Source organism: Veillonella parvula (genome assembly GCF_047241225.1).
GTDB lineage: Bacteria > Bacillota > Negativicutes > Veillonellales > Veillonellaceae > Veillonella > Veillonella parvula_O.
On record NZ_JBKTIE010000002.1, the window covers coordinates 57672 to 288357 of the forward strand.

214 protein-coding genes, 17 tRNA genes, 1 other RNA gene and 1 riboswitch (2 of these 233 only partly in view) are annotated in these 230686 nt (G+C 40.3%); of the genes, 38 read left to right on the forward strand and 194 right to left on the reverse strand.

Annotated features, from left to right (window positions below):
* The 28 genes from cobA to ACLRYO_RS03785 all read right to left on the reverse strand — a co-directional run.
* Window positions 1-1106, reverse strand: partial view of a uroporphyrinogen-III C-methyltransferase gene (cobA, locus tag ACLRYO_RS03650; protein ID WP_413084681.1) — the 5' portion only. 403 nt of this gene lie to the left of the window's left edge; the window shows 1106 of its 1509 coding nt (coding positions 1-1106); the start codon lies at window positions 1104-1106; its stop codon lies beyond the left edge, outside the window.
* The gene (hemC, locus tag ACLRYO_RS03655; protein ID WP_004695234.1) at window positions 1103-2041 is read right to left on the reverse strand and encodes a hydroxymethylbilane synthase; all 939 of its coding nucleotides are present in this window, start codon (window positions 2039-2041) and stop codon (window positions 1103-1105) included. Before hemC ends, cobA begins: the two co-directional genes overlap by 4 nt.
* A 4-nt stretch (window positions 2042-2045) precedes the next feature.
* Window positions 2046-3317 carry a glutamyl-tRNA reductase gene (gene hemA / locus ACLRYO_RS03660; protein WP_278618689.1) on the reverse strand — a complete coding sequence of 424 codons (1272 nt, stop codon included), beginning with the start codon at window positions 3315-3317 and terminating at the stop codon, window positions 2046-2048.
* Window positions 3286-3933 carry a bifunctional precorrin-2 dehydrogenase/sirohydrochlorin ferrochelatase gene (locus ACLRYO_RS03665; protein WP_077707613.1) on the reverse strand — a complete coding sequence of 216 codons (648 nt, stop codon included), beginning with the start codon at window positions 3931-3933 and terminating at the stop codon, window positions 3286-3288. Before ACLRYO_RS03665 ends, hemA begins: the two co-directional genes overlap by 32 nt.
* 57 nt (window positions 3934-3990) lie before the next feature.
* Window positions 3991-4776: an RNA-binding protein gene (locus tag ACLRYO_RS03670; RefSeq protein ID WP_413084682.1), complete on the reverse strand. Its 786-nt coding sequence runs from the start codon at window positions 4774-4776 to the stop codon at window positions 3991-3993.
* 2 nt (window positions 4777-4778) lie between these two features.
* Complete coding sequence (gene proC / locus ACLRYO_RS03675) at window positions 4779-5573, reverse strand: pyrroline-5-carboxylate reductase (RefSeq protein ID WP_278618692.1); 795 nt, start codon at window positions 5571-5573, stop codon at window positions 4779-4781.
* A 26-nt stretch (window positions 5574-5599) separates the two neighbouring features.
* On the reverse strand, window positions 5600-6097 hold the full coding sequence (locus ACLRYO_RS03680) for a cell division protein SepF (RefSeq protein WP_278618694.1): 498 nt from the start codon (window positions 6095-6097) through the stop codon (window positions 5600-5602).
* 53 nt (window positions 6098-6150) lie between these two features.
* Complete coding sequence (locus ACLRYO_RS03685; RefSeq protein ID WP_004695221.1) at window positions 6151-6837, reverse strand: YggS family pyridoxal phosphate-dependent enzyme; 687 nt, start codon at window positions 6835-6837, stop codon at window positions 6151-6153.
* Window positions 6838-7013: 176 nt separating this feature from the next.
* Window positions 7014-7868, reverse strand: a complete 855-nt coding sequence (locus tag ACLRYO_RS03690) for a polyphenol oxidase family protein (protein WP_278618696.1) — start codon at window positions 7866-7868, stop codon at window positions 7014-7016.
* 9 nt (window positions 7869-7877) lie between these two features.
* Entirely contained in the window at window positions 7878-9605 is a 1728-nt protein-coding gene (locus ACLRYO_RS03695) for a radical SAM protein (protein WP_278618697.1), read from the reverse strand.
* A gap of 115 nt (window positions 9606-9720) precedes the next feature.
* Window positions 9721-10425 carry a DUF421 domain-containing protein gene (locus ACLRYO_RS03700; protein WP_278618698.1) on the reverse strand — a complete coding sequence of 235 codons (705 nt, stop codon included), beginning with the start codon at window positions 10423-10425 and terminating at the stop codon, window positions 9721-9723.
* A 12-nt stretch (window positions 10426-10437) separates the two neighbouring features.
* Window positions 10438-10899, reverse strand: a complete 462-nt coding sequence (locus tag ACLRYO_RS03705) for a DUF3290 family protein (protein WP_278618699.1) — start codon at window positions 10897-10899, stop codon at window positions 10438-10440.
* A gap of 173 nt (window positions 10900-11072) precedes the next feature.
* On the reverse strand, window positions 11073-12080 hold the full coding sequence (ilvC, locus tag ACLRYO_RS03710) for a ketol-acid reductoisomerase (protein ID WP_004695212.1): 1008 nt from the start codon (window positions 12078-12080) through the stop codon (window positions 11073-11075).
* Between the two features lie 141 nt (window positions 12081-12221).
* Entirely contained in the window at window positions 12222-13007 is a 786-nt protein-coding gene (locus ACLRYO_RS03715) for an ABC transporter ATP-binding protein (RefSeq protein WP_270279409.1), read from the reverse strand.
* Window positions 13008-13018: 11 nt separating this feature from the next.
* On the reverse strand, window positions 13019-13507 hold the full coding sequence (gene ilvN, locus ACLRYO_RS03720; RefSeq protein ID WP_004696811.1) for an acetolactate synthase small subunit: 489 nt from the start codon (window positions 13505-13507) through the stop codon (window positions 13019-13021).
* Complete coding sequence (ilvB, locus tag ACLRYO_RS03725; RefSeq protein ID WP_155086563.1) at window positions 13507-15216, reverse strand: biosynthetic-type acetolactate synthase large subunit; 1710 nt, start codon at window positions 15214-15216, stop codon at window positions 13507-13509. The genes ilvN and ilvB overlap by 1 nt, the downstream gene beginning before the upstream one ends.
* Window positions 15217-15234: 18 nt before the next feature.
* Entirely contained in the window at window positions 15235-16458 is a 1224-nt protein-coding gene (ilvA, locus tag ACLRYO_RS03730) for a threonine ammonia-lyase (RefSeq protein ID WP_278618701.1), read from the reverse strand.
* A 42-nt stretch (window positions 16459-16500) separates the two neighbouring features.
* On the reverse strand, window positions 16501-18171 hold the full coding sequence (gene ilvD / locus ACLRYO_RS03735) for a dihydroxy-acid dehydratase (RefSeq protein ID WP_119563366.1): 1671 nt from the start codon (window positions 18169-18171) through the stop codon (window positions 16501-16503).
* A gap of 535 nt (window positions 18172-18706) precedes the next feature.
* Entirely contained in the window at window positions 18707-20110 is a 1404-nt protein-coding gene (locus tag ACLRYO_RS03740; protein WP_278607174.1) for a DASS family sodium-coupled anion symporter, read from the reverse strand.
* 16 nt (window positions 20111-20126) lie between these two features.
* On the reverse strand, window positions 20127-20570 hold the full coding sequence (locus ACLRYO_RS03745; protein WP_008602552.1) for a cupin domain-containing protein: 444 nt from the start codon (window positions 20568-20570) through the stop codon (window positions 20127-20129).
* 68 nt (window positions 20571-20638) lie between these two features.
* Window positions 20639-20947, reverse strand: coding sequence for a heavy-metal-associated domain-containing protein (locus tag ACLRYO_RS03750; protein ID WP_008602550.1), 309 nt, complete (start codon window positions 20945-20947; stop codon window positions 20639-20641).
* A gap of 14 nt (window positions 20948-20961) precedes the next feature.
* Window positions 20962-21204, reverse strand: a complete 243-nt coding sequence (locus ACLRYO_RS03755) for a twin-arginine translocase TatA/TatE family subunit (protein ID WP_008602548.1) — start codon at window positions 21202-21204, stop codon at window positions 20962-20964.
* A gap of 36 nt (window positions 21205-21240) precedes the next feature.
* Window positions 21241-21996, reverse strand: coding sequence for a 6-phosphogluconolactonase (gene pgl, locus ACLRYO_RS03760; RefSeq protein WP_077707619.1), 756 nt, complete (start codon window positions 21994-21996; stop codon window positions 21241-21243).
* Window positions 21997-22166: 170 nt separating this feature from the next.
* Window positions 22167-22958: an enoyl-CoA hydratase gene (locus ACLRYO_RS03765; RefSeq protein WP_004696802.1), complete on the reverse strand. Its 792-nt coding sequence runs from the start codon at window positions 22956-22958 to the stop codon at window positions 22167-22169.
* A gap of 90 nt (window positions 22959-23048) precedes the next feature.
* Window positions 23049-23993: a hypothetical protein gene (locus ACLRYO_RS03770; RefSeq protein WP_004696922.1), complete on the reverse strand. Its 945-nt coding sequence runs from the start codon at window positions 23991-23993 to the stop codon at window positions 23049-23051.
* 107 nt (window positions 23994-24100) lie between these two features.
* Window positions 24101-24493 carry a 30S ribosomal protein S9 gene (gene rpsI / locus ACLRYO_RS03775; protein ID WP_004695188.1) on the reverse strand — a complete coding sequence of 131 codons (393 nt, stop codon included), beginning with the start codon at window positions 24491-24493 and terminating at the stop codon, window positions 24101-24103.
* A gap of 20 nt (window positions 24494-24513) precedes the next feature.
* Window positions 24514-24954, reverse strand: a complete 441-nt coding sequence (gene rplM / locus ACLRYO_RS03780) for a 50S ribosomal protein L13 (protein WP_004695186.1) — start codon at window positions 24952-24954, stop codon at window positions 24514-24516.
* Window positions 24955-25111: 157 nt separating this feature from the next.
* A complete protein-coding gene (locus tag ACLRYO_RS03785) occupies window positions 25112-25489 on the reverse strand; it encodes a hypothetical protein (protein WP_004696830.1) in 378 nt (125 codons plus the stop codon).
* Window positions 25490-25706: 217 nt separating this feature from the next.
* On the opposite strand from ACLRYO_RS03785, the gene ACLRYO_RS03790 reads away from it, so the two are divergent.
* Entirely contained in the window at window positions 25707-26912 is a 1206-nt protein-coding gene (locus tag ACLRYO_RS03790; protein ID WP_004696857.1) for an MFS transporter, read from the forward strand.
* Window positions 26913-26998: 86 nt separating this feature from the next.
* On the opposite strand, the gene rpsD is transcribed toward ACLRYO_RS03790, so the two are convergent.
* Window positions 26999-27586, reverse strand: a complete 588-nt coding sequence (gene rpsD / locus ACLRYO_RS03795; RefSeq protein ID WP_004696900.1) for a 30S ribosomal protein S4 — start codon at window positions 27584-27586, stop codon at window positions 26999-27001.
* Between the two features lie 297 nt (window positions 27587-27883).
* Between rpsD and ACLRYO_RS03800 the strand changes: the two genes are divergently transcribed.
* Entirely contained in the window at window positions 27884-28783 is a 900-nt protein-coding gene (locus tag ACLRYO_RS03800; protein WP_004696868.1) for a LysR family transcriptional regulator, read from the forward strand.
* Window positions 28784-28935: 152 nt separating this feature from the next.
* On the forward strand, window positions 28936-29259 hold the full coding sequence (locus ACLRYO_RS03805) for a YnfA family protein (RefSeq protein WP_004695177.1): 324 nt from the start codon (window positions 28936-28938) through the stop codon (window positions 29257-29259).
* 254 nt (window positions 29260-29513) lie between these two features.
* Here the strand turns inward: ACLRYO_RS03805 and ACLRYO_RS03810 are convergent.
* The 54 genes from ACLRYO_RS03810 to ACLRYO_RS04075 form a co-directional block, all read right to left on the reverse strand.
* Window positions 29514-29589 (reverse strand) — tRNA-Val (locus tag ACLRYO_RS03810).
* Between the two features lie 3 nt (window positions 29590-29592).
* A tRNA-Glu gene (locus ACLRYO_RS03815) sits at window positions 29593-29667 on the reverse strand.
* An 8-nt stretch (window positions 29668-29675) separates the two neighbouring features.
* Window positions 29676-29751: transfer RNA gene (locus ACLRYO_RS03820), tRNA-Asn, on the reverse strand.
* 5 nt (window positions 29752-29756) lie between these two features.
* Window positions 29757-29831, reverse strand: a tRNA-Gly gene (locus ACLRYO_RS03825).
* Window positions 29832-29834: 3 nt separating this feature from the next.
* Window positions 29835-29910, reverse strand: a tRNA-Val gene (locus ACLRYO_RS03830).
* Window positions 29911-29913: 3 nt separating this feature from the next.
* A tRNA-Glu gene (locus ACLRYO_RS03835) sits at window positions 29914-29988 on the reverse strand.
* A gap of 5 nt (window positions 29989-29993) precedes the next feature.
* Window positions 29994-30069, reverse strand: a tRNA-Lys gene (locus ACLRYO_RS03840).
* A 3-nt stretch (window positions 30070-30072) separates the two neighbouring features.
* A tRNA-Asn gene (locus tag ACLRYO_RS03845) sits at window positions 30073-30148 on the reverse strand.
* 5 nt (window positions 30149-30153) lie between these two features.
* Window positions 30154-30228 (reverse strand) — tRNA-Gly (locus ACLRYO_RS03850).
* 200 nt (window positions 30229-30428) lie between these two features.
* Window positions 30429-31547 (reverse strand): nicotinate-nucleotide--dimethylbenzimidazole phosphoribosyltransferase, encoded by a 1119-nt coding sequence (locus tag ACLRYO_RS03855; RefSeq protein WP_278618705.1) that lies wholly within the window; start codon window positions 31545-31547, stop codon window positions 30429-30431.
* Window positions 31544-32581 (reverse strand): nicotinate-nucleotide--dimethylbenzimidazole phosphoribosyltransferase, encoded by a 1038-nt coding sequence (locus ACLRYO_RS03860; protein ID WP_413084684.1) that lies wholly within the window; start codon window positions 32579-32581, stop codon window positions 31544-31546. Before ACLRYO_RS03860 ends, ACLRYO_RS03855 begins: the two co-directional genes overlap by 4 nt.
* Before the next feature lie 122 nt (window positions 32582-32703).
* Complete coding sequence (locus ACLRYO_RS03865) at window positions 32704-33591, reverse strand: prephenate dehydrogenase (RefSeq protein ID WP_278618708.1); 888 nt, start codon at window positions 33589-33591, stop codon at window positions 32704-32706.
* Window positions 33592-33698: 107 nt separating this feature from the next.
* A complete protein-coding gene (locus ACLRYO_RS03870) occupies window positions 33699-35045 on the reverse strand; it encodes an MATE family efflux transporter (RefSeq protein WP_278618709.1) in 1347 nt (448 codons plus the stop codon).
* Window positions 35046-35252: 207 nt separating this feature from the next.
* Window positions 35253-36125, reverse strand: coding sequence for a 2-oxoacid:ferredoxin oxidoreductase subunit beta (locus ACLRYO_RS03875; protein ID WP_004695167.1), 873 nt, complete (start codon window positions 36123-36125; stop codon window positions 35253-35255).
* 1 nt (window position 36126) lies between these two features.
* Entirely contained in the window at window positions 36127-37878 is a 1752-nt protein-coding gene (locus tag ACLRYO_RS03880; RefSeq protein ID WP_004698101.1) for a 2-oxoacid:acceptor oxidoreductase subunit alpha, read from the reverse strand.
* Between the two features lie 296 nt (window positions 37879-38174).
* Window positions 38175-38960 (reverse strand): tRNA pseudouridine(38-40) synthase TruA, encoded by a 786-nt coding sequence (gene truA / locus ACLRYO_RS03885; protein WP_278618710.1) that lies wholly within the window; start codon window positions 38958-38960, stop codon window positions 38175-38177.
* Entirely contained in the window at window positions 38957-39760 is an 804-nt protein-coding gene (locus tag ACLRYO_RS03890) for an energy-coupling factor transporter transmembrane component T family protein (RefSeq protein ID WP_278618711.1), read from the reverse strand. The genes truA and ACLRYO_RS03890 overlap by 4 nt, the downstream gene beginning before the upstream one ends.
* The gene (locus ACLRYO_RS03895) at window positions 39750-40610 is read right to left on the reverse strand and encodes an energy-coupling factor transporter ATPase (protein WP_316584472.1); all 861 of its coding nucleotides are present in this window, start codon (window positions 40608-40610) and stop codon (window positions 39750-39752) included. The genes ACLRYO_RS03890 and ACLRYO_RS03895 overlap by 11 nt, the downstream gene beginning before the upstream one ends.
* Entirely contained in the window at window positions 40610-41518 is a 909-nt protein-coding gene (locus tag ACLRYO_RS03900) for an energy-coupling factor transporter ATPase (RefSeq protein WP_316584471.1), read from the reverse strand. Before ACLRYO_RS03900 ends, ACLRYO_RS03895 begins: the two co-directional genes overlap by 1 nt.
* 284 nt (window positions 41519-41802) lie before the next feature.
* The gene (gene rplQ, locus ACLRYO_RS03905) at window positions 41803-42138 is read right to left on the reverse strand and encodes a 50S ribosomal protein L17 (protein ID WP_004695155.1); all 336 of its coding nucleotides are present in this window, start codon (window positions 42136-42138) and stop codon (window positions 41803-41805) included.
* A 12-nt stretch (window positions 42139-42150) separates the two neighbouring features.
* Entirely contained in the window at window positions 42151-43155 is a 1005-nt protein-coding gene (locus tag ACLRYO_RS03910) for a DNA-directed RNA polymerase subunit alpha (RefSeq protein WP_008602523.1), read from the reverse strand.
* A gap of 70 nt (window positions 43156-43225) precedes the next feature.
* Window positions 43226-43615: a 30S ribosomal protein S11 gene (gene rpsK / locus ACLRYO_RS03915; RefSeq protein WP_004695151.1), complete on the reverse strand. Its 390-nt coding sequence runs from the start codon at window positions 43613-43615 to the stop codon at window positions 43226-43228.
* Window positions 43616-43634: 19 nt separating this feature from the next.
* The gene (gene rpsM / locus ACLRYO_RS03920) at window positions 43635-44003 is read right to left on the reverse strand and encodes a 30S ribosomal protein S13 (protein WP_105087010.1); all 369 of its coding nucleotides are present in this window, start codon (window positions 44001-44003) and stop codon (window positions 43635-43637) included.
* Between the two features lie 23 nt (window positions 44004-44026).
* On the reverse strand, window positions 44027-44140 hold the full coding sequence (gene rpmJ, locus ACLRYO_RS03925) for a 50S ribosomal protein L36 (protein ID WP_004695148.1): 114 nt from the start codon (window positions 44138-44140) through the stop codon (window positions 44027-44029).
* 26 nt (window positions 44141-44166) lie between these two features.
* Complete coding sequence (infA, locus tag ACLRYO_RS03930) at window positions 44167-44385, reverse strand: translation initiation factor IF-1 (protein WP_004695147.1); 219 nt, start codon at window positions 44383-44385, stop codon at window positions 44167-44169.
* A 22-nt stretch (window positions 44386-44407) separates the two neighbouring features.
* Window positions 44408-45178, reverse strand: a complete 771-nt coding sequence (map, locus tag ACLRYO_RS03935) for a type I methionyl aminopeptidase (RefSeq protein ID WP_008602519.1) — start codon at window positions 45176-45178, stop codon at window positions 44408-44410.
* A 3-nt stretch (window positions 45179-45181) separates the two neighbouring features.
* The gene (locus ACLRYO_RS03940; RefSeq protein WP_004695145.1) at window positions 45182-45745 is read right to left on the reverse strand and encodes an adenylate kinase; all 564 of its coding nucleotides are present in this window, start codon (window positions 45743-45745) and stop codon (window positions 45182-45184) included.
* A gap of 12 nt (window positions 45746-45757) precedes the next feature.
* Window positions 45758-47020, reverse strand: a complete 1263-nt coding sequence (gene secY, locus ACLRYO_RS03945; RefSeq protein ID WP_012864761.1) for a preprotein translocase subunit SecY — start codon at window positions 47018-47020, stop codon at window positions 45758-45760.
* 1 nt (window position 47021) lies between these two features.
* A complete protein-coding gene (gene rplO, locus ACLRYO_RS03950; protein ID WP_004695141.1) occupies window positions 47022-47468 on the reverse strand; it encodes a 50S ribosomal protein L15 in 447 nt (148 codons plus the stop codon).
* Window positions 47469-47490: 22 nt separating this feature from the next.
* Window positions 47491-47670 carry a 50S ribosomal protein L30 gene (gene rpmD / locus ACLRYO_RS03955; RefSeq protein WP_004695138.1) on the reverse strand — a complete coding sequence of 60 codons (180 nt, stop codon included), beginning with the start codon at window positions 47668-47670 and terminating at the stop codon, window positions 47491-47493.
* 14 nt (window positions 47671-47684) lie between these two features.
* Entirely contained in the window at window positions 47685-48188 is a 504-nt protein-coding gene (rpsE, locus tag ACLRYO_RS03960; RefSeq protein WP_004695136.1) for a 30S ribosomal protein S5, read from the reverse strand.
* Window positions 48189-48206: 18 nt separating this feature from the next.
* Complete coding sequence (gene rplR, locus ACLRYO_RS03965; RefSeq protein WP_005385510.1) at window positions 48207-48587, reverse strand: 50S ribosomal protein L18; 381 nt, start codon at window positions 48585-48587, stop codon at window positions 48207-48209.
* Between the two features lie 17 nt (window positions 48588-48604).
* On the reverse strand, window positions 48605-49150 hold the full coding sequence (gene rplF / locus ACLRYO_RS03970; RefSeq protein WP_004695131.1) for a 50S ribosomal protein L6: 546 nt from the start codon (window positions 49148-49150) through the stop codon (window positions 48605-48607).
* Window positions 49151-49174: 24 nt separating this feature from the next.
* Entirely contained in the window at window positions 49175-49561 is a 387-nt protein-coding gene (gene rpsH / locus ACLRYO_RS03975) for a 30S ribosomal protein S8 (protein WP_004695128.1), read from the reverse strand.
* A gap of 27 nt (window positions 49562-49588) precedes the next feature.
* Complete coding sequence (gene rpsN, locus ACLRYO_RS03980; protein ID WP_004695122.1) at window positions 49589-49858, reverse strand: 30S ribosomal protein S14; 270 nt, start codon at window positions 49856-49858, stop codon at window positions 49589-49591.
* Between the two features lie 16 nt (window positions 49859-49874).
* A complete protein-coding gene (gene rplE, locus ACLRYO_RS03985) occupies window positions 49875-50414 on the reverse strand; it encodes a 50S ribosomal protein L5 (RefSeq protein WP_004695119.1) in 540 nt (179 codons plus the stop codon).
* 23 nt (window positions 50415-50437) lie between these two features.
* A complete protein-coding gene (rplX, locus tag ACLRYO_RS03990) occupies window positions 50438-50758 on the reverse strand; it encodes a 50S ribosomal protein L24 (protein WP_004695118.1) in 321 nt (106 codons plus the stop codon).
* 18 nt (window positions 50759-50776) lie between these two features.
* Window positions 50777-51145, reverse strand: a complete 369-nt coding sequence (gene rplN / locus ACLRYO_RS03995; protein WP_004695117.1) for a 50S ribosomal protein L14 — start codon at window positions 51143-51145, stop codon at window positions 50777-50779.
* A gap of 24 nt (window positions 51146-51169) precedes the next feature.
* Window positions 51170-51430 (reverse strand): 30S ribosomal protein S17, encoded by a 261-nt coding sequence (rpsQ, locus tag ACLRYO_RS04000; RefSeq protein WP_004695116.1) that lies wholly within the window; start codon window positions 51428-51430, stop codon window positions 51170-51172.
* Between the two features lie 39 nt (window positions 51431-51469).
* The gene (gene rpmC, locus ACLRYO_RS04005) at window positions 51470-51673 is read right to left on the reverse strand and encodes a 50S ribosomal protein L29 (protein ID WP_004695115.1); all 204 of its coding nucleotides are present in this window, start codon (window positions 51671-51673) and stop codon (window positions 51470-51472) included.
* Window positions 51663-52100, reverse strand: coding sequence for a 50S ribosomal protein L16 (gene rplP / locus ACLRYO_RS04010; RefSeq protein WP_004695114.1), 438 nt, complete (start codon window positions 52098-52100; stop codon window positions 51663-51665). The genes rpmC and rplP overlap by 11 nt, the downstream gene beginning before the upstream one ends.
* A complete protein-coding gene (gene rpsC / locus ACLRYO_RS04015; RefSeq protein ID WP_004695113.1) occupies window positions 52100-52768 on the reverse strand; it encodes a 30S ribosomal protein S3 in 669 nt (222 codons plus the stop codon). Before rpsC ends, rplP begins: the two co-directional genes overlap by 1 nt.
* Window positions 52769-52784: 16 nt before the next feature.
* Window positions 52785-53120, reverse strand: a complete 336-nt coding sequence (rplV, locus tag ACLRYO_RS04020; protein WP_004695112.1) for a 50S ribosomal protein L22 — start codon at window positions 53118-53120, stop codon at window positions 52785-52787.
* A 13-nt stretch (window positions 53121-53133) separates the two neighbouring features.
* Entirely contained in the window at window positions 53134-53415 is a 282-nt protein-coding gene (gene rpsS / locus ACLRYO_RS04025) for a 30S ribosomal protein S19 (protein ID WP_004695110.1), read from the reverse strand.
* A 23-nt stretch (window positions 53416-53438) separates the two neighbouring features.
* Complete coding sequence (gene rplB, locus ACLRYO_RS04030; protein WP_004695109.1) at window positions 53439-54269, reverse strand: 50S ribosomal protein L2; 831 nt, start codon at window positions 54267-54269, stop codon at window positions 53439-53441.
* Between the two features lie 26 nt (window positions 54270-54295).
* Window positions 54296-54580, reverse strand: coding sequence for a 50S ribosomal protein L23 (rplW, locus tag ACLRYO_RS04035; protein ID WP_004695108.1), 285 nt, complete (start codon window positions 54578-54580; stop codon window positions 54296-54298).
* Window positions 54580-55203 (reverse strand): 50S ribosomal protein L4, encoded by a 624-nt coding sequence (gene rplD / locus ACLRYO_RS04040; RefSeq protein ID WP_004695105.1) that lies wholly within the window; start codon window positions 55201-55203, stop codon window positions 54580-54582. The genes rplW and rplD overlap by 1 nt, the downstream gene beginning before the upstream one ends.
* A gap of 26 nt (window positions 55204-55229) precedes the next feature.
* On the reverse strand, window positions 55230-55871 hold the full coding sequence (gene rplC / locus ACLRYO_RS04045) for a 50S ribosomal protein L3 (protein WP_004695102.1): 642 nt from the start codon (window positions 55869-55871) through the stop codon (window positions 55230-55232).
* A gap of 12 nt (window positions 55872-55883) precedes the next feature.
* The gene (rpsJ, locus tag ACLRYO_RS04050) at window positions 55884-56195 is read right to left on the reverse strand and encodes a 30S ribosomal protein S10 (RefSeq protein ID WP_004695100.1); all 312 of its coding nucleotides are present in this window, start codon (window positions 56193-56195) and stop codon (window positions 55884-55886) included.
* A gap of 180 nt (window positions 56196-56375) precedes the next feature.
* Window positions 56376-57563, reverse strand: a complete 1188-nt coding sequence (gene tuf / locus ACLRYO_RS04055) for an elongation factor Tu (RefSeq protein ID WP_278458059.1) — start codon at window positions 57561-57563, stop codon at window positions 56376-56378.
* Window positions 57564-57613: 50 nt separating this feature from the next.
* On the reverse strand, window positions 57614-59689 hold the full coding sequence (fusA, locus tag ACLRYO_RS04060) for an elongation factor G (protein ID WP_004693557.1): 2076 nt from the start codon (window positions 59687-59689) through the stop codon (window positions 57614-57616).
* A gap of 15 nt (window positions 59690-59704) precedes the next feature.
* Complete coding sequence (gene rpsG, locus ACLRYO_RS04065) at window positions 59705-60175, reverse strand: 30S ribosomal protein S7 (RefSeq protein WP_004693556.1); 471 nt, start codon at window positions 60173-60175, stop codon at window positions 59705-59707.
* Window positions 60176-60227: 52 nt separating this feature from the next.
* Window positions 60228-60602 (reverse strand): 30S ribosomal protein S12, encoded by a 375-nt coding sequence (rpsL, locus tag ACLRYO_RS04070; protein WP_004693554.1) that lies wholly within the window; start codon window positions 60600-60602, stop codon window positions 60228-60230.
* 76 nt (window positions 60603-60678) lie between these two features.
* Entirely contained in the window at window positions 60679-60924 is a 246-nt protein-coding gene (locus tag ACLRYO_RS04075) for a L7Ae/L30e/S12e/Gadd45 family ribosomal protein (RefSeq protein ID WP_004693552.1), read from the reverse strand.
* A 355-nt stretch (window positions 60925-61279) separates the two neighbouring features.
* Here ACLRYO_RS04075 and ACLRYO_RS04080 point away from each other — a divergent pair, with 355 nt between their 5' ends.
* The gene (locus tag ACLRYO_RS04080; protein ID WP_278458061.1) at window positions 61280-63301 is read left to right on the forward strand and encodes a BCCT family transporter; all 2022 of its coding nucleotides are present in this window, start codon (window positions 61280-61282) and stop codon (window positions 63299-63301) included.
* A 140-nt stretch (window positions 63302-63441) separates the two neighbouring features.
* On the opposite strand, the gene rpoC is transcribed toward ACLRYO_RS04080, so the two are convergent.
* From rpoC to ACLRYO_RS04095, 3 genes are all read right to left on the reverse strand, one after another.
* Entirely contained in the window at window positions 63442-67644 is a 4203-nt protein-coding gene (gene rpoC, locus ACLRYO_RS04085; protein ID WP_278458063.1) for a DNA-directed RNA polymerase subunit beta', read from the reverse strand.
* A gap of 29 nt (window positions 67645-67673) precedes the next feature.
* Entirely contained in the window at window positions 67674-71840 is a 4167-nt protein-coding gene (gene rpoB, locus ACLRYO_RS04090) for a DNA-directed RNA polymerase subunit beta (protein WP_278458065.1), read from the reverse strand.
* 330 nt (window positions 71841-72170) lie between these two features.
* Complete coding sequence (locus ACLRYO_RS04095) at window positions 72171-73586, reverse strand: aspartate ammonia-lyase (RefSeq protein WP_004696758.1); 1416 nt, start codon at window positions 73584-73586, stop codon at window positions 72171-72173.
* Between the two features lie 316 nt (window positions 73587-73902).
* Between ACLRYO_RS04095 and ACLRYO_RS04100 the strand changes: the two genes are divergently transcribed.
* Window positions 73903-75543, forward strand: a complete 1641-nt coding sequence (locus ACLRYO_RS04100) for an ArnT family glycosyltransferase (RefSeq protein WP_278458066.1) — start codon at window positions 73903-73905, stop codon at window positions 75541-75543.
* 42 nt (window positions 75544-75585) lie between these two features.
* Here the strand turns inward: ACLRYO_RS04100 and rplL are convergent, their stop codons facing one another.
* From rplL to hcp, 24 genes are all read right to left on the reverse strand, one after another.
* Complete coding sequence (gene rplL, locus ACLRYO_RS04105) at window positions 75586-75954, reverse strand: 50S ribosomal protein L7/L12 (protein WP_004693540.1); 369 nt, start codon at window positions 75952-75954, stop codon at window positions 75586-75588.
* A gap of 70 nt (window positions 75955-76024) precedes the next feature.
* The gene (gene rplJ, locus ACLRYO_RS04110) at window positions 76025-76522 is read right to left on the reverse strand and encodes a 50S ribosomal protein L10 (protein WP_004693539.1); all 498 of its coding nucleotides are present in this window, start codon (window positions 76520-76522) and stop codon (window positions 76025-76027) included.
* A gap of 175 nt (window positions 76523-76697) precedes the next feature.
* Window positions 76698-77408 carry a 50S ribosomal protein L1 gene (gene rplA / locus ACLRYO_RS04115; protein WP_004693536.1) on the reverse strand — a complete coding sequence of 237 codons (711 nt, stop codon included), beginning with the start codon at window positions 77406-77408 and terminating at the stop codon, window positions 76698-76700.
* A gap of 76 nt (window positions 77409-77484) precedes the next feature.
* Window positions 77485-77910: a 50S ribosomal protein L11 gene (gene rplK, locus ACLRYO_RS04120; RefSeq protein WP_004693535.1), complete on the reverse strand. Its 426-nt coding sequence runs from the start codon at window positions 77908-77910 to the stop codon at window positions 77485-77487.
* A 101-nt stretch (window positions 77911-78011) separates the two neighbouring features.
* Window positions 78012-78548: a transcription termination/antitermination protein NusG gene (gene nusG, locus ACLRYO_RS04125; protein WP_004696753.1), complete on the reverse strand. Its 537-nt coding sequence runs from the start codon at window positions 78546-78548 to the stop codon at window positions 78012-78014.
* 12 nt (window positions 78549-78560) lie between these two features.
* On the reverse strand, window positions 78561-78782 hold the full coding sequence (gene secE / locus ACLRYO_RS04130; protein ID WP_004693531.1) for a preprotein translocase subunit SecE: 222 nt from the start codon (window positions 78780-78782) through the stop codon (window positions 78561-78563).
* 43 nt (window positions 78783-78825) lie between these two features.
* A complete protein-coding gene (gene rpmG, locus ACLRYO_RS04135) occupies window positions 78826-78975 on the reverse strand; it encodes a 50S ribosomal protein L33 (protein WP_004693530.1) in 150 nt (49 codons plus the stop codon).
* Between the two features lie 275 nt (window positions 78976-79250).
* On the reverse strand, window positions 79251-81488 hold the full coding sequence (locus tag ACLRYO_RS04140; RefSeq protein ID WP_221741250.1) for a nitric-oxide reductase large subunit: 2238 nt from the start codon (window positions 81486-81488) through the stop codon (window positions 79251-79253).
* 335 nt (window positions 81489-81823) lie between these two features.
* Window positions 81824-83011, reverse strand: a complete 1188-nt coding sequence (gene tuf, locus ACLRYO_RS04145; protein ID WP_012864763.1) for an elongation factor Tu — start codon at window positions 83009-83011, stop codon at window positions 81824-81826.
* A gap of 180 nt (window positions 83012-83191) precedes the next feature.
* Window positions 83192-83268, reverse strand: a tRNA-Met gene (locus tag ACLRYO_RS04150).
* A gap of 5 nt (window positions 83269-83273) precedes the next feature.
* Window positions 83274-83349, reverse strand: a tRNA-Thr gene (locus ACLRYO_RS04155).
* Between the two features lie 31 nt (window positions 83350-83380).
* Window positions 83381-83456, reverse strand: a tRNA-Met gene (locus ACLRYO_RS04160).
* A 5-nt stretch (window positions 83457-83461) separates the two neighbouring features.
* Window positions 83462-83546, reverse strand: a tRNA-Tyr gene (locus ACLRYO_RS04165).
* Between the two features lie 10 nt (window positions 83547-83556).
* Window positions 83557-83632, reverse strand: a tRNA-Thr gene (locus tag ACLRYO_RS04170).
* Window positions 83633-84078: 446 nt separating this feature from the next.
* Window positions 84079-84543: a BREX-3 system P-loop-containing protein BrxF gene (gene brxF, locus ACLRYO_RS04175; protein ID WP_413084685.1), complete on the reverse strand. Its 465-nt coding sequence runs from the start codon at window positions 84541-84543 to the stop codon at window positions 84079-84081.
* A 28-nt stretch (window positions 84544-84571) separates the two neighbouring features.
* Window positions 84572-85993, reverse strand: a complete 1422-nt coding sequence (locus ACLRYO_RS04180) for a hypothetical protein (RefSeq protein WP_316055619.1) — start codon at window positions 85991-85993, stop codon at window positions 84572-84574.
* Window positions 85990-86643: a hydrogenase nickel incorporation protein HypB gene (gene hypB / locus ACLRYO_RS04185; protein WP_004697543.1), complete on the reverse strand. Its 654-nt coding sequence runs from the start codon at window positions 86641-86643 to the stop codon at window positions 85990-85992. The genes ACLRYO_RS04180 and hypB overlap by 4 nt, the downstream gene beginning before the upstream one ends.
* A gap of 15 nt (window positions 86644-86658) precedes the next feature.
* The gene (locus ACLRYO_RS04190; RefSeq protein ID WP_221741248.1) at window positions 86659-87000 is read right to left on the reverse strand and encodes a hydrogenase maturation nickel metallochaperone HypA; all 342 of its coding nucleotides are present in this window, start codon (window positions 86998-87000) and stop codon (window positions 86659-86661) included.
* Complete coding sequence (locus tag ACLRYO_RS04195) at window positions 86993-87820, reverse strand: bifunctional 5,10-methylenetetrahydrofolate dehydrogenase/5,10-methenyltetrahydrofolate cyclohydrolase (protein WP_038125694.1); 828 nt, start codon at window positions 87818-87820, stop codon at window positions 86993-86995. Before ACLRYO_RS04195 ends, ACLRYO_RS04190 begins: the two co-directional genes overlap by 8 nt.
* A 118-nt stretch (window positions 87821-87938) precedes the next feature.
* A complete protein-coding gene (locus ACLRYO_RS04200) occupies window positions 87939-89906 on the reverse strand; it encodes a penicillin-binding transpeptidase domain-containing protein (RefSeq protein WP_221741247.1) in 1968 nt (655 codons plus the stop codon).
* A complete protein-coding gene (locus ACLRYO_RS04205; RefSeq protein ID WP_221741246.1) occupies window positions 89906-91324 on the reverse strand; it encodes a CCA tRNA nucleotidyltransferase in 1419 nt (472 codons plus the stop codon). Before ACLRYO_RS04205 ends, ACLRYO_RS04200 begins: the two co-directional genes overlap by 1 nt.
* 69 nt (window positions 91325-91393) lie before the next feature.
* Window positions 91394-92266: an L-serine ammonia-lyase, iron-sulfur-dependent, subunit alpha gene (gene sdaAA, locus ACLRYO_RS04210; RefSeq protein WP_021148532.1), complete on the reverse strand. Its 873-nt coding sequence runs from the start codon at window positions 92264-92266 to the stop codon at window positions 91394-91396.
* Between the two features lie 11 nt (window positions 92267-92277).
* Window positions 92278-92940: an L-serine ammonia-lyase, iron-sulfur-dependent subunit beta gene (sdaAB, locus tag ACLRYO_RS04215; RefSeq protein WP_021148533.1), complete on the reverse strand. Its 663-nt coding sequence runs from the start codon at window positions 92938-92940 to the stop codon at window positions 92278-92280.
* A 552-nt stretch (window positions 92941-93492) separates the two neighbouring features.
* Window positions 93493-95058, reverse strand: coding sequence for a hydroxylamine reductase (gene hcp / locus ACLRYO_RS04220; protein ID WP_012864778.1), 1566 nt, complete (start codon window positions 95056-95058; stop codon window positions 93493-93495).
* 272 nt (window positions 95059-95330) lie between these two features.
* Between hcp and ACLRYO_RS04225 the strand changes: the two genes are divergently transcribed.
* On the forward strand, window positions 95331-96056 hold the full coding sequence (locus tag ACLRYO_RS04225; protein ID WP_012864779.1) for a Crp/Fnr family transcriptional regulator: 726 nt from the start codon (window positions 95331-95333) through the stop codon (window positions 96054-96056).
* A gap of 156 nt (window positions 96057-96212) precedes the next feature.
* Here ACLRYO_RS04225 and ACLRYO_RS04230 read toward each other — a convergent pair whose 3' ends face one another.
* From ACLRYO_RS04230 to ACLRYO_RS04245, 4 genes are all read right to left on the reverse strand, one after another.
* Window positions 96213-97976, reverse strand: a complete 1764-nt coding sequence (locus ACLRYO_RS04230; RefSeq protein ID WP_187002367.1) for an LPO_1073/Vpar_1526 family protein — start codon at window positions 97974-97976, stop codon at window positions 96213-96215.
* Window positions 97977-97985: 9 nt separating this feature from the next.
* Window positions 97986-98537: a TIGR01440 family protein gene (locus ACLRYO_RS04235; protein ID WP_008602458.1), complete on the reverse strand. Its 552-nt coding sequence runs from the start codon at window positions 98535-98537 to the stop codon at window positions 97986-97988.
* Window positions 98538-98708: 171 nt separating this feature from the next.
* Entirely contained in the window at window positions 98709-99269 is a 561-nt protein-coding gene (locus tag ACLRYO_RS04240) for a Fe-S-containing hydro-lyase (RefSeq protein ID WP_004695073.1), read from the reverse strand.
* Window positions 99270-99288: 19 nt separating this feature from the next.
* Window positions 99289-100131: a fumarate hydratase gene (locus ACLRYO_RS04245; protein ID WP_004695072.1), complete on the reverse strand. Its 843-nt coding sequence runs from the start codon at window positions 100129-100131 to the stop codon at window positions 99289-99291.
* Window positions 100132-100871: 740 nt separating this feature from the next.
* Between ACLRYO_RS04245 and ACLRYO_RS04250 the strand changes: the two genes are divergently transcribed.
* The 4 genes from ACLRYO_RS04250 (at window position 100872) to ACLRYO_RS04265 (ending at window position 102123) form a co-directional block, all read left to right on the forward strand.
* Window positions 100872-100947 (forward strand) — tRNA-Asn (locus ACLRYO_RS04250).
* Window positions 100948-100951: 4 nt separating this feature from the next.
* Window positions 100952-101026: transfer RNA gene (locus ACLRYO_RS04255), tRNA-Glu, on the forward strand.
* Window positions 101027-101029: 3 nt separating this feature from the next.
* Window positions 101030-101105: transfer RNA gene (locus tag ACLRYO_RS04260), tRNA-Val, on the forward strand.
* 109 nt (window positions 101106-101214) lie between these two features.
* Window positions 101215-102123 (forward strand): hypothetical protein, encoded by a 909-nt coding sequence (locus ACLRYO_RS04265; protein ID WP_187002369.1) that lies wholly within the window; start codon window positions 101215-101217, stop codon window positions 102121-102123.
* Window positions 102124-102167: 44 nt separating this feature from the next.
* Here ACLRYO_RS04265 and atpC read toward each other — a convergent pair whose 3' ends face one another.
* From atpC to ACLRYO_RS04345, 16 genes are all read right to left on the reverse strand, one after another.
* Complete coding sequence (gene atpC / locus ACLRYO_RS04270) at window positions 102168-102575, reverse strand: ATP synthase F1 subunit epsilon (protein ID WP_187002371.1); 408 nt, start codon at window positions 102573-102575, stop codon at window positions 102168-102170.
* 3 nt (window positions 102576-102578) lie between these two features.
* Window positions 102579-104003 (reverse strand): F0F1 ATP synthase subunit beta, encoded by a 1425-nt coding sequence (atpD, locus tag ACLRYO_RS04275; RefSeq protein ID WP_105087018.1) that lies wholly within the window; start codon window positions 104001-104003, stop codon window positions 102579-102581.
* Window positions 104004-104021: 18 nt separating this feature from the next.
* A complete protein-coding gene (gene atpG / locus ACLRYO_RS04280; protein WP_004697537.1) occupies window positions 104022-104876 on the reverse strand; it encodes an ATP synthase F1 subunit gamma in 855 nt (284 codons plus the stop codon).
* A gap of 3 nt (window positions 104877-104879) precedes the next feature.
* Window positions 104880-106418, reverse strand: a complete 1539-nt coding sequence (gene atpA, locus ACLRYO_RS04285) for a F0F1 ATP synthase subunit alpha (RefSeq protein ID WP_004697546.1) — start codon at window positions 106416-106418, stop codon at window positions 104880-104882.
* 16 nt (window positions 106419-106434) lie between these two features.
* Entirely contained in the window at window positions 106435-106986 is a 552-nt protein-coding gene (gene atpH / locus ACLRYO_RS04290) for an ATP synthase F1 subunit delta (RefSeq protein ID WP_021148537.1), read from the reverse strand.
* Window positions 106987-106990: 4 nt separating this feature from the next.
* Entirely contained in the window at window positions 106991-107488 is a 498-nt protein-coding gene (atpF, locus tag ACLRYO_RS04295; RefSeq protein ID WP_012864787.1) for a F0F1 ATP synthase subunit B, read from the reverse strand.
* Window positions 107489-107506: 18 nt separating this feature from the next.
* Window positions 107507-107734 (reverse strand): F0F1 ATP synthase subunit C, encoded by a 228-nt coding sequence (atpE, locus tag ACLRYO_RS04300; RefSeq protein ID WP_004695064.1) that lies wholly within the window; start codon window positions 107732-107734, stop codon window positions 107507-107509.
* Between the two features lie 23 nt (window positions 107735-107757).
* Entirely contained in the window at window positions 107758-108432 is a 675-nt protein-coding gene (atpB, locus tag ACLRYO_RS04305; RefSeq protein WP_004695063.1) for a F0F1 ATP synthase subunit A, read from the reverse strand.
* Window positions 108433-108632: 200 nt separating this feature from the next.
* Window positions 108633-108941, reverse strand: a complete 309-nt coding sequence (locus tag ACLRYO_RS04310; RefSeq protein ID WP_278467686.1) for a Tat pathway signal protein — start codon at window positions 108939-108941, stop codon at window positions 108633-108635.
* Between the two features lie 70 nt (window positions 108942-109011).
* Window positions 109012-109206, reverse strand: a complete 195-nt coding sequence (locus ACLRYO_RS04315) for an AtpZ/AtpI family protein (protein WP_012864790.1) — start codon at window positions 109204-109206, stop codon at window positions 109012-109014.
* 1 nt (window position 109207) lies between these two features.
* Window positions 109208-110350, reverse strand: coding sequence for a non-hydrolyzing UDP-N-acetylglucosamine 2-epimerase (gene wecB, locus ACLRYO_RS04320; protein ID WP_021148539.1), 1143 nt, complete (start codon window positions 110348-110350; stop codon window positions 109208-109210).
* Between the two features lie 57 nt (window positions 110351-110407).
* Window positions 110408-111559 carry a glycosyltransferase family 4 protein gene (locus tag ACLRYO_RS04325; RefSeq protein ID WP_156697260.1) on the reverse strand — a complete coding sequence of 384 codons (1152 nt, stop codon included), beginning with the start codon at window positions 111557-111559 and terminating at the stop codon, window positions 110408-110410.
* 34 nt (window positions 111560-111593) lie between these two features.
* Window positions 111594-112952: a PFL family protein gene (locus ACLRYO_RS04330; protein ID WP_278457196.1), complete on the reverse strand. Its 1359-nt coding sequence runs from the start codon at window positions 112950-112952 to the stop codon at window positions 111594-111596.
* Between the two features lie 9 nt (window positions 112953-112961).
* Window positions 112962-113237 carry an ACT domain-containing protein gene (locus ACLRYO_RS04335; RefSeq protein ID WP_156697261.1) on the reverse strand — a complete coding sequence of 92 codons (276 nt, stop codon included), beginning with the start codon at window positions 113235-113237 and terminating at the stop codon, window positions 112962-112964.
* A 134-nt stretch (window positions 113238-113371) separates the two neighbouring features.
* Window positions 113372-115009, reverse strand: a complete 1638-nt coding sequence (locus tag ACLRYO_RS04340) for a phosphoglucomutase (protein ID WP_278467681.1) — start codon at window positions 115007-115009, stop codon at window positions 113372-113374.
* Window positions 115010-115173: 164 nt separating this feature from the next.
* Window positions 115174-116124: a YitT family protein gene (locus ACLRYO_RS04345; protein WP_156697263.1), complete on the reverse strand. Its 951-nt coding sequence runs from the start codon at window positions 116122-116124 to the stop codon at window positions 115174-115176.
* Between the two features lie 205 nt (window positions 116125-116329).
* Here ACLRYO_RS04345 and ispE point away from each other — a divergent pair, with 205 nt between their 5' ends.
* The 4 genes from ispE (at window position 116330) to ACLRYO_RS04365 (ending at window position 121148) form a co-directional block, all read left to right on the forward strand.
* Window positions 116330-117226: a 4-(cytidine 5'-diphospho)-2-C-methyl-D-erythritol kinase gene (ispE, locus tag ACLRYO_RS04350; RefSeq protein ID WP_021148541.1), complete on the forward strand. Its 897-nt coding sequence runs from the start codon at window positions 116330-116332 to the stop codon at window positions 117224-117226.
* Window positions 117223-117915, forward strand: coding sequence for a GntR family transcriptional regulator (locus tag ACLRYO_RS04355; RefSeq protein WP_004697535.1), 693 nt, complete (start codon window positions 117223-117225; stop codon window positions 117913-117915). The genes ispE and ACLRYO_RS04355 overlap by 4 nt, the downstream gene beginning before the upstream one ends.
* 139 nt (window positions 117916-118054) lie before the next feature.
* Window positions 118055-119515, forward strand: coding sequence for an alanine/glycine:cation symporter family protein (locus ACLRYO_RS04360; RefSeq protein ID WP_316584165.1), 1461 nt, complete (start codon window positions 118055-118057; stop codon window positions 119513-119515).
* A 376-nt stretch (window positions 119516-119891) separates the two neighbouring features.
* Entirely contained in the window at window positions 119892-121148 is a 1257-nt protein-coding gene (locus ACLRYO_RS04365) for a Glu/Leu/Phe/Val family dehydrogenase (RefSeq protein ID WP_008602423.1), read from the forward strand.
* Window positions 121149-121289: 141 nt separating this feature from the next.
* On the opposite strand, the gene ACLRYO_RS04370 is transcribed toward ACLRYO_RS04365, so the two are convergent.
* The 6 genes from ACLRYO_RS04370 to ACLRYO_RS04395 all read right to left on the reverse strand — a co-directional run bounded on the left by ACLRYO_RS04370 (window position 121290) and on the right by ACLRYO_RS04395 (window position 125172).
* Complete coding sequence (locus ACLRYO_RS04370) at window positions 121290-121781, reverse strand: QueT transporter family protein (RefSeq protein ID WP_316581636.1); 492 nt, start codon at window positions 121779-121781, stop codon at window positions 121290-121292.
* 464 nt (window positions 121782-122245) lie between these two features.
* Window positions 122246-122935 carry a 7-cyano-7-deazaguanine synthase QueC gene (gene queC, locus ACLRYO_RS04375; RefSeq protein ID WP_316584166.1) on the reverse strand — a complete coding sequence of 230 codons (690 nt, stop codon included), beginning with the start codon at window positions 122933-122935 and terminating at the stop codon, window positions 122246-122248.
* A 68-nt stretch (window positions 122936-123003) separates the two neighbouring features.
* Entirely contained in the window at window positions 123004-123759 is a 756-nt protein-coding gene (locus tag ACLRYO_RS04380) for an exodeoxyribonuclease III (RefSeq protein WP_128114504.1), read from the reverse strand.
* A 137-nt stretch (window positions 123760-123896) separates the two neighbouring features.
* Window positions 123897-124124 carry a hypothetical protein gene (locus tag ACLRYO_RS04385; protein WP_316584167.1) on the reverse strand — a complete coding sequence of 76 codons (228 nt, stop codon included), beginning with the start codon at window positions 124122-124124 and terminating at the stop codon, window positions 123897-123899.
* Window positions 124125-124137: 13 nt separating this feature from the next.
* Complete coding sequence (locus tag ACLRYO_RS04390; RefSeq protein ID WP_316584169.1) at window positions 124138-124956, reverse strand: sulfurtransferase; 819 nt, start codon at window positions 124954-124956, stop codon at window positions 124138-124140.
* A gap of 51 nt (window positions 124957-125007) precedes the next feature.
* Window positions 125008-125172, reverse strand: a complete 165-nt coding sequence (locus tag ACLRYO_RS04395) for a hypothetical protein (protein WP_278457207.1) — start codon at window positions 125170-125172, stop codon at window positions 125008-125010.
* A 314-nt stretch (window positions 125173-125486) separates the two neighbouring features.
* Here ACLRYO_RS04395 and ACLRYO_RS04400 point away from each other — a divergent pair, with 314 nt between their 5' ends.
* On the forward strand, window positions 125487-126416 hold the full coding sequence (locus ACLRYO_RS04400) for a DUF3829 domain-containing protein (protein ID WP_008602411.1): 930 nt from the start codon (window positions 125487-125489) through the stop codon (window positions 126414-126416).
* Window positions 126417-126483: 67 nt separating this feature from the next.
* On the opposite strand, the gene ACLRYO_RS04405 is transcribed toward ACLRYO_RS04400, so the two are convergent.
* The 10 genes from ACLRYO_RS04405 to ACLRYO_RS04450 form a co-directional block, all read right to left on the reverse strand.
* Window positions 126484-128037 carry an ABC transporter substrate-binding protein gene (locus tag ACLRYO_RS04405; protein WP_278457209.1) on the reverse strand — a complete coding sequence of 518 codons (1554 nt, stop codon included), beginning with the start codon at window positions 128035-128037 and terminating at the stop codon, window positions 126484-126486.
* A gap of 383 nt (window positions 128038-128420) precedes the next feature.
* Window positions 128421-129236 (reverse strand): ABC transporter ATP-binding protein, encoded by an 816-nt coding sequence (locus ACLRYO_RS04410; protein WP_024061594.1) that lies wholly within the window; start codon window positions 129234-129236, stop codon window positions 128421-128423.
* Window positions 129229-130026 carry an ABC transporter ATP-binding protein gene (locus tag ACLRYO_RS04415; protein ID WP_024061595.1) on the reverse strand — a complete coding sequence of 266 codons (798 nt, stop codon included), beginning with the start codon at window positions 130024-130026 and terminating at the stop codon, window positions 129229-129231. The genes ACLRYO_RS04410 and ACLRYO_RS04415 overlap by 8 nt, the downstream gene beginning before the upstream one ends.
* Window positions 130027-130038: 12 nt before the next feature.
* On the reverse strand, window positions 130039-131607 hold the full coding sequence (locus tag ACLRYO_RS04420; RefSeq protein ID WP_316584171.1) for an ABC transporter substrate-binding protein: 1569 nt from the start codon (window positions 131605-131607) through the stop codon (window positions 130039-130041).
* A 153-nt stretch (window positions 131608-131760) separates the two neighbouring features.
* Window positions 131761-132582, reverse strand: a complete 822-nt coding sequence (gene nikC, locus ACLRYO_RS04425) for a nickel transporter permease (RefSeq protein WP_278457210.1) — start codon at window positions 132580-132582, stop codon at window positions 131761-131763.
* Window positions 132582-133520 (reverse strand): nickel ABC transporter permease, encoded by a 939-nt coding sequence (nikB, locus tag ACLRYO_RS04430; RefSeq protein WP_004697516.1) that lies wholly within the window; start codon window positions 133518-133520, stop codon window positions 132582-132584. The genes nikC and nikB overlap by 1 nt, the downstream gene beginning before the upstream one ends.
* 143 nt (window positions 133521-133663) lie before the next feature.
* Window positions 133664-133851: riboswitch (cobalamin riboswitch) on the reverse strand.
* Window positions 133852-134254: 403 nt separating this feature from the next.
* Complete coding sequence (gene potE / locus ACLRYO_RS04435; RefSeq protein WP_004697529.1) at window positions 134255-135586, reverse strand: putrescine-ornithine antiporter; 1332 nt, start codon at window positions 135584-135586, stop codon at window positions 134255-134257.
* 590 nt (window positions 135587-136176) lie between these two features.
* A complete protein-coding gene (argH, locus tag ACLRYO_RS04440; protein WP_278457212.1) occupies window positions 136177-137604 on the reverse strand; it encodes an argininosuccinate lyase in 1428 nt (475 codons plus the stop codon).
* Window positions 137604-138815: an argininosuccinate synthase gene (locus ACLRYO_RS04445; RefSeq protein WP_004697508.1), complete on the reverse strand. Its 1212-nt coding sequence runs from the start codon at window positions 138813-138815 to the stop codon at window positions 137604-137606. The genes argH and ACLRYO_RS04445 overlap by 1 nt, the downstream gene beginning before the upstream one ends.
* A 252-nt stretch (window positions 138816-139067) precedes the next feature.
* Window positions 139068-139874, reverse strand: coding sequence for a transglycosylase domain-containing protein (locus ACLRYO_RS04450; RefSeq protein WP_038125688.1), 807 nt, complete (start codon window positions 139872-139874; stop codon window positions 139068-139070).
* A 331-nt stretch (window positions 139875-140205) separates the two neighbouring features.
* Between ACLRYO_RS04450 and ACLRYO_RS04455 the strand changes: the two genes are divergently transcribed.
* Window positions 140206-140484, forward strand: a complete 279-nt coding sequence (locus ACLRYO_RS04455) for a metal-sensing transcriptional repressor (RefSeq protein ID WP_004697521.1) — start codon at window positions 140206-140208, stop codon at window positions 140482-140484.
* 93 nt (window positions 140485-140577) lie between these two features.
* Here the strand turns inward: ACLRYO_RS04455 and ACLRYO_RS04460 are convergent, their stop codons facing one another.
* Both ACLRYO_RS04460 and ptsP read right to left on the reverse strand, forming a co-directional pair.
* Window positions 140578-140838, reverse strand: coding sequence for an HPr family phosphocarrier protein (locus tag ACLRYO_RS04460; RefSeq protein WP_004695032.1), 261 nt, complete (start codon window positions 140836-140838; stop codon window positions 140578-140580).
* A 136-nt stretch (window positions 140839-140974) separates the two neighbouring features.
* Entirely contained in the window at window positions 140975-142702 is a 1728-nt protein-coding gene (ptsP, locus tag ACLRYO_RS04465; RefSeq protein ID WP_008602401.1) for a phosphoenolpyruvate--protein phosphotransferase, read from the reverse strand.
* 318 nt (window positions 142703-143020) lie between these two features.
* Between ptsP and dapF the strand changes: the two genes are divergently transcribed.
* From dapF to ACLRYO_RS04490, 5 genes are all read left to right on the forward strand, one after another.
* Window positions 143021-143854, forward strand: a complete 834-nt coding sequence (dapF, locus tag ACLRYO_RS04470) for a diaminopimelate epimerase (RefSeq protein ID WP_004695030.1) — start codon at window positions 143021-143023, stop codon at window positions 143852-143854.
* A 1-nt stretch (window position 143855) separates the two neighbouring features.
* The gene (locus ACLRYO_RS04475; protein WP_050774475.1) at window positions 143856-145253 is read left to right on the forward strand and encodes a Na+/H+ antiporter NhaC family protein; all 1398 of its coding nucleotides are present in this window, start codon (window positions 143856-143858) and stop codon (window positions 145251-145253) included.
* A gap of 28 nt (window positions 145254-145281) precedes the next feature.
* Entirely contained in the window at window positions 145282-146196 is a 915-nt protein-coding gene (gene pfkB / locus ACLRYO_RS04480) for a 1-phosphofructokinase (protein WP_004695028.1), read from the forward strand.
* Window positions 146197-146229: 33 nt separating this feature from the next.
* Window positions 146230-148224, forward strand: a complete 1995-nt coding sequence (locus ACLRYO_RS04485; RefSeq protein ID WP_278457215.1) for a fructose-specific PTS transporter subunit EIIC — start codon at window positions 146230-146232, stop codon at window positions 148222-148224.
* Between the two features lie 492 nt (window positions 148225-148716).
* Window positions 148717-152031 carry a subtype B tannase gene (locus tag ACLRYO_RS04490; protein WP_278457216.1) on the forward strand — a complete coding sequence of 1105 codons (3315 nt, stop codon included), beginning with the start codon at window positions 148717-148719 and terminating at the stop codon, window positions 152029-152031.
* Window positions 152032-152224: 193 nt separating this feature from the next.
* Here ACLRYO_RS04490 and cysK read toward each other — a convergent pair whose 3' ends face one another.
* The 14 genes from cysK to ACLRYO_RS04560 form a co-directional block, all read right to left on the reverse strand.
* Window positions 152225-153160 carry a cysteine synthase A gene (cysK, locus tag ACLRYO_RS04495; protein WP_278457218.1) on the reverse strand — a complete coding sequence of 312 codons (936 nt, stop codon included), beginning with the start codon at window positions 153158-153160 and terminating at the stop codon, window positions 152225-152227.
* A 16-nt stretch (window positions 153161-153176) separates the two neighbouring features.
* On the reverse strand, window positions 153177-153626 hold the full coding sequence (locus ACLRYO_RS04500; RefSeq protein WP_278457220.1) for an RrF2 family transcriptional regulator: 450 nt from the start codon (window positions 153624-153626) through the stop codon (window positions 153177-153179).
* A gap of 377 nt (window positions 153627-154003) precedes the next feature.
* Window positions 154004-154567: an alkyl hydroperoxide reductase subunit C gene (gene ahpC / locus ACLRYO_RS04505; protein ID WP_004695016.1), complete on the reverse strand. Its 564-nt coding sequence runs from the start codon at window positions 154565-154567 to the stop codon at window positions 154004-154006.
* Between the two features lie 220 nt (window positions 154568-154787).
* Window positions 154788-156398 (reverse strand): CTP synthase, encoded by a 1611-nt coding sequence (locus ACLRYO_RS04510; RefSeq protein WP_278457222.1) that lies wholly within the window; start codon window positions 156396-156398, stop codon window positions 154788-154790.
* Window positions 156399-156413: 15 nt separating this feature from the next.
* Entirely contained in the window at window positions 156414-158147 is a 1734-nt protein-coding gene (gene argS, locus ACLRYO_RS04515; protein WP_278457224.1) for an arginine--tRNA ligase, read from the reverse strand.
* Window positions 158113-158571 carry a DUF1934 domain-containing protein gene (locus ACLRYO_RS04520; RefSeq protein WP_278457226.1) on the reverse strand — a complete coding sequence of 153 codons (459 nt, stop codon included), beginning with the start codon at window positions 158569-158571 and terminating at the stop codon, window positions 158113-158115. Before ACLRYO_RS04520 ends, argS begins: the two co-directional genes overlap by 35 nt.
* 51 nt (window positions 158572-158622) lie before the next feature.
* On the reverse strand, window positions 158623-158904 hold the full coding sequence (locus ACLRYO_RS04525; RefSeq protein ID WP_278457227.1) for a GIY-YIG nuclease family protein: 282 nt from the start codon (window positions 158902-158904) through the stop codon (window positions 158623-158625).
* On the reverse strand, window positions 158894-159535 hold the full coding sequence (locus ACLRYO_RS04530) for a peptidylprolyl isomerase (RefSeq protein WP_295814937.1): 642 nt from the start codon (window positions 159533-159535) through the stop codon (window positions 158894-158896). Before ACLRYO_RS04530 ends, ACLRYO_RS04525 begins: the two co-directional genes overlap by 11 nt.
* A 212-nt stretch (window positions 159536-159747) precedes the next feature.
* The gene (locus tag ACLRYO_RS04535; RefSeq protein WP_278457230.1) at window positions 159748-160656 is read right to left on the reverse strand and encodes a DUF3829 domain-containing protein; all 909 of its coding nucleotides are present in this window, start codon (window positions 160654-160656) and stop codon (window positions 159748-159750) included.
* Window positions 160657-160792: 136 nt separating this feature from the next.
* The gene (locus tag ACLRYO_RS04540) at window positions 160793-161569 is read right to left on the reverse strand and encodes an HAD family hydrolase (RefSeq protein WP_004695003.1); all 777 of its coding nucleotides are present in this window, start codon (window positions 161567-161569) and stop codon (window positions 160793-160795) included.
* A gap of 8 nt (window positions 161570-161577) precedes the next feature.
* Window positions 161578-161814, reverse strand: a complete 237-nt coding sequence (locus ACLRYO_RS04545) for a DUF1653 domain-containing protein (RefSeq protein WP_021148568.1) — start codon at window positions 161812-161814, stop codon at window positions 161578-161580.
* 44 nt (window positions 161815-161858) lie between these two features.
* Entirely contained in the window at window positions 161859-162932 is a 1074-nt protein-coding gene (locus tag ACLRYO_RS04550; RefSeq protein WP_413084688.1) for an iron-containing alcohol dehydrogenase family protein, read from the reverse strand.
* Between the two features lie 149 nt (window positions 162933-163081).
* Entirely contained in the window at window positions 163082-164419 is a 1338-nt protein-coding gene (gene brnQ, locus ACLRYO_RS04555) for a branched-chain amino acid transport system II carrier protein (protein WP_004694992.1), read from the reverse strand.
* 204 nt (window positions 164420-164623) lie between these two features.
* Window positions 164624-166627 (reverse strand): molybdopterin-dependent oxidoreductase, encoded by a 2004-nt coding sequence (locus tag ACLRYO_RS04560; protein WP_413084689.1) that lies wholly within the window; start codon window positions 166625-166627, stop codon window positions 164624-164626.
* A gap of 580 nt (window positions 166628-167207) precedes the next feature.
* On the opposite strand from ACLRYO_RS04560, the gene ACLRYO_RS04565 reads away from it, so the two are divergent.
* Window positions 167208-168347, forward strand: a complete 1140-nt coding sequence (locus ACLRYO_RS04565; protein WP_004698291.1) for an Ldh family oxidoreductase — start codon at window positions 167208-167210, stop codon at window positions 168345-168347.
* Window positions 168348-168642: 295 nt separating this feature from the next.
* On the forward strand, window positions 168643-170280 hold the full coding sequence (locus tag ACLRYO_RS04570) for an L-lactate permease (protein ID WP_004694986.1): 1638 nt from the start codon (window positions 168643-168645) through the stop codon (window positions 170278-170280).
* A gap of 144 nt (window positions 170281-170424) precedes the next feature.
* Here the strand turns inward: ACLRYO_RS04570 and ACLRYO_RS04575 are convergent, their stop codons facing one another.
* Window positions 170425-170709, reverse strand: a complete 285-nt coding sequence (locus ACLRYO_RS04575) for a PepSY domain-containing protein (RefSeq protein WP_155085932.1) — start codon at window positions 170707-170709, stop codon at window positions 170425-170427.
* A 219-nt stretch (window positions 170710-170928) separates the two neighbouring features.
* Between ACLRYO_RS04575 and ACLRYO_RS04580 the strand changes: the two genes are divergently transcribed.
* Entirely contained in the window at window positions 170929-172116 is a 1188-nt protein-coding gene (locus ACLRYO_RS04580; RefSeq protein WP_004698123.1) for a multidrug effflux MFS transporter, read from the forward strand.
* A gap of 711 nt (window positions 172117-172827) precedes the next feature.
* Here ACLRYO_RS04580 and ACLRYO_RS04585 read toward each other — a convergent pair.
* The 8 genes from ACLRYO_RS04585 to ACLRYO_RS04620 form a co-directional block, all read right to left on the reverse strand.
* The gene (locus ACLRYO_RS04585; protein ID WP_413084690.1) at window positions 172828-177084 is read right to left on the reverse strand and encodes an acyl-CoA dehydratase activase-related protein; all 4257 of its coding nucleotides are present in this window, start codon (window positions 177082-177084) and stop codon (window positions 172828-172830) included.
* A 513-nt stretch (window positions 177085-177597) separates the two neighbouring features.
* Window positions 177598-178431, reverse strand: a complete 834-nt coding sequence (locus ACLRYO_RS04590; RefSeq protein WP_413084691.1) for a MetQ/NlpA family ABC transporter substrate-binding protein — start codon at window positions 178429-178431, stop codon at window positions 177598-177600.
* A 373-nt stretch (window positions 178432-178804) separates the two neighbouring features.
* Window positions 178805-180118, reverse strand: a complete 1314-nt coding sequence (locus ACLRYO_RS04595; RefSeq protein WP_105087153.1) for a DUF389 domain-containing protein — start codon at window positions 180116-180118, stop codon at window positions 178805-178807.
* A 9-nt stretch (window positions 180119-180127) separates the two neighbouring features.
* Window positions 180128-181165, reverse strand: a complete 1038-nt coding sequence (locus ACLRYO_RS04600) for a nicotinate-nucleotide--dimethylbenzimidazole phosphoribosyltransferase (protein WP_105087154.1) — start codon at window positions 181163-181165, stop codon at window positions 180128-180130.
* Window positions 181166-181454: 289 nt separating this feature from the next.
* Window positions 181455-182774 (reverse strand): dicarboxylate/amino acid:cation symporter, encoded by a 1320-nt coding sequence (locus tag ACLRYO_RS04605; protein WP_105087155.1) that lies wholly within the window; start codon window positions 182772-182774, stop codon window positions 181455-181457.
* A gap of 197 nt (window positions 182775-182971) precedes the next feature.
* Window positions 182972-183838, reverse strand: coding sequence for a hypothetical protein (locus tag ACLRYO_RS04610; protein ID WP_105087156.1), 867 nt, complete (start codon window positions 183836-183838; stop codon window positions 182972-182974).
* Window positions 183839-183879: 41 nt separating this feature from the next.
* Window positions 183880-184710, reverse strand: coding sequence for a hypothetical protein (locus ACLRYO_RS04615; protein WP_004698137.1), 831 nt, complete (start codon window positions 184708-184710; stop codon window positions 183880-183882).
* Window positions 184711-184734: 24 nt separating this feature from the next.
* Window positions 184735-185907, reverse strand: a complete 1173-nt coding sequence (locus tag ACLRYO_RS04620; protein WP_270278965.1) for an iron-containing alcohol dehydrogenase — start codon at window positions 185905-185907, stop codon at window positions 184735-184737.
* Window positions 185908-186054: 147 nt separating this feature from the next.
* Here ACLRYO_RS04620 and ACLRYO_RS04625 point away from each other — a divergent pair, with 147 nt between their 5' ends.
* The 4 genes from ACLRYO_RS04625 (at window position 186055) to ACLRYO_RS04640 (ending at window position 192319) form a co-directional block, all read left to right on the forward strand.
* Window positions 186055-187614, forward strand: a complete 1560-nt coding sequence (locus tag ACLRYO_RS04625; RefSeq protein WP_316058483.1) for a hypothetical protein — start codon at window positions 186055-186057, stop codon at window positions 187612-187614.
* A 282-nt stretch (window positions 187615-187896) separates the two neighbouring features.
* On the forward strand, window positions 187897-190179 hold the full coding sequence (locus ACLRYO_RS04630; protein WP_303928397.1) for a ribonucleoside-diphosphate reductase subunit alpha: 2283 nt from the start codon (window positions 187897-187899) through the stop codon (window positions 190177-190179).
* A gap of 199 nt (window positions 190180-190378) precedes the next feature.
* The gene (locus ACLRYO_RS04635; RefSeq protein ID WP_287510969.1) at window positions 190379-191407 is read left to right on the forward strand and encodes a ribonucleotide-diphosphate reductase subunit beta; all 1029 of its coding nucleotides are present in this window, start codon (window positions 190379-190381) and stop codon (window positions 191405-191407) included.
* A 105-nt stretch (window positions 191408-191512) separates the two neighbouring features.
* Window positions 191513-192319 (forward strand): alpha/beta fold hydrolase, encoded by an 807-nt coding sequence (locus ACLRYO_RS04640; protein WP_024062652.1) that lies wholly within the window; start codon window positions 191513-191515, stop codon window positions 192317-192319.
* Window positions 192320-192325: 6 nt separating this feature from the next.
* Here ACLRYO_RS04640 and ACLRYO_RS04645 read toward each other — a convergent pair whose 3' ends face one another.
* A complete protein-coding gene (locus tag ACLRYO_RS04645; protein ID WP_024062653.1) occupies window positions 192326-192742 on the reverse strand; it encodes a GNAT family N-acetyltransferase in 417 nt (138 codons plus the stop codon).
* 473 nt (window positions 192743-193215) lie between these two features.
* Between ACLRYO_RS04645 and aroF the strand changes: the two genes are divergently transcribed.
* The 8 genes from aroF (at window position 193216) to ACLRYO_RS04685 (ending at window position 201476) form a co-directional block, all read left to right on the forward strand.
* Window positions 193216-194229, forward strand: coding sequence for a 3-deoxy-7-phosphoheptulonate synthase (aroF, locus tag ACLRYO_RS04650; RefSeq protein ID WP_008602305.1), 1014 nt, complete (start codon window positions 193216-193218; stop codon window positions 194227-194229).
* A 74-nt stretch (window positions 194230-194303) separates the two neighbouring features.
* Complete coding sequence (gene aroB, locus ACLRYO_RS04655) at window positions 194304-195356, forward strand: 3-dehydroquinate synthase (RefSeq protein ID WP_413084693.1); 1053 nt, start codon at window positions 194304-194306, stop codon at window positions 195354-195356.
* A gap of 18 nt (window positions 195357-195374) precedes the next feature.
* The gene (aroA, locus tag ACLRYO_RS04660) at window positions 195375-196643 is read left to right on the forward strand and encodes a 3-phosphoshikimate 1-carboxyvinyltransferase (protein ID WP_008714855.1); all 1269 of its coding nucleotides are present in this window, start codon (window positions 195375-195377) and stop codon (window positions 196641-196643) included.
* A complete protein-coding gene (aroC, locus tag ACLRYO_RS04665) occupies window positions 196633-197727 on the forward strand; it encodes a chorismate synthase (protein ID WP_038125681.1) in 1095 nt (364 codons plus the stop codon). Before aroA ends, aroC begins: the two co-directional genes overlap by 11 nt.
* Window positions 197714-198853: a bifunctional chorismate mutase/prephenate dehydratase gene (locus ACLRYO_RS04670; RefSeq protein WP_004698197.1), complete on the forward strand. Its 1140-nt coding sequence runs from the start codon at window positions 197714-197716 to the stop codon at window positions 198851-198853. Before aroC ends, ACLRYO_RS04670 begins: the two co-directional genes overlap by 14 nt.
* Window positions 198854-198977: 124 nt before the next feature.
* Window positions 198978-200213: a shikimate kinase gene (locus ACLRYO_RS04675; RefSeq protein WP_008714852.1), complete on the forward strand. Its 1236-nt coding sequence runs from the start codon at window positions 198978-198980 to the stop codon at window positions 200211-200213.
* Window positions 200214-200552: 339 nt separating this feature from the next.
* The gene (locus ACLRYO_RS04680) at window positions 200553-201158 is read left to right on the forward strand and encodes a type II toxin-antitoxin system RelB/DinJ family antitoxin (protein WP_038125679.1); all 606 of its coding nucleotides are present in this window, start codon (window positions 200553-200555) and stop codon (window positions 201156-201158) included.
* A gap of 15 nt (window positions 201159-201173) precedes the next feature.
* Window positions 201174-201476, forward strand: coding sequence for a type II toxin-antitoxin system RelE/ParE family toxin (locus ACLRYO_RS04685; protein WP_008714847.1), 303 nt, complete (start codon window positions 201174-201176; stop codon window positions 201474-201476).
* A gap of 24 nt (window positions 201477-201500) precedes the next feature.
* Here ACLRYO_RS04685 and aroD read toward each other — a convergent pair whose 3' ends face one another.
* From aroD to ACLRYO_RS04700, 3 genes are all read right to left on the reverse strand, one after another.
* On the reverse strand, window positions 201501-202295 hold the full coding sequence (gene aroD, locus ACLRYO_RS04690) for a type I 3-dehydroquinate dehydratase (RefSeq protein WP_008714845.1): 795 nt from the start codon (window positions 202293-202295) through the stop codon (window positions 201501-201503).
* Window positions 202296-202606: 311 nt separating this feature from the next.
* Window positions 202607-203851 carry an MFS transporter gene (locus ACLRYO_RS04695; protein WP_038125678.1) on the reverse strand — a complete coding sequence of 415 codons (1245 nt, stop codon included), beginning with the start codon at window positions 203849-203851 and terminating at the stop codon, window positions 202607-202609.
* Window positions 203852-204112: 261 nt separating this feature from the next.
* Complete coding sequence (locus tag ACLRYO_RS04700; RefSeq protein ID WP_008602288.1) at window positions 204113-204532, reverse strand: RrF2 family transcriptional regulator; 420 nt, start codon at window positions 204530-204532, stop codon at window positions 204113-204115.
* 146 nt (window positions 204533-204678) lie between these two features.
* On the opposite strand from ACLRYO_RS04700, the gene ACLRYO_RS04705 reads away from it, so the two are divergent.
* A complete protein-coding gene (locus ACLRYO_RS04705; protein ID WP_004694940.1) occupies window positions 204679-206046 on the forward strand; it encodes an NCS2 family permease in 1368 nt (455 codons plus the stop codon).
* Window positions 206047-206283: 237 nt separating this feature from the next.
* Here ACLRYO_RS04705 and ACLRYO_RS04710 read toward each other — a convergent pair whose 3' ends face one another.
* From ACLRYO_RS04710 to ACLRYO_RS04730, 5 genes are all read right to left on the reverse strand, one after another.
* Complete coding sequence (locus ACLRYO_RS04710) at window positions 206284-207591, reverse strand: hypothetical protein (RefSeq protein ID WP_195394750.1); 1308 nt, start codon at window positions 207589-207591, stop codon at window positions 206284-206286.
* Between the two features lie 14 nt (window positions 207592-207605).
* Window positions 207606-208391, reverse strand: coding sequence for a hypothetical protein (locus ACLRYO_RS04715; RefSeq protein ID WP_413084694.1), 786 nt, complete (start codon window positions 208389-208391; stop codon window positions 207606-207608).
* 238 nt (window positions 208392-208629) lie between these two features.
* Window positions 208630-209142 (reverse strand): pyridoxamine 5'-phosphate oxidase family protein, encoded by a 513-nt coding sequence (locus ACLRYO_RS04720; RefSeq protein WP_287509150.1) that lies wholly within the window; start codon window positions 209140-209142, stop codon window positions 208630-208632.
* Window positions 209143-209177: 35 nt separating this feature from the next.
* The gene (locus tag ACLRYO_RS04725) at window positions 209178-209621 is read right to left on the reverse strand and encodes a MarR family winged helix-turn-helix transcriptional regulator (protein ID WP_278604704.1); all 444 of its coding nucleotides are present in this window, start codon (window positions 209619-209621) and stop codon (window positions 209178-209180) included.
* Window positions 209622-209633: 12 nt separating this feature from the next.
* Entirely contained in the window at window positions 209634-210041 is a 408-nt protein-coding gene (locus tag ACLRYO_RS04730; protein ID WP_278604703.1) for a polyketide cyclase, read from the reverse strand.
* A gap of 282 nt (window positions 210042-210323) precedes the next feature.
* On the opposite strand from ACLRYO_RS04730, the gene ACLRYO_RS04735 reads away from it, so the two are divergent.
* Window positions 210324-211766 carry an amino acid permease gene (locus ACLRYO_RS04735; RefSeq protein ID WP_008602276.1) on the forward strand — a complete coding sequence of 481 codons (1443 nt, stop codon included), beginning with the start codon at window positions 210324-210326 and terminating at the stop codon, window positions 211764-211766.
* A gap of 33 nt (window positions 211767-211799) precedes the next feature.
* On the opposite strand, the gene ACLRYO_RS04740 is transcribed toward ACLRYO_RS04735, so the two are convergent.
* The 14 genes from ACLRYO_RS04740 to ACLRYO_RS04805 all read right to left on the reverse strand — a co-directional run.
* Entirely contained in the window at window positions 211800-212372 is a 573-nt protein-coding gene (locus tag ACLRYO_RS04740) for an immunity protein YezG family protein (RefSeq protein WP_278457294.1), read from the reverse strand.
* Between the two features lie 48 nt (window positions 212373-212420).
* Window positions 212421-213545 (reverse strand): cation diffusion facilitator family transporter, encoded by a 1125-nt coding sequence (locus ACLRYO_RS04745; protein ID WP_227037312.1) that lies wholly within the window; start codon window positions 213543-213545, stop codon window positions 212421-212423.
* A 260-nt stretch (window positions 213546-213805) separates the two neighbouring features.
* Complete coding sequence (locus tag ACLRYO_RS04750; protein WP_156697294.1) at window positions 213806-214924, reverse strand: RluA family pseudouridine synthase; 1119 nt, start codon at window positions 214922-214924, stop codon at window positions 213806-213808.
* Entirely contained in the window at window positions 214924-217512 is a 2589-nt protein-coding gene (locus ACLRYO_RS04755) for a 3'-5' exonuclease (protein ID WP_413084695.1), read from the reverse strand. The genes ACLRYO_RS04750 and ACLRYO_RS04755 overlap by 1 nt, the downstream gene beginning before the upstream one ends.
* Window positions 217513-217524: 12 nt before the next feature.
* On the reverse strand, window positions 217525-217776 hold the full coding sequence (locus tag ACLRYO_RS04760; RefSeq protein WP_156697296.1) for a hypothetical protein: 252 nt from the start codon (window positions 217774-217776) through the stop codon (window positions 217525-217527).
* Window positions 217777-217780: 4 nt separating this feature from the next.
* Complete coding sequence (gene recR / locus ACLRYO_RS04765) at window positions 217781-218377, reverse strand: recombination mediator RecR (RefSeq protein WP_004694915.1); 597 nt, start codon at window positions 218375-218377, stop codon at window positions 217781-217783.
* Window positions 218378-218707, reverse strand: a complete 330-nt coding sequence (locus ACLRYO_RS04770; protein WP_008714816.1) for a YbaB/EbfC family nucleoid-associated protein — start codon at window positions 218705-218707, stop codon at window positions 218378-218380.
* A 140-nt stretch (window positions 218708-218847) separates the two neighbouring features.
* A complete protein-coding gene (gene dnaX / locus ACLRYO_RS04775; protein ID WP_156697297.1) occupies window positions 218848-221526 on the reverse strand; it encodes a DNA polymerase III subunit gamma/tau in 2679 nt (892 codons plus the stop codon).
* A gap of 139 nt (window positions 221527-221665) precedes the next feature.
* An RNA gene (ffs, locus tag ACLRYO_RS04780) (signal recognition particle sRNA large type) lies at window positions 221666-221880 on the reverse strand.
* Window positions 221881-221907: 27 nt separating this feature from the next.
* The gene (gltB, locus tag ACLRYO_RS04785; RefSeq protein ID WP_021148599.1) at window positions 221908-226491 is read right to left on the reverse strand and encodes a glutamate synthase large subunit; all 4584 of its coding nucleotides are present in this window, start codon (window positions 226489-226491) and stop codon (window positions 221908-221910) included.
* A 315-nt stretch (window positions 226492-226806) separates the two neighbouring features.
* A complete protein-coding gene (locus ACLRYO_RS04790) occupies window positions 226807-227676 on the reverse strand; it encodes an RluA family pseudouridine synthase (protein WP_024061287.1) in 870 nt (289 codons plus the stop codon).
* Between the two features lies 1 nt (window position 227677).
* Window positions 227678-228871 (reverse strand): enhanced intracellular survival protein Eis, encoded by a 1194-nt coding sequence (gene eis / locus ACLRYO_RS04795; RefSeq protein WP_118091255.1) that lies wholly within the window; start codon window positions 228869-228871, stop codon window positions 227678-227680.
* A gap of 229 nt (window positions 228872-229100) precedes the next feature.
* A complete protein-coding gene (locus tag ACLRYO_RS04800; RefSeq protein WP_058948150.1) occupies window positions 229101-230036 on the reverse strand; it encodes a DUF2156 domain-containing protein in 936 nt (311 codons plus the stop codon).
* 101 nt (window positions 230037-230137) lie between these two features.
* Window positions 230138-230686, reverse strand: partial view of an efflux RND transporter periplasmic adaptor subunit gene (locus ACLRYO_RS04805; protein ID WP_156697300.1) — the end only. Its footprint extends 567 nt past the window's final position; 549 of the gene's 1116 nt are visible here — the last part of the coding sequence; the start codon falls outside the window, past its right edge; its stop codon occupies window positions 230138-230140.

Below are 230686 nucleotides of genomic sequence, written 5' to 3' on the forward strand. Positions count from 1 at the left end.
GCAGATTCAGCCTTATAGTCTACAGGAATGATATCCGGTACGATGCCATACTTATGAAGTTCACGAGCCGTAGCACAGCCGATAGCCGCCACTTTAGAATTACCTAAAGCACGTGTATCTTTGCCTTCTTTATATAGAGCATCGAAGAAGTAGCGAACCCCTTCACCAGATGTGAATACGATGCATTGGTATTGTTTTGTATTATTAATGATACGTTTATCTTCCTCAAACAATTCCAATGGAGATGTTTTGATTGCCGCTGCTTCCACTACATTTGCGCCTTGAGCCGCTAATTTTTCGCGGAATGCACTTGCTTGGGAGCGAGCGCGTGTGACCACAACAGTTTTTCCGAATAAAGGTTTATTATCGAACCATTGTAATTTTTCACGAAGGTTGACAACATCACCTACTACGATGATAGCTGGCGCTTTCAATTGAGCCTTTGCTACATCTTCAACGACATGTTCAAGGGTAGAAACTAATACCTCTTGTACTGTTTTTGTTCCCCACCGAACAAGCGCTACTGGTGTAGAGGCTGCTCGCCCATGAGCCATCAATTTTTCCGCAATGACAGGCAAGTTACCAACACCCATTACAAAGCAAAGTGTATCTACCGCCGTAGCAAGGCCTTCCCAATGGATGCCAGATACTGCTTTTGTAGGATCCTCATGACCTGTTACCACCGCAAAGGATGTGGCCATAGCGCGTTGTGTTACAGGAATCCCTGCATAGGCAGGCGCTGCGATAGGAGATGTTACACCTGGCACGAACTCAAATGGCACACCGGCTTCGCCAAGAGCCATCGCTTCTTCACCACCACGACCAAATACGAGCGGATCACCGCCTTTTAATCGTGCTACGATTTTGCCTTCTTTACCTTTTTGGACTAATAGCTCAATGATTTCCCATTGATGCATTGTGTGCTCTTTACACTGCTTACCAGCGTAAATTAATTCTGCATCTGGGCGCGCCCACTCTAACAGATGAGCATCCGCTAAATAATCATATACAATTACATCTGCTTTTTCGATGCATTCACGGCCTTTTACAGTGATGAGTTTAACATCGCCAGGGCCTGCACCGATTAGATATACCATACCTGTCATTTTATGATTCCTTCCTCTATGAGAGCATCCACAATACGTTTGCCCCCTTCTTCATATAAGGCTTTTGCAAGATTTTTACCAAGGATCTCGCCTTTTTTAGCGGGACCAGAGATTTCCCCTTCGTACACAGTTTTTCCATCGAGGGATGCAATCATAGCCTTTAAAGTCAATTGACCTTTATTGATGGTGCCATGTACGCCCATTGGCACTTGACAACCACCATTTAATTGACGCAAGAAACTACGCTCCCCTTCAACGGCATAACGCGTTGCTTCATCGTTGATAGGATCCAACATGTCAAGCATCTCCGTATCGTCGGCACGACACTCGATAGCGAGTGCCCCTTGTCCAACGGCAGGAATCATTTCGTCGGCCTTGAAGACTTGTGTAATTTGGTCTTCTAACCCCAATCGCTTAAGGCCTGCTTGAGCCAAGATAACACCGTCTAGCTTTTCCGTTTCAATTTTGCTCAAACGAGTCTGCACATTACCGCGAATAACCTCTACCTTTAGGTCAGGTCGGACATGTAATAGCTGTGCTTGCCGGCGTAAACTACTAGTGCCAACGCGAGCGCCTTGTGGCAATTTGTCCAGTGTTTTATACACGGGACTCACTAGTGCATCATAAGGCACTTCACGAGCGGAGATGGCACCAAGAGTAAGGCCTTCTGGCAACTCTGTAGGCATATCCTTTAAGCTATGTACGGCGATGTCGATGTCGCCTGCATGCATAGCCTCTTCTAATTCAGCAGTAAATAAACCTTTACCACCAACTTGAGCCAGTGGTTTCTCTAAAATACGGTCACCCTTTGTATTAAAGTGAACTAGCTCTACCGTAATATTGGGGTACAGACGTTGTAATTCTGCACTAATATGTTCAGCCTGCCATAGGGCAAGGGCACTTTTTCGCGTGCCGATTCGAATATGATCTCTCATGGCATTAGCCTTCTTTCTCAAGATTAAACATATCTTTGAATAAGTCCCAGTACAAGCCTTCTTCCTCTGTACCAGCAATTTCGTTGAAGTGAATCATCGGTTCACGCAACATTTTGCGAATGATCATGCGACTCATCGAGTCCATAATGCGGCGTTCCTTATCGGAAATATCTGGTAATTTAGCTAATGCGCGATGTAATTCACGACGGCGAATACGCTCCGCTTTTTCTGTAAGCAATGCCATCATCGGACGCACTGTTAAATAGCTCAACTTATCCAATAACTCTTCAATAGCATCATGAATAATAGGCTCCGCACGACGAGCTTCTTCTTCGCGCTGCGCCTTATTTTCTTCTACTACACTTTCAAGAGAGTCAATATTAAATAGGTAAATACCGTCCAAATCTGCCACCGCAGGATCGATATCACGAGGTACCGCTATATCGATCATAACGATTGGTTCACCCTTGCGAAGAGTCGTAATTTTCTTCGCTTCTTTTTCAGTAATAATATAATGCGGTGCCCCTGTAGATGTGATAAGAATATCCGCATCTTTAGCATAGTCTACAAAGTTATCGAGCTTAACAGCTTTACCATTAAAGCGTTCCGCTAACATTTCAGCCTTAGCAAAGGTTCTATTAGATACGAAAATCGTTTTTACACCCTTCGCTTGTAAATGAGTAGCTGTCAATTCACTCATCGTACCAGCACCCAAAATAAGTACTGTAGCTTCGGATAATGGCTTATCTAAACTGTCCTCCGCAAGATTGACCGCCGTGTAACTAACAGATACAGGCGTATTAGCAATGCCCGTATTAGTACGTACCTTTTTACCAACGCTAATAGCCCGTTGGAATAAAATATTAAAAATTGTTCCCGTACAGCCTGCGCTATAAGCCTGAATATAAGCCCCTTTTAATTGGCTCAAGATTTGGCCTTCCCCTAACACAAGGGAATCAAGACTAGCAGAAACACGGAATAGATGCTCAATACAATCTCGTTCTTCGTAGAAGAAGAATGCATCTGCATCGATATGATCTGCTCTTTTTAAATCTTTTAACACTGCCAACATGTAATCCTTCGGGAATTCTACACCTTCTAAAGCAGCATAAATTTCCGTTCTATTACAGGTGGATAATATAACGCATTCTGAGATACAGTCAAATTCATAGAGGCGGTTTAGTGCGGCAACTACCTCGTCTTTATCAAACGAGAAACGTTCACGCACCTCTACAGCGGCACTTCTATGATTTAGACCTAATACCACTAATTGCATGGTTAAGTTTCTCCTCTATAATCATCCAATCTCCCTTGAGAATGGCTTCAAATGTTTCTACCGTCAGATTGTCTCGCCAAAATTTCTGTCGAGCCTCTGGAGTAGGAAGCAGTAACTTTACTTCTTCTCTAAATATTTTAAGTCTAGGCATAGCCTTTTGCAACTGACCATAACGATTCATCATATCTTGTCGTACGAGACGATTGATACGAGGTCCTACATTATTGGCACTAATAGCAATATGAAGATCGCCGAGTTCAAGGGATGACGGCACAGTAAAGCTACACGCGCTCGGATCATCACTGCGGTTGGTCCACACGCGATGTTTTTTTCCTAGCTCATACAAGGTATCGTTTAATTCATGATTATCTGTGCAGATAAACAGCAAACTACTCGAAATAATATGCTCTTCGTCATCCATTGTGAAAGCCCGATCACACCAAGTGATACGATTTTCCTTTGCCCATTGGCTAATCGTATCCGTCACAGTTGGAGCAATAACGACAATTTGGCAAGGCTCCTCAATAAAAAGCTGCATCCGTCGTTCCGCTACTTCTCCGCCGCCTACGAATAGGATTATATTTTCAGTTGTAGGTTGAAATGTTATGGATACCATGGCTGTCCTACTATATACAAAAAAATCGGCTTGATGGTCAAGCCGATTTTCAACTGCCTACATAAATCGTTTCAGATATACGCCGATACGCCCTTTACGAGAGGTACCTGTAATAGCTTCTACCTTCATTCGGCCACGACCACGCATGGAAATGACATCCCCTTCTTTAACCTCTTGGGATGCCCCCTTAGCTGGTTGCCAGTTTACTTGTAATAAGCCCGCATTGATAGCACTCACCAATTTAGTGCGAGATACACTAAATCCAGAGCTTGCTACCGCATCTAAGCGCAAGGAAGCGACTGTAGTGCGGACTTCTTTAATTTTTTCTTCTTTTGGTGCAATATCTGATAACTCAATAGCCTCTACAGATACAGAAACCATAGCAATTTTCGTAAAGTTTTGAATTACGAAATCAGCCACGCTTTCATCCATCATAATCTGAGCGCCCCCTTGCTGGACGATAACGTCCCCAAATTTGGAGCGATCAATGCCAAGGCCCATCAAGGAGCCCAGCACATCGCGATGGGTAAGCAATCGGAACCGTGGGTCCCAATTCACCTTAAGGGCGCGAATGCCCATGTCCACGGTACCGTTAAAGTCGCTATCTACAAAGGCGATACGGATACGTTCCGCCCCTTCATAGCCACCGTCAGTTTTAACAGTTAACTGTGGGTAATTAGCCTTGATAGCATCTGCAATAACAAGGCCTGCAGGACTCGTAAAATCCGCCACACGATAGGGGCGACCTTTAACAACCTGCTCAGCCAAGTCAAGCATGCGACGAGCTTCCTCACCGCTGCCACTGGCCTCGAAATATCGTATTAATTTACTAGTATCTGCCAAAATTATTTCCCCAATTCATTCGACCGAGAAAGACATGCTACTACGCCATCTTGGAGAGCACTGCGAAGTCCACCTTTTTCCATGGCACCAATACCAGCAATGGTGGTGCCACCGGGGCTGGTCACTTGATCTCGTAGTACTGCTGGATGATTGCCACTTTCAAGAGCCATCTTACCAGCACCGTACATCGTTTGAGCAGCTGCCCTTATGGCTAGCTGACGTGGTAAACCAATACGAACGCCTGCATCAGCTAAAGCATCAAGGATAACGAACATATAGCCAGGGCCCGCGCCAGATAGTGCGCCTAAGCGATCTAAATCGGCTTCGCTCACCACTGCTACCTCACCTACAGCCTCAAATAAGGCTTGTACAGTAAGACCTAGGTCAGTATTCACATCATCTCCAGCAAGTGCCGTCATGCCAGCACCGATAGAAGCCGGTGTATTTGGCATAGCTCTAAACCAGTTAGCTTGTGGAATAGCCGCATCAAGAGTATCTAAGGTGACACCTGCGGCAACAGAAATCATAACAGTCCCATAAGGTACTTCTTTTAAAGTCTCTAATACAGATGGTAACACTTGTGGTTTTACAGCCAATAGAATAGTGTTGTACTCGTTTACATTAGGCAATGTAGTAAAACCTACTACACCAAGCTCCTCTGCAAGAGCCTTACATTGTTCTTCGCGACGCACTAGAATGTGTGTATCACAGGCTTTCAACACACCATACTGTAATGCACCGCGCAATAGAGCGCCCCCCATTGAGCCAACGCCTATACATAGGGTTTTACCTAACATAGTTATCACCACCATTTATAGAGAGATTATTTGTTTTCCCAAGAATATTCGTTTTGCTCAGTTGTGCTGCTTTCATTGTCATTATAATCAATGGAAATATTTACAGGTACACACATGAAAATGTCTTTACCTACTTTTTCCAATTTGCCATCCAATGCATAGGTCGCACCAGATACGAAATCTACAATACGAGCTGCTTCATGAGGGTCTGTATTTTCAAAATTAATCAATACAGGACGCATGTCGCGCAATTGATGTGTAATATTTTCAGAATCTTCAAATACTTTTGGTTCAATTACAACTACTTTCATAGCTGTTGGACGTTGTGTCATCGTAGATTGGCCTCCTACCTTGCGTGGATGAAATTCAGATGCGCCGGACACGGGAGCCGCTGTTGCTACTGGGGTAGGTTCAGCTTCGTATTCCTCTTCATCTTCGTATTCGTAATCATCATATTCATAGTCATCATCAGTTCTGCCTAAGAATAAGTTTTTTGCTTTGTCTAAATAATCTCCCAATGCCATTTGGATTTCCTCCTAATACAATTAACGCTTCCGATTATCAGGTAACCCGAACCTTAATAATATACACGTTCCCCAAAAATTGCTGTGCCTACACGAACGATGTTAGCCCCTTCTTCCAAAGCAACCTCAAAGTCATGAGTCATCCCCATAGATAAATATTGAATCTGCCCTTCTTCAAAGTAGCGTTTCATATCCTCAAACAAGGCATTCGCTACGCGAAAGATTGGACGAGCTTCCTGTGGATCATCGAAAAATGGCGCCATACACATCAAGCCCCTTACGCGTACATGAGGCAATGTTTTTGCATAATCTCGTATTTCTGGAAACTCTTCGACGGTCATTCCCGTTTTAGAGGCTTCGCGGGCCACATTGACTTGCAGTAATACATCTTGTATTTTATCGTGCTTTGCAGCAACCTTTTCGATTTCATCTAATAATTTACGGCTATCCACAGAATGAATTAAATCAAACATAGGAACCGCTTGGCGCACCTTATTGACCTGTAAATGACCAATCAAATGCCATGTTAATTGTGGCCCCTTATAGGTTAGCTGCTTTTCTTTGGCCTCTTGTACTCGATTTTCTCCTACATGAGTGACACCGAGCCGTGCGACCTCTTCCACAGCCGACACAGGGTGGTTCTTTGTAACCGCCACTAATAATGCTGTATCTACGCGACCAACACGCGCCATAGCATCGGCCATGCGCTGCTGTATAGCGTGTAGGGATTCTTCAATCACGTGAATGCCCCCTTCAATCTATATATCATAATCATCAAATATATTTGTATAGACTATTTTATTATATAGTATTTAAGGTCAAATGTACATGATTTAAGGCTTATCCCTTCCACAAATTCAAGCATGTATATATATAAAATATCATACTTTATTATGATTCCTGTGAAAGTCGAATTTTATCGGTCTTGTAACATCGCAAATAAGGCCATGCGACCTGTTAGGCCTGCCTCTCGACGATAGGAATAACAGTCTACTTCACTTACACTATCGGTACCACCAATTGTGATATTCTCAGGAGGAATTCCATTTACAACGAGATCCTCACCAATAAAATTCCATAAATTGATATAAGCCTTATCTAATTTATCACCAGGATAATTGACAACATCAGATGCATCTCGGTCTGTCATATCTCTCCATGCTAATTCAAAGCGTTTACCTAGTTCTACATCTACTTCAAAGGACTCTGGTCCAATACTAGGCCCAAGATATATATAGCAATCTTTGAACTCGGTCCCATAAGCCTCTTTCATGGCCTCAATAGTAAGTACTGGTAAGCGGCCAATGGCACCACGCCAACCTGAATGTGCCGTTGCAATCGCATGATGTTTGGCATCGTAAATGCCTACGCCAACGCAATCTGCAGTGAACAGAAATAATGGCACATGAGGTAGATTTGTAAATACCGCATCACAATCATCGATGGCCGTATCTTCCCCAAAAGCACCGGCCCCAATAAGGTCTTCTGTGATTTCTACAGCCTTTAAACCATGGACTTGATTGCCACAAGAAATACGGTTTGGTTCAACACCTAAATATTTCGCAACAATAGCTCGATTTTCTCGTACACTCTGAGCTTCATCGCCTACATGAAAAGCTAGATTTAATGATTCATAAGGGGCTTTAGATACGCCACCATGACGATAGGTATCGCCCATAACAATAGGAAATCGCTCACTCCAGCTTGGCGTCTCATAAGACCATATACCATGAGGACCTTTCACATCTTTACGTTTTACAGATTGATTCATCTATTACTCCTATTTACATACACCACAGCGTTTACAACCTACTGCACATGAAGGTGTATATGCTTCATCAAGGGATCTTTGCCATTCCATTTCAAGATAGCCCTCCTGCATCCCCATGTCTAAATGGCTCCACGGCAAGAATTCATCAAAACTGCGTTCGCGATAGTTCATATCGTCCATATCTAGACCAGCCGCCTTCATTTCAGACTTAAAAGATTTACTACCTCGATCGGCTGCACACGCTGCAATAACAGCACCTAAACGACGATCTCCACGAGCAAGAACCCCTTGAATATATGCCTCTTTAGGGGACTCTACGAGAACCTCAATGCGGCGATTCTTTTGCAATGCTTTTTTTATATATTGTAATTTTTTCTCCACCGCTTTTTGATTATCCATGGCCATCCATTGAAATGGTGTAAAAGGCTTAGGAATAAACGGATTAATACTGAGCGTCAAACGACCTTTACAGCCTACCTCAGCCATATGAGCCTGCGTTCTTTCCGCAAGGCCTACAATAGCCTCAATGTCTTCATCGGTTTCCGTTGGCAGCCCAATCATAATATATAAGCGCATATGCTGAATACCTGACTTTGCAGATAAGGTAGCTGCATTTTGTAAATGCTCTTCACTGATACCCTTGTTAATGACGCGACGCAAACGTTCACTGCCCGTTTCTGGTGCAATGGTAATAGTCTTTTGTCCACTGTCTGCTAGTCCATCCACTACGGCTTGTGTTAACGAGTCAGCACGCAAGGATGCACAAGAGTAACGCATATCTTTAGAGCGAATATAATTAACGAGTTCATCTACCTCAGGATAGTCTGAGATAGCAGCACCCATTAGGCCTACCTTTTTACCTAGTTTTTCTGCGCGCTCTACGCCTTCTTTCAAAATGTCCAAAGGACGTACACGAGGTACGCGGAAGCAATACCCAGCCATACAAAAGCGACAGTGACGACCACAACCACGAGCTACTTCTATGATATACATAGCGCCAAATTCAGTATAGTTCGTAGCCACTACCGTTTCACCACCGCTGGTGAGCATTTCAAAGTGACGTTTAATCGTCTTAGGTACGCCCTCGACAATATCATAGCCTTTAAATTCACCATCTTCATTGTAAATCGGCACATACAGGGATGGTACGTAAACACCCGATACATCCGCTAATTGACGTAAAATAGCGTGACGATCCAAGCCTTCCAGTTTCCCATCTCGAATGATATCGAGGACATGGCTCACAAGGCCTTCCCCTTCACCGATAATGAAAGCATCAATAAAATCAGCAAAAGGCTCTGGGTTGAACGTCGCACAAGGACCGCCTGCAATAACGATAGGGTCAAACTCGGTGCGGTCTTTTCCCATAATAGGTACACGACCATGGCGCAACATCAAAGGAATATGGAAATAATCCATTTCAAAGGTGACATCAAAAGCAACTACATCAAATTGATGCATAGGCCTTTGTGTTTCAACACTCATAAGGGGAGTCTTAGTCTTATCGTAAGCTTCTAATTCCTTTTTCTCAGGCAAGAAAATCCGTTCGCAAACGCTATCATTTCGCAAATTGATTTCCTCATAAATGATATGAAGTCCAAGATTACTCATGCCCACGAAGTATGTATTTGGATAGACGATGGCCACCTTTTGCCCTGCATGAGGATTTACTGTTACCCGACTGTCTTCATCTTTATATAATTCTTGTAATCGATCAATTAAATCTTTACGATTCACTAATTTCCTTTCTATATAAGCCCACTACGAATAGTGGGCTTAATAAAAACTAAATACTATGTATCTATTATTAAAATGTTAATAGATTTATACGTTTCATATTCCAAGCTATATATTAAGGCTTTAATTTGCTCTTAGTCTTATTTTTTATAGAGCTTACTAAATTAGGTCTCTCTCTTTTATCATAAGGATATACAACAACTTTACCATCTTTATATTCTGCAATATATATATCCTTAACAGAGTATCCTTGAGCTTGGATTTCTTGTTCAAGCCACTCTCTATCTTTTTCAATTACATCGAGGGTAAACTGATTAATTTGACCATCATCGATAAGATCAAATCGGATATTATCTTCACCGAATTGAACCACGTTGAGCTGACCGTTTTGCTCCAATACGGCACGCTTAACATCCGTAACATATTGAACACCGGCAGCACGAAGTTTTAATTTAAGTTCAGCCGCTTGTATACCATAACGCATACATTCTTCTGTTAGAATATGACCTTTTTCGATTACTATAACTGGATGACCATCAAGAATTGCTTTAAAAATACGAAGATTCCCTTTTAAAAACTTAAGAGTCATTACGAGGATAGTCCATAAAATAAGGACTAACATAAATTGTAAAATACCAATTTGATCATTGTAAATAATGGCACCGATAATACCACCAAGTACGTAGTTTTGCAGTTGATCTAAGGCAGAGGTTGGGGCTAAATTGCCCTTACCCATTAAATTGATTTGTAAAATAATCGCCAAGAGACCGATGGCGAGTTTTGCAAAGACCATCCCATAGACGGCCATAGCTTCTGTCATATGTGGTCCTCCTTATTGTAATGCATCCTCTTTATCGTGAATTCGATCTATAGGGCTTACCTTATAAACACGTGTAATAGTATAGGTTGAAAATTCTGGATTAAATTGAACCTCATAGTAAGCATCACTTACTTTTAAAATCATACCATTACGAATCTTTGAGGAGTTAACCGCCAATTGGTCGCTCGGTACGGAACGATCTGAACTAAAAGAATGTAAAAATTGAGCCATACGAGAGGAGTCCTCAGAATAGGTTTTCATCCGATTATACTCTTGGTATTCAAGCCCTAAGAAGAACACTACGATTAAAGACAATATAATCATCAAGTCACGATAGCGACTAGTAAAACCATTTCGCAATACTTGTACTCCCAAAATGAGCAATGCTAATAGAACAGCTACAATTATAACAAAGCCCCAAGTTTGACCTATTACAGCCTGACTTTCAACATAGGCTAATGTGTAAAAATCCATGCCACACTCCTTTCAAATATTACTTTTTATTATACCATATTTGATTCCAATATTTTCGATGTAATCGTCAAGATGGCCCAAAATAATGTAAGAAAAGATAAAAAATAGCGACCCCTTACGGGGTCGCTTTTAATAAGCATATAATCTCACAAAAGATTACCTAAGTAATACTCTTATTTTAACCAGCTCATCAAGTTGCGAAGTTCTGCGCCAACTGGTTCAATTGGATGATTAGCAGCTGCTTCGCGATGTTCTTTAAGGAATTTTTGACCATTTTTGGAATCTGCTAAGAATTCATCAGCAAATTTACCAGATTGAATATCCGCCAAGATTTGTTCCATAGCTTTTTTAGTATCTGCAGTGATTACGCGAGGACCTGCATGGTAATCGCCGTATTCAGCAGTGTTGGAGATGGAGTGGCGCATTTTTTGGAAACCGCCTTCGTAGATAAGATCTACGATCAATTTCATTTCATGCAAGCATTCGAAGTAAGCGTTAACAGGTTCATAACCAGCTTCAGTTAATACTTCAAAGCCAGTTTTAATCAACTCAGTAACACCACCGCACAATACAGCTTGTTCACCAAAGAGGTCAGTTTCAGTTTCGGATTTGAAGTTAGTTTCCAAAATACCAGAACGGCCACCACCGATACCAGAAGCCCATGCTAATGCTACTTCTTCAGTATCGCCAGATGGGTCTTTTTCTACAGCGTACAAACAAGGAACGCCGGAACCTTCTTGGTATGTACGACGAACTAAATGACCAGGACCTTTAGGAGCTACCATGAATACATTGATGTCTTCACGAGGTACGATTTTACCAAAGTGAATGTTAAAGCCATGAGCGAATGCCAAGTACGCACCTTGTTTCAAGTTTGGAGCAATATCTTGTGCATATACGTCTGCTTGCAATTCGTCTGGAATCAATACCATAACGATATCAGCGCCTTTAACGGCTTCTGCAGTTTCTTTTACTGTAAGACCTGCTTCTTCAGCAGCTTTCCAGCTAGAAGAACCACCGCGAAGCCCAATTGTTACGTCCATACCATTTTCTTTCAAGTTCAATGCATGAGCATGACCTTGGGAACCGTAACCTAACACTGTAATTTTTTTGCCTTCCAATTTGCTTAAATTACAATCTGCATCATAATAAACTGTAGTACCTAAAATTTTACCTGCCATATTAGACAACCTCCAAACATATTCAATAGAATATAGATTATATATACTGTACACAATCTAACAAATTTTTGCAAGATGTGGCGTACATTAATTTAGTATCAGTAAGCCAAGTTTTAAGCCTCTGATAAAGAAATTTGATAACTACCGAACCATCACCCATGGACGATCATCCTTCCATACAACTTGTACGGAAAGACCAAAGACATCAGATAAAATATCATCGGTTAGTATCTCGTGTTTAGGTCCTGCATGAACCATCTTGCCCTCTCGCAGGATAGCTACATGAGTAATAAACGGTAATATCTCTTCAATTTGATGTGACACATAGATAATCGGCGTCTGCTGCTCCGCTGCCAAGGTAGAAACGGTGCGTAAAAACTGTTCCCTCGCTGGTAAGTCCAAGCCAGAGCAAGGCTCATCCAAAATCAATAATTCCGGATTTGCCATAATAGACCGCGCTAACAATACACGACGCTGCTCACCAGCAGATAAGGTATGAAAACGATGCCCTTCCAAATAGCCTAGTCCAAATTCAGATAGTAGTTCTATCCCTCGCTGATGGACCTCAGGTGCTACCTCTTGGTATATACCAATGCTACTAAACGCACCAGAAATAACAATATCTTCAACGACTTGTTTATCCAAGGTTGACTGAAATTGTCCAAGAGCAGAACTGACAAATCCTAGTCTAGATTTGATTTTAGGCCAAGCATATTTGCCAAACTCCTTACCAAACACACGCAAAGTGCCCGTTGTAGGAATTTGATAAGCCGGTAGCATGCTAAGTAGCGTTGATTTGCCAGCTCCATTGAGCCCTAATAAGGCCCAATGTTCACCTTCCTCTATATGCCAATTTACATTATCTAAAATAGGTCTACCATCACGGCGAAAGCAGACATTTTCATAATGGAGTAATTCACGCCCCACGTTATCAGCTCCTACATTTTTTCTCCACGGCTCATAGCGGTAATACCTGTTTTAGCAATTTCAAGAATACCATAGGTTTCCATAATTTGAATGAAGCCACGTAATTTTTCTACACTACCAATGACTTCAATGATCATAGATGTAGGAGAAATATCTAACACATTACCACGATATACATCGGCAATCTGTACAATTTGTGATCTTGTGGAAGCAGATGCTTTTACCTTGATAAGCATTAGCTCACGGCATACCACATCATGATCATCAAACACTTTAACCTTAACAACATCGATGAGCTTGTAGATTTGTTTTTGCACTTGATCAAGAATTCGGTCATCGGCCTCTACAGTAATAGTAATACGTGCATAACCTGGCTGATTTGTAATGCCAGATGTCATTTTTGTAACGTTAAAGCCACGACGGTTAAAGAGTGCCAAGATACGTGTACCAATACCTGGTGCATTTTTTGCAATGATTAAGACTTGATGTTCTTTTGCCATTATAGCACCCCTTTCTTACCCATCATACCGCTTATCGTGCCGCCTGCTGGAATCATTGGCAATACATTATCCTCTCGTTCAACGCGACAATCCAAGACAATGCTTTCATCCGATGTAATGTATGATTTAAATTCTTTGTTGAAAGTTTCAACATTATCTAGACGAGCTGCTTTTAAGTCAAATGCATCTGCAAGTTTCACGAAGTTCGGACTCACTTCTAAATCTACATAAGAGTAGCGTCTATCATTGAAGATTTCTTGCCATTGACGAACCATGCCAAGATAGCCATTGTTAATAATAACAATCTTGATTGGCAAATTATATTGGCGTACCATCATGAGCTCTTCACAAGTCATTTGGAACCCGCCATCACCGACAACGAGGATAACTTGTTTCTTAGGCGCCCCTACTTGAGCTCCGATAGCCGCCGGCAAGCCATACCCCATGGTACCCGCACCGCCAGAGGTAACGATAGTATGAGGTTTTTTATGAGTTAAGAATTGAGCCGCCCACATTTGATGTTGACCGACGTCACTTACGATTATGGCATCTTCCTTGGCAATCTTATTAAGCTCAGACAACACATATTGTGCATGTAATACACCATTTTTCGATTCAGGTATCACCATAGGGTATTCCGCTTGCCATTCTCGGATTTGCTCAAGCCACGCTTCATGCGTTGTAGGTTCTACAAGAGCATTAAGCTCCGTTAATACCTGTTTTAAATCCCCTACGATAGGCACGTTGATTGTAACATTCTTATCAATTTCAGCTGGGTCGATATCGATATGGATGATTTTAGCTTTTTTACAGAAGAAATCTGGATGGCCTGTGATGCGGTCATGGAAACGAATCCCTGCAGCAATCACAAGATCAGCCTCATCTGTACTATTATTAGCTGCAACAGAACCGTGCATACCAACCATACCAAGGGCCAATTCGTGATCTCCTGGGAAGCCACCAAGGCCAACTAATGTATTCGTCACTGGGATTTGAGCCTTTTCAGCTAATTCTTTAAGCTCATCCATAGCACCAGACTTCAATACGCCTGCCCCAGCAATGATAAGTGGTCGCTTTGCATTTTTGATGAGAGTAGCTGCTTTTTTGATTTGACCTTGATGACCTTTATAGGTTGGATCATAGCCTTCAAGATGAATAGGTACTTCGTACAATTTGTTGTATTCCGCCATGGATATTTTTTCGGTTTGAATATCCTTCGGAATATCGATGAGTACAGGGCCTGGACGACCTGTGCCAGCAATAAAGTACGCCTCTTTAATGATGCGAGGCAAATCATGAATATCTTGAACAAGATAGTTATGCTTAGTTATAGGCATCGTAATACCTTGGATATCCGCCTCTTGAAAGGAGTCCTTACCGATAAAGGGCCGGCCAACCTGACCAGTAATGGCCACCATAGGTACGGAATCCATGTACGCAGTCATAATACCTGTTACAAGATTCGTTGCGCCAGGACCAGAGGTAGCAAGACATACACCTACGCGACCAGATACGCGAGCATAGCCATCTGCCGCATGTGCTGCACCTTGTTCATGACGGACGAAGTAATGTTTAATTTCAGGGAAGCTATAAATTTCATCATAAATTGGGATTACTGCGCCACCTGGATAACCGAACATATCGGTTACGCCTAAGCGATGCAATGTTTCAAGGACAATGCGTGCCCCATTGATTGTTTCTGCGCTCATAGGAACCCTTTCAACCAGCTATTCAGATAAAATCTCGCTGGAATTTAAACGTTTAATAATGTATCCATTATGTTTGAAAGTATCAATAATGTGTTGGATGTGCTCTTCACCATTTGTTTCTACCGTTACTTGCAATTCCACTTCATGGAAACGGTCAAGGTTTTTGAACTGATTATGGTCGAGTTTAATAACATTTGCATCTGCATCTGCCAGCATTTGAGATACCGCAACCAGTTGACCTGGTTTATCAGGAAGGTTAACGGAGAAGGTAAAGATACGACCGCGCAATACGAGACCTTTATTAATCATTGACGAAATAGTTAGTACGTCGATATTACCACCACTGACGATAGCTACCACCTTTTTACCGTGGCACTCTAATTTCTTGAGACCAGCGAGTGGCAAAATACCAGAGTTTTCTGCTACTAACTTATGTTTTTCAACAAGCAATAAAAACGCTTCCATCAATTCATAATCAGAAACGGTAATAATTTCATCTACATATTGTTTGATATATTCTAATGTAGTTTCCCCAATTTGACGTACTGCCGTACCATCTGCAATCGTCGCCACTTCATCGAGAGGTACAGGATGATCAGCCTTTAAGGCAGCTAGGGCACTCGCTGCACCTTCTGGTTCTACACCGATAATCTTAACGCGTGGATTTTTTAATTTCGCCGCAGCCGCAATACCAGATACGATACCACCGCCCCCAACAGGAACGAGCAAGATATCCGCATCAGGCAATTCATCAAGCACCTCAAGGGCAATCGTACCTTGCCCTTCTATTACATCTTCATCATTAAACGGATGAACGAACACATAGCCGTGCTCTTTCTGCAACTCCATCGCCTTTTGATAGGCTTCGTCATAAATCTCGCCAAATAGTACAACATCTGCACCGTATTGTTTTGTAGCATTCACCTTGATAAGAGGCGTGTGTTTCGGCATGACAATAGTCGCTTTAATGCCAAGGCGTTTCGCAGCAAGGGCCACGCCTTGTGCATGATTACCGGCAGACGCAGCGATAACACCGCGCGCCTTTTCCTCTTCTGTTAGTTTTGCAATTTTATTATAAGCTCCACGAACCTTGAAAGAGCCTGTTATTTGCAAATTTTCTGGCTTGATATATACATCATTGCCACACTCGTCAGAAAACACATCACTATGAAGTAACTTCGTTTTCACAGTGATTGTGCTCAAGCGCTCACGAGCCTCCATAAAATCATATAACTTATACATATACACGGTCTCCTCTAGTTAGTATTAAATGAAAGTCGAGTATTAGTCTTCAAATACTTCGATAGCACCTTGTGCAGCAGAGGATACGTGAAGAGCGTATTTTTTAAGATATCCAGTTACATTGGATTTGAATGGTTTCAATGCAGCTTTACGACGAGCGATTTCATCATCAGATACAGCTAGTTCCAATTTACCGTTTGGAATATCGATGTTGATAATATCACCATCTTCAACGATAGCAATGGTACCGCCTGCAGCTGCTTCTGGAGATACATGTCCGATGGATGCACCACGAGTCGCACCAGAGAAGCGTCCATCTGTCAACAATGCTACATCTTTATCTAGACCCATACCAGCAATCATAGATGTTGGGGTCAACATTTCACGCATACCAGGACCGCCTTTAGGGCCTTCGTAGCGGATAACTACAACATCACCTTTTACAATTTTACCGCCCGTGATAGCTTCAACCGCTTCTTCTTCGCTGTTGAAAACCTTTGCTGGACCAGAGTGAACAAGCATATCTGCATCTACGGCACCAGCTTTTACAACGGAACCATCTACAGCAAGGTTACCTTTGAGAACCGCGATACCACCAGTTTCATGTACTGGATTATCCCATGGATGGATAACATCTTCATCCACAACATGAGCGGCCGCTGCAATTTCACCTTGTGTTTTAAGAGCAACAGTTTTGCAATCTGTATGAAGGCGACCATTTTCTGCTAAACGTTTCAACACGGCAGATACACCACCTGCAGCATACAAGTCTTCAATGAAATATACGCCAGATGGAGATAATTTAGATAATTGAGGTGTATTTTGAGCGATGCAATCGAAATCGTCTAAGGATAATGGTACACCTGCTTCATGAGCAATAGCCGGTAAATGAAGCGCCGTATTAGAGGAGCCACCCAAAGCCATATCAAGAGCTACCGCATTTTCAAAGGCTTCACGAGTCATAATATCTTTAGGGCGAAGGTTTGCTTTTAATACCTCTACCGCTTGCATACCCGCTAATTTTGCTAAACGCAAACGTTCAGAATATACCGCTGGGATTGTACCATTGCCAGGAAGGCCCATACCGAGAGCTTCTGTTAAACAGTTCATTGTATTTGCCGTATACATACCAGAGCAAGAGCCACATGTAGGACATGCCGTATTTTCGATATCAGCTAACTCAGCATCATCCATTTCACCAGTCTGATGTTTGCCTACGGCCTCGAATACGTCGGACAAACCAATCTTTTTACCTTTATGTACACCAGCGAGCATAGCCCCACCAGACACGAATACAGATGGGATATTAAGGCGCGCAGCTGCAATCAACATGCCTGGCACTACCTTATCACAGTTTGGAATGAATACCATCGCATCGAATGGTGTAGCCATAGCAGTAGCTTCGATGGAATCTGCAATGATATTACGTGTAACTAAGGAGTATTTCATGCCGATATGGTTCATTGCCAAACCATCGCAAATACCGATAGTATTGAACTCGATTGGCACACCACCTGCGTTGCGGATACCGTCTTTTACGGCTTGTACAATATTTTTCAGGCCTACGTGACCAGGGATAATTTCATTGAAAGAATTGGCAATACCGATGACGGGTCTACCCATTTCTTCATCAACAAAACCTAGAGCTTTTAGTAAAGATCTGTGTGGTGCACGTGCTACGCCTGTTTTCAAATTGTCACTTCTACAACTCATGTTAATCTCCTCACTTTTGAAAGCATCCACTTGGACAGCTTTCACGACGCATAAAAAAAGACGATTCCAATGAATCGTCTTAAAAGTTTACAAATGATATTCCTTTTGTTTACAGAATTCCTATATACATAAATAATCCTATGTACCCCTTGGAAAATATACACATAAGAAACAAACCATAGAGTCAAATCTTATTGATTGTATATTAAACCATTCGCGGAACTTCTAAGACAAAAACGTGTTAAGTTGTTGTTCATAATTCGAATGTCATTAATAATCACGACTAGCGCAATAATCAATAAGCTAATGACTAAACCTAACATGTTTCCTCCTAAAATATTCTGTAATATTAATCACGGAATAATAATAACACGTTATATTATCCCGCGCAAGATAATTCACAATAAATTCTATAGATTTATCATAGTTTTTTTATGAAGTTCACCATACCAAAAAACTATAGCAAACCTAGTAAGGTATAAAAAATATAGATATAACAAGAAAAATCCCTCACCGTAGTGAGGGATTAAATATATTATAGGATACCAAAGAGCCACATGCCAAAGGTGCCGCCCCAGAAATGAATGAGGAAGCTCACCACGGAAATAGCAAGACCTACACGCCACCATGTCCCTTGTGGCACATAGCCAGCACCAAAGAAGATCGGTGTTACACCCGAACTATAGTGAGTCAATGTACAGCCAGGACTGTTCATCAAACCAAAGAGCAATATCGTAAACGGAATAGGAGCCCCCATCGCCACTAAAATGGCCGCAAAGGCGGAGAATAAAGCCGTAATACGCGCCGTACCACTGGCAAAGAAATACTGAGAGTACACAAAGGTAGCGGAAATGATAAAAGACGCCCAGAACCAGTCAAAGCCAGCTAAATGTTGACTTACAAAATCTGCAAAGACAGCTACTACACCGAGTTTACCAAGCAGCCCAGCCATGCCCACGAGCGTACCCATCCAGATGAGGATATCCCAACCGGTGCGTTCACCCAAAATATCCTCCCAAGTAAGAGAGCCAGTTACTACACAAGCAAGAACGCCCATCATCGCAACAACTGTAGGATGAAGCTTAGTCCAAATCGCTGTAGCCCAAAGCAAGATGCAAAGAACAAAAATAATGGCAACAGAAATTTCAGCCTTCGTAATAGGACCAAGAGCATCTAGTTCTTTTTGAGCCATTGCTGCAGCCTCTGGTGTTTCCTTGATTTCTGGTGGATAGATTTTATAGATAAACCAAGGCATCAAAATCATACAAATCACACCAGGAATCACACCGGCTTGGAACCATTCCCACCAAGATATATCATAGCCGAATAACTTCGCCCCTAAGGACGTAATAAGTAAATTACCACTACATGCAGTCAAGAAGATCGTTACTGTAATGGTGTTAATAGTATGTGCCGTCGTCATCAAGTATGCCCCAATGCGGCGGGCCGTATTACCATAAGGTTCAGAACCAAAAGCTAAGGAAATATTTTGTACAATGGGGAATACAATACCACCTCCACGCGCCGTATTAGATGGTGTAGCTGGAGAAATAATCAAGTCCGTACAAGCCAACGCATAGGCAAGCTTTAATGAGCTTGTGCCAAAAGAGCAAATCAAGGTGTACGCAATACGCTTACCAAGGCCAGAATTAATAATACCTCGTGAAAAGAATACGGCCGCTACGATAAGCCACACATTCGCCTCTGCATAGCCACCTAGAGCCTGTACCATAGTGATGGAATTAGTGGCTACGGCTACAACAATACCAAAAAGCGCCATAATACCCGTTGGCCAGGGACGTAAGATAAAACCCACAATAGTAGCCGTAAAGATAGCTAATAAATGCCAACCTTCAGGCTTGATTGCCTCTGTATGAGGTAAAAACCAAATAACGAGGCCCACTAAAACGGTAAGGGCCGCTCGTGTAAAAGTATTCATAGAACCTCCATCAGGCTTAACAACTTTCCAAGAATTCTTTGATTTTAGGATTTGCTCGTAACATTTCCATCTCTTCAGGGGATAATAATTTTACCTTATCTCGATCTTGATTTACCAAGCAAAGAAAACCAATATAATCGCCCTTATTAGCACGGAACTGATGAATTGTTTTGCCTGGAATTTCGATAAAATCACCAGTTTCTACATCGTGGATTTCATCGCCCAATAAGACTTGCCCCTTGCCGCGAAATATCATAACCATATGCGTATGATCGTGATACTCCAAGGTAGAATATCCCCCTGGCAAACATTCAAAATAGCGGAATTGACACGGAATATCATAAGCACCATCGTATAATACTTGACGTGTTACATCTTTAAAAGGACTACCATCTTGTTTATATACCAAGGTTTCAATACCATCCCACTTAAAATTTTTAGCATCAAACTTACGTATCATCATATTACCTCTTTAAACAAAAAAGGGCTGCATCGAAACAAGGTTTCAATACAGCTCCATCGGTTCGATTATTTGAAGAGACGTTTCAAAGTGCCTAGTAATCCATGACTATGTTTTTGTACACCGTCTGCAACGCCTGTCACTTCAAAGCCAGTTCGTTCAATGGCTTTTGTAATAACTTCTACAGATACTTTTGTTGGATCAAAAGAAACGGTAGCTGTCTTTTCTGGCAAATCTACTTCTGCACTTAATACGCCAGGCAAACCTAGAGATGCACCTTCAACTGTTTCTTTACAGTTGTTGCACATCATCCCCGGTACAGTAAATACCTTTGTTACAACGCCATTATCTTCGCCACAACCACAATCTTTGCACATAGTGTTACCTCCTATTAATCCTTAGCTTCTTTATGTTTATCGTCGTTCTTAGCCCCTGCTGTCACATCGATAGTAGTCGCTTTCTTAACGGCTTCTTTCGTTTCATCAACAGCCTTTTTAGGCCCCGAAATAGCATCTTTAAACTCATTGATGCCTTTACCAATAGCTTTACCGACTTCAGGCAATTTACCAGGTCCGAAGATAACTAGAGCAATCACTAATATAACTATTAATTCAGGTGTTCCTATAGACCCCATATGTATCTCCTTTATTTTTACTACTACTTATACTCTTTAGTGTACATCATCATAGGCTGCCTTGTCCACATACCAGGTCATAGCTTCTTGTGAAAGCACTGCTCCAGGCAATACACGACCAATGCGTTTTTCCCAAGGTAAATCCTCGTAATCTTCGCGTTGATACAATACCTTTGTCAAAGCAGTTCGCTTACTTTCACCAGTTACGGTAAACCAAACCGCATCAGATTTTGCTAGGAACGAAAAGGTCATAGAAATACGTTCCCATACCTTTCCATCCTCAACGGCTACCACGTCTTGATCTGTGACACGCAATGCATGAGAACCTGCAAATAGGCCGGCTGTATGACCATCTTCACCAAGATCGAGCAATGCCAAATCTAGTCCACTTTTTTTACAAGCCTTGAGAACATTCTTAACCTCTTTCTCGTATTCCGCTGCCGCTTCTATTACAGTTTTAGAATCTGTATTGATTGGCAAAAAATGAGCCGCCCCTTTCGCCTTACACAACAAGTAAGGTTTCACGCGATTGAAGTAATTATCCTCATGAGATTGCGGCAAGAATCGCTCATCAGTCCACACAAAGAATATGCGTTCCCAATTGAGGCGTTCAATATATTCTGGGGAATTAAGCAATTCTAATAAACCATTAATAACAGTCCCGCCCGTAATACCAACAACACACGTTTCAGTGCGATTGATTTCCTCGTTGGTGAAAGCAATAAAATCCTCTGCCAATGCTTGAACTACATCGCTAGGGCTGTCATAACATTTAATTGTATCTTGAGCCATGTAATAATGACCTCCTAAAACTATTTCAATAGTTCTATTATATACACTTTTTCTGTGTAATGAAAGCAAAACCGATGTAACTCGATAGTTGGAGCCACATCGGTTCTAATTATATTTGTATTTACCTATGAATTACAGGAAATTCCATTCCGTATATTCATAAATCAATATTATTGTTGACCAAATTTAGGACGGCGACGCTCTGTGAAAGCACGTACACCTTCTTTAAAGTCCTCTGAAAGACCTAATGCACATTGGTTTTCTACTTCAAACTTCTTGTACTCTTCCCAACCTGCTAAGAAGCTATTCCACATCATTTCCTTCATAACGCGGTAAGATTGTGCGGGCCCTTTTGCCAACTTCTCAACAAGACGTCTTGTAGCAGTCTCTAGATCCTCTAATTCACAAACCTTATACACAAAACCCAGTTCCTTACCTTTTTCAGCAGATACGGCTTCACCGGTCATGACAATATGCATAGCACGGTTCATACCAATGGAGCGAGTTAACAAGAATAAACCGCCCGCATCAGGAGCAAGACCTACATTTACGAAAGCTTGAATAAAGCGTACGTTATTAGCAGCTACAACAAAGTCCGCCGCTAAAGCCATATTAAAGGCAGCACCTGCTGCAGCCCCTTGAAGGCTCATAATAACAGGTTTTGGTAACTTCTTCATAGCCATAGAAATCTCAGCTACTAGCTCAACGATCTCAAATAAAGACTCAGTATCCCCTTCGTTTACAGCGCGCTCCATCTCTGTTAAATCGCCACCAGCAGAGAATACTTTACCTTCTGCATTAATGAGCAATGCACGCACGCTTTCATCGTTGTGAGCTTTATCTAAAACCTCAAGAATCTCCTTGCACATTTCGATGTTAAAACCATTCGCCACAGCTGGACGATTAAAGGTCAACGTACCAATGCCGTTGTCTACTACGTACTGAATTGTATTATAAATCATATGAGTTCTCCTATATGAAAATCTATTTTCGAAAAAATTCGATTATATATTTCTATTATAGGAAAATAAAATGGGGATGTAAATGTGAAATTACTTTTTTTCACTAAAGCCAATATTAAATAGATTCTCGAATTGAGTAATAGATTCTGGCAAAATAGCCTTATACTCGGTATAGAATGTTTGTAGCTCTTGATCTGAAATACAAATTACATTCTTCATTTCTTCTAACTTATCAACCTTAGGTGCATATAAATAGATATAATATCCTTTATCTTCGTAATCCTTGAAAGAAAGAGCATTTAACGCTGGCGCTTTAGGACCTTTAACTTGTACAACAGCCTTCTTAACATCATTTACATCGCGTGAAATTAACTGACACTCAATTTTTACAGTCGTTGATTTATTAGCAATAGAGTTCGAAAGAAGATAATAGCCTTTAACAATTTGAAGGTAAGAAATTACCAACTCTTCCAACTCAAAATCTGGTAAGTTTGCTATTACATCATTCACTATACTTAAATTAATATCATAGTAGTTTTTACCAGATAATTTATTAAACACAAATTTAGAATATTCAATAATATTGATGATTTTTATCTTTTCAGTAATACCACCATTAGGTCTATTAAAAGATGCTTTTATCTGCCCAGGTACTTCAAGCCCAAATGCATAGGCTTCAACAGGTAAAATCGCTCCTATATCTAACGTTTTATTTAAACAAACTTTTGCGGTGCCTTTCACTCTACAAATCCAGTAAATCCCCTTCATATCCCGGGTCCAAAATAAGTCATTAACTTCTGCATAGCTAAAGACATTAAGTGCTGGGTTTATTTTCTTATGTTGACTATGTACATAGCCTTTTACTGCATTATAAAAATCAGTATATTGTCCAGATTCAATATTAACACAACTCCAACCTATAGCTAAAAATTGATTTTTACATTGATTTTTACCATGTAAGCAGAAATCAATTAATTTCTCCCGTTGATCTGTAGCTGTTTTTAAATTAATCCTCGTAACGTAATCCTTTTCCATACTGTTTCCCCTTAACAAATGAAATATATTTACACTATACCATAAATTAAACACAAAAAAACACCTGCAGACATTGTCTGCAGGTGTAATATCCTGTATTCCAAATATTAACGTTTGGAGAATTGGCTTGCTTTGCGGGCTTTTTTAAGACCGTATTTTTTACGTTCTTTCATACGTGGGTCACGAGTCAAGAAGCCAGCTTTTTTCAAAGATTGACGAAGTTCGCCATCTACGTCCAATAACGCACGGGAAATACCGTGACGAATTGCACCAGCTTGACCGGAAGGACCACCACCAGCTACAGTTGCGATAACATCGTATTGTTCAACTGTGTTAGTCAAATTCAAAGGTTGTTTTACGATCAATTCCAAAGTTTGGCGACCGAAATAATCATTAAGTTCACGTTTGTTAACAGTGATTTTACCTGTTCCCGGTACCAGACGAACTCTAGCAACGGAAGATTTTCTACGACCAGTGCCGTAATATTGTGCTACTGCCATTATATATTCCTCCCTCTAGATTATCGTACGGAAATTTCTAACACTTCTGGTTTTTGAGCTGCATGTGGATGCTCAGGACCAGCGTATACGTTTAATTTACGGTATTGTTGTGCACCCAATTTGTTTTTTGGAAGCATGCCACGAACTGCCATTTCAACAACACGTTCAGGTTGTTTTTCAAGCATCATGGACAATTTAGTGAAACGGGAACCACCTGGGTAACCAGAGTGACGGAAGTATTCCTTTTGTTCCAATTTTTTACCAGTTACGCGAATTTTTTCTGCGTTTACAACGATCACATGGTCACCAGTGTCTACGTGTGGTGTGAAAGTTGGTTTATTTTTGCCCCGAAGAACTTTTGCAACTTCGGCAGCAAGGCGTCCTAAAGTTTTACCTTCAGCGTCAACAACATACCATTTCCGTTCGATTGTGTTCGGATTGGCCATATATGTAGTTTTCATGCTGCATATCCTCCTAATAACGTCATAATTCTACCAAAATCAGCTTGTCCTTTGCTTCCGGGGCTAATGGAAACACGACTAAAGCTTACTCAAAATAGTATACAGATTTTATGGGTTTGTGTCAATTAAAATTTAGTAGTTATACGCTATCATCAAATTAATTTTTTAATATAGAATTACATTGCTGTATTACCTCATTCAATACGGTCTGATCAGTATTAAGAACAAGTTTAACCCAATTATCACGCCAACTACCTCCCAATTGAGCGTCTACTTTTATATGTCCATATGATTTGCATATAATATGGACATAATCATCCGAATCATCATAAGCAATACGAACCTCTCCATCTAATGTAATATATATTAATTTGAGTTGACTGATTAATTGTCTAAATTGATTTACAGTATAAACAAATGTGCCTCGTCCGGAAAAATCACCACTTTTAATATACACACTAAAGGCAATACACTCCTCTCGAGACTCAACATCAGCAATATATTTTTCTTCTAACTCAACACGTATAAAATCCATTAATCTCCTCTAAATAATAAAGAATGAATAGTCCCCTTTATTATCTTGCCTTAGCAAAAACCTACTTATATTACATATAACTTTATATTGTACAGGAAATTTATATATTTATATAGAATTATGAATATATAATATCAAAAATTGATAAAAGTTTAATTTAGATTTTGTAAAACAACACATATTATATCTGTACTTCTATAATCTAGGAGATGATAATATGAATCTAGAAAATAAAAACTCATTTCTCTTAAATAGTGCTCTATTTTTTTCAACAATGGGAAGCACAGCAACAACACTAGGCTTTATAACATATATATTTAATACCACCCACAGTCCTTTTAATACAGGGGCAGTTACGATAGCAACATTATTAGTTGGAATGTTATTAGGCCCATTTTTAGGGATACTTGTAAAAGAAAAAGGCTTAATGTGGTCTATGGTAGTTCCTGAAATAGTTTCGGGTTTTATATTATTAATTTTTATTTTCATAGATAACCTTTATCTAGTATATATCATAGCTTTTCTTATAGGTTTTAATAATAAAATTTTAGGAATCGCTAGACTTTCTTTTATACCTAATATTACAAATGATCTAGTCAAATTTAATGCACTGCTCCGGTCTATTAATCGTTTTGCATTGATAGGTGGTTCCTTATTATTTAGCGTTATAATTAATTACTCTTTAACGATGGTATTCGTTATTGATGCAATTACTTATATTATTTCAGCCTACCTACTTTATCAATTAAATAGAAATGTGAAAATACAATCATACTCAACTATCTCCCAAAAAACTATTAGACAAAATATATATGATCGAATTCAACTTTTAATAAAGGGATATAAATTATTATTCCTAAATAAAAAAATTAATTTTATAGTTTATTTGGGTATATTAGCTAGAATATTTTATATGTGTATTCCGATTCTACTATTAATATTTATTAAAGATATCTTACATTTAACTGATAGTCAGTATGGATATACACAAACAATCTCTAGGCTGGCATCATTCATTGTTTTTGGAATTCTTGCTAAATATTTCACCATTAACTTAGTAACGAGTTTTAAAAAGATTTTGTTTCCTCTTTTTTTACTATATGGGGGAAGTATTTTTTGCATAGGTTATATAAAAACAATAGAAGAACTTTATATTCTATATAGCATATCTGAAATATTATTATTTACAGCCGTTGTTTTAGTCCATGCATATATACAATCTATTTTTTCACAGGAAGAGTTAACATTAGCTAGCGGTTCTGTAAGTACAGGTTTTTCTATTGGATCAATATTATCAATAACTATATTTACAAGCTTAGCAAATGTATTACCTTTACATGATATATTTTTTATATGTGGATTTGGAATAATCATAAGCACTGCTATTATAATAGGTTATACTCGATTAAACTCTAAAATTTAATTTTTTATGATAGCTCTACTTTTATAAACAATACCCACAACATACAAAAACCCGCAGTGCAAAGCACTGCGGGAAATGACGCCAAATTATTTGGAGTACAATTCGACGATAAGTGTTTCGTTAACTTCGATAGGAAGTTCTTCACGTTGAGGAAGACGAGTGAATGTAGCTTTGAAGCCTTCCAAGTCTTTTTCAATGTAAGGAAGTTCGAAAGAACGAAGTTCTTGGAAGTTAGTTTTGAACAATTCGTTATCACGAGATGCTTCGCGCAATTCGATTACATCGCCTGGTTTGCAGGAGAAGGAAGGAATGTCTACGCGACGACCGTTTACCAAGATGTGGCCATGGTTTACCATTTGACGAGCTTGACGAATGGAGTTACCGAAGCCGATGCGATATACAAGGTTATCAAGACGTTGTTCCAAAAGGATCAACATGTTTTGACCTGTAACACCTTGCATTTTTTTCGCTTTATCATAATAGCGTACGAACTGGCGTTCTAGCAAGTTGTAGTAAGCTTTAACTTTTTGTTTTTCTAATAATTGTGTGCCATACTCAGACATTTTCTTCTGACGTTGGTCTTTTTTGACGCGATTCAAGGCTTTTGCGTGACCGAATACGTTCACACCAAAGCGACGACAAAGTTTGAATCGAGCCTCTCTTCTCGTTGCCATGTGATTATCACCTCATAAGATTAAAATAAACCTGTACCTATACATAATGGTACCCAAGTATAATATCATTTTCATCTAGTTATGTCAATTATCGATACTTGTGAAAGTCATTGAAATAAGTGCATAATCACAATTTTTAATTACACTTTTTTACGATAATACAACGTACTATATCGGTTGTGCATGTTTCATCATATTTTATAGATTTAGATGAAAAATCAATTATAGTATGCTACAATATGAATAAGTAAGGTAATAGGTATCATTGGAGTCTTATGTCTAAGTTGGGGGAATAACATGAAAGAGTTACCTACAATGCAAGAGCTACAAAGTTTTATTACCTATAATAAAACAGGAAGCTTTACATTAGCTGCACAATCTATGAATATTACACAATCAGCTTTCAGCGCTCAAATGAAAAAATTAGAGCGTTTAGTTGGTGTGAAATTAATCTCCCGTTCTACAAGAGGTAGCCGTTTAACACCAGAAGGTGAGTTATTCCTACCAGAAGCAGAACAAGTTCTCGACACATTGGAACGCGCTATCCAATCTATTCGTTTGGCTAGCAAGGTTGAACGCCCAATTCTAAACATTGGTGTATTACGTAGTCTTGGGGATATCCGTCTAAACGGTTACGTTTCCCACTTCTTCCAAAACCATCCTGAATTCTCTGTTAGTATTTACGATATGGAAGAAGAAGAATTGATGCTCGACTTACGAGAAAACCGCATCGATATTGCATTACTCTATTTACCTAATAATAAGGATATGTCCGCATACGAATCCACCGCGCTTAGAGAAGACGAATTTGTATACTATGCACCAAACTTAGTGAACGGTATGGAAACAGCCAGTTTAAAAGCTATCCAGCAACAACCACTGCTCATGTATCCACCTAAATACTTTATGTATCGCACATTAAAAAACTATGTTGGGAACGGTCAACAAAACCTACACATCCGCGGTAGCCGTCTATCCAATCCATATACAATGATCGACTACTGTCAAAAGAATAAATCTGGTTGCATCGTAGCACGCCAAATTTTAACGTCTTTAAACATCAATGATGGCTTTGTACCTTTAGAAAAACCATTCAAACTACAAGTGTGCTTCGCATTTAAGAAGAATAATTCTAAAACAGAAACCATGCATACCTTCATGGATTATGTGCACAGCGAATCACCACCACGTTTATAATAACGAATAGACCCCGTATACCTTTTGGTATACGGGGTTTTACTATAAACAACAAATGACCTATCTATACAAAACAATTGCCCTCTCTTGTCCTAAGTTGTACAATAGAGAATAGATTTCAATTAATACAGCAAGAATACAGTGAGGTTATTATGCTCTTATCTATTCTATTCTTTATACTAGCAGGACTTGCGGAAATCGGTGGCGGATATCTCGTATGGCTCTATATGCGTGACGACAAAGGACCTATTTACCTAATCGCAGGTGCTTTTATTTTATTCTTATACGGCATCATCCCCACCTTCCAGCCAGAAGCAAGCTTTGGCAAAGTATACGCAGCATACGGCGGCGTATTCATTGCCCTCTCTATTCTATGGGGCTGGCTTGTGGACGGCTTACGACCAGATATGTACGATATCATCGGCGGCCTTGTATGCCTCGTAGGTGTATATATCATCATGTATGCGCCACGTTAAATATGTAGTTTCCAGATGTGACTATAATAAAATTTATATTTTTTAGATATAACAATAACTAACTATATATTTTAAAAGTACAACCATAGCAACTATATATTTTTTACATAAAACTATATACGCATTACAACAAAAGGAGTACAACTATAACAGTTGTACTCCTTTATTTATCTACATAGCCATATGTATTTTTTATACCCATATGTACTTTTTACATACTAAAAAAACGGCTATCCGAAGATAACCGTTTGCTTTGGTGGACGATGACAGGATCGAACTGCCGACATCCTGCTTGTAAGGCAGGCGCTCTCCCAGCTGAGCTAATCGTCCATGTGGTGACCCGTCCGGGAATCGAACCCGGGATACCGCCGTGAAAGGGCGGTGTCTTAACCGCTTGACCAACGGGCCAATAAAAATGGCTCCTCGAGTAGGACTCGAACCTACGACCGATCGGTTAACAGCCGATTGCTCTACCGACTGAGCTATCGAGGAATGTATGGAGCGGGAAACGAGATTCGAACTCGCGACCCCCGCCTTGGCAAGGCGGTGCTCTACCGCTGAGCTATTCCCGCATATGGTGGACGATGACAGGATCGAACTGCCGACATCCTGCTTGTAAGGCAGGCGCTCTCCCAGCTGAGCTAATCGTCCATGTGGTGACCCGTCCGGGAATCGAACCCGGGATACCGCCGTGAAAGGGCGGTGTCTTAACCGCTTGACCAACGGGCCAGAAATGGTGACTCACCCGCGACTCGAACGCGGGACACCCTGATTAAAAGTCAGGTGCTCTGCCAACTGAGCTAGTGAGTCAAATGGCTCCTCGAGTAGGACTCGAACCTACGACCGATCGGTTAACAGCCGATTGCTCTACCGACTGAGCTATCGAGGAATGTATGGAGCGGGAAACGAGATTCGAACTCGCGACCCCCGCCTTGGCAAGGCGGTGCTCTACCGCTGAGCTATTCCCGCATACAGAACCGATAATTACTATAACATAATTATCAATCTGTCGTCAAGGATGAATTAAGTCCGTCCTGACTGCCATATAATAATATCAATTTACACATATAGTGTCAATGGTTTTTCCATAAAATGCAAGTAAATATTGGTTTAAAGACCATCGCCCACATAAGAAAAAGGGCGATGGTACAATCCCCCTTTAAAACGGGTTATTCTTTATTCTTTTGTCTACCTTTACCAGCCCCATCTTCGGCTACACTCACCTCCGCTTCAACGAAGGTTTTCATGTCATTTAGCATATGCATAGATGCATTGATAACAGATAGGCCCATGGTAGAACCTAAGGCTTCATCAATTAGCAGTTTATAGTCTAAATAAGGCTTTACCCCTAAGAAGCGACATTGTTCCTTATGTATGGGCTCATCATGTATAGGCTCATCATAGGCAGCCGACGGGAACACATAGTCCTTAACTAGCGGTTCAATGGTAACCGCCGCTAAAACAGCTGCACCAGTTACTATATTATCAAAGACTACAGCCATGCGATGGCTAGCAGCCCCTAAGGTAAAGGCCGTTAAAAATGCAATATCTAAACCACCCGCTACGTGAAGCAAGTTCAATACCGCATCACGGCGCTCGCTTTCACTCAAAGCAGACCAATCATCCACAGAAATATTAAATCGATCTACAAAAGAATGAATATGAGCAGCGCGTTGCTCTATCGTAGGGCCATATTCATTATGAACGAGAATATTCTCATAGGCACAACCTGTGATTGTCGCCGTCGTTACAAGAGAGTCCAGAAAGGCCCTCTCCCCTATATTGCCAATAGCCACCACTTGTAATCCATCTCTATGTAACTTATCTGCATAAGTAAACCCAAGCTCAATAGCACGGTCTAATTCATCGCGAGAAATAGCAGGTTCTACGCCAAAGAAATGGGACCCATTCCGAATCACCTGTTGCTCAATATTTGTTAAATCAGAAGTGTCTTGTTCTAGACCTACATTCACCACATGTACAACAGCATTTAATTTAGCTGCAGCCCCTTGTGTAGCTGTTCTTCCCTCATTAAAGCGTTTTATAGCAGCATAACTTTCACTACCATGTTGATCATTTTGCGGTCCATCTACCAAGTGATCAGCTGCCACAACGAGCACACCTTGACGCAAATGATTTGGTTTAGGGTCTCCTAAAATTCCTGCAAAACGCTCCGCTATAGTTTCTAACGTAGCCAGACTATAGATAGGCTTTGTCAAATTATCAATACGGAATCGACATGTTTCCATTGCTTGTGTATCTAACGGCTCAACTTTGAAAGTTCTCATTTATTACCTCCTGTAATGGCCATATACATATGCACCGCAAGATCTAGCATCCCCATTTGTATGGATCCACCAGAAGCCTCACCTAAACAAAGGCCTAAATCTACATAGGCTTCAAGGCCTAAATTTTCTAAGGAAGATTTGGCCGCTTTTTCAGCAGATAAATGTGAAGCCATCACATAATCCATCGCTTTTGGAGCCAATGTTTTAGCCACCAATGCACAAGCCGATGTATTAAATCCATCGATAATAACTAACCCATGATTTGCTGCAGCGCCTAAGATAACACCCACAATACAAGCAAATTCAAAACCGCCTACAGACGATAAAATACCAAGAGCATCATCCTTACTAATATCCTTATATTTTTCTAGCACATCATGAACGATCCGCTGTTTTAGTTTGAGTCGTTCATCGGAAATATTCGTTCCTCGTCCCGTCGCCTCTTCCGCTGTAAGTCCTGCAAACTTAGCGGTCATAAGGGCACTAGCTGTCGTATTCGATATGCCCATTTCGCCTACTAAAAATACATTGAAGCCTTCATCAATTTTTTCTTTTACGAGGCGAATACCCGTTTTAATGCCTTCAATCGCTTGTTCACGCGTCATAGCTGGCTCTTCTACAAAGTTTTTCGTACCCATCCCAAGTTTATGAATACGAAGGCCTGGAACCCAACTCATATCCGCATCAATGCCCATGTCGATAACTTCCATTTGAGCTCCACAGTAATTCGCTAGAGAATTAGCGCCAGCCCCCTTAGGAATCAGGTAATTTTGTGTCATCCCAACGGTCGTTTCTTTTGGATACGCACTGACGCCCATATCAGCTACGCCATGATCTGCAGAAGCAATAATCATACATGGTTTTGGCACGGTTACCTGCTCTTGATTTGTAGCCGCCCCATATTGAGCCACAACATCTACAAGACGACCATATAGTTCCACCGGCGATTCTGCATTCCAACTATTAAATATATGTTGTTCAATCTCTAGGCTGCGACCTGTAATAGCGCCACAAGTTTCTTGTAACAAACTCATAAAAGCTCCCTTAACATAATATATTTACATACTCATATCGATATATAGTATACACGATTCTTGATATATGTCATGTTTTTTCAGTTACATTTACTCTCTATAGGATACAAAACTACGCCATTTTAATTATCCTTGATTTGACCAGTTAAATACGGTAACTTTTCTCGAATCTCGCGACTTCGTTCAAGATAGCTTTCTAATGCTTGTCCTTCGTCATCTTGTGAAAGTATCGCTTTAACATGTTCAATTTCTGATTCAATTTGTGTAAGGCCTTCAATAACATTATGACGATTGCCATAGATAATTTCGCGCCACATAGATGGTAATCCACCAGCCACACGTGTACAGTCTCTAAAGCCCCCTGCGGACAATTTCATACGCAATTCGCCCAATTCATCGCCTCCCGAAACTTGTGTTAAAATAGAGGCCAATAAGTGAGGCATATGACTAACCATAGCCAGATATGCATCGTGAGCATAAATATCGACAAACTCGATACGAGACCCTAAGGCACGACCCATGTCAGCTAATTCTTGAGCTACTTCTTCACTATATACATCAGATGCCTTATCTTCTAACACAATCCAGCCCATACCTTTGAATAGGTTTTTATGAGATACTTCATACCCACCCTTTTCGGATCCTGCCATAGGATGGACAGATACGAAAACGGTCCCCTTAGGAATCGATTCATAAACGGCTCGTACAAAATTTTCCTTCGCACTAGATACATCGGTTACAACTTGTCCCGATCTAAATAGATGAGCCGTTTCAGTAAAAAGTCGTGCATTTGTATCAGGTGGCAAGGAGAACACAACGATATCTGAGTTCTTAATCAATGGCTCAACTTCAGTCCACGCAGCTTTTACCACACCATCTTGAATGGCCGCATCACAGACCTCTTGACGACGTGCATAGCCTACTACCTCATAATCTGTATATTCCTTTAAGGCCTTTGCCAAGGATCCACCTAATAGGCCTAAGCCAATAATGCCTACTGTCTTACTCATATAAACCTACTTTCAAGTAAAACTAGCAATGTCTATTCTCCAATATAATGCTAGTTATATTACATTATTATTTAGCTAATTGTAAATCAAAATTAGGGAGAATGAAATTAAGCTTCGATAAGATGCTTGTTTCTCCATTTACCGCTATACCAACGATATATAAACAATAAACCTCGCAAGATTTCATCAGCGGCCATGGCAATCCATATACCAACAAGGCCCCAACCCCAGTAAATACCAAATAGATACGATAATGGCACGGCGCATAACCACATGCCAAAGATTCCCACTAGCATAGGCGTACGAATATCACCGGCAGCCTGCAAACAACCAACCATAACGATATTTACTGCACGTCCTAACTCAAGAAAGATCTCAACCAGTAATACATTATGTGCTAACTCTAGGATTTCCGGATCCGAAGTAAACACAGATACAACAAAATCACTAGTCACATAGAAGAATGTAGCAAGACCTACGTTAATAGCAATCGCTAAATACATGGACTTCCATACACGACTAGTAACCTCCTCTTGGCGTTTAGCGCCCATTAGGAAACCTACGATAACTTGTGAAGCATTGGATAGCGCTATGGTGTATACATAACAAAGCATGGCGATAACAGATACATAAACTTTAGTATTAATAACTGCTAAGCCTAACATGTTGACCATTTTCATGATCGTAGCTTGAGATAATTGATAGCTCAATGTTTCTCCACCAGAAGGAACACTAATATGCAATAAAGATTTAACCGTATGCCACGGAAATGGTTTTAAGAATTTAAAGTTTACCTCTAAGGTTAATAATTTCTTAAAAGTATATCCAATAATCACGAGCCCTACGACTTTAGATAGCCATGTTGAAATAGAAACACCTAATACACCAAGGCTTGGTATTGGACCATGTCCAAAGATTAATACATAGTTTGTTAGAATATGAATGATATTCATCACAAGGGCAATGTACATGGTAACACGTGTTAATGAGTGACCTCTAAATACGGCCACTAACGCATAATACATCGCTTGTATCGGTAGCCCTGCAGCAACGATAGTAGTATATATCGACGTATCACTCATCGTTTCTGGTGGTATACCTAGCCATGTAAAGATCCATTCATGGCAAGTAATAAAGAATACTGCCGCTATAGATGAAAAGAGAAAATTCATCATTAAGCTGACCGTACATACCTCTGATAGCTTGGACTGGTTTCTCGCTCCTAAATATTGGGCAATCAAAATCGTCGTAGCTGTACTCATGACGATGATGAGCATAATAAAGATATTTAAAATTTGATTGGCATTAGCTACCGCTGCTACCGCTTGAGACGAGTAGTGACTCATCATCAATTGGTCTATATTACCTACTAGCATCTGTAGGAACACTTCAATAAATATAGGCCAACTCAGAGTCCAGATAGATAGACTAATCCCCTTTTCGTATGCTTTCATAAAAACCTCTGCAATGAATACGATACAATTGCAATGAGTATCATACAATGTCCTTATTATATCACGTTATATAACCACATGGGACAAATCGCAGAAAGCAATATACTAAATAGTTTTTCATAAAATAGTACATACAAAAAACGTGCCACCCGAAGGTGACACGTTTATTATGTAGACAAGCAAGTATCTATAGTGTTCTGCTAATGCTTATTTGAAGCCATTACAAAGGCTATCAAATAATGCTTGGTCAGGTTTTACAACATCTTCAGTCAATGGACGAGGATGTGGTCCGCCATTTGCTGCAGCCATTGCTTTTTCAAAGGAAGGTTTAGATGTATTTTGATAGATAAGGCCTGTAACCAAACCATCAGTATCACCCAAAGTTTTAAGCGCTGTTGCACGATCTGTTGGGTCATAACCTTCAGGCAATGCTACTAAATGTTCTTTGAACCAATCATAGCTATTGCGTTTGTTGTATGTAACACATGGGCTAAATACATTGATGAAAGAGAAGCCCTCATGATCCATAGCTTGTTGAATCAAATCAACGAGCTCTTTACGATTCACCATATAGCTTTGCGCTACAAATGTAGCACCTGCTGCAATCGCAGTTTCACAAACGGACAATGGAGACTCAAACGCACCATGAGGAGTTGTTTTTGTAACAAAACCGATGTCAGAACGAGGGGATGCTTGACCTTTAGTCAAACCATATACATGGTTATCCATTACTACGTATGTCATGTTTACATTACGTTTAAAAGCATGAATGGTGTGACCCATACCGATAGCAAACGCATCGCCATCACCAGAGAATGCAATAACTTCTAGGTCTTGGTTAGCAAGCTTAACGCCTTGCGCATAAGGAAGCGCACGGCCATGAGTTGTATGCGCACCATAAGCATAGAAATAGCCACCGATACGGCTAGAACAACCAATACCGGAAATTACGGCTAATTTTTCTGGTGGAATATTTTTCGCTACTACAGCGTCAGTAATCGCCGCTTGAACCCCATAATGGCCACAGCCTGGACACCAGTTAGGACGAATATCATTTCTGTAATCTTTAGCTGTTGTCATATTATAGGACCTCCTTAATCGCATTTTTCACATAACTTTTTGTGAATGGATTACCATCGTATTTCAAGCAGCTAGAAATCTTATGTTTCTTATGCATGTTGATTTTAAATAAGTTAGCCAATTGACCAGTTTTATTGTGTTCTACAATAACTACTTTTTTCGCCGCATCAAAGAACGGTTGTAATTGCTTTGCTGGGAATGGTTTAATTAAGCGCAATTGTAAATGGTTAACTTTAACACCTTCTTGATCGAATTCAGCAACAGCTTCTTCGATAGCACCACGACTAGAAGCCATACCTACAACGAGTACATCCGCTTCATCGTATTTAGCATTGTTCAAGAATGGTTCATAATTGTCAGCTACAGTTTCCAATTTACGGAAACGTTTATCAGTTTGCGCTACGTGCATTGTAGGCGCTTCTGCTGGTTTACCTTCTTCATTATGCTCTAAACCTGTGGAAAGGAATAGACCATTTTTCATACCTGGAATTGTACGAGGAGAAATGCCATCTTCAGTCAATTCAAAGCGTTTGAAATAGTTAGGTTGTACCAATTCAGGAAGCTCAGCCTCTTTCATCATTTTACCTCGATTAATAGGTACGCGGTTCAAATCGAAAGAAGGAACGGATTGTTTATTCAAACCTTGTTGTAAGTCAGGCATAAAGATAACTGGACATTGGTACATTTCTGCCAAGTTGAAAGCTTTTTGAATTTCATAAAAGCATTCTTCGATAGATGTTGGAGAAATTACGATACCAGAGTAGTCGCCATGTGCATTGTAGCAAGCCGCATCAATATCGGATTGTTCAACTTTTGTAGCCATACCAGTGGATGGACCAGAACGTTGAACGTCGATAACAACCATTGGCAATTCAGCCATAGAAGCCATGGACAAGGATTCTGCCATCAAGGAAAGGCCTGGACCAGAAGTACATGTAAAGCCGCGAACACCTGCGTATACGCCACCCATAGCTGTCATACACGCTGCGATTTCGTCTTCTGTTTGAACAACAGTTGAGCCCAACTTATCCATAGTTTTAATCATGTATTCCATAACTTCAGATGCTGGCGTAATAGGATAAGACGCCATAAAGCGGGAGCCTGCTGCAATAGCACCAAGAGCACATGCTTCGTTACCTAATAAGAACATTTGATCTTTCTTACCAGGCGCTGGCAATGTATCGATTTCAACATCGCCTAATTTTTCCATTACAAGGCTATGACCATCATCGAAAGCAGCCAAGTTTTTATCAATAATCTCTTGGGATTTCTTTGCAAATTTCTCAGTAATAGCATCTTTAAACATCTTAGTATCAAAGCCAAGAAGCGCTACGGACATCCCAAGTGCTACGATATTACGCATCAACAAAGAGCCTTGTTTCATTGCTGTTTCAGAGATAGGCAAAGATAAGCAATTAATCTTTGTACCTTCAAATTTAGAAAAGTCTGGATTAACTTTGCTATCACAGATGATATATCCACCATCACGTACTTCGGAACCGTGCATATCAACGGTTTCTTGATCAAGGGAAAGCAAGAAGTCTACCCCTTCACCAATGGACATAATTTGTTCCAATGCTACGCGCAATGCGAATGTAGTATGACCACCTTTGATGCGAGATGCAAATAAACGTTGGCTATACAAAGAGTAGCCTTCTTTAGCAAGGATTGTGGCCATGATTTCACCGCAACTCTCGATACCTTCACCTTGTTGGCCGCCCATTTTCCAGATAAAATCTTTACGTTTTTGCAAGAGATTCACCCTCCTTAGGATAAAAATTACACTGCTGACAAGAGTCTACCTTACTATGTTAATGTTTTATAGTACGAACCTGTCTTATATCGTCATTGTATCATGTATATTTTAGGTTTACAATGTATCATTTCACATAATAATAGGTATAAATTAAGGTATTATAACTAAAAATTATAAGAGAAAAAGGATACCACTTTTTAAGTAGTATCCTTTTAGTATTTATGCTTATCGTTTTATATTCAGACGGCAAAAAAAGAGTCTATATAAAATTATATAGAATATTTATTCTCGAATCATCTAAAATATTTATTTCGTAACACCTCTTGTTGACGCTCCTCAGTGAAGAATATTTCTTCTAAACATAAGCCTTGAGCGGGTGCAGTTTTCCCTATAGCACGCCGGTTTTTAGCAGCTAAATATCCTTTAATATCCTCAACCTTGCGACGACCAAGACCTATATCTACAAGTAAGCCTGCAATATTACGGACCATATGATATAAAAAGCCATCACCGATCACAGAAATCGTCACCTGTGAACCTCGGGACTCAACACGAATCCCCATGATTGTCTTTACAGGATCCGCAGGAGTTGAGTTCGTTCCCTTTAGGGTTGTAAAGTCATGCGTACCTACTAGTTCATTACCTGCAGCCTGCATACGAAGAATGTTTAAAGGCTTTTTCACATGCCAATGATATCGCTGCGTCAAAGGATCTGCAATGAGCTGATTATGAATCGTATATACATACTCTTTACCGTATATATTCCACCGTGGCTTCCAATCTAGCGAAATTTCTACCGCTTCTAGAACGACTATATCCTTAGGAATATGAGCTATCATAGCACGAGGAATATTTTCTACTGGTATAGTGCCCGACGTTTGAAATGTACAAACTTGAAATTTAGCATGCACCCCCGCATCCGTACGAGAGGCACCATAAATTTGAATAGGTTCATTACAAATACGTGATAAACCATATTCCAAACAACCTTGTACCGTTAACCCCTTATCATTAGGTTGCTTTTGATAACCTGCTAAATCTGTACCATCATAAGCCACTATGATCCGTATATTTCTCATAGGCCAAGCCACCATAATGCAATGAGTATAATCGTAATCAAGACAACAGCACCGACGCCGATATAATCGACATAGGTAACTTGTAATTCTTTCATACGTGTACGATTGACGCCACCTCTATAACAACGCGCTTCCATAGCGATAGCTAATTCATCAGCCCGTCGAAACGCACTAATAAATAATGGCACTAAAAGTGGCACCATATTTTTAGCCCGTTGAATGATAGAGCCTGTCACAAAGTCTGCACCACGAGCAGATTGTGCTTTCATAATACGATCTGTCTCATCCAATAAGGTAGGGATGAAACGCAGCGCAATAGTCATCATCATGGCGATCTCATGAGCAGGAACACCTATGCGACGGAACGGATTGAGCAAGTGCTCGATGCCATCAGTTAAGCGAATTGGTGATGTGGTATAGGTCAACAAAGAGGAAAACAAGATTAAGAAGATTAAGCGTGCCGCCATTTGAAGGCCCATTGCCACGCCATGGTCGGTAATATTAATAATCCCCCATTGAAAAATTGGATTCCCTGGTGTCGTAAAAATGTGAATCCCCATAGTAAATACGATGATAATCCAAAGCGGTTTAATAGCAGACCACATAAGGCGCAATGGCAAACGCGATAACAGCATTGCAAATATGGTAAAACCACCAACAATACCATATGCTAACGGAGAATTCGCCAAAAATATGGCTACAACGAATATGGTAGTAGCAATAATCTTTGCGCGTGGATCCATGCGATGCAAGAAAGAGTTTCCTGGGAAGTATTGACCAATAGTAATATTATTTAGCATGGTTACCTCCTTCGAGAATTGCTTGTACCGCATCATCTACAGATAGTACGCGATTAGACACATCAAAACCTTGTTCGCGCAAATATTCCATGGTAACAGACACTGGCGGTACATCTACACCGACAGCCTGTAATTCATCACGATGATTATTAAAGATGTCCATCGGTTCACCATCGAGAACGATACGCCCTTTATCGAATACTACAAGACGGGAAGCCATACGAGAAATATCTTCCATATTGTGAGATACAAGAATTACAGTGATTCCCTTTTCTTTATGAAGTCGAATGATTTCTTCAAAGATTTCTTCCCGACCAAATGGATCAAGACCAGCAGACGGTTCATCGAGCACAAGAAAATCTGGATCCATAGCTACTACGCCAGCAATAGCCACGCGGCGCATTTGACCACCAGATAAATGGAATGGAGAACGTTCTGCATATGTATCGTAATCGAGCCCTACGAACTTCATCGCATCTCGCACACGCTCATCTACATCATCAGCACTAAGACCTAAATTTTTAGGACCAAAGGCGATATCTTGCGCGATGGTTTCTTCAAACAATTGATGCTCTGGATACTGGAATACCATCCCCACTTTATGACGCATTTTTTTTGCTTCCTCTGTGGAGGCGCTAATATCTACACCATTGACAGTAACTGTACCAGTTGTAGGATGTAATAACCCATTTAGATGTTGTACAAAGGTAGATTTACCGGAACCAGTATGACCGATAACACCTAGAAACTCGCCATTTTCAATGGTAAGAGATACACCACGAAGTGCAGTCTTTTCAAAAGGGGTGCCCACGCCGTAGGTATATGTAATATTATCTAATACGATTGCCATTAGTGGGTTGCCTCCCCTCTTGGAGCATCTGTTGAGTGTATAGCGGATAATTGCTTGCCTAACTTTGAGCCTTTAAGGCCCTTTGCTAACTCTTCATTATTAATGATACTCTTACCCACTTCATAACCTTTAGCATTCAATTTGAAAGCAATCTCAGAGGCTACCGGTACATCGAGGCCCAGCCCTTTTAAAGTATCTACATGGCTAAAAATTTCACGAGGCGTACCATCATGTAATTTCACACCATTTTTCATAACCACAACTCGGTCTGCCGTAACAGCTTCCTCCATGAAGTGCGTAATATATACAATCGTAATGCCCTCTTCCTTATTGAGCTTGTGAACCGTTTCAAGCACTTCGCGACGACCTTTTGGATCGAGCATCGCTGTTGGTTCATCAAGAACGATACAATCAGGCTTCATCGCTAATACACCTGCGATAGCAATACGTTGTTTTTGTCCGCCCGATAATAAATGGGGACCATGTTCTCTATATTCAGTCATATTAACAGCAGCTAATGCTGCATCAACACGTTCTCTAATTTCTGCACTAGGAATACCTAAGTTTTCTGGACCAAAGGCAACGTCCTCCTCTACGACGGCCGCTACGATTTGGTTATCAGGATTTTGGAATACCATTCCTACATGTTGGCGAATATTCCAAATATGCGCTTCATCCCGCGTATCAAAGCCACATACATTGATATGACCTTCACTAGGTTGTAATAACACATTAAAATGCTTGGCAAGCGTACTTTTACCACTGCCATTAGTTCCAATGATACAAACAAATTCACCACGCTTAATGGATAGATTCACATCATCCAAGGCACGTACATCATTGCCGTTTTCATCAGTATAAATATGACTCATATGATTGACCTCAATCATAATGTCTTGTTCATTCATGGATAACCTCATATCTTTCTAGTCAATTTCGTTTCTATGAAAGTAGAACCATTTGCATCATCTATCATACTCATGTGGTGCATAATCCCCATATTTCAATTTATCCTATTTAATAGAACTTGAATTTAATAATCTCTTAGATATTATGCAAAAGGTTGACAATACATATTCATCCTTTACGATAACTGCTAACATATTACGATATTATACTAGTCGATTGTACCATAAAATTGACAATAAAAAAACGGTGCTGCAACATAAGTTACAACACCGTATGAGTTTGATTAAACTAACTCGATAATAGCCAAAGGTGCAGCGTCACCTTTGCGAAGACCAGTTTTGATTACACGAGTGTAACCACCTTGGCGGTCTGCATATTTTGGAGCAATTGTATCAAACAATTTTTTTACTACACTTTCATCCATGAGGTATGCAAGAACTTGGCGACGTGCATGAAGATCACCACGTTTAGCCAAAGTTACCATTTGATCAGCTAAAGAACGAAGTTCTTTCGCTTTAGCTTCAGTCGTTTCAATACGCTCATATTGGAAGAAAGATGTTAACATGCTACGGAACAACGCTTTACGAGCGGAGCTGTCGCGGCCTAATTTTCTGTACATTCGTCTTCCTCCTTATTCGCCTTTTTGTTTAAGTTGAAAACCACCTGGGTGATTATTGAGTTTTTCCTCAATTTCATCGATAGATTTTTTACCTAAGTTGCGAACTTTTCCTAAGTCATCAATGGTTTTGTCTAGCAAGTCTGCAATTGTATTAATGCCAGCACGTTTCAAGCAGTTATACGCACGAACAGAGAGTTCCAACTCGTCGATGGAAATCTTTGCTGGGCCGTCATCTACAGCTGGTTCTTCATTATCGGAACCTACTGGATCTATAACGATACCGCCTTCACCAGTGTTTACATCTACAACATCTGCAGAATGCGCTAATTTAGTGAAGTTCCCTAAATAACCAATCATAATGGCAGCAGATTTTGCCACTGCATCAGCAGCAGTAATGGAGCCATCAGTCCAAACTTCTAATGTAAGCTTGTCGAAGTCCATTTCATTGCCTACACGAACATCACTCACTTCGTATTTAGCACGAAGAATTGGAGAGAAGATGGAATCGATTGGAATACAACCAATAACATCAGTATCTTTTTTATTCTTCGTTGAAGGAACATAGCCTTTACCTCGTTCGATTACTACGTCCATTACGAGATGAGCTGTCTCATCCATTGTCGCAATCACGAGTTCAGGATTCAATACTTCTACCTCTGGCGGGAATTGTTCAGCTAAATCAGTAGCTGTCAATATTCCATCCTTTTGGAAGTCGAAATGAACTTCCAAAGGTAATTGTGCTTCTTCTTCAACTTTGATGCACAATTGCTTTAAGTTAAGGATGATATCCGTAACGTCTTCGCGAATACCAGGAATAGTAGAGAATTCATGAAGAACTCCATCAATTTTGATAGAGGTGATAGCTGCCCCATCCAAGGATGAAAGCAAAATTCTGCGTAAGCTATTACCGAGAGTGATCCCATAACCACGATCTAATGGTTCACATACGAACTTACCATAACGACCGCCATCGGCGATGTCCACTTTCTCGATTTTAAGTTTCTTTTCTTCGCTCATCAGGAACATCCTCCTATATAACACACGTTCATAGTTAATTATAGCACCGTATCATATCGGTCGCTATAAATTATACACGACGGCGTTTTGGAGGGCGACAACCATTGTGAGGAATTGGAGTTACGTCTTTAATGGAAGTAACTTCAAGACCTGCAGCTTGTAAAGCACGGATTGCAGCTTCACGGCCGGATCCAGGACCTTTTACGAATACTTCAACAGTGCGAAGACCATGTTCCATTGCAGCTTTAGCAGCTTGTTCAGCAGCCATTTGAGCAGCAAATGGAGTGGATTTACGAGAACCACGGAAGCCCAAGCCACCAGCGGAAGCCCAAGACAACGCATTACCGTTTGTATCTGTCAAAGTTACGATAGTGTTATTGAATGTAGAACGAATATGAGCCGCACCGGATTCAATATGTTTCTTTTCTTTTCTTTTAGTTCTAACAACTTTTTTAGCCACGCTTTATCCCTCCTTTATCTTATTTCTTTTTACCAGCAATTGCTTTTCTAGGACCTTTGCGAGTACGTGCATTCGTTTTAGTACGTTGACCACGAAGTGGTAAACCCATACGATGACGTTTGCCTCGATAGGAGTTGATTTCAATTAAGCGTTTAATGTTAAGAGCTTCTTCACGACGAAGGTCACCTTCTACTTTGTAATCAGCATCTAACACTTCACGGATTTTCGCTACTTCATCTTCAGAAAGATCGCGAACGCGTGTGTCAGGATTGATGCCAGTTTTAGCAATAATTTCAGATGCTAAAGTTGGACCAATACCATAAATATAAGTTAAACCAATTTCCACTCGTTTATCACGAGGTAAATCTACACCGGCGATACGTGCCATCTAATCATCCACCTCCTATCAGATTATCCTTGTTTTTGTTTATGTTTTGGATTTTCGCAAATAACCATTACACGGCCTTTGCGTTTAATGATTTTACATTTTTCGCATATCTTTTTAACTGATGGTTGAACCTTCATTAGTACCTCCTTTGTGGACCCTATGCTTATTTAAAGCGATAGGTGATGCGACCACGATTTAAGTCATACGGTGTCAGTTCCATAGTAACTTTATCACCAGGAAGAATACGGATAAAATTCATACGCATTTTACCTGACACATGAGCCAATACGATATGACCATTTTCCAATTCAACTTGGAACATGGCATTCGGTAATGCCTCAACGACCGTACCTTCCACCTCAATAACGTCTTCTTTTGACATATCTTTTCCTCCGGTTACCTGTTTATTTAATTAACCGCGGTTCTTCCCGCATAGTTAATATTTCAGGGCCGTTTTCTGTAACAACCACTGTATGTTCGAAATGAGCAGCAGGTTTACCATCTACTGTAACTGCTGTCCAGTCATCCCCTAATACACGAACACGGTGAGTACCTAATGTAATCATCGGTTCAATACACAATACCATACCTGGTTTCATAAGAGGTCCTTGATCAGGACTACCATAGTTTGGTATTTGCGGATCTTCATGCATTTCGCGGCCTAAACCATGACCTACGAAGTCGCGTACGACACCGTAACCATGTTTCTCACAATACGTTTGAACAGCGTGACCGATAGCACCAATACGGTTACCGACTTTCACTTGTTCAATTCCCTTGAACAGACTTTCCTCTGTAACTTTTAACAATTTCATCACATCGGGTTTGACGTGACCGATAGGAATCGTCACAGCCGAATCGCCGTGATATCCATCAATAGATGATACGAGATCAATACTGAGGACATCGCCGTTTTTAAGCTTACGCTTAGCGCTCGGAATACCATGAACGACTTCTTCGTTAATAGAAGCACAGATTGTAGCGGGGAATCCATAGTACCCTTTACAACTTGGTATACCACCGTGGCTGCGAATATATTCTTCGGCAATTGTATCTAACTCAAGCGTCGTGATGCCAGGTTTAGCCTTTTCTACTAACAAGGACAACGTGTCTGCTGTAAGCTTACTTGCCTTGCGGATACATTCAATCTCATGGGGCGATTTCAAAATAATCATAGATTATTTCTCCAACGCCTTAATGATGTCAGCAAATACTGCGTCTACATCTTGTAAACCATTGATTTCTTGATACAATCCGCTATTGCGATAGTAATCAATTAATGGTTTAGTAGATTCTTCGTACACAGCTAGACGTTTCTGTACTGTTTCAGGGTTATCATCAGCACGATTTTCTAGAACAGCTCGTTCGCTAATACGTTTAACCAATTCCTCGGAAGGAACGTTTAAGTTAAGTACAGCGTCCAAAGAAATTCCTAATTCTTTAAGGATTGCATCCAAGGATACAGCTTGCGCTGTAGTTCTTGGGAATCCATCAAGAATAAATCCAGATTTGCAGTCATCTTTCACCAAGCGATCACGTACGATACCAACAGTTACACTGTCTGGTACCAATTGACCAGCATCGATGTATTTCTTAGCCTCAACTCCAAGAGGTGTTTCGTTCTTAATCGCAGCGCGGAACATATCACCTGTTGAAATTTGGGGAATACCGTATTTTTCAATAAGTCGAGCTGCCTGAGTGCCTTTACCAGCACCAGGAGGTCCCATTAATAGAATATACATATTGTTTCCCTCCTATTTCACAAAGCCTTTATAGTGGCGTGTTACCATGAGCGACTCAATTTGTTGCATTGTATCAAGTGCTACCCCTACAACGATGAGAAGAGCCGTACCACCAAAGTATACGCCTTGGACGCCGGTTATACTACCGAGGAAATTCGGTATAATAGCAACGACAGCTAAGAATACAGCGCCAGCCAAAGTGATCTTGGTCATCACGTTATCCACATAATCAGCAGTTGGTTTACCCGCACGAATACCTGGGATAAAACCACCGTATTTTTTCATATTATCTGCCATATCTGTAATGTTGATAGAGATTGCAGTATAGAAATACGTAAAGATAAAGATCAATATCGCATACAATGCCGTTTGTAACGGCGTCCCCCATGTAAATAAATCAGCAACTTTATGAACAAATTCATTGTCAATAAATTGTGCAATTGTTACAGGGAACATCAACACAGATGACGCAAAGATAATTGGGATTACACCTGCCTGATTGACTTTCAACGGCAAGAATGTAGAGTGACCACCGTACATTTTACGCCCTACTACGCGTTTTGCGTATTGGATAGGAATGCGACGTTGGCCTTGTGTAACTGCCACTACGACAGCGATCATCGCAAGTGCAATTACAGCAAATAAGAATGCTTGGAACATGTTAATGGTTCCGTTTTGGATATATTGATAAATAGTTTCGAGACCATCTGGCAATCGAGCTACGATACCAGCAAAGATGATCAAGGAAATACCATTACCTATACCATATGCTGTGATTTGCTCACCAATCCACATCAACAAACATGTGCCTGCTGTGAGGATGATGGCCACAACGAATACGCTAAGGAAATCATTATTTACCAAAGCGTTGTTTGCTCTAAGAGCAAATGCCATACCAGCGGCTTGTACAAAGCCAAGGACTACGGTGCCATAACGAGTTACCTTCGCTATTTTCTTACGCCCGTCTTCACCATCTTTACTCCATGCTTCAAACTGAGGAACTACAGACTGAAGCAGTTGCATGATGATGGAAGCATTAATGTAAGGGGTAATACTCATCGCAAAGATAGAGAACTTACTTAGCGCACCACCAGCAAACAAGTCTAATAGACCAAATAGGTTACCGGATGTAAACAAGGATTCGATAACAGATGCATCTACACCTGGTACTGGGATGTGAATGCCGGCTCTAAACACAGCAAACATCATCAATGTGTACAAGATCTTGTTACGTAACTCAGTAATCTTAAAGATGTTCGAGAGGCTATCTAGCACCCTAGATCACCTCAACTTTTCCGCCTGCTGCTGTGATTTTTTCTTCAGCAGCTTTAGTGAAGCCATTAGCGATAACAGTCAAGTTTTTAGTTTCCAATGTACCGTTACCTAAAATACGAATACCATCGCGTACATTTTTCAAAATGCCAGCTTCAATAAGAGCTACTGGATCAACTGTTGCACCATCTTCAAAGCGATTTAATTGTGCTACGTTAACTTCAGCATATTGTTTAGCAAAAACGCTGTTGTTGAAACCACGTTTTGGTAAACGACGATAAAGAGGCATTTGGCCGCCTTCAAAACCGGAGCGAACGCCACCGCCAGAACGGGAGTTTTGACCTTTTTGACCACGACCAGATGTTTTACCCAAGCCAGAACCTAAACCACGGCCTACACGAGTACGAGTTTTTTTAGAACCAGCTGCTGGTTGTAATTCATGAAGTTTCATTCAGTGCACCTCCTTATCAGTATTAAACTTCTTCAACTTTTACTAAATGTCTAACTTTATGAAGCATACCTTCGATTTGAGGTGTTACTTCTTTTACGACTTGAGAATTAGTTTTTTTCAAGCCCAAAGCTTTAACTGTCGCGCGTTGATCTTCAGGACGACCGATTAAGCTTCTTGTTAATGTTACTTTAACTTGTGCCATTTCTTGTCTCCTTATTACGCGTTATAGATTTCTTCAACGGTTTTACCACGAAGCTCAGCAACTTCGCTAGCGCGTTTCAAATCTTTCAAACCTTCGATTGTAGCGCGAACCATATTGTTAGGGTTAGAAGAGCCCAAAGATTTAGTCAAGATGTTACGAACACCTACTAATTCCAATACGGCACGAACAGGGCCACCAGCGATAACGCCAGTACCTTCAGCAGCTGGTTTCAAGAATACGCGGCCTGCACCGAATACGCCTGTTACGCTGTGAGGGATTGTACCATTTTTAATAGCTACGTTTACAATATTTTTCTTAGCATCATCGATACCTTTGCGAATTGCTTCTGGTACTTCCGCTGCTTTACCTAAGCCAACGCCTACATAACCGTTGCCATCACCAACAACTACAAGAGCGCTGAAGGAAAAACGACGACCGCCTTTAACTACTTTGGCTACGCGGTTGATGAATACTACTCTTTCTTTAAGATCAAGACTGGTGTAGTCAATTCTCGCCATGTCTATAGTTCCTCCTTCTTAGAATTTTAAGCCTGCTTCACGAGCACCTTCTGCAAGGGCTGCTACGCGGCCGTGGTAAATGTAACCACCACGGTCAAACACTACAGTGTCAATGCCTTTAGCGATAGCTTTTTTAGCAACTGCTTCACCAACAGCTTTAGCAGCAGCTACGTTACCACCATAGGATAAGTTCAAATCTTTATCTAAAGAGCTAGCAGCAACCAAAGTTGTACCTGCTACGTCATCGATTACTTGTGCGTAAATGTTGCTCAAAGAACGGTAAACGTTCAAACGTGGGCAAGTTGCCGTACCAGAGATGTGACGGCGAATACGAAGATGACGTTTTGCTCGAGCGATATTTCTACTAGATTTACGAGGCAAGATATTCACTCCTTTCATTCATATAGATGATATTACTATTTACCTTTTGCACCAGCTTTACCAGCTTTGCGACGAACAACTTCGCCTTCATAGCGGATACCTTTACCTTTGTAAGGTTCAGGTTTTCTCCATTTACGGATATCAGCTGCTACTGCACCTACAACTTCTTTGTCTGCACCAGACACAACGATTTTGTTAGGAGCTGGAACATCGATTGTAATACCAGCTGGAGCTTCCATTTCTACTGGATGAGAGAAGCCAAGTGTAAGAGCTAATTTATTGCCTTGTTTAGCCGCTCTGTAACCAACACCGTTGATTTCAAGAGTTTTTGTAAATCCTTCAGATACGCCTGTTACCATATTAGCAACAAGAGCGCGAGTCAAACCGTGAAGGGAACGATGGTTTTTATCATCGGAAGGACGAGTTACTGTGATTGTGTTACCTTCTACAGTGATATTCATATCTGGATGCAAATCGCGAGATAATTCACCTTTAGGGCCTTTTACGTTCATATGATGGTTATCATATGTAACAGTAACGCCTGCAGGGATCTCGATAGGCATTCTACCGATACGTGACATTATTTCTACCTCCTATTGCTACTATTACCAAACGTATGCGATTACTTCGCCACCAAGACCTTCTTTACGAGCTTGTTTGTCGCTCATAACGCCTTTGGACGTAGAAATAACTGCGATACCCAAACCACCAAGTACACGAGGAAGTTCTTCCTTTTTCGCGTAAACACGTAAACCTGGTTTGGAAATACGTTTAATTCCTGTAATAACTTTCTCGTTATTGGAACCATATTTCAAAGTTACTTTTAAAGTGTTTTCTTCTTTTTCAACGTTCTTTACAAAGCCTTCTTGTAAAAGGATGTCAAGAACGGCTGCTTTCATTCTAGATGCAGGAATGTTTACCGTTTCATGAAGTGCAGCGTTTGCATTACGGATGCGCGTAAGCATATCCGCGATAGGATCGGTCATTACCATAATCTAAAAACCTCCTCTCGTCTAATATTACCAGCTGGCTTTTTTAACACCAGGAATTTGTCCTTTGTACGCCAATTCACGGAACGCAATACGGCTGATACCGAATTTACGCATATAACCGTGAGGACGACCAGTTAAGTTGCAACGGTTGTGCAAGCGTGTTGGGGATGCATTTGCTGGTAATTTGGATAAGCCTTCATAATCACCTGCCGCTTTTAACGCTTCACGTTTAGCTGCATATTTTTCAACGATTTTAGCGCGTTTCTTTTCGCGTTCAATCATAGATTTTTTAGCCATCTATATGTTCCTCCTATTATTTTTCAAAAGGCATACCGAATTGAGTCAACAATTCACGAGCTTCTTCATCTGTCTTAGCACTTGTTACGATAATGATGTCCATACCAGTAACACGTTCTACCTGATCATATTCGATTTCAGGGAAGATGAGCTGTTCTTTAAGACCCAAAGCGTAGTTACCACGGCCATCGAATGCAGTAGCGCTGATACCGCGGAAGTCACGTACACGAGGTAATGCCGCATTGATCAATCTATCAAGGAATTCATACATGCGTTCGCCACGAAGAGTAACTTTTGTACCCAACGCCATGCCTTCACGAACTTTGAAGTTCGCAATGGATTTTTTAGCTTTTGTGATGACAGGTTTTTGACCAGCAATGATAGTCAAATCATTAACTGCTGCTTCCAATGCTTTTGCATTGCCTACTGCATCACCTACGCCGATGTTGATAACGATTTTTTCCAATTTAGGAATTTCCATTACATTGCCGTATTGGAATTTTTCTTGCATACTCTTTTTAATTTCAGAGTTGTATTGTTCAAACAAACGAGACATTTATGTAGCTCCTCCTTTCCTGATTATTTAAGTACTGTACCGGATTTAACAGTAGCGCGAACGAATTTACCGTCCTTGCCTTCTACCTTTTTGATACGAGTAGCTGTTTTAGTTTCTGGGTCGACAACCATTACGTTAGAAACATGAATGCCAGCTTCTTTAGTAACGATGCCGCCTTGTGGGTTAGCTTGGGAAGGTTTTGTGTGACGTTTTACAGTGTTAACGCCTTCAACAAATACGCGTTCTTTTTTAGGTTCAGTTGCAATAACTGTACCTTGCTTACCTTTATCTTTACCGGAGATAACAACAACTGTATCGCCTTTTTTGATTTGTAGCTTAGCCATATGCTGCGTTCCTCCTTCTTATAATACTTCTGGAGCCAAAGAAACGATTTTCATGAAGTCTTTTTCACGAAGTTCTCTAGCTACAGGTCCAAAGATACGAGTACCACGAGGGGTCTTGTCATCTTTAATAACTACTGCTGCGTTTTCATCGAAACGAATATAGGAACCGTCTTGACGGCGGATACCTTTTTTAGAACGAACAATAACAGCTTTAACTACATCGCCTTTCTTGACAACGCCACCGGGTGATGCATCTTTTACAGAAGCAACGATTACGTCACCGATATTGCCGAATTTGCGATAAGAACCGCCCATGACTTGGATGCACATAATACGTTTAGCACCAGTGTTGTCGGCAACATTCAAAATTGTTTGTTGCTGGATCATCGTCTATTCCTCCTTACATCACTCTTATTTTTGTCTTTCAAGAATTTCAACAACTCTCCAACATTTATCTTTAGAAAGTGGACGAGTTTCTACAATTTTAACTGTATCGCCAATTTGACACTCATTATTTTCATCATGAGCTTTGAAGCGTTTTGTGCTAACCATTGGCTTGTTATATAATGCGTGAGGTACTTTACGTTCAACAGCAACAACAACAGTTTTGTCCATTTTGTCGCTAACAACTTTACCTACGCGGACTTTACGTACATTTCTTTCTTCTGCCACGATTTTAAGCCTCCTTTTCAAACTTTAACAAATCTGTTATTATGCGTTTTCAGATTTAAGTTCAACTTCACGTTGTACAGTTTTAATACGAGCGATTGTCTTCTTAACTTCACGAATGCGCATAGGATTCTCTAATTGACCTGTTGCAAGCTGAAAACGGAGGTTAAATAACTCTTCCTTAAGACCGGAAACTTTTTGTTCCATTTCGGCAGCGCTCATATTGCGAATGTCATTAACCTTCATTTACGTCACCACCCAATTCTTTACCCTTAACAACAAATTTGCATTTGATTGGAAGTTTATGGCTTGCAAGACGCATAGCTTCACGAGCTGTAGCTTCTGGCACACCGTCCATTTCAAACATTACACGACCTGGTTTAACCACTGCTACCCAGTATTCAGGAGAACCTTTACCGGAACCCATACGAGTACCAGCTGGTTTAGCTGTGATTGGTTTGTCAGGGAAAATTTTAATCCATACTTTACCACCACGTTTAATATAACGAGTCATAGCAATACGGGCAGCTTCGATTTGACGGTTAGTGATCCAAGATGGTTCGCATGCTACCAAGCCGAACTCACCATGAGACACTGTATTACCGCGCATAGCACGACCTTTCATACGGCCGCGGAATTGCTTACGATGTTTTACGCGCTTTGGAATAAGCATTACTTGCCACCTTCTTCCTTCTTAGCAGGTGCTTGTTTTGCTTCTGGCAAAACTTCACCTTTGTAAATCCATACTTTAATGCCGATACAACCATATGTTGTATGAGCTTCAGCAGTACCGTAGTCGATGTCTGCACGAAGTGTATGCAAAGGAATAGAACCTTCACGATAGGATTCGCTACGAGCGATTTCAGCACCGCCAAGACGACCGCTTACCATGATTTTAATACCTTTTGCACCTAAGCGCATTGTACGACCTACAGCTTGTTTCATTGCACGGCGGAAGCCGATACGACGTTCCAATTGGCCCGCAATGTTTTCAGCAACTAATGTTGCATCCATGTCTGCTTGTTTAATTTCTGCAATGTTAACATCCACTTGTTTATCAGTGAAACGAGTCATTGCTTTTTTGATATCTTCGATACCAGCACCACCACGACCGATAACCATACCTGGTTTCGCAGTGTGGATAGTCAATTTAATACGTTTATTTGTACGCTCGATTTCAATGCGGGAAATACCAGCAATGAAAAGGGTTTCTTTCAAGAAGTTACGAATTTTTACGTCTTCATGAAGATTAGCAGCGAAATCTTTATCTGCATACCATTTTGCGTCCCAATCTTTTACGATACCGACACGCAAACCGTGTGGATTAACTTTTTGACCCACTCTGTTTCCCTCCTTCTTAAGCTCTTTCTTTAACTACTACTGTTACGTGGCTAGTACGTTTCAAAATTTTGAAAGCTTGACCACGGGAACGAGGATGAATGCGTTTTAATGTAGGGCCTTGATCAACGAAGATCTCGGATACGTAAAGATTGTCAACATTCATATCGAAATTATGTTCAGCGTTTGCGATTGCAGAACGCATAACTTTTTCTACTACATCAGCGCCAACTTTCGGAGTGAACTTCAAGATGGCAAATGCTTCGCCGATGTTTTTACCGCGCACTAAATCTGCAACGATACGGATTTTACGAGGCGCGATTCGGATATGTCTAGCGATTGCTTTTGCTTCCATGTATTATTTCCTCCTATTTTTTGCCTGTAGATTTTTCGTCCTTACCATGACCTCTATAAGTACGTGTAGGAGCGAACTCACCTAATTTATGACCTACCATATCTTCTGTAATGAATACAGGTACATGTTTGCGACCATCATGCACAGCAATTGTGTGGCCTACAAAACTTGGGATAATAGTAGAGGCACGGGACCAGGTTTTTACAACTTTCTTTTCGTTAGTTTCGTTTAAAGCTTCAACTTTCTTAAGCAAATGATCTGCTACGAAAGGGCCTTTTTTAATAGATCTGGACACTATTTTATCTCCTTTCCTTTATCCTATTTTGTACGACGTTTAATGATTAAGCTGTTAGAAGCTTTTTTCTTGTCGCGAGTTTTAACACCATGTGCTGGTTTGCCCCAAGGTGTAACAGGATGTTTACGACCAACAGGAGATTTACCTTCACCACCACCATGTGGATGGTCACAAGGGTTCATTACAACACCACGGTTGCCAGGGCGAACACCCATCCAACGATGACGACCAGCTTTACCGATTACAAGGTTACTGTGGTCAGCGTTACCAACAACACCAATTGTTGCACGGCACTCTTGACGAACACGACGCATTTCACCAGATGGTAAACGAAGAATAGCGTAGCCATTATCTTTACCCATCAATTGAGCAGATGTACCAGCGGAACGAACGATTTGACCACCTTTACCGATTTTCAATTCGATATTGTGGATTTGTGTACCGTCTGGAATATTAGCCAATGGTAAGCAGTTACCAGGTTTAATATCGGACTCAGGACCGGAGAATACAACGTCACCAACTTTTAGACCGTTAGGAGCTAAAATGTAGCGTTTTTCACCATCAGCGTAGTTAAGCAAAGCGATGCGAGAAGAACGGTTAGGATCATACTCGATTGTTGCTACTTTAGCTGGAATATTATCTTTAGTACGTTTGAAGTCAATAATACGGTATTGACGTTTGTGACCGCCACCTTGGTGACGAACTGTCATTTTACCAGTATTGTTACGACCACCTTTTTGAGAAATCTTAGCGAGCAAGGATTTTTCTGGTTTGCTTGCTGTGATTTCGTCGAAGGCGGATACTGTCATAAACCGGCGACCAGCGGAGTACGGTTTAAATGATTTAATTGCCATTAGTGGGCCTCCTTACAACTAGACTCTTAGACACCTTCAAAGAATTCAATGGATTCGCCAGCTTTTAAGGTTACAATAGCTTTTTTGTAATCGCTACGTTTACCTTGTGTACGACCCATGCGTTTAGTCTTACCTAAAACACGAATAGTAGCTACTTTTTCTACTTTTACATTGAAGATTTTTTCAACTGCTTGACGGATTTGCACTTTATTTGCAGTCAAAGGCACACGGAAAGTGTATTTGCCTTCTTCCATAAGCATAGTGGATTTTTCGGTAATAACCGGGCGGATTAGTACATCATGTAATTGCATTATCCGAGCACCTCCTCGATTTTTGCGACAGCGCCTTTAGTAATGAAGAGCTTATCGTAATGAAGAAGATCGAAAATGTTCATACCTTCGCAAGCCAAAGCTTTAACACCTTGGATGTTACGAGCGGAACGTTCAACATTTACATCACCTTCAGTGATGAACAATACTTTTGCATCACCAACGTTGAAGCTGTTAATAATGTTCAACACTTCTTTTGTTTTAGGAGCTGCTAATGTGATTTCTTCCAAAACGTATAATTCGCTATTATTCACTTTATCGCTAAGAGCAGATTTAACTGCTAAACGTCTAGCCTTACGAGGCATAGCTTTGTAATAGCTGCGAGGTTGTGGGCCAAATGTAGTACCGCCACCGATCCAGATTGGGGAGCGGCTAGAGCCTGCACGAGCACGGCCAGTACCTTTTTGTTTCCAAGGTTTGCGGCCACCGCCACGAACCATACCTCTAGTTTTTGTTGCATGTGTGCCGAGACGTTCGTTAGACAATTGACGAACTACGGCTTGATGCATTACGGCTTCGTTAACTTCAACGCCGAATACTGCATCGTTTAACTGTATTTCACCGACTTTAACGCCGGATTGATTATATGTTGCTACTGTAGGCATTACATAATCCTCCTTTCGACAAATGATTATTTAACAGGTTTAACCGTGTTGCGAACCATAACCAAGCTACCTTTAGCGCCTGGGATACCACCTTTAACCAATAAAAGGTTACGTTCAGCATCAACTTTCACAACGGATAAGCGTTGTACGGTAACTCTGTAACCACCCATTTGTCCAGGGAGTTTTTTACCTTTGTATACCTTACCGCCGCCACCGGAGATCATAGGACCGATGGAACCAGGTTCACGGTGAGATTTGGAGCCATGAGTTTCAGGACCACGGGAGAAGTTATGGCGTTTAATTGTGCCAGCAAAACCCTTACCTTTACCTGTACCCACTACGTCCACCAATTCACCTTCTGCGAAGATATCAGCTGCCAGAGTTTGGCCTACTGTGTAGTCAGCTGCATTAGCTACGCGAACTTCGCGAAGATATTTCACTGGAGCTACGCCAGCTTTGTCGAACTGACCTTTTACAGGTTTTGTTAAATGTTTTTCTTTAATGGAACCGTAACCAATTTGTACTGCTTCGTAGCCGTCTGTTTCTACAGTCTTTACGCGCACTACAACGCTTGGGGTAGTTTCCACTACTGTTACAGGAACTAATTGGCCTTCAGCTGTGAAGACTTGTGTCATTCCTAATTTTTTACCCAAAATAGCTTTAGACATTATCGCACCTCCTTATAGTTTTATTTCAATAGATACACCAGCTGGTAAATCTAAACGAGTGATAGCATCTACTGTTTTCGAATTTGGTTCAAGAATATCGATTAAGCGTTTGTGTGTACGCATTTCGAATTGTTCACGAGAATCTTTGTTTACGTGTACAGAACGAAGAATTGTGAAGATATTCTTTTCTGTTGGCAATGGAATCGGACCAGATACCATAGCGCCATTTCTTTTTGCAGTGTCTACGATCTTAGCAGCGCTTTGATCGAGAGCTTTGTGGTCGTATGCCTTAAGGCGAATACGGATTTTTTGCTGTTTAGCCATTATTAATAATTCCTCCTGTCGTCCATTTCGTGAATGGGCTGCTCCATAGAAATTCTCCTCCGCAGAGGCAACCTTCTACTTCATAGTTTAAAAACACAACACGAGAGCGGCATTATCTGCCGCTCTGAGTGCTGCATGTATTGTGCTCAACGCATTCTACGATGAGCATAAAAGGTTAAATTAACCTTCGATTGCTGTTACTACGCCAGCGCCTACTGTATGGCCACCTTCGCGGATCGCGAAACGAAGACCTTCTTCGATAGCGATTGGAGTAATCAATTCGATTTCCATTGTTACGTTATCGCCAGGCATACACATTTCTACACCTTCAGGAAGGTTTACAACACCTGTTACGTCTGTTGTACGGAAGTAGAATTGTGGACGGTAGTTGGAGAAGAATGGAGTATGACGACCACCTTCTTCTTTAGTCAATACGTATACTTCTGCTTTGAATTTTGTGTGTGGGTTGATGGAACCTGGTTTAGCCAATACTTGACCACGTTCGATGTCTTTACGATCAACACCACGAAGCAATGCACCTACGTTGTCACCTGCTACTGCAGAATCCAACACTTTACGGAACATTTCAAGACCTGTTACTACGTATTGTTCAGCTTTTTCTTTCAAGCCTACTACTTCAACAGTATCACCAACGTTTACTTGACCACGTTCAACACGGCCAGTTGCTACTGTACCACGACCAGTGATTGTGAAAACGTCTTCCACAGGCATCAAGAATGGTTTATCAGTGTCACGAACTGGTGTTGGGATGTAGGAGTCTACAGCGTCCATCAATTCGTCAATTTTAGCTACATATTGAGCATCGCCTTCCAAAGCTTTCAACGCGGAACCTACAACGATAGGTACTTCGTCACCAGGGAATTCGTAGGAAGAAAGAAGTTCACGAACTTCCATTTCTACCAATTCGATCAATTCTTCATCGTCAACCATGTCAGCTTTGTTCAAGAATACTACGATTGCAGGAACACCAACTTGGCGAGCCAACAAGATGTGTTCGCGAGTTTGAGGCATAGGGCCGTCAGCTGCGGATACAACCAAGATAGCGCCGTCCATTTGAGCCGCACCAGTAATCATGTTTTTAACATAGTCAGCATGGCCTGGGCAGTCAACGTGTGCATAGTGACGGTTAGCAGTTTCATACTCAACGTGTGCAGTGTTGATTGTGATACCGCGTTCACGTTCTTCTGGAGCTTTATCGATCATGCTGTAATCTTGGAAGTCAGCTTGACCTTTTTCAGCCAATACTTTAGTGATTGCAGCAGTCAAAGTAGTTTTACCATGGTCAACGTGACCGATTGTACCGATGTTAACATGCGGTTTCGTACGTTCAAATTTTTCTTTTGCCATTTTAAATTATCCTCCGAGGAAAATAGTAATTCTATTAATCTAATATGAGATTAACCGTTTTTCTTTGCTTGAATTTCTTCAGCAATTTTCTTAGGAACTTCTTCGTAATGATCGAATGTCATAGAGTAGTTACCACGGCCTTGCGTTTTGGAACGAAGGTCAGTTGCGTAACCGAACATTTCACTCAATGGAACATATGCTTTGATATGTTGGGAACCATTACGAGCTTCCATGCCGTCCATGCGACCACGACGAGAGTTCAAGTCACCGATAACGTCGCCCATGTATTCTTCAGGAACGTCTACTTCTACAGCCATGTATGGTTCAAGCAATGCAGGGTCTGCTTTGCGAGCACCTTCTTTGAAGCCCATAGAACCAGCAATTTTGAAGGCCATTTCGTTGGAGTCAACGTCATGGTAGGAACCATCAAATACGATAACTTTAACATCAACCATAGGGTACCCAGCGATAACACCGGATTCCATAGCTTCTTTAACACCGCTTTCAACAGGTCCGATGTATTCACGAGGAATCGCACCACCTACAACCTTGTTTTCAAACTCGAAGCCAGCACCTGGTTCTTGAGGAATCAATTCCAACCAGCAGTGACCATATTGACCACGACCACCAGATTGACGTACGAATTTACCTTCAGCCTTAACAGCTTTACGGATAGTTTCGCGGTATGCTACTTGAGGTTTACCTACGTTACAATCTACTTTGAATTCACGGTTCATACGGTCAACGATGATATCCAAGTGAAGTTCGCCCATACCGGAGATAATAGTTTGACCTGTTTCTTCATCAGTACGAACTTTGAAAGTAGGATCTTCTTCTGCCAAACGAGCAAGAGCTGTACCCATTTTTTCTTGGTCAGCTTTTGTTTTAGGTTCAACAGCAACGGAGATAACTGGTTCAGGGAATTCCATGGACTCAAGAATTACAGGAGATTTTTCATCACACAATGTGTCGCCTGTAGTAGTATCCTTTAAGCCAACCGCCGCAGCGATGTCACCAGAATATACGCGTTCGATTTCTTTACGGGAGTTAGCGTGCATTTGAAGAATACGACCGATACGTTCTTTTTTACCTTTAGTGGAGTTGAAAACGTAGGAGCCGGATTCCAATGTACCGGAGTACACACGGAAGAACGCTAATTTACCAACATAAGGGTCAGCCATGATTTTGAATGCCAACGCAGAGAATGGTTCTTCATCGGAAGAAGGACGAGTTGTTTCTTCTTCAGTACCAGGAACAACACCCTTAATAGGTGGGATATCGATTGGAGCTGGCATGTAATCGATAACAGCATCCAATAACATTTGAACACCTTTATTTTTATAGGAAGAACCGCAAAGAACTGGGAATAATTGGTTAGCAATAACAGCTTTACGCAATGCCGCTTTCAATTCTTCCACAGAAATTTCTTCGCCTTCCAAATATTTCATCATGATATCATCATCTGTTTCAGCGATAGCATCGATCATCATTTCGCGACGAGCTTCTGCTACTTCTTGATATTCAGCAGGGATATCAGTGATTTCATATTCTTTACCGTCATCGGATTTATAAATTTCCGCTTTCATAGTCATCAAGTCAATGATGCCTTCAAAAGTATCTTCAGCACCGATTGGTACTTGAATAGCTACGGAATTTGCACCCAAACGAGCTTTCATCATGTCAACTACGTTGAAGAAGTCAGCACCTACAGTATCCATCTTATTTACATAAGCGATACGAGGTACGCCGTAGTTAGAAGCCTGACGCCATACTGTTTCGGATTGAGGTTCAACGCCACCTTTAGCACTGAACACCGCAACAGAACCGTCAAGTACACGTAGAGAACGTTCTACTTCTACAGTAAAGTCAACGTGACCAGGAGTATCGATGATATTGATACGATGTTCTTTCCATTGACAAGTTGTTGCAGCAGAAGTGATTGTGATACCACGTTCTTGCTCTTGCTCCATCCAGTCCATCGTAGCAGCGCCTTCATGTACTTCGCCGATCTTGTGAACGATACCTGTATAGTAGAGGATACGTTCTGTAGTTGTTGTTTTACCAGCATCGATGTGAGCCATGATACCGATATTACGAGTTTTTGCTAAGGAAAACTCTCTTGCCACAGTTGTCACCTCTTATTACCAACGATAATGAGCAAATGCTTTATTAGCTTCTGCCATTTTATGAGTATCTTCTTTTTTCTTGATTGCAGCGCCTGCATTGTTGAAAGCGTCCATCAATTCGCCTGCCAAACGTTCTTTCATAGTGCGTTCACCACGAAGACGAGCATAATTTACAACCCAACGAATACCGAGGGTTTGACGGCGATCAGCACGAACTTCAACTGGCACTTGATAGTTCGCACCACCGATACGGCGAGCACGCACTTCAAGTACAGGCATAACATTTTTCAATGCTTGATCAAAAACTTCCATTGGGTCTTGACCCATTTTGGAACGAATAATTTCGAATGCATCATATACGATAGTTTCAGCAATGCCTTTTTTACCATCGTACATAACTTTGTTAATGAAACGTGTTACTAATTTGCTGTTGTACACCGGATCTGGAAGTACATCACGTTTCGGAACAGGGCCTTTTCTTGGCATGTTCAATTCCTCCTTTATAATGATGTGTGTTAATTTCGTTTAATGGCTAAAATTATTTTTTAGCTTTTTTCGCGCCGTATTTGGAACGACTTTGCATACGATTTTGTACGCCAGCTGTATCCAATGCACCACGAACGATGTGATAACGCACACCTGGAAGGTCTTTTACACGACCGCCTCTGATAAGTACAACACTGTGTTCTTGTAAATTGTGACCAATGCCTGGGATGTAAGCAGTTACTTCAATAGCGTTTGTCAAACGTACACGGGCAACTTTACGAAGCGCGGAGTTTGGTTTCTTTGGAGTAGCTGTGTACACACGAGTACATACACCACGTTTTTGTGGAGATTCTTGAAGGGCAGGAGCTGTAGATTTTTTAGTCAAGCTCATGCGGCCTTTGCGTACTAGCTGATTAATTGTTGGCATTTGGGCACCTCCTTTCCAAATTTGAGATTTATAATTGATCCGTCATAACAAAGTGTTACATCGGATATTACCAAGATTAACGTAGGACGCCTACAGCTGTGGCCCGCACCTTAATGCGACACGCACGACCGAGATCATCCATGGTGTGTTTGTCATTCACAGGTATTCCCTGTTCTTCACAAGCAATCCGTAAAGGCTGTACCACACGTTCATCACTATCACAACCCAGGAACACGTACTTCACAGCACCTTTAGCAATTTGTTTCAACGTTTGCTTGGCACCGATTGTTTTGTTCACCGACTTCAGATGGGCAATGTCCATTGTACTAATTCTCCTTACGAAATTATGCCCATTAGGCATACCTCGCCTAAAGCACTATGTAAGTATATCAATTACAGCAGTCCATGTCAAACAATTTCCAATGTCACACACCGCTCTACAGCTGCATTTTATGTGTACACTCATCCGTGTGTTTCATTCAATCTTAAATTATAAATGAAGAGTGATTTTTTATTCATATATCATTATTTTCATGTATAAATAATCATTCTATGCATTTGCTATTATTTTTTCTTTTACCAATTATGCAAAATTAATATAAACACCATTTTATTATGATATAAATTAATACAGAACAAATATTTGTATTTATAAGTTACTAAAGAAAGGAGATTATATGATTAAACTCATTAAACGTTATTCAAACTTTAATCCCCCTGTAATTATAGGTAGCTTGTCTATCGTCTTAGGGCTGAGCTTATGTGCCCTTCTGATTCCGCAAATATCTCAAACGATCCTCCAAGGGATTCGTGATATTATATTTGAAGATTTCAGCTGGTTTTATGTTTTATCCATAAGTCTCTTCTTTATCTTCAATATCTTTCTTGCACTTAGTTCGCTAGGTGACATCAAACTTGGTAGCGACGATGAAGAAGCGGAATTCTCTTATACAGCTTGGCTCGCCATGTTATTTGCGGCAGGTACTGGTGTAGGTCTCATGTTCTTCGGTACTGCTGAACCGCTCTCACATTATCACTCCGCTGTAGGCTTAGTCGATGGTGCTCCTAGCGCCAAGGAAGCGTTATTCCGCTCCATCTTCCACTGGGGCATCAATGCATGGACGGTATACGGAATTATGGCTTTAGCATTAGCGTATTTTGGTTTTCGCTATAAGTTGCCTTTATCACTACGTTCATGTTTCTATCCGCTGTGGAAGGATAAGATCAATGGCCCACGAGGGCACATTATCGATATCATCGCACTTTGTGTAACTTTATTAGGTATCGTAACCACCTTAGGATTTGGTGCGGCCCAACTAGGTGCAGGGTTCCTATATATTGATATCATCTCCACTAATGACTTTTCCGCCCAAACGGTCATCATTATCATCATTATGTCCATTGCCGTTCTATCTGCTGTTACAGGTATTGATAAAGGCGTTAAGCTGCTCAGCGAAATTAATATATCTGTTGCATTAGTCTTAATGCTTTTTGTACTCTGTGCAGGTCCTACATTACTCCTATTAAATACAATGGTAGAAAACTTTGGATACTATCTATCACATATTTTAGGGCAAAGCTTCTATACATCTATCTATACACCAGAAACCCGTCCATGGTTCTTCAGCTGGACCATACTATTCTGGGCTTGGTGGTTATCTTGGGCACCATTTGTGGGCATGTTCATTGCGCGTATTTCAAAAGGTAGGACTATTCGAGAGTTCATCTTTGGGGTACTCATTATTCCAACTGTTTTTACTATCGTTTGGTTTACTATCTTTGGTAATACTGCAATTTATATCGATGAAACAGTAGCAAACGGTGCACTCGGTGCATTAACCGATAAACCAGAACAACTACTCTTTGCATTCCTTGAATATTTACCATTATCCAGTTTAACTAGTCTTCTATCAATTATCGTATTAGCATTATTTTTTATCACATCTGCCGATTCAGGCATTTATGTGTTAAATAATATTGCGGCCTATGATAAATCCACTTCATCTCCAAAGTGGCAATGCTTAATGTGGGGCTCTGTAATGTCCTTTCTTGCCATCAGTTTGCTCAGCATTGGTGGGCTTAATGTACTACAATCGGTAACGCTCATTCTCGCCTTACCATTTGCAGCCTTGATGGTTATCATGTGCTACAGCTTATGGCAAGGATTATTAACAGATACGCAATACTTTAACACAAAACTTTCAACCACATCCATCTACTGGGACAGCAAGAACTGGAAACAAGGTCTTGCCAAAATACTCAACCAAACGCAATCGGAAGATGTTATTTCCTTTATGAAAACAACAGCATTGCCTGCTATGTATCAGCTCAATAAAGAATTAACCGAAGAGTACGGATTAACTACGAGAATTGACAAACATTTCAATGGTAACGACGCCTCCGTAGAGTTAATCATCGAAAAAGAATCAATGCGCAACTTTACCTACGGCATCAAACTCGTTACGCAAGAGGTATCAGATCATCTCATTGAAGATCCTAACATTCCTCACATTACTGAAAGCACCAACGCAATTCCTATGACATATTTCAGTGACGGGCGTGCCGGATACGATGCGCAGTATATGACACGGGAGGATATCATTACCGATATCATTCGACAGTACGAACGATATCTTACTTTATCGGATGACGTCGGTTATGACATCATGGCTCATGACGCAGAAGAAGCAGCTGAATAGTTTTTATAGCTCAAAAATCAATATATGCCTATAACAAAAAGGTGCACCCCTCAGGTGCACCCTTTTTTATTATGTCGCACAATATCAACTATGCAACAAGCCTATACAATTAATATAGCTTAGACGCTGGTCCGAAGTAATTAATCTTCAGACATAACCTCTTCCGTAATATCAATGATTTCAGGTGTATTTTTTACAACTTCAATCTTACGGTAACGACTCATGCCTGTACCAGCAGGAATCAACTTACCAATAATTACGTTTTCTTTCAAACCCAATAATGGATCGATTTTACCCTTGATAGCAGCGTCGGTAAGAACACGTGTTGTTTCTTGGAAGGACGCAGCGGACAAGAAGGAGTCCGTTGCCAAAGCAGCTTTCGTAATACCCAATAGCGTGCGTTTGCCTGTAGCATTTTCACGACCATTGAGAGTAAGACGACGGTTTTCTTCGTCAAAGGTATTAACGTCCACCATATCCCCTGGAAGCATATCCGCATCGCCAGCTGTTTCAATTTTAACTTTATGAAGCATTTGACGAACGATAACTTCGATATGTTTATCGTTAATTTCTACACCTTGGGATTTGTATACTTTTTGTACTTCGTATACGAGGTAACGTTGAGTTGCTTCAGTACCCATAACACGCATGATGTCATGAGGATTGATGGATCCTTCAGTCAAACGAGCTCCCAAGGATACCACATCCCCGTCTTTAACGATAATGCGGGAGCCGTAAGGAATGAGGTAATCAAGTTCAATACCATCTTCACCAGTGATAAAGATAGTGTTCGTACCTTTCTTACCTTCATTAGGTACAACACGAACTGTACCTTCATTTTCAGCGATGATAGCATTACGTTTTGGTTTACGAGCTTCGAACAATTCTTCGACACGTGGCAAACCTTGTGTAATATCATCACCTGCGACACCACCAGTATGGAATGTACGCATTGTCAACTGAGTACCAGGTTCACCGATGGATTGTGCCGCAATAATACCAACAGCTTCACCAACTTGAACTTGGTTGCCAGTTCCTAGATCACGACCATAGCACTTGCGACATACGCCATATGGGCTACGACAAGTCAATACGGAACGGATTTTTACTGTTTCATAGTGTTTTACAACTTCATCAGCTAACGCCTCTGTGATTTCACCATTAAGAGGAACGATGACTTCGCCAGTTTTCTTGTTAACTAATTCTTCAGCTGCAATACGACCTACGATACGGTCTTTTAATGGCTCGATAACACCAGTACCTTCAACGATAGCTTCCACTTCAATACCATGGATTTCATTGTTGCGTACTTGTACTTCTTTTACATCGGAGTTAAGGATAGCTTCGATACCTTCTTCAGTGAGACGTGTATCAGCTGGGAAGATTTCTACCCCTTCGCTGTCAACGATTGCTTGTACAGTATCCTTGTTCAACATATTTTGAACCATAGTTTCTTTCAATGTTGCACGGATGCTATCGTCGCTTTCACCAAGAATAATTTTTTGAACCAAGTTAGTATGGTTAATATCGCTATCAGAGCCCAAATGTGCACCGCGCAATGCGATAGATGTAACACCAGCTTCAGCAATATCTGCCAAGCATTGTTCATCCAAGATAGTTTCAGCTGGTACAACAAGTTCCCCTGTTTCAGCATTCACAACATCTTTATCTAAAACGCGACCAATGAGTTTATCCTTAAGCAATTCTAATGCTTGACGTGGAGATGTAGCCAAACGAGCACGTTCACGAACGAGATCGATACCTACAACGTCACAATCGTCCTCACGAACGATTACATCTTGAGATACGTCAACAAGACGACGTGTCAAGTAACCAGAGTCAGCTGTACGAAGTGCTGTATCGGCCAAACCTTTACGCGCACCATGAGAGGATGTAAAGTAATCCAATACAGTCAAACCTTCTTTAAAGTTTGCTTTAATTGGCAAGTCGATGATTCGACCAGATGGATCGGCCATCAAACCACGCATACCAGCAAGCTGACGAATTTGTTGTTTATTACCGCGGGCACCAGAGATAGCCATCATGTAAACAGGGTTAAAGCCGTCTTTATCGCACGCCATATTATCCATCATCGCATCGGTAACATCTTCTGTTGCTTTTGTCCATAATTGGATAGTTTTACGATAACGTTCTTCTTCTGTAATAAGACCACGACGGTACATACGAGATACTTTTTCTACCTCTTGTTCCGCTGTATCTAACAAGCTAGTTTTAACTTCTGGTACTTTAATATCAGCAATAGCTACAGTCATACCTGCGCGACGAGCGAAGGAGTAACCCAAGGACTTGATGCGGTCCAATAGTTCTGCTGTTTTTTCATTACCAAACAATTGGAAACATTGATCAACCAATTTACCAACTGTTTTCTTATCCATAACCTTACCTAAAGAGTAAGTGCCATCTTCACGTTTCTCGTATTGCCACAATTCTGGGAATAAAGCATTGTTGAAGATCAAGCGACCTGCTGTTGTTTCTACACGGCCATGATCAGGTAAACGGATATAAAGAATATCTTGCAAACCAATGATATGAGACTCATAGGCAAGCATAACTTCATCATAGGTAGCAAATGTTTTTGCTTTATCACGAGTATCTTCGCGTACAACTGTTAGATAGTATGTACCTAAGATCATATCTTGAGAAGGTACTGCTACTGGCTTACCATCCTTAGTGGACAAAATATTATGGCTAGAAAGCATCAATGTACGAGCTTCCGCTTGTGCTTCTACGGACAATGGTAAGTGACACGCCATTTGGTCACCGTCAAAGTCGGCATTGAAGGCTGTACATACTAATGGATGCAATTTGATAGCACGACCTTCCCAAAGGATTGGTTCGAAGGCTTGGATACCAAGTCTATGCAATGTAGGGGCACGGTTCAAGAGAACTGGATGTTCTTTAATTACCTCTTCCAAGGATTCCCACACGCCAGGGCCAATTCTTTCAACTTGGCGTTTAGCAGCCTTGATGTTGGATGCTTGACCGCGTTCTACCAAACGTTTCATAACGAATGGTTTGAACAATTCTAATGCCATCTCTTTTGGCAAACCACATTGGTGCATTTTAAGTTCAGGACCTACTACGATTACGGAACGACCGGAGTAGTCAACACGTTTACCGAGCAAGTTTTGACGGAAACGACCTTGTTTACCTTTAAGCATGTCGGACAAGGATTTCAATGGGCGGTTACCAGGACCTGTAACAGGGCGACCGCGACGACCATTATCAATCAATGCATCAACCGCTTCTTGAAGCATGCGTTTTTCGTTGCGCACGATGATATCAGGAGCACCCAAGTCGAGTAAACGTTTCAAACGGTTATTACGGTTGATAACACGACGGTATAAATCGTTGAGGTCAGATGTAGCAAAACGGCCACCATCTAATTGGACCATAGGACGCAATTCAGGTGGGATTACAGGAACGATGTCCATAATCATCCATTCTGGACGGTTCCCAGATTGACGGAATGCTTCTACTACTTCCAAACGACGAACTGCACGGATTTTACGTTGACCACTAGCAGTGTTCAACTCTTCGCGCAATTCGGCATTCAATGCTTCAAGATCAAGTTCTGATAAGAGAGCTTTTACCGCTTCAGCACCCATGTCGATACATGCGAAGAGAACCTCTTCAGCAGCGCCTAACTCATAGCGTTCTTCGCGAGTTAATTCTTCGTATTCCTTATCAGCTTCTGGTATTGTTGCATCATCACGAAGAGCCGCATTATAGCGCTCTTTGCGTTGTGCTTCACGAACAATAGCTAAACGTTCATTACGTTGAGCCACTGTTTCGATTACGACGGATTTACCACCGATAGTATAACCGTCTTCATTAAATTGAGCTTCGTATTCGCGGTATTCTTGCTCGGACAACAATTGACGTTTTGTCAATGGTGTACCAGCTGGATCTACTACGATGTAGGAAGCAAAGTATAATACGCGTTCCAAAGAACGTGGTGATATGTCAAGGATAAGACCCATACGGGATGGGATTCCTTTGAAGTACCAAATGTGAGATACAGGAGTAGCCAATTGAATATGGCCCATACGTTCACGACGTACTTTCGCACGGGTAACCTCTACACCACATTTGTCGCAGACTACGCCTTTATGGCGGATGCGTTTATATTTGCCGCAGTGACATTCCCAGTCCTTTGTTGGTCCAAAAATGCGTTCACAGAATAGACCATCACGTTCTGGCTTCAACGTACGGTAGTTAATTGTTTCAGGTTTCTTAACTTCCCCATGAGACCAGGATAAAATCTGCTCTGGAGAGGCTAAACCGATTCGCATGGAATCGAATTCATTTACGTCTAGCACTACTATCGCTCCCTTCCTTATAGATAGTTTTAGTCTTCATCGTTAGAGGAGTCGCCCATTGGGTACGCCAATTGGCTAAGGATATCATCTTCACCGCCATTATCAGCTGGTAAGTCTTCCTCTTCCTCTTCCTCTACTTCTGGTTCTACTACAGTTACTTCATCAGTTTCTACAGCACTGCCTTCCATAACTTCTTCAATACCAGTTTCTACCACCTCATCTTCGTCCTCAAGTTCTTTCATAATAACTTCTTCTTGATCTTCGTTCAAGATTTTTACATCGAGACCGATACTTTGAAGTTCTTTAAGCAATACCTTGAAGGACTCAGGTACACCTGGTTCAGGGATGTTTTCGCCTTTAACGATTTTTTCGTATGCTTTCACACGACCAACAACGTCGTCAGACTTAACAGTTAATAGCTCTTGAAGGGTATAGGCTGCGCCATATGCTTCTAGAGCCCAAACTTCCATTTCCCCGAAACGTTGGCCACCGAACTGAGCTTTACCGCCCAAAGGTTGTTGTGTAACAAGGGAGTACGGACCTGTAGAACGAGCATGGATTTTGTCATCAACCAAATGATGGAGTTTAAGCATGTAAACGTAACCAACAGTGACGCGGTTATCCATCGGTTCACCAGTACGACCATCATATAGAACAGTTTTACCATCATCAGGACGACCTGCAATCGCCAATGTTTCGAATACGTCCTTTTCGTGAGCACCATCAAATACAGGTGTAGCAATATGAATACCTGCTACATCTGGTTTTGGCATGCCATATTTGTCAAAATCATAGCCAAGGCTTTCCAACTCTTTGCGAATTTCAACGCGTTTTTCTTCAGCAGAGTGAATGTTGTTAAGAGTATTCTTGACTTTGCTAATTGCCTCTAATTCTTCTACAAGCGCAGGATCCATTTCAGGAGCCTCTTCTTCAGAATCAAAGAATTCTACATGAAGTGCATTGTATTTAGCTTCAATAGCTTTAAGCTCTTGGTAACGAGCTTCGCCACCCATAGCATCCAATTTCTTTTGCGCTGCTGCTTCTACATGTTTTAAAATTTTAGTTTTCAAAGCAATGATTTGCTCATTTTCTTCGAAATGATTTACCGTAACATCTTCCGCAACTTTCGCTTCCAATACCTCAATTTGAGCATAAAGGTCGCGGATTGTATCGATTTGTTCCCAGTAAGATGCATCAGTACGGGCTTCTTTCAACACGTTTTGAATGTGAAGGTCTGTAGCTTTGATTTTCATACCTAAGCCTTGAACAGCCCACCCCAAGTGAGTTTCAAGGACCTGACCGATGTTCATACGAGAAGGTACGCCCAATGGGTTCAATACGATTTGTACTGGAGTACCATCTGGAAGGAATGGCATATCTTCTTTTCTCATAACGCGAGAAACAACACCTTTGTTACCATGACGGCCCGCCATTTTATCGCCTTCATGAATCTTACGTTTTTGAGCGATATATACGCGAACAAGTTTATTTACGCCTGGTTGTAATTCATCGCCATTTTCACGGGTAAAGACTTTTACATCTACGACTTTACCAGATTCACCATGAGGCACGCGCAAGGAAGTGTCGCGAACTTCACGTTCTTTGTCACCAAAAATAGCACGCAACAAACGTTCTTCTGGAGTAAGCTCAGTTTCACCTTTTGGTGTAGCTTTACCTACAAGGATATCGCCAGGATGTACTTCTGCACCAATGCAGATAATACCATCTTCGTCTAAGTTTTTAAGTGTGTCGTCACCTGTATTAGGCAACTCACGAGTAATTTCTTCAGCACCTAATTTGGTATCACGAGCATCACATTCGTATTCTTCAATATGAATGGATGTATAGATATCTTCTTTGCAGAGTTCTTCACTAAGCAAGATAGCATCTTCGTAGTTATAACCTTCCCAAGGCATGAACGCTACAAGAACGTTATAACCTAATGCCAATTCGCCGCCATCTGTAGCAGGACCATCAGCCAATACTTGGCCTTTTACAACATGGTCCCCACGATTGACGATTGGTTTTTGGTTAAAGCATGTGGATTGGTTAGAACGAAGGAATTTATTCAAATGGTATGTATCAACACGACCATCGCTATCGCGAAGAACGTGGATTTCATTACCCCAACAACGTACAACTTTACCCGCTTCACGCGCCAATACGCAAACACCAGAGTCAGTAGCTGCTGTATATTCCATACCTGTACCAACAAGTGGTGCTTGAGCGCGCAAAAGTGGTACCGCTTGACGTTGCATGTTCGCGCCCATCAAGGCACGGTTAGCATCGTCATTTTCAAGGAATGGAATCATAGCTGTACCAATAGATACAACTTCTTTTGGACTAACGTCCATATAGTCAACCTTATCTGGTGTAACTTCCAATACATCATGACCACGACGACAAGCAACATGTTCAGTTGTGAAGTACCCCTCTGCATCAAGCGGAGAGTTCGCTTGGGCAATTGTCATGCCTTCTTCTTCATCAGCGGTCATGTATACTACGCTATCAGATACGCGCACTTTAACAACTTTATCAGCATCCTTGCCTTTACCATACACTTTTTCTACTTTACGGTATGGTGCTTCGATGAAGCCAAATTCGTTTACCTTTGCATAGTTGGACAAGGAGTTAATCAAGCCAATATTTGGACCTTCTGGAGTTTCAATAGGACACATACGGCCATAGTGAGAGTGATGCACGTCACGAACTTCGAAACCTGCACGCTCACGAGACAAACCGCCAGGGCCAAGGGCAGAAAGACGACGTTTGTGAGTCAATTCCGCCAATGGGTTTGTTTGGTCCATGAACTGAGACAATTGAGAAGAACCAAAGAATTCTTTGATAGCTGCCACTACAGGGCGAATATTGATCAACGCTTGAGGTGTAATGGATTCAGTTTCTTGAATGGTCATGCGCTCACGAACAACACGTTCCATACGAGTTAAACCGATACGGAATTGGTTTTGCAACAATTCGCCTACGCAACGAAGGCGACGGTTACCCAAGTGGTCGATATCATCTGTATGACCTGCACCATCCATAAGGTTGAGCAAGTAAGAAATGTTAGCGATCATGTCTTCACGTGTTACTGTACGGTGATCATATGGTAAATTGCAGTTATTACAGATAACTTTAGACTCTACACCATCATTATTTACGATGTAGAATTCAGCAAAACCTTCACCATCGAAAACATGGCTATTAGCAACGATATCAAGTTGTTCTTCCCCAGCTTGTACGCCTGCATCAAGGATAATTTCGCCAGTTTCTGGATCTACAATTGGTTGAGCCAATGTTTGACCCAACATACGTTGGCGCCAGCCAAGTTTTTTGTTCAATTTATAACGACCAACGCGCGCTAAGTCATAACGGCGTGCATCGAAGAACAAGTTATCGAACAAGTTGCGAGCAGACTCTACAGTCGGAGGCTCGCCTGGACGTAATTTTTTATAGATTTCAACCAATGCTTCATCAGCAGATTGAGTTGTATCTTTTTCTAATGTACGAACGATGCGTTCATCATATACTGGTAAACCATCCTCATCAGTTTTACCATTCCAGAAGAGGTCGAGGATACTTTCATTCGTATCCCAACCTAATGCACGTACCAATACAGTAGCTGGTAATTTACGGTTACGGTCAATACGAACAGCCACCACTTCACTAGCATCTGTTTCAAGTTCAATCCATGCACCACGGTTAGGAATAACTGTGGAATCATACAAACGGTTACCCATTGTATCGATTTCTTTATTGTAGTAAACGCCTGGAGAACGTACTAATTGGGATACGATAACACGTTCTGCACCATTGATGATGAAAGTACCTGTATCCGTCATCAATGGGAAATCGCCCATGAAGACTTCTTGTTCTTTAATGTCCATATTTTCTGGATCATTATTTACCAAGCGAATATTTACACGAAGTGGTGCTGCGTAAGTAGCATCACGGTTTTTACATTCATTAATATCATACTTAGGTTCACCTAAGCTGAAACCTTCAAAAGAAAGTACTAGATTACCTGAATTGTCTTTAATCGGAGAAATATCGTTGAAAATATTTTGTAAACCACTCTCCAAGAACCACTCATACGATTTACGTTGAATGTCCAATAAATGCGGCATCTTGATAACTTCGTTAATTTTAGCGTACGTATAACGAGTTCGTTTGCCTACCTGTTCAGGTTTGAACATATTTGCTTTCACCCCTATCAAAACACACTGGTCTACCATTTTCTATAACGGCATGAAAAAGACATCTTACAGGTCTCAGTTTTCCTGCTCGGGCAACGTCAAATAAAGCAAGGTCCATTTCATTTTTAAAATAACCTTGCTTCCCATTAACCAAGCACAACCTTGGAAGAAAACCTCATCACTATTTGTGTTATAGTTTTTACATCCAAAAGCAGAAAACGCTACTTTTGCAATATATAATTCTATCAGTATTAAAAAAGACTGTCAACCAAAAGGGTTGACAGTCTTTCATTTTCATGCTTTATTCATGTATCAAAAGAGAACCATAAATTAGTTGCCTTTTTGTTTTAAAAGATTCGCACCAGCGATACCAGGGCGAGTCATTTCTTTAGGAGAAAGAATATGATTAATTTCATCCTCAGTCAATAAACCTTGATCCAAGATGATATCGCGAATAGCTCGACCTGTTTCATACGCTTCTTTCGCCAATGCAGAAGCTGTTTCATAGCCAAGATGTGGCAACAATGCTGTTACGATACCAACGGAACGATTCAACCAGTACTCGCATTGTTCACGGTCTACTTCAAGATCAACAAGCAATTTATCAACGAATGTATTTACACCGTTTTTGAGATAGCAAAGATTATTGAACAAGTTGTATGCCAATACAGGTTCCATAACATTTAACTCGAATTGACCATTTTCTACAGCTAATGTAATAGTAAGGTCATTACCGATAACTTGGTAACACACTTGATTCAATACTTCAGCAATAACAGGATTTACTTTTCCTGGCATGATAGAGGAGCCTGGTTGACGGGCAGGCAATTTTAATTCACCAATGCCACAGCGAGGTCCAGATGCCATTAAGCGAAAATCATTTGCCATCTTAATCAACACAAGTGCAGTTACCTTCAAACCGCTAGAGATATCAGCAAATACGTCTGTATTGTTTGTGGCATCGATTAAGTTCTCCGCGGTGTAGAACGGTTCGCCTACTACTTCACTAAGTTCATAAGCTACATCATGAATATAATTAGGCTCAGCATTAAGGCCTGTACCAACTGCAGTGGCACCCATGTTGATTACATGTGCACCTTCAACGGCAGATTTAATGCGTTTAATACCACGACGAATACCAGATGCATAAGCGCCCATCTCTTGGCCCAATGTAATAGGCACCGCATCTTGTAAATGAGTACGTCCCATTTTTAAAATTTCACTATATTCTTCAGCTTTTTTCTCAAGCTCATCAACAAGACGTTGCAAAGCTTCAAGTAACGGTTTAGATTTCAAAATTGCACAAACTTTAATCGCTGTTGGGAAAGCGTCATTTGTAGATTGTGCCATGTTACAGTGATTGTTAGGGCTTACAATATCATAGCTACCTTTTGGATGACCTAAAATTTCACAAGCACGATTTGCCAACACTTCGTTCATATTCATATTCACAGAAGTGCCAGCACCACCTTGAATTGGATCAACTGGAAATTGGTCAGCAAATTCACCTGCAATAACTTCATCAGCTGCTTGAACAATCGCTTTACCGATAGATACATTGAGACGACCTGTTTTCATATTAGCTAAAGCAGATGCTTTTTTTACCATCGCTAGAGCTTTAATAAAATCTTGGTCTAAATGTTTCCCTGTAATATGGAAGTTTTCTAAGGCACGAATCGTTTGCACACCATAATATAACTCATCCGCTACTTCTAATTCACCTAGGAAATCATGTTCTTTTCTCATAATAGATCCTCTTTCCACTATTTCATATATTAGATGATAGTTTAATGAAACGGTTTTATCTTATGCGCTCATTATAGCATGTATTTTGTATACATAAAAGTTATTTCATGTATTCCGAATAAACAATATTCTATACAATATATTATTTCATAAATAATTATTTTTTTGTAACTATCTCCATATTATCTCCATATTATCTCCATATTATCTCCATATTATCTCCATATTTATAAAGGCTCTGTTTTTATCTTTGATTAGTTTAAATATTACACGCTCTATAGTACAATAATATAAACTATGTAAGTAAGGAGTAACTATGATTAACAATCACATGCTGCGCATAGGTGCGCTCTTTTTATTAACCGTTTTATGCTACGGCTTTTATAATGCCTATTTGCCAATCACTGATCCGGTGGAGTCCAACTATGTTCTCTCCGCCATCACCATGCTAAAACACAACTCATGGATATCCCCCATGATATACGATCACGTATGGTACGATAAACCACCGCTCACCTATTGGGCGCTTATGATTACATACAAACTATTTGGCATATCAGACTTTACATCCCGCATACCGAATACTCTCGTTGCCGGAGCTAGCGTAGCGCTCATGTATCATATAACTTACCGCATGTCTAAAAGCACCTTTGCCGGTGTACTCTGTGCCATTCTATTAATGAGCACACTACAGTTTTGGTATATATCTCATGCAATTATAACCGACGGATTTCTATTTCTCTTCACCTTAGCTATATTTGGATATAGCTATTTAGCTTTTACCAATAATGACAAGTCAGCTATGGTGAAAGCTTACATTGCTGCTGCCTTAGCCGTGATTACCAAAGGACCTATAGGCATCATCTTGCCCGGCCTGATATTACTCATTTATGTATGCGCTCGCTATATAGTCCATAGAAAAGATGAAAGTTATCAACTTTCAAAGGATATTAAATTACTATTTAATCCCTTAGGACTATTAGCCTTTATAGCGATAGCTAGCCCTTGGTATATCGCTATGTATTCCATTCACGGTGAGCAGTTTATTTCCGGATTCTTAGGTCTACACAATGTAGATCGAGCTCTTATATCTGAGCATCCTAAATTTAATGTATGGTATTACTATCTATTAATTGTGCCCCTTTCACTATTACCATGGACACCTGTAATAGTCTGTCATTTAAAAGATCTTAACTGGAAAGATGATTTTGATCTATTAGGTATTATATGGTTTATAGTTATAGTTCTATTCTACTCTCTAGTAGCTACAAAGTATCTAACCTACACATTACCTGCCATTATCCCTTGTATAATATGGGCGGCTGTAAAAATTTGTGAATTAGTTACTGACAAAGAAACCGGTGAATTTACTCAATCATTCAAAAAGTTTAATTATTTAATTACCCTACCACTAGGTATTTACTACATGATTTTTACATTTGCTACAGCTTTTGATAAAAGTCTTGATAGTAAACCGTTAATCGTAGGTTCCTTTATTATAGTATGTATGATTTTAATCGGTCGATACTACATAACATCATTTTTTAAACTAGCAATATATGGTTTAGTTCCACTAATTACTTTGTACTCGGCTATTACGATTACAGTACCACCAATATTATTTAATCAATCTGGTTTACAATTTAAAACGTTCATCGAAGATACATCAAAACCAATATATGTATATGGCAGTTACTATACTTCCATTATATATTACATGGACACTACACCTACCCAAGTTTTCGTAGATACAACTGATGATTCTATATGGACCGAAGGCAAAACATTAATGCCTACCATAACTAAAGAAACATTTTTAAGTAATACATCAAATAATCGCGGTGCCTATGTCATCGTTCCTAAAAAATATGATAAGGATTTCTCTAATACATTACCGTATCCAAAAGCCAAATTAGTTAACAAAACAAAACTCGCATCAATTTATAAACTCCAATAGAAAAAGGCGTACCCTATGGGTACGCCTTTAATATAGCTAGAATTATTTCAATTCTACGGATGCGCCAGCTTCTTCTAATTGAGCTTTCAAAGCTTCAGCAGCTTCAGCAGCTACGCCTTCTTTAACAGGTGCAGGAGCGCCGTCAACGATAGCTTTAGCTTCTTTCAAGCCAAGACCAGTTGCTTCACGAACAACTTTGATTACGTTGATTTTAGATGCGCCAGCATCTTTCAAGATTACGTCGAAGGAATCTTTAGCAGCGCCGCCTTCAGCACCACCAGCAGCTGCTACAGCTACAGGAGCTGCTGCAGTTACGCCAAATTCTTCTTCGATTGCTTTTACAAGATCATTAAGTTCAAGGATTGTTGCTTCTTTCAATTCAGCAACGATGTTTTCAATGTTCAATGCCATTTTAGATTTCCTCCATAAATTAGTTTATAGTGCCAGCCTCAAGCGGCCAACGAATACTTTGCAAAAAATATTATTCTGCAGGTTTTGCTTCTGCAACAGCTTTGACAGCGTATGCAACATTGCGAACAGGAGCTTGCAATACGGAAAGCAACATGGAAAGCATACCTTCGCGATTTGGAAGAGATGCAATTGCTTTAATGCCTGCAGCGTCCATAACTTCGCCTTCAACGATACCAGCTTTAACTGTTACAACTTCTTTTTCAGTTGCTTTGATGAATTGTTCGATTACACGAGCAGGTGCAACAGCATCATCTTTAGAAGTAGCCAACGCAGTTGGGCCTTCTAAATGCTCAGCGAAACCTTCAAGATTCAATTCGTTTGCAGCGATACGAGTCAAAGTATTTTTGATTACTTTGTATTCAACACCTTCAGCCAACATTTTGCGACGAAGATCAGTTGCTTGCGCAACAGTTAAACCAGAGTAACCAATCAATACAGCACCTTTTGCTTCAGAAAGAGTTTCTTTCATTTGAGCAACGATTGCTTTTTTTGATTCAGTGACAGCCATTAGATTACCTCCTTGTAGATTTTTTTGGTGCTCTATGTACTATCTTAGCGTAAAAACGACCCCATCGCACGCGATGAGGTCGTAACTAGTCCTAGGTTGTTCTAGTGTCAGCCTCAGCGGGCGGATTTTCATCCATTATACATACCAGCCGTCTACAGCTAAGAGACATATTTAATTATTGCTCTTTAGAAACAGTGCTCAATTTGAACACGTTCAAAGGTACACCAGGGCCCATTGTAGCGGACAAGGTTACAGATTTAATGTATTGACCTTTAGCTGCTACAGGTTTAGCCTTGATAATAGTATCAACGATTGTACGGTAGTTGTCAAGTAATTTTTCTTCATCGAAAGATGCTTTACCGATAGAACAAGAGATAATACCTGCTTTATCAGTACGGTATTCGATTTTACCAGCTTTGATTTCGTTTACTGCACGAGCAACGTCTGGAGTTACTGTACCAACTTTAGGGTTTGGCATCAAGCCTTTAGGACCCAAGATTTTACCAAGACGGCCAACTTGACCCATCATGTCTGGTGTAGCAACTACTACGTCGAAGTCGCTCCAACCACCTTGGATTTTAGCTACTAACTCTTCAGAACCTACGAAATCTGCACCAGCTTCTTCAGCTGCCTTAATATTGTCGCCTTTTGCGAATACAAGAACGCGTTTAGTTTTGCCAGTACCATGAGGCAATACTACTGCACCACGAACTTGTTGATCAGCGTATTTAGGGTCGACATTCAAGTTGAAAGCAATTTCAACTGTTTCATCGAAATTTGCAGTTGCAGTTTTCTTAACCAACTCAATCGCTTCTACTGGTTCGTAGAATTTACCAGCTTCAATAAGTTTTACTGCTTCAGCGTATTTCTTACCTACTTTTGCCATTATAATATCCTCCTTATGTGGTCAAACGGGAATTCCCTCCCACCGATTTGCGCCTTATGCGCAAGTCGTACGCTTATTAGTCAACGATTTCAATGCCCATGCTGCGAGCAGTACCTTCCACCATGCGCATACCTTGTTCTACGGTATTAGCATTCAAGTCAGGCATTTTCAATTCAGCAATTTCACGAACTTTATCGCGACCTACTTTTGCTACTTTATCACGGTTAGGTACACCAGAACCTTTTGGAATACCTGCAGCTTTTTTCAACAATACTGCAGCTGGTGGAGTCTTAGTGATGAAGTCGAAGCTACGATCTTCATATACATTAATAACTACTGGAATAATCAAGCCAGCTTGTTTAGCAGTACGTTCGTTGAATTCTTTTGTGAAAGCAACGATATTAACACCTGCTTGACCTAGTGCAGGACCAACTGGTGGTGCTGGAGTAGCTTTAGCGGCTTCAATTTGTAGTTTTACTTGTTTAACTAATTTCTTAGCCATGGGTAATTAAACCTCCTATGCTTATACTGTGGTGGTAACGGATATACATCCTCCCACTGGCAACCAAAATCGATTGCTCTTTTTAGAGTTATATTTATATATTAAAGAGCTTTCTCAACTTGAGAGAACTCTACCTCTACCTCGGTATCTCGATTGAACATTTCCACACTAAGTTTCAATGTTCCTTTTTCAGGGTTAAGTTCGGTAATAACACCTAGTTTATCTTCAAAGGCACCGGACGTAATGCGAACCGTTTCACCAACTTCTACATCAACGTTAATGGTTGGTTTCTTATCCAAGCCCTGAGACTTAAGTATATGTTCTACTTCGGAATCAGAAAGTGGAACTGGTTTTGTAGCAGAGCCAACGAAACCTGTTACACCTGGCGTGTTGCGTACAACATACCAAGAACGGTCATTAACTTCCATTTCCACCAATACATACCCAGGAAATATCTTGCGTTTTACTACTTTTTTAACCCCATCTTTTTCATCTATTTCGTCTTCAAGAGGCACCAAAATTCGGCTGATCACATCTTGTAGCCCCATAGATTGAACTTTAAGTTCAAGAGTGGTTTTTACTTTATTTTCGTAGCCTGAATAGGTATGAATTACATACCACTTCTTATCTGCTTCCATGTAATGGCCCCCTTATCCAACAAAGTGCAACAACGTATTAAAAAGTTGGGCAAAGAGTCCATCAAGCACAGAAATAATCAAAGCGATGAATATGGTCACTAAGAATACTACAATTGTGTAATTGATAAGCTCTTTTTTTGTTGGCCAGACTACTTTTTTTAGTTCAGCTTTCACACCGCGGAAGAATTTTCCAAATCCACCACGCTGCTGCACTGCTGAGTTAGACTTTGCCATTGTGTTTCACATCCTCAAATCAACAGGTAATGAATGATAAGAATTATTTTGTTTCACGGTGTAATGTATGTTTACCGCAGAATTTGCAATATTTCATCATTTCAATACGATCAGGATTGTTCTTTTTATTCTTGTTCGTTTGATAGTTGCGTTGTTTGCAATCTGTGCAAGCTAAAGTAATGGCATTACGCATCCGGATACACCTCGCTTTATATTTACTAATCTGTCTCTTGTACTCGAAAACGCTCGACTACATACTAAAAAACTATATCATACGTAGCAAGCGATGTCAAGAAATTAAGCAACTCAAAAAAGCCAGGCACGTATGCCTGACATGGATAGTATAACAGACAATGGCGCCCTTTGTCTACCCAAAGAACGCCATGTCATATTAGCTTATAGTTAGCTTATATGTCTATATATTATATTTAATATTATATTTACATATTTACTATATTGCTTCGTTTATTACTGTTTCTTTGTGAAAGTTACTTTCACGATTTGCCAGAAGAAGGCCAATGCCCCCAATATCATGATGGTATCGCCAACCATGCGAAGCCAACGCAAATTTTGTAACAATGGTTGTTGCATAAAGTCTTCGCTGCGAGCAAGCCATAAGCCTTGTGTAACACTTGCCCAACTTTGAATCAAGCCGATTGGCAATAGGCTGATAAGAACCATTAACGCAAGGCCCCAATTCAATGCCCAGAAACCGAATTTCATCAACTTGTCGTTAAATTCCACTTCAGGTCGAATATAACGAGCGATGAGGAATACAAAGCCTAAACTCAAGAACCCATATACGCCGAACAATGCCGTATGAGCATGAACAGCTGTCGTATTTAGACCTTGAATATAGAACAAGGAAACCGGCATATTAATTAAGAAGCCGAAGATACCTGCACCCACCAAGTTCCAGAAGGATACGGCAATGAAGCAGTATACAGGCCATTTTAGTCGATGCATCCAAGGAGCACTATGAAGGCGTGTATAATTTTCAAACGCTTCATATCCCAAGAGAACAAGAGGGACTACTTCCAATGCGGAGAACGATGCCCCTGTGGCCACGATAGTCGATGTAACACCGGTGAAATAAAGATGATGGAATGTACCAGGAATACCGCCGATAAGGTAAATAGCACCGGACGAAATCGCTGCTATGGTACCTGCACGATATGATACAAGACCAAGAGTTACGAAAATAAAGGCCATCAACGTAGTAGAGAATACTTCAAAGAAGCCTTCTACCCAAAGGTGAATAACCCACCAACGCCAGTATTCCATGATTGCCAAATGGCTGTGTTCTCCGTAGAAAAGACCTGGGCCATAGAAAATACCGACCATCACAACGGAGAAAATAAAGGCGGCAATAAGGTTTTTATCCCCTTTATTTTTGAAAGCACCAATGATGCTGCGCACCATGAGTACAAGCCAAAATAGAATGCCGATATATTCAATCCATTGCCATATGCGCCCCAACTCGATAAACTCATATCCTTGGTGACCCAAGTAGAAGTTTAGAGACGCCGGAATCTCATGAGCAACACCTAAATATGTACCTGTAAAGGACCCCACTACCAACACAACGAGTGCCCAGAATAAAATATCCACGCCCAATTTTTGGAACTTAGGATCTTTACCGCCATTAATAATCGGCGCCAAGAATAAACCGGCACTCAAGAATGCCATCGCAATCCAGAACAAGGATGCTTGAATATGCCAAGTACGAGCAATAGAATATGGGAAATACTGCGCCAATGGAATGCCATAGAAAGCCTGTCCTTCTACGGTGTAGTGCGCAATGATACCACCCATACCAAGTTGGAGTAAAAATAATGCCAAAATCGTAAATAAATATTTTCCTAAAGACCGTTGAGATGGTGTGAGATGCAATTTGGAAATTGGATCTTCCGCAGGCGGTGTTAATTCATGTTCATCTTGTTTGCGACCGAATGCCCACATCCATACGACAATACCAATACCACAAAGTAAAATAATAACACTCACAACAGACCAAGCTACGCTTTCCGGTGTTGGATTATGATCTAACAATGGCTCGTGAGGCCAATTGTTGGTGTATGTTGCATCTGTACCAGGACGTTGAGTCGATGCCATCCACGTAGTCCAGAAGAAGAATCGTGCCATATCAATACGATCTTTTAATTCTGGCAACGTATTGTCTTTCATCGCAAAATGATCGCGTGTTTCGGACAATTTAGGGTTATCACCATAAAGTTCAATAAAATATTGTCCGGTTAAATTCATCGCTGTAATACGTTCCGGTGAAAGCACAACAGTTCCATCTTCACGAACAGCACTGTTAAAGTACTCTGCTTTAACTGCTTCTTTAACAGCCGCTTTCTGCACATCACCTAACTGTTCATAAAGAACACCAAAAGCTTCTTGAGACTTGATATCAAGCATTACGGACACTTCTTTGTGCAACCAATCAGCTGTCCAGTCCGGGGCTTGATATGCGCCATGACCTAGTACGGTCCCTACAGATTGACCACCTGTAGATTGCCAAGCCGATTGACCATGTAAGATATCATCCTTAGTGAACAAAACCTGTCCATCTTGAGATACATACGCGGTTGGTACCGGTGGCGCTTGATGATATACATCCGTACCCAAATAGCCAAGAATAGAGAATCCAATAATAAGAACTGCTACTACGGCTATCCAATACTTTTTGTATTCGCCCATCACATTACCTCCTTTTCTATAAAAGCACAAAAAGAGAGCCTATGCTCTCCTCATATATAATATACACTAATTTTATAAATAAAGTTGTATCTAAGGTTACAATATATTAAAATTTCTTCTCAATTTGTATCAATAGTATGATTATCCTTTGAAGCCTGAATACAACGTATATGTCACATTACAAAATCATCATTGTTTCAATATATTAGCGATTCAATTCTATACTCTTAATCATCAATATATACAAAATAAAAGGGACCCATTGGGTCCCTTTTATTGAATCTAAAATTCAATTATATAGCTAATGTATCGATACATTGAGCTATAAACTTGTATTAACCTTCGATTTCTGTTACTACGCCAGCGCCTACTGTATGGCCACCTTCGCGGATCGCGAAACGAAGACCTTCTTCGATAGCGATTGGAGTAATCAATTCGATTTCCATTGTTACGTTATCGCCAGGCATACACATTTCTACACCTTCAGGAAGGTTTACAACACCTGTTACGTCTGTTGTACGGAAGTAGAATTGTGGACGGTAGTTGGAGAAGAATGGAGTATGACGACCACCTTCTTCTTTAGTCAATACGTATACTTCTGCTTTGAATTTTGTGTGTGGGTTGATGGAACCTGGTTTAGCCAATACTTGACCACGTTCGATGTCTTTACGATCAACACCACGAAGCAATGCACCTACGTTGTCACCTGCTACTGCAGAATCCAACACTTTACGGAACATTTCAAGACCTGTTACTACGTATTGTTCAGCTTTTTCTTTCAAGCCTACTACTTCAACAGTATCACCAACGTTTACTTGACCACGTTCAACACGGCCAGTTGCTACTGTACCACGACCAGTGATTGTGAAAACGTCTTCCACAGGCATCAAGAATGGTTTATCAGTGTCACGAACTGGTGTTGGGATGTAGGAGTCTACAGCGTCCATCAATTCGTCAATTTTAGCTACATATTGAGCATCGCCTTCCAAAGCTTTCAACGCGGAACCTACAACGATAGGTACTTCGTCACCAGGGAATTCGTAGGAAGAAAGAAGTTCACGAACTTCCATTTCTACCAATTCGATCAATTCTTCATCGTCAACCATGTCAGCTTTGTTCAAGAATACTACGATTGCAGGAACACCAACTTGGCGAGCCAACAAGATGTGTTCGCGAGTTTGAGGCATAGGGCCGTCAGCTGCGGATACAACCAAGATAGCGCCGTCCATTTGAGCCGCACCAGTAATCATGTTTTTAACATAGTCAGCATGGCCTGGGCAGTCAACGTGTGCATAGTGACGGTTAGCAGTTTCATACTCAACGTGTGCAGTGTTGATTGTGATACCGCGTTCACGTTCTTCTGGAGCTTTATCGATCATGCTGTAATCTTGGAAGTCAGCTTGACCTTTTTCAGCCAATACTTTAGTGATTGCAGCAGTCAAAGTAGTTTTACCATGGTCAACGTGACCGATTGTACCGATGTTAACATGCGGTTTCGTACGTTCAAATTTTTCTTTTGCCATTAGGATTATATCCTCCTTCACAAAAACAAATTACATTCTAGTATTAATATAATATATTAACCCTAATTTATCAATGGAATATAAGATTTCCTTACCTATTATTATACCATATATACAAAGTCTTAGAATAGCATGTCATATGTAAAGAAATAAAAAAATCCCCACCAAGGTGAGGTTTAATGGTGGCGGCACACGGATTTGAACCGCGGACACACCGGGTATGAACCGATTGCTCTAGCCAACTGAGCTATGCCGCCATGTATGGAGCTAGTGACCGGGATTGAACCGGTGACCTTATCCTTACCAAGGATACGCTCTGCCGACTGAGCTACACCAGCACAATGAACGATCATTTCACTGTGGTTTTTATGGTTGCGGGGACAGGACTTGAACCTGCGACCTTCGGGTTATGAGCCCGACGAGCTACCAACTGCTCCACCCCGCTATGAATGGTGGAGGGAGAAGGATTCGAACCTTCGAAGTCGAAGACGGCAGATTTACAGTCTGCTCCCTTTGGCCGCTCGGGAATCCCTCCATAAATAAAATGGAGCTGGCGATAGGAATTGAACCCACAACCTGCTGATTACAAGTCAGCTGCTCTACCTATTGAGCTACGCCAGCATCATTACGACAAGATGAATTGTATCACCTAGCACACTAAGTGTCAAGAACATTTAAAAACTTTTTTGAAGTTTTTCGTTCACTGTGGTCACTCTTAGTGCTTAATCATAATAACATGAAACGATACCCTATGCAAGTATTTTGTCAAAAAAAATTTATATTTTATCAATCCTCTATAAAATGCCTCGTTTTCAGTATATATCCAGTAATCAACTTTTATTTACTAGTATATTCTTTATATACCTTTACATAGTTTCATTCCTTACCAGTCCATGTCTGCTAACATCCATATTTCAGGTTTACTAAAATCAAATAATAGGAAATTACAAAACTATATTTTTTACCTAATAACTGTAATTATATAACTAAAAAAGGAGATAGCCCGCTATCTCCTTCTATACATCTATAGTTTTCCCTATATTCAACCAATATGTTCAAACATACATTTAGTCGATTGCAATAACATGATCTGGATGTGCAATACTAACTACAGCATGTTTAGGATTATTGTTATGTTCTAAGTACAACTGATCCCCTGCAATATGTCCACGCCAGCCAACGACAATAGGATACTTCTTACTAATAGTTTTTAACAACTCAAATGGTTTTAGATTTAAGATAGGTGCAAAGAATACATTAATGCCATCTAGCAAGACTACTTCCGTATCGCTACGGCTAAGAGCACGGCAAATAACTTCTTCCGCTAATTGAGGCCGTTCATCACGAGGCACGAGCAAAAACTCTTCCTCGATGAGTTGCTTAGCTTCCAAGTATTTCCAGCCCTTCTGCTCAGACAATTCACGAATTAGCAAACTTTTACCAGAACCTGGACCACCAACGATAAACAATATACGTTCATCATCACCTTGAATCTTTTCCCAACGTTCTTTTACATCTTGTACAGTAACCATACCCTTTGCCTCCTCGCTGTGACCTATCCTATTTTACAGGACGGTCAGATAACATAACGGATTTGATATATTGGTTTTTATCATCTAGGGCAAACTGTAAATAAGAGTTGCTTGCCGCTGGATTTTTATATTCATATACGGTAGACGTCCCCGCCTTTGTTGTAGATTCAACAATACGAGTTGGCATACCATACACAAAGAGCAATAAATATTTGGTATCACCCATCGCGATTCCACGACGTGTAGGCGTATAAACATTTAATAATACGCGATTGATAAGATCTTTTTTATCTACACTCACACCGTATTCATTATAGCCAATAAATGTGGAGCCAAACAATATGCCTTGATGTTTCCAATCATTATTAGGATCATTAACAAAATGGTCATTCAACTTGAAACCACGCAATACAAAATCATCAGCCGTAAGTGTACCAGCTTCAAAATCATACACTTCAGCTTTCGGCAATCCAAACCTAGGCCATACTTGTCCACTAATAATGTCTACAGCCTCTATATTGCTTTGTTTAATGGTGAAAGCAATATATTCTTTTTGCTGACCAAGCATAGATTGTTGTTGGCTATTACTATTTGTATTCTCTACAGGACTCTTAAACTCCTTTTTTTGAGGCAATGAATTTTCGGAATGCCCCTCATAAAGGAAAATATACGTCTCATTTTTCTTATCACGCCACATCGCATTAGGACTGCCATAGGCAAATATCAATTCCATCCGTGTGCTACCAGGGCCAATGTCACGTACTGTATTAGCGCCTTTTTTCGTACTATGAATATTTGTAATAGTATTTGGTTCAAAGAAGTAAGTCGCCCCTTGACCGCGCAATTGATTGTTAACCAACAATTCTTGAGCAGGTCCAGTATATACAGTTACTGCTACATCTTTCATGTAATAGGTAGTAAAGTTATCACGTACCTCAGTTTTTTCTACATCTTTTGGGACTTCAAACTGATTCCCCAATCGGTATGTGCCAATAGCATAGTCATCTTGAGAACCTAAAGGCGGTAAACTGTTTGCCGTATAAGACTTACCAATATCAGCTAAATTATTCTGAGTGATACTCGGCAAAGGACCTTCGTTCTCACTAGCCGCTTGCCAGAATTGTATAGAATCACCAAATTCAGTTACAGCCATTTGCTCTGCGAGCCATCCAGTTTTAGAACCTTCCTGTTTCGTTTTTGGGTCTAGCTTAACAACTCTAACTGGTGCATTATCAAGGTAAGACATGCTATCAACCTCACCAGTTCCATCTACACTACCATCATTGCTCGCATTAGCGGAATCTTGAGCTACAACGTTAGTGTCATCAGTAGTTTCTACTGCAACTGGGTTAACAGTGGAAATGGCAGGCTCTGCTGCATAACTGATTGTAGTAGCACACAAGCCCACAAGGAGGGCTGCTACAATACGGCTCTTCATAGAATAGTTCATCGATTATTCTCCAACTGTGCACGCAACCAATTCAACCATGTTTCAAGACCGTTGTGGGCCGTGCAACTTACTTCAAAAATTTCTCCATTTGGATTTAAATTACGGATATCTTGTATTGCCTGCTCCTTTTTGAAAGGCACATAAGGCAATAAATCAATCTTGTTAATAAGGATGGCCTTAGACTCTTTAAAGATTAACGGATACTTAAGGGGCTTATCTTCACCTTCGGTAACAGATAAAATCGTTACTTTCATGCTTTCACCAATCTCAAATTCCGCAGGGCAGACTAAATTGCCTACATTTTCGATAATAATCATATCGAGATCATCAAGATTAAGATCACCTAAGGCATCTTGAATCATCTGTGCATCGAGATGGCACCCACCAACTGTATTAATCTGGATAACAGGCACACCCAACTCATGAATGCGCTTGGCATCCTTTGCCGTAAATAAATCGCCTTCAATAACGGCTAAGCGATAATCCTTTTTTAAATCTTGTAAGGTTGCCTCCAAAAGGGAGGTCTTACCTGCCCCAGGTGAACCTAACAGGTTAAATACAAATATATTCTTTTCCTTAAACAACTGTTGTAAGGACTCTGCAATAGCATCGTTTTTTGCCAGTACATTAGTTTTAACTTGAACTTGCATGCCCTAACCTTTCTATCAATCGATATCTATAGAGGTCACTTGTAGCTCGCGACCGCCTATAGTTTGTACGAAATGGCTGTCACAATAAGGACAAATAAACGTATAATTTTTTACAAAAAATATTTTATCACAATCTAAACACTTTCCTTCAATAGGAATAGTATTGATTTCTATGCGTGAGCCTTCCGCAGGTGTTCCCTTCGTAATAGCTTCCCAACAAAATAGCAATGAATCCGGTTCTACCCCACTCATTAAACCTAAGTCTAGTTGAATAGAATGAATGACTGTCGCATCATGTTGACGTAAGGTATCGAGCGCTACATCAAGAATACCTTCTGCTATAGACATCTCATGCATGATATGCCTCGTATACCGCTTCTAGCATCATTGTCGTTGTTACGGATCCAACACCTCCTGGTACAGGAGTAATGGCAGATGCAATATCTTTTACCGCATCATAATCAACATCACCTACAGTTTTGCCGTCCAGTTCATTAATACCTACATCAATAACAACAGCACCAGGCTTAATCATATTAGCAGTAATCATATGAGCACGACCAGCCGCAGCAATAATAATATCACCACGCTTTACTTGCTCTACTAGATCAGAAGTTCTAGAATGGCACATTGTAACAGTACCATGTGCAGCGAGTGCCATAAGCGCTACAGGTTTACCGATAACTTGGCTACGACCGACTACAACCACATGTTTTCCTTCTAAAGGAATATTATAGTGATTTAAAATAGCCATACAAGCCTTAGCCGTACAAGGAGCAAAGCCACCCTTACCAGCTGTTACTAAACCGATGTTATATGTTGTAAGACCATCAATATCTTTTTTAGGATCTAACATATCGATAAGAGCTTCTGTATCAATGTGTTTAGGCATTGGCATTAGCGGTAAAATTCCATGAATAGATGGATCAGTATTTAATTCATGCAACGCCGCTACTACTTCATCTTGCGTTGTCGTTTCAGGCAATTGCTTTAGCACAAAACCATAGCCAAAATTTTTAGCTGTTTTTTCCATAAATGTAGCATACATATGAGCGCCGTGGTCTTCACCAACGAGTAATACTGCCATAGTAATTACAGAGTCGCCAACTGCTGCAACTTTTTCTTGTAAAATCGCCTTGTGAGCGTCTGCTACTGCTTTACCGCGTAATTCGATCATAAGTATCTCCATTCATTCAAACTATCTATAAAATAAGGTGCCTCCGGAGAGGCACCTAAGTCTCTTATTCTATTATATAACGAACTGTCTATAATTTCTAATTATGACCGAATTCGTTTTATCTACGGAAATGAACAGTAATTGCTGTACCAGCCTGAACAGTTGTACCGCTACTTTCATCTTGAGATGTAGCCGTACCAGTTCCATCCGGTTTAAAGGCAAGTCCCGCCTTATGTAACCAATCACGCACTTCACCATAGGTAAAACCAGTAAAGTTAGGCAATGTAACAGAACCATCACTTCCCGGTTTTGGTTCAGGTAATGTATTAGCAGCTTTAACAGCTACTGGTGTACTTTCTTTAACATACGGACTCATTTGGTAATACCGTACAAGTTGAGATACGATGTCCTTAAATACAGGGGCTGCAATTTGACTACCATAAAAAGAACCCTTTTGTGGGTCATCAATAACGACAAGAACTACAAATTTTGGATCCTCTACAGGGCCAAAGCCAATAAAGGACGCAATGTATTGTCCGTCGAGATAACCGCCATGTTTGGTATCTAGTTTTTGCGCCGTACCAGTTTTACCGCCGAAGTGATAACCTTCTACCATCGCTTTTGTACCGCCACCTTCGGATACTTCTTTTTCTAGAATATCTACAATGGTTTTAGCGGTTTCCGCCGGAACTGGTTGTCCCACAACAGATGTTTCAGTCGTACTTGTAACATCGCCTTGAGAGTTACTATAAGACTTGATGATATGTGGTTTCATCATAGCCCCACCATTAGAAAGTGCACCAAAGGCGCGAACCATTTGTAATGGTGTAACCGCAATACCTTGACCGATGGACATAGTCGCAACGTCTAGCTTACTCATATCCTCTGGATTATACAAAATACCTGCTCCTTCACCAGGCAATTCAATACCTGTTTCAGAACCAAAGCCATAATCACGTACATATTTCGAGAGAATATCTGCGCCTGTTAATGTACCAATTTCAGCCATACCAGTATTAATAGAGTACTTCAAAATATCTAGCAAACGAACAGGACCATATCCCTCACCATTCCAGTTTCTAATGATATGTCCATTGGCAGCGAAGGCCCCTTTATCGTTATACACAGTGTCTAACTTCCATTTGCCTGCTGCAAGAGCTGCAGATGCAATGATAGGTTTGAATGTAGAGCCTGGTTCATATAAATTGGTAACCGCAATATTTTTGAAAGCCTCTTCACCACTTTGGTTGTAGTTATTAGGATCATAACTTGGACGATTGGCCATCGCTAATATTTCACCGTTCTTTGGATCCATAACGATAACGCTGGCATGCTTAGCTCCTGTATCAACCATCGCCTTATCAAGAGCGCGTTCTGCAATAAATTGAATTGTTGCATCGATGGTTAAGGTTACACTTTTACCCTTATCTGGTAAAAATTTAGATAGTACGGAACCAAAGATGGCATTCCCTTTATTATCAGTAGCTACAATTTCTTGTTGTACGCCCCCCTTTAATTCGTCATCAAGAACCATTTCTAGCCCATCAAGGCCTTTATCATCAGTACCGACAAAGCCTAATACTTGTGCCGCTAAGACACCATTTGGATAATAGCGCTTAGATTCTTCAACGAAATTAAGGCCTGCAATATTATTATCCTTAATAACTTGTTGTACCCCTTTTGATTTGTCTGCATCCATCATACGATTCAACCAGACAAAGGCGGTATCCTCTTGCAAAGCTTTCACAATATTCTCTTTTGACATCGTTACGTACGGTGAGATGAGATCCGCAATCTCTTGAGGAGACTGTTTAATCATCTTCGGATCCGCATATAAAGATTTTGTAACTACACTCATCGCCAAAGGCTTGCCATTACGGTCATAGATTGTACCGCGCGGCGATTGTAATTTTCTATCTACTTGAACTTGTAATAAGTTTTTCTTCTCTAGGTCAAAGGTATCAAAGACCTGTAACTGTGCTAAACGCCCGATAAGGACGAAGGCAACGGTCATGAGTATGGCAAGGCACCACGTAGTGCGACTCCAATCACTCATGCGTAATAACGCTTTATTTAATAACTTCATCATTTCTCCACTGGACGGCGTAACTTATGGTCTAATGCATCATATAATGCATCTGGTTCATTGGGAATCACCCCATTTTGAACCTGACCTAATAAATACTGCAATCCTTCCCCCACTTTTTTCCCTGCAAGCTTAATAACTCGTTCGTCATAATTTAAATCCTTTGTATGGATAGGCATCTCTAGGCTAAGATCTGCCATACATTCACCAAAGGCTAAGGTGCCATCCGTCGATGCATAAGGCTTCCCACAGCCTAATACATCGGCAGCACAAACCTTAGCTAATTGCTCCCAGGCAGTGCGCATAATTTGGCTATCTCGGAACTCTCCACTCCGAGCTTCCTTGCGAAGCCATTTTTTCTCGTTTGCATCACCATTTTGTACGAAATAGTGAAAGCGCATGTGGTTTTTCACAATCCACGCCACTCGTTGCACAAAGGCCTTCGGATATCCTAGGCGTGTTAATAACGTTTCTGTCATCTCCGCTCCTAGTGTATCATGGCCACGATCTGTGAGGCGACCATTGATAACAGCTCGTACCGCTGGCATTCCCTTTGCCACATCATGTAATAAAGCACCCCAACGCAGCACCAAATCCGGTTCCGTATGGGACACAACGGCTAATGTATGGTACCAGCCATCGAATTCGTGAAAGTCCTTTTCTTGGGGCAAATTCACGAGATGGTATAGTTCAGGCAAGATAGGAACCTCTCGAGCCACTCCGTTTTCAACCACTCGACATGAACATTCTGCCAAACGCGACTGCACCAATACATCTAAACCTTTTGCCACAGCAGGCTCTAGCATGAGGCGATTAATTTCGTTGCGCACCCGCTCCAAGGATAAACCAGAGACGCGATGAAAAGCCTTAGGCATAGCCACTAATAGCTCTTTACTAGGCAAGAAATCCAACTTCGCCACAAAGCGGCACGCTCTAAATAATCGCAATGCATCTTCTTCAAAACGTTCCTGCGCATTACCAATAGTGCGTAATGTCTTATGTTTAATATCTCGGCGTCCACCTACGAGGTCGATAACCTCACCAAAGCGGTTCATCGCCATGCCGTTGACAGTAAAGTCACGACGTAACACATCTTCTTCTAAGGTATCGGCATAGATAATTTCTTCAGGGCGATGGCTATCTGCGCCATATCGCTCCGTTCTATATGTAGCAATTTCGTATTGCCTTCCCTCTAATGTAGCTACCACTACACCAAAAGATTTGCCTACGAGGTCTGTCGTTTGAATATCATGACTGCGAAGAACCTCAATTACCGTATCGGGACGTGCAGACGTCACAATATCGAAGTCATGTGGCTTTTGATGCATCAAAATATCGCGCACAGCACCGCCTATGATATAGGCTTCATGGCCGGCTTCTTCCAATATGGTCAATATTCGATTTGCTTGTTCCATCATACACGCTCCTTTCTGAACTAGTCTAACTTTTATTTTACTACAAATGAAAGCATGAAAAAAGTGCAATCCTTATAAGGATTGCACTCTTTCCGCAATAGCTGTACCTGTCGGTGTTATCGCAAGACCGCCATCACTTGTTTCACGCAATGCTGCCGGCATAGCGCGACCTATATTATTCATCGCTTCGATGACTTCATCTGGTGGAATTTGACTTTCAATATTCATTAACGCCATTTCAGATGCAGTAATAGCATGAACTGCATAGAAGCCATTACGTTTAACACATGGCACCTCTACGAGTCCCGCCACTGGATCACAAGCAAGCCCCAATAGATTTTTCATGCACAATGCAATAGCATGTCCGACTTGACGTGGTGAACCACCCATCATTTCGACGATAGCCCCTGCTGCCATACACGCAGCCGTACCAATTTCCGCTTGGCAACCGCCAACAGCACCAGCAACACAAGCTCGATTTGCCACCACATTGCCAATACCGGACGCAGCTAAGAAGCCTTTTACTACTGTAGCTCTATCTAATTGGTAGTGATCAGCTACTGCTTTCACAGCACCAGGCATAACACCACAAGAGCCCGCCGTAGGACAAGCAACAATGCGGAACATCTTTGCATTTGCCTCATTTACAGCAATAGCATACGTCATTGCCTTATACGCAATATCACTCATAAAACGAGGTGTTTGCCCATTAAGCTGTGCCGCTTGACCACCCGACATACCAGAAGCCGTTTTCTCCGCATAAGCTATACCATCTTGAATGGAGCTTTCAAAAATATCTAAGCGATTCTCTATTTCTCGAACAACCGCTTCTTCATTGCGATCATAATTTTCTAATTCATAGCGCAGTACTACATCGCCAAAGGAAATATTATTTTCCTCCGCTAGGCGAATAATATCTGCAATTGTATCATATGCATAACTCATTATTCGCCCTCCTATAACGCTTCAAAGGTCATCACATCCTGGATGCCTGGAAACTCGCGCATAAACTGAACTGTAATAGGATTTACCACCGTATCTGTAGTAATAACCATAACTGCATCCTTATGCTTGCCCTTACGGAATACGCGCATCGTAGCGATGTTAATATCAGACTCGCTCAAAGCTTGGCTGATAAGAGAAATCGCACCAGGTCTATCCTCATGGAACACTACAAGAGTGAACTCATCTCCTGTAATGGACATATCATTTCCATCTACTTCGGTAATCATAATCTGACCACCGCCGAGAGAGCGACCAATAACAGTCATATGACGATTATGTTCATCATACATATCAAAACGCACCACATTCGGATGCCCTACATCAAGAGGAGACTCAATAAAAGAAAACTCCATCCCCTCTTTTTTCGCTAATTCATGGGCAACTCGGATGTTCGCATCATCCTCTTTATAACCTAATAAGCCGCCAATCAAAGCACGATCCGTGCCATGCCCTTTATAGGTTTTTGCAAAAGATCCATATAATGTTAAATCTACCTTTTTGGGAGTAGAACGAAAAATACAACGCGCCATCTTCCCTAGCCGCGCAGCCCCCGCTGTATGCGAACTAGACGGACCAATCATAATAGGCCCTATAATATCAAAAATACTGTTCATACATACCTCTATATACACATAAACCATGTGAAAAAATCCTATTTCACCTATAGTATAGCAACCAATATCGAGCCTTGTCTATATGCACATTAGGGGCATATTTGTTTGTCTACAGAGGACTACTATTCTTATGAAAGCTGTTCTAAAACTTTGTATATTGATGGGACGCATCCATATCTACAGTTATAAAAGGGAAAGACTATACTTATGCAGCGACATCTCCCCCTCACCTCACTATTCTGATGAAAGCTATTTTATGAGTTTGTATATTGATGGGACTTATATTTCAGAAACGTTTTACTTATGGGCATAACCTATTGAGGGCCGACTTACGCTGAGTATGGAGGCATGAGATAGGTTATGCCCATTAGTAATCTAGTTGTCGCAATACTGTCAGGCCCCATCAATAAACAAACACTCGATAGATAGCTTTCACAATAATAGTAAAAAAACGCACCTAAGGATAACCCTAGGTGCGTTATTTATAACAACAGTCCTAAATCATAAAAGAGAGGGGACGTAGGACTGTAGTTAACAGATTAATAGATCCTATTAGCCCAAGATAGCTTTCATGTCAGCTTCTGGAGTTGTAATTGGATGTAATTGGAATTTTTCTACCAAAATGTTCAATACATTGCTGGAGAAGAATTTAGGCAAGGAAGGTCCGATGTAAATGTTACGGATACCCAATGCTAACAATGTTAACAAGATACATACCGCTTTTTGTTCGTACCAGGACAATACCAATGTCAATGGCAAGTCGTTTACATCACATTCAAATGCACCAGCTAAAGCTACTGCTACTTGAATAGCGGAGTAAGCATCGTTACATTGACCCATATCAAGGATACGAGGGATACCACCGATTTCGCCGATGTTCATGTCGTTGAAACGGAATTTACCACAAGCCAATGTCAATACTACAGTATCATTTGGAGTTTGTTTAACGAATTCAGTGTAGTAGTTACGGCCTACTTTAGCACCGTCACAACCACCTACCAAGAAGAAGTGTTTGATTGCGCCAGCTTTTACAGCATCAATTACTTTATCAGCAATACCCAATACTGTACCATGACCGAAACCTGTAGTTACTTCATGACCACCGTTGATACCAGTGAATTCTTGAGCTTCTTTGTAGCCGCCCAATTCGATAGCACGGTTGATAACTGCGGAGAAGTCTTTAGTACCATCTTCTTTTTCTTCGATATGTGCACAACCATCGAAACCTACCATATCTGTAGTGAAGATATTAGCTTTGTAGTTTTCTTTTGGTGGCATAATGCAGTTTGTAGTGAACAAGAATGCACCAGGAACATCAACAAATTCTTTTTGTTGGTTTTGCCATGCTGTACCGAAGTTACCTTTCAATTGAGGATGTTTCTTCAATTCAGGATAAGCGTGGCAAGGCAACATTTCACCATGAGTATAGATATTTACACCTTTACCATCAGTTTGTTCCAATAATTGTTTCAAGTCATGAAGGTCATGACCAGTTACAACGATGAAAGGACCTGGTTCTACGGTCAAAGGAACTGTAGTTGGTACAGGTGTACCATATGTTTCAGTATTAGCTTTATCAAGAACAGCCATACATTTCAAGTTGATATGACCGAATTCCATTAAAAGATCAAGCCATTCTTCAGCGCTGTGATCTTTAGCGAATTCTACCATACCTTTAACGAACCAAGCGTCAACATCAGCATCGTGGAAGCCAAGGCGAGCAGCATGCCATGCGTATGCAGCCATACCACGCATACCTAACAATAATGTGGAACGAAGGGATACGATGTCTTCTTCACCTTTCCACAATTGTTCCCAATCAAAGTTTTGTTGAGCGCTGTCCACTTTTGCATGGTAAGCATTCACTTCGTCAATGAATTCTTGAACGCGGTCTTCAGAGAAGTTTACGTTTGTTACACACATGAACAAACCGCGCATAATATAATCGATACCTTCTTTAGTATGACCCTTTACGTCTAAAGCGCGAGCCAAGCCAACTAAGGCAGCAGTTAATTCGTCTTGTAAGTTAGCAACTGGTGCAGTTTTACCACATACACCTTGTACAGTACAGCCACCTGGTGCTGCAGATTGTTCGCATTGATAACAGAACATACTCATTTAAAAATCCTCCTTTGCGAGACTTCCTCGCAGTCAAGCTAGATAATATAAAACCTATACATTACACTGATGTTTTATCAGTTGTCTGATTGATTACATTTGAAAGTATAACGTAAAGATGATACAATTTCTGTAGCTTGAGCAACAAATAAAAACTTTTTCAAAAATTTTCCTGACTTCTCTTATGGAACAGGTAGACCATTTAGTCTTATACTTTTATTATACAATAATCATTTTTAATTGCTATAGACTTTATCACACCGGAGGTGCTTATGAAACAAATACTTTCAAACGATATCATTAATCAATATATGCCCACCCTCGTGAAATGTCCTTTATTCAATACATTAGGAGAGCCAGAGCTGCGTAGCTATTTAAATAATGCCAAAGTTATCATCCATAGTTACAAAAAAAATGATTTTATAGCCCTCGCTGGAGATCCTATGGAGGGTATTGGTGTCATCCTTGAAGGCAGCGCTTTACTGACTCGTGAAAATGTAATGGGGCAACGGGTTATTATGGCAAACTTAGAGCAATCAGATATTTTTGGAGAAGCACTACTATTTAGCAAACAGCCTTTATGGCCTGCTACCATTAAAGCAACAAAAGCAACTAAAATTATGTTTATTCCGCTTGAAACCTTTATTAAAACATTACCGGATTGTCATCAATGCCAAACTAAAATCCTATCTAATCTATTAGAGGATTTATCTGAAAAAGCAATTCTATTAACCAGAAAAGTCCATTACCTCACATTAAAAGGGATGCGCGAAAAGATTTTTGCGTACTTAACAGATATTTATAAACGTCAGCATTCTAACACAATTCAATTACCCCACAACCGCGAACAAATGGCTGAGGTTCTCAATGTATCTCGCACAGCCCTTAGCCGTGAACTGGGTCGTCTCCGCGATGAAGGTCTCATTGATATTACAGGGCGCACCGTGACAATTAAAAACATTGAAGACATTGAAGAATTCGGCTTTAACACCTTTTAATACTTAATGGCTATTAAATTTAACAAACTAAAAAGTCTCTCAAGATTATCTTGAGAGACTTTTTTATTACACGACTCATAAAGTATATAACGGTTTTAAGTATATAATAACTATATAATATAATTTTTCAAACTATATAGTGCTTAAAATTGTAAATTAGAACCAATGAGACAAATCAAATTCTTCACCAATGGTTGCTTTCACATGAGCACGACCTAAGTAAAGGCCTAACAATGTTAAGCTAATTTTAGACATTGGCGTGCTATCAAAGACATCAGCTAAGTCCAATAGAACCGGTGAAATATCATCCATGATATCACGCGCCTCTTGGCCCCTGAAAGCAGTAGGTTTGCTCTTCATCAGAGCTAAAAGATCACGTTGAACCATAGCATTAGAAATTCGTGTTTGTCTAAAGAATTGTGGTGCTAAAGACTCATCTACCAAGGCTAATTTATAAAGATTGGAGTTCAAGCTACGCACCACATAACGTGGATCCACACCATGACCATCTGTAGCACGGAAGAGTTCTTCCTTAGAGAAACCACGATAGTTGAATACAAACGGATATGAATTCGACAACACTTGGCATAAAGTGATAGGCTCTTGTTCTTCTTGTGTACAGCGTAAGTAGTCTAGCTGGCGATAGAAGGAATCATTTCGAGGCAAATCAGAGATGAATGGCTCAATATATTTTTCCACATAATGTTGGAAGTGAATCAATCCATAGTTATTAGAATTTCTAGAATATTGTAACAATAATGTTAAGGCCATAACTTGGAAGTGACCTAATGTTAAATGAGGTAATACACGTAATGCATCAAAAGCTACGAGGTATGGCGTACTAGATTTAGGAGATTGAACCACATCTAGAAAAGCACCTAACGCAGCAGACTTCATCCACTCTGTATTTGTAGCGGCATATGCCTTTTGCATACTCATCAACGCTTCTTGAATAACAATATTCTCTAGTAATGCATTCACTTCAACAATTTTTGTAATATTGAGAGCCGCTAAAGCATCTCTTGTAATAGATTCTACATAGTGTTGCGTATCACCATGTAACACCCCAAAGGAATGAACAAATGGTGCTATAGCCAACTCAACGCATTTATCCTCATGCGCCGCTTTTGCCCATTGACCATGCGGTTCCTCCTCTTCAGTTAAACTTGTTGCCGCCAATTGTGCTTCAATTTCAGAAGCATCAAACAAACGCGTTTCATCTAATACCGATGGACCTTCCACGGTTTGTATTTCGTTTGCACCACCTATCATCTGTGTAGCATCTATGCTATCCGCTTCATCAGCTTCAAAGGCTTCCACAGATTCACCCATAGCAATTGTATCTTCAACATTGTTTGCGTTATTGAGAAGTTCATCTGTAACAACATCGAGGACAATAGTTTTATCCACCAACGGAGTAACACCTTGATTGGCTTGATTAGCTTGCTTAAGATCTGATACGGCTGTCATCACAATGGTTTCATCCCCTATTGGTGTTCCATTATCCGAACCTATTGGTGTTCCATTATCCGAACCTAATGCTAACGCATATTCTCCCTCTGAAACATGACTTGAATTAGACTTTAGAGTACTTCTTTTATTATAAGAGGTATCTATAGGATCAACCAGAGGTTCAGCCGGTTCTCGCTCTTCACCGACCACCGTTTCAACTGTATCCGGAATTGATGCAGTATATACATTAGTTCCACTCGTATGTGTGATTGTTACATTGCCCTCTTGCGACTCCGTTGCAAATATAACATCATTATGCGCTTTAGGATTATTTTTATTACTTATGTTTTTATAGGATTTTTCTTTTGCCTTACTTTCACCATCATCACCGCTAAATACAGCATAGCAAACAGCAAAGAATCCCAATGCCACGACGGCTAATACAAAATACGGTATTAGGTTTGACATACTATCCCCCTACATCAATGCTTCATTATATACAGCACGCTCACCGCCAATGCTCTTCGGACGAACACGACAAGCCGTCACATGTGCTTTCCCAATTTCTTTCACACAAAGACGTACAGGCACTGCAACGTGTTTCATGTGCATACCAATGAAAGTATCTCCAATATCGATGCCTACATCAGCTTGAATAAATTCAACCATCACAGGATCATCAAAATATTCGTACGCCATCACAGCCAGGGCACCACCCGCATGACGTTGAGGAACAACATTAACTTCCTCCTCCCATGTCATGGCGCTACGTTCCATAACAAGTGCACGATTAATATGTTCACAACATTGAATAGCCAAGTTAAGTCCTTTAGCCTTAACAGCATTGTATATTTCATCAAATACGACCTGAGCCACATCAAGGTGAGAGTCAGTGCCGATTTTTTTACCTACAATTTCGCTAGTGGAACAGCCAACAACGAATAATTGACCTTCGCGAACCTTTGCTAAATCAAGTAATTCAGCCATCGCGTTGCGAGTTGACTGACGAATAGTTTCTACAGAAGTCATGTTATCGCCTCACTCAAATTGAATGTATAAAATCTATATGTATATTATCATAAAACCGACAGAATCGGTAGACTAAACTCTACACGTAACGGATGAACATCTTATGATTATAGCTTAACAACAAAAAGAGGCTTGCTTTAGCAAGCCTCTTTCAATCACTCAATGGTGATATTAGATTTTTCTGTAAGGTTTTTGGCCTAATTCGTAGAAGTTATTACCTTCAGTATCGCCAACCACGATGCAAGGGAAATCTTCAACAGTCAATTCAGCCAAAGCTTCTGGTCCAAGTTCACCATAAGCAAGTACTTCATATTTTTTGATGGATTTTGCAATCAATGCTGCCGCGCCACCAACTGCTGCGAAGTATGTGCAACCATTTTTCTTCATGGATTCAACTACTTCTGGTTTACGGGAACCTTTACCAATCATGCCTTTGATACCTTGGTCAAGCATTGTTGGTGTGTAAGCATCCATACGACCGGAAGTTGTAGGACCAGCGGAACCAATTGGATCACCAGGTTTTGCAGGTGTTGGTCCAAGATAATAAACGAATTTATTTGTCCAGTCGATTGGTAATTTTTCACCACGCGCTAAAGCTTCAGTCATAACTTTATGAGCAGCGTCACGAGCGGAGTAAATTTTACCAGTGATAAGAACGCTATCACCAACTTTTAATTTGCGGGAAAACTCTTCATTATATTCTTCAGTATTAATGCGAATTGATTCAGCCATTGTTTTTACCTCCTATCGATTAAAGTACTACGTGAGCATGACGAGCAGCATGGCACATGATAGTAACTGCAACAGGAAGACCTGCGATGTGAGTTGCACCCCATTCGATGTTTACACCGATACAAGTTGTAGTGCCACCCAATTGTGGTCCAATACCAGTTTTGTTAACCATTTCCATGATTTCTTCTTCTAATTTTGCATAGTCTGCATCTTTATGAGGTACGCTAATGTCACGAAGCAACGCTTTTTTGGACATAACTGCTGCTTGGTCCATAGTACCGCCAATACCAATGCCGAGTACAATTGGAGGGCATGGGTTAGGACCTGCATGTTTTACGATTTCAAGAACTGCATTTTTAACGCCTTCCACACCATCAGCAGGTACGAGCATAGCTACATCGGATTTATTTTCAGAACCGAAACCTTTTAATTCTACTTGAATATCTACTTTATCGCCAGGAACGATTTCAGTATAGATGATTGCAGGTGTGTTATTTTGTGTATTTTTACGATTGAACAATGGTTCAGCTACAACGGATTTACGAAGATAACCTTCAACATAACCAGCTGCAACACCAGCATTGATAGCTTCTGTAAGATCACCACCAACGAAATGAACATCTTGACCAACTTTTAAGAATACCATAGTCATACCAGTATCTTGGCAGTATGGACGATCTTCAGCATCGGCAATTTCTGCATTTTTAATAATTTGATCAAGAACGATACGACCTACTGAAGACTCTTCTGTTTCACGTCCTTTTTTCAAACCTTCATAGATGTCTTTTGGCAAGTGGTAAGCTGCGTCCATACACATTTGACGGACTGTTTTTGTGATTTCAGATACTTGAATCTCGCGCAAGATAATCCCTCCTCAGGAAAATAGTTGAATATTAATTCTAATACCGATGAGATAAAATAAAATTCTCAAACATATGAAAGAATATCTATCTCAAACCGATGAGATTAACTCTATACATAAATCGTAGCACACAATATAAGGGGATTCAACGCCTTACCTATACAGTTTTCTCAATGCTTTTTCGGTTTTTGAGAATTGTTTTCATGAATATTTTTGTATATATTTCGGTTTTTCAATAGGCTATATAGACCTTATTCTCTAGTCACTAAAATAGCCCTGCATTGTGATAAAAGTCATAGTCTATCATATATCAATAAGATTTTTATATCTTATATTTTTACCTACTTTATTATATATAGATTTGGTTTAAAATGAACCACAAACATAGGCTATATCTAATAAGATAAATACGCTTCTTTCTTAACTGATACTACTTTTCAACTAAATCTTTTAAACTTTTCTATAATGCATATGTATACCGATTATCTTCAATATACTTATATTGCTAACTCCCATGCACTTGAAATCATGCAATCACCTTAGAACACAGTAAATATCTATAGTTATTAAGCTCTATAGATTTTATTAATTTTAATGACTCTCTCATCAAAATTATTGATAACCAATTTTATTTATAAAGTTATGTCTTTTAGTCATAATTAACAGTATCTATTTTATAGTGTTCTAAAAAAAATGCTTGCTTTTATAATTAATCTAACATATAATAACAATCGTACCATTCCTCGATAGCTCAGTCGGTAGAGCAATCGGCTGTTAACCGATCGGTCGTAGGTTCGAGTCCTACTCGAGGAGCCATTCTGGCCCGTTGGTCAAGCGGTTAAGACACCGCCCTTTCACGGCGGTATCCCGGGTTCGATTCCCGGACGGGTCACCACATGGACGATTAGCTCAGCTGGGAGAGCGCCTGCCTTACAAGCAGGATGTCGGCAGTTCGATCCTGTCATCGTCCACCAGACTAAAGAAGCAAGCTGTTAAGCTTGCTTCTTTTTTTTATATATATGATATAATAATATAAATTGTATAATTTGTAATTTTAAAAGAGTTTTATTAAGAGGAGGAATTATGTTACATAACTTCGGACTCTATAAACGTCCACTACTTACAGTACTTGCTGTACTACTCACAACTGCATTTACAACAGCTAGTGCTGCTATGATCGATTTGAGTCAATTAACACCAAATACAACGCAACCTGTGGCTCTTAGCACTATACAAAGTAACACAAGCAATGAGGCTTCTACATTGCCCCCTAAAACAAATATGGAGCCTGTCATAAAAGTAGCTGCAACACCAACAACTACACCAATTTCTGGAGCTTCAGAAAAAGCAACTATTAATGCTACTAGTACAAGTCATGATGGTCACTTGGAAAACTTTCCAAGCCGCAAAGTAACTATTGTTGTACCAGCAAATTTGCGCAATGAAAACACAGCTCAATTTGGTCACTACATGACAGATCGCTTATCAAATACACTTAAATATCCTTACTATGATACAACCATTGTAAGTACTAACACACCAACTGCAGAAATTAAAGCCGCTGATCTTGCTCAAATTGCAGAGGCCCAAAATTCTGAAATTGTTATTATGCCTGTGCCATTACAAGATGTATATGTACAAGTTAATACTATTAACAGCCCAGATCCATACAATAAGGATAATCATGAAATTTATATCGCTGCAAAGGTTAATGCCCTTTTATACTATTATGATGTAAACGATAAGGTAATCCATACTGTTCGTACGGGCTTCAACCAAACTGATGACTCTTTAACTATGCCAACACATAAATCAGTTTGGAACAAAGTTATGACTATATTACTTGATAAATTACCATACAAACGAATTCCAACAGACCGTGACCGTTACCAAGCACCTGGTATTAATTCTGAGGCACCTGTTGTATTAGATTTTCAAGTAGAACAACCTAAGAATACTGCATACTCCTTAAAAGGTGTGAGCGTCTTGTAGATAAATTTATAAAAAAAAGGCTAGCCAGATGGCTAGCCTTTTTCTTATAACATTTTTGTAACATGCAAGCGCAGTAAAGCACGTTGCAATGCTGCTTCCGCTCTTTCTACATCAATATCAGGTGTAAGATTTGATAACCGGCCTTCTGCACGCTCTTTAGCTCGACGAGCACGTTCCACATCAATGGATGTTGGATCTTGACAGTCAGGGGTTACAATACTCACCTTATTATGTTCAATTTCACAGAAGCCACCAAATACAGCATATTCACGAGATGTTCCATCTGGTTGATCAATGCGTAAAGGTGCTAAGTCTAATGCAATAATCATAGGCGCATGATTTGGCAAAATACCAAAACCACCATCGATAGCTTTACCTACAAAGAATGTAGATTGGCCTTCGAATACAATCGCATCAGGTGTAATTATCTGTAGGGTCATAGGTTCCGCCATGGATTATTCCCCCTTCTCTTGCATTTCCTTTGCTTTTTGAACGGCTTCATCTATGGTACCAACCATGTAGAATGCACCTTCTGGCAATTCATCATGTTTACCATCCAAGATTTCTCTGAAGCCTCTCAATGTTTCGGACAATGGCACATATTTACCAGGAGAACCGGTAAATACTTCTGCTACGAAGAATGGTTGACTCAAGAAACGTTGAATCTTACGAGCGCGAGATACAGTGAGTTTATCTTCGTCAGACAATTCTTCCATACCGAGGATTGCGATAATATCTTGAAGATCGCGATATTTTTGCAATACTTCTTGTACGCCACGAGCCACTGCGTAGTGCTCTTCACCAAGTACATGTGGGTCCAAAATACGGCTTGTAGAATCCAGAGGATCCACCGCCGGATAGATACCAAGTTCCGCAATGGAACGAGACAATACTGTTGTCGCATCCAAGTGAGCGAATGTCGCTGCTGGAGCCGGGTCAGTCAAGTCATCGGCAGGTACATATACAGCTTGTACGGAGGTAATAGAACCTTCTTTTGTAGATGTAATACGTTCTTGCAATGCCCCTACGTCATTAGCCAATGTAGGTTGATAACCTACGGCAGATGGCATACGACCTAAGAGGGCGGATACTTCGGAACCCGCTTGGATAAAGCGGAATATGTTATCAATGAACAAGAGCACGTCTTGTTTTTTCACATCACGGAAATATTCAGCCATTGTAAGGCCTGTAAGACCTACGCGCATACGAGCCCCTGGTGGCTCATTCATTTGTCCATATACGAGAGCTGTTTTGTTGATAACGCCGGACTCTTTCATTTCGTTCCACAAGTCGTTACCTTCACGAGTACGTTCGCCTACGCCGGAGAATACGGAATAACCGCCGTGCTCTGTAGCAACATTGTGAATCAACTCCATGATCAATACGGTTTTACCTACACCAGCACCACCGAAGAGGCCAATCTTACCACCTTTTACATATGGAGCGATAAGGTCAACGACCTTAATACCTGTTTCCAAGATTTTTGTGTCTGGAGAAAGGTCATCAAATTTAGGTGCAGGACGGTGAATAGGCCATTTTTCATCAGCCACAACTGGTGCTGGATCATGGTCTACAGTTTCACCAAGTACGTTAAAGATACGACCCAATACACCTTCCCCTACAGGAACGGAAATTGGAGCACCAGTATCTTCTGCTTCCATATTACGTGTCATACCGTCAGTAGAACTCATGGCAACGCAACGAACTGTATCGTCGCCTAAGTGTTGCATAACCTCTACTACGATTTTTTGTCTATCGTGTGCCTTGTGGTCATGGTAGATGTGGATGGCGTTGTAGATAGCTGGTAAATGACCAGCATCAAAGCGCACGTCTACAACTGGGCCGATGACCTGCACAACTTTACCAATATTATTACTCATCGACAGATGTCTCCTTATCTATTGCAAGGCATTAGCGCCACCAACGATTTCAGAAATTTCGTTTGTAATGCTAGATTGACGCAACTTGTTGTATTCAAGGCCTAAGGACTCAATGAGTTCCCCTGCATTATCTGTAGCCGATGTCATGGCCGTCATACGAGCACCCAATTCACTAGCTGCAGATTGTAACAATCCATTATAAACTGTAATTTCTAAGTATTTTGGCAGCAACGCCTCCAAGACGGATACAGCGGACGGCATAAAATCATACTCTTCGCCTTTTACCTCATCTTGTGGTTGCTCTATTGGCAACAAGCGCTCAGCCTGTGCAATTTGCGTCATAGAATTTACAAAACGTGTATAGATCATGATGACTTCGTCTACTTCATGACGTTCATATAGTGAAAGTGCTTCATGCATGATGGCACGCGCATGTTCATAGGACGGTTTATCAGAAAAGCCCGCATAAGACTTATCGATGCGAATACCTCTAGATTTCATGCTATCTCTAGGCTTTCTGCCTGCCGTGATAACACGGTATGTATCAGGAGATTTACCATGTAATTGTTCCATAGCAAATTTCAACACATTAGACGAAAATGCCCCTGCAAGACCTTTATCTGCACCTACTACAATATAGCAAGTGCGCTCTACAGGTCGCACATCTAAGAGAGGACTTTCAAAGCCTTCTAAATCACTATTAGACATATGACGCAAGATTTGCCCTATCTTTTCTGCGTAAGGACGAGTAGCTTCCGCTTTTGTTTGTGCCCTACGAAGACGAGCAGAAGCTACCATCTTCATCGCTTTTGTAATTTGTTGCGTATTGGTAACACTTTTTATGCGTTTTCGCAAATCTTGTGCACTAGCCATACATTACGCCTCCTTACGAGACACTAATGTATGTGTAGAGCCAAATGCTTCAACACATTCTGGGATTGCTTGCTTCAATAGATTTTCAGTTTCTTCGTCAATTTTCTTAGACGTTTCAATGTTAGTGATGATTTCAGGGTAATTTGCTTTTACATAACGTAAAAGTTCAGCTTCAAAGGACAATACATCTGCCACTTGAATATCTGCTAAGTACCCTTTAGTACCAGCGTAAAGGTTGATAACCATTTCCGCTACACTCATAGGCTCATATTGACCTTGTTTTAACATTTCAGTTAAGCGTTCACCACGATCAAGTTGAGCGCGTGTAGCCGCATCAAGGTCGGAACCAAACTGAGCGAAAGCAGCCAACTCACGATATTGAGCAAGGTCCAAACGCAATTGGCCCGCCACTTGCTTCATCGCTTTAGTTTGTGCGCTACCACCTACACGGGATACGGACAAACCTACGTCAACAGCTGGACGAATACCAGAATAGAACATATCTGTTCCCAAGAAAATTTGACCATCAGTAATGGAAATTACGTTTGTTGGAATGTATGCAGATACGTCACCTGCTTGTGTTTCAATGATTGGCAACGCTGTAATAGAACCTCCACCAAGTTCAGATGAAAGTTTCGCAGCCCGCTCTAATAGACGACTGTGTAAGTAGAATACGTCACCTGGATATGCTTCACGCCCTGGTGGACGGCGCAATAATAGGGACATAGCACGATATGCAGCCGCTTGTTTTGTTAAGTCATCATATACGCATAATACGTGTTTACCTTGGTACATAAAGTATTCACCCATGGCAACACCAGCATATGGTGCAATGTATTGAAGAGGTGCACCTGTGGAAGCACTCGCAGAAACTACGATTGTATATTCCATAGCGCCTGCTTCTTCAAGCTTTTGCACTACGCGAGCAACCGTAGATTCTTTTTGACCAATAGCTACATAAATACAAATAACATCTTTGCCTTTTTGGTTCAAAATAGTATCTAAGGCAATCGCAGTTTTACCTGTACCACGGTCACCGATGATAAGCTCACGTTGACCACGGCCGATTGGTACCATCGCATCAATCGCTTTAAGACCTGTTTGCAATGGTTCATTTACGGATTGACGATCCGCAATACCAGGTGCTGGATGTTCGATAGGACGACGTTCTGTAGCTTGAATAGCACCCTTGCCATCAAGAGGTTGACCAAGAGGGTTTACTACGCGACCAATCAAGGCATCTCCGGCAGGAACGTCCATAATTTTGCCAGTACGGCGCACTTGGTCCCCTTCTTTAATCAAGAAGTCATCACCTAATAGTACGGCACCCACATTATCTAATTCTAAGTTCAAAACCAAGCCATATACGCCGTGTGGTAATTCTAGCAACTCACCGGCCATGGCTCTTTCAAGACCATAAATATGGGCGATGCCATCCCCTACGTCGAGAACAGTACCCACATCATCGACATTGAGGTCAACATCATAGTCCTGAATCTGCTGTTTGATTATAGCAGTGATTTCTTCAGGCTTCATTTTCATATATACCCATTCACCCCTATCTAATAGAGTTCGTTCTTAATAAAGATTTTTCTAATTCCTCTAAACGACGAGATACAGAGCCATCAATGCGTTTATCCCCTACTTGGATAATAATACCACCCATAATAGATAGATCTTGACGCACAGATAAAATAACATCTTTCCCTGTTACTTCTCGTAATTTAGCTTGTACAGATGCTTCTACATCAGCTGTGATTGGTTCTGCTACAGTTACAGTAGCTTCCAAAATACCACGAGCCTCTCGTGATTTTTGAATAAACGCTGCAATGGCCTGTGCAATATAACGATGGCGCCCGCGTTTAATCATCACATAGATAAAGTGTAAAGCAACTTTGTCGATACTAGATTCAAAGATGGAACCAACTAACTTAATCTTTGCATCTTCTGTAACGATTGGATTTTCAAGGAATAAACGAAGTTCAGGCTGTTCCGCCATAACGGACGCTACATAACCTAATTGCTCCTCCATGAGTTCCAAAATATTTTGTTCTTGAGCTAATTCAAACATAGCCGAACCATATTTATCTGCTACAATTTCTATGCTCATCGTATCACAACCCTATCGTTTTACTATCAAGTTGACGAATAGCGTCTTCGATCAATTTTGTATTAGTTTCGCTGTTCATATCTTTAGCAACAACTTTACCAGCCATAGCTACAGATAAAGATACCACTTCGTTACGCAAGCTGTTCATAGCACGATCGCGTTCGATGGCAATATCTTGACGAGCACGATTTTTTTCTTGTTCAATTTGCTCGCGAGCTGTTGCCAATTGTTCTCGTGTAGTATTTTCTGCTTCTTGAATTGCTTTTTCAACAATTTGTTGTGCTTCTACACGAGCATTAGAAATTTGAGCTGCATAATCAGCTTTAAACTTTTCTGTCTCTGCACGGGCTTGTTCAGCAGCTTCTAAATCTTTAGCAATTCGTTCTTTACGTTCTGTCATCATAGCCAATAATGGTTTATATGCAAAACGCGCCAATAGCCAAACTAATATAAAAAAGTTCAACATTTGAGCAAGAATCGTTCCAAGGCTTAAGTCAACCAAGGTTATTCCTCCTCGTTATTATCTGAATAACAAAATAAACGCAACTACTACACCGATGATAGGCATCGCTTCGATTAAACCAATCGCAACGAACATAGTAGACATCAATTGACCACGCAATTCAGGTTGGCGTGTAATACCTTCAATTACTTTACTAGATACAAGACCGTCACCGATACCTGCACCAATGGCACCACAACCTACTGCGATCGCTGCTGCTAATGCGAATAAACCTTGAGCTTCCATAATATATCCTCCATATATAATAATTAATGTTCCTCACTAAGAGCCATCCCTAAATAGGATGCTGTAAGAACGGTAAAAATAAAGGCTTGAATAATGCCGATAAACAAACTAAAAGCAATCCACACCCATGGTACAGGTACAAACCAAGGCAACTTGTATAATACTTCTAACAAAATTTCACCAGCTACGATATTGCCGAATAGACGGAAAGCAAGCGTAACAGGTCTAGCGATCTCTTCAAAGATATTAAGTACTAGTAAAGCCTTATAAGGTCGTACAAAATGCTTAAAGTAAGATAAGCCTTTAACTTTAATACCCATAACCCATACTACTAATGTACTACATAAAGCCAATGCAACTGTAGTATTGATATCAGATGTTGGTGATGTTAACGCCTTAAGTGTAGGCATTAAGCCTAATTCATTTCCTACAAAAATAAATAAGAAAAACGTAAATAACAAGGAACTCACCATCGGCCAATGACGACCCAAGTTCGGAGCTAATTGCCCCTCTAAGCCTTCTAATATAGATTCCACTATATTTTGCAAGCCTACAGGCACCAATTTACGTCCTCGGGTGGCTAGTATTGTTATTAATATTACAATAGCCATAGTAACCCATGTAGCAATCAAGGTATCTATATTAAATGTCAACCCCAACCACTGCACGACCTCATGGTGTCCCGCATGTAATACCACGTTCTCAACCCCTTTCATAGATATAATAAAACCTAATATATTTACAATTAATATAAATATAACATATATGTATCATCATACATCGTTATAGATATATAATCAACACTTGAAGGGTAAGCAATTCCAATTAATCATAAATATAATGTATACAATGCATAATTGGAATACCTTTGTTGTTCCTATTTTAGGTCATTTTAGAACTAAAACTGGCAACTGAGCCACCAGTACACAGCATATAATGCAGGCTGAATAAGCGCGATACCTATAAACATGCTAACAGCCTCTACACCGGGAATTTTCAGACCTAAGACCACTAGAGAGCCTACTAACATAAGGCGCCAAATCATCTGTCTACGAGATTTACGTACGGCTTTATAAGGATCTCCTGACACAATAGATTGTCCATGCAAAGCTAGGCTAAGTAAGTAGAGAACCATTATAAAGATGCCCCAAAGCCATCCCCATAGATACTGTTCTAAGCCACATAAAACTTGTATTATACTGCCCAAAAAAGCAATAAAAAAACAAGTCAGCAGCACTCGCACTATGAATTTTATATATTGATTCATACATACCTCACTACTTAACTTGTTTATATAACATATAAAACCCTGTTATAGCTCCTATTAGGCCAAATATGACCATGCAGAGTGGTTCCGTTTGAAGCCAAGTATCCAATTTATAACCTAGCCAAATAAATCCTCCTATACAGGAGACCAGTGTGACCCCCGCTGATGTTGCCATGGCGAGGGCTTTCACAAGATCCTTATCCATATTATTTACCAAATCGTTCAGGACGATTAGGATTGCCTAAGAACTCATGGCGCAACGCTTGGATGATGCGTTCAGATGCTTTACCATCACCATATGGGTTAACAGAGTTAGACATCAACTTATACGCTTCAGCATTGCTCAATAATTCATAAGCGGCTTTATGTACCGCATCTTTATCAGTACCTACAAGGCGAACGGTACCTGCTTCTACTGCTTCAGGACGTTCTGTCGTATCACGCAATACGAGAACTGGCTTACCAAGAGCTGGGGCTTCCTCTTGAATCCCACCTGAATCAGTCAAAATCAAGTAAGATTTAGCCATCAAGTTTGCAAACGGTTCATAGTCAAGAGGATCGATTAATGTAACACGATCCACAGAGCCAAGCTCCTCTTGTACAACTTGGCGAACTTTAGGATTTTTATGTACAGGGAAAACAACTTGAATATCTTCAAATTCATTAATTAAATCGCGAATGGCTTGATATACATGGCGCATAGGTTCACCTAAGTTTTCTCGGCGATGTGTGGTAACAAGAACCGTACGTTTTTTAGGATCAAGAGCATTAATAGCTGCATCATCGAATACATAGTTGTCTTGTACCGTCGTATCAAGAGCATCGATAACAGTATTCCCTGTTACATAAAGATGTTCTGTATTAATATTTTCCTTTTTTAAATTGCTTTCAGAACTAGAAGTAGGCGCAAAGTGATACGTCGCAATAGACCCCGTCAATTTGCGATTCATCTCTTCAGGGAACGGAGAGTAAATATCACCTGTCCGTAATCCTGCTTCCACGTGACCTACAGGAATTTCTTGGTAGAAAGAAGCCAAGGCACCAGCAAAGGTAGTTGTAGTATCACCATGAACGAGTACCACATCAGGTTTTGCTTCTTCTAATACATCTTTAAGGCCCATCAAAGCACGATTAGTTACATCATATAGTGTTTGACCTTGGCTCATAATATTTAAATCATAGTCTGGGGTAATATTAAACAAGTTTAGTACTTGATCGAGCATATCTCGATGCTGTGCCGTAACGGTTACGATAGGTTCCATATCTGGTGCTGCTTGTAATGCTTTTACAAGAGGAGCCATCTTGATAGCCTCAGGTCTTGTACCAAAGATTGTCATAACTTTTAACATAGTTGCCTCCAACGTAGTAGGATAGAAAAAATGGGGCGCCAAGCGCCCCACAGATGGTTATTCCTTATGAGAATCATCAGTATTCTCCAAGGCTTTAGCCAATTCATCGCGATCAAAGGATATGGTATCATCCGAGTCGCTGCGTTCAATTGTAGGACGTGGTAACGGATGCCCTGCCGCATCACTATGCATGATAACGCCAAGACGTCGTGCAATATAAATACTACACAAGAAAATTACTAATACCAAGGTCGCGCCGACCCAAGCATTAACCTCTGCAACGATAACAGATACACCGCCGAAAAGAGCTGTTACTGCATACATCAACAATACAGCTTGCTTTTGTGTTAATCCTTGTGCCAATAAGCGATGGTGAACATGACCTTTATCGGGTTTAAAGATGGGACGTCCACTGATTTTACGGCGCACAATGGCAAATAAGGTGTCTAAAATAGGCAAGCCTAACACAATGGCAGGTACCACTAGAGCAATCATAGCAGCTGTCTTCACAGCGCCCATAACGGAAATAGCTGCTAATGTATAGCCTAATAACATGGATCCCGTATCACCCATGAATATTTTTGCAGGATTGAAGTTATACCGCAAGAAACCTACAGTCGCACCTGCTAAAGCAAGAGAGATACAAGCAAGATCAGTTTGACCAAGTTGCAATGTCATTGCACAAACAGCGATACATGCGATAAAGGAAATACCTGCAGCCAAGCCATCAAGGCCATCGATGAGGTTTACAATATTTGTAAAACCAACTATCCAGAAAATAGTCAATGGAATAGCCCAATACTTGAGATATACTACACCACCCCAAGGAAGGTTAATGAAATCTACTCGAATATCATAAGCCACCAGGATAGCGGCTGCTATAATTTGGCCCATTAACTTAGTTTTTGGCTCAATTTGTTTAATGTCGTCCCAAATACCAACTAGCACCAAAATGACTGTACCAAGGACAAACCCAAACAATTTATGATCATGCGGAATGGAATCGTTAAAAAGAACCGATCCCACATAACCGAGAAAGATTGCTAATCCACCAAGTCGTGGAATCGCACCATGATGCACCTTTCGAGCATCAGGCTTATCTATTGCCCCAACAGCAACGGCAAAGCGTTTTACCAATGGGGTAAGTGCAAAGGTTATGATGAGCGCTACTGCAAAGGCCCACACATAATCGAGCACATATTCACTCATAAGACACCTCCAACAAGTAGGTTGTAAAAACGGATTAGTTCGTTAAGCTACGAATAGGAGCAGGAATTCTGCCACCGCGGGCAATGAACTCGGCTGCACTATATGGACTCACTTCGATAATAGGAGCATAACCTAATAATCCACCAAATTCAACAACCTCTCCAACAGTCTTACCAGGTACAGGAATTACACGAACCGCAGTTGTCTTATTATTAATCATACCAATTGCTGATTCATCTGCAATGATAGCAGAAATGGTATCAGCAGTAGTGTCTCCAGGAATAGCAATCATATCAAGCCCTACAGAACAAACACATGTCATGGCCTCTAATTTATCAAGTGTCAAACTGCCACAGGATACAGCATCAATCATGCCTGCATCTTCCGAGACAGGAATGAATGCACCACTAAGACCACCTACGTGAGAGGAAGCCATAAGACCACCTTTTTTCACCGCATCATTAAGTAATGCTAGTGCCGCTGTAGTGCCATGACAACCACAAGAGGACAAGCCCATTTCTTCAAGAACATGAGCTACAGAGTCACCTACAGCTGGCGTTGGCGCCAAAGATAAATCAATAATACCAAATGGTTTACCTAGGCGGCGAGATGCCTCTTGCGCTACCAATTGACCTACGCGCGTGATTTTAAAAGCAGTACGTTTAATCGTTTCTGCTACAACGTCAAAGGATTGACCTCGAACAGATTCAAGCGCATGTTTTACAACGCCCGGGCCAGATACACCTACAGAAATAGCACTATCCCCTTCTGTTACCCCGAAGAAAGCACCCGCCATAAATGGATTATCCTCTACAGGATTACAGAATATTACGAGCTTAGCACAACCAAGAGCATCATTATCCTTTGTAAGCTCTGCAGTTTTCTTAACGATGATTCCCATGTCTCGCACTGCGTCCATGTTAATACCAGTTTTAGTAGAGCCCACAGCAACAGAGCTACAAACGATATCCGTAGTTGCCAGCGCTTCAGGAATAGAGTCAATCAAAATGCGGTCAGCTCGAGTGGCGCCCTTTGTTACAAGCGCAGAAAAGCCGCCAATAAAATTAACACCTACATTTTTTGCAGCACGATCCATAGCTTCCGCCACAGGAACATAAGATGTTAAATCACTACCCCCTGCAACTAGAGAAATGGGTGTTACAGAAATACGCTTATTGATAATAGGGATGCCGAATTCTCGCTCAATATCTTCCCCTGTAGATACAAGATGTTCTGCCTCTTTTGTAATACGGTCATAAATACGGTCACACAGCTCTTTACCAGAACTAGATGCACATTCTAGCAAGCTAATCCCCATCGTAATAGTACGCACATCAAGCTTGTTATCGTGAATCATCTGATTCGTTTCTAAAATATTGTCGATAGATAACATAAGTGCCTCCTATCCTACGCGGTGCATACTTAAGAAAATATCAGCATGTTGTGCACGGATTTCAACACCTAGTTCTTTACCTTGATTCGTCAAAGCCTCTTGGATAGCTGTAAGATTTTTCATATCTTCAGACTTAGTTTCACACATCATAATCATATTGAAAACGCCATCAAGGATGGTCTGATTTATCGACATAATATTTACACCGTAGTTAGCGAGTACGGTACTAACCCCAGCAATGATACCAACGCGGTCTACGCCGACAACGGTAACAACTAATTTCATAACATCACCTTCTCTAAGCACTACAAGCTATATAGCCAGTATAGGGCATTCAATAAACTATATTAATATATTATAACACATTTATTATTTTTCATGAGTGAAATCTTTATGAGTTTTCTAGTGAAAACAACATGTTACACTTCGTCAGACAAAGCACTTGTTACAATCTCTTCACCAGCAGTTAACAATGCGATAAGACCTTTATCCCCTTTATAGCTTTCACCATAAATTTTATATAAATCTTCAGTGCCAGATGGGCGTGCTACAAACCATCCTGTTTCCGTTTCCACACGAACACCATCGATAGGCATATCTTTATACAGAGAAGTAGTGCGAACATTAGTAATCGCATCACCATCTACTTCGGTAGCCGTAATGGAGCTTGCATTTAATTGTTTCAACTTAACCTTGGCCTCCTTTGTACAAGGCGCATCAATACGACCAAAACGAGGATCGCCACACCCTACAACAAGATTATTATAGAGTCGGTCAACAGTAGCCCCCATAACGGCATACATTTCCATCGCAAGGAGAGCCATTACCATGCCATCTTTATCAGTAGTCCATACGGTACCGTCTTTTTTAAGGAACGATGCACCAGCAGATTCTTCACCGCCAATACCAATCTCACCATCGAATAATAGGGAACTAAAATATTTAAAACCTACTGGAACCTCATAAACAGGAACCTCTTTACTAGCAGCCCATTTATCAATCATAGTGGTACAAACAACGGTTTTACCGACCCCTTTATTTGTCCAACCACGAGTCGTAAACAAATAATCCGCCGCAGTCACAAGAAATGCGTTTGGAGAAGCTAGCCCATGCGGACTAACGATACCATAGCGATCATAATCAGGGTCATTCCCAACAGCGAGATCATAATTACCAATTTGTTTAATTACGTCAGCCATGGCATATTCAGATGAGCAATCCATACGTACCTTACCATCATGGTCATAGGTCATAAAGCTAAAGGTTGGATCATACTCATCATTAATAATATCTAGGTTTAGATTATACCGCTCTTTAATAGCACGCCAATAACCTAGTCCACTACCGCCGAGGGCATTAACGAGGACCTTAGGTTTTGCACTTTGGATTGCCTCCATATTAATGATAGAAGATAGTTCTTCTACATATAGACCTTTATAGTCATATGGAACCTGTTGGTCGGGTTCAATATTGTCGATACTAATACGTTTAAATCCTTCTAATTCACAATATGCGTGAACATATTCATTGGCACGTGTTTCAATCCATTTAGTAATCAACGTATCCGCTGGACCACCATTGGTAGCGTTATACTTAATGCCACCATTATCTGGAGGATTATGAGACGGCGTAATCACGATACCATCCGCCTTATCATCGTGGCTTTCATTATAACGAATAATAGCACGAGATATAGATGGTGTTGGCACGAAATCCATATCGGAATCAACCATTGCCGTTACACCATTGCCAGCAAGGACCTCTAGAACCGTCACAAGGGCTGGCTGAGATAAAGCATGTGTATCTTGACCGACAAAAATCGGACCTGTAGCGCCGAATTGACCACGGCCATCACAAATAGCCTGTGTAATAGCGGCCACATGTAAATCTGTAAACGTACTATTTAAAGATGTACCGCGATGGCCAGATGTGCCAAAGGATACGAGTTGTGTCGGATCTGTAATATCCGGAGTATTATCAAAATATGCATCCACAAGGGTTTGCACATCGATAATATCTTGTTCTTGTACAGGCGTACCTGCTAATTTGTGAGTCATAGAAACCTCTAATCTTATCTTGAGGGCAAGCCCTCTCATTTTACAACCTTGATATTCAATCAATCACATTAAATTATTTTCAAAATGTATGTATCATTCATAAAATATTATATTTACGCATAATTAATATAAGATGACAACAGCCAGAGATTTATCATAATTCTTTATTTTAATTTGTTACAACTATTTTCATCTATTACAACATTATTGTTCGCTTCGGTAGTTATATCTTGTGATTTTAGCTGTTTAGATATTTCCGCAGGAACAATAGGTTGAGTAAAACCTTGACCGATAACCTCTTGGGCATCAGTAATCAAGATAAACACATTTGGGTCCGCTTCTTGAATAACCTCTTTCAATTTATTTACCTGCAGCAAGTTGACTGCAACCATCACAATTTGCTTAGGCGTCCGTGTATAGGCACCAATACCATTAATAATAGTGGCACCACGACCAACCTTATTGATAATACACTCACATACTTCATCGGTGCGATAGGTAATGATAAAAGCAACTTTACGTTGATTAAACCCGATTACCACCTTATTTGTAATAATAGTATACACATACACACTGATAAGAGTTACAGCTACCGCTTCAAGTCCAACAACGCCGACAGCAACTAAGAGGATGGCACAGTTGATAGCGCTATTAATGGACCCCATTTGAAGGCCATAATATTTGCGAACGATAAGTGCAATTGGATCAAGTCCCCCTGTATTACCACCTACACGGTAGACGATACCAAGCCCTAGTCCAGTTGTGATACCTGCCATCATAGAACTGAGTAGTGGATCCTTAATGATCATGTCATATTGCAAGAAACTAAACAGATCAATCATCCACGATAACATGAGCGTACCATACAAGGTATTAAGCACTACGCGTTTACCAAGCCACTTCCAAGCAGCCCAAAATATAGGGACGTTCAAAATAACGTTCCAAGAACCAACGGATAATCCCGTTAGATAATACAAAATCAACCCTACCCCACTAATACCAGTACTAACCAGTTTGTGAGGTAGTACAAAGGCATCTAAACCAGCACCAAAAATTGCACAACCAATAGCAACTATGACACATTGATAGACAACATCTTTATACTTGGCGAACATAGCTCCCTCCAAATTGCCATTTCACTATAAATATTCTATAATGAACTAATTAAAACATACGCTGTTTACAATGCTTTTAATAATCAAACAACAGGTATATACAAAATCATCATAAACCACTTAATGGTTATTTTCAATCACTTTATAACAGTATAAAATAAACATATAAACTGCATATATTTTGTACATTACAAACGAGGCTATTATGAGTAAAAGTTTTGAGCAACTCGGTTGCAGCAAAATTAATATTGGGCTTGCTATTACAGGCAAGCGTGACGATGGATACCACGACATCGATTCTATATTTCAATCGATTCGCCTTAGTGATTCTATTTATTTCGCTAAGCATCATTCCGTAGTATTTTCTGGTGGCGCTCCCGAATTGCCTGACTACATGCAAAAACTCGTAAGCTATGGAGAAGATAATCTCGCGCTCAAAGCGTTACGCGCCATACAGGCCTATACGGGTTGTAAAGCCGGTGCCGCCATCCACCTATTAAAACGCGTTCCTATTCAAGCGGGTCTTGGTGGCGGTAGTGCAGACGCAGCAGCCATGTTATTAGGTCTCAACCGCTTTTGGGACTTACGGCTCACACAAGAGGAACTTTTAAACATTGGTGCCTCACTAGGATCTGATGTGCCGTTCCTACTACAAGGTGGTACAGCTCGCGGAACTGGTCGTGGCGAAGTGTTAACCTATAGCCAATCGCCAGAAGCACATTGGCTATTACTAGTAAAGCCAAAGGTATCTATTTCTACAGCGGTTGCTTATGGTCGCTTCAACGGTAAATCTAATGCCACCACCAAAACAATCGATACCGTTCTGAACCATCTTCAGAATAATGATTTACAATCTGCTTTCACTAGTAGCGCTAATACTTTCGAAGAATTATTATTCCCAGATCACGAAGAACTAGGAATATGTAAGGAGTTTTTCACTAGCCGTGGTTACCCAACCATCATGACAGGAAGCGGTCCTACGATGGTAGTATTACTTAACAAACCTATGGAAGCCTTACAATTACAAGAAGAGATTAAAGCAGCTGGTCATGATTGGCTGTCACTCATTACTAAAACATGTACACAGGAGGACTTAGTATGACAAAACGGTTACAACCTATACGACTCGATGCGTATAAACCACTAAGAGAAGTGGTAAGTGAAACATTGCGTCAAGCCATCCAAGATGGGGTGTTAAAACCTGGGGAGCGCCTCATGGAAATTCCCCTTGCCGAAGAGTTAGGTGTAAGTCGTACCCCCATTCGTGAAGCCATACGTAAACTTGAACTAGAAGGCTTTGTCGTTATGGTTCCTCGTCGCGGTACCTACGTTGCCAACATATCTTTAAAGGATATTACGCAAGTATTTGAAATCCGTTCTGCCCTGGAAGAACTTGCGGCAGGCCTTGCAGCAGAACGCATTACAGAAGAGGAAATCGAAACGCTGGAGAGAATGCTTGTAGAAATCGGCGATCATATGGAAAACAAAAATATGGAATCCGTTGTGGCTGCGGACGTAGAATTCCACGAAGTCCTCTACCGCGCATCTCGTAATGAAAGATTGGCGGATATTGTTCACAATTTGCGAGAACAAACCTACCGCTTCCGTAGTTTTTCTATGAACCAACCAGGTCGTCTTAGAAAAACTTGGGAGGAACATCGTCAATTAGTGGAAGCCATCGCCTCTCACAATGCCGCACAAGCTCGTAAACTAGCTCGAATTCACATGGAACATTCTGAACAAACCTTGTTGCAAGGAATGGAAGAGTCACAAGAATTTACTAAGGCATAAAAAACATCCTACAAAATACTATATAAAGCAAAATCCTTCCTATTTGTGAAGGATTTTTGTTTTACATAGTCTATAGAAATTGATACAATATCATTGATTATTATGAAATATGGATTTTTTTATAGGAAAGGGAGTTTTTATGGAAGCAATGCTTAATGATGCTATATCTACCATAAACGGCTATTTATGGAGTTATTTCATCATTTTTATTCTTATCGGCGCAGGCCTCTTCTTTACGATGACAACGAATTTTGTACAAATTCGCATGATTAAAGAAATGATTCGCCTCGTAATTAACGGCGCAGGTAGCTCTACAGAAAAGAACCATGTATCCTCATTTCAAGCATTCTGTGTTAGTACCGCATCTCGTGTAGGTGTTGGTAACATCGCAGGTATAGCTATTGCCGTTGTACTTGGTGGCCCTGGTGCTATTTTCTGGATGTGGGTTATCGCACTCATCGGTGCTGCCACGGGCTTCATCGAATCTACATTAGCACAAATCTACAAAGAACCTGTTGCTAAGGGCGGTTTCTATGGCGGACCAGCTTACTATATTCGGTATGGTCTAAACAACAAGGCATTATCTGTTCTATTTGCTATTTTAATCAGTATTACCTATGGTTGGATTTACAATTCTGTACAAGCCAATACTTTGGCTGCATCTCTCCAGGTATTTAACCTTGATGTGTCCTATACAGGCGCTGTAGTAGCAGTCCTTCTTGGTATTATCATATTCGGTGGTATCAACCGCGTTGCAAAAGCATCTGAAATCATTGTTCCTATCATGGCGATTCTATACATTGCTACTGCATTATTTGTGGTAATTATGAATATCACCCAATTCCCACATGTAATCTATACTATTTTCGCCTCCGCATTTGAGCCTGTTGCAGCAGGTGGTGGCTTATTAGGTGCTACTGTTATGAATGGTATCAAACGGGGGCTCTTCTCTAACGAAGCCGGGGAAGGTTCTGTTCCAAACGCAGCCGCTACGGCAGCTGTTAACCACCCTGTAGAACAAGGTCTTGTACAAGCATTCGGCGTATTCCTTGATACATTCATCATTTGTACAGCTTCTGCTTTCATCGTACTCATCGTGGGTGATTACAGCACTACAGGTCTAACAGGCATTGCTCTTGTACAACATAATCTAGCTCAACAACTTGGTTCTTGGGCGCCTACAGCCGTAGCCATTTTCATCGTTATGTTCTCCTTTAGTTCCTTAATTGGTAACTATTACTACGGTGAAATCAATATCAGCCACTTAACAAATAAACGATTTTATCTACATTTGTTCCGTATTGGCGTAATTCTTATGACATTTATTGGCTCTGTTGCCTCTCTAGATCTTGTATGGAATCTAGCCGATTTATTCATGGCTTTCTTAGTATTAACTAACGTAAGTTCCATCGTACGCATGGGTCGCACAGCAGGTCTTGCGCTTGATGACTATATCAAACAACGCAAGGCAGGTATTGAAACACCTGTATTTAACCGTTCCATCCTAAATCACAAATATGGCATCGTATGGTGGGGCGATGGTCAAACTACAGACTCCTCCGTGCCTCCTACTCCGATTGAAGATACAGTGGAAAAATAAAATATATTTACCTATGAGGCTGGTGAAAGTATCTTTCACCAGTCTTTTTCGTATAATCTTTAAATTCCTATAATCTTTAAATTCGTATAATCTTTAAAATACTTTATTAATACATACAGATGGGTCTATATTCTTTGGAATATAGATTTTTATTTTTTGTAAAAGTATCCATTTTCATAGATAAGACTATCCTCCACCAAGAGATTTTAAAGTGACAGATATCACAGTAACCATCTATATTTTTCCTACTTTTAAAGGTCAAAAACTATAGAATATATTTATAAAAATATAAAGGGTATTCTATTTATAATGTCGAATACTTAAGTATGTGAAAAATTAGCACTAATTAATTTACTCTGTTATCCAGGAGGTAATTATGAGCGGTTATAACCCATATGAAAACATGTTAAACACATTAGACGTAGCAGCTGAAAAGCTCGGCTATACTCGTAGTGAATACGAAGTGTTACGTCACCCAGAACGGGAACTAAAAGTAGCGGTTCCTCTTCAATTAGATAATGGTGAAGTTCGAGTATACGAAGGCTATCGTTGCCAACATTCCACATTACGTGGTAGCGCTAAGGGCGGTCTTCGTTTCCATCCAGATTCCGACGAAAACGAAGTGCGTGCACTTGCGGCATGGATGACTATTAAAAACGCTATCGCTAACATTCCTTATGGCGGCGGTAAAGGGGGCATTAAAGTCGATCCAAAAACTTTAAACCCTCGTGAATTAGAACGCTTAACTCGTAACTTCGTACGCCGTATTGCACCTATCATTGGTGTTAATACTGACGTTCCTGCTCCAGACGTAAATACAAATGCTCAAATCATGAGCTGGATCGCTGACGAATACAGCACATTAAAAGGCGAATGGAGCCCAGGTATCGTTACTGGTAAACCAATCGAAGTTGGCGGTTCCTTAGGCCGTAATGAAGCAACTGGTCGCGGTTGTCTCATCGCATTGCAAAGCTATCTCGCTAAGAAAAACTTAGATATCAAAAACCTTACAGTTGCAGTTCAAGGCTTTGGTAACGTAGGCTCCGTAGGTGCTCGTCTCATTGCACAAGCAGGTGCAAAAGTTGTGGCTATCGGCGACGTAAGCGTTAACATCTACAATCCTAACGGTCTTGATGTTGAAAAAGCATACGAATATGCTAACTCCCATGGTCGTTCCCTCGAAGGTTACAGCGAACCAGGCATGACTACAATTGGACCTCAAGAGTTATTGGCTCAACCAGTTGATGTATTGTACATGGCGGCCCTTGAAAACCAATTAAACAAAGATAACATGGAAAATATCCAAGCTAAGATCATCTTGGAGGGCGCTAATGGCCCTACTACTAATGATGCGGATAAATACTTCTATGAAAAGGGCATCGATATCATTCCTGACGTGCTTGCCAACGGTGGTGGCGTAGTTGTATCCTACTATGAATGGGTACAAAACAAAGCTAGTTTCTACTGGACTGAAGAAGAGGTTAATGAAAGATTAACTAAGAATATGCAAAATAGCTTCGAAGCTGTTTGGGAAATGCAACATAAATATAATGTACCACCTCGTCAAGCAGCGTACATGGTTGCTCTTGAACGACTCGTAGTTGAAACTAAATGGCGTGGCTACAACTGTTAAACTCCTATACCTCCATACATGTTAGCCATGAAAAAGGCGTAAGCTCAATGTGAGCTTACGCCTTTTTATTTACCTAGATACATAATCAAAACATCTCTTGAGATTCAATTATTTACTTAGTTTTATCAATAAAACCACTTATTATTTAAAAGCACCTAACAAAGCAGCCACACTAGGACGGCTCATCAAAGCTTTCACCAATACAGAACCAAGAATCGCTGGAATAGTTTGACCCACGATAAGGTTCAATACTAATGGCCAGTACGGTAGGCCAAGTAATGGGCTGAGCCACAATGGCACACATAGTGCAGGCACAAAGACAATGGGAATCATTGCCCACCAAGCGCTGAGACCAAGCTTGCGCATCCCTACGATGATGCCTGTCGTTACTACACCGACACCAAAGCCCCCTACCATATCGAAGATACCAAGACCGCCGAATAGGAAGTTAGAAATGAGGTTGCCAATCCCCATGGGAATTACCAAGAACGGAAAGGCATAAGCAAGTGCATATAATGATGTTGCTATACGAATTTGATACGCCCCGAAAGAAACGCTTTGCGTTATATACAATACAACGATGTACAATGCCACAACCATGGCAGAAATAGTCAATTTGCGTGTAGAAATCATAACACTCACCTCCTCAAAATAAAAAAAAGCATGGCAAAACTACCATGCTTACAATGCTTATGAATTTCCGTAGTTTTGTTTAGAGACAGGATGGTTTCAAACTGTCTTATTTAGTTGTGCGCTTATAATATCATATATTCTCGATATTTACAAGTCACAGGCAGATTAAAGTGGCCTTTGACAGTAACTACTATCGGTGCAATGTTTGCAAGGACGGGGTGTCAGAAAATACCTTTCCTCATCGCTCCACTGGCGAACCGGTCATCGGCCTAGGGCCTCGACCTGCCAAAGTCGCTCTTTGAAAAGGTATTTTCTTCCACTTCGAATTTAGCAAATCAATATTATAGTTATGTAGTGACTCAAATGGCCACTTTAAATCACTATACCTCTATATATATTATTTAATAGTTACACTATATCATCTTACAGCCTGCCCATAACTTGTCTAATCCAGTTTATGGGAGTTATAGTGCTGGGTCTTCGACGCCGTTGACATGGAAGGCTTTAGCTCTATCAATACAGGTACCGCAGTGTCCGCATGGTTTGTCTCCGCCTTCGTAGCAGGACCATGTGAGGTGGTATGGTACGCCGAGGCGTAGGCCTTCTTTTACGATGTCAGCTTTGTTGGCGTTAATAAAGGGTGCTTCTAAGGAGCATTCTTTACCGGATCCTTCAAAGATGGCGTCGCCCATAGATTTGTAGAAGTGTTCTGTACAGTCAGGATAGGCATTGCCCGCTGCGTCATCACTGTGAGCACCGTAATAGATATAGCCGCAGTCTAGAGATAGTGCCAAGGATGCTGCCGCAGATAGGAATAGCCCATTTCTAAACGGTACATAAGTACTCACCGTACCTTCCCCTTCTGCATCTTGTTGTTCTTTGTAGGAACCTTGCGGAATGTCTTCACTAGATTGTACTAACAAGGAGCAGTTACTGAAGGCAAATAGCTTGGTAACATCCATCGTTTTACCTTCGAGACCATAGTACTCTAAAATAGCTATAGCAGCCTCTAATTCTTTACTATGTTTTTGACCATATTGAATCGATAAGGGCACCACATTATCTTTGCCAAATCGTTCAATGGCAAGGGCCAAACAAGTAGTACTATCTACGCCACCGCTAAAAAGAACGACGGCCTTTTGTTTTTGAGCCATAGTATCTCCTTTTCTATCACAACAGCCTCATCCGTAGATGAGGCTGTGCTTTTATATTCACTAAAATTTTATAGATCAATAACCAATTCTACTGGACAGTGATCAGAGCCAAAGATTTGTTGGTGAATCTTAGCTTCTTGAATTTTATCGTCAAGACGTTTAGATGTGATGAAATAGTCAATTCTCCATCCTGTATTTCGTTCACGAGCTTTCCCCATGTAGGACCACCAGCTATATTCTTCAATAGCATCTGGATAGAGATGGCGGAATGTATCTGTAAAGCCTGCCCCTAAGAGTTCTGTCATCTTTGCACGCTCTTCATCGGAGAAGCCTGCATTTTTACGGTTCGTCTTAGGATTTTTTAGGTCAATTTCTTGGTGTGCTACATTGAGATCACCACATAGAATGACAGGCTTTTTCTTATCTAATTCAAGTAGATAATTGCGGAATGCATCTTCCCAAGTCATACGATAATCAAGGCGAGCTAATTCACGTTGGCTATTCGGTGTATAACAGCATACCAAATAGAAATTATCGTATTCAGCAGTGATAACACGGCCCTCTTGATCGTGTTCTTCAATACCGATGCCATTAGTTACGGACAATGGCTTAATACGCGTGAATACAGCCGTGCCACTATAGCCTTTCTTAACTGCACTATTCCAATATTGCTCATACCCTGGCAACTCCAAAGAAATTTGATCGGGTTGCAATTTTGTTTCTTGCAGGCAGAAAATATCTGCATCTAATTCATTAAAGGATTCCATAAATCCCTTTGTTACAGCGGCGCGGAGGCCGTTTACATTCCAAGAAATTAATTTCAATTCTTACTCCTTTATAATACTTCGCATCAATCTAATACTATTCACCGTATTTAACTTGGTGAAAGTCTCTTTCACATAGAATATACGTCAAGTTTTTGCTTAATGTAAGCTAATCTAAAGATTATATGTTAGCAATACTACCGCTTTTTATGTTTCTTAGCATGTCTTGCTTCTGCACGAGCCTTGCGGGCATTTTCATTTGCTTTAAGATCGCTTTCACGTTTCTCACGAAAATAGTTAGCCACCGCCGACAAGACAAGGATTACTAATACAGTTACATTAAACATACCAGGTCCAAAGGTATAGATATGATAACACAAATAACCAAAGGCAACGACTGTTAATAATTGTTTTAATAGATTCATTCGCCCTCCTAAGTTAGTTTAATGTTTCTACACCTGTACTAAGCGGGAAGCCTTCATACGTTACCCAGTCACTAGAACTACCAACATATAAAGCAGATTCAAGCCCTACTTCACTCATGGTTAACAACGCATTGCAGGCAGTCACACCAGACCCACAGTACGTTACAACTGGCCTATTTTGGTAGATTTCGTTGTAATACTCAGCCTCTAAATCTTTCAAGGATTTAGGACCATCTACGGTATAGCCACTTTCATAAAAATGATTAACAGCGCCAGGGATATGGCCTGTCATGCCATCCATCGTATCTACTTGAGATCCATCATAGCGGAATGGCGCACGAGCATCAATGATAACATGATCTCCGCTTTCACTAGCCTTGAGTACCTCATCACGGCTCATAACCATATGCGTTTGCAACTCGTAGTTAAAGATAGATGGTTCAGCAGGTAATGGAGTAGGCTCTTTAGTTAGGAGATGGCCCTCTCGAACCCAACGTTCAACACCACCAGACAATACACGTACATCAGTTAAGCCCATGTAGCGCAACGTCCACCAAAGACGGCCCGCTAAAAATAGCCAAGAATCATATACTACAACCTTGGAGTTGCGAGTAATGCCATAAGACTCAAAGGTATGAGCTAACTGTTCCATATCTGGCAATGGATGACGACCACCATGCTCGCCTAAAGGACCAGTCAAATCCTTGTCTAAATCTACCGCATGAGCCCCCTTAATATGGCCTTTTTTATAATCTTGATACCCTCTAGCATCTAAAATGATGACCTCATCGAGACAAGCTAATAATTCTTTAGGAGTGATAAAATTTGACATGTTGTACTCCTTTCTTTGATTATATCGAAAAATACAAATCTGATAATATTATTATATACGACTACAACGGGATATACAATTAAATGCTACTGATATTAAAAACTCATCACAATTGCGTAATCCATCTTCAATAGCAGATAATACATTACGCCCTTCCCCATTAGCAATAAGTTCCGAAGATGTAGCAAAATTGATTAAATGATTCGATTCTGACATAACGAACTCCCCATATAATGAATACTATACTTGCTATTATACCAGCCGCAGCTGCAACGTCTAGAGAGTATATAGTTTTACTTTTAAAAGTATATTTTTATAACAGCTTACAGCCTCATTCATCGTTTAATCGCTAATTATAAATATAAATACATGTCCAAATCTAACATTTTCATCTATTCCTTATAATTATCGTATCTATACGTCTTTTTTGCCACGTAAAGTTGTGATATAATGTAAATAATTACTCTTAGGGCATTAGTCTGTCCAAATGGATCCAAAAGAGTTAGTGTGTTTTCAAGGAGCGTGCGCAGTTGAAAAAGGGGTACATCAAGTTAATAGCAGCCATTGTGCTTGGTGCTGCTATTATCGGTGGTGGGATCTATGGGGTGTATACACTCTTATCATCCAATACAACGACAATTTTATATCGATCAACCGTTGACGATAAAATCAACGCCATACGACCTTATATTGTTGCATTAGATGCATATAACTCATACAGTGTAGCCTATGCTAACCAATTACAGCCAACTCTTGAAGAGTTGCGCAATGGGTCTCATAATACGACGATTACCTTACCTAAATATAAGGAACTTAAAGCTGCATTAGAGGTAGCAAAACAAGATAGTTCTACACCCTACGAAGATGTAAACCAAGCGACAAATGACGTCCTCGTAGTGCTTGATCAAATTATTCCTATTGCTGATCAGTTGCAATCTTACTATGTGGAACGTCGTTATGAAAAGGATAATTATAAAGGTAGCGATGAGCTAGCAGCTCAATATGTACCTTTAGCAGAACAGTTCTACGCTACATATAATGCATTAGACTTAGCTTTAGATAATCGTAATAATGAGCTTTATAACGAACGCATGACTGAGTATCAGGGAGAAAAGCGGGAAAATGCGGTTAACTTTATAGAGATAAATCTCATAACAGCACAAACTATTGACCTTATTGATCCAGATGGGAATACAGACACCCAAAAGGTAGAATCAAACTTACAACAAATTACACAACGCCTCAATAAATTACAACCTGGTACTACACCAGAAGTACAAAATGCGGTAAGAGAGTATCAAGACTCAGTAAAAGAATTTGTTGCAGAGGCACGCAACTACATTATTATCAACTCATCTTATGGCGAAGCTTATACGCAATTATTTACCAAGTATAATAAAATGATTGGCAAGGCCAATGCAGTTAACATGGCAGACTTAGATGTAACAGAAAAAAAATAATATTTAGATAACACAAAGGACTAGCCCATGCGAGCTAGTCCTTTTATTTTTATGTAAGCAGCAAACTTTATTTCTTTTTCAAATCTTTTGTAATGATGTAATATTCAGACGGTGTTATCTTGATACCATCAATATGTTTATTACCTACAATATTAATTTTAGGATACCCAAGGAATAATGCTACAGCGTTATCTAACATCAGTTGTTGCGCATTGATAACCGCATTACGACGTACTACTGGATCGCTACCGCTTTCACCTAAAGCCAACAATTCATCGAAACGAGGATTGGAGAAGCCAGACCCATTAGTTTCAACGCCTGTCCCCCAATATTGTTTCAAGAACCATACTGGTTGACCAGTATTAGCGGTTACAACACTGGAGATAATCATATCATAATCACCAGATTGAGATAATGTGTCGATAACCGCATAATCTACGATTTTAATTCGTAAATCTACACCGATTTTTTTGTAGTCCGCTTGCAATGCTTCCGCATATAATGGTAATTCAGGACGCGTTGTATAAGCGTAGAAATCAAGTACTAGGTTTTCACCATCTTTATCGACAATGCCATCACCATTCGTATCTTCATAGCCTTCCTGTTTAAGTAATTCTTTAGCGCGCTCTACATTATATTTATTAGGATCGCGTAATTGGTTAAAGCCATAATCGATGGATGGTGGCAATGGAGCCTTACCAGCTACGAACGTATCTTTCATGAGATTTTTCGCATAAGACTCGCGGTCTGCCGCTGCAATGAGGGCTGCACGAAGATTTGGATTTCGTAGTTTCCCCTTTTGCCCCATACGAACAAATACGTCACGCAAGGAAGACATTTCATAGATAGTGAAGTTCTTATCATTTTGGAAGATACTATATTCACCAGGTCCAATGCTAATAGCCATATCTACATCACCAGATTGTAATGCCATAGCACGCGTATTCGCATCATTAATAGAAGGGATCTCAACCTTGGCAAAGCCTGCTTTACCATCCCAGTAATTATCATTACGTTTTAGTTCAGCACGCTCTTTTGTGAAAGAGGATACTACATATGGACCAGTACCAATAGGACCTTCCTTTGCAATATCACGACCATTCGCCTCTGCTGTCACATCCATAATCAAGAACAATGGATCACCTAGCAAGTTTGGCAAGTTATAGTATTCCTTATCAGTCTTGATGGTCAACTCCTGACCGTTAGCAGTAATTTCTGTATAGTTAAAGAACGTTTTTGCTCGTTTACTCTTAGCAAAGGTCCGTTCTAAAGATGCTTTTACCGCCTCAGCTGTCAATTTATTACCATTTGAGAATTTGACTTTATCATTGATGGTGAAAGTCCAGGTCAATTTATCATCACCTTGTTTCCAAGAGGTAGCAAGCCACGGGGTTGCCTTCATTTGGTTATCAAACTTGATAAGCGTTTCACCTACACCAAAGCGTACAACAGCCCAACTAAAATAATTTTCTGTTGGTTCTAATGTGCCAGCAAAGTTAATAGCCCCTACCTTTAATACATCATTAGACGAAGAAGAGTCTTGATTCATACAGCCAACAGTCCCGAGCACGGTCATACCAAGGGTCATACCTATTAGTAAAGCCTTGCGTAATCCTTTCATTTATACACCTAACCTTTCTACACACATTAACTATCTATTTATGCTCAGATACTCACTATGTTTTGTATTAACATAATCTAGTAAATATAACCTGCTTTTACAATAGTTAATATAGAGAGAATCTATGTACATCACTTCATATGAGCATATCTTGTTATACCCATAGGGGTATATTTTATACAGTCAACTATACTATAGATTAGGTGTTAACACAATGTATAATTTGAGAAACATTTCAATATATCTATTAAAAAATTTCATATCTTAACTATACATAAAAAATAGCAGTTAGTCTTGAAACTAACTGCTATTTTAAGTTTACCTATCCGCTCTAAGCCTCTACGTTTCAAAGCTATACTTTTAAAAGTTTTAAAACAAGCTCTCTAAGCTTCTAATGCAGCCTCATCCAAGGTAAGTGGCTTATGATCTTGACCAATTTCAAAGATGGAGCTCAATAAAACCTTTGTATATGGATGTTTTGCATCCGCCAAGTGGAAAGCATCTAGTTCTTCAACGATAGCACCTTTGTACATTACGACCACCTTGTGGCACATCGTACGAATAAAGGCAATATCATGAGCAATAAATAGGTATGTTAAATTTTTCTTTTTTTGTAAACGCGCCAAAAGGTACGCAATGGAGTCTTGTACGGATACATCTAGAGCACTAGTAGCCTCGTCTAATACGAGGATTTCAGGCTCTAAAACGATAGCACGAGCAATGGCAACACGTTGGCGTTGACCACCAGACATTTCATGAGGATAACGATGCATAAACTCACGTGGTAAATCTACCATTTCCAAATAGTCACCTGCGATTTGCTCTTCCTTTCCCTTTTCAAGAAGACCAAAATTATAGAGTGGCTCAAGGATGATATCTTTGACCTTCATACGTGGATTAAAAGCTGCAGATGGATCTTGAAATACCATTTGAATCTTTTTACGATATTCTTTCGTTTGTTCAGAGTTCATATGTTGAATCTCTACACCATCTACATAAATCTCGCCTTCCGTAATAGGAAGCATCTTCATGATCATACGAACCAATGTTGTTTTCCCAGAGCCAGATTCACCTACAATACCAAGGGACTGACCTTTTTCGAGAGTTATATTAATATCCTTACATGCTTCGAGCTCACCACCAGTAGGAAGTGGGAATCGTTTATATACATTCTTAATTTCTACTGCATAATTAGTCAATGTAACGACCTCCTCCCAATGTTGGCACAGCGTCTTTTAATTGTTTTGTATATTCATTAGATGGATTTTCCAAAATATCTTGCGGAGTACCAGCATCTACAACACGGCCCTTTTTCATAACAATGATATAATCGGACATATACGCTGCTACACCAAGGTTATGCGTAACCATTACAATTGCTGAATTATGCTCTTTAGCTAGTTCAAGCATTTGCATAACCACTTGAGATTGTGTTGTTACATCCAGAGCAGATGTAGGTTCATCACCAATGAGTAATGCTGGGTCCAAAGCTAATGCCATGGCAATACCCACACGTTGGCGTTGACCACCAGATAACTCATGAGGATAACGGCGCAAGATATCTGCACAATTAGGTAAGGCTACGGATTCCAATAACTCAATGGCTCGTCGATCACATTCATCATTGGAGATTTCAATATGAGATGTAAACAACTCTCTAAACTGTTTACCAATGCGAACAATAGGATCCAATGCACTACCACTATCTTGGAAAATCATGGCTATGTCTTTGCCACGTATGGATCTCCATTCAGACTTAGATAGGGTACGAAGGTCATGACCATTAAAGAGCATTGTACCCTCTGTTACCTCACCACCTACAGGCAATAAACCCATGAGGGCCCGGATCACGGTAGTTTTACCGGATCCGGACTCACCTACGATGGTTAATACCTTACCGCGTTCCAAGGTAAAGTTCACATCCATAACAGCAGGCACACCTTGGTACGCAATGTTAAGGTTTTCTACAGTTAGTATGTTTTCTGCCATTATAGCTCCTCACTATTTTGTAATTTTGTTAGTAATCCAGTAGTAATCACTTGGGTACATTACAGCACCTTTCAAGTAAGAACCTGTAACGATATTAGTTTTAGGGTAACCTAAGAATAATGCAGCGCCATCATTTATCAACAATTGTTGAATTTGGATTGCATAATCACGACGTTTTGCTGGGTCGAATTCAGTTTCAGCTGCATCTAACAATTGGTCAACTTGTGGATTGGAGTAACCAGAACCATTTTGAGGGTTGGAACCATTGTTATTAGTGTGCCAGTAGTTAGCCAAGAACCAGATTGGATCGCCTGTATTAGCTGTTACGATATTGGAGATAAGCATATCATAGTCGCCTTCTTGACCCATTTTATCGATCAAGTTATAGTCAACTGTTTTGATTTTCATATCGATGCCAACCTTTTTAAGGTCTGCTTGAACAGCCTCTGCATAAAGTGGTAATTCTGCACGAGAGTTATATACTACGAAGTTGAATGTTAATGGTTTGCCATCTTTATCAAGGATGCCATCGCCATCTGTATCTTTCCAGCCATCTTCTGCTAACAATTGTTTAGCGCGTTCAGGATTATATGCATTTGGATCTTTCAAGTCTTTGAAACCATAGTCCATGGATGGTGGAATTGGAGCGGAACCAGGAATGAATGTACCTTTTAACAATACATCAGCATAGTTTTTACGGTCTGTTGCAGAGATAACTGCAGCACGAACTTTGTCATCCCCAAGAATACCTTTTTGATTAATACGGGCCAATACGACACGAAGAGATGCGATTTCATCTACTTTGAATTTATCATTGCCTTGGAATAAACCAATTTCACCAGGACCGATGTTAACAGCCATATCTACGTCGCCAGATTGTAAGCTCAAAGCACGCGTATTAGGGTCATCGATGGAAGGAATTTCTACAGTTTTAAATGGTACTGTACCATCCCAGTAGTTTTCGTTCGCAGCCATTTCAGCACGTTCTTTAGTGAAGGATTTAACTACATATGGGCCTGTACCGATAGGACCTTCCTTCGCAAAGTTACGGCCATCTTTTTCAGCTTGAACGTCAACGATTAGGAACAACGGATCCGCTAAAAGGCCAGGCATATTAGGATATTCTTTTGTTGTATGAATAACTAATTGTTGACCATTAGCTTCCATAGAGTCATATTCGAAGAATGTTTTCGCACGATTAGACTTTGCAAAAGCACGTTCAATAGACGCCTTTACAGCTGCTGCATCAACTTTTTTACCATTGGAGAATTTCACCTTATCATTGATTGTGAAAGTCCATGTTTTATGGTCTGGAGATACCTCCCATTTAGACGCAATCCATGGTTGAGGTTTCATTTGCTCGTCAAATTTAGCCAATGTTTCACCTACGCCATAACGCATTACAACCCATGCGAAGAAGTTTTCTGTAGGTTCTAATGTGGATGCGAAGTTAGTAACGCCTACTTTTAATACATCTTTGTTAGCAGCACCATTATTATCAGACCCACACCCTGCGATGAAGGAACCCATCATTACAATGCTAAGACCTGCTAAAAGAGCCTTTTTCCAAGATTTTTTCATTTAAAATCTCCTTTTACAACTACATGCAAAACATAAAAACATTTAACATCATCACTATCTAAAATAGTTGTGATGGAAAAAACATAATTTCCTACCATTCATAATGAAACTTTCACTAGATGAAAATTCAAATTTATGAAGATAAAAACAATTTTATCCTTGATTTTTAGGATCCACTACATCTCGTAAGGAGTCAGACCAAAGATTAAAAATAGATACTACAATTAAAATCGACATACCAGGGAATGCCATAAGCCATGGACTCGTTTGCAAGTACTGGCGGCCTTCATTAAGCATAAGGCCCCATTCAGGTGTTGGTGGCTGTGCACCGAAACCAAGGAAAGAAAGCCCTGCTACCTCAATCATGATAGCCCCAATATCAAGTGCACCTGTAGTAACAACAAGAGGCATAATATTAGGAATAATATGTCGTCTTAAGATAGTTGCTGTAGATGCCCCCATCATAACCGCAGCCGTTACATATTCTTCACCACGTACTTTTAACGTCATAGAACGTACTAGACGAGCATATTTTGCCCAACCAACTACAGATAAAGCCAAAATTGTATTCACAATGCTACCACCCAAAATACCAGCAATAGCGATGGCTAAAACAACACCTGGGAAGGATAACATAATATCAGCTAAGCGCATGAGAACCATTTCGACTTTGCCGCCAAAATAGCCTGCTATAGCACCGATGATAGTACCAATGCTCACCATGATAACGACGATGGATACGCCCATGAACAAGGATAATTGAGTACCGTAAATGATACGGGATAATACATCACGTCCTAATTTATCGGTACCAAACCAATGTTGGCTGCTTGGTGCTTGCAATGCCTGACTTATATTTGAGGTGAAAGCATCGCCCGGTGCAAGCCAGGGTGCAAAGATAGCGATGAGAACAATGATAATCATCAACCCACTATAGAAAGAGAACAATTTATGTTTTTGAATAAATTCTGCCATTATGCTCTCTCCCTTTTCAATCTAGGGTCTAATAAGATATATGATGCATCAACCAATGCGTTAATACACATATATGCTAAAGCAACCCACAACACAAAACCTTCAATCAATGGATAATCGCGCATAGTAATAGCATAAATTGCCATATTCCCAAGTCCCGGCCAAGAGAATACCATTTCTACGACTGCCACACCACCTAGTAACCAACCAATAACAACACCAAGAATAGTGATGAGTGGTAACACCGCATTAGGTAAAATATGACCGAATAAAATTTTTATCTCACTAACACCGCGAGCACGAGCGCCAATAACATAATCCTTTTGCATTTCCTCAAGGATAACGAGCCGCACTTGACGCATGTATTTAGACCCAACAACAACTGCCAAAGTAATAGCGGGCAAAATAACACCAGACGCAGTCACTCGAGAGGATGCAATCGGTACAAGGCCCAATTTAAGACCGAAGATGTAAATCAGTACAAGACCTAACCAGAACGTAGGCATAGATACGCCTACGAAGGATAGAAATCTCAACACATAATCAACCCATTTGTTACGATTTAAGGCGCTTATAATACCTGCAGGCAATGCATAGAGCAGCGTAAATACTAAAGCCGTACCCGCTAACATTAATGTACCTGGTAAAGCCTCCAACATACGATCTACTACTGGTTTTTTAGCAGAATAACTCATCCCTAAATCACCTTGTGCGGCATTGACGACCCAGTTTGCATACTGTACTACAAATGGTTTATCTAACCCAAGCTGAGCTCGAGTTTCATCGATAAGCTCCTGAGATACGATAGTATCTGCCGTTTCAAGTAACATCGTTACTGGGTCACCTGGTGCTAAATAGGTGAGACAAAATGTCAAAAATGTGATGCCAAACAAGGTAACAATAAATTGCCCCAATTGTTTGACAAAGCGTTTGCCCATAGGCGCCTCCTAAACTCTCTAAACACTAACAACAATTCAAATGACAAACTAATGGTACTAGCTTTTTATATAGCGATGAAGCTTAAAGGCTAGGGAACGAAAAAAGGTTAGTCGCCCGACTAACCCAAATTAAGCACAGCATATGCATACCATGCCTTTAGAGCAGGCTTTCTGACTCTGATTCATCGCAACATTTCGGCCTTCCCAGTTTCCCAGTGACCCTATAATGAAACCTTGCTCCTCATTACAGCTATTTGCATAGTATGGGTTTTTCACCCATTTTCCTCTTTTACGCTCGGTAAATACCGACACTCACTAGTTCATTCATTTTTATCGATTATAAATATACTATATTAACACTCTATTTACAATACATATACCCCTTATGGGTATATGTATTTCGCATATTTTCAATATAATTTTTATACTGATAAAAAATATTGATTAATGATTAAATTCACAATCCTGCATAAAATTATATAAATTAACTTATATAAATAATTTTTTATTATATTTACTGTATATGACGGTATATATATTAATTTTAATAATAATAAAGCAATGTAAAAACTTTATTATAAAATCTTTTTATACACAGCAAAAATTTGATTAATAATAATACTCTTTATATTTTTTCATATCTAGCTCGCATTAATTATAAGTCTAATGCATGATTATGATAAAAAAGAGGCTATTACCAAGTAATAGCCTCTAATAAGACGAGATGTATTCAGTTAATCAATACTTTGTTGTAAGCGGTGTGCTCTGCGTGTATCCCACGCTTTACGCAAAACATAGATCACCAAGCCTATGCTTACTGCCACTGCGCTACCTACCATAGCATCAAAGCCACATGCGTAGATTGCATATAGGCAGTAAAGAACGCCTATACCGAACAAGTAATTAGAGCGTTTAATACGACTTTCAGCTACGCCAGCCATACGCATCATTGTAGGTACTGCCAAGATGCACAATACATACGGTACTACGTTAGTTACAACCGCTAAGTTTACTAGGATTTCAAACTGCTCACGCAAGGATTCGCTTGCAGTGAATAAAGTAAGTAATGTTTCAACAGCGAGTAAAATCAATACACCACGAACAGGAGCATCTTTGCTATTTACACGAGCGAATATTTTAGGGAAGTAACCATGTTCTGCTGCACTTTTGAAGACGCGAGACAATGTGAATTGCCAGCAAAGCAAAGCGCCAAAGCAAGAAATAACCATAGCAGCCATAACGATGTTTGCAATTGTATCATTGAACATGTATACGAATGTCAAACCGAATGGTGCGTTAGAATTTAATAAATCAACGTTAGGCACAATACCTGCCATAACGTTTGTGGACAAGATATAAACCACTGCCACTGCTAATGTACCCGCCACAGTTGCGATAGGTACGTTTTTCTTTGGATTCTCAACAGCATCAGCATTAGCCGCTGCGGACTCAAATCCTAGGAAGCCCCATAAAGTTAGGGAAATAGATTGTTTTACCGCATCATAAAGCGGAAGATCATTTGGATTCCATGCCGCCCAATAAATAGATGGATCAAACCAATACCAGCCGATTGTACCGATTAATAAAACCGGAACAATAGAGCCCCAAATAGTCATATTGCTGAGTCGACCTGTGAAACGATTACCTCTGAAGTTTAGAATCGCTGCAAACCACAAGAGCACAATTGTTACCTGACTTGTTTGTGTCGCATTGAGGTCAACACCAAAGAAAGCTGCGCCATAACCTACGGCAGATACCGCAATGGCGATATTAGCAATGATGAGAGATATGCTGTAAGCATAGCTCGCCATAAAATGTCCAGTTTTACCGAAGCGATGTTCTGCATAACCGCCCATGCCCCCTTGTTTTTGGGAGAACATACCCGCTTGAGCAAAAATATACGCTAGTAAAAGCGCACCCACAGCTGTCACGAGCCAAGATAAAACTGAAATAGTACCAACTTGAGCCAAATTAGTTGGTAACATAATGATCCCAGCTCCTAGCATATTGGCTGCTACCATTGTGGTTAGCTGGAATACAGACATTTTTTTAGCGGTGGTTTTCATGTATCAATCCCCTTTCACTAAGGTGAATTTTTTCTCGTCCATAATTCACTTAAAATATATATACCGCTAAGTAAATTCAGTTCGTGCTGTGATGGGCTTGAATGTGAATTTACCGTTTTTATTCTTATTACGAGTTAAATAATAACACCTATGAAACCAAAATAAAAGTACTTTATTGGCGGACAAGGCATATTACACGAATTGAATAAATCATAGGTGATTTATCATCAAAATTGAACAGAATTCATTTTAATTGTGACAAAGTATATTTTTACCCTATTTTATTCTGTGTATAGATGTAATTTTTCCTATCTATCACGGTTATAGTGTCCTAGTACAAGACTATTATTCTCTCACAATCCACTATACATGTACATACAAATACCTCATTTTAATAGTGGATTATCAATTAGAATTTTGGGATTTATAGGTATCGTCTAGCTGTTAAATAAAAAATCGATATACATATAAGTATAATGGGCAATATTAGGCCCTTAATGAAATCCTTATATGTATATCGATCTCAGACTTTTAAATTTTTATTGATAATTATTCTTTACTTTTATTGTTGATATGTTCTTACACTACTTTTATGCCTGTACGGATTCAATAATATGTTTCCACTCAGCAATTTGTTTTTCTTCTGTAGCGATAATAGCTTTGCCATTATTACGTTGTCGTTCCACACACTCCGGAGCCGTACCAGAATAGTTGTTACGACCCGCTACACAAGCTTCGATGGAGATGGCATCAAGAATATCCGCATCAAAGTGATGAGAGATTGCTTTGAAGTCTTCTACGGATAGATCAAGGAGTACGCAACCTTTTTCGATACAGTGATGCACCGCATTACCTACGATTTCATGGGCTTCGCGGAATGGAACACCTTTTTTCGCAAGGTAATCTGCCATATCCGTAGCATTAGAGAAGTCGTCATCAAGGACTGCTTTCATATGAGCCCCATTGACCTTCATACCGCGAACCATCGCCGCATTGATGGACAATGCAAAGTGTACCGTATCAATAGCATCGAAGATACCTTCTTTATCCTCTTGCATATCCTTGTTGTATGTAAGTGGTAATCCTTTCAACGTTGTTAGAAGTCCTAACAAGTGACCATAGGTACGGCCTGTTTTACCACGAACCAGTTCGCAAACATCAGGATTTTTCTTTTGAGGCATGATACTAGAACCTGTACAATGAGCATCATCGAGTTCAATAAAATTAAACTCATTGGTGGACCACAAGATTAATTCTTCACTAAGACGACTCAAGTGCATCATCACTAGAGATGCAAAGGACAAGAATTCAACTACGTAATCGCGGTCAGATACGGCATCCATACTATTTTCATAAATACGGGAAAAGCCCAAGAGCTTTTGCGTATATGTTTGATCAATGCCATATGTAGAACCAGCTAATGCACCGGCTCCAAGTGGCATGATGTCCGCATGTTTAAATACCAACAAGAGACGATCAAAATCGCGTTCTAACATGGAGAAATAAGCCATCATATGATGCCCGAACAATACAGGTTGAGCCCGTTGTAAGTGCGTATAGCCAGGCATGATAACGTCACTATATTTTTCAGCTGTTTCAATGAGAGCTTTCTGCATATCTACGATGAGCTCGCCCATTTCCACAACAGCTTTACGCACATACATATGCAAATCTACTGCACACTGATCATTACGGCTGCGGCCGGTATGCAAACGCCCACCTGCTTCACCAATATCATCAGTAAGGTGTTTCTCAATATTCATATGAATATCTTCAAGAGCCACGGAGAACGGAAACTCTCCTTTATCAATCTGACCTTTAATCTTTGTTAAACCTGCTAAAATAGCATCTCGATCTGCGTCGGAGATAATATTTTGTTTTGCCAGCATAGTCGCATGAGCCTTGCTGCCTGCAATATCTTCGGCGTACATCCGCGCATCAAAAGCGATAGAGGATGTAAAATCCTCTACCGCTTTATCAGTGCCTTTTGTGAAACGCCCGCCCCACAATTTAGCCATTATTTACCTGCTTTCTCTTTCATCAATGCATTAATTTTGAGAGGTAAACCGAACAAGTTGATGAAACCTTCTGCATCAGATTGATCGTATACATCATCTTCTTCGAATGTTACGAAATCTTCGCTGTACAAAGAATATGGAGAAGTACTACCTGCAGAAATGATATTTCCTTTGTACAATTTAAGTTTTACTTCACCTGTTACAGTTTTTTGAGTTTCGTCAACAAACGCTTGTAACGCGTTCATCAATGGTGCGAACCACATGCCATCATATACGAGTTCAGCGTATTTGTTAGCAATGAGTTCTTTGTAGTGGTATGTAGCTCTGTCGAGGCATAGGTATTCAAGTTCTCTATGAGCATACATGATGATAGAGCCACCTGGGTTTTCATAAACGCCACGGGATTTCATGCCTACCAATCTATTTTCGACGATATCTACAACGCCTACACCATAGTGTGCACCGATTTCGTTGAGTTTTTCTAATATTTGTAATGGAGTACCTTCTTGACCATCTACAGCTACAGGTACACCTTCTTTGAAGGATACAGTTACATAACCAGCTTCATCTGGAGCTTGTTCAGGTGTATGTGTTACCAAGTACACATCATCTTTAGGTGCATTTGCTGGATTTTCAAGATCGCCGCCTTCATGGGACAAATGCCATACGTTTTGGTCCATAGAATATGGATGAGATTTTGTAGCTACAACTGGAATATCGTGTTTAGCAGCATATTCCATACAGTCTGTTCTAGATTTCAAATCCCATTCTCTCCAAGGAGCGATGATTTTCATGTTAGGAGCTAATGCTTTGATAGTCAACTCAAAACGAACTTGGTCATTACCTTTACCAGTCGCACCATGAGCGATTGCATCAGCGCCTTCTTTTTTTGCAATATCTACAAGAATTTTACCAATTAAAGGTCTCGCGAAGGATGTACCTAATAAATATTTACCTTCATAAATTGCACCAGCTTTTACAGTAGGCCATACATAATCTTTTACAAACTCTTCCTTAGCGTCAACGATGTACGCTTTAGATGCGCCAGATTTGATCGCTTTTTTCTCAACTGCATCATAATCCTCAGGTTGGCCCAAGTCTACACACACTGCAATAACTTCAGCGCCATAATTTTCTTTCAGCCAAGGAATGATAACAGAAGTATCTAAGCCACCAGAATATGCGAGTACTACTTTATTTGCTTTACCCATGATAACACCTCATAAACCACTATCTATTTAGACTCATATAATCAATACAATATCAGATAATTGTGAAAGCACCGTGGTATCTTCTATTACCAACAAGCATTTTCTCCTTCTGACAAAAAATAGTATACACCTGTATAATTATAAATGCAAGCATTATTTTTATTCACTTTAATAATATATTTCGTTTCCGAACTAACAAAAAAGCTATATCTAGCAATCAAACACCAGATATAGCTTATTAAATATATTAACTTATTCTTCCACAAGCTCCAAGTCTTGTTCGTACGCATAGTCTGCTTCGGCTTGTGTAATCATGCCTTGGTCTACCATTTGTTCGAGCACCAGCTTTTGTCGAGCCTTTGCACCTTCATAGTTCGTATAAGGATCTAAATAGGACGGTGCATTGGGTAATGCTGCTAGCAAAGCACTTTGCCCCAATGTTAATCGGCTTGGGCTTGTTCCAAAGTAGCCGTGAGCAGCTTCGTAGATACCGTAATAGTTATGACCATAATATACGGTATTCAAATACATAGTGAGAATTTCTTCCTTAGAGTAGTAATGTTCCATTTCACTAGCAAGAATCGCCTCTTCCACCTTACGACTCATGATACGCTTCGAGGAAAGGAACAGATTTTTTACAAGTTGTTGTGTAATAGTACTACCGCCTTCTAGCGTTTCACCTGCTATAGTGTTTGTGTACAAGGCGCGAATAATACCGAGTACATCAATAGCTCCATGTTTATAATACCGCTTATCTTCAATAGCGATTAGTGCATTTTTTGTGTACTCAGGAATAACATCCCCTTTCACCCAATGCTCTTTTGAAACACGTTGATTAAGAGCTATCTGTACTTTATCTCTAAATGTAAACAGTCGTATAATTCGATCCGTACGACTGAGCGTGTCTTCACTTTGTTCTATTTGTTTTTCAACAATTGTATGAGCTTTACTCTCACGATTTGTCCCTTGAAAGCTATGGTATCCGTCATATATAAACATAGCCAAAATCATGACCACTACGAACACGACTAGATTTCGAAGGTAGCGAAATACTTTCATTTCTTTCACCTATTTCTTAAAGGTCTGTAATATAAACACATGTAACTATAGGTTTATAATCTAGCTATCTATACAATACCTTATATACATATACAAATATAAAGTATATTAAATGTATTGTATCACATCAATCAATAAGAAGATATGTAAAACACTAGTTTTTACGTCCACTCATACTACAAATATATTTAATATATCTTAATAATGGCATGATACCCTATATCTATATATACCGATTAATGCATATTAGTTATACTTATTAAGTTGTATTAAAAACTTTAAATAGAGTATAATGTATGAGATGATAAAAACATGCCTATGGAGGAGTAAAATGAAACAGTGTATGGATTCAGAAAATCTGCATCGTCGATTGCGTAAAATCTTAGGTCAAGTGCAAGCTATTGATCGAATGATTGAAGAAGACATTCCCTGCGAAGATGTGTTGAGCCAAATTAATGCAGCTAAATCTGCACTACATAAAGTAGGACAAGTAATTCTTGAAGGACATATCAACCACTGCGTACGAGATGGTATCGAACATGGTGACGTGGAAAAAACCATTAGCGACTTTACAAAAGCTGTAGAACGCTTTGCAAATATGGGTAAATAAAAAAGGACTCTACAAATGAATTGCACCCAAAAAATTGGACATAATTTTTGGAGGTGCAGTTCAAAATGTAGGGTCCTTTTTATTACCCTCATATTAATCGTGGTTAGTTGTTAAGAATTCGCTCAATGCAGCGAGTGCCTCGTCTTCGTCAGCACCGTCAGCCGTCAAGGTAACGGATGTGCCTTTTGTAGCACCCAAGGTCAATACAGTTAAAATGGATTTAGCATCTGCTGTTTTGCCATTAGCAGCGATAGTCACTTTGGAAGCGAACTTAGCAGCCAATTGTGTGAAAGCTGTAGCAGGACGAGCATGTAAACCGGATTCGTTAGTAATTTCTACTGTTAATTCTTTCATGATAACCTCTTTCTATCTCGATAGGCGGTGCCTATCCATACGTTCTAATAGATATATTGTATCAATATCAAGCATTTCAATTCAAGTATATTACATCCTATTTACTATGTAATAATCCTATTTAACAAAAGTAAAATTATAATAAACCTTTTTCAGCTAATACAGATTTAGCGTATTCTGTAATTTCTTCTGCTGTGTCCATAGTAAGTGCTTTATTTGCTACCTCTTCACATTCTGTTTTGGAAACAGAACGCAAAATATTTTTAATAAGAGGAATCGAAGAAGCCGTCATGGAGAATTCGTCGAGGCCAAGGCCCAACAGAATCATGGTCGCCACAGGGTCGCTAGCAAGCTCACCACACATGCCTGTAAATTTACCTTGTTCATGACTAGCATCAATGACGTGCTTAATAAGACGTAACACACCTGGATGCAATGGTTGATACAAGCTACCAATTGCTTCGTTCATACGGTCTACTGCCAATGTGTATTGGCAAAGATCATTCGTACCGATACTAAAGAAGTCTACATATTTAGCAAGAATTGGAGATATAACAGCTGCCGCTGGTACTTCGATCATGATGCCAACCTTGATATCCTTGTTGAAATCCTTACCCTCAGCCTCCAGTTCCTCCTTACATTCACTAAGCATAGCATTCGCTTGCTTCACTTCCTCAACGGAAGCAATCATAGGATACATGATGTGAATATCACCAAACGCACTAGCTCGTAATAAGGCACGCAATTGTACCTTAAAGATGTCTGGACGATTTAAGGATATACGAATAGCGCGATATCCTAGGAATGGATTCATTTCACTTGGTAAATCAAGGCATTTCAATTCCTTGTCTCCACCGATGTCCATGGTACGGATAATAACAGGCTGCCCCTTCATATCTTGGGCTACCTTTTTATACTCTTCGAATTGTATTTCTTCTGCAGGCAATTCGTCATTTTCCATGTAAAGGAATTCTGTACGATACAAACCAATACCTTGTGCGCCCATAGTGAGCGCATGTTTAGCATCCTTCGCCTTACCAATGTTGCCGAATAGTTCTACATGATGACCATCAATGGTAGTAGCTTCAAGATTAGCGGATTCGCGCAACCGTTTTAATTCCTCTTGGAACGCCAACGCTTGATTTGTATACTCCGTCCAATCCGCATCAGATGGATTGATTTCCACGATACCATCCGTACCAAGAACGACTGCCTTATCGCCATCTGCAAAGCTTTCAATATCACCAACGCCCATAACTGCAGGAATCTCTAAGGTGCGAGCCATAATAGCCGCATGAGATGTAGGGCCACCTGCTGCCGTAACGATACCTTTTACTACCGCTTTATCAAGGGATGCCGTATCAGATGGTGCCAAATCATGAGCCACCAAGATAACCTCGCCAGAAATATGTGATAAACCGCGAGGGTTCATGCCTAACATATTACGCATCAAACGATCACCGATATCCTTAATATCTGCGCCTCGTTCACGCATATAGGCGTCTTCCATGCCGAGAAAGATATTTGCAAAGGTTTCAATTGTTTGAGCCGTAGCCGCTACCACATTCATATGGCTAGACTCAACAAGGGATTTAATTCCGTCAGATAAGGATGGGTCTTGAGCAATTTGCATATGCGCTTCAAAAATAGCCGCCTCTTCTGGCCCCATTTCATCCAACGCTTTTTTACGAATAGTATCCAATTGTTTTAAGGTAGATGCCATAGCAGTTGCAAACTTGCCAATTTCTTCTTCTACCTTGTCTTCCGTTACATTGTAATCAGGAATGACAATTTCCTCTTGAATATATCTATATACATTGCCTACTGCAACGCCACGAGATCCAGAAATCCCTTGAATTCGCATATGTGTTCCTCTTTCTATTACGATTAACTACATTACTCTTTATTTTATCATTTCTCTGTTAAACAATAAAGTAATCCAAATACCTATACTCCCTTAAATAACCGTCCCATATGGGGCATTTTTTGTTTTACTATAACTCTCAATAAACGTTGTAAGCTTTCCTTATTTTCCCTTTATTTTGCTATAAATTTATACGATTCCATGCCATGCTTAGGACCTATTTATGATATAATATTATAATATAGAATATATAATAATAAACATATGAGACTTTCACGGGCTTCATGGTGAAAGTCTTACTTATTGATAGGAGACTTTATGAAATTAACGAAAATGCATGGTCTCGGCAATGACTTCATCCTCTTTGCCGACCCACAAGGGACGTCTAAAGACTACACAGACCTCGCCATCCGCCTTTGCGATCGTCGCACGGGTATTGGTGCTGATGGTCTTGCTATCCTAGTTCCTTCCGAAACCTGTGATGTGCGCATGCGCATCATCAACTCCGATGGTAGTGAAGCAGAAATGTGCGGTAATGCCATCCGTTGCTTTGCCAAATACGCTTATGAACACGGTGAAACAACGAAGGAGACTTTCACCATTGAAACCTTAGCTGGCGTAATGAAGCCTACATTGACTATCGAAAACGGTATAGTCACACAAGTTACTGTAGACATGGGCAAACCATTTTTTAAGGCCCAAGACATTCCTATGAATGTAAACATGGATAAGGTTATCGACGTAGACCTCAATGTAAACGGTGAAACCGTAACAGTGAGTTCTGTATTGCTCGGTGTGCCTCATACGGAGGTATTCATCGACGACATTACAAAAGCCCCTGTTACAACACAAGGCCCTATCCTTGAAAAGCACGATGCCTTCCCTGCCAACACCAATGTAAACTACATTGAAGTGGTAAACGACAAACACATCAAGGTGCGCACATGGGAACGCGGCGCTGGCGCTACTTTAGCTTGTGGAACAGGATCTTGTGCCTCTGCCGCTATGTCCTTTGAAAAGGGCTTAACAGGCCGCGAAGTAGATGTGGAACTCTATTTAGGAACATTGCATATTTCATACTTGGAGGATGGCACGGTGCTCATGACAGGCCCGGCTGAGGAAGTCTTCGAAACAGAACTTCCTATCGATTAAAATGAAGTGGTTACAACTTATATTAAATGCGTTCCTAAGGTACCAACAGGGTCGCACACTCATACCACGGAATATAGAGCCCCTTTTGGGACTACTTGCATCCATTCTCGTCATCCTCATAGCCGTAGCCAATAGCATCGCTATTGGTTATGCCTTGATTGTCGTATGGAGCATCATGGCCTACGTGTTCTACCGCAAAGGATATGCCCTAAAAGAATTATTAAACCTATCTTGGACAGGTGCGAAAACATCCATCATAGTGATGCAAATCTTCCTTCTCATCGGTTGGCTCATCGCCATGTGGCAAGCAGCAGGCGTTATTCCTATGATTATCGCCACAGGTATCGATTTAATTGATCCATCCATCTTTATCGTCTGTGCCTTTTTAATAACAGCCATAGTGAGTATGCTGTTAGGTACTGCACTGGGCACTGTAGGAACGATAGGCATCGTACTCATCACCATGGCAAGAGCTGGAAGTATTCCAGAAAATATCGTAGTTGGTGCCATTATTGCAGGTGCTTACTTTGGTGATCGAAACGGTCCACTATCCTCTAGTGCATCTCTTGTAGCGGCCTTGACCCATACAAAGGTATCGACGAATATTCCCATTATGTTTAAAGATGGTATTCCAGCACTCATCATCTCTACAGTGTTGTATCTATTACTATCTCAGTGGTACCCACTCAATTACGAAAATAGTTTACTATCCGATACAATTCACTTTATTTTCAATATCGATTGGACATTATGGATTCCAGTCATCATCGTCATTGGTCTATTGCCTTTGAAAGTATCTATCCGTTGGCCTATCGGACTCAGTGCATTAGCGGCGGCCATTCTAGCCTATACCAATCAGGATGCGAGCCTCTCAGAGTTGGGATGGTATACCTTAACAGGCTTTGAACTACCGCACTATAATCCACTAGCTAATATCATTCATGGCGGCGGTCTACAAACGATGTTTATCCCTACCCTTTCAATTTTTATGGCTACTGCCATTTCAGGCATGCTCGAAGGGGTTGGCTTCTGGAACGATATACGACAACTGTTAGAGCGAGCTAAAACACGGAGCGATGTATTTGCTGCCAATGTAGGTCTTGCTTTCTTAACAGGTGCGGTTGGATGCAGCCAAGCTATTGCGGTAGTTATGACGCACTCTATTATGCGTATTACCTACGCACAGCGAGGTATTCAAGACGAAGATGTAATGCTAGACTTTGAAAATAGTGGCATTCTCATCGCTCCATTACAACCATGGAATATCGCTGCCTACGTGCCCATTGTCATGATGGGTACAAGTTCAACAGGTTATGTACCATTTGCCTTCTTCCTATATCTAGTACCACTCATCTATTGGTTACGATTACGGAAGCAAGATCAACCAATCATACGCTAATTAGTATTATCTCAAAAGGGGAAATTGTATGATTTATACCATTACCTTTAATCCAGCTCTCGATTATATCGTGCGCCTTGATCACCTCAAGACGGGTACTATTAATCGCACCATCCAAGAATACGTTCTCGGTGGTGGCAAAGGTATCAACGTATCTATCGTGCTCAACAATCTTGGCATGGATACGACAGCACTCGGCTTCATCGCAGGGTTTACAGGCGAAGAAATCGTAACACAACTCAAGAAATTCGGCGTGAAAGAAGATTTCATCCGGCTTCGCGAAGGATTAACCCGCATCAATGTTAAGGTAAAAGCCTCTGATGAGGAAACAGAGATTAATGGCCGCGGCCCAATCATTGCTACCGACGAATTAGAAGCTCTATACAAACAGCTTGATGCGTTGACCGAAAAGGACACCTTAATCCTTGCTGGCAGCATTCCTTCTAGCCTACCAAGCGATATGTACGAACTCATTATGGAGCGCTTACAACATAAAAATATTCGCATCGTAGTCGATGCTACAAAGGATCTACTCACAAAAGTCTTGCCTTATAAACCATTTTTAATTAAGCCAAATAATCACGAGCTTAGTGAAATCTTTGGGCGCACTTTATCTACAAAAGATCAGCTTGTAGAAGCAGCAAAAACATTGCAAGAGAAAGGCGCACAACACGTGCTCATCTCCATGGCTGGTGATGGTGCTATTTTGGTGTCCGCTGACGGCACTGTATATACCAGTCCTGCCCCTAAAGGAACTCTCGTGAATTCCGTGGGTGCTGGCGACTCCATGGTAGCCGGCTTTATTACGGGCTATGAAAAGACGGGTGACTTACAAGAGGCGCTCTATTGGGGTATCTCCAGTGGCTCTGCCTCCGCTTACTCTGAAAACCTCGCAACCCTTGAAGAAGTAGAAACACTGCTTTCACAAGTACGAGTTAAATAGTTTTATATTTTATGTGCATCAAGGAGTACACATATGAAAATCACTGATCTATTAAAACCTCAATCTATCCTACTGAATGCAGATCCTGTCACAAAAGCTGACGCCATTTACACCTTAGGTGAATTGATGGACAAAGGAGGCTATTTGACAGACAAGGCAGAATATTTAAAAGCTGTCTTCGCTCGTGAAGAGTCTGGTTCTACAGGCCTTGGCGACGGTATTGCCACACCACATGCTAAATCTGCAGGAGTAAAAGAACCAGGCCTCGCTGCTATGGTCGTGCCTAACGGTGTGGATTTCGAAGCACTTGATGGTCAACCATCTCGCCTATTCTTTATGATTGCTGCTCCAGAAGGCGCGGCTGACACTCATGTAGAGGTATTGAGTCAGTTAGCAACGATGGTAATCGACCCTGATTTCAAAGAAGCCCTCATCGCAGCTCCAACTATAGAACGTTTCTTGGAACTCGTAACAGCTAAAGAGCAAGGCAACTTTGATCCATCTGTAGAAGGGTTTATCAAAACAGCAGAGGATCAAAAAGCAACCAGTATTACTGGTGCTATCGAAGCGAAGGCTGCAGAAGCAATTGAAAAGGTTGCACCTAAGATTTCTGTAGATAACCCGCATTATGATGTATTAGCTGTTACAGGCTGTCCTACTGGCATCGCACACACCTATATGGCTGCTGAATCTTTAGAACGTAAGGCTAAGGAAATGGGTATTTCCTTAAAGGTCGAAAAAAACGGTGCTTCTGGCGTTAAAGACGCTCTTACAGCTGAAGAAATTGCACATGCTAAATGTATTATCGTAGCTTCCGATCGCCAAGTAGAAATGGCACGCTTTGACGGTAAACCTATGATTCAAACTAAGGTAGCGAATGGCATTAATAAAGCTGAAGAATTATTGCGTGAAGCTATGGCTGGTACAGCACCTGTATATCACGCTTCCCAATCCGACAAAAATGGCGCAGTAGGTGCATTCGATGCGGCAGATAACTTCGGTCGCCAAATCTACAAACATTTGATGAACGGTGTATCTCACATGTTACCATTTGTTATCGGTGGTGGTATCTTGATTGCCCTCGCCTTCTTATTCGACGTATTCGATCCAGCGAATCCTAAAAACTTTGGTTCCGGTACACCTCTTGCGGCTTTCTTAATGCAAATTGGTGGCGCGTCCTTTGGCTTCATGTTACCAGTATTAGCGGGTTACATCGCTATGAGTATTGCGGACCGTCCAGGTCTTGTGGCTGGTTTCGTTGGCGGCTTATTAGCTAACCAAGGCGGCTCTGGTTTCCTCGGTGCATTGATTGCCGGTTTCGCAGCAGGTTATTTGGTATTATTAGTTAAGAAATTAGTATCTGGTTTGCCTCAAGCATTAGAAGGTACAAAACCGGTTCTCTTCTACCCTGTACTTGGCGTATTGTTCATCGGTATCGCTATTACCTTTATCATCAATCCTCCTGTATCCGCACTTAACCACTGGTTAATGGACTCCTTGCAATCCATGGGCACAACTAGCCGCGTATTGTTAGGTCTTATCTTTGGTGCTATGATGTCCGTTGATATGGGCGGCCCTGTAAACAAAGCGGCTTATGTTATCGGCACAGGTGCACTTGCGACTGGTGAATACGGTATCATGGCAGCGGTAATGGCAGGCGGTATGGTTCCTCCATTGGCAATCGCTCTTTGTACTACATTCTTCCCTAGCCGTTTCACAGAGGCTGAACGTAAATCTGGTATCACAAACTACATCATGGGCCTTTCCTTCATCACAGAAGGGGCTATTCCATTTGCAGCTGCTGATCCAGTTCGCGTATTGCCAGCTTGCATCATCGGTGCTGGTACAGCTGGTGCATTATCCATGTTCTTCGAATGCACACTACGCGCTCCACATGGCGGTATCTTCGTAGTACCAACAATTGGTAATCCACTTCTTTACCTTGCATCCATCGCAATCGGTTCCATTGTGGCTTGCTTCATCTTAGCACTTGTAAAGCCAAGTTTAAAAAATAGTATCGCTAAATAGATCATAAAATTAACCAGCCATTATAGCTTATATATAATTGATGGCTGATCATTGATTATTTATGATTGAGGATTCATAGATTATTGATTATTGATTATTGATTGTTGATTGTTTATGACGAGTTTCGACGATTAGCGGATAGTAACTAATAGTTAACATTTAGCGACTAATTGATTAATGACTCTTATCGATGGTGAAAGCAAGTGTCACACCAGTAGATATAGTAAAAGGACTAGAATGTACGTGTTCTGAACTAACCTAAAATTGGACATAATTTAGGAGGTATAGTTCAAAAATATACGTGCTCTAGTCCTTTTCTAATATTCAAAAATAATTAATATTATTTTATAATTCATTATCAAAACTACTTTCAAAAGTGGAAGCAAATCCTCAAAATTGTACAATTACATCGATTTATGTTAAACTATATAAATATTAATTAACTTTAAAATTATAAATTATTATTAGAAATCTAGTTCGGAGAGCTAATTCATGAAGTCATCCAAAAATTGTAAGGTTACTGCTGCATTTCTTGCCGCAGCTGCGTTGGGTGGTGTTGCCCATGCAGAGCCTACACTTAACATGAATGATTTAGTAGGTACGAGTACCAGTGCTGAATCAACGACACAGAGTACTACAAGTGTAGCAACTCCAGTCGTGAAACCAATGGCAACTCAGCCAGTCTTACCAACTACACCACAACCGTCCACCGTTGTACAACAACAAACACCACCGATGGCACAACCTCAACCATCCTACGTGATGCAACCAGCAACCGTTAGCCCTGTACAAACTCAACAAGTTACACCATTGCAAGCAGTACCACAACAAGTAGTACCAATGCAATCTCAACAACAGGTTCAACCTCAACCTCAGTATGTTGTCAATAAAGATACAAAGGCTGTCATGGAACCTACATTAGCAATGCACAGCTTGATAAATGTACAGCGAAAAACTGAACCTGTTACTGTAGAGAAACCAGTAGATGGTAAGCAACAAGTACAAACTACACAAGTGCAGCGTACGCCTGTTGTGATTCAACAAGAATCCATAGCGCCATTAACTGTATCTAATACTACAGTAACAAAAGCCGTGGTAGCCAAACAAAGACTTACAATTCGCGATATTCAACGTGCTGAGCGTGAGCGTTTAGCTCAACTAGCCGCGGAAGAAGCAGCTAAACAAGAAAATATATCACAAGTTGATCAACAACAACTCGCTCAAAAACAAGTTGAAGCTCAACGTCAAGCAGCACTACAAGCTCAACAACAAGCAGAAGCCCAACGACAAGCAGCTTTGCGGGCGGAACAAGAACGTGTGGTAGCTCAGCAAGCCGAGGCTCAACGACAAGCGGCTTTACGTGCTGAACAGGAACGTATCGCGGCTCAACAAGCTGAGCAAGCGCGTATTGCAGAAGAACGCCGTCAAGCGGCAGAGCTGGAACGCATCCGTATCCAAGAGGAACAACGCCGTATTGCTGAGCAACAAGCAAATCAAGAGCATTTAGCTGCTCAACAAGCCGAGGCACAACGCCAAGCAGCTCTAAAAGCAGAACAAGAACGTATTGCAGCTCAACAAGCTGAACAACAACGTATCGCAGCCGAGCAAGCTGAGGCGCAACGCCAAGCAGCTCTAAAAGCGGAGCAAGAGCGTATCGCTGCTCAACAAGCTGAAGCACAACGTCAAGCTGCTTTAAAAGCGGAACGTGAACGCATCCTCGCTCAACAAGCCGAAGAAGAACGCTTAGCCGCTGAAGAAGCAGCTCGCCAACGTGCCGAAGCTGCCGCTAAAGCCGAAGCCGAACGACAAGCGGCTTTAAAAGCTGAACAAGAACGTATTGCGACTATACAAGCCGAAGCGCAACGCCAAGCAGCGTTAAAAGCTGAACAAGAACGTATCGCTGCTGAAAAAGCTAGAACTGAACGCGAAGCAGCCATTAAAGCTGAACAAGAACGTATTGCTGCTAAACAAACAGAACTCGCAAGACAAGCTGCAATCCAAGAAGAGCAAGAACGTTTAGCAGCTGAACAACTAGCAAAAGAAGAAGCTGAGGCTGCAGCCAAAGCACAAGCTGAAGCTGAAGCCAAAGCTAAGGCTAAAGCAGATGCAGACGCTGCTGCTAAAGCTCAAGCTGAGGCCGAAGCAAAAGCTAAAGCCGAAGCAGACGCTGCTGCTAAGGCTCAAGCTGAGGCAAAAGCTAAATCTGAAGCTGAGACTAGACAAGTTCAAGAGAGCAAATTACCGCAATCTTATGTAGATGCTCGTAATACAGCCTCTACAAAAGGCTCTCCTGTAACAGAAGAGAAAAATATTCTTTCCCAACCAATGGATCCACCATTGCAAGCCAATGCATCTGCAAAAATTAGCCTTGCCTTTGACGCGAAAAATTACGAATCTATGTCTTCGACAGTAGATAATAAGGAAATCAAATATCGCGCCTTCGAGTATATCCCTTACGTGGCTAATCCAATCGACATAGATCAGCAATACATGAACATTTATGTACCAGAGGAATATTTCAACAACGGCACTATCAACGGTTACAACACCCAAACAGCCCCTATCTTCATGCCAAATGCGGTAGGCGGTTATATGCCAAGTCAAGCTATGACTCCAAAAATGGAAAATGGTAAACCTAACAGTGTTCTTTACGCATTATCCCGTGGTTATGTAGTAGCTTCCCCTGCTACACGTGGTCGTACCAATAAAGCTTCCGATGGCAACTTCATCGGTAAGGCTCCTGCAGTAATCGTTGACTTACAAGCGGCTACAGCCTACTTACACGCCAACGATTCCGCTATGCCAGGTAATGCAAACCGCATTATCACAAATGGTACAAGCGCTGGCGGTGCGGTATCCTTGTTACAAGGCGCTGCGGGTAACAGTTCCGACTTCCAACCGTATTTACAAGCATTAGGCGCGGCTACAGCGGCAACGAATATATACGCAGTTTCTGCGTACTGCCCTATCACTAACCTTGATGCGGCAGATATGGCTTATGAATGGAGCTATAAAGGTATTACCTCCTTCAACAAAGTAACGATGGGTCAAGGCGAATTGCCTCAAGCTAATGTAGGTGGTAACGCTGCTCCACCTCAACGCACAATACAACGTGTAAACTTGAATGCTGATGATGTAGCATACTCCAACTTACTAAGTGAACACTTCCCTGAATACGTAAATAATTTACAATTACATGACTCCATGGGGCGTGTCTTAAAATTAGATAAGAATGGTAATGGTACTTTCAAAAATTATGTGAAAGCGTTTATTATTGATGCAGCTAATAAAGCACAAGCTAAAGGTACTGATTTATCTAAACATACATACCTTGTAAGAGATAATAAAACCGGAGCTATTAAAGATATTAACTGGGAAGCTTACAACCAATTTGTAAGCCGTTCTAAAGCACCAGGTGCATTCGACTCCCGTTCTAATGACTCTGGCGAGAACAACTTATTTGGTACAAGTACAACAGATAACAATCACTTTACAATTACTGCAGCTTTACACGATACAACATCTAACCAAAATGTATACGTAGAAAATGCTAAAATTGTTACTATGATGAACCCAATGAACTATCTAGGTTCCCCAGCAGCGACAAATGCGCAGTTCTATCGTATCCGCTATGGCACAGCTGATAGCAATACATCCATAGCTATTCCATTAATTGTAGGGACACGTGCTCAGAACCTTGGATACCAAGTGGATATGGCAACACCATTTGATGTAGACCACTCTGGTGACTATGATCTAGATGAATTATTCAACTGGATGGACAATATCGTTAAAAACGGTAGATAATTACAATTAAATACTTACCATAACATAAAAGGAGCTACCTAGTAGCTCCTTTTACATTATGCCAATTTTCTTTATGTCAAATTAAGTATCCCTAAAATAAACTTTTGCTGTGTAAAGCCAGAAAAAGCCCCTCTAATGAGGGGCTTTGCTATATTAGGAAAGCATGTTCACTACTTTCACCAATCATATTCTATTACACTTCAGGGAATAAAGCTGTAGATAAGTAGCGTTCGCCTGTATCAGGGAGAATTACTACAATATTTTTACCTTTATTTTCAGGGCGTTTTGCCAATTCTTGAGCCGCCCAAAGCGCAGCACCAGAGGAAATACCTACCAATACGCCTTCTGTGTGACCAAAAGCTTGAGATGTAGCAAAAGCATCCTCGTTAGAAACTTGGATTACTTCATCGTAAATGTTAGTATCCAATGTATCTGGAATGAAGCCAGCACCTAAGCCTTGGATTTTATGAGGGCCTGGTTTACCATTAGATAATACAGGAGAATCTGCTGGTTCTACGGCAACCACATGTACATCAGGGTTTTGTTCTTTTAAGTAACGACCTGCACCTGTCAACGTACCGCCTGTACCAACACCAGATACGTAGATATCTACGGTACCATCAGTATCTTGCCAGATTTCAGGGCCAGTTGTTCTGTAGTGAATTGCAGGATTAGCTTGATTTACGAACTGACCTGCTTCAATAGCACCAGCTGTAGCCGTTACGATTTCCTTAGCTTTTGCAATAGCGCCTTTCATACCAAGAGAACCGTCAGTCAATACGAGCTGAGCGCCATAACCAAGCATTAATTTACGGCGTTCAATGGACATTGTTTCAGGCATTACGATTACAACTTTATAGCCAAGCGCAGCACCTACAGCAGATAAGCCAATACCTGTATTACCAGATGTAGCTTCTACAATTGTACCACCTGGTTGTAATTCACCAGACTCAACAGCCGCTTGAATGATTGCTGCTGCGATACGATCTTTTACAGATCCACCTGGGTTAAAGTATTCCAATTTAGCAAAAATATTTGCTTCTGCACCAAATTTAGCACCAAAACGTGTAGCTGCCAATAATGGTGTTTTACCGATTAATTCAACAAAAGATTTAGCAATTTTAGACATAGTGGTCACTCCTTAATTAAATAGAACCATCCCAATTATCATATTTTGTATCAAGTTTAGCGTAAGTCCCATCAATTACATCTTGTAGGGTTACGTTTTCTAAATAATCATGAATATAGTTTTGTAAGCCTGCCCAGAAACCAACGGTGCGTTCGTTGATTACTGTATCAGTACTCACCCCTTCATCAAGAGTAGATATGATAGCCATCGATTCCTCAGTAGCAAGCAATATTTCAATAATTGTGTACTCCTTAGGGTTTTTAGACAATCGATATCCGCCATATTTACCGCGGATACTATCCACTAGGTTAGCAGCGCCTAAACGAGCTACGATACCTTCTAGGTATTTTTCAGATATGCCTTGTCGTTCTGCCACAGATCGCAAGGAAACTGGTTTATCTTGACCTTGCTCTGCCAAATCGATGAGAACCATCAATGCATAACGACCTTTTGTGGAAATCCTCATATATCTTGCCTTTCTTTGTAAACGTTAGTGTTAAACACACCCATATTAAAAAGTGCTTATATTATATTTATAAAGCTATTTATAAAACCTTTCATATTAATAGGAATTAATTTCATTATAGACCACTCACTATAAAAATGCAAGAACTTATTTCCTACTTTTATAAAGGGATATTAACAACACAAAAGGACCAGCCCGAAGGCCAGTCCTTTTGCGTATAGTTTGTAGTTTGTTATATGAGGTTTACCATGATGAATTGGAGAGGGTTCATCTGGTATTGGGACTTACCGTATCGTCAGGAAAACGATGCGCGCCCGTGTTTATGTCATTTGAGGAGTTGTCTAGATTACTCTAGCATTTAAGTATAAGTTTCTTAATTAGATTTTACCTACAAGATCAAGACCTGGTTTCAAAGTGTCTTTACCTGGTTTCCAACGTGCAGGGCACACTTGATCGCCATGTTTAGCTACGAATTGAGCAGCTTGTACTTTACGAACCAATTCTTCAGCGGAACGGCCGATACCCATATCATGAATTTCTGCTGTACGCACGAAGCCTTCTGGATCTACTACGAATGTACCACGGTAAGCCATAGCAGATTCTTCTTGGAATACATCGAAGAAATCAGCCAATTCATGTTTTTTATCAGCTAACATGTAATACTCGATCTTATTGATGCTTGGAGAAGCATCAGACCATGCTTTGTGAACGAATTCGGAATCACAAGATACGGAGTAAACTTCGCAACCCAATTCTTTCAACTCTGCATAGGAGTTTTGTACGTCTTCCAACTCAGTAGGGCATACGAATGTGAAGTCTGCTGGATAGAATACGAATACAGACCATTTACCCAACACGTCTGCAGTGCTAACTTTTACCAATTCAGGTTTTTTGAAAGCATCAAGTGTAAATTCAGGAAGTTGTTTACCAATAATAGACATGTTATGTCCTCCTTATTTGAGTTCCATATTTAACGAATATATTTACATTGGTGTACTTAGCACCATATTTATATCTATCTTTGTCTATATAATAACAAATATCATTCAATATTGCAAGCGTTATTTTTAAATTTATCGATATATTTTTCCAACTTTTTTCGATGTAAGCAAAAAAAGAAGAAAGATGCTCATTTCTGAGCATCTTTCTTCTTTTTACGTACTATTTTTTTAGTTCTAAAATTGCATCTACGAAACCACGGAATAATGGGTGTGCATTATTTGGACGAGACTTAAGTTCTGGATGTGCTTGTGTACCAATGAAGAATGGATGATTTTTTACTTCAATACTTTCAACAAGACGGCCATCTGGAGATGTACCAGAAATTACAAGACCTGCATCGGTCAATTGTTGACGGTATTCATTGTTGAACTCATAGCGATGACGATGACGTTCATAAATCAAATCTTCCCCATAAGCTTCGTGAGTTTTCGTACCGGCTTCCACTTTGCATGGATAGATACCTAGGCGCATTGTACCGCCTTTTTTATCTACATCAACTTGATCACTCATCAAGTCAATTACTTTGTATTTAGCATTTTCATCGAATTCGCTAGAGGTTGCTCCTTCCATGCCACATACGTTACGAGCAAATTCCATTACTGCAGATTGCATGCCAAGGCATAGGCCAAGATATGGAATATTGTTTTCACGAGCGTATTGGATTGTGCGGATTTTACCTTCTACACCACGGGAACCAAAGCCACCAGGCACGATGATACCTTCAACACCTTCAAATACCTCTTTAGGATCTACAGATGTATCATCAAGTTCTTCGGAGTCAATCCAACGAATATTCACTTTAGTACCCGTAGCAATACCAGCATGATCTAGAGCTTCAACTACGGATAAATACGCATCATGCAACGCTACATATTTACCAACAATAGCAACTGTAATATCTTTATTAGGATTCAAAATCTTATGAACCATTTCTTTCCATGCAGTCATATCACATGGACGATCTTCAAGACCTAACTTTTTGATAACAATATCGTCAAGACCTTGCTCTTGCATCATCAATGGCACTTCATAGATAGAGCTACAGGTTTGATTTTCAATAACTGCTTCAGGTTCTACGTCACAGAACAAAGCAAGTTTTTCTTTCATATCATCAGAGATATGTTTCTCACTACGACATACCAAAATATCTGGTTGAATACCGATGCTACGCAATTCTTTTACACTATGTTGTGTAGGTTTTGTTTTCAACTCGCCTGCGGCATTGATGTAAGGCACCAACGTAACGTGAATGTAAAGTACATCGTTACGACCTACTTCTTTTTTCACCTGGCGAATAGCTTCCATAAATGGCAAGCTTTCAATATCACCTACAGTACCGCCGATTTCAGTGATAACTACATCAGCATTATCCTCTTTACCTACACGGTAAACATTTTGTTTAATTTCATTTGTAATATGTGGAATTACTTGTACAGTGCTACCTAGGTAATCACCTTTGCGTTCTTTATTGATTACAGACCAATATACTTTACCAGCTGTAATATTGGAACGTTTACTAAGGTTAATATCGATAAAGCGTTCATAATGGCCCAAATCAAGGTCAGTTTCAGCGCCGTCATCTGTTACAAATACTTCACCATGTTGGTAAGGGCTCATCGTACCCGGATCGATATTAATGTATGGGTCAAATTTTTGAATCGTTACATTGAAACCGCGGTTTTTTAGTAAACGACCCAAAGATGCTGCTGTAATTCCCTTCCCAAGAGAAGAAACAACGCCGCCAGTTACGAAAATATACTTAGTTGCCATGATGCCTCCCACCTATTACATTTTTTCCGGAGCGGAAATACCTAAAATACCCAAGCCTTGACAAAGAACGAGGGCAATCGCTGTAATTAATCCAAGACGAGCTTGTTGTAATGCTGGATCTACGCCAATGATACGACCTTGACGGTAGAATGAATGAAACATACTTGCCAAATCGTATAGATAACGAGCAATACGATGAGGTGCACGATGTTCAGCAGCTTGAACGACCTCTTCCGGATATTCAGCTAATTTCTTAATTAATTCTAATTCCATTTCACTTGTAAGCGTTGTGAAATCAGTTTCACTATAATCGCCAAATGCGATGCCAGCTTCACGCACTTGGTTGTAAATACTGTGAATACGAGCATGAGCATATTGGATATAATACACTGGGTTGTCATTACTGCGAGATTTTGCCAAGTTAATATCGAAATCAAGTTGGCTGTCTAAGGAACGCATCAAGAAGAAATAGCGAGACGCATCTACGCCAACCTCTTCAATCAATTCATCTAATGTAACGCTATCACCACTACGTTTAGACAATTTAACAAGTTGTCCGTCACGGAACAATGCTACCATTTGTAATAGCAATACTGTTAATTTATCAGGGTCATAACCAAACGCCGCCATAGCCGCTTTTACACGACATACATAGCCATGATGGTCAGCGCCCCAAATATCAATCATCTCTTTGAAACCACGGTCATATTTATTGCGATGATATGCAATATCTGCCGCCAAATACGTAGGAACCCCATTATCACGAATAACTACGCGGTCTTTATCATCACCATAATCAGTAGATTTTAACCATAAAGCACCGTTTTTTTCATAAACTTTGCCAAGGGCCTTTAATGCCTCTACGGAATGATGAATCTCATCAGTTTCATGAACTGTACGTTCAGAGAACCAGTTATCGAACGTAACGCGGAAGTTTCTTAATGTTTCCTCTAAGCGAGCTAATTTTTCTTTTAAGCCCTCTTCCTTAAACAAGGCTACACGATCTACTTCGTTCATAGCATTTAATTTATCAAAGCCTTCGCGTTCTGCAATCGCTTTCGCTGTTTCAATAATATCTGGGCCACGATAGCCATTTTCAGGGAACACTAAAGCCCCTTCTGGAATATCAAACTCAGGCATAGAACCGTCTTCATTGCGTTTAGGTGGGAATACTAATGTAGCACCTTGTAACTCTTGGAAACGGTACTCAATGGAAATAGCCATGTTGTCGATTTGATTACCTGCATCATTGATATAGTACTCGGATTGTACATTATAACCCGCTGCACGTAACAAGTTTACAAGAGCACTACCGTACGCAGCACCGCGACCATGACCTACGTGCAATGGTCCTGTAGGGTTTGCACTTACGTACTCTACTTGAATCGTATCGCGCGCACGCAATGGTTGAACACCATACTCAATACTAGCATTCAAAATGGCTTTTAACGTATCGTACACCATATCAGATTTCAAAAAGAAATTAATAAAACCTGCGCCGGCAACCTCAGTACGTTCAAGCCAATCAAAGTTCATATGACTAATCAAAGCTTCAGCAATAGCTCGAGGATTTTGACGAGCTACACGAGCGGATTGCATAGCGATGTTTGTAGAAAAATCACCGAATTCCTTTTGAGGTGGCACTTCGAGAACGATTTCTGGATATTCCCCAGCCGGCAAATCACCGCTGTTAATCGTATCTTGTAATGCCTGTTCAATCCCCGATTTCAGGATTTCCTTCATGTCCATGCTCTATATCCTCCCGCACGTCTATATCTAACTGATTATAAAATTGCCATTCACCTTCAACGGAAATATCATATCCTAAATGAACATGACCTACGCCATCATGAAAGTCTACTGTTAATTCATGAGTATTTACAGCCATATGTAAATCACCATATGGTGTTTCATATACGGCTTCGCGTTCTTCACCACGGACGTATTGATGACGCATATTGACAGCCCCTGTTCGAAGCAACACGATAGAATCATCATGGATTTTAATGGTCGTCTTAACCCCATCCAATCCAGTCACACTAGATTCTTCATAACGCACATATTGAGCACTACCCTTTTCATGTGACGTACCTGGGGAAATCAGTTCCACTACGGTATCCTTGCCATCCATATCTCGTTGTACACTCTTTACGGACACTAGAACCCGCTTCATTTTTAACCTCCATGGTAGTAATTAATCATCATATTATACCATAATCAAGGACTATTTTGCACCCTTAATGAGTCCCAATTTCTTAGTCTTCGTCATCTGTTTAATAGCACATTCTCTGCGTTGTGCTTCTTGTTTTTGATGAAAGCTTTCAGAATATACTAAGGTCACAGGACGACGTCCTCGCGTATACTTTGCACCACCTGAGATATGTCCATTATGAGCATCTATTCGACGTTTAAGATCTGTAGTCCATCCACAATACAAAGAATCATCTGCACATCGCACCAAGTACACATAGTGCCGTTCTTCAGACTTAGCATCCTTATTTGCCATTTTTCGCATCATCAGTGATTGGTTCCAATGTGATAGAATTGATAATTACAGGTTCAACTGGTTTATCATTGCGGCCAGTCTTAACCTTGCCAATTTTTTCAACTACATCCATACCTTGTACTACAGTACCAAAGATGGTGTGTTTATTATCTAACCAATCCGTAGGACCTAAGGTAATGAAAAATTGAGAGCCTCCTGTATTAGGGCCACGGTTTGCCATGGCAAGAACGCCCATTTTATTGAAATGTAAATCATTGGAGAATTCATCAGGAATTGTATAGCCCGGTCCACCAGCACCTGTGCCATCAGGATCTCCACCTTGAATCATAAAGCCTTCGATTACACGGTGGAATGTAACACCGTTATAGAAGCCTTTTTTAACAAGATAGTCAAAGTTTTTAACCGTAATCGGAGCTTTAGAGCCTAACAAACGAACCTTAAACTGACCATAATTTGTATCAAAAATAGCATATTCATCTGCAATCGGCGCATTCGTAAAATTAGGCATCGCCACGGTTTCTGCTTTCACAGTATTACCTTGTGGTTGCTCCCCACTTTTTGTACCACATGCTGTTGTACCAAGTACTGTAATCCCCAACATTGCGCATAAAGCCAAGCGTTTCCAGTTCATATGTCCCCCAAAATACTAATATTATATTTAACTAAATGTAGATTTAAAATTTACATAGAAAAACCGCTCAACCCATGAGCGGCTCTTTTTTAGTATATCATATTATGGCGCTATTGAGATTAAAAATATAAAAAAATAATATAACAACAAAAAACAGAGCTTCAAAGGAGCTCTGTTTTTGTAGGCCTCAACTAATCACTTAGTTAATTTGATTATTTAGAGTCAAATTGGTCTGGAGTTGTATTATTATAAGACTCAATATAATTATTGAAATTCTCAATCATTTCGTTAAGATTATTTTCATTTGCATCAGTAAGTACTTGACGTACAGAACCAACTACAGAGTTATAAGAGTTAACAAGCACTTCTCCACGATCATTATTTATGCTCTTAAGCAATGTTTGAATTTCATTAAGTTCTTTTTCTACAGCTTGTTTGTCTGCATTTTTAGGAGCTTTTTCTACATTTTCTACAAGAGTAGTCAAGCGAAGCGTAGATTCCATTGCTGCTGCATAGCCTTTTTTACCGTCTTTTTTCAATTTTTCGATTTGTTTCTTAGTTTGTTCAGTGTTAGCTTTGTTAAGAGCATCATTGAACTTCGCATAAGCTGCATCAAATTTTTCTACTTGTGCTACGTATTTAGCTGCTAGTTCTTTACCTTTAGCACCACCATCGTTCATGTAGGCTTTAGAGTCATCATAAGCTTTCAAATCTTTGAATGTTGGTACTAATTCATTAAGAATATTTAATACATTATCGCGTTCTGTGTCAACTTCTTTAAATGTAGAACCTTCTTTTTTAGATTTTTCCAAAGCATCTTTTAAAGTATCATAGTGAGGTTGACGACCAATAGCACCTTCTTGGAAACCACCCTTTAATTTAGCCAAACTATCTGCATAGTTTTGACCCCAAGTTGCATTGTCACCATTGAAGCGATTTGTTGCATCAATAAGTGTATTAAGCTTAGCAGCTGCTTTCTCATCGCTACCGCCATCAACTACGGAGGATACTACGGAGCCAATGCCACCCGCTTTATCACTGCCGCAACCAGAAACAAATAAACCTGCTGTCAATGCCGCTACACAAAGTAAAGTTGAAAATAATCTGCGTTTATTGTTCATATCTTCTCTTCTCCTTTTAACACATGAATATTGAACTAAGCGCATTATACTAACTATACTACACCAATTCTGTAGCCACAGCTACAAAAATAAATCTTCATATAAACTTCACCTGGCTTAGGGGAATTAGCGATAATTAATCAATCCATTTAAAATGCTTACACGCATTATAAATGCCATCTTTATCACAGTCTGTAGTAATATAATCAGCCTTTGCCTTTAATTCAGGGCGCGCATTACCCATAGCAATATTTAGCCACTCAGGCCTAAACATAGACAAATCATTATACCCATCACCAAATACAACAGCCTGATTTGGCTTCATTCCAAAGTGTTCAAGCATATTACGAATACCCAACGCCTTTTCCATAGGCTCATATAGAACACAGCCATCACCATAACGAATGAGCTTATGTGTCATATGCTCGATATCCTTCTCCTCTTCCTCTCCTTCCTTGAAAAACACATATATCTTATAAAATTCTTCAACACTATGAAAGTCAAAATTAGGGTCTACAGTTGTTTTAAATACATCCCAATTTGGATGCCACTCTAAAATTTCCTTATACGGCGTAATACGACCGAGTTTATTACGGTCAGTTACGGCCCAAGGAATATTATGTGATTCTAAATACTCTAAATATTTAATACATGCATCACGATCCATACCTATCATGGATACCAATTCATTATTAACAGTGATACTGTGACCACCATCTGCTACGAAATCAGTAAGGCCTGCTTGCTCTGCGAAACGCTTAGCATCCACTTGAATACGACCAGTTGCTAAGGCTACACGGTGACCACGACGCTTTAACTCATCTAAACTGTATTGAGCACTTTCAGGGATTTTACCTTCAGGCCATACAGCTAAGGTATTATCGATATCGAAAAAGAAAAACTTCTGCTCCACAGGCCCTCCTAATCACGTCCACTCATTAACTTAAATCGTTCTTTTTGCACTACATCTGGATATTTTTCACAATCCACATCGCTCACAAACATTTCTAAGGGACGTACATACATATCGCGCTCATCATACAGTTTCTGATATACTACAAACTTTTCACCCGTCTCAGAGTGAGTCGCTACATCTAGCACATAATAATACATGCCTTTAAAATGACGATATAAGCCACCCTTTACAATTTCTTGCATTTATAACCTCATCACATAACATACACAAATAGTTACAAACCATATTAATCAAGAGATTCCATATATTGAATAGCTTTAGTCAACATATCTGCTGTAATTTTATATGGAGATACATCAATATCATGAACAGATGTAGCCTTTTCAACAATTTGAGGAATATGCGATGCAGTAAGATCTAATTGTGAAAGTTTAGTAGGCCAACCTAATTCGCGATATACTGGCAACCACCGTTGTAACTCATCCATTTGTTGGTCAACGGTTAACAAAATAAGTAAGCCATAAGCTACTATTTCACCATGCAAATGATTTTCTTCTGTTTCTTTATTAGTAACACAGCCATAACATACAGCATGAGCCATGTTGCTATTATATGCCATAGGAACACAACCTGATACAACACCGGTAGTAAAGATAACAGTCATAGCAATGGTATCAAAGGCATCACTACGTTTATTAGCTTGACTATCTTTATAGGCTTGTATACCATGTGCTAAAATTGGTTCACTACACATAGAAGCTAGAGTAAGGCCTAACTGAGTATTATAGTCTTGCTCGCGATTGCGAGCAGAAAGATGAGTTTCATAGTGTTTTGCAATAGTATCTCCCATTCCTGCCCACAAGTAACGGCTTGGTGCTTCTACGAGAATATCAGCATCAATAAAGCAGTGCACAGGAGGATGATTTACAAAAGCTACGTCATCAAAAGTATGATCTGCCATGTATACAGCTGCCACTTCTGACGTTGCCGCACAAGTAGATGCAATGGTTGGAATTGTAAAGAATGGTTTATCATCTAACTCTATAGCTACTACTTTTACTGTATCCATGGCCTTACCACCACCAACAGCAAACAAAAAGTCCGCATCTTTTACAGATGCCATTTGTGCAATTTCCTTGCCTCGAGCAAAAGTACACTCTCCACCAAAGTGGATAATATCTAGCACCTTAATCCCCGCTTTATCAAGCACGGGACGAATGTGTGGCAAAGCTTTAGAAAGAGCTGTTTCGCCACCGATGATAGCTACAGACTTGCCATATAATTTTGTAAACTTTGGAATAGCGTCAAATACATCATGACCTCCAAAACTATAACTAGGTAAACAATGAGTACTACGCATAAAATTTCCTTCCTTCTTTTATCATTTATATCCTTATTTATCCTTATTATAGAAACTTCTAAACACAAAATCAATTTTATATGACAACAATCAAAACATAAAAAGGCTCTATACTCTCACAAAATGAAAGCATAGAGCCTTTATCTTTATTACTTATTATCGGAAGCAAGACCTTTATGGATAAGGCCTACAACGAAGCCTAATACCGCAAAGCTCACCCATCCCATACCAGCACTTTGGAATGGAATATATTGAGCAAAGAGTTGTTCCAAAGCTGTAGGTGCAATACCTGCAGTTTCAAGACCAGTCATGAGGGCAGAGATCATTGTGAAAGCCATAGTCCATGCATATACGCAACGACGACCACCAAACACATTATGAAGAAGTGCCAACAAAATGATTACGATAGTCAACGGATACAAGAGCATCAACACAGGGATTGCTGCACTGATGATTGTTTTCAAGCCAAACATACTGAGGACAAACGCCGCTAGAGAGAAAATTACTACATATAATTTGTAGCTAATCTTTGGTGTCAGCTTGTGGAAATACGTACCGCAAGAAGTGATAAGGCCAATACTTGTAGACAAGCAAGCTAGCAGAACGATGATAGCCAAGATGATTTGACCGAACTCACCAAACAAATAGTTAGCACTTACGGACAATACAGGAGCCCCTGTCTCGAACAAACCAAAGCGTTCAACACTTGTAGCACCGATATTAGCGATAAATACATACACGATACCAAGAAGGCCTACCGCAATTGCACCTACCTCCATTACTGTTTTTGTAATCACAGCACGAGATGTAGCACCACTGAGGCGTACAAAATCGATTACAAGAATAGCAAATACTACGGAAGCTAAGGCATCCATTGTATTGTAGCCATCTAAGAAGCCTTGTAACACAGCCGTTGGTGCATCACCATATGCCGGTTGTGGTACCGCATACCCACCAAGTGGAGTAATAAAGGATTTAACAATCAACAACAAAATTACAAGTAGTAAAGCTGGTGTCAAAATATTACCGATACGGTTAACAAGTTTTTGCGGACTAATAGATAACCACAAAGAAATACCAAAGAATAATGCCAAGAAAATTGGTTCCATATTCATATTCATGCTTAAACCTTCAGCAAAAGGTTTAATTGCGATTTCATAAGCTACAGTACCAGTACGCGGCGTCGCAAACATTGGACCAATACTCAAGTATAAAGAAATTGTGTACAACAAGCCATAAATCGGATGCACACGACTTGCAAGTTCTTCAACATCTTTACAGGAAGAGTAACCCATAGCTGCAACCCCTAAGAGTGGAAGTCCTACACCAGTTAATACGAAACCGAGCAATGCCCAACCGACATTATCACCAGCTTGTTGACCTAAGGCCGCTGGGAAGATCAAGTTCCCTGCCCCAAAGAATAGAGCAAATAACATCATGCCTATAGCCAGATAAGCACGGGTCGACAGATTATCGTTACCATTCATAAATGTAACCCCCTTTAGGTTATATAAAAATAATATTACTATTATAATCTAAAGGGGCTTGGGTATACAAGAAAAATATCCTCACTATTCTATATCCGTATAGAGTTATTCCCATAAGTAACAGACTTTAACTTTTACTTATAGAAATAAGTAGATAAATTCCTATTTTACAGTAATCATTACAGACTATTAATTGGTCATTCACTACAAAAGATTTCTTATATGAACTTGTACATCATAAAAGGTGCTCCCCCATCCCTGATCGGTAGGACGAGCTGCGGTAAGCGCATTGATTGCCACGTGAGGATCACTCGATTGAGATTGCCACCATACACCTAGTGTTACCAATGTCCCGCTCTGTACTTCATCGTCGTAGTATGCTTTAATTTTTACACTGCCACGATCGTTATAGATTTCTACCTCAGCACCATCGTTTATGTTATACATTTTTGCATCTTCTGGATGGATGCGAAGTTTCATCAACTCAGGATCATTAAAGTCTAATTCGCAGAAGCTAGAGTCCAAAATTCGAATATCATTACCATTTATAAGCCAAAACGGTGCATTATCACCATATGGAGGCATATACCGAATTAATGGTTCTACATCCTGCGGATTATATAATTCAATTTTTCCAGACGGTGTTTTGAAATCCATCTTATAACTCTCAGGTACCGTCATCTCCACAGGCTCACCATTTAAAATCAACTCTTGGTCCCTCTTGGATATACGACTCGAAGTCCGCACAATTTGTTCAATAAGATCTTTTTCACTAAGGTCAAAAAAATCATCCTCCAACCCCATGCGTTTTGCTAACTCAGCAATAACTTGCCAGTTGGAACGAGATTCACCAATTGGCTCAATCAATTTGTAACCCGTACCAATTGTGTAATGACCATAAGAATTATAAATATCATCATGCTCTACAGATGTTGTGGCCGGCAAAATAATATCCGCATATTTACAGGTATCCGTAAAAAAACGCTCATGCACAATTGTGAATAAGTCATTACGCATCAAACCTTTACGAACCACATTTTGATTAGGTGCTGTAATAGCAGGATTTGAGGAAAACACATATAAGCTATGGACCCCAACTCTTTCGGGATTTGTAAGCATCTCCCCAAGTTTAATCATAGGCATCAATCGTTTAGCTGGCGCATGAACATGAGCCTGTTGCATCACATCTTTGCCAATAAATTTACTACCACTAGCACTCGACAACAATCCACCCCCAGGATATTGCCATGCTCCAACCACAGCAGGCAAGGCATTAATAGCACGGCATGTCATAGCACCATTGCCATATCGAGATAGTCCACTGCCGAGACGAATAAACGGCGCTTTTGACTTTGCATAAGCATGAGCAAACTCAGTCATCCGCTCCACAGAAACACCGCAAATTTCAGCCGCTTTTCCCGGCGTAAAGTCAAGCAACACCTCTTTTACCAACTCATCGTAGCCTTGGACATGCTTCTTAATAAAATCTATATCTGCCAAGCCATCACGATGAATGATATGGAGCATCCCTAAAGCTAGTGCCCCATCACTTCCTGGTTTAACGTAAATATGTTCATGAGCTTGGCTAAAAGTATAAGTTTTATGAGTGTCGATAATCCAAACGCGAGCCCCCTTCTTTTTCGCAATGTTCACATCATGTAAAATATGAACATCTGTGGCTGTCGCATTTATCCCCCACAAGACGATAAGATCACTATGTTGCGCCTCTTGTGGTTTAATCGCTAAGGTATCACCGTAAACAGAACGGAACCCCGCTTGTTTAGCAGGAGAGCAAATACCTCGATCTTGGTCTGTAGCACCAATACAACGGAAAAAATAATCTGCTGCAGGACTCTGAATAACCCCCATTGTTCCTGCATAAGAGTAACGCAAAATACTTTCACTGCCATAAGTATCAATAGTTTCTTTGAAATTATTGACAATTGCATCAAGGGCTTCATCCCAACTAATACGAGTGTACTGATCTTCACCAATTCCCTTTTTACCGACACGCTTCATAGGGGACTTCAAGCGCAATGGAGAATGGATTACCTTTTCATAATGTGCCATCTTAGGGCATAGTGTACCTCTTGTGAAAGCATGTGCTCTATCCCCTCGAACAGATATTACTTTATTATTATCGACTGATACAATGAGACCGCATGCATCGGGACAATCGTATGGGCATACAGATTTATATTCTTTCATAATAAGCACCTCGCTTATAAATTGTATAAACTATAGGATGTATATTTATATTATATTATAGTATGACTCGTATAAGTATAACCTTTTGCACATCTTCTGAATTAAAAAGGTTTTAGAAATGATTATTTTATGTATATCAATGCATTCGATTATCACATTACATTTATGACCTCATCATTTATTTTGATATATATAGTTAGACATTTCAAGTTTTATCGATATCTATCCATTATCATTCTTGTCCAATGCCTAAACAGATATACTAATAAGTTCTATAAAAATACCAAAATTCTTCAAAAAAATCATGTAATCATTACTAAAAGTCATAACCATATAGTTTTAGGTATAATCAGACATTTTAATAGTGTCGTATAGATTATGTGACAAAAATCACCGGTACGTATGCGTATTTAGTAATGTCGTTCAGACTGTAAGACTATTCAATCTCACTTGTTTCTGTGCTATACTGACAGTGTCATTTGAGAGGATATAGAACTCACAAGAAATCATTTTGAATTCATGGTTATCTAATGTGAAGTAGCTATATCAGGTACATATTTTCTGAAAAGAGGTTTTAACGATGGCAGACGCAAAAAACACTGTGTTATTCCCTTATGAAACACTAAAAAAATTGAGCATGGACGCTTTCCAAAAATTTGGTTTCTCCGAAAAAGAAGCTGACATCATCCAAGACGTACTTTTGACTTCTGACTTGTTCGGTATTCAAAGCCATGGTATGCAACGTATGGTTCGTTACCATAAAGGTATCACTAATGGCTTGATTAAAATCGACGCTAAACCTGAAATCGTAAAAGAAACTCCAATTTCTGCAGTTATCGACGGTCATGACGGCATGGGTCAATTATTGGGTCATAAAGCTATGGAAATGGCTATCGAAAAAGCTAAAAAATCCGGTGTTGGTATCGTATCCGTACGTAACTCCAACCACTACGGTATCGCCGGTTACTATGCTAAAATGGCATCCGACCAAGGCTTAATCGGTTTCTCTTGTACAAACTCCGAAGCAATCATGGTTCCTACATATGCTCGTAAAGCTATGCTTGGTTCTAACCCTATCGCTTGGACTGTACCAGCTGATCCAGTTGACTTCTTCTTCGATTGCTCCACTACAGTAGTAACTCGTGGTAAACTTGAAATGTACAACAAAATGGGCAAAGCTACTCCAGATGGCTGGGCTGTTAATAAAGACGGCGTTCCTTCCACTGATGCAGCTGAAGTATTGGGCAACATCTCCCGTCATGAAGGTGGCGGTATCCTTCCTTTAGGTGGTGCTACAGAAGTTCTTGGCGGTCACAAAGGTTATGGTAACGGCATGATTGCTGAGTTGTTCTCCTCTATCTTGTCCCAAGGTGGTACTTCCAACAAATGTATGGTTGGTGGTAAATCCAACATCTGTCATGGCTTCATGGCTATCAACCCTGAATTCTTCGGTGACCCTGCGGAAATCAAAAAACACTTCTCCCAATTCTTACAAGAATTACGTGAAGCACCTAAAGCTCAAGGTCAAGATCGTATCTATACTCATGGCGAAAAAGAACATGAATCCGTTGAAAAAGTTAAAGCTGAAGGCATCCCTGTACTTAACGGTACAATGCTTGAAGTTCAAGACCTTTGCAATGAATTAGGTCTAGACTTCAAATCCTACTTCGGCGATTATGTACCAGAAGCTCCTGCTACAATGTTCAAAGGTAACTACTAATACCTAAACTTAGTAATGGCCCTAACAAGGACTTGTAGTTAGTACAGAAGGGGACATAAACACTGTTTATGTCCCCTCTCTTATGTTTTTAACCTCATAGGCTATGAGGTTAAAAAATTTTATGTACTATATCAATTTTTATGATAAGTATATCTGTTATTTTATTGTAAGCTTTTATTTTAACTGAACTTTTACAAATTAACATCATAGCGATTTATTCATCAATTAAATTGATTAAACTACGTCGTCCTGTTGAGCATATATTTTTGTTTTACTTGAAAGGATGATCTTAGAAATGAGTGCTATCACCGTTCTATTAGCGCTATCTCCAATCATTTGGTTGATTGTAGCGTTATCCATCTTGAAATTACCTGCATGGCAAGCAACAAGTGTTGCTGCGATTGGTTCTTTCATTATCGCTATTACAGCATTCCAAGCTGACCCATTTATTATGGTCACTGGTGCCCTTGAAGGTGCCGCATTGGCAATCTGGCCAATCCTATTAGTTATTACAGCTGCTATCTTCGTTTATAACTTGGTAGTACATACGAAAGCAATGGAAACTATTAAAACCATGCTTTCTTCTGTAACATCTGATACTCGTGTACTTGCATTACTACTTGCATGGGGCTTTGGTGCCTTCATGGAAGGTATGGCTGGCTTCGGTACTGCCGTTGCAATTCCTGCAGCTATGATGGTTGCCGTAGGTTTTGACCCACTTAAATCTATCATCGCATGTCTCGTTGCAAACTCCGTACCAACAACATTTGGTTCTATCGGGATTCCAACAACTACATTGGCATCCTTAACAAACCTTGATCCAAGCCATTTAGGTACATTCATTTCCGTACAATTGTTCTTGCTTAACCTTATCGCTCCATTCTTTGTTGTTATGATTATTGGTGGCGGTATTAAAGCGTTAAAAGGCGTATTCCTTGTAACATTGCTTTCTGGTTTAGCATTAGCAGTTCCTGAAACTGTAATCAACGCTGTAATGGGTCCAGAATTATCCGTAATTTCTGCATCCATCGTTATCATGGCAGTTATCATTGGTTGTGCAAAAATCATGCCTCCTAATGATCCTAAATACGCAGTTAAACAAACTGGCGAAGTCCCTAAAGTTTCTGGTGGCGAAGGCCTTGTAGCTGCAATGCCATTCATCTTAATCTTCGTATTATTGTTATTAACTTCTAAATTGTTCCCTGCAATTAATGGTCCTCTTGCGTCCATTAAAACATCTGTACCTATTTATCAAGGTGCTGGTGCAAAACCTTACACATTCGTATGGATTGCAACTCCTGGTATTATGATTTTTATCGCTGGTATTGTTGGTGGTTTCATCCAAAAAGCAAAAGCTGGCGAAATCTTCGGTACATTGGGTAGCACAGTTAAAAACTTGAAATTCACATACCTTACAATCATCACAGTTGTTATGACAGCTAAATTAATGACTTACTCTGGTATGACTGCAGACATTGCAAAAGCAATGGTTGCTGGTACAGGTACATTGTATCCTCTATTCGCTCCTATCGTGGGTGCGTTGGGTGCATTCTTAACTGGTTCTGGTACAAACTCCAACGTATTGTTTGGTCCACTTCAAATCGCTGCAGCTCAAGGTTTAGATCCTACAAACTTCGAAGACCTTGGCTTCTGGTTGGCAGCAGTTAACTCCGGTGCAGCTGGTATCGGCAAAATGTTGTCCCCACAATCCATCGCGATTTCTATTGGTGCCGTAGGACCTGCTTTAAAAGCATACCTAGAAAACCACAAAGAAATCAGTGCTGAAGAAGCTCATAAACTAGAACATGAAATCGAAGCAAGCGTTATCATGAACAGCGCATTCAAATACTTCTTGATCTTCATCGTTATGCATGGTTGTATCTCCTTCTTCGGTCAACATTTCATCCATGAAATTCACCACTTCTTCTTCTAAGAACTGGTAACAATACAAAAAAGAACAGCTTTTCACGAGCTGTTCTTTTTTTGTTGCCACATATGAGAATACTACATATAACATGGCTTAATGATAATACAGTTTAGAGTTCACTAATTTGCTATAAATAATTGTAACAATCTATTAATAAGCCGCTTGCTCTACTTCCCATTTAGTAAAGGTCCCAGTATCTGTATCAATTTCAAAATCATATTCATAACCGTTATAATGTATTTCACCTTCATACTCTAAACGGCCATTCTCATAATCACGATTGAATTCAGTTACATTTGCAACTGTTGCACCCGGCACACGTGCTAAGGCGCTTTGAACAGCCTCATCAGAACTAATTGCTTCTACAGATGAAATCGTAGCTGTCCCGATTACTACTATTGCAGCTAACACAAAACCTTTTAGTAAATATTTCATATAATTCTCCCATCGCCAATAAACACATTGATATTTTTAGATATAATTAATATACTAATTGTAATCTATAAATAGAGATATAGCAAAGTCAATATTTCATATAGATATTTTTTCTCAATCATGGTAAAATACATCGTATCAAATAGAAAAAATTAAATGCAGTCTGCGAAGTGCGATTCGCAGACTTTTATTTTTCTCACTTTAGTATAGGAGGGTTTTATGACTCAAGAAAATTCTGCTAAGGTCTCTTTCATCTTAGTAGTATTCCTTGGTCTGTTGACAGCCATCACACCACTTGCAACAGATTTATATTTACCAGCATTACCAATTATGCCTAGTGAACTAAATACATCTGCATCAAATATTCAAATGACCATTGGTGTGATGACTTTTGGTGTTGCATTAGGTCAATTATTTGGAGGTCCTATTAGTGATACTATGGGCCGCAAGTTGCCTCTTATAACAGGCAACTTACTTTGCGTTATCTCTAGCATAATCTGTGCTTATGCACCAAGCATTGAAATACTTTTACTAGGACGCTTTCTACAAGGTTTAACAGGATCTGTGGGCGTTGTAATTGCTAAGGCCATCGCTCGAGATTTTGCATTTGGTCAAGAATTGACTAAACTCTTTGCATTGCTCATGATGGTTAACGGTTTGGCGCCAGTAATCGCTCCGCTCATCGGAGGTCAATTATTACTATTCACTACATGGCGCGTTATCTTCGTTATTTTAGCAATATTTTCTGCTATTCTATTAGTGGGATCTCTTCTCTTCCGTGAAAGCTTACCTAAAGAAAAACGCGTTACAGGTGGCGTTGCAACTGCTACAAAGAACTACATTACGCTTATTAAAGATAAGCGATTCCTTGGGCAAACACTAATCCAATTCTTTGCTTTTGGTGGATTCTTTGCGTATATCTCAGGTTCATCCTTTGTATACCAAAACATCTTCCAACTATCTGCACAAGAATTTAGCTATCTCTTTGGTATCAATAGCTGTGGTATTATCTTAGCTAGTGCCATAAGCGCTAGATTAAGTAATGTAATCACAGTTCGACAATTACTAACATTTGCCCTCTGGCAACTAACAATCGGCTCCTTGCTATTCTTAATAGCTATGCTTTTCGAATGGCCACTTATTCCTGTAACGGCCATTCTATTCTTTACCGTATGTACAGTATCCCTATTTGGCTCTGCCTCTTTCTCTATGGCAATGGCTAAATACGGTAAAATGGCTGGAAGTGCCTCTGCAGTACTTGGCTTTGCTAGCATGTTCTCTGCAGGAATCGTATCTCCATTAGTTGGTATTGGTGGGGAATATACGGGGATTCCCATGGGGATTACAATGCTAGTATGTGCAGTGCTTTCCTTATTGTGCCTATATGGTTTGGTAGAAAAAGATTAATCTCTTTTACACATTTGTATAAGCCCCACAATGGGGCCCGACTACAACAAAATAATATTAGTATATAAATAAGATACCCCTTTCCTTGCTCAGTACTTCGTAAAATCGCTTCGGAAAGGGGTATCGTATTTATATTAACATTATATCTATAGAGGCGTCCCATTGTTGGGCTTTACAAGCATATTTCAAAATAGATTAATTCTTTAACTCTACAAACACCTAGGCATAATAACGAAAACCACCTACACAACTGATTGTAGGAGAAAGGAGATGTGCCATAGGCACATCTCCACATTTCTTCCCCCTCCTCTATCCAGTTATATTTTCAATGGGACATCTTCATAATTAGCGTATATAGAAAAGAATACAGCCCTCTCTGCAGCGATTTTACGGAACGTAGTGACGTACTGAGCCAAGAGAGGGCTGTATTTTTTCTATACTAGTAATATGCAGTTGTATTCGGGCCCCATTATAAAATGTAAGGGACCTTATCGCTTATTCACTAAATTCCATCCCAACTTCTCCCCACTGCACTAGTTATATTTTCAATGGGACCGCTTCATAACAGGTGTATATAGAAAAGAACACAGCCCTCTCTGCAGCGATTTTACGAAGTGTAGCGCCGTACTGAGCCAAGAGAGGGCTGTGTTTTTTCTATACTAGTGTTATGTAGTTGTCACGGAGCCCCATTGAAAATATAACAGAGCACCCTTATTCAAACATTGTCGATAGTAGTAGTTTCAATCGGTTTGCTTGGTTAACCGCACTGGATCCTGGATCGTAGTCGATAGCTGCGATTCGCACGTCTGGGTAGGCAGCGGATAGTGTTTTTACCATGCCTTTACCTGTTACGTGGTTTGGTAAACATCCAAATGGTTGTAAGCATACGATTTGTTTAGCCCCTTTTTCGATGAGGTCAATCATATCGCCTGTGAGGAACCAGCCTTCACCACATTGGTTACCAAGTCCGATGAATTGAGCTGCTTCTTTCGCTACTTCTGTCATACGTTGTAACGGGTCAAAGTGTTTTGACGCTGCTACGGCTTTTGCATATGGCAAGCGGTAGAGTTCAAGGGCTTCACGAGCCAATGTACCGAAGAAGCCAGATAGCCATGTACCATCAAGGTGCTTAGCACGGTATGTGCTATCCATTGCACAATACAAGAAGAAATCTAGCAAGCCAGATGTAACGACTTCGCCGCCTTCCTTTTCAATGAGCTCATTAATATGATTGTTAGCACTTGGATGGAATTTAACGTAAATTTCCCCTACAACGCCAACACGAGGTTTCTGTACATCCTTGTTGACTGGCAAGTTATCAAAGTCATGAATGATTTCTTTGATGTACTTATTATATTGTCGAAGACTGGCAGATGTAATATTATCACGTAATTTTTTAATCCAATAATCACATAATGCATCGGTAGAACCAGGATTTGTCTCGTATGGCCGTGTGGCAAGAACACATTGCATGAGCGCATCACCGTATACAACAGCTTGAATCATGCGATGTAAGAAACCTTTTGTCAACTTAAAGCCTGGTTGGCGTTCCATATCACTCGCATTAAGAGATAGAATAGGTACTTGTTTCATACCAGCATCAATCAATGCTTTACGTAAGTAACCGATGTAGTTTGTAGCACGACAACCACCACCAGTTTGAGAGATGATAACAGCCGTCTTATCTACATCATATTTACCGGATAATAGTGCGGACATGAGCTGCCCTACAACGATAATCGCTGGGTAACATGCATCATTATTAATGTATTTTAAACCCACTTCGATATCGTCACGCGTAGGCGCTGGCAACATTTCAAAGTCATATCCTTCATTTTTGAGAACTGGCTCTAAGAGGCTAAAATGCAATGGTGACATTTGTGGTACCAAGATTTTATAAGTCTTACGCATTTCTTCTGTAAAGACAACGCGATTGTAATCGTAAGTTGGTAATTTCTCTACCACTACCTCTTCCGGCGCCTCAGGATTATGATGACGACGCAAACTACGTTCCATTACAGATTGCAAGGATCGCAAACGGATTGTCACGGCTCCAAGGTTTGTACCTTCATCGATTTTGAGCAAGGTATGGATTTTGTGGTTTGCTGAAAGTATATCTTTTACCTGATCTGCTACGATAGAATCCAGTCCACAACCAAAGGAGTTAAGCTCTACAATTTGGAATCCTTCAGTTCTACTTACAAATTCAGCGGCACGATATAGGCGACTATGGTAGGACCATTGGTCTACAACACGTAAATGCTTGATTTCATTGCCTAATGGTGCAACGCCATCTTCTGTAAGAACAGCCATACCAAGAGATGTGATAAGTTCAGGAATACCGTGGTTAATACCGGAGTCCAAATGATATGGACGGCCAGCCAATACGATTGTCGGAATTTGTTCTGCCACGAGGCGAGACACAGTTTTCTTTGTCGTTTCACGGTAAGACGCTTTACAGTTTTCCTGCTCTTCCCAAGCGAGGTCTACAGCCTTAGCAATATCCTTCTTCTTTAAGTTTAAAAAATCCAATGCTTTCACAAGGGCCGGAACAAGGGATTTTTTATCAGCTAACGGCAAGAATGGTGCGTGGAATGGAGTATCGCCCAATACCTCTTGCATATTATTTTTGATAAGTTCTGGATAGGAAATAACCATTGGACAATGGTAATTATTGTCGCGGCTAAATTCCTTAGGGCCATGTTGAATACAAGGGTACCAAATAAAGTCTACCTGTGCATTCGCTAAGTCGCGAATGTGACCATGAACAGCTTTTGCTGGATAGCAAGCCGTATCGGATGGAATCGTATCGATAGCCTTATTGTATTGATCCTTAGTCGTATAATCTGAAAGGATTACTTCATAACCCAAGCTATTGAAGAATGTAAACCAGAATGGGAAGTCCTCATACATGTTGAGAACGCGAGGAATACCTACACGCATTTTACCTTCAAACTCTGGAATGTTTTTCTTCAAGTAGTAATCAAAGTAACGACGTAATTTTACATCTACCAAGTTAGGAACTGGCTTACGTTTCTCTTGGATCATATCGCCAGCACCGCGATCACAACGGTTGCCCGTTACGTACGTACGACCATCGGAGAAAGCATTGATAGTAAGCATGCAGTTATTTGGGCAAAGGCCACAATTGCGCATTGTCGTAGATACTTGTAAAGAATTAAGGCCTTCACTATCTAGCAATGTACTTTCACCCTTTTGTAACTCTTCCGCCGTTTCCGCTGCAAGAAGAGCCATACCGTATGCACCCATCAATCCAGATACGTCAGGGCGAATCACCTCTACGCCCATCAATTTCTCAAAGGCACGCAAAACGGATTCGTTATAGAACGTACCACCTTGTACAACGATATGATCGCCTAATTCTTTAGGGTCTTTCACCTTAAGAACCTTATAAAGGGCATTTTTAATTACAGAATAAGCAAGACCTGCCGCGATATCTTGTACCGTAGCACCTTCTTTTTGAGCCTGCTTAACCTTAGAGTTCATAAATACGGTACAACGAGAGCCTAAGTCGATTGGCATAGGCGCCAATAACCCTTCTTTTGCGAATTGATCGATTGGAATTCGTAGACCGGATGCAAATGTATCAATAAAAGAGCCGCAACCAGAGGAGCAAGCTTCGTTCAACACGATATCTTCGATATACCCATCACGAACCTTACAGCATTTCATATCTTGACCGCCAATATCCAAAATAAAGGACACATCAGGGCAGAAGAATCGGGCCGCACGATAGTGAGCCATCGTTTCTACTTCACCAATATCGATGCCGAGGGCGCGTTTAAGAAAGGCCTCACCGTAGCCAGTTACGCCAGAGTGTGCAATATAAGCACCTTTAGGCAATAATGTATAAATTTGCTCAATAATTTCACGAGATTTTTCTAATGGTTTACCGTGGTTAGGACCATAGTGGGAGAAGATAATTTCCTTATTGCTATTAATGAGTACTACCTTTAGCGTAGTAGAACCAGCATCAATACCAAGATAGCAAGGACCTTGAGCATCCTCAATATTCGCCTTTGGCGTTACCGCCTTAGCGTGACGAGCACGAAATTCTTCTAATTCTTGTTCATTCTTAAATAGCGGATCGACACGGTCTGTAGCTTCCATAGGAATACCGATAAGTGCACCGATTTCCTTTGTCAATTGACCAACAGTGATCTCACGGCACTCATCTTTCATCAATGCCGCCCCTAAAGCAATGAACAACTCACCATTCTCAGGGATAATGCGATGCGCTTCATCCAACTCTAAAGTATCGCAGAAGCATTGGCGCAACTCGGATAAGAATGTCAATGGACCGCCAAGGAATGCTACATTACCTTCGATTTTATGTCCGCAGGCAAGGCCAGCAATCGTTTGGTTTACAATTGCTTGGAATACGGATTTTGCAATATTTTCATGAGATGCGCCTTGATTTAACAAAGCTTGTACATCTGTTTTAGCAAATACGCCACAACGTGCCGCAATTGGATAAATCGTATCAGCATTCATGGCTAATTGGTTAAGACCAGATGCATCTGTCTGCAATAAGGTCGCCATTTGGTCGATAAAAGCACCCGTACCACCAGCACAGGAACCATTCATACGGTGTTCTGCAGTTTGACCTAAATACGTAACCTTCGCATCTTCACCACCAAGTTCGATGATAACGTCTGTCTCTGGATAGAGGGCTTTTACAGCTCGCGTTTCAGCAATCACCTCTTGTACGAATGGGATGCGCACCTTTTCGGCCATAGCCATCCCACCAGAACCAGTAATACATACATGAACAAGAGCATCTTCATGACCTACTTGAGCCTCTTGTAGCAAAGTATATACGGTGTCCAATATGTTTGCATAATGGCGTATGTACTTTTTATACAAATAATTATCGTGTTCGTCCAATAATACAACTTTAACCGTTGTAGACCCCACGTCAATCCCCATGCGTAGCATGTGCTGCATAAATACCTCTCTTTTTAACGACCGTATAACCACCTAAGTGACCATACTTATTTTGTGAAAGTCTCACATGTAATATGTACAACATATATACTGTACTAAGCATCTAAAATAAATAATTAAATTAGATAAGGATATAATACTTTCACCAAAATATCTAAATTTTTAAATATCCTATCTTTATTATACAACAATAGCAGTTAAAATCTAAGTTATTTCTATATCTAAAATGTTATAGAAAATATGTTAAGATTTGAATTTCAAAGTCATATATATAATAGGATGTAAAAAATATTATACCATTTTACAATGAAAAGTAACGTATCTTTTGCAACATAACAGGTCAAATCAAATGTATTAATTGCATTAGACAAAATGTAATTTATAAGAAACTAACCCCAAAATTGATTCCAATTTTGGGGTTAGTTCATAAAACAGTACGTCTTATTCGTATCAATAAAGTTAATCTGAGGAGATGCTTTGTGAAATACATTATGTTATTAACAAATCAGTTGATTAGAACGCTGGGATAATAGCCCCTTTGTAATGTTCTTCAATGAACTTCTTAACTTCTGGAGATTGTAATGCTTTAGCTAATTTTTGAATAGCTGGTTTATTTTCATCACCAGGGTTTACGGAAAGAAGATTTGCATATGGAGAATCCGCTTTTTCTACGAATAAACCATCTTTTGTAGGATTAAGACCTGCTGGCAATGCATAGTTAGCATTAATTACAGCTGCGTCTAAGTCTTGAATGGAACGAGGAATTTGAGCTGCCTCTAACTCTGTAATTTGGATATTTTTAGGGTTGCTAGTCACATCAAATGGTGTGTTAGTCAAACCAGTTGGGTCTTTCAAAGTTACAAGACCTGCACTTTGCAACAATAAAAGTGCACGAGCACTGTTTGTTGGATCAGATGGAATCGCTACTTTTGCGCCATTTGGCAAATCTTTCAAATCTTTAATTTTTTGAGAGTAAATAGCCAATGGTTCGATGTGAACTGGTGCAAAACTTACGAAGTTTGTACCATAATCTTTATTGAAGTTATTTTGGTAAGGCACGTTAGCAAAGAAGTTTGCATCTACTTCATGGCTAGATAATGCCATGTTTGGTTGAATGTAGTCTGTAAATTCAATGATTTGAAGATCTACACCTTCCTTAGCCAATAAAGGCTTGATTTGATTTAAGATTTCAGCATGAGGTACAGGGTTCGCTGCCACTTTTAACACCTCTGCTTTAGAGCTACCAGCATTGCTGGAACTTTCATTGGTTGTGGAAGAGCCACAACCACTAATCAATAAGGACGCGCCTAATACGGCCATCGCTGCTAATGCTAACCATTTTTTCATGTAATCCTCCTATCTACGATGAACACCTACATCTATTGACGAGGACTCACGCGTATACAACACACGTAGATATTGTAATAAATTTATATATTCTTATTCATGTATCTACATTCAATTATTTAATAATTTCGATGTTGTAAGTATAGCAATTTAAATCCTACTTGTATAATAGATTTTATATATTAATCTTTATAACTAAAATCTATAGCAAGGATAAAATAATAACGTTTAACTATACCAAGCAAATAAAAACGGTACTAAGATAATTTCCCGTACTACTAGGTAATATACCTAATAGCTAAAATCAAACTTAGTACCGTTATAAATGTCGCTCTATATAATAAACAATCTAATCAAAATCAAAAAGATCAAATTATAAAGTTGACGTTGTTTGCTCAATAGAAATAGTTACAGGTGCTGATAACTTAGCCTCCAACCAAGCTTTTATTCGTTTCGAGTCTACATCAGATACACTAGACGTGGTACGAATAATCACTATATAACGGCTCGCTTTAGCCTGTTCAAGATTATCTATCAAAGGCATGCCTTCCACTTTGCTTACAAACGGGAATAACGCCTTTGCTTCAGCTTCTGTCGTTTTCATTGTGTTTATAGTTTCACTTACTAGTTGATAAGTCGGCTGGTACAGATTACTCAAATTTTTATATTTTTCAAGATTTTCCGAAGATTTATTTAAGTTCGTCTTATCCATAGTAGATTTATTCTCATCTACGCTATTAACAAATCGCAATGTATAAGGCTGCAAGTACTCATCCTTCTGTAACTTGTCATCCAACTGGGCTTGCTCTTCTGAATTCACAGGAGCTCCTATAACTACTAAGTCTACTAGCTTATTCGTTCGATCCAATGAATAATCAATCACTTGTCGACGTCCATCTTGATTAATATCGTTCTTAATAAACTGCTCTATATGATTTGACTCAGAATACTTGATGGTCATATCATAGCCTGCATAAATACTTGGTATAGCCATAATAAAACCAATCACAAGAAATATTAGCTGATTACGACGAATAAGCTCTTCTGCTTGTTTATGGAATGGCAAACTATATACACCCTTTAAAACAATAAAAGATGCAAAGAAGATGAAGAATGCATTTATAAAGAATAGATAGCCAGCCCCAAAGAAATAGTTCCAATTTCCATTAGCAAGGCCATACCCTGCCGTACATAGTGGTGGCATAAGTGCAGTTGCAATCGCGACCCCTGGTATAACATTATCTAAGGTCTTACGCGTTTGCCCAATAATCCCAGCTAACCCACCAAATATAGCAATAAATACATCAAAAATACTCGGTTCTGTACGCGCTAATAGTTCAGATGTAGCCGTCTGAACGGGGGAAATATAAAAATATAAAGTAGATGCCAAAACAGCAATCGTAATCTGTAAGGATAATCTTAAAATAGCGCTTTTCACAACTGTAAAATTAAGCGTAGCGAAGCCAAAACCAGTTGCTAGAATAGGTCCCATCAACGGCGATATAAGCATAGCACCAATAATAACTGCCGTACTATTCATATTCAACCCAATAGAGGCAATAAACATGGAGAGGATCAGGATAACCAAAGCAGGTCCCTTAATCTTAGCCCCACCTATCAACCTTTTAGCAATGGTTGCATCATCGGCTCGCTCAAAATGTATATCAAAGTATTTATTTATTTCCATTCTTCTTCCTTATAATTTCATCAGCTCTGCAAAGGTGCCCACATTTACAAACATATGCTGCGTTGTTTTTAGCATTTGAACCATCAAGATGGCCCCCGTGCCTTCTCCCATCGACATTTGTGCTTGAATAGGAACCATGTCTTGAGTGATCCCCACCTCAGCCAAAGCGATTTCCGTACCTTTTTCTTTAGAATAATGCGATGGCAATGCATAGTCCTTAATACGAGCGTTTATGTGCGTTGCACAAGCAGCTGCCACAGATGTTATAAAGCCGTCAATAACAAAAGGCTTTTCAAAATCTACACAAGCCAGCATCGCCCCAAGAATAGCGGCAATATCAAAGCCCCCAACATGAGCTACGATTTTACGAACTCGGTCAGGCTCATGTTCAGAAGCCATATTGTTCTTATGATGCTCTAAAACAGACCGAACAAAATCAATTTTACGCTTCATCAGCTCTGGTTTGTCTGGCCAGGAACCAGGGCCCACGGTTTCCGTTGGCTTAGCTCCAGTTAATGCAGACAAAACACAAGCAGAGGTTGTTGTATTACCCAAGCCCATTTCACCAAAGGAGAACAGATTGATTCCTTGTTCTACATAATGTTGAATCCGTTCATATCCAGCTTGAAAGGCGCTATTAAATTCATCCTCAGCCATGGCAGGATGGTTCAAAATATTCTTTGTACCCTTCGCTACTTTGCGATTCACACCAATACCATCATCTGAGGCAATTCCTACATCTACAACCTCATAAGGAATATTGTTAAAGTTACAAAATTGTGTCGCCGATGAACCACCGAGTAACATATTACGAGATTGCTTTTGTGTCACCTCGTAGTTATAGCCTACATAACCTTCCATATTACAACCATTATCAGCAGAAAATATGATATGCTGTGGTCGGATTTCACCATTAATCTCGCCCCAAGCCGCGCAAATCTTACGGAAATATATTTCCCATAAACCAAGACCACCTGGGATAAGGCATTTTGGTTGGAGAAATTTATTTAATTGTTTCTCTATCGGTAATACTGACTTATCTTTCATTCTAATCTCTAATCCGCACCTAATGTGCCAACTAGCCTTCTATCAATTCGATATTATTCTATCTGAAAGTATAACATAAAATGCATATCTAGTAATGTGACTATTATTAGTTTTTAGAAGTATAATTTAATTTTGAAATTTAGTATTCTAACAACTATATTTCTAATCGAAATTATCATTACACAATTACAAGCACTCTAGTAGATAAAAAAGGTTATCCCCTTACAGGATAACCTTTTATTTGAGTTATATAATTAAGTATTTTCTTAAGTCTATCTAACCTACGAATTTAAGCACCTTGGAATTGAGGCATGTCGTCGCCACTAGAGTCGTCCAATTTACCTTGAAGGTCATGGTCAACCATGGCACATACAGATGCATCAGACCATACGTTTTCAGCGGTTTCAATCATATCGATAATCGTATAGATTGGCAAGATGATACCAAGCAAACCAATTGGTGCACCGATGGAACTCATCAAGGACAAGGTTAAGAAATAACAGCCCATTGGAACGCCTGCATTACCAATCGCAGCGAGAACAGCAATAAATAACCAAGCCACCATTGTGCCCATAGTTAATTCCATTCCTGCATTTTGCATTACGAATAAGGATGTGACAAGAATGAAAGCTGCGCAACCATTCATATTAATAGTTGTACAAATTGGCAATACGAAACGAGCTACTGCAGGATGAGCTTTCAAATTATCCTCAGCAGATGCCAATGTAACAGGCAATGTTGCTGCAGAAGATTTTGTGAACAACGCAACGGCTACAGCTGGAGACATTTTGCGGAATACATCCACAGGGTTCAAACCGCGGAATAACAAGAACAATGGAATTACGATAAAGAATTGAATCAAGTTACCGCCAATAACAACAGCCGTATATTTACCTAAGGCACCAACAATGACGCCTGCTTCGATTTGTGCAGATAATTGACCTGCAAAGGCAAGGATGCCGATTGGCAATACATAAAGCAATGCTTTAATCAACGTGAACAATAACTCTTGTAAACCAAATAACACTTTCAACACCGCTTCACGATTTTCTGTGCGTGGCATGAAAGCAAAGGCTAAACCAACGGATGCGGAGATGAACATTACGGACAATACATTAGCTTGTAAGTAAGGTTGCAAGATATTATTTGGAATAACGGATAAGAAATGATCGTAATAGGTAACGGTACCGAGTTTTTCTGGTACTTGAGATGCGCCAGCACCGATTACATCAATTGGCAAGTTGCCTGGTGCAATCCAAAGGTATAAGCCAAGTCCTACAGCCGCCGCACAAATCGTGGTTAGCAAAGTATACACTACGGCATGACCAAAGATACGACCTGTATCCTTTTTAGCACCTAGCATGGATAATGTAGTAATTACTGCTAAGGATACGGTTGGAATTGCGATAAATTGAAACAAACGGGTAAAGATCGCTGCAATAAAATTAAAGAGCTCATTTAAAGCCGGAATATGTTGCCATCCTAAGATAGCACCAATGATGAGTGCCCCCATCCATAAAATGAACTGGCGCAATTTACCTTGACCACGACTTTTTAAGGTAATCTCTTGCGCTAAGACATCCACATTCTTGTCGTTTTGATCTGTCATAATAACACCTCTCTACAAACTAAACTACTAGAGACTAAAAAAAGAAATCCCAGCCCTAGGGCTGGGACAGTGAATATCCGAGTCTCTCTTTAATTCACATTATAGAGATATGATTTAAAATTGTCAATTCCAATATTTGAACACATTATAATATATTCAAGTATTATTTCAATTTTTTATAGACATTCTAATAAAAACTAATGATACATATCTATATCTACAGTAATCATTCGCGTTCGCTCTGGATTAAACATAAAGTAAATGACTCTAGGCTGATCATGATCAAAGTTATGGTAAACAACATATACTATATATTTCTCAGCTGATATCCGAGTACTATAATAATAATCTTCCTTAGGATCATCACCGATACTCTGTGTACCATCAATTACCCAGGGAAATAATTTCCAGTTTTGTCGTTGAACGGTAATAATCTCATAATATTCATTCACGTCACTAACTAATAAATTTCTATCCTTTGGATATGTAAATGAATTAAGTGCTTTAAAGGTACTATCATTTTTCCTGCCATTTACAAACGAATACCAAGCATGAGATTTAACAGTTTCCTCATACTGTGAAATAGTAGCTTCATCACCATCTAATACCAAGCAACTATAACTCCCACCCAATCCAATTACCTCAGCAGAAGAAACCACTTTCAAGCTCTCTGGTAAAGACTTAGGTGTTTGTAATGGAGCCGGAATATACCCCGCTTTAGATGAGGGCCATGTAGAGTGCCACTGTTTTGTATCATAATGAGATACCCCTATAGCAGAAAATGCTAAATTAACAGCTAATGTGGGAAGCATACACAGAAAAAAGATTACATAAAAATATGTTAAAAATCTTTTTCGTATAGCTTTCTCACTATCGATTACTCCACATTTTTCAAACAATAACACAATCGTAGCTACTAACAAAATCAGATAGTATAACCCAGAATATGATATCTCATCCGAAAACAAAAATGTTAGTACCCAAAGAATTATAAAGAACCATATACTTTTTCTATATGGAGGCTCAGTAAACAAATTCTTTAAATACATTAAACACTGTCGCATATACACTCTCCACAATCGAATTTGTAAAAGTCTTAAGTATTTTAATTCGACTGATAAAACACAGCTCGAGTCCCATCATCATTGATTAACAGTTCTACAAAATGAGGCCTTTTTATATCACCATTATCTACAAATACATATAGTCTATGATTACGAACGGAGCTAGTACTTTGATTAACCACCGTTTTTGTTTCTTTTCTAGGTGCAAAGCGCAACCATTCAACAAAATCTCGCTTAGGTAGATTTATTGGCTCTTCATTTATACTTTCAATAATATTATATTCACTCGGATGAGATATTGACGTTTTTCGTTCTCCCGTTTTTAAATCACGTAAAACACCATGCTTATCGATTTGTACTTGATAAGTAGCTTGTGCCTTTGCAATTTTCTCATACTGTGCAATAACTGCAGGGTCCCCTTCTAAAACGGTATATTTCGTAGGATATGCACCCGCCCAAGCTAAGTCATCACCAGATGCTGAGGCTCTAATAATCCCTTCTGGAAGTACACTAGGACGCTTTAATCCTTCTGGTAATTCATCACTATCAGGCCAACCACGTTTCCAATCCATCGTACTAAACTCAAAACCATCAGTTTGATCACGAGTCGTTTGAGTATCATATTTAAGCCAATCAGCTACGAGCCAAGATATACAAAGGGTTATGACAACAAACAAACCACAAGCCAATCGATTATAGGCTCTTTCAGATATAGTTCGTTTCTTAAAGCGACCATATTGCAGTAACACACTCAATACTATAGCTATACCAAAAACCATGTATGTAATAGGCGCTATATTAAATAGGGTTGCCACAACTGCAAACAACATACATAGCATAACCGTTAATAGGCCATAAAATCCTTGAAACAAAACTCTCTCCTATCATGACAATACTTAGAACATTTTCTTATACAACATTTCTATATCTTCCCGACTCACGTCGGCCACTGTATTAGCAATATTCCCGGTAGCTACAACGTATACGTTATCGACGAGCCAAGGAATGTCTTTTTTCGTTAAGCCTAGTTCTGTAAGGTTCGTGGTAAGATCCAGGTCATGTACAATCAAACGTAATGCTTCACCTAGTTCGGAGCCATCTCCATGGTTGAATATACGAGCTAAGGCACCAAACTTATCAGGGTTTGCACTCCATGTATATTCCACTGCAACAGGTTCAATAACGGCAAGGCCTACACCGTGGGTAATATCCTTAAGCCCACTAGCAGGATGTTCCATGCCATGAGCAAGTGTTACACCGGCAGTATTAATAACCATGCCTCCAATTGTGCTAGCCAATGTAACGGACTCCCAAGCTTTTGTAAGTTGAGTTTCGTTGAGAACAGCTGATTTACCTTCAGCCATTGCTTTCACATGTTTATATAGTGGCACAAGATATTGTGCTAATAAGGTTACCGCATAATGAGCTAATGCATCCGTAAAAGGTTGTGCCGTTTTAGAGGTATACGCCTCGATATTATGACAGAGTGCATCAAAGCCCACAGATGCCAATACATGGGGCGGCATTGTGCCCATCACTGCGGGATCTACGATGGATACTTTTGGTACGATGGCATTACATCGCAAGGATTTCTTGTCTCCCGTTTCAGGATTGGTAAGCACCCCGAAACCATTGCCTTCAGAGCCGGTGCCACAGGTTGTAGGAATTACAATAAGAGGCAACGCCTTATCACTGATTTTACGGTTAAAGATATAGTCATTAATATCACCTTCGTTAACGGCCATAAATGCAATGCCTTTTGCACAGTCCATGATAGAGCCGCCACCAATGGCAACGACCATATCACAGCTTTCAGATTTAGCTAAAGCAGCGCCGTCCAATGCAGTCGTCGTTAAGGGATTGGCATCCACTTGATCAAACAACACATGTTCAATATGTGCCGCATCAAGTTTTGCTGTCACACGGTCATATAGTCCAGATTTTTTGGCACTTGTCCGCCCTGTTACGATTAGCGCTTTATTGCCATAAGGCTTAGCAAAATCAGCAACACTATCGACTTTATCCCAACCAAATTGGATATGTACTGGTAAAAAATAAGAGAACTCCATGTGAACGACCTCTTTTCTATAAATACTAGCTCTTAATGTTATTGTAATGTATATTCAGACGCCTGTAAAACCTCATAGGACTTTCACTAGAAAACATGTATACTACATATAAGAGGGGTCATTTATTTTTATAGAGGGAGAGAATCTATGAAATTTGCAATTACACATTTATGGTCTTCGCTGCGGGACCTATCTACACAGTCACCTATATTACTAGCATTAATTGCCGTATTTTCATGTACACCGTTTTATCTAGAGCAAGATTGGTTTGCCGATATAGACCTTTGGTTCTATGGGCTGTATTTCTTCATCGTCATACTACAATCATATATAACACGAGATCGAAAGTACTCCATAGTATATACATTATTAAGCATAGGCATCAGCGTTGGTCTATATACGATTCATGAAACGTACCATCACATACGAGGCATCGAGCTAGCCACAGAAAACATATCATATCTATGGCTGTACTCTATGATTGCTCTATATTTTACATCGCCTGGAGAATACTACATTGGCGAAATCATCAATCGCCTGAAACGGATTGGTATTACCATTGTTACATCAACACTGTATAATGTCGTCATAATCATGACTCTATGGTTTTTCTTCATCATTCTGAACAAAACATTTACCTTTGATGATCTAATCTTTAAAGTATTAGCCGCTATTAATATATTTATCTGTATGTCCATGCTGTGCACTTACAAAGAGGAGCCTGATGGACCACCAGAACCAAATACATTCTATAATGTTGTTTTTGGAATCATACTACCAAAGGCTTCCATCATTACAGGTATTCTAGCTAATATCTACTTGGTATTGATTCTCTTAGGCCTCCGCGAAGATGCGCGGTTCCTTTATACATATTATCCGTATGTAGCCATTTTCTATCTATTTTACTTGGTTAGTTTCAGATCTAGTGAAAGCAGCAAGACACAAAGGATCCTATGTTTCTTATTTATTACGATTACAATATTGTGCCTAATCCTGATTGGCAAACGCGTAATAAATGAGCCTGTACTCTGGCTCAATACGATTTACGTAGCCGCATTCAATCTAATCTTCTTAGCACATAACGTATATTCCTTTGTAAAGCGTTTGACTCCATCGATCCATACAACGATTATGGCACTCGCCCTAGGTGCAGTCCTTTTAATGCCTTTTATCGGTTACACATCCCATCGAGAGTTTACAAACTATACAAAAATTGACGGTCAATGGCACGTATACTTGCCTATTACAGAAACATTTAACCCTGATTTTACAGACTATGGCAGGACGATTATACAGGGGGATTCTTCAAAACTAGGAGCAACGGAAATATATAAGGAACGAAATATTCAGTTTATCAGCTTTACGGCCGTTGAAGAACCTCATGTTATTTCGCTTGTAGGATATAATAAATTCATTTCTAACATCGAATTAGAAGTACGTGAGCCTGCTGATAATACAGCTGACATACCAACAGCATCCTATGAATCTATCAACTTTAGATTCATCAATGAAGGTCTTGATTTAGAGGTATCCCGCCCCAATGGCGTGACCGAAGTTCATCATATATATGAAAAATTTCTCACTGTTCCAAAAACGGCTTCAGATTCAGTCATTATAGAAGGCACGGGATACAAACTCTTAATCCACTCCTACTACGCATATCAAGACAGTGCACGAAGAATTATTTTTAGCGTATTATATAATTAATTATGAAAGCTAGTAATTTAAGGCATCTTTAACCATATCAACATTTTTTGCGAAACTATATTAAAAATTTTACAAATGTCAATATTGATTATATAGAAATTTTTCGCTATAATCGTAACATAATGTATAAGCTAGATAAGAAAACTACCATATATAGTAGTTTTCTTATTTTTCTGATTAGACTCAACTTAAAGATAATTTATATAATTCATTCTAATCTTATATATGCTTATACGACTATATTAACAGTTTTATGACTTTTTGCTCTCAAGGGGAACAGTAATGGAGATTATGATCAAGAAACGGGATGGCCATTTCGAGCCGTTGTCCGTTGAAAAAACGAAACGAATGATAGCCTTCGCATGTTTGGGGTTAGATTCTTGTGATCCACTAGAATTGGAAATGGATGCGAAGTTGCAATTCGTTGATGGCATGACCACTAAAGAAATTCAAAAAACTTTAGTCCAAACAGCCATCGAAAAAGTTATATCTAAAAAAGACGACGGCTTCGGCAACCAAGTTAATAAAATGAACCAAGATTGGCAGTTCGTAGCAGCCCGCCTATTCTTGTTCGATCTCTATAAAGAAGCCGCTATTACTCGTCGTTACAAAGCATTTGGCTACGGCAACTTTCCAAATCTTGTAAACATGCTTGTAGAAGAGAAAAAATACGCAGACTTCTTCGTTACAGAATACACCGCTGACGAATTACAAGAATTAGGCGATTACATCAAACCTAAGCGCGACTATCTCTTCAACTATGAAGGTCTCAAATTATTGGCTGACCGTTACTTAGTAAAAGGCTTCAACAAAGAAATCTTTGAATTACCGCAAGAACGTTTCATGGCTATCGCAATGCATTTGGCTCTTGTAGAAGGGGAAAATAAAGTAAAATACGCTAAGAAATTCTACGATTTGATGAGCCAATTAAAAATGACGACAGCTACACCTACTTTGGCAAATGCTGGTACACCATTCCACCAATTGTCCTCTTGCTTTATCTCTGGTGTAGACGACAATTTATGGTCTATCTACGACGTAAATAGCAAGTTCTCTCGCGTATCTAAACACGGTGGTGCTCTTGGTATCTACCTTGGTAAAGTTCGTGCATTGAACTCCGATATCCGCGGTTTTAAAAACTCCTCTGGCGGCGTTATTCCTTGGATCCGCTTGTACAACGATACAGCCGTTGCGGTAGACCAATTGGGTAAACGTAAGGGCGGCGCTACAGTAACGCTTGATATTTGGCACAAAGACTTCTACGAATTCGTAGAACTTCGTACAAATAACGGTGATGATCGCCGTAAAGCTCATGATATCTTCCCTGCTATCTCCGTTCCAAACATCTTTATGGAACGTATGTTAGCTCGTGAAAACTTCACTCTCTTTGACCCTCATGAAATCTTGGCTGTAAAAGGCTATTCCTTAGAGGATTACTTCGATACAGATGACGAAAAAGAATTTACTAAACGCTATATCGAATGTGAACAAGATCCTAATTTACACGGCATCGAAGTTCCAGCATTAGACATGATGAAAAAAATCATGCGCTCCGCTGTTGAAACTGGTACGCCATTCATCTTCTTCCGCGACACTGTAAACGCTGCAAATCCTAACAAACATGCAGGTATGATCTACGCATCCAACTTGTGTCACGAAATCGCACAAAACGTTGGCTTTACGAACTTAGCTGAAGAAATCATCAATGAAGACGGCACTATTACTACAAAAACAAACACAGGCGACATGGTTACATGTAACTTGAACTCCATTAGCCTTGGTCGCATTACAGATGAAGAGTTGGAAGAAAACATTGCCCTTCAAATTCGTATGTTAGACAATGTTATTTCCATCAACCAAGCACCAGTGCCAGAGTCTCGCATGACTTCTGATAAATACCGCGCTATCGGTCTTGGTACGTCTGGTTATCACCACTACCTCGTAAACCATGATATCCAATGGGAATCTGATGAACACATCGAAGTAGCGGACAAATTATTTGAAAACATCGCATTCTATGCGATTAAAGCTTCTATGGAGCTTGCAAAAGAAAAAGGCGCGTACCCAGCATTCAAAGGTTCCGAATGGGAAACTGGTGAATACTTCACACGTCGTGGTTACACATCTGATCGTTGGAAACAATTGGCTGCGGACGTTGCAAAATACGGTATCCGCAACGGTTACTTGATGGCCGTAGCTCCTACAGGTTCTACATCCAACATCGCTAATACAACAGCTGGTATCGACCCTATCTTCAAAAAATTCTTCATCGAAGAGAAGAAAGGTTCTTTCACACCAAAAACGGCACCAGATTTGAACGACAAAACATTCTGGCTATACAAAGAGGCACATACAATCGACCAACAATGGTCCATCAAAGCTTGTGGCGTGCGTCAACGTCATATTGACCAAGCACAATCTTTCAACTTGTACATCACTCCTCAAATGAAAGCGAAAGAAATTCTTGACCTTTACGTAGAAGCCTACAAACAAGGGATCAAAACAATCTACTATATCCGTAACCAATCCCTTGAAATGGATGAATGCACAAGCTGTTCCTCCTAATATAGGATAGATACACGCTACATTCTATAATGCAATTTAAGCTATGGTAAAAATTAAAGATATCATTGCCATAGTTTACAAAAAATATGCTCTATAACTAGAGAGCACTAAACCTGTGAAAGATACTTTCACCAACATTATAAATCTGATGACGACCTATAGCAGTATAGGTCGCATCATCGTATAAAGGAGCCCTACTATGGATAAAAAACTGATTTTCAACGAAAATGGTGACCGTGGCACGCAATCTATGATTGGCGGTAATACCACGAACCTTCGCGAGTGGAATCGTATCAAGTACGACTGGGCAAACCAAATGTACCGTACGATGCTCAACAACTTCTGGATTCCGGAAGAAATTTCCTTGAACGAAGACGTTAAACAATTCCCATATTTAACAGATTATGAACGTCGTGCCTTCGATAAAATTATTGCGTTCTTGAACTTCCTTGATTCTATTCAATCCGAAAACTTACCTAACTTGAGCCGCTATATCACAGCTTCTGAAGTAGCATCTCTTTTGAATATTCAAACATTCCAAGAGGAAATTCACGCGCAAAGTTATTCCTACATTTTGGACACTGTAACAAATCCGATTACACGTGACAAAATCTATGACGAATGGCGTACAGATAAAACATTGCTTGAACGTAACCGTTTCATCGCCGACGCATACCAACGTTTCAGCGATGATCCTAGCGAAGCAAATCTAATTCATACAATCATCGCTAACTATATCTTAGAAGGCATCTACTTCTACTCTGGCTTTAGCTTCTTCTACACTTTGGCACGTCAAGGCAAGATGACAGCTACATCCACTATCTTCAAATATATCAATCGCGATGAAGTAACTCACCTTGTATTGTTCCAAAACATCATTCGTGAGTTACGCCGTGAACGCCCTGATTTGTTCACACCTGAACTAGAAGCAAAAATCACGGACATGATTCGCCAAGGTACAGAAAACGAAATCGCTTGGGGTCAATACATCACTGATGATAAAATCCTCGGCCTTAACAACGTTCTTATCGAGCGCTACATCAAATACCTTGCGAACATCCGCTTAGAAGCAATCGGCTTGCCTCATCTATATCCTGAAATCAAGGAAAACCCTATGGAATGGATTGAAAGCTTCTCCAATTTGAACAGTACGAAAACGGACTTCTTTGAAGCTAAAGTTACAAACTATACAAAAGCAGCAGCGTTTGATTTTGATGACTTAGAATAATATAGCCCATTTTCCCATAATTAAACATTTATTAATATAAACAGCATATTAAAGATAAATTAAGCACATAACTACGAGAACGCAGATAAATATATTGAGAAAGACATGAAAGAACACATACTACACACAAAATGGGGTTCTATATATTACTGGACCAATAATCTATGGCAAACAGATAAACCGACTATTTTCTGTCTTCACGGATTAACAGCGGATCATACTATGTTTAATCAGCAATTTAGTTTCTTCAATACCTTTTATAATATGATTATATGGGATGCCCCCGGACATGGTAAATCAAGACCTTTCGCTCAATTCTCCATGGATATTGCAGTAGAAATCATATATTCCATTCTACAAAAACATAATATCTCACGATTTATTGCCATAGGGCAATCATACGGCGGCTATATTGCTCAAGCGTTTATGTGTAGATATCCTGATATAATCAGTTTGTTTATTGGCATTGGAACTTCTCCTTATGGTACAGATTATTATAGTAAAATGGACTTCTTTTTATTGCGCAATATGAAGTCAATTATAAAATTCTATCCATGGAGAACATTAAAAACAGCGGCCGCAAAAAAGGCCGCTGTTACAAAAGATGGATATGATAATATGATACAAATGATCAGTATTTTTTCAAAAGGAGAATATTCGGAACTATTGCAACAATATTATAATGCAATGATGGTAGATAACAGAAATCTACATATCACCTGTCCTGTTCTTATTATGATAGGTGAACACGATAATCTGGGGAAGGTAAAAGAATATTGTCATAAATGGCACAAAAGAACCGGATTCGATTTAGTAATAATTCCTCATGCAGGTCATAATGCCAACGTTGACAACCCAACTGAAGTAAATAAAATTATCAATAATTTTATAAAACAGTCCCTCCACACATAAATTTCCCTACAACTCTTTTCTCATCAGAATATGCGGACATCCTTCATCGAGGTATGTATCGCCCTCCGCTACATATCCCAAAGATTCATAAAACGGTTGTGCCTGCACTTGTGCCGACAAGGAGCACGTCTTAAATCCATCACGGCGAATAGCATTTTCAGCGGCCATCATAATCTTAGTACCTAAATGTTGTCCACGATACAACTTACGTACTGCCATGCGACCAATATGTGCATCTCCAGCTACATCACTGGGAAAATATCGACACGTACCAGCCGCTTTACCATCAATGGATAAGAGCACAAACTTTGCAGTCTCATCGATTTCATCAAACTCGTCTTCAAAACCCTGTTCTTTCATAAATACATCGATACGAATTTGTTTTATTTCCTCTGTTATATGATCTAAGATTTGAATAATCATGAGTGCCCTTTCTAATTATAAGTACATTTATAAGAATCAATTCATGTGTATTACGAAATACCCTATAAACAATGAAAGCTTCTTTTTTTTATTATATCAAAAATACGCTTAATTCCACAAAACTTCTCAGTTCCTATTAATTCCCGCATCAAAAATATTTTAAAATTTCCATGAAATTCATTTTTAGGTATTGCATAATTTTATCATTTGGGTTTATACTATACCCAATATTTTAGAAAGGAGCAACCAAAGATGACTAACCAAATTAGCCTCACAGCAAAGCAATACTTTTATTGGTTCTTTATCCAACGTACGGGTAAGGAACTATTTGTGATGCGCTAATTAAGGATTATTCAACATTAGTTGCTTAGAATAGTAAAAGGGCTACCCGTATTAGATTACGGGTAGCCCTTTTTATTTGCTATCCGTATGGTCAGCCCTACTATTCACTGTAGTTACAAGGAGGAATTATCATGATTATTACATTGAAACAAAACGCAGCAGCGGAAGAAGTATCCCGTTTACGCGGTGAATTAGAGGCTCAAGGATTCGTTATCCATCCAGTAGAAGGTACTCGATACAATATTCTAGGACTTATCGGTGATACTGCATCTCTTGATGCCCGTCAAATCGAGTCTCTAGATTTCGTAGATAAAGTAACTCGCATTCAAGAGCCATACAAAAAAGCAAACCGCAAATTCCATCCAGATGATTCTGTAATCAATGTTGGTGGTGTCCTCATCGGTGGTGGTCACTTCGCAGTAATGGCCGGTCCTTGCTCTGTGGAAACACCTGAACAAGTATTAGCCACTGCTAAAGCATGTAAAGAAGCTGGTGCCACAATCCTTCGTGGCGGCGCTTTCAAACCTCGTACATCCCCATACTCCTTCCAAGGCATGGGCCCAGAAGGCTTAGAGTTATTAGAGCTTGCTAAAAAAGAAACAGGTCTTCCTATCGTTTCTGAGGTTATGGATATCTCCCAATTACAATACTTCGATAATGTAGATATGCTTCAAATCGGTGCTCGTAACATGCAAAACTTCACACTGTTAAAAGAAGTGGGCAAATTAAATAAACCAGTTCTTTTAAAACGTGGTTTATCTGCCACATACGAAGAATGGTTAATGGCTGCTGAGTACATCATGTCCGAAGGCAATGAACAAATTGTATTATGCGAACGGGGTATCCGCACATTCGAAACTAAAACTCGCAATACCTTAGATGTAACAGCAATTCCTATGATGCATGAATTATCTCACTTGCCAATTATCATGGACCCTAGCCACGCAGCAGGTATGAGCCGCATGGTTCGTCCGCTTTCACTTGCATCCGTAGGCGGCGGTGCAGACGGCCTTATGATTGAAGTTCACAACGATCCAGCCAAAGCATTGTGCGACGGTCCGCAAGCATTACGTCCAGACCAATTCACTAGCCTTATGAAAGAAATTAACGCGTTACGCCAAGCATTGGTAGAATGCACTAAATAATCTTACATATCACACAAATAAGCTAGTATCCGTTATAATAGATACTAGCTTATTCTTTTAAGAAAGGAACCGTTATGACTCGCATCCATATTAACGCGTCTACACCGTATGATGTTGTCATCGAGGAAGGCGCTTTACAACGCATCACCGATTATATTAAACCATTAAAACCAAATTGCCGTGTTATCATCGTCAGCGATAGCAACGTGGCGCCTCACTATTTGGACTCTGTGAAAGCTAATATGGAACATGCGGGTTATGCTGTTTGTGATTATGTTTTCCCTGCTGGTGAAAGCTCCAAAAATGCACATCAACTTATCGATTTAGTAGAATACATGGCGGCCCAATCATTGACTCGCAAAGACTTGCTCATCGCCCTTGGCGGCGGTGTTGTAGGCGATATGGCGGGCTTTGCAGCAGCGACCTATTTACGTGGTATCGACTATGTTCAGGTTCCTACATCCCTATTAGCCGCAGTAGACTCCTCTGTAGGTGGTAAAACAGCAGTCAATCTCAAAGCAGGCAAAAACCTATGGGGCGCTTTCAAACAACCAATTCTAGTCCTTTGTGATCCAGCTACACTCAATACATTACCTGAAATGGAATGGATTAATGGATGCGGTGAAATTATCAAATACGGCTTCCTCGACGTACCTGGTTTATTAACCCAACTAGAACATAAACCATTAATTAAACATCACGATAGTGTTAGTACTGTCATCGCTCGTTGCGTTCAAGCAAAAGCGGATATCGTGGAACAAGACGAACGCGAGTCTGGCGTTCGTGCCCTCTTAAACCTCGGTCATACCTTTGGTCACGGCATCGAAAAAGCAAGTCATTTCGAGGTACATCACGGTTATGCCGTTGCTATTGGTATGGTGCTCATGGCACAAGGTGCTGTCAAACATGGAGAATTAGATGTAGAGTCGTTAGACAAATTAAAGGCCCTCATCAAAGCACACGATTTGCCAACCACAACAACGATAAGCAAAGAAGAAATTCTAGCTGCCGCTAAGCACGACAAAAAAAGCGAAGGAGCAACCATTAAAATCGTAGTACCTACTAGCTATGGTCACAGCGAGCTCAAAGTAGTAACGCACGATGAACTTGCAACCTATTTAGACTGAGATATAAAGGAGATTTATATGCATTCCGTAACGAACGCCATCCCTACAGGGACTATCGCGTCCATTCCTGCAAAAGCTCATGCGCACCGTGCACTGATTTGCGCAGCTCTCGCAAACTCGCCATCTACCATACTACTGAGCCGCACCTCTAAAGACATCGATGCAACTATGGACTCCTTGCGAGGCTTAGGCGCACAAGTTGTATATGAAAACAAAGTTGTCACTGTTACACCAGGTCCTGTGCCAACAAAGGGCAATGTAGTTCCCCATGAATCCGGTACCACATTGCGCCTCTTATTACCAGTAGCAGCGTCCATTTGTAATGAGGTAGACGTGGATGCGAAAGGGCGTTTACCAGATCGTCCTTTAGAGCCCATGCTCGGTGAAATGAAAGCTCACGGCGTAACATTCTCCCAAGATAAACCACCATTCACTATGACAGGTCGTCTACAAGGCGGTGAGTTCGGTATGGTTGGAGATGTGAGTAGCCAGTTCTTCTCTGGATTATTATTAGCAGCGCCACAATGTGGAGGCGCTACAATCACATCTACTACACCACTTCAATCTAGCGACTATGTAACATTGACGACTACAACAATGGCAAACTTCGGCGTAACAGTCGACCATACTCCCGCCTCTGACACAGTCCAAGAGTCCTTTGCAGTAGCGGCTAATACTACTTTTAAAGGTCAAAGTAATTACCAAATCGAAGGCGATTGGTCCAATACGGCTATTTGGATGGTAGCAGCGGGCATGACAGGTAAACCAATTACCATTACGGGTATGAACAAAAATTCTGTGCAAGCGGATCGTCGCATCATGCAGATTATGATTGATACCGGTTGTGATGTAGTATGGGATGGCATGAACGTAACCGTTATGGGTCGTGCAGTAAAACCAATCCATGCCGACCTCGAACAAATGCCCGATATGTTGCCAGTTATGGCAGCCCTCGCTTGCTCTATCCATGGTGAAAGCTCCTTTGTTAAGGGTGCACGCCTACGCTTGAAAGAATCCGATCGCCTCGAAGCCGTTGCTAATCTGGTCAGAGATTTAGGCGGTACGGTTCGTGAAGATGGTGATGACCTATATATCATCGGTAGTGGTATACTAAAAGGAGGACAAGGTGATTGTGTTAACGACCATCGCCTTGTTATGGCAGGTACATTGATGGCACTCATCAGTGAAAATCCTGTAACATTAAAAGATAGCGAAGCTATCACAAAATCCTATCCAGACTTCTTTGAGGACTGGAACTTACTAGGAGGTAATGCTAATGGCATCTAATTTCGGTAAAACCATACAAGTATCTACCTTTGGCGCGTCTCATGGGTATGCCATCGGTGGTATCGTGGAAGGCCTCCCTTGTGGACATACCATCGACATCGATGAGCTACAAACCTTCTTAAAGCGCCGTGCGCCAGGTCAAAACCAATTACAGACGCAACGTAAAGAAGCCGATATACCTGAATTCTTAGCAGGTATGGTAGATGGCATGCTCAGTGGATCTCCATTGGCATTTATGATTCGCAATACCTCTCAGCACTCTAGCGATTACAATAATTTGCGCGACATACCTCGTCCATCGCACGCAGACTTTACGGCTCGCATGCGCTACGGTGACAAGGTAGATATGCGAGGTGGCGGCCACTTCTCAGCGCGTCTAACAGCACCTCTTTGCGTGGCTGGTGGCATCGCCCTTCAACTACTACGTGAAAAAGGTATCGAAATTCACGGTCATTTAAAACAAGTTGGTACAATCCAAGATGCCCCTATCGATATGGTTCATCCAGATATGAAAGCACTTTCTGAAATCGCTACAGAACCTATCGCTATGGTCGATGCAGACAAACGTTCTGAAGTAGAAAACTTAGTCATGAAACTCAAAAAGGACGGTGACTCCACAGGCGGTATCGTTGAGGTTGTGGCTACGGGATTACCAATCGGTCTTGGCAATCCAAACTTTGACGGCATCGAGAACCGATTAGCTCGTGTTATCTTTGGCGTACCTGCCATCAAAGGTGTGTCCTTTGGAGGTGGCTTCGACATGTGTTCTCGCCTTGGCTCCGAGGTGAACGATGCTTTCACCATGGACGGCGATACAATCACAACAACTACCAATAATAGCGGTGGCATTCAAGGCGGTATCACCAACGGCTTACCCCTCATTATGCAAGTGGGCATTAAGCCTACTCCGTCCATTTATAAGGAACAACATTCTGTGTCGCTTTCACAAAAAGAGGACATATTACTCACCATCAAAGGTCGTCACGACCCATGTGTAGCACTTCGTGCAGTACCTGTTATCGAAGCCGTCACGGCCCTCGTCATTCTTGATTTCTTAGGAGATATTGACCATGAACTTAGATGAAGTACGCGTTAAGATTAACGATATAAACGACCAAATGCTCGCCCTCTTCAAAGAACGTATGGAACTCTCTAAGGACGTAGCGGCTGCAAAAAAGGAAATGAATAAGGCCATTTACGATGCCAAACGAGAGCGCGACATCCTCGACAAGGTAACAAAAGATGCAGGTCCAGACCTCGATCTATATGCACGCCGTTTTTTTGAGGCATTATTTAGCTTAAGTCGTACCTACCAATCCGAACAACTATTCCAAGACAATGAATTTACTTTAAAAATGAAAAAAGCCATTGAGCAATCCCCTACTTTACCACCTCAACGGGGCAGTGTAGCTTGCGCCGGCGTATTTGGTAGCAATGCTCAAATGGCGTGTGATAAATTATTACCTCTTAGCCAAATCCATTATGTAACAGGTTTCCGTTCCGTATTCGATGCCGTCGAGTCAGGTGAATGTCAATTCGGTGTATTGCCTATCGAAAACAGCTCCAATGGTTCCGTAAAAGAAGTATATGACCTCTTAGAAGAGCGCAAATGTTATATCGTTCGCGGCACGCGCCTCTGGATATCTCACGACTTGCTCGTGAAAAAAGGCACAAAACTAGAAGATATTCATACCATAATTTCCCACCCTCAAGCGTTGGGCCAATGTAGTCACTTCCTAGATAAGTTAGAAGGCGTAGAATTACGCTCCTATGACAATACGGCTCGAGCTGCACAGCTCGTAGCAGCTAGTGATGACCCTGGAGTAGCGGCTATCGCAGCACCTCAATGTGCAGACCTATATAATTTGTCTCCATTGTTGAGAAATATCCAAAATAGCGATAACAACTATACGCGCTTTATCTGCATTAGTAAGGATTTCCACGTATACCCAGGAGCCAATAAAATCTCTGTTGTAACCACTGCAAGTCATGCTCCAGGCGGGCTTGGTACATTGCTCACCAAGTTTGCTAATATCGGTGTGAACCTTACAAAACTTGAGTCCCGTCCGATCGTAGGACATAACTTTGAATTCTTGTTCTACCTCGATTTAGAAGCATCCTTGGCAGATCCAAAAGTACTTTCCGTATTAGCAGAGCTCCACGCATCGCAAGATAAATTCCGCTTGCTCGGCAATTATCCTGAAAATTGATATTTTCCTTTATGGTAGTGCTTATTAATGGCATATATAGTACAATGGATATAGTTTTAAAACTCCAATGGCTAATAGGTGACAGCCTATTAGCCATTTTGTGTATATTGACCTAGGAGGTCCTATGAAATTTGGTTTACTTGGCCGTACGTTGGGCCATAGCTTTTCCCCACGCATCCACAATGCTTTGGGAAATACTAATTATGAATTATTTGAACGAGAACCGAGCCAACTGCAAGAGTTCTTTGCAGACCAAGAATTACAAGGTATTAATATTACCTTCCCTTACAAGGTTAACGCCCTTGAAGCTTGCGATGTAGTAGACCCTCGCGCAGAACGCATTGGCTGTGTAAACACGATGGTTCGTAAAGACGGCAAATGGCATGGTTACAATACAGATTACGATGGTTTCGTATTTACTCTAGAACACGCTGGTATAAATGTATCCGGTAAAGAATGTATTATCCTTGGCGATGGTGCCTCCTCTGCTACGGTTCACGTAGCTCTTGAAGACCTAGGTGCTAAGAGCATCACGCATCTATCCCGTAAAACGGCTCCGCTCTATACTGATGCGCCTAATTACTATGAAACAGCACAGATTATTATTAACTGCACGCCTATCGGTATGTATCCGCATAATCCAGCTAACCTCATAGATATTATGCAATTTTCTAAATTAGAGGGCGTTGTAGATCTCATCTACAATCCGCGCCGTACAGTTTTGCTTTTACAAGCAGAAATGATGGATATTCCGTACTGTGATGGTCTACCTTTCCTCGTGGCACAAGGTGTTGAGGCGGCTAATCATTTTCAAGGTGAAAGCTTTGGTACCAAAGAGATAGAACAAATCTTGCGAGATATGCGCCGTGAAAAGGAAAATATCATCCTCATCGGTATGCCTGGTGTTGGGAAAACAACAGTGGGCAGAGCAATCGGTAAAGAGATGGGCCGTACTTGGCTTGATGTGGATCACGAGCTAGAAAAAGAAATTGGCAATGTTTCTACCTATATTACAGAACAAGGGGAGGCTACGTTCCGTGAAAAAGAGGCAGAAATGATTGCAAAATTAGGCACTCAAACAGGCCTTGTCATCTCCACTGGTGGCGGCTGCGTAACAGTACCTAAAAACTATGCACACCTGCGCCAAAATGGCCGTATTTACCAATTAACACAACCTGTAGAAAAACTATCTACTTCAGGTCGTGTTCTATCTAGTGGCGGCATAGGACGTTTACGTGAACTCGAAGAAACTCGCACTCCAATGTATGAAAGCTTTGCACAATGCATCGTGGAACATAATCGCAATGCACCAGAAACAGTGGCAGCTATTCTCGAAGACTTTGAATCAAACTTATTGTAAGAGTTTATATAACGGTATTTATAAGATTGTTTCCTCTATATAAGTAAGGGCTTCTACATCTTTAGAAGTAAGAGCATTTACATCTGTATTTTTAGATAAAACTAAAACTCATATCATGACATACATGATATAAACTGAAAAGCAGTAGCTATCCTCAGGGTAACTACTGCTTTTTTAGGTCTCCTATGTATTATATATATTGGTAGAAAATCACTTTAGCAATTACAATGTAATTACACAAAGAATTTAAAATAGCTTTCACCATGGAACTATCAAAATACAATGAACTAATTTCTATAAGCAATAGTCTTAACGTGACGACCATAAATAGGAGGCATTATGAAAACTGTAAATCTACAAGTTCGCATCAATGAGGACTTAAAACAAGAGGTATCTAGCATATTAAAAGCACAAGGTCTATCATACACCTCTATGCTAGATGCACTATTCCGCCAAATCATCAAAGAGCGTCGCATTCCGTTTGCCATTGCGTTACCAACGGCACCTATCGATGAAACACCTACACCAAGCACACTCAACAACGGCACCTATGAACAACCACAAACCACATTAAAAGCCTCAGATTATATAGGTGCATATGGTACACCAAGAGAAGAAAATCAAGAAATATCCTTCGATACAATCGATAAGACAGGAGTTCTTAACATCCGTATCAATCCTAAAGTTAAGACACTAACAACAGCTATTCTAAAAGAAATGGGATTAACCATGTCACAAACAGTTACACTTGTATCTAAACAAATACAATTTAATAAGGATATTCCACCTACTATCCTCCGTCCAGAATGGATTGATGCTATTAATAATGATTTCTGGACTGAAGAAGATTTAACTACAAGAATACAATTAGGGCTAAATCAAGCAGAAAAAGAAATTGGTGAACCTGCGGAAAAAATTTTTAATGAACTCCTTGAAGATTTATAAATTTGGAGAGCTGAAATGAAGTATACAGTAATTATGACGCCTACAGCTAAGTCTGATATAGTAAATCTCAAAAGTTCACTAGAACAACAGATTATAGATTCTTCCTTTATTAGAAAAGAATTAAAGTTGATTTATCAAAAAATTTCTTCATTAGCTATCTTTCCTGAACGTTATCCTATTTTAAATAATAATACCAATTACAGAAAATTATCATACAAAAAATATCTTATTCTATATAAAGTCATTAATAATAACATATATATTTTTTATATCCGCCCTTCAAAAATGAATATACTACAAGAAATACAAAACATATAAAAAAGTCGGCTCTCGCCGACTTTTTTAATGCACTTTTACCCGTTTATGCTGTTGTTCATCGAATACGCCATCTACATCGATGGTATCTAGAATTCGTTTTAAAGCATGTACATCGATTTGCCCTGGTGCCGATGCTTTACCAGCAGAGGCAAAGGTCATGGCATTTCCAAATAGAGCTCCTGCAGTGCGTGTAACAGCACCTAGTTCTCCCATTGCCATCGTAATAATTGGATCCGAAGGATATAAAGCTTTCACTTCAGCCGTTGCTTCAAGTAGCGTTAATACATCACCAGTTGTGTGAGGCATAACGGCAATCTTTGGCACATCGGCCAAGAACTCTTTCATTTGAATAAGTCGATTTACAATGACTTCACGACTCGGTGTACAGTGGAAATCATGGTTGCTCATGATAATAGTGATTCCATGAATCTTAGCAAACTCTATCGTTTTAAGCATTCTATCTTGATCAAAAAACAGCTCAATATCGATAGCATCCACCAATCCTGTAGGAATCAAACGTTCTAGCATTGTAAAGTAATCTTGTGTAGAAATCGTTCTTTCCCCACCTTCACCTTTTGTGCGCCATGTAAAGAGCAATCCACGACCTTTCAGTTGTGGCTTGATGAGCATTAATAGTTCAATAATAGCATCAATGGAGTGGGCCCGCTCGAAATAGTCAATGCGTAGCTCTACTATGTGACACGGTGTATTACATGCTACTGCGGTGGCATCCAGAATCTCTTTCATTGTTGTGCCCACAATAGGCACGCATATTTTTGTACCCTTTTCTCCGAGTACAGTATGACCGATACGGACCATAATAACTCCTTTCTGTCCCACACGGTGAGACTAGTGACTTACCTTAAACTAACTATATACCAATATTTTTGTAAAAGCAATCAATCGGCCCATATTGGATTGCTATTCACTAAAAACGTATGAAAGCCTACTATTATGCACTAAAACAGTATTCTTAGATTAACGATTAACATCACTTTTTCTTATACCCTAGATTAAGACCTCTTACCAATAAACGGTCTGTATCTGAAAGCCTCGTATTATAAAAATAGCCTAAAAAAGTAAAAGCTCCTTACCAATATATATTAGTAAGGAGCTTGTTAGACTCTAATTCACACACTATATTTATCATGTTGTACGGATAGTTTCCGTGATTGGAATCCCATATAGAGTAATAACAAACCTGTAATACTAAATACATAGGATATCCCAATGTAGGTAGATACAATACTTGCGAACACAGGCCCTACCATAGAACCGAATTGTTGGGCCGTCGTCGTCATACCAAACATGCGACCTCTAAAGCCTGGTTCTGTATTAAGAGTTACGGCTGCACTCAAAGATGGGTTGATGCCCACAATACAAGAACCAATTAGCACTTGTAGTACACCAAACCACCAAATACCTACTGGTAAGCTTTGAAGTAAGAGAACAACACCACTACCAAGCATACAGTAGGAAATGGTTCTAAAGTACCCACGACGCTCACCGAGGCGCACCCATATATTGGTCGTTAAGGAACCGGCTAAACCACCGATACTGAGGATTGTACCTGAAATGATGGCTGCCCCTTCCATAGTGCCTTGCATATCACCTACATAAAGCGCCAAAATAGGCTGTAGCATCATGATGACACATTGCATAAAGAAGTAAATCCATAAAAGTCTTACTAATACAGGTTGTTCTTGAACCGACTTAAAATCTTCTCGCAAGGATGTAGCTTTTACCGGCTGTTTGGACTGCTCCTTAGAAGTTGTATTTTCAACTTCTAGTTTTGGTTCTTTTACAAGAAACAATACCGCTAAAGTAGCAATGAATACGGCTATACCAGATATATAAAATACAGGGCGCATACCTACAACACTTTCAACGGCACCGCCCAAAAATGGACCGACGACATTACCTAAAATTAGACCTGTTTGGAATATGCCGAGGGCACGGCCTACCTGTTTTTCATCCACACTGAGGGAGACCATGGTCATCGCTGCAGGATAGAAACCATTAGCGAACCCAACTAAAGCACGCCCCATTAACAATTGATACTGATCCGTTACCATGCCGATGAGAACATAACTGACAGCAATGGCAAAACCAGCGCGCAAAGCCATCCGCTTTTTCCCTTTATTATCTGCAATTTTGCCCCAAATTGGCGCCATAATGCCAGCGATTAGGAATGTAATACCAAAGACGAGACCAGACCAAAGTGCCACATCATCCTTTGGAACACCGAGTTCCAATAAATATATTGGCAAAAAAGGAATTATCATTGTATAACATATGGCTAGCACCGTCATACTAGTTGTGATAATCCACACGTTGCGCATGCCACCTCGAGCATCATATACACTTGTACTCATGGTACCCTCCCTTCCGCATAAAATCGTTTAGATAAACTAATATACACATAAATCACTTTTAATTACAGTTCCATTTAAATTACGATTCTACTTAGATTTCAATCTATGTTACTATTCATAAGATGTTATTACATTTTAATTTCATATATAAAGAAGAGCCGCATACGAAACGCGACTCTTTCCATAAAAAATACCTAAAATATAGGTATACAATGTAGTAATCCTCAAAGATCATTCAAACTAAAGTTTCCGAGCTATCAATTATTCCGTAGGAAATTTATGATCCATTACATCTTGCAAGGAAACATGTTCCATAACATGTCGGAACTCATCTTGTAAATACTGCCACAATGGAGCTGTCAAGCAGTCATTAAACATAGGACACGGTTCTACATCATCTTCTAAACAAGACACGAGAGCAATGGAGTCCTCTGCGGCATATAAAATTTCATATACATTGTATTCAGATGGATCTTTCACCAAACGATATCCACCGTATTTGCCACGTCCACTTTTAACGAGGCCCGCGGAGGATAATCGAGATACAATCCCCTCTAAATATTTATCGGAAAATCCTTGGCGTTCTGCAATCTCACGAATTGGTACATTTTTTTCTACCCCATGTTCTGCAATATCCGCCAATATCCGTAAGGCATAACGCCCTTTTGTAGATATTTTCATAAGTTAACCTCTATATCATTCATAATATATTAATAGTATATCACAAATTCATACAAAAAATGGTGGGAAATATGATACACTATACATATATCGAAATATCTTTATTTAGGTATGATTTTAATTTCATATAGGGAGGATTTTATCTAATGTTAGATAAATTATTTCAACTCAGTGAACGTGGTACAACCGTTAAAACAGAAATTTTAGCAGGTATCACTACGTTTATCACGATGGCGTACATCCTATTCTTGGCGCCAAACATTCTTAGTCTTGCAGGTATGGATAAGGATGCGGTCCTCATTGCCACAGCCTTAGGTGGGGGTCTTGTGACGATTGCTATGGGTTTATTCGTAAACTACCCAATTGCTCTCGCTCCAGGAGTTGGCCTCTTGGCATTTTACTCCTTTACTGTAGTTCTCGGTATGGGCGTATCTTGGCAAACAGCATTAGGTGCGGTATTCATTTCTGGTCTCGTTTTCCTCGTATTAACATTGACATCAATACGACAAATGATCGTTGAAGGTATCCCAGCCTCCATGAAAATTGCCATTACCGTTGGTATTGGTCTTTTCATTTCTATCATCGGTTTAAAGTTATCCGGCTTGATGGCTATCTCCATAAGTTTGTCTCCAAACTCCTTGGGTCAAGTCGTACAGACACATGGTAATCTAGTTCCTCCAGCATCTGAGGCACTTTTGACGCTCGGTAATTTGCACAGTGGTGAAACATTGTTGGCACTATTTAGCCTCATCTTTACAGCTTTATTGATGGCTCGCAAAATTCAAGGTTCGCTCTTGATCGGCGTTTTAGTAACAACAATCATCTCCTATGCGACAGGCCTTTCCACAATGCCTGAGAACTTCACCGTATTGGCCGTGCCTGATTTCTCTAAAGCAGCATTCTTGCAATTAGATATTCCTGGTGCTCTTCACATGGGCTTAATTACGATTATCTTCTCCTTCACCTTTGTAGAATTATTCGACTCTATGGGCACTTTGATTGGTACCGCTACAGAGGCGAAAATAGCAGATCCTAAATCTGGTAAATTCCCCGGTCTTGGTAAAGCCATGACCGTAGATGCTATCGGTGTTAGTGCCGGTGCATTACTCGGTACTTCTACAATTACGGCTTTCGTTGAAAGTGCTGCAGGTGTAGGGGCTGGCGGCCGTACAGGTTTAACAGCTGTCACAACAGGCGTACTTTTCCTAATTTGCTTATTCTTGGCTCCATTGGTATCCTTGGTTCCAAATGCAGCCACATCTCCTGTTCTTATCATCGTAGGTGCCCTCATGTTAGGTGCCATTCGCAACATCGACTTCGATGATTGGACTGAAGGCTTCCCTGCATTCCTCGTTATCGTATTGATGCCGTTCACATACAGCATCGCTAACGGTATCTCTGCAGGTCTCATTGCATACCCTCTACTCAAAATCATTGCAGGCCGTGCAAAAGAAGTTAACTGGATTATGTACGTATTGGCGGTTCTCGTTATTATCCGTTACGTATTCTTCTAATTAACGTATACCCATAATGATGCTATTAGTGAAAGCTACTTTATATTCGATAACTATAAAATCACTAATACCTAAAAGCAAAATATATGTAAATTACATACACTAAAAGAACCTATCTCCAAAGATATTACTCTAATATCTAGGAAATAGGTTCTTTTTATTATGTACGCTTTTACTAAACGCTAACGTCGTATGGCATCACCGAATCGTACTATAGAGTCTTATTAGGGTTTAGTATTAACGAATCGTTTTTACACCGATTAAGTCTGTACGACTTGAATCAATATTTTTTAATGGTACTACATGATCTTTATAAAACTCTGCTTCAGATACTTTCACAGGCACTTGGAAGAACAAGAAATATGCCATGTTATCTTTGCTCCATGCAACACTGCGTACTAAGCCCTTATCTACATTACCTGTATACTGCACATCACCGGTTGGCGTAGAGTCAATCCACTGTACGTCATGGTATTCCGTTGGAACATATTCTTTAGGCCATACCGTATCCATAGAGTAGCTCATGCGAAAGACCATCGTATGATTTACCCAACGTCCGCTGCGTTCTTGATATTCTTGACCTTCCTTCCAATATACAGTTTCTAATACATCATTATCATAAAAATGTGTAGCATAGTATGTATAGCCAAGAGGCAAGTAACTTGGTACGGATACGTCATAGGACAGCTTACGAGATGCATCAATTACACCGCTAGGTAAGCCGATGGATTTACTCGTAAGTATAGGCCACTCAGAATTCGTATGTGTACGCAGTGGCAAACCAATAGTTTCAAAATGAGGTCTATCTTGTTCACCATTTTGTTTAACACTTTGCGCATCGTTTTCTTCAACATGTTGCTTATCATTGCGTTCACCACGTAATCGAGTATCATCAGCGGCTACGTTAGTAAGAGGACCTACAGAGTCTACAATTTTGCTTACAAAGTTTTGGTTTCTTGTAGTGGCAAAGTAGAGCATATATACTTTATTATCTTTTTCCCAATAAGCAATTTGAACAGAGTCGTTGCTAGAGCCTAAAGTATGTACAGGGACTCCATTAGGGGTAGTAAAGCTAACGGCATCATCAGCATCGTATTTTGTCTTTTCCAATATAGGCTTTACCACGGTATCGATAGCCCACCCCATACGATACACAATATCTGTATTAGAGAAGGTTAATTTCTGACCATATTCTCCATTATAGCCCGTTTCCGTATACACGATTTCTAATACGTCATGATCTCTTGACTTTACATCGCGTACTACATAATCTTCAGGCATATAGGACGGAATTTGTAAATTATATCCAAAATAATTAGTAGTTGCCTCAATATTACGCTCTAGGATATCACCATTATCAAGTTGTTCATACCACCGATAGCGATTCATTAGTTCTTTATTCTTTTCCACTGTATCAGTGGTAACTGTATGTCCATTTTCATCTACTAAAGGAGATAATGCACTAACTGATTGTACTCCAAAGCTACTTACCACAGCAGCTAGTATTCCCATTGCTAATAATGATTTTGTTGTTTTTAATCTCATAATTTCTGCTCTCTCTAAATCACGCCAGTCTTTGCTTTCATAGGAACTACATGTTCCTGTTTTATTTCTTCAATAGTTTTAGGTTTAATCGGTTTCATCGGATAGTTACCAACTAGTTCATAACGAGAGCTATCAATACTTTTCAACGGTACCACATGGTCCTTATAGAATTCCGCATCAGCCTCTTTCACCTGTTCTAAGAAGAATAGGGAATAAGCCATATTATCCTTCGCCCACGTAATGCTGCGAACCATATGCGTTTCAGGATTACCGGTATAATAAACCTCACTAGAATCACCTGATTTAGACCATTCAAGATCGCCGTATTCAGATGGAACATATGGTGTATCTCTTACAGTATCCAAGGAATATCCCATTCTATAGGCCATAATACTATCTATATATTTTTTCCCATCCCGATAGATAGTCACACCTTTTTTGTAATATACAACCTCTAATACATCATTTCGATCTTGACGCGCTGTATAGAGCTGATAACCATAAGGTATATAGCTAGGCGCCTTGACCTCATACGGCAGTTGCTGTGCAGCTTCTACTATTCCTTTCCAATTACGAGCCCCTTCTTGAGTTTTCATAGGCCACTCTAATAAAGTCTGTCTTGGTAATGCTTTGATTGCTGAATCAGGATGAACTCTAGGCATATCAAATGTAACGGCAGCTGAAACACCAACAGTATCTGTAGATATAGAATCATTAACAACATCAGCTGAAACATATCCTGCACACAATAATCCTACAGCCATAGCAGATAAAACGGACTTAAATAGAAGCTTCTTCATGATCTCTCCTTTTATAAAAACTTGATATATACTTTACACATATAATGATATATTTTCTTATTTATATCAAAAACATGCCACCGATTCTGTTGCCCTAGCTACTTCATAAAACTTTTATCTTTCCTATTGTGAAAGTATAGTTATGAGCCATTAGCTGCTTTAATGCTAACTAGTTATACATAATAAAACATCCTACTAAACGCTATATTACAATAGAGTTCAATAGGATGTTTTGTCATTATTTAGTTAATGGAGGCATAATAATATCTTGTTCAAGCTGTCTTCGTCTTTTTGCAGTATAGTCTACAACCTTAATTTGAACTACGCCCACAGAGTTTACCATGGCATCGGTAAAGGTTAATTCTCGACCAGTCTGATGCTTCATCAACACTTGTAAACCATGAACTTTTTCATCAACACGCTCTAAGTAGGTAGCCTCTCCTCGGCCCATCACACTAGAATAAACCGAGCTATATTTACAAGGAATATCTCCACCTGATACGAGGGCCTCATCATTACCGTCAATTTCGATAAATACATGGGGGTTCACTTTAATCAAATTAAACTTCTTCCCCTCATGATAGCCATGTACATAGATGTAGAGTATATCATCTACAATTTCATAACCGAAATGTAAAGGTACCACGTAAGGATAATCACCATCCATCATACCTAAGTGAATGATGCGAGTGCTATTTAAAATGCTCTTAATTTCATCTATATTTGTAACCATACGATCTTGACGTCTCATAATAGCCTCCACAAGAATCAGAAAATTAATACACCTTACTCTTCATGTAATCTACCAAGAAGATGTTTAAATTGAGCTTCATCACTCTTTAGCTTTCCGAAAAAGACTTCATCAATTTGTTCAACTAATGGAACTGCTTTTTGTAATATTGCACCGCCCTCTTCATTTAAAAGAACAGCTTTCGCACGTGTATCTCTAGAGTGCTCTTTTCGCTCTACAAAACCACGTTTTTCCAATAAGCTCAATATTTGAGATACCGTCATAACATCTATCCCTGAAAGTTTTGAAATCATAACTTGTGTGACTTCGTTATCATGTTGTGATAGATAAGCAAGAGACGCTAAAACAACAAATTGAGGATGTGTTAAGTTCAACTCTTTTAACGCTTGTTTTATAGTAAAATGCCATTTATTGTACACCCTCATGAACAATAATCCTGTTGATTTTTCTGAATTGTCTTTATATTTTGATGTAAACAAACAGCAATCACCTTATCTTTCTAAACAGTTTTTTAGAATAAATATAGATTGGGGAACATCTGAAAAAACTTGACTTAAAAATTCTAAATGTTGCTTATCTTCACGTTCTAAGCTTACAGTGTGTTTTACATTTACACTTCCGTCATGATTATCAATTATTTGATGTCCGAAAAGAATAGCACCAAATGGAGTTTCAGTCTTATCCCAAAACTCTTCAAAAGGTTTTACAAGAGTAAGTTGATATTCCATAGGTGGTATACCTTCAAGCTCCATTGTACCACATGAACCGGTCTCAAATTTACCGTTTAATGTAATATTTTTTAGATCCTCTTCCCAGTCATACCATTTTTCGATATTCGCATAATACGTCCACACAGCTTCTTTTGCCACTTTTATTTTCAAACTAAAACTAAATTCCATTTTATATCCTCCTTTTATTATAAGTGTACTTATTATAAATTATTTTATATTATTCGTCAATAAACTTCATAAAAAAAGAATATTCTTTGCTTTTATCAATATAAGGATATACTCTATCAGAAAATCATATCATCTTTTGTCTACTGTAAAAATACATTTGACTTTTTAGAATAGATACTGTATTATAAGAAAATAGTTTTATAGATTCTATAGATTATGAAAGTTATGGTTATCCATGGCTTTTTATGTTTATAGATAGTTTGTAGAAAAGAGGTCTTTATTATGTCTGATACGCATCAGTTAAAACGGGGTCTTAAGAACCGGCATGTACAGCTGCTCGCCATCGGCGGTGCTATTGGTACAGGCCTATTCTTAGGCTCCGGTCGCGCCATTCACTTGGCTGGTCCATCCATCATATTCGCCTACCTAATAACAGGTGTTATGTGCTTCTTTATTATGAGAGCACTAGGCGAATTACTGTTATCTAACCTAAACCACCACTCTTTTATCGACTTTGTAGAAGATTACTTAGGGGATCGAGCAGCATTTATCACGGGATGGACATACTGGTTCTGCTGGCTTTCACTAGCCATGGCAGACTTAACGGCCGTAGGCCTCTACATGCAGTACTGGATACCGTGGCTGCCCCAATGGATACCAGCCTTACTTGTTCTAGTCGCCTTGCTGTTAATGAACTTGACAGCTGTAAAATATTTTGGCGAAATGGAATTCTGGTTTGCCTTGATTAAGGTGATCGCTATCATCTCTCTTATCATCATCGGTATCATCATGATTGTTACTGGTTTCACTACAGATGCCGGTGTCGCCGCATTTAGCAATATGTGGAATTACGGAGGATGGTTCCCGAATGGAACGATGGGCTTTATCCTATCATTCCAAATGGTTGTATTTGCTTTCACAGGCATAGAACTCGTAGGTTTAACGGCTGGCGAAACAGAAGATCCTGAAAAGGTTATTCCAATGGCCATAAACAATATCCCATTGCGTATTATTTTATTCTATGTAGGCTCTTTAGCTATCATCATGAGTATTTACCCTTGGACTGCCGTTAACCCTGCTGCAAGTCCATTTGTAGCCGTATTTACCGCCGTTGGTATTACAGCCGCTGCAGGAATCGTAAACTTCGTTGTTCTTACTTCTGCAGCATCCGCTACAAACTCTGGTATCTTCAGTACAGGCCGTATGATTTATGCCTTGGCAAAACGCGGTCACGCACCAAGCTCAATGCGGCGCTTGACCCACAGCAGTGTGCCATACCAAGCAACGATTTTCTCGGCAGCCGTATTATTGATTACAGTTGTACTCAACTACGTAATGCCTGAAGCAGTATTCGTTATGATTACATCAATCTCCACATTCTGCTTCATCTTTATTTGGGCCATGATGGTTATTTGTCATCTCAAATATCGCAAAAAAAATCCTGATGTAGTGGCACAGTCTAAATTTAAAATGCCTCTATACCCAGTAATGAATTACGTTATCCTCGCGTTCTTCGTTTTCGTTTTAGCCATTCTAGCCTTAAACGAAGATACGCGAATTGCCCTCTTGTTCACACCAATTTGGTTTATTATTCTTTGGGCCTTCTACTCCATGCTTAACACGGACGATGAAGATGCCCTTGGGGAAGAACTCATCGAAATGGCAGGCGTAAAAGAACTTTACAAAAAACCTAAAAAAGACGATTCCGATGATTACGTAATCTAACAAAAAAGCTCGTGCTATGCACGAGCTTTTCTTTTACTTCATTGACGGGAAGTTTTGTTGTTCATATTGTTGTAGATATGCTGGTAAGTTACTTGTATCTTCATTGTAATTAAAGATAGTCTTAATGCGATAGCCTTCTTGAGTGATTATGATATCAATAGAGGATGGTACTTCTTGACCATTCTGTTGCAAGTGATTAACTAATTCTTGCAAGGCCTCTGTTTGATGTAAAGAACCGGCCATATATTTACCCTTGGATAGACCTGTATTTCTAATGACTTGGCCATTGTATACTTGACCTCTATTATCTTTGTAATAAAAGCGTACAGCATCCTTATCTCCCGTAGGAACAGCTTTAATATAAATGGTCTTCCAATTCTTTTTAATCATCACTTTTGTAGCTTCTGCTAAATTATTAGACAAACGTCGTGTTTCTTTATTTGTTGATTTAGACACACCATTAACCTGTTGAATTTCATCATTCATAGGCATATCAATAGGTGCCACTACTGGATCTTGTTCTACCTTTTTTGCATCTGCAGGCTGAACCGCGAACATACCAACAACCGCCATTACAGCTAATGCGATAAGAGCAATTTTTTTCATTCTATCTCTCCTTAGAGAATTTATCAACACAAATTATAATTTACTAAATTAGTTGCTAAAATCCGTATCCACAATAGCGAATTGTGTATAATCAGGGTAACGTTTTTGCATTTCTGCCTTGATTTTTTCTAATGTACTATGTGGATCTTCTTCGTCAAAGTCAAAGATAATATCGTAGTAGATAACCTTCTTTTCTTCTTGTACGTAGAAGGCATGTACTTGTACTACATGTGTATATAAACTAATAACTTGATCAAGAGCTTTTCTAATTTCAAGTACTTCTACACTTGGTTTGTTTTCAGCATATACACCAACAGTCATATTGATACCAAACTTTTTATAAAGATGAACCGCAATGCCCTTTGTTAATGGGTGAACTTCTGCCATTGTCATCGTATCTGGTACAGAAATATGAACGGAACCAATTGTTTCTCCTGGCCCATAGCTATTTAATACCAAGTCATATACACCACCCACATTCGGATGCTGTGCGATAGTTTCTTTAATATTACGGATTAAATTATCATCTGCTCGAACACCGAGCAAATGGTTATACATTTCACGTAAAATATCATACGCCGCTTTTAAAATCAAAACAGAAATAACAGCGCCCACATAACCTTGAATATCAAAGTTAAAGAAAAATACTAAGCCTGCAGATACCAATGTAGCAAAGGTAATCACCGCATCAAAAAGGGCATCTATACCAGATGCTACGAGCGCATCAGATTTATATTTTTCACCTTGTGCCTTGATATAACGACCCATCACTACTTTCACAACGATGGCAACAGCGATGATAACAAGACCTGGAATATCAAATGTAGATACCTCAGGGTGGATAATTTTATCCACAGATTCCTTAAGGGATCCAATACCTGCACCGAGAATGATGAAAGCTATGGCCATGGTAGTCATATATTCTATACGACCGTGGCCAAATGGATGCTCCTTATCAGCCCCTTTGGCGGCTAATTTCGTACCCACAATAGTTAATACAGAGGACAATACATCTGTTAAGTTATTTACCGCATCAAGGATGATGGCGATGGAATTAGACGCAAGGCCCACAATCATTTTAAAAATAACGAGAACGACATTACCTATAATGCCTTTTATACTGGCAAGCGTAATCCCCCGATTACGTGCTGCACCATTATCTTGTAAAATCATACTACACCTCTTACATTCTGATTTATAGTTTTTAAATTGAACTATATCGATTTACTTATAATCCTATTATAGCTTATCGATTATCATTTGTCATTATTTTTCTTGAAAAATATTTTTAAACTTATTGATTTTACTGAGTTATCAATAATTCTCATTTCTCAATTAGAGTATTTGATGTATTGTGACTTCACAATGTATAGTACAAACCTATTATTAACAAACTAGTATTTTGTATTACGTAACAAGTTAATCAGATCAGATTATGCCATAACCGTAATACGCTCTCCTGTGCGCATGTGTGTAAATACCACCTTTTGAGCGCGTAATTGAAATGGCTGTTCCGTAGGTTGTGCACCGTATAAGGTATCTCCTACAAGAGGGTGCCCTATATGGCTGAAAGCTACTCGAATTTGATGTGTTTTCCCTGTGTACAAACGAACTAAAACCTCAGAATATCCACATTTATTGGACTTATACACAGTTTTGTCCACATTTTGATTACTTTTATCAACATCTCCTAAGTTTATATCCACATTTTTTGCTGCTATATCCACAGAATTTTTAGACTTATTCACAGAGTTATCCACAGCCTGCGAAGAATGTCTACATAGGACGGAAAAATCTGTACGAGTCTCTTTTCCCTTAGGATTCACTTCGTAATGAATCCCATCAGCACTGCGTTCCATAGGAAATACCAAAGAATCTTCATCGGCTTCTACAATGCCTTCCACAGTCGCCATATACCACTTTTCAAAGGTATTATCATCCATTTGCTGTTGATAAATACTTTGTGCTAAACCACTTTTTGCAATCACAATGCAGCCCGTCGTATCTCTGTCGAGACGGTTCAAGAAACGTACCTTTCGCTTGATACCATGTTCTTTAAAATAGTGCGCCACACCATTGGCAAGAGAAACTTGATCTTTAGAGTTTACAGTCACACCACTTGGTTTATCCACAATAAGGAGATCATCATCTTCATACAGAATGCGTAAGTCCATTTCGATAGGGTCATGATCTATTTTTTCCTTCGCCATAGCAATCCAAATCTCGTCGCCTTCAGAGATTGCATCTTTTGGCGTAGCCTTATGACCATTAATGTGGATTAATTTCTCTTCAAAAAGTTTAACTAAAGATTTTCGAGGATATCTAGTATCTAACACTTCACCAAGTGAAATATCGCGTACTTCTCCAATATGCTCAGAATCGCGACTTGATATGTCTTGATTGCTACTCGATATATCTCGATTTTTACTTGATATATCTTGACCATTACCTATTAGCTTTTGTCTTGCATTTTTCTTGCTAAGTACAGTTTCTATATCTACAGCTGTCACGGTCCACAGAATATCATCGGGGCGATGTGTTTTTCGCGCCATTAGTATCTCCTTTCTACGAGTTCAGGATCTCGTGGCATATAGTTGAGTAGCGAACTTGGTTGAACCGCTCTACCTCGTATATTCGTCTGTTCAAAGGTAATGGTCAATTCTTGTTTAGGCCGAGTAATGCCCACATAGAATAAACGCTTTTCCTCGTCTTCACGACCTTCTGCAATGGCAAAGGGACTCGGGAAAGTTCCTTCATTTAGCCCGGCCAAGAATACATGGTCAAACTCGCTGCCCTTCGCTTGGTGAATGGTAATGATAGGAATACGATCTTCATTTCGTACTTGCTGTGCAGGTTCGCCCGCCGTAAGGGCCGCCATCTGTAAGATTTGATTTAACCGCGCTAGTCCTGGTGGCCCTTCATAAGCCGTATCTAGTTTTTCCATGATGCGATATAAATCGCGTATATGCTCTACCTTTGCCGCTTCTCCATGAGATTTATAGTATTCTAGAACCCCCATTTGGTTCATGATATACGCCAATAATTTCGTTGGCATCTCCGTATAGGCTTTTCTACGCAAGGTCGCCATTTGAGAGGCGATATCCGTGAAAGCTGCCTTATATTTATTTATAGCTACCATGCGACCCGTTGTGGTCGGTACGATTTTTTCTTTCACCGCATAAATTAAAAGCTGTGCAGTGGCCAAGATATCATCCATTGCATTATGTGTTGGCTCATGGTGTATAGGAAACTTAGATGCTAGGAAACCCAATTTATGATTTGGCAAATTAGGATAGAAACGACGGTAGATATCGAGGGTATCATAAATAGCCTTGAACTCAGGATTGCCTAAGTTATGACGCGCCAATTCATTCGTAAAGATGGTCACATCATAGTTTACATTGTGACCTACAATAATAGCATTCTTAGAGAATTCCTTAAAGGCTTGTAACACTATAGCTGGCTCTTCGCCGTGCTCTTGTAAATACGCATCGGAGAAGCCGTGTACCTCTTCGGATTGACCAACAGGTACACCAGGATTGATAAAGCGTTCAAAAGGCTCTAAGACCTGTCCATGTTCATCGATGCGGATAGCCGCAATTTGAATGATATGGTCTTGAGCCGTATCTGTACCGGTGCTCTCCACGTCATAAACAACTACTTCGTGCTGTTCTAATCCACTAACAAGCTTTGCATAAGGCTCCGCTTCAAAAATAGGCATATCCATGAAGTCCGTCAATTTTAAACCTACTTGGCGCGTCTCAGGGCTTTCAATTGCAGCGATACGAGCGTCACCAATACCTGCAACATAGCGCTTGATAATGCGCTTCGCACTGACAGAATCATTAGGATTCATCAACAACTTGAAGTAGGCCATAACGTCTTTAATTTCTTGACGTCTAAAGAATTTGAACTCGTCGATAATCATGAAGTGACGGCGTTCCTCTTCAGGTCGTTCGCCGTTAAGACGTTCAAAAGAATCACTTAACTGCTGTGCCTTTTTATTATCCCTCACAAGAACGCCGATATTAGCATCTTTTGGTAAAGCGCAGATGGATTCGTAGATATATCGACCCTCAAGATAACTATTTTTACAGCCTTTAATGAGAACTGGCTTACCCTTGCTTTCACTATTGGCACGAGGCAATTCAGTGTAGATAGACCCAACTAGATCGGGGAACATATTTTGCAAGGTTTTGAAAGCCATCGTAAAAAGCGTCCAGTTAGAGCGATAATTTTCATAAAAGATGATTTTCAAGGGCTTGAAATCCGCATCAAATTGCTTAAGCAAGCGGAACGGATCGGAGCCACGCCATTCGTATATGGTTTGGAAATAGTCTCCACATAGTAGCACGTGATTACCTTCCCACAGCATTTCTAGAACCTTGTACTCTAGTACGCCTGTATCTTGCATTTCATCTACAGAGATATAGCTGTAACGGTTGCGCCAGCGTTCACGAACTACAGGGTCTTGAAATAGGCGATGAACACCGCAGATGAGGTCTGTAAAATCTAGGCCGTGCACGGAAGCTAAGCTTTCATCATACGCAGCAATCCATTCGTGACCATGGTTCAAGAAATCATGGAGTTCACTGTAGAGGACATTACCAAAGCTAGAGAAGAGCTGTTCAATGGCTTCGCGCTGTTCCTTCTGTAAGCGTTCGATTGTCCGCTTGTAATCCCCTATGAGATCATCAGAATAAAAGCCATATAAGGAACGATATTCTTTCACCATAGCGATAACATTAGCAAAGGACATTTCTCGCAATTTACCAGGACGGTACGGTTCAGATAGTTCCTTGCAGTCTTCTTCGTCAAAAATGGTCACGTCCGTGTACAAGGTTTCGTTGCGCTTTCCTTCTTGTTGGAGAATGAAAAAGCAAAAGCTGTGGAATGTACTAACCTCCACAGCCTTTGCAAGACTGCCTACGAGCGATTGAATGCGGCCTTTCATCTCGTTTGCGGCCTTGTTCGTAAAGGTCATGCACAAGATATTCTCCGCCTTCGCATAGCCACCCTCGATGAGGTGCGCCACCCGATAAGCAAGTGTATTCGTTTTTCCCGTCCCAGCGGACGCTAACAAGAAGATATTCTGTTCCACTTCATCAATAACGCGTTGTTGTTCACGATTGATAAGCATAAAAACCTCCTGTTATTTAATGCCGTAATATATAGCAGCTAAGACCATAGGAATAGGACCTAAAATTGCTGTTAATGCCCAAATACCCACCCCAATATCCATTGGGATATTAAGTATATAAACGCATACCCAGTAGGTTAAGCCACCAATCACAACATTCATAGCCACCCGTTTAATGGTGAAAAATGCTACTCTGAAAGCAATGTAGGCTACAGCAATGGAAATAACCGCCGATATAATCGGTGATGCTAATAAAGCTCCCATACTACTATCCTTTCATTTCTTGACGGTTCACTACGGCACCGCCTAGCGTTAATTCATCGGCATATTCGATATCGCCACCCACAGGAACACCGCGGGCAATGCGCGTTACCTTGATGCCACTTGGACTTAATAATCTCGCCAAATACAGAGCTGTTGCTTCCCCTTCGACATCTGGGTCTGTCGCGAGGATAACCTCTTGTACAACACCATCACGAAGGCGTGCAATCAATTCTTTTACGCGAATATCGTCAGCACCGATGCCCTCCATAGGGGACAAAGCGCCTTCCAATACATGATACAAGCCCTTATAATCACCACTGCGCTCGATAGCAATGACATCGCGAGATGTTTCAACAACCATAATCGTCGTTTGATCGCGATTTGGATTGCTACAGAATTCGCAAGGATCTTGAGCTGATAAGTTAAAGCAAATAGAACAGTGACGCGTAGCCCCCTTCGCTTCTACGATGGTTTCCACGAGGCGGTCTACCTCTTCCTTCGGCATTTCTACCAAATGATAAGCCAAGCGTCTAGCCGACTTGGAACCGATGCCAGGCAAGCGGCGTAGCTGTTCTACGAGCCGTTCTAAAGCGTTTGTCATTTAGAATAAACCTGTTGGCAAGTTAAGACCACCAGTTACTTTGCCCATTTCTTGAGCCAAGAGGTCGTCTACTTTTTTGCTAGCTTCGTTTACTGCAGCCATTACTAAATCCTCTAACATTTCCACATCTTCAGGATCAACAGCTGTAGGATTCAATTTCAAAGACTCGATGATTTTTTCACCGTTCATCACAACAGTTACAGCACCGCCACCAACGGAAGCCTCTACAGTACGAGTTTTTAACTCTTCTTGCATTTTCTTCATATCTGCTTGCATTTTTTGAACTTTTTTCATCATGCCAGTCATATTGCCCATACCTTTACCAAACATTGTATTTCCTCCTTTTAGGACATCGTCCTATACTAATATTCTAAGTCCATATCATTAACAATATATGACATAGATTTATTACATATGTGTCACCTAATAGCCCCAAGGCCAAAGGTTATTATATAACAATTACTTTTTATCTATTCTTCGATAACCTCGACTATGATGTCATGGTCTTCAGATAATTTTTCTAATGTTTCCGCCAAGAGAGGATTGTTTCGTTCCTCTTCTGTCATATGCTCTGGATCCCAGGCGTATTCTCGAGCCACCGTAACGCTATCGATTGCTTCTACTTCAATAGGTGCTGGTGAAAGCATTGTATTTCCATCACTTTGGTATGGGGTTCCCTCACGAGGTTCACCCCCATCAGACTTTGGGACAGCTTCAACCTCGATATGCGCACCGCTATCCATAGGGCGCTCTAACACTTCGCCATCCTCGCTGATAACAGTCACACTATCTAATGGATGTGGTGGCATATCATCTAAGGATGATACATAAGAACCCTCCATATCGTCTACAGGCACATCATCAAAGGAATGAACCGGAATATCATCCCCTTCTATAGAACCTGCTAAAGACTCAATAGAAATTTCACCATCTGGCACCTGTGTCGCAGAACTACCATCAAAGGATGTAATTGGCACATCACCACTGGATGCTGGCTCTGTTTCTACGCCAGCTCCTAATGCAGTTTCTGATGCATCTATTGTAGTTGTATTCGCACTATCACTAACTACCGTATTTGCAACGGCACCGCCGGTTTTCTTAGCTAAGAATGCCATCGCCGCAGCCTTAGCCGCGTCCACGGCTGCAGAATCAGGCTTACTCTCTTGCGGATTATTGGTTAAATCCATTTGTGTCGGTTCCGCACCTGAAGTCGTCTTTACGTCAACCATCGGTTCTTGTGGTCGTTGGGGTGCTTTTACTTGGCGTTGTGTGGTGCTACCAGCAGCCTTTTTATAGTCTTTATAAACTTGCGTGAGAGCATCCACGATTTCTACATGTACTGCATAGCCCAGTGTATAGGTGAAAGCATCAACCGCCTCCGCCAAATTCACTTCATTGGTCATTACATTGAGATGCAATGCATTTTTAAAGGCCATGACCGCCTTGCTTTGGTCTACGTACACCAGCTGACCTTGACCGATAACGGTAGAGGTCATATTGCGATTGCTATCCTTCAAGTATTTAATCACATTGGATTGTACATTGCGATACTCTTGAGCAGACAAGATTTGGTCACTAATGATGGCCTGTGTACTAATGCCTTTTTTACCGCGACCTTTAGCTTGGTTTCTCGTGTTTTTTCGGGAAACTGGGTCTCCATTATTCGGTGGTGGCGCCATGCCAACGCCGCCCATTGGTGGCGGAGCCATACCCACTCCATTCATCGGAGGCGGTGTACTACCTGGTGCTCCCATCGGTGGAGGCGTCATACCTATACTCGCAGGCGGTGGTGTCATGCCTACGCTGCTTGGAGGTGGCACAGTGCCAACAGCAGTATTTTGAATACTACTCATGGAAGAATTCTGTACAGCAGCATTATCTACAGGAACAAAGCTGTTCGCATAGCCGCTAGGTGGACCAAATGCATTAGCACTATAAGCTGGTGTAGGAGCCGCTGGGCCTCGTTGTTCCAATTGAGCCATGCGGTTCAATAAATCATTTCGTTCAGATCGCTCAGCACTTTCTAGAGCATATACACGATCTTCTAAGCTTTCATCAACAGAGCCTAATTTAGCACAAAGCACGAGTAGACCCATTTCGATGATGGTTCGTGGATTGTCCACTTGTTTCGCATCATTCATGATGGATTGAGCACTGCGTACATATTGGTTAAGTTCATTGAAATCAACACTATTGGCCTGAGCTAGGAACTCATTCTTAAAGGTATCGTATACCTTGAGCTCATCCGCATCAGGAGCCACCTTACCAACGAGCAAGGCACGCACATGTTGAATGAGGGCTTCCATAATCTGCGTCGCATCGCGACCTTCCGCCAATGCATCGTGAACGTAGGATAATACTTTAGGGCCATCGCCGTTGCGCAAAGCATCTAGGAAGTGAATAATCCATTCCTTACTTACGAGACCGATTAACTCTTCCACCACTTGCGGTGTAATAGAGCCCGTTGCCATACCTGCACATTGGTCTAGAATACTCAAGGCATCACGCAAACCACCATCTGCATGAACAGCGATAAGCTGAGCCGCCGCAGAATCAAGACCAAAGCCTTCTTTTTCTGCTACGTAAGATAACCGTTGTGCGATGTCATCAGAAGTAATGCGTCTAAAAGTATAGCGCTGACAACGAGACACGATAGTAACAGGCAATTTTTCAATTTCTGTAGTGGCAAAGATAAACATCACATGAGCAGGAGGTTCTTCGATTGTTTTTAAAAGCGCGTTCCACGCCTCTGTAGTGAGCATGTGGGCTTCGTCTATGATAAAAACCTTTTTACGCCCTTCAACAGGCATAAATTTGACGCTTTCACGAAGAGCACGCACCTCATCGATACCGCGATTTGATGCGGCGTCAATTTCAAGAACATCCATGGACTGTCCGCTCAAAATCGATTTACAAGCACTACACTCGTTACAAGGGTGATCCGTTGGCCCCTGCTCGCAATTGATAGCGCGCGCAAAAATCTTCGCCATGCTCGTCTTACCAGTCCCCCGCGGACCGGCAAATAAATAGGCATGAGCTACCTTATCCTCCCGGATAGCGCGCATCAATGTATCAGACACCTGATGCTGACCAACTACATCGGTAAATGTCTGCGGACGATACTTACGATATAGCGCAATATATGCCATTGGAACACCCCCTTTTTTCCGAAACTTGCAATACTTTATTATACCATATTCAAGAAAATCCGACTCATTTTATAGAGTTTTATCAGTAATTTACACTAGTCATTTGAGCCCATCAATTAGACATAAAAAAAGCGGCCCCACAGGCCGCCTTGCAATATTCGATCACGACAGCCCCCGGGGTCCCCGTGGCACATGAAGGTTACCGCTTAGTGCTGCTACCTCTCAGTCCTGACACGATTCACAGGCCTCCATTGCACAGGCCCGAGAACTGCCATGATCCAATATTGCAATACAAATATTATACATGAAAAAGCCTCTATAGTCAAAGCTATAGAGGCTTTTCATATATCCTATCCAAACGATATTCAATCAAATTAAAAATTATTTTGCATATTTCTCTTTAAATGCAGCCAATTGTGCTTCTTCTAAGGATAAGCCTTGTTCTTTGAAGCGTTCAATAGCAGCTTGCATTTCTTCATAGGCTACAGGCACAACTTTTGTAAATCTGTTTACAAAGTTATTCCAGTTTTCTAAGATGTGACGGCCTTTAGCAGAGTTAGTATGCAATACATGTTGTTCTACTAGTTCTTTAATGCGTTTAAGGTCATCATTATTGGCAGTACGTAATTCTACGAGACCTGTGTTGACATAGCGTTCATCGCAATCAAGGATGTACGCATAGCCACCGGACATACCTGCTCCAAAGTTACGGCCAATTTTACCGAGTACGAGCACTTCGCCACCAGTCATGTATTCACAGCCATGGTCGCCGACGCCTTCCACAACGGCAGTGATACCGCTGTTACGTACGGCGAAACGTTCACCAGCTACACCGTTGATGTAGGATGTACCAGAGGTTGCACCATAGAAGGCAACGTTACCGATAAGGATATTTTCATCAGCTTCAAAGATGGATTTCTTAGGTGGATATACAGTGATAGTACCGCCGGACAAGCCTTTACCGAGGTAATCATTCGCATCACCTTCAAGTTCTAGTGTCATGCCTTTAGGAATGAAAGCACCGAAGGATTGACCCGCAGAGCCTTCGAAATTCAACTTGATTGTATTGTCTGGCAAGCCGCTTTCACCATAACGACGTGTCACCTCAGAACCAACCAAGGTACCTACAACGCGGTTGATGTTAGTGATAGCCAATTTAGCGCGAATCGGTTTTTGATCCTCAATAGCAGGACGGCACATACGCAAAAGTTTGGACATATCCAAGGTGCGTTCCAACTCGTGATCTTGGTCAACCATGTGCATATGTCCCACAGAGGAATCAATGTATGGACGGAACAATATGCGTTTAAGATCAACGCGAGACAATTTGAAGTTATCATCTTGAGATTTTTGACGCACAAGATCGATACGACCAACGAGCTCAGCTACGGAGCAAATACCTAAACGAGCCATGATTTCACGCAATTCACGTGCGATGAAAATCATCAAGTTTTCAACATATTCAGGCTTACCTGTGAAACGAGCACGCAATTTTTCATCTTGTGTAGCTACACCGTAAGGGCATGTATTAAGATTACATACACGAGCCATTTTACAGCCCACCGCAACGAGTGGCAATGTACCAAAGCCGAATAACTCAGCACCGAGCATGGCTGCTACAGCCACATCAAAACCAGTCATCAACTTGGAGTCTACCTCTAATTGAACACGGTCACGCAATCTGTTGAGCATCAAGGTTTGATGAGTTTCAGAGAGACCAAGTTCCCAAGGTACACCTGCATGTTTTACAGACGTGCGACCTGCTGCACCTGTACCACCATCGTATCCGGAAATCAAGATGTTATCTGCTTTTGCTTTCGCAACACCAGCAGCAATTGTGCCAACACCTGCTTCAGAAGTCAATTTAACGGAAATACGCGCATCTTTGTTGACGCATTTCAAGTCGTAAATCAACTCTGCCAAGTCTTCGATGGAGTAAATATCATGATGCGGTGGTGGAGATACGAGCTCAACGCCTGGAGTGGAGTGACGAGCCTTGGCAATTTCAGGATATACTTTTTTGCCTGGTAATTGACCGCCTTCACCTGGCTTAGCGCCTTGAGCACATTTGATTTGCAATTCTTTTGCATGAATGAGGTAGTTTGCGGTTACCCCAAAACGACCAGATGCAATCTGTTTTACTTCGGAGTTCATGCTATCGCCGTTTGGCAATGGTTTAAAACGATCTACATCTTCGCCGCCTTCACCAGAGTTAGATGTGGAGCCTAAACGATTCATAGCGATGGCAATGGCTTCATGCGCCTCTTTACTGATCGCACCGTAGCTCATAGCACCAGCTTTAAAGCGTTTTACGATGGATTCTTCAGGTTCAACCTCTTCGATAGGAATACCGCCACCTACAGGGTAGTTCAATTCCATCAAGGAACGCAATGTAACGTGGTAATCATTGCGAATCGCTTTGGAATATTCTTTATATTTTGCGTAGTCGCCGTTGATAAGAGATTCTTGTAAAAGCTCGATTGTCTTAGGATTGAATAGATGCTCTTCCCCATCTTTTACAGGACCATACCAACCGCCTGGTTCGAGTACTGTTTCATCGGATTTGAAAGCACGTTCAAAACGAGCTAATGCTTCATGTGCTACCCCACCAAGACCAATACCGCCAATACGTGTTGGTGTATTTACGAAGAACTTATTAATGAAGTTAGTATTCAAGCCCAACGCTTCAAAGATTTGTGCACCGTGGTAGGAACGAACTGTGGAAATACCCATTTTGGACATGACCTTCATAATGCCACCTACAGCGGCCTTGATGTAGTTCTTTTCTGCCTGTTCTGGTGTAATATCGCCAAGACGTTTCCGAGCTTGTAAATCGCGTACAGTTTCAAGCGCCAAGTATGGGTTGATAGCTGTTACACCATAGCCGATTAATGTACAGAAGTGATGTACTTCACGAGGTTCACCAGATTCAAGGATGAGACCAATTTCTGTACGCAATACTTTGCTAATCAAGTGATTGTGAACGGCTGCTACAGCCAACAACGCTGGAATTGGCGCATGATGTTCATCGACACCACGATCAGATAAAATCAATACATTTTGATCTGTACGAGCTGCTTCTTCTGCCTTAGCACACAATTCATCTAATGCATCGCGCAAGCCTTCGGCACCCTTAGTTGGATCAAATAGGATTGGCAAGGTTACAGATTTCATGCGACGGCAATCAAGAGCTTTAATGGATGCCAATTCTTGGTTTGTAAGAATTGGGGTACGCATGGACAATGCATAGGTACCAGCTTTGTTAGGTTCTGTTAAATTCCCAGAGTTACCAAGCATAACCCGTGTAGATGTAACCATTTCCTCACGAATAGAATCAATTGGAGGATTCGTTACTTGCGCAAACATTTGCTTGAAGTAGCTATATAACAATTGTGGTTTATCTGACAAGATAGCTAAAGGCGCGTCCGCTCCCATGGCACCAACAGGATCTTTCCCATCTTTTGCCATAGGCACGATCATGCGCACAAGGTCTTCTTGGGTATAACCAAAAGCTTGTTGTTCTTTGAATAAATCATCTACTGTTGGAATTGTACTTTCATCGGCTTGCGTAATTTCAGACAAATGAATAACGTGTTCCTTTACCCATTCATTGTATGGTAATTCAGTAGCGACACGATGTTTGATTTCTTCATCAGAGATGATACGTTGCTCCGCTGTATCAATGAGTAGCATTTTACCTGGTTCCAAACGGCCTTTAGCGCGGATGTTTTCAGCATTTTCGTTTACAACGCCAACCTCGGAGGCCATGATAACGCGATCATCTGTTGTCACATAGTAACGAGCAGGACGCAAACCGTTACGGTCAAGGACACCGCCGATAACTGTACCATCGGTAAAGCCCATAGCCGCAGGACCATCCCAAGGTTCCATCATAAAGCTATTGAACTCATAGAAATCATGTTTTTCTTGACTCATGAGATTATTGCGTTCCCAAGGCTCAGGAATCATCATCATAATCGCATGAGGCAAGGAGCGGCCTGTCATGTGCAAGAATTCTAATGTGTTATCAAACATAGCAGAGTCAGATCCGCTATCATCTACTACAGGGAATACCTTTTTGATATCTGGGAACAATGGAGATTCCGCTTTACCTTCACGAGCATTGATCCAGTTTACATTGCCGCGAATGGTGTTGATTTCACCATTGTGAACTAAGAAACGGTTAGGATGTGCTCGAGCCCAACTTGGGAATGTATTCGTACTGAAGCGGGAGTGAACCATTGCCAATGCGGAGGTAAAATCAAGGTCGCTCAAATCAAGGTAAAAGTCGCGCAATTGACCAGGTGTTAACATACCTTTATATACGATTGTTTTAGAAGACAAGGAGGCAATATAAAAATCGCTAGACAATTCCTTGCTCAATGGAATAATGCGTTTTTCCGCCAATTTACGAATGATATATAATTTGCGTTCAAATTCCTTATTGTTAGTTACATCTGGGCCTTTGCCGATAAGGATTTGAATCATCCAAGGACGAATCGCCGCAGCCTCTTTACCAACCTTTGTACCATCTACCGGTACTTCACGCCAGCCGAGAACAACTTGCCCCTCTTCGCGTACGACCTCTTCGAGAATTCGTTTTTGCTCGTTACGGAGACTTTCATATTTATGGGCAAAGACCATACCTACGCCATATTCGCCAGCTGCAGGTAGATTAATACCAAGCACTTCACACTCGCGCTTGAAGAACTCATGTGGGATTTGTACTAAAATACCGGCACCATCCCCAGTATCCTTGTCGGCACCGGCACCGCCACGATGTTCCAAGCGCTCTAAAATGCGTAAACCATCGTCGATAATATCATGAGATTTTTTCCCCTTAATATTAACAACGAAGCCCATGCCACACGCATCCTTTTCAAATTGGCTACTGTACATACCATTGGCTTCAAGTCTAGCTTGATCTAGACGTTGTTGCTCTATTGTGCTTTGCTTCATATCCATAACGTGCACTCCTTCATATCACTTGATCATTCCAAGCACTGCGGCATCGTTCCGTTCGGTCTTGGTAAAAGTATAACTAACAAACTATTTCTCTATAAAATTATCAATTTAACATTCTATAGAATTTTATGTCTATACACAGTATACTCCTGTCCACTGTGAATTGAAAATATAAAAAAAACATAGTCTATGCTTTTCATGCATAGACTATGAGTTTTTATCACTATTGTTTTTTGTATACAAGGATACAGGGATAATAAGCTTCTCATCCAATAAATACGATAGTCTTATTATTTAGAGTGGAAAAACCAACAGTTATTTTTCTCGACCAAAATTATCCCCTACTTCACAGGTAATCGTAATAGCTTCGTCTTTACCATACGGCACGAAAGTTAGCTCTGATGCGTGCAAACATTGGCGTGTATAGGGCTTATTGCGCGTACCATACATAGCATCACCAATAATAGGGTGACCAATATGTTCCATGTGAACCCGAATTTGATGAGTTCTGCCAGTCAACAACTTAAAACGTAACAGAGTGTTGTCTCCTTCATGACCGAGAACGGTATATTCCGTTTGAGCCGACTGACCAAACTCATCGATAACACGGCGATTATCAAATACTGGATCTACCCCAATAGGCGCATCTACCATGCCATCCACATCAATACGACCTTCTACAAGTCCTGTATAAATACGATCGATACGCCCTGCTTGTAGCTCATCAGTATAATATTGTTGTGCTTCCTTTGTTTTACCAAATAGAATACACCCCGATGTATCTCGGTCGAGGCGATGCACAGGACGAACCTTATGAACTACACCCTTTTTCGCATAATAACCAGCTATATAATTGCTTAAGGTGCAAGACTTTGTTTGCCCTGCTGGATGAACGAGCATAAAAGGAGCCTTATTCACAACTAGGGTATGAGCATCTTCATAGAGAACGGTAATCGGCCCCTTTTCTACGTCTACTCCATAATCCTTATCTTGTGGTAATTCTAAGGTTAATACATCACCCTTTTTAAGTGCTCGCTGCGAATGAGCCACACGGCTATTAACTTTTACCCGTTTCTTGCGAAACATCATTTGGATATCCCGAGCGGATAGGGAAAATCGTTCCTTTACATATTTAGAGACCGTCAACTCTGTCGGTTCTTTCACCGTATATGTTTTCCAGCTCATATTACCACCACTCGTTAATATACGTTTTTTGTTCAGGATAGAGAATATCGAAATAGTCTAACCATTCTTCGCTTACTGAAAGTTTCCCTTCAAACGCAAGGTCTCGAGCCGTAAGTGTGCCCATTAATAACTGGCTCAACGCACCGACCTCAATGGTAATATCTGTTTCATCCTCTATCGTATCAGAAATCTTTTTAACGGATGGAGTTAATGCACTGCCATATTGTACTTCATAGCGACCTTCGTTCCAACTGCAAAGCCCATCTTTTACAGCAAAGATCATTGTTATAGGCATCATCAATGCCTCTTGATTGACAGGAATTGCTTCAAAAGCAGCTTTTACATCTACAATACGACTCATCATATATGGCATGGTAGCGTGGCCAGTTCTACCATCAGGATAGAAGCGATAATATGTATCGTGAAGGCCTTCATTCCAACGGATAGACGTACCTTGAGAACGGTGATTATAGAAATAATTTAATAATGCACGTTGTGCACGGCGTGTCGTGTAAACCAGCTCAGTAACAGGAATTTCAGGCTGACCTAAACGATACACTGCATAGCCTTCAATGACATGGTCATCGTTGCGCACTACAGCAACATTTACACCTTCTGCAAAGAAGCTGCCTAACAAACGTTTCCATTCCTTTTCGCCACGTTCTGCGTAGCCAGAAAGACGAGCCGTATATGTTTTATATACTGGATCTAACAAAGTCCATTGATCTACGCTATTTAGTAAGCCAAAGCTCAACGTTTTATCTGTCATAGGGCGCAAGTCTTCTAGCGACATGGTGTTCACCCATTGATGAGCATAAAGTTCCCAACCATATTGCTGATAGAACGCTGCCTTGGATGGCATCAAAATCGTCATAGCTTGACCGCGTTTACGAAGCTCCTCTAGTGCAGCAGTTAACAGTGCACCGCCTACACCACCACGGCGGGCTGCTGGATGCGTTGCAACGCCTACCATATAGCTCGTAGGCAATACGGCACCACGTACATTAAGATTGTATTGACGCAAATGAACGGTACTCAACAATTGGTCCTGTTCTAACCCGACCATTGTATTCTCTGGTTCATAGCAATTTGTAAAATAATATTGAAAGAATGGATCTTCCTTTGGTTCAAAGCAGTACGCCCATAGATTTTCTACATGAGGCGTATCTTGAGCCATCGCAATTCTAAATTCCATAATTTTGTCCTCGTTATATCATAAGAGCCGTTATCTATCTATCGCGTCACAGCGTATAATATCTAATCTGATCTAATTTAAGCACATCATATCGCCATATCGCCATATCGCCATATCGCCATATCGCCATATCGCCATGATGATACGATAGTTACATTCAAATAGATAGTCTAACAATTCTATTATAACAAAATGAGCTATGAAGCACATCGACTTCATAGCTCAGATTTTATTTACCACCTGTCGCATTATCTGCTTCGTTAGCATATACTGCGTCATATTTTTCAGCAAAATGATCTGGGTTATAAGATTCTTTTGCTTGGCGAAGACCAGGCAAGCCCATATCTTCTTCACGGTTAATGAATTCTACATCGCTGAATTCATGACGAATAAATTCATTATTGATCGCTTGGTACAAACCACGAATATCTGGATTTGCTTTTTCAATATGAATCAACGCCATTTTATCATTCAACAATTCACCGATACTGAAAGCTTCCACGCGGCCAAACAATTTAATGGTGCCGCCTTTAAGGCCTAGCACATCCCAGTTATCAAATAATAAATTGATAGCAACCAATTCATCTTCGATACCTTCTTCATGATGGGTTTCTACCCAAGATGCTGCTGTTTCGCGGCATAATGGAATGATATCTTCTGTAATTGGCACATATTCATAGTTGGAATATTGCATGCGGAATTGATTTAAATGGTTTTTCTTTTGACGGAACTTCTTACCGGACAAATTGATAAGATCTTCAGACTTATAAATGTATTCGTAGTTATCGCGGTCAGGTGTGAATGTGTAGCGTCCAGGACATAATTCTTCCATGCGCTCTTTCATGATTTTGCTAATACCTTTGAAGCGGAATGGCAATTTATTTTCCACAAACCATTCTTTAGCGCGCAATAAACCATCAAGGAACTTTGCATCTTTACCAGCAAATGGAGGCAATAGGAATGGTTCACGCTTACCGCCACCTTGAATGTACAACACGCCATTTTCTTCAGCCCAACGAATGCCGTACGCATCTTGCCACATAAATAATGTAGTAAAGCAGTTATCAGATGCTTCATAATGATGTTGTTCAAAATACTTGTCGATTAATGGTTTATCTCTTAATTCAAAACGTTTAAATTCTAAAATAATAATCCCTCCTATCAGATTCCTCTTCTGAGGTTACCGTCGTTATCGGTAAAAGTTGAATATAGCCAAATATTCATTAGGCTCTTCATAATACTCTATTGAAGTCACTTAATTTGTAGTTATAATTTTACAGATTCCCCTAATTCAAAGGTACCATCTGTAGTGATAACCTTATCACCTTCATTTAGGCCAGAAATAATCGCTACATCATCATCTACTGTAGTACCCACTTCAACAACACGTACGTCAACGGTATTATTTTCAGTTAACACATATATGTACTTGCCATCTTGGTTTTCACGAACCGCCTTAGTTGGAACGGTCAGCATCTTGGCTTTCACATTAGATTCAATAACGAGTGTATAGAATTCACCAGCCTTGATTAGGCCTTTCTCATTATTGAAAGTGGCTTTCACAAGAACACTTGGCACATTTTCAGGTTGAGTAATATCTACGTAAGTCAATTCACCTGGTAATTCTTGGTCACCTACCTTGAGAAGTACCTTCATGCCATTCTTCGCTTCAGGTGTACCTAATTTCATAGCCGCATCACGAGGAATGCTGAGGGATGCAACCATCGGCGTAGATTGCTGAATCATCATAAATGGACGGTCTGCAATCGCCATTTGACGGTCTTCGTTATAGATAGATGTTACAGTACCTGCTAT

Bases quoted from the DNA above. Each gene is read 5' to 3' on its own strand.
- hemC (WP_004695234.1), bottom strand. From the start codon at position 2,041: ATGAGAGATCATATTCGAATCGGCACGCGAAAAAGTGCCCTTGCCCTA.
- hemA (WP_278618689.1), bottom strand. From the start codon at position 3,317: ATGCAATTAGTGGTATTAGGTCTAAATCATAGAAGTGCCGCTGTAGAG.
- ACLRYO_RS03665 (WP_077707613.1), bottom strand. From the start codon at position 3,933: ATGGTATCCATAACATTTCAACCTACAACTGAAAATATAATCCTATTC.
- proC (WP_278618692.1), bottom strand. From the start codon at position 5,573: ATGTTAGGTAAAACCCTATGTATAGGCGTTGGCTCAATGGGGGGCGCT.
- ACLRYO_RS03680 (WP_278618694.1), bottom strand. From the start codon at position 6,097: ATGGCATTGGGAGATTATTTAGACAAAGCAAAAAACTTATTCTTAGGC.
- ACLRYO_RS03690 (WP_278618696.1), bottom strand. From the start codon at position 7,868: ATGAATCAATCTGTAAAACGTAAAGATGTGAAAGGTCCTCATGGTATA.
- ACLRYO_RS03700 (WP_278618698.1), bottom strand. From the start codon at position 10,425: ATGACAGAAGCTATGGCCGTCTATGGGATGGTCTTTGCAAAACTCGCC.
- ACLRYO_RS03705 (WP_278618699.1), bottom strand. From the start codon at position 10,899: ATGGATTTTTACACATTAGCCTATGTTGAAAGTCAGGCTGTAATAGGT.
- ilvC (WP_004695212.1), bottom strand. From the start codon at position 12,080: ATGGCAGGTAAAATTTTAGGTACTACAGTTTATTATGATGCAGATTGT.
- ilvN (WP_004696811.1), bottom strand. From the start codon at position 13,507: ATGGCAAAAGAACATCAAGTCTTAATCATTGCAAAAAATGCACCAGGT.
- ilvB (WP_155086563.1), bottom strand. From the start codon at position 15,216: ATGAGCGCAGAAACAATCAATGGGGCACGCATTGTCCTTGAAACATTG.
- ilvA (WP_278618701.1), bottom strand. From the start codon at position 16,458: ATGTATAAGTTATATGATTTTATGGAGGCTCGTGAGCGCTTGAGCACA.
- ilvD (WP_119563366.1), bottom strand. From the start codon at position 18,171: ATGAGTTGTAGAAGTGACAATTTGAAAACAGGCGTAGCACGTGCACCA.
- ACLRYO_RS03740 (WP_278607174.1), bottom strand. From the start codon at position 20,110: ATGAATACTTTTACACGAGCGGCCCTTACCGTTTTAGTGGGCCTCGTT.
- ACLRYO_RS03745 (WP_008602552.1), bottom strand. From the start codon at position 20,570: ATGATACGTAAGTTTGATGCTAAAAATTTTAAGTGGGATGGTATTGAA.
- ACLRYO_RS03750 (WP_008602550.1), bottom strand. From the start codon at position 20,947: ATGTGCAAAGATTGTGGTTGTGGCGAAGATAATGGCGTTGTAACAAAG.
- ACLRYO_RS03755 (WP_008602548.1), bottom strand. From the start codon at position 21,204: ATGGGGTCTATAGGAACACCTGAATTAATAGTTATATTAGTGATTGCT.
- pgl (WP_077707619.1), bottom strand. From the start codon at position 21,996: ATGGCTCAAGATACAATTAAATGTTATGACAGCCCTAGCGATGTAGTT.
- ACLRYO_RS03765 (WP_004696802.1), bottom strand. From the start codon at position 22,958: ATGATTTATAATACAATTCAGTACGTAGTAGACAACGGCATTGGTACG.
- ACLRYO_RS03770 (WP_004696922.1), bottom strand. From the start codon at position 23,993: ATGGAAAAGGATTACGTTACGAGGATTAATTTAAAAACAGCTACAGAT.
- rpsI (WP_004695188.1), bottom strand. From the start codon at position 24,493: ATGGCAGTAGCACAATATTACGGCACTGGTCGTAGAAAATCTTCCGTT.
- rplM (WP_004695186.1), bottom strand. From the start codon at position 24,954: ATGAAAACTACATATATGGCCAATCCGAACACAATCGAACGGAAATGG.
- ACLRYO_RS03785 (WP_004696830.1), bottom strand. From the start codon at position 25,489: ATGGATTTTATACGTGTTGAGTTAGAAGAAAAATATATTGCTGATGTT.
- ACLRYO_RS03790 (WP_004696857.1), top strand. From the start codon at position 25,707: ATGAATCTAGAAAATAAAAACTCATTTCTCTTAAATAGTGCTCTATTT.
- rpsD (WP_004696900.1), bottom strand. From the start codon at position 27,586: ATGGCAACGAGAAGAGAGGCTCGATTCAAACTTTGTCGTCGCTTTGGT.
- ACLRYO_RS03800 (WP_004696868.1), top strand. From the start codon at position 27,884: ATGAAAGAGTTACCTACAATGCAAGAGCTACAAAGTTTTATTACCTAT.
- ACLRYO_RS03805 (WP_004695177.1), top strand. From the start codon at position 28,936: ATGCTCTTATCTATTCTATTCTTTATACTAGCAGGACTTGCGGAAATC.
- ACLRYO_RS03855 (WP_278618705.1), bottom strand. From the start codon at position 31,547: ATGAGAACTTTCAAAGTTGAGCCGTTAGATACACAAGCAATGGAAACA.
- ACLRYO_RS03860 (WP_413084684.1), bottom strand. From the start codon at position 32,581: ATGAGTTTGTTACAAGAAACTTGTGGCGCTATTACAGGTCGCAGCCTA.
- ACLRYO_RS03865 (WP_278618708.1), bottom strand. From the start codon at position 33,591: ATGAGTAAGACAGTAGGCATTATTGGCTTAGGCCTATTAGGTGGATCC.
- ACLRYO_RS03870 (WP_278618709.1), bottom strand. From the start codon at position 35,045: ATGAAAGCATACGAAAAGGGGATTAGTCTATCTATCTGGACTCTGAGT.
- ACLRYO_RS03875 (WP_004695167.1), bottom strand. From the start codon at position 36,125: ATGACAACAGCTAAAGATTACAGAAATGATATTCGTCCTAACTGGTGT.
- truA (WP_278618710.1), bottom strand. From the start codon at position 38,960: ATGAGAAATATACGGATCATAGTGGCTTATGATGGTACAGATTTAGCA.
- ACLRYO_RS03890 (WP_278618711.1), bottom strand. From the start codon at position 39,760: ATGCTAAATAATATTACTATTGGTCAATACTTCCCAGGAAACTCTTTC.
- ACLRYO_RS03895 (WP_316584472.1), bottom strand. From the start codon at position 40,610: ATGGCAATCGTATTAGATAATATTACATATACCTACGGCGTGGGCACC.
- ACLRYO_RS03900 (WP_316584471.1), bottom strand. From the start codon at position 41,518: ATGAATGAACAAGACATTATGATTGAGGTCAATCATATGAGTCATATT.
- rplQ (WP_004695155.1), bottom strand. From the start codon at position 42,138: ATGTACAGAAAATTAGGCCGCGACAGCTCCGCTCGTAAAGCGTTGTTC.
- ACLRYO_RS03910 (WP_008602523.1), bottom strand. From the start codon at position 43,155: ATGAGCGAAGAAAAGAAACTTAAAATCGAGAAAGTGGACATCGCCGAT.
- rpsM (WP_105087010.1), bottom strand. From the start codon at position 44,003: ATGGCACGTATCGCCGGTGTAGATTTACCTCGTGATAAACGAGTGGAA.
- rpmJ (WP_004695148.1), bottom strand. From the start codon at position 44,140: ATGAAGGTTCAACCATCAGTTAAAAAGATATGCGAAAAATGTAAAATC.
- infA (WP_004695147.1), bottom strand. From the start codon at position 44,385: ATGTCAAAAGAAGACGTTATTGAGGTGGAAGGTACGGTCGTTGAGGCA.
- map (WP_008602519.1), bottom strand. From the start codon at position 45,178: ATGATTATTTTGAAATCGCCCCATGAGATTGAATGTATCCGCAAGGCA.
- ACLRYO_RS03940 (WP_004695145.1), bottom strand. From the start codon at position 45,745: ATGTATATTCTATTAATGGGACCTCCTGGTGCTGGTAAAGGCACTCAG.
- rplO (WP_004695141.1), bottom strand. From the start codon at position 47,468: ATGAAACTTCATGAATTACAACCAGCAGCTGGTTCTAAAAAAACTCGT.
- rpmD (WP_004695138.1), bottom strand. From the start codon at position 47,670: ATGGCACAAGTTAAAGTAACATTAACAAGAAGCTTAATCGGTCGTCCT.
- rpsE (WP_004695136.1), bottom strand. From the start codon at position 48,188: ATGGCGAGAATTGACTACACCAGTCTTGATCTTAAAGAAAGAGTAGTA.
- rplR (WP_005385510.1), bottom strand. From the start codon at position 48,587: ATGAAAGGAGTGAATATCTTGCCTCGTAAATCTAGTAGAAATATCGCT.
- rplF (WP_004695131.1), bottom strand. From the start codon at position 49,150: ATGTCACGTATCGGTAGAATGCCTATCGAGATCCCTGCAGGCGTTACT.
- rpsH (WP_004695128.1), bottom strand. From the start codon at position 49,561: ATGGTAATGACCGATCCTATCGCGGATATGCTTACGCGCATCCGTAAT.
- rpsN (WP_004695122.1), bottom strand. From the start codon at position 49,858: ATGGCTAAAAAATCTATGATTGAACGCGAAAAGAAACGCGCTAAAATC.
- rplE (WP_004695119.1), bottom strand. From the start codon at position 50,414: ATGTCTCGTTTGTTTGAACAATACAACTCTGAAATTAAAAAGAGTATG.
- rplX (WP_004695118.1), bottom strand. From the start codon at position 50,758: ATGGCTAAGCTACAAATCAAAAAAGGCGATACAGTTGTTGTTATCTCC.
- rplN (WP_004695117.1), bottom strand. From the start codon at position 51,145: ATGATCCAGCAACAAACAATTTTGAATGTTGCCGACAACACTGGTGCT.
- rpmC (WP_004695115.1), bottom strand. From the start codon at position 51,673: ATGAAGGTTAATGACATTCGCAATATGAGCGCTGCCGAAATGGAACAA.
- rplP (WP_004695114.1), bottom strand. From the start codon at position 52,100: ATGCTTATTCCAAAGCGCGTAAAACATCGTAAGCAATTCCGCGGCCGT.
- rplV (WP_004695112.1), bottom strand. From the start codon at position 53,120: ATGGAAGCAAAAGCAATCGCTAGACATATCCGAATCGCGCCTCGTAAA.
- rplB (WP_004695109.1), bottom strand. From the start codon at position 54,269: ATGGCAATTAAATCATTTAAACCGTACTCCGCTGGTCGCCGGTTTATG.
- rplW (WP_004695108.1), bottom strand. From the start codon at position 54,580: ATGCAATTACATGATGTACTAATCCGCCCGGTTATTACCGAAAAATCC.
- rplD (WP_004695105.1), bottom strand. From the start codon at position 55,203: ATGCCTACAGTAGCAACATATAATCAATCCGGCGTTAAAGTCGGTGAA.
- rplC (WP_004695102.1), bottom strand. From the start codon at position 55,871: ATGTCTAAAGCTATTTTGGGTAAAAAATTAGGAATGACACAAGTCTTC.
- rpsJ (WP_004695100.1), bottom strand. From the start codon at position 56,195: ATGGCTAAACAGCAAAAAATCCGTATTCGCCTTAAGGCATACGACCAC.
- tuf (WP_278458059.1), bottom strand. From the start codon at position 57,563: ATGGCAAAAGAAAAATTTGAACGTACGAAACCGCATGTTAACATCGGT.
- rpsG (WP_004693556.1), bottom strand. From the start codon at position 60,175: ATGCCAAGAAAAGGCCCTGTTCCGAAACGTGATGTACTTCCAGATCCG.
- rpsL (WP_004693554.1), bottom strand. From the start codon at position 60,602: ATGCCAACAATTAATCAGCTAGTACGCAAAGGCCGCATGAGCTTGACT.
- ACLRYO_RS04075 (WP_004693552.1), bottom strand. From the start codon at position 60,924: ATGGACATTGCCCATCTGAAGTCGGTGAACAAAACAATCGGTGCCAAG.
- ACLRYO_RS04080 (WP_278458061.1), top strand. From the start codon at position 61,280: ATGATTAAACTCATTAAACGTTATTCAAACTTTAATCCCCCTGTAATT.
- rpoB (WP_278458065.1), bottom strand. From the start codon at position 71,840: ATGTTCAAACCTGAACAGGTAGGCAAACGAACTCGTTATACGTACGCT.
- ACLRYO_RS04095 (WP_004696758.1), bottom strand. From the start codon at position 73,586: ATGAGAAAAGAACATGATTTCCTAGGTGAATTAGAAGTAGCGGATGAG.
- ACLRYO_RS04100 (WP_278458066.1), top strand. From the start codon at position 73,903: ATGATTAACAATCACATGCTGCGCATAGGTGCGCTCTTTTTATTAACC.
- rplL (WP_004693540.1), bottom strand. From the start codon at position 75,954: ATGGCATTGAACATTGAAAACATCGTTGCTGAATTGAAAGAAGCAACA.
- rplJ (WP_004693539.1), bottom strand. From the start codon at position 76,522: ATGGCTGTCACTGAATCAAAAAAAGCAATCGTTGCTCAAATGAAAGAA.
- rplA (WP_004693536.1), bottom strand. From the start codon at position 77,408: ATGGCAAAAGTAGGTAAGAAATACGCTGAAGCAGTAAAACTTATTGAA.
- rplK (WP_004693535.1), bottom strand. From the start codon at position 77,910: ATGGCTAAGAAATTAGTTAAACAAGTAAAACTACAAATTGAAGCCGCT.
- nusG (WP_004696753.1), bottom strand. From the start codon at position 78,548: ATGGAAGCAGATAAGAAGTGGTATGTAATTCATACCTATTCAGGCTAC.
- secE (WP_004693531.1), bottom strand. From the start codon at position 78,782: ATGGCAAAGTCTAACTCAGCAGTGCAGCAGCGTGGTGGATTTGGAAAA.
- rpmG (WP_004693530.1), bottom strand. From the start codon at position 78,975: ATGCGTAATGCCATTACTTTAGCTTGCACAGATTGCAAACAACGCAAC.
- ACLRYO_RS04140 (WP_221741250.1), bottom strand. From the start codon at position 81,488: ATGGGCGAATACAAAAAGTATTGGATAGCCGTAGTAGCAGTTCTTATT.
- tuf (WP_012864763.1), bottom strand. From the start codon at position 83,011: ATGGCAAAAGAAAAATTTGAACGTACGAAACCGCATGTTAACATCGGT.
- brxF (WP_413084685.1), bottom strand. From the start codon at position 84,543: ATGGTTACTGTACAAGATGTAAAAGAACGTTGGGAAAAGATTCAAGGT.
- ACLRYO_RS04180 (WP_316055619.1), bottom strand. From the start codon at position 85,993: ATGAACTATTCTATGAAGAGCCGTATTGTAGCAGCCCTCCTTGTGGGC.
- hypB (WP_004697543.1), bottom strand. From the start codon at position 86,643: ATGCAAGTTCAAGTTAAAACTAATGTACTGGCAAAAAACGATGCTATT.
- ACLRYO_RS04190 (WP_221741248.1), bottom strand. From the start codon at position 87,000: ATGCATGAGATGTCTATAGCAGAAGGTATTCTTGATGTAGCGCTCGAT.
- ACLRYO_RS04195 (WP_038125694.1), bottom strand. From the start codon at position 87,820: ATGATCGAATTACGCGGTAAAGCAGTAGCAGACGCTCACAAGGCGATT.
- ACLRYO_RS04200 (WP_221741247.1), bottom strand. From the start codon at position 89,906: ATGAAGTTATTAAATAAAGCGTTATTACGCATGAGTGATTGGAGTCGC.
- ACLRYO_RS04205 (WP_221741246.1), bottom strand. From the start codon at position 91,324: ATGATGGAACAAGCAAATCGAATATTGACCATATTGGAAGAAGCCGGC.
- sdaAA (WP_021148532.1), bottom strand. From the start codon at position 92,266: ATGAGTTATGCATATGATACAATTGCAGATATTATTCGCCTAGCGGAG.
- sdaAB (WP_021148533.1), bottom strand. From the start codon at position 92,940: ATGAACAGTATTTTTGATATTATAGGGCCTATTATGATTGGTCCGTCT.
- hcp (WP_012864778.1), bottom strand. From the start codon at position 95,058: ATGAGTATGTTCTGTTATCAATGCGAACAATCTGCAGCACCAGGTGGC.
- ACLRYO_RS04225 (WP_012864779.1), top strand. From the start codon at position 95,331: ATGAAACAAATACTTTCAAACGATATCATTAATCAATATATGCCCACC.
- ACLRYO_RS04230 (WP_187002367.1), bottom strand. From the start codon at position 97,976: ATGTCAAACCTAATACCGTATTTTGTATTAGCCGTCGTGGCATTGGGA.
- ACLRYO_RS04235 (WP_008602458.1), bottom strand. From the start codon at position 98,537: ATGACTTCTGTAGAAACTATTCGTCAGTCAACTCGCAACGCGATGGCT.
- ACLRYO_RS04240 (WP_004695073.1), bottom strand. From the start codon at position 99,269: ATGGCTGAATCAATTCGCATTAATACTGAAGAATATAATGAAGAGTTT.
- ACLRYO_RS04265 (WP_187002369.1), top strand. From the start codon at position 101,215: ATGTTACATAACTTCGGACTCTATAAACGTCCACTACTTACAGTACTT.
- atpC (WP_187002371.1), bottom strand. From the start codon at position 102,575: ATGGCGGAACCTATGACCCTACAGATAATTACACCTGATGCGATTGTA.
- atpD (WP_105087018.1), bottom strand. From the start codon at position 104,003: ATGAGTAATAATATTGGTAAAGTTGTGCAGGTCATCGGCCCAGTTGTA.
- atpG (WP_004697537.1), bottom strand. From the start codon at position 104,876: ATGGCTAGTGCACAAGATTTGCGAAAACGCATAAAAAGTGTTACCAAT.
- atpA (WP_004697546.1), bottom strand. From the start codon at position 106,418: ATGAAAATGAAGCCTGAAGAAATCACTGCTATAATCAAACAGCAGATT.
- atpH (WP_021148537.1), bottom strand. From the start codon at position 106,986: ATGAGCATAGAAATTGTAGCAGATAAATATGGTTCGGCTATGTTTGAA.
- atpE (WP_004695064.1), bottom strand. From the start codon at position 107,734: ATGGAAGCTCAAGGTTTATTCGCATTAGCAGCAGCGATCGCAGTAGGT.
- ACLRYO_RS04315 (WP_012864790.1), bottom strand. From the start codon at position 109,206: ATGGATAAGGATCTTGTGAAAGCCCTCGCCATGGCAACATCAGCGGGG.
- wecB (WP_021148539.1), bottom strand. From the start codon at position 110,350: ATGTTAAAAGTTATGACAATCTTTGGTACAAGACCTGAGGCTATCAAG.
- ACLRYO_RS04325 (WP_156697260.1), bottom strand. From the start codon at position 111,559: ATGAGTGAATATGTGCTCGATTATGTGTGGGCCTTTGCAGTAGCGCTC.
- ACLRYO_RS04330 (WP_278457196.1), bottom strand. From the start codon at position 112,952: ATGTTATCTATCGACAATATTTTAGAAACGAATCAGATGATTCACGAT.
- ACLRYO_RS04335 (WP_156697261.1), bottom strand. From the start codon at position 113,237: ATGAAATTAGTTGTTACCGTTGTCGGCGTAGACCGCGTTGGTATCATT.
- ACLRYO_RS04340 (WP_278467681.1), bottom strand. From the start codon at position 115,009: ATGACTCACAAATTAGCAGGTACGCCTGTACAAGAACAAGATATTATC.
- ACLRYO_RS04345 (WP_156697263.1), bottom strand. From the start codon at position 116,124: ATGTTCGCCAAGTATAAAGATGTTGTCTATCAATGTGTCATAGTTGCT.
- ispE (WP_021148541.1), top strand. From the start codon at position 116,330: ATGAGTAAAAGTTTTGAGCAACTCGGTTGCAGCAAAATTAATATTGGG.
- ACLRYO_RS04355 (WP_004697535.1), top strand. From the start codon at position 117,223: ATGACAAAACGGTTACAACCTATACGACTCGATGCGTATAAACCACTA.
- ACLRYO_RS04360 (WP_316584165.1), top strand. From the start codon at position 118,055: ATGGAAGCAATGCTTAATGATGCTATATCTACCATAAACGGCTATTTA.
- ACLRYO_RS04365 (WP_008602423.1), top strand. From the start codon at position 119,892: ATGAGCGGTTATAACCCATATGAAAACATGTTAAACACATTAGACGTA.
- ACLRYO_RS04370 (WP_316581636.1), bottom strand. From the start codon at position 121,781: ATGATTTCTACACGCAAATTGACTATTTCTGCCATGGTTGTGGCATTG.
- queC (WP_316584166.1), bottom strand. From the start codon at position 122,935: ATGGCTCAAAAACAAAAGGCCGTCGTTCTTTTTAGCGGTGGCGTAGAT.
- ACLRYO_RS04385 (WP_316584167.1), bottom strand. From the start codon at position 124,124: ATGAATCTATTAAAACAATTATTAACAGTCGTTGCCTTTGGTTATTTG.
- ACLRYO_RS04390 (WP_316584169.1), bottom strand. From the start codon at position 124,956: ATGTCAAATTTTATCACTCCTAAAGAATTATTAGCTTGTCTCGATGAG.
- ACLRYO_RS04395 (WP_278457207.1), bottom strand. From the start codon at position 125,172: ATGTCAGAATCGAATCATTTAATCAATTTTGCTACATCTTCGGAACTT.
- ACLRYO_RS04405 (WP_278457209.1), bottom strand. From the start codon at position 128,037: ATGAAAGGATTACGCAAGGCTTTACTAATAGGTATGACCCTTGGTATG.
- ACLRYO_RS04415 (WP_024061595.1), bottom strand. From the start codon at position 130,026: ATGGCAGAAAACATACTAACTGTAGAAAACCTTAACATTGCGTACCAA.
- ACLRYO_RS04420 (WP_316584171.1), bottom strand. From the start codon at position 131,607: ATGAAAAAATCTTGGAAAAAGGCTCTTTTAGCAGGTCTTAGCATTGTA.
- nikC (WP_278457210.1), bottom strand. From the start codon at position 132,582: ATGGCAGAATTTATTCAAAAACATAAATTGTTCTCTTTCTATAGTGGG.
- nikB (WP_004697516.1), bottom strand. From the start codon at position 133,520: ATGGGCAAACGCTTTGTCAAACAATTGGGGCAATTTATTGTTACCTTG.
- potE (WP_004697529.1), bottom strand. From the start codon at position 135,586: ATGAAAACCACCGCTAAAAAAATGTCTGTATTCCAGCTAACCACAATG.
- argH (WP_278457212.1), bottom strand. From the start codon at position 137,604: ATGGCTAAATTGTGGGGCGGGCGTTTCACAAAAGGCACTGATAAAGCG.
- ACLRYO_RS04445 (WP_004697508.1), bottom strand. From the start codon at position 138,815: ATGGGTAAAGCAAATAAAGTAGTACTCGCATATTCTGGTGGCTTAGAT.
- ACLRYO_RS04450 (WP_038125688.1), bottom strand. From the start codon at position 139,874: ATGAAAGTATTTCGCTACCTTCGAAATCTAGTCGTGTTCGTAGTGGTC.
- ACLRYO_RS04455 (WP_004697521.1), top strand. From the start codon at position 140,206: ATGAAACAGTGTATGGATTCAGAAAATCTGCATCGTCGATTGCGTAAA.
- ACLRYO_RS04460 (WP_004695032.1), bottom strand. From the start codon at position 140,838: ATGAAAGAATTAACAGTAGAAATTACTAACGAATCCGGTTTACATGCT.
- ptsP (WP_008602401.1), bottom strand. From the start codon at position 142,702: ATGCGAATTCAAGGGATTTCTGGATCTCGTGGCGTTGCAGTAGGCAAT.
- dapF (WP_004695030.1), top strand. From the start codon at position 143,021: ATGAAATTAACGAAAATGCATGGTCTCGGCAATGACTTCATCCTCTTT.
- ACLRYO_RS04475 (WP_050774475.1), top strand. From the start codon at position 143,856: ATGAAGTGGTTACAACTTATATTAAATGCGTTCCTAAGGTACCAACAG.
- pfkB (WP_004695028.1), top strand. From the start codon at position 145,282: ATGATTTATACCATTACCTTTAATCCAGCTCTCGATTATATCGTGCGC.
- ACLRYO_RS04485 (WP_278457215.1), top strand. From the start codon at position 146,230: ATGAAAATCACTGATCTATTAAAACCTCAATCTATCCTACTGAATGCA.
- ACLRYO_RS04490 (WP_278457216.1), top strand. From the start codon at position 148,717: ATGAAGTCATCCAAAAATTGTAAGGTTACTGCTGCATTTCTTGCCGCA.
- cysK (WP_278457218.1), bottom strand. From the start codon at position 153,160: ATGTCTAAAATTGCTAAATCTTTTGTTGAATTAATCGGTAAAACACCA.
- ACLRYO_RS04500 (WP_278457220.1), bottom strand. From the start codon at position 153,626: ATGAGGATTTCCACAAAAGGTCGTTATGCATTGATGGTTCTCATCGAT.
- ahpC (WP_004695016.1), bottom strand. From the start codon at position 154,567: ATGTCTATTATTGGTAAACAACTTCCTGAATTTACACTTGATGCTTTC.
- ACLRYO_RS04510 (WP_278457222.1), bottom strand. From the start codon at position 156,398: ATGGCAACTAAGTATATTTTCGTAACTGGCGGCGTTGTTTCTTCTCTT.
- argS (WP_278457224.1), bottom strand. From the start codon at position 158,147: ATGGACATGAAGGAAATCCTGAAATCGGGGATTGAACAGGCATTACAA.
- ACLRYO_RS04520 (WP_278457226.1), bottom strand. From the start codon at position 158,571: ATGAAGCGGGTTCTAGTGTCCGTAAAGAGTGTACAACGAGATATGGAT.
- ACLRYO_RS04525 (WP_278457227.1), bottom strand. From the start codon at position 158,904: ATGGCAAATAAGGATGCTAAGTCTGAAGAACGGCACTATGTGTACTTG.
- ACLRYO_RS04530 (WP_295814937.1), bottom strand. From the start codon at position 159,535: ATGAACTGGAAACGCTTGGCTTTATGCGCAATGTTGGGGATTACAGTA.
- ACLRYO_RS04535 (WP_278457230.1), bottom strand. From the start codon at position 160,656: ATGAACAATAAACGCAGATTATTTTCAACTTTACTTTGTGTAGCGGCA.
- ACLRYO_RS04545 (WP_021148568.1), bottom strand. From the start codon at position 161,814: ATGCAAGAAATTGTAAAGGGTGGCTTATATCGTCATTTTAAAGGCATG.
- ACLRYO_RS04550 (WP_413084688.1), bottom strand. From the start codon at position 162,932: ATGCGTAGTACTCATTGTTTACCTAGTTATAGTTTTGGAGGTCATGAT.
- brnQ (WP_004694992.1), bottom strand. From the start codon at position 164,419: ATGAATGGTAACGATAATCTGTCGACCCGTGCTTATCTGGCTATAGGC.
- ACLRYO_RS04560 (WP_413084689.1), bottom strand. From the start codon at position 166,627: ATGAAAGAATATAAATCTGTATGCCCATACGATTGTCCCGATGCATGC.
- ACLRYO_RS04565 (WP_004698291.1), top strand. From the start codon at position 167,208: ATGGCAGACGCAAAAAACACTGTGTTATTCCCTTATGAAACACTAAAA.
- ACLRYO_RS04570 (WP_004694986.1), top strand. From the start codon at position 168,643: ATGAGTGCTATCACCGTTCTATTAGCGCTATCTCCAATCATTTGGTTG.
- ACLRYO_RS04575 (WP_155085932.1), bottom strand. From the start codon at position 170,709: ATGAAATATTTACTAAAAGGTTTTGTGTTAGCTGCAATAGTAGTAATC.
- ACLRYO_RS04580 (WP_004698123.1), top strand. From the start codon at position 170,929: ATGACTCAAGAAAATTCTGCTAAGGTCTCTTTCATCTTAGTAGTATTC.
- ACLRYO_RS04585 (WP_413084690.1), bottom strand. From the start codon at position 177,084: ATGCAGCACATGCTACGCATGGGGATTGACGTGGGGTCTACAACGGTT.
- ACLRYO_RS04590 (WP_413084691.1), bottom strand. From the start codon at position 178,431: ATGAAAAAATGGTTAGCATTAGCAGCGATGGCCGTATTAGGCGCGTCC.
- ACLRYO_RS04595 (WP_105087153.1), bottom strand. From the start codon at position 180,118: ATGGAAATAAATAAATACTTTGATATACATTTTGAGCGAGCCGATGAT.
- ACLRYO_RS04600 (WP_105087154.1), bottom strand. From the start codon at position 181,165: ATGAAAGATAAGTCAGTATTACCGATAGAGAAACAATTAAATAAATTT.
- ACLRYO_RS04605 (WP_105087155.1), bottom strand. From the start codon at position 182,774: ATGACAGATCAAAACGACAAGAATGTGGATGTCTTAGCGCAAGAGATT.
- ACLRYO_RS04610 (WP_105087156.1), bottom strand. From the start codon at position 183,838: ATGCGACAGTGTTTAATGTATTTAAAGAATTTGTTTACTGAGCCTCCA.
- ACLRYO_RS04620 (WP_270278965.1), bottom strand. From the start codon at position 185,907: ATGGAGTTCTCTTATTTTTTACCAGTACATATCCAATTTGGTTGGGAT.
- ACLRYO_RS04625 (WP_316058483.1), top strand. From the start codon at position 186,055: ATGAAATTTGCAATTACACATTTATGGTCTTCGCTGCGGGACCTATCT.
- ACLRYO_RS04630 (WP_303928397.1), top strand. From the start codon at position 187,897: ATGGAGATTATGATCAAGAAACGGGATGGCCATTTCGAGCCGTTGTCC.
- ACLRYO_RS04635 (WP_287510969.1), top strand. From the start codon at position 190,379: ATGGATAAAAAACTGATTTTCAACGAAAATGGTGACCGTGGCACGCAA.
- ACLRYO_RS04640 (WP_024062652.1), top strand. From the start codon at position 191,513: ATGAAAGAACACATACTACACACAAAATGGGGTTCTATATATTACTGG.
- ACLRYO_RS04645 (WP_024062653.1), bottom strand. From the start codon at position 192,742: ATGATTATTCAAATCTTAGATCATATAACAGAGGAAATAAAACAAATT.
- aroF (WP_008602305.1), top strand. From the start codon at position 193,216: ATGATTATTACATTGAAACAAAACGCAGCAGCGGAAGAAGTATCCCGT.
- aroB (WP_413084693.1), top strand. From the start codon at position 194,304: ATGACTCGCATCCATATTAACGCGTCTACACCGTATGATGTTGTCATC.
- aroA (WP_008714855.1), top strand. From the start codon at position 195,375: ATGCATTCCGTAACGAACGCCATCCCTACAGGGACTATCGCGTCCATT.
- aroC (WP_038125681.1), top strand. From the start codon at position 196,633: ATGGCATCTAATTTCGGTAAAACCATACAAGTATCTACCTTTGGCGCG.
- ACLRYO_RS04670 (WP_004698197.1), top strand. From the start codon at position 197,714: ATGAACTTAGATGAAGTACGCGTTAAGATTAACGATATAAACGACCAA.
- ACLRYO_RS04675 (WP_008714852.1), top strand. From the start codon at position 198,978: ATGAAATTTGGTTTACTTGGCCGTACGTTGGGCCATAGCTTTTCCCCA.
- ACLRYO_RS04680 (WP_038125679.1), top strand. From the start codon at position 200,553: ATGAAAACTGTAAATCTACAAGTTCGCATCAATGAGGACTTAAAACAA.
- ACLRYO_RS04685 (WP_008714847.1), top strand. From the start codon at position 201,174: ATGAAGTATACAGTAATTATGACGCCTACAGCTAAGTCTGATATAGTA.
- aroD (WP_008714845.1), bottom strand. From the start codon at position 202,295: ATGGTCCGTATCGGTCATACTGTACTCGGAGAAAAGGGTACAAAAATA.
- ACLRYO_RS04695 (WP_038125678.1), bottom strand. From the start codon at position 203,851: ATGAGTACAAGTGTATATGATGCTCGAGGTGGCATGCGCAACGTGTGG.
- ACLRYO_RS04700 (WP_008602288.1), bottom strand. From the start codon at position 204,532: ATGAAAATATCTACAAAAGGGCGTTATGCCTTACGGATATTGGCGGAT.
- ACLRYO_RS04705 (WP_004694940.1), top strand. From the start codon at position 204,679: ATGTTAGATAAATTATTTCAACTCAGTGAACGTGGTACAACCGTTAAA.
- ACLRYO_RS04710 (WP_195394750.1), bottom strand. From the start codon at position 207,591: ATGAGATTAAAAACAACAAAATCATTATTAGCAATGGGAATACTAGCT.
- ACLRYO_RS04715 (WP_413084694.1), bottom strand. From the start codon at position 208,391: ATGAAGAAGCTTCTATTTAAGTCCGTTTTATCTGCTATGGCTGTAGGA.
- ACLRYO_RS04720 (WP_287509150.1), bottom strand. From the start codon at position 209,142: ATGAGACGTCAAGATCGTATGGTTACAAATATAGATGAAATTAAGAGC.
- ACLRYO_RS04730 (WP_278604703.1), bottom strand. From the start codon at position 210,041: ATGGAATTTAGTTTTAGTTTGAAAATAAAAGTGGCAAAAGAAGCTGTG.
- ACLRYO_RS04735 (WP_008602276.1), top strand. From the start codon at position 210,324: ATGTCTGATACGCATCAGTTAAAACGGGGTCTTAAGAACCGGCATGTA.
- ACLRYO_RS04740 (WP_278457294.1), bottom strand. From the start codon at position 212,372: ATGAAAAAAATTGCTCTTATCGCATTAGCTGTAATGGCGGTTGTTGGT.
- ACLRYO_RS04745 (WP_227037312.1), bottom strand. From the start codon at position 213,545: ATGATTTTACAAGATAATGGTGCAGCACGTAATCGGGGGATTACGCTT.
- ACLRYO_RS04750 (WP_156697294.1), bottom strand. From the start codon at position 214,924: ATGGCGCGAAAAACACATCGCCCCGATGATATTCTGTGGACCGTGACA.
- ACLRYO_RS04755 (WP_413084695.1), bottom strand. From the start codon at position 217,512: ATGCTTATCAATCGTGAACAACAACGCGTTATTGATGAAGTGGAACAG.
- ACLRYO_RS04760 (WP_156697296.1), bottom strand. From the start codon at position 217,776: ATGGGAGCTTTATTAGCATCACCGATTATATCGGCGGTTATTTCCATT.
- recR (WP_004694915.1), bottom strand. From the start codon at position 218,377: ATGACAAACGCTTTAGAACGGCTCGTAGAACAGCTACGCCGCTTGCCT.
- ACLRYO_RS04770 (WP_008714816.1), bottom strand. From the start codon at position 218,707: ATGTTTGGTAAAGGTATGGGCAATATGACTGGCATGATGAAAAAAGTT.
- dnaX (WP_156697297.1), bottom strand. From the start codon at position 221,526: ATGGCATATATTGCGCTATATCGTAAGTATCGTCCGCAGACATTTACC.
- gltB (WP_021148599.1), bottom strand. From the start codon at position 226,491: ATGGATATGAAGCAAAGCACAATAGAGCAACAACGTCTAGATCAAGCT.
- ACLRYO_RS04790 (WP_024061287.1), bottom strand. From the start codon at position 227,676: ATGAGCTGGAAAACATATACGGTGAAAGAACCGACAGAGTTGACGGTC.
- eis (WP_118091255.1), bottom strand. From the start codon at position 228,871: ATGGAATTTAGAATTGCGATGGCTCAAGATACGCCTCATGTAGAAAAT.